We start from the raw sequence: 226,662 nt of genomic DNA on the forward strand, positions 1-226,662 counted from the left end.
GCACGCTCCAGCACCGCGCGGATCACCGTCGCGCCCAACTCCGGCGCCGCAATCTTCGCAAGCGAGCCGCCGAATTTGCCGACCGCGGTCCGCGCGGCCGATACGATCACTACGTCCGTCATTTCCCTTTCCTCCAGGCCCGCACGACACGGCGCATCGCTACCGGCCCTGTTAAAAAAACTGCGGTTCATCGGACAGCGTGCGCCGCTGTCCGGTTTTCGTCAATCGCGCTGCAACACGTAACGTCCCGGCGCCGGCTCGATCACCGGGAACTGCGCGGAACCGGGCTGGGCGGGCGGCGCCACTTTGCGGCCGCCGTACTGGTCGAGCCATTCGACCCAGGTCGTCCACCAGCTTCCCGGCTGCTCGGTCGCGCCGGCAAACCAGTCGTCCGGGGATTCGGGCAGGTCGCTGTCGTTGACCCAGTAGCTGCGCTTTTTCTTCGCCGGCGGATTGATCACGCCCGCGATGTGACCCGACGCGCCGAGCACGAACTTCAGCGGGCCCGTCAGGATCGACGTCGATACGTAGGCCGTCTGCCACGGCACGATGTGATCCTCACGCGAACCGTAGACGAAGGTCGGCACGTCGATCAGCGACAGGTCGACGGCCTCGCCGCATACGGTCAGCTCGCCCGGTTCGCGCAGCTTGTTCTCGAGATAGGTATTGCGCAGGTACCACGCGTACATCGGGCCCGGCAGGCTCGTCGAATCGCTGTTCCAGTACAGCAGGTCGAACGGCGCGGGCGTACGGCCCTTCAGGTAGTTGTCGACGACGTAGTTCCACACGAGGTCGTTCGGGCGCAGGAACGAGAACGTGTTCGCGAACTCGACGCCGCGCATCAGCCCCGGTTGCGTGCCGTTCTTGCCGCCGATGGTCTGCTCGCGCATCTGCACGTGCGCCTCGTCGACGAACACGTCGAGAATGCCCGTGTCGGTGAAGTCGAGCATCGCGGTGAGCAGCGTCATCGACGCGGCCGGATGTTCGCCGCGCGCGGCGAGCACGGCCAGCGCCGTTGCGAGCATCGTGCCGCCGACGCAGAAGCCGAGCGTGTTGATCTGCTCGCGGCCGCTGACCTGCTGCACGGCGTCGATCGCCGCGAGCAGCCCTTCGTTCATGTAGTCGTCCCACGTCTTGTGCGCGACCGATGCATCCGCATTGCGCCACGACACGAGGAACACCTGATGGCCATTCGACAGAGCATGCGCGACGAGCGAATTCTCGGGCTGCAGGTCGAGGATGTAGAACTTGTTGATGCACGGCGGGACGATCAGCAGCGGCCGCTCGAACACCTTGTCCGTCTTCGGCGTGTACTGGATCAGCTGGATCAGGTCGTTTTCGTAGACGACCGCGCCTTCCGTACACCCGAGGTTCTTGCCGACCACGAACTGCGATTCGTCGGTCTGCGAAATCTTGCCGCGCTGCAGGTCGCCGAGCAGGTTCATCATCCCCTGCCGCAGGCTTTCGCCCTGCGTCTCGAGAATCGATTTCTGCGCATCGGGATTGAGTGCGAGGAAGTTGCTGGGCGCGGCGGCCGCCGTCCATTGCTGGACCGTGAAACGGATACGCTCGCGCGTCTTCGGATCGGTCTGAAGCGCGTCGGCCAGTTCCTGCAGATAACGCGCGTTGAGCAGATACCAGGCAGCCGCGAACGCATGCGCGGGCGACGCCTTCCACGCATCGCCGCTGAAGCGGCGGTCCTTCAATTCGGGGGACTCGAGCTTCGCGGCGGCTGCCTGCTGCATCAGCGTCATGCAATCGCGCGCGTAGTCGGCCTGCAGCGTCTGGAGCCGTTCGGGCGGGATCGCGGCAACCGGCAGCTTCAGCCCCGCGAACGGCGACGCCATGCTGCCGAGATCGGGCATTGACGGCACCTGGAACGGAAACGACGTCGGGAACTGGAATGTCGCGAACGGATTCACGGTGGCCGACGCAGTCGCGGCGCGTGCCGGATCTGCAAAACCACGCCACGCGTGCAACCACGACTCGAACATCTGCTGCATCGGCTGGGCGGTCGGATCGAATCCGATGCTGCCCGCGGATGTGCCCGCCTGAGCGGACGTCGACGAATTTTTCGATGCTGTCATTACCTGCCTTACCGGTGATTCGTGAGCGTCAATCGTGAAATCCTGCTCGCGCGCGGCGTGCCGGCTGCGAGCCGGGCCGTCATGCTCTGGAGAGGCGTCTCCAGATTCTGCCGCAGTGCGGTATTTTTATCATTATCGTTTTCCCCATGTGAAGCGCCACGTCAAACCGCTGAACATTTCTGCGCGGAGATAATCCGTGTGCAACAGACGCGACAAGGGTTCCGGCGAAACATAAAACATATTGGTCGACTTGACTTCGGGATTTTTCATTCGACTGCGCATGCAACGCCGAATTGCCGCCGGAATATCGAGATAACCCGATTTCGCGGCGCAACAAAACCATGCGCGCATGCGCATGCCTTCAATCTGCCAGCCAGATCGCCGCCGCCATGCGGCCCGTTACACGGTCGCGCCGATACGAATAGAAACGCGCGTGTTCGGTGACCGTACAAGCTGTCCCGCCGCTTACGTGCGCCACGCCCGCGCGTGCGAGACGCAGTCGCGCGAGTGCATAGAGATCGGCGAGAAACTTGCCGGGCGCGCCGTCGATCGCGACGAACGCATGGCGGGTTTCATCATGCTCCGACTGCGGGGCCGTGTCGAGAAACGCGTCGCGCACGTCGGCACCGACCTCGAACGCCTGCGGGCCGATCGCCGGCCCGAGGTACGCATGAAGCGCGTCCGTCGCGCCGCCCGCGAGCGCCGCGACGCGCGTCGCGGTCTGCTCGACGATGCCGGCCGCGAGCCCGCGCCAGCCCGCATGCGCGGCCCCCACCGCCCGGCCCTGCGCGTCGCACAACAGCACGGGCAGGCAGTCGGCCACCATCACGACGCAGACGGCGCCCGCCCGGTCCGTGACGCTCGCGTCGGCCTGCACCGGCGCCGCGGCAGCCGGCGCCGCCGCGATCACCTCGTCGGCACGCACGATCTGCGCGCCGTGAACCTGCTCGAGCCATGCCGCGCTCGTCTGGCCCGCCAGTGCGAGCAAGCGTGCGCGATTCCCGGCGACATGGGCCGGATCGTCACCGGTATGCAGGCCGAGGTTCATCCCGCCCGGCAACGCGGCACCATCCTGCCAGCGCCCGTACGGGCCTTCGCTCACACCACCGTCGCGCGTCGTGATCAGCGCGCGCACGCGCGGCGACACCTGCCAGTCGGGCTGCACGCAGTCCTGCCACGTCAACGGCGCCAGGTTCGTCATCGGCACTCACTCCTCCTCATCGTCCAGGTACGGCTCATCGTCGTGATATTCGCCGCCGAAATCGTCATCGTCGTAGACACCGTCATCGTCGTCGAATTCCTCTTCACCCTGCCCGAAGCCGAGCGCCGCGACGAGCGCGTTCATGTCGTCGGGCAACGGGCAGCGCCATTGCACCATCTTGCCCGTCACCGGATGCACGAGGCCGAGCCGCCAGGCATGCAGTGCCTGCCGCGCGAATCCGTCCGGCAGCGGCGTGACCGAGCGCTTGCCGCGCGCGCGCCCGTAGACGGGATCGCCGAGCAGCGGATGGCCGGCGTGCGAGCAGTGCACGCGGATCTGGTGCGTGCGACCGGTTTCGAGGTCGCACTGGATCGCCGAAACCGGCTGACGTTGCCACACGCATGTGTCAACCGTACGGAAATGGGTGCGCGCGGGCTTGCCCGACGCGCCCGTCACGACGGCCATGCGCGTACGCTCGCGCGGATCGCGGCCGATTGGCGCGTCGATCGTGCCTTCCTCGGGCATCGTGCCCCACACGAGCGCGAAATAGCGGCGCTTCACCGTACGGGCCTGCAGCTGGCGCACGAGGTCCGTCTGCGCGGCCAGCGTGCGCGCCACCACCATCAGGCCGGACGTTTCCTTGTCGAGCCGGTGGACGATCCCCGCACGCGGCAGGCCGGCCGCCGCGTCGCCGTAGCGATGCAGCAGCCCGTTGAGGATCGTGCCGCTCCAGTTGCCGGCAGCCGGGTGTACGACGAGGCCGGCCGGCTTGTTGATGACGACGAGCGCGTCGTCCTCGTAGATGACGTCGAGCGGCACGGGCTCCGGCGTGAACGCGAGCTGCTCGGGAAGCAGATCGGGCACGAGCTCGATCGTCGCGCCGAGCGGCACCGGCTGGCGGATCTTCGCGGGCGCGCCGTTGACGAGCACGCGCTGCGCCTCGATCCAGCTCTGCAGGCGGCTGCGCGAGAATTCGGGGAACAGTTGGGCGAGCGCCTTGTCGAGGCGTTCACCCGCGAGCGACGACGGCACTTCGACGACGCGCGGCGCGTCATCGACGGCCGCGGACGGCACAACGGGCGGTTGCAATGCGTCGCCAATCAGATCGTCATCGAGGGAATCCCCCGAGGCAGCGTCGGCGGGCCGATCGCTTGGGCTATAATCTTCGCGATTTGGTGTGCCCGGCTGGGCATTCTGCGAACTTGAACGGGTCATTTAGACTGGGTCACCGAGACTTGAAGCTAGGACATGCGAGCATGATGAATTCGACCAAACGCACGGCCAGAACCGCCGCCGCCCGGGCTGCGGCGGTAGCGGCCGCGGCCCTCATCGCCGGCTGCCACGGCTTGCCGCAGAAGCAGGACGAGACGGCTACCTGGTCGAATAACAAATTATACTCAGAGGCCCAGGACGCACTGTCCGGCGGCGACTGGGGCAAGTGCGCGAAATATTTCGAATCGCTGCAAGGTCGCGATCCGTTCGGTCATTTCGCGCAACAGGCGCAGATCAACGTTGCATACTGCAACTGGAAGGACAACGAAGCGGCAGCCGCTGACCAGGCCGTCGACCGATTCATCCAGCTTCACCCCGATCATCCGGATATCCCGTACGCGTACTACCTGAAGGGGATGATCCACTTCAACGACGATCTCGGCCTGTTCGGCCGCTTCTCCGGCCAGGACATGAGCGAGCGCGATCCGCAGGCACTGCGCGAATCGTACGATGCGTTCAAGGTCGTCGTCGACCGCTTCCCGAAGAGCAAGTACGCGCCCGACGCCGCGGCACGGATGCGCTACATCGTCAACGCGCTCGCGTCGCACGAAGTGCACGCGGCCGACTACTACTACCGGCGCGGCGCCTACGTCGCGGCAATCAACCGCGCGCAGCTCGCGATCAAGGATTACAAGGGCGCGCCCGCGATCGAGGACGCGCTGCACATCATGATCCTGTCGTACGGCAAGCTGGACCAACCGCAACTCGCCGAGGACACGAAGCGCGTGCTCGCGGGTACGTTCCCCGACAGCCCGTACGTCACGGGCCACTCGCGCCCCGGCGCGAAGAAGTCGTGGTGGCAGTTCTGACGAACGCGCGACGCAACGCCCGTTGCACACACAAAAAACCCGGCCATCGAGCCGGGTTTTTTATTGGCGCCGCATTCATGCGGCGCAGGTAAGCCCGCGCGGCAATCGCCGCGCGCGCCGTCACGTGCGCTTGTCCGAGCGTTGCTCGTCGAAGAAATCCTGGACGACCGCGATCTCGCGGGTCCGCTTGAACGGCGGCAGGCTCTGCCAGATCCGGCGCCCGTAGGGCTTGTCGACGAGCCGCGTGTCGCAGATCATCAGCACGCCGCGATCCGTCTCCGCGCGAATCAGTCGGCCCGCGCCCTGCTTCAGCGTAATCACGGCCTGCGGCAACTGGTGCACGGCGAACGGGCTCAGCCCCTTCTTCGTCAGCGCGTCGAGCCGCGCGGCCAGCACCGGATCGTCCGGCGGTGCGAACGGCAGCTTGTCGATCACGACGAGCGACAACGCGTCGCCGCGCACGTCGACGCCTTCCCAGAAGCTCTGGCTGCCGACCAGGATCGCGTTGCCGTACGCGCGGAAGCGGTCGAGCAACTCGGTGCGGCTCGCATCGCCCTGCACGAGCAGCGGTGTGTTCCAGCCGCGCGACTCGATCACGTCGCGCAGCTTCGATGCGATCCGGTCGACCGCGCGCAGCGTCGTGCACAGCATGAACACGCCGCCGCCGGACGCCTCGATCGCCGGCAGCGCGGCATCGAATACGGCATCGGTAAACGCCGGCGAAGACGGTTGCGGCAGGTTGCGCGGCACGTACAGCAGCCCCTGCGTCTGGTAGTCGAACGGGCTCGCGAGCGTCATCGAGCGACGCGAGCTCAGGCCCATCTGCGCCGCGTAGTGCGTGAAATCGCCGCGCACCGACAACGTGGCCGACGTGAACACCCACGCACGCGGCACGCCCGCGCGCTGCTTTGCGAAGATCGGCGCGACCGACAGGGGCGTTTCGTGCAGCTGGACGGTATGCGCGAACACTTCGACCCAGCGCACCTTCTCGTTCGGATCGCCGTCGGATGCCGCCTTGTCGCCGGCCGCCGCCGCATCGGCCTTCGCGGCTTCCTCGGCCGCACCGGGGGCGACCCAGCCGGCCAGCAGGTCCTGCAGCTCGCGTGCGCGCCGCAGGCACGCACCGAGCGATTCCGCCCGCTCGGCCTGGCTGGCGAGCGCCGACGCGAGCGCGTCGAGCGCGGCGTCGAGCGCGTCGAGCGCACCGAACATCGGGTGATCGTCGCCAAGCTGGGCGAGCGACATGCGTACGATCTGGTCGTTCGCGAATGCAAGGCGCAAGTCGCGCGCCGCGCGTTCGAGATCGCCGCCGAGCTTCACCCACTCGACCGCGTCGCGAGCGTGGCTCAGGCCTTCGGCCACCGTGTCGCGTGCGAGCTCGAGAATCTGCGTCGTCGACAGCGTCTCGCCGAAGAACAGCGTCGCCGTCTCGGGCAACTGGTGCGCTTCGTCGAAGATGACCGTGTTCGCGTTCGGCAGCAACTCGGCCATCCCGGTGTCGCGCAGCATGATGTCCGCGAAGAACAGGTGGTGGTTGACGACGACGACGTCGGCCTGCTGCGCCTCGCGCCGCGCCTGCATCACAAAGCATTCCTTGTAGTGCGGGCACTCCTGGCCGAGGCAGTTGTCGCGCGTCGACGTGACCATCGACCACACGGGCGCCGTTTCCGGCACGCTCGCGAGTTCGGCCTTGTCGCCGCTCTTCGTGATCTTCGCGAAGCGGACGATTTCCTGCAGATAGGCCGTGTCCTGCCGCGACGGCAGGCGGCCGTTATCGGCCGTGCGTTGCAGGTAGTAGTGGCACAGGTAGTTTGCGCGCCCCTTGAGCATCGCGACCGTCACCGGCACCGCGAGTGCGTTGCGCACGGTCGGGATATCGCGCTGGAACAACTGGTCCTGCAGGTGCTTCGTGCCGGTCGACACGATCACCTTGCCGCCCCACAGCATCGCGGGCACGAGATACGCATAGGTCTTGCCGGTACCCGTACCGGCTTCGACGATCAGCGTGTTGTCGCCCGAGTCGCTGTCGGGCTCGGCCGCCGCCGCGGCGTCCGCGCCCGGCTCTGCCGTCTTGTCGCCGTCGCCGAGGCGGCGCGCCGACCGCTTGCGGGTTTCGAAGATCTCGGGCTCGGGCATCCGGCGCGCGGACGCTTCCATCGCGGACGCAACCGCACGCGCCATCTCGATCTGCGACGTACGCGGCCGATAGCCGTCGAGCGCGCGTGCCAGCAACCCGCCTTCGCCGAAGATCGTGTCGAGTTCGTCGACGCGCTTGCGACTCAGTTCGAAAGTGCCTTCGGGCGCACGAACGCGCCCGGCGGACGATGTGTCACGCCGGGCATCGGGGGTGGCTTCAAGCGGAGAATTCAAGGCAAGCGTTCCTGTGTGTCCAGCGCCCGTGCGGCGCCGGCGCTTGCCAGGCCGCGCTCAGGCGCGCTTATCCGGTTCCAGCTGCGATTGCAGCAAAATGATCTTGTCTTTGGCCGCCAGCTTTTCCTTCTTCAGCCGGTGCAGCGTGATGTCGTCGATGTCGGAGTGTCCTTCCTTCAGCTCGATCTCCCGAGCGAGCTGCTGGTGCTGCTCCTGCAATGCAGCCAAACGGTTGTGCAATTCCTGCTGCTGTTCCGTGTGACGGTTTTGCATATTTGCCTCCTCATCGAAGCAGCGCACCGGCTGGCGTGCCGGCGCGCTTGAGACTGATTCCGGATCAATCCAACACGTTACTGCCCCTGCTGTTGCTGCTGCTTGGCCTTCTCGGCCGCTTCCTGCTGACGCCGCTCGACGTCGGCCTTGTGCTGCACGGCTTCCTTCTGCTTCTGCTCGTAGCGCGCGGCGTTGTCCGCCCGCTCCTGCGCCTTCTGCGCAGCCTGCTGGTGCGCCTGGTCGAGCTTGTGCTGGAAGTCGGCCTGTTTCTGGTCGTACGCCTGCTTGCTCGCCGCGCGCTGCGGCCCTTCCGCGCCGCGCTGCGCCTGCTTCAGCGCATTTTGCTCCTGCTTGTCGCGGAACGCAGCCGCGTTCGCCGCGTCGGTCGCCGCGCGCTGCGGTGCTTCCGCCGCGTTCTGTGCCTGCTTCAGCGCCTGTTGCTGGTCGCGCTGCTGCGCGCGCACCGCGCGCTGCTCGTCGTTGAGCGCGAGTTGCTCCTGGCGGATGCCCGCCCGCTCGTCGCGCATCTGGTCGCGTGCCTTGCCGAGGCAGTGATTGACGAAGAATTTGCTGTAGCAATCGTGCTCGGCCACCGCATAACGATAATCGTTTTCCGCGGTGCGTTGATTGAGCACTTTTTGACGGGCGTCGAAATCCGGTACGGCGGAGGCTGCGGCAGGCGCGGCCGCGACGGCGTCCGGCGCGGTTGCGCCCGAGGCCTGCGCGAACACGCAGGAAGGCCCGGCAGACAAAGCCGCGGCGAGCGCTGCGCCGAGCGCGACGAGAGAAATGCGGGAAGTTGGCAACGTCGTAGGAAAGCTGCGGGACATGTGTCAAATTCTATCACCCCCGGCTGGAGCCTCCGCCATTTATGGCAAAATGCCCCGCTTCACTCACCCGCGGCCTCAGGCCCGTCGGGCCCGCCACGCAGCCCGCCGCTCCGGGCCTGTCGGCCCGCGCCGCGATTTCAGCAGGCAGATCATCCACGACATGACGGAAACCGTAGCACTCAAGATCGTACAGCGCATCGCCACCGAACTGTCCGTCCAGCCGCGCCAGGTCGCGGCGGCCGTGCAACTTCTCGACGAAGGCTCGACCGTTCCGTTCATTGCCCGGTACCGCAAGGAAGTGACCGGCAACCTGGACGACACGCAGTTGCGCCAGCTCGAGGAACGCCTCCTGTATCTGCGCGAGCTCGAGGATCGCCGCGCGACGATCCTGTCGAGCATCGACGAACAGGGCAAGCTGACCGACGAACTGCGTGCCGCGATCGACGCGGCCGACAGCAAGCAGGTGCTCGAAGACCTTTATCTGCCGTACAAGCCGAAGCGTCGCACGCGCGCACAGATCGCCCGCGAAGCCGGCCTCGAGCCGCTCGCGCAGGCGCTGCTCGCGAATCCGCTGCTCGACCCGCAAGCTGAGGCGGCCGCGTATGTCGACGCCGACAAGGGCGTCGCCGACGTGAAGGCCGCGCTCGACGGCGCGCGCGACATCCTGTCCGAACAGTTCGGCGAAACGGCCGAACTGCTCGGCAAGCTGCGCGACTACCTGCACAACCAGGGCGTCGTGTCGTCGGCCGTCGTCGAGGGCAAGGAAAACGAGGAAGGCGAGAAATTCCGCGACTATTACGACTACGCGGAAACGATCAAGACCGTGCCGTCGCACCGCGCGCTCGCGCTGTTCCGCGCGCGCAACGCGGGCGTGCTGACGGTCAAGCTCGGCCTCGGCGAAGAGCTCGACGCACAGGTGCCGCATCCCGGCGAGGCGATGATCGCGCGCCATTTCGGCATCGCGAACCAGAATCGCCCGGCCGACAAATGGCTGTCGGACGTGTGCCGCTGGTGCTGGCGCGTGAAGGTGCAGCCGCATATCGAGAACGAACTGCTCACGCAATTGCGCGAAACGGCTGAAGCCGAAGCGATCCGCGTGTTCGCGCGCAACCTGAACGACCTGCTGCTCGCGGCACCGGCCGGCCCGAAGGCCGTGATCGGTCTCGACCCCGGCCTGCGTACGGGCGTGAAGGTCGCGGTCGTCGACCGCACCGGCAAGGTGCTCGCGACCGACACGATCTACCCGCACGAGCCGCGCCGCGACTGGGACGGCTCGATCGCGAAGCTCGCGCGCATCGCCGCGCAGACGCAGGCCGAACTGATCAGCATCGGCAACGGCACCGCGTCGCGCGAAACCGACAAGCTCGCGAGCGAACTGATCGCGAAACACCCGGAGCTGCGCCTGCAGAAGATCGTCGTGTCGGAAGCCGGTGCGTCGGTCTACTCGGCGTCCGAACTCGCGGCGAAGGAATTCCCCGAAATGGACGTGTCGCTGCGCGGCGCCGTGTCGATCGCGCGCCGCCTGCAGGACCCGCTCGCCGAACTCGTGAAGATCGAGCCGAAGGCGATCGGCGTCGGCCAGTACCAGCACGACGTGAACCAGCGCGAACTCGCCCGCTCGCTCGACGCGGTCGTCGAGGATTGCGTGAACGCGGTCGGTGTCGACGCGAACACGGCATCGGCCCCGCTGCTCGCGCGCGTGTCTGGCCTGAACGCGACGCTGGCGCGCAACATCGTGGATTATCGCGATGCAAACGGCCCGTTCCCGTCGCGCGAACACCTGCGCAAGGTGCCGCGCCTCGGCGACAAGACGTTCGAACAGGCCGCCGGCTTCCTGCGCATCAACGGCGGCGAGAATCCGCTCGACCGCTCGTCGGTGCACCCGGAAGCCTATCCGGTCGTCGAACGGATGCTCGCGAAGATCAACAAGCGCATCGACGACGTGCTCGGCAACCGTGACGCGCTGTCGGGCCTGTCCCCGACGGAATTTGTCGACGAACGTTTCGGCCTGCCGACCGTACGCGACATCCTGTCGGAACTGGAGAAGCCCGGCCGCGATCCGCGTCCGGAATTCAAGACCGCGACGTTCCGCGAAGGCGTCGAGAAAGTGTCGGATCTCGTGCCGGGCATGACGCTCGAAGGGGTCGTGACGAACGTTGCCGCATTTGGCGCGTTCGTGGATATCGGCGTCCACCAGGACGGCCTCGTCCACGTGTCGGCGATGTCGACGAAGTTCATCAAGGACCCGCACGAAGTCGTGAAGGCCGGTCAGGTCGTCAAGGTCAAGGTGATCGACGTCGACGTGAAGCGCCAGCGCATTGCGCTGACGATGCGCCTCGACGACGACGCGGCAGCGCCCGGCATGTCGTCGCGCGGCGGCAGCCAGGATCGCGGCAATGCCGGACGCGGCGCCGCACGCCCGCCGCGCTCGCGCGAGCCGGAACCGGCCGGCGCGATGGCCGCGGCATTCGCGAAGCTGAAGCGCTGAGCACGCGAAAACCGTCGACGCACGAAAAGCCCGCCGAAAGGCGGGCTTTTTCATTGCGGCGGCGGACACGCGGTCGGCTACCGGATCCGATTGGCTAGTGCGGAATACGCGGCGCCGTGCGGCTGCGTTCGCGGTTGCGGCCGGCGATGCGAACGATCGCGGCCGGTTCGAGCGGTCGACAAGCGCGGCGCGCGGCCAGACGGCCCGCGCGCCGCACCCGGTCAGATCTCGATCTTCGTGCCGAGCTCGACGACGCGGTTGGCCGGAATCGAGAAGAAGTCGGTCGGCTTCGCGGCATTCTGGTGCATCCACGCGAACACGCGCTCGCGCCAGATCGACATCCCCGGCAGATGCGTCGGCACGACCGTTTCACGTGCGAGGAAGAACGACGTGTCCATCAGCTCGAACATCATGTCGTGCGTACGGCCGAATTCCTCGAGCACGGCCTTCACGTCCGGTGTCTCGTTGAAGCCGTACTCGGCCGTGACGATGTACAGCCCGCCGCCCGCATCACGCGCGCTCAGGCGCTTGTCGTCGCGCACGTAAGGAATGTCGCGCGTGACGAACGTCAGGAAAATGGTCCGCTCGTGCAGCACCTTGTTGTGCTTCAGGTTGTGCAGCAGGCTGACGGGCACGAGCTTGTCGTTGCCGGTCAGGTAGATCGCGGTACCCGACACGCGATGCGGCGGATGCGCGAGCAGCCCCTGCAGGAACGGCTCGAGCGGAATGCCGTCGGCCGCGGTGCGCTCCTTGACGATGTGGCGCCCCTTGTACCAGGTCATCAGCAGGAAGAACAGCAGCGCGCCGATGCCGAGCGGCAGCCAGCCGCCCTGCGCGACCTTCAGCAGGTTCGCGCCGAAGAAACCGAGATCGACCACGAGGAACACGGCGATGATCGCACCGACCAGCAGGCGGTTCCAGTTCCACACCTTCACCATCACGACGGCCGCGAGCACGGTCGTGATCACCATCGTCGCCGTCACCGCGATGCCGTACGCAGCCGCGAGGTTGTCGGAGCTCTTGAAGCCGACCACGATGCAGAGGATCACGAACAGCAGCAGCCAGTTCACGACCGGCACGTAGATCTGGCCGATCGCGAGTTCGGACGTATGCAGCACCTTCATGCGCGGCACGTAACCGAGCTGGATCGCCTGCGACGTCAGCGAATACGCCCCCGAGATCACGGCCTGCGACGCGATCACGGTCGCGACGGTCGACAGCACGACGAGCGGCAGCAGCCCCCATTCGGGCGCCAGCAGGAAGAACGGGTTTTCGATTGCCTTCGGGTTCTGGATCAGCAGCGCGCCCTGGCCGAAGTAGTTCAGCACGAGCGACGGCATCACGAGCCCGTATGCGGCGAGGCGGATCGGCTTGGCGCCGAAGTGGCCCATGTCCGCGTAGAGCGCTTCCGCGCCGGTCAGTACCAGCACGACCGAACCGAGCACGACGTAGGCCTGCAGCAGGTGATCGGCCATGAACGACGCCGCGTAGTACGGGTTGATTGCGGCGATGATGCCCGGCACGCGCACGATGTGGTACACGCCGAGCGCCGCGATCACGATGAACCACAGCACCATGATCGGGCCGAACAGCTTGCCGACCAGTGCGGTGCCGTGACGCTGGATCCAGAACAGCGCGATCAGGATCACGATCGTGATCGGCAGCACGAGGTGGGACAGGTGCGGCGTCGCGATTTCGAGGCCTTCGACCGCCGACATGACCGAGATCGCCGGCGTGATCACCGCGTCCCCGTAGAACATGCACGCGCCGAATATCCCCAGCGCCATCAGCGCACCCGCGACGCGGGTCTTCGAGTCGAGCGGCCGCAGCGACAGCGCCATCAGCGCGAGCACGCCGCCTTCGCCGTTGTTGTCAGCCCGCATCACGAACAGCAGGTACTTGATGCCGACCACCAGGATGATTGCCCAGAACAGCAGCGAGATCACGCCGAGAATCGAACTTTCGGTGAGCGGAATGCCGTGTGCGGGGCTGAACGCCTCCTTGAGCGAATACAGCGGGCTGGTGCCGATGTCGCCGAACACGACGCCGATGGCTGCTATCGCTAGCGCCCGCATCGAGTGTTGTTGCGTCGAATGCGGCGCGTGTGCTGCGTCGGTCGCGTGGATCGTGTCGTTCATATGAAGCGTAATAATCGGGTCCGGGTCGGACAAAACGAGCGCTATTCTACTCGCGCCCCCGTGAAACGCCGCCCTGCTCTGTTGCCGTGGAGCCACGTGATCCACGCCGCGCATGCAATCCGGCGCGAGCTGTGGCAGGGCTGCCATCATAGCCGGGGCTGCGCCGTCTGCCTACCGGATATGCAGAGCCCGCGGCGCGGCGCACCCGGCGCCCCAATGAAAAACGGCGCCGCAAGCGGCGCCGTACAAGGCTTTCCTTCAATCGGCCGGCCGCTTACGCGCCCGAACCGTCGCGCTGCGCGCGACCGCGTTTGATCCACGCCTCGAGGTTGTGCGGACGAACCGTGTCCCATTCCTCGAACGGCTGATGAATCCACGGATTCGTCGGCAGGAACTGCGTGTGATAGTCGGGCTTGACCTTCGAGCAACCCTTGTACCAGAGCACGGCCGAACGCACGGCCGTCACGGCCGGATAACGTTCCTTCAGGTGCTCCTGCACGCGCGCGAGCGTGACGCCCGAATCGACGAGATCGTCGACCAGCAGCACGTTGCCCGCGAGGTTGCCGCGCGTCATCGTGATGTACTGCGCGATGTCGAGGTCGCCCTGCTCGGTGCCGGCCGCCTCGCGGTACGAACTCGTCGCGAGGATCGCGAGCGGCACGTCATAAATGCGCGACAGTTGATCGCCGACGCGCAGGCCGCCGCGCGCGAGGCACAGGATCTGGTCGAACTTCCAGCCCGATGCATGCACCTGGAGCGCGAGGAGCTCGATCAGACGGTGATACTCGTCCCAGCCCACCCACAGATTCTTGTCGTCGTTGCGCGGATCGGTCATCAAGTCTGCCGCCGTCATCGAAATTTGCTGCGTCATCTGGGGTTACACCTTGAACGGATGGCGGAGCAGGATCGTTTCGTCGCGGTCCGGGCCCGTCGACACCATGTCGACCGGCACGCCGGCCACTTCCTGGACACGGGTCAGGTAGGCCTGCGCGTTCGCCGGCAGTGCGTCCCACGTCTTGATGCCCACCGTGCTTTCCTTCCAGCCGGCGAACGTCTCGTACACGGGTTCGCAACGGGCCACGTCGGCTGCGCCGCGCGGCAGGATGTCGGCATCCTTGCCGTCGATCTTGTAGCCGACGCACAGCTTGACCTCGTCGAGGCCGTCGAGCACGTCGAGCTTCGTCATGCACAGGCCCGACACGCCGTTGATCTGGATCGAGCGGCGCAGCGCGGCTGCATCGAGCCAGCCCGTGCGGCGCGGACGGCCGGTGACCGAACCGAATTCCTTGCCGACGTTCGCGAGCGTGACGCCGACCTGGTCCTGGCGCTGCGGGTTGTCCGCATCGTACAGTTCGCTCGGGAACGGACCCGAGCCGACGCGCGTGCAATACGCCTTCGTGATGCCGAGGATGTAGTTGAGCTTCTGCGGACCCACGCCCGCGCCAGCCGACGCCGCACCCGCGACGCAGTTGCTCGACGTGACGAACGGATAGGTGCCGTGGTCGATGTCGAGCAGCGTGCCTTGCGCGCCTTCGAACAGCAGGTTCTGGCCTGCGTTGTTCGCGTCGTACAGGCGGCGCGACACATCGGCCACCATCGGCTTCAGGCGATCGGCATAACCGAGCATCGTGTCGAGCGTGGCCTGGAAGTCGACGGCCGCGCCACCCAGGTACTGGGTCAGCACGAAGTTGTGGAAATCGAGGTTTTCGCGCAGGCGGTCGGCGAAAGTCTTCGCGTCGAACAGGTCCTGCACGCGCAGTGCGCGGCGGCCGACCTTGTCTTCGTACGCGGGGCCGATGCCGCGGCCCGTCGTGCCGATCTTGCCCGCGCCCTTGCGCGCTTCGCGCGCCTGGTCGATCGCGATGTGGTACGGCAGGATCAGCGTCGTGGCTTCGGAAATGAACAGACGGTCGCGCACGTTCACGCCGGCTTCTTCGAGCTCGCCGATTTCCTTGAACAGTGCCTCGGGGGACAGGACGACGCCGTTGCCGATGTAGCAGGCGACGCCTTCACGCATGATGCCCGACGGAATGAGGCGCAAGATCGTTTTCTTGCCGCCGATGATGAGGGTGTGGCCGGCGTTGTGGCCGCCCTGGAAACGCACGACGCCCTGAGCGTGGTCCGTCAGCCAGTCGACGATCTTGCCCTTGCCTTCATCACCCCATTGAGTTCCCACGACGACGACATTGCGCCCGGGAGTCACGTTCACTGCGCTGGCAGACATGTTGATTCGTTAGCTGGTTAAAAACGTATTCTACCTATGTTCGCGGGCGATTCCGAATTTTTCCGTTTCGCTTCAACGATATGCACGCCGAAGCACGGCCCGCGAACGCCTGTTTAACGGGGTTCGACCACCCATGCGCCATCGCGCTCGACGAGCGAACGATCGCATGCGAACTCGTCGAGCACGTGGTCGTGGCCCGGCAGCGCCTGGATCACGACCTCGCCCGCATCACGCAGCGCCGCGACGGCCGCGCGCAGCGCGTCGTCCTGCACCCACGGCGCGAGAATCGCGGTGCCGCGCGCCTCGATCGGCGAAATCCGTGCAAGCTCGCGCAGGTCGAGCGAGAAACCCGTTGCCGGTCGCGCACGGCCATACGCCTGGCCGACGTGGTCGTAACGGCCGCCGCGCGCGATCGCGTTCGGCACGCCGTCGATGTAGGCGCTGAACATCGCGCCGCTGTGATACGCGTAACCGCGCAGGTCGGCCAGGTCGATTGCCACTTCCACGCCCTTTGCCTGTGCGGCGAGCTGCGCCAGATCGTCGAGCGCCTGCGTAATTTCCGGCAGCACCGGCAACCGCGCACGCGCCTCGGCCAGTACGCTCGCGTCGCCGTAAAGGTGCGGCAGTGCGCGCAGCGCGGCGCGCGTATCGGCGCCGAGATCGTCGGTCAGTTCGTTCAGGAGCGGCACGTCCTTGCCCGACAGCGCGTCGTACAGCGACTCACCGCGCTCGGCGGCCTGCGCGTCGCGCGCGAGCAGCGCCGCGAGCACGCCTGCATGGCCGAGGTCGAGACGGATGCGCGACAGGCCCGCGAGGTGCAGCGCGTCGAGCATCAGCTGCTGGATCTCGAGATCGGCTTCCAGTCCGGCATGCCCGTAGATTTCGGCGCCAATCTGGATCTGCTCGCGCGTCGCGTGCAGGCCGCGCGGGCGCGTATGCATCACGTGGCCCGCATAGCAGAGACGCGTCACGCCCTGGCGGTTCAACAGGTGCGCGTCGATCCGCGCGACCTGCGGCGTGATGTCGGCACGCAGGCCGAGCGTGCGACCCGACAGCTGGTCGACCAGCTTGAAGGTGCGCAGGCGCAGATCGGCGCCGCCGCTCGTCAGCAGCGACTCGAGATACTCGAGCAGCGGCGGCATCACCATTTCGTAGCCGTACGAACGGAAGCGGTCGAGCAGCCTGCGACGCAGCTCCTCGATCTTGCGCGCTTCCGACGGCAGTACGTCGGCGATATTCTCGGGAAGTAACCAGGTCGACATCGGTACGGTCCTACGACGGGAAACAGCGCGCGACACGCGCGCCGCGAGATGAATCGGAAATTCGGAATCGGGCGGGACGAACGGCGGATGCGCCGTCCGGATCAGGTGGCGAGCAGCAGCAGCACGAGCCCGAGCGCCATCACGATCAGCCCGCCGATCCGGATATGATGCGGCGGCCGCTCAGCTATTCTACGAAACGTGTCGCGCCAGGCGACGGGAAACACGAAAGGGAACGCCCCCTCGATAATCAGCATCAGCGCTACTGCGAGCAACAACGAGCCAGCCAGGTCCATGCGAGCGACGGCGCCGCTCGACGCGGCGCCCCAAGGTCAATGTTTGCGGGGAGCAGGCGCCGCCGGTGCGGCACCGCCCGTCGGGCTGCGCATGAAGCGGAAGAACTCGCTGTCGGGATCGACGACGATGATGTCGTTGCGCTTGAACGTATTCCGGTAGGCCTGCAGGCTCGCGTAGAACTGATAGAACTGCGGATCGCGGCCGAACGCATCGGCGGCAATCGACGCGGCCTTCGCGTCACCCTCGCCCTTGATCGTCTGCGCGGACTTGTACGCGTTCGCGAGCACAGCCTGCTGTTCGCGTTCGGCATCGGCCTTGATCTGCTCGACGTCGGCCGCGCCTTCCGCACGCACCTGCGCCGCCTGATCGCGCAGCGCGCCGATCATCCGCTGATAGACCGCGTCCGTCTGCGCAGCCGGCAGGTCCACGCGCGTCAACTGAACGTCGACCACGTCGACGCCGAAACCGGATGCCTTCTCCTTCGCCGCGTCGCGGGCCGCATCGGCGATCGCGCGCTGGCCGCCGAGCGCGTCGTCGAGCGCGTGCTTGCCGAACGCGTCACCGAGTGCGCTCTTCAACACGCCAGCCAGGCGGTCGGTGGCCGCCGCCGGATCGCCGCCCGTCGCGGTGAAATACTTCATCGGATCGCTGATCCGGTATTTCACCGCATACGCGACGAGCAGGTCGTGCTTGTCTTCCGTGGCCAGTTGCAGCGGGTCGGACGACTCGAGCGATTGCAAGCGCGTATCGATCAGCGTGGCCGTCTGCAGCGGCGGCGGCAGTTTGAAATGGATGCCGGGGCCCGCGAGTTCGGGCTGCGCGCCGTCGCGGCCCGACAGCACGGCCGCATGGCGCGGATCGACGGTGAGGACCGTCGAGGACGCCGCAAAGGCAACGATCACGATTGCGACGACGAGCGCAATGATTCGGTTCATGTTCTGCGCTCCCGTTACTTCAGATCGTCTTCGCGCGACCGGCTGCGAAACGCTTCGCGCGATCGCAGCACGTCACTGCCCGACGCCGCGGCGGCCGGTGCCGCGCTGGCGGATGCGGCGGCTGCCGGCGCGACGGCCGCCGGTGCCGACGCCGCATCGGGCGCGGATGCGCCGGTGGATGCCGCGGCGTTTTGCCGCCCCTGCTCGACGAGCTTGTCGAGCGGCAGATACACGACGCTGTTGCCGCCCTTGTTGCCGACGAACACCTTCGTCGCGTTCGAATAGATTTCCTGCATCGTCTCGAGGTACATCCGCTCGCGAATCACTGCAGGCGCCTTCGAGTATTGCGCGTAGACCTGCTTGAAGCGGTCGGCATCGCCGTCGGCTTCCGTGACCACGCGATCGGCATACGCCTTCGCTTCGTCGACGAGCTTCGCGGCATCGCCCTGCGCCTTCGGCAGCAGGTCGTTTGCGTACGCCTGCGCGGCGCGCTTCGCGGCCTCGCGCTCGTCGCGCGCCTTCGCGACTTCGGCGTAGGCGGCCTGCGTCTGTTCGGGCGCCGCGACGCTTTGCATCGTGACGGCCGTCACCTCGAGCCCCGACTGGTAGCGGTCGAGATCACGCTGGATCGCGGCGGAAAGCTGCTCGCGCAGCGCGTCGCGGTCCTGGCTCAGCACGTCGGCCGCGCTGCGCGTGCCGACGATCGCGCGCACCGCGGCCTGTGCGGCCTGCGATACGCTGCGCTCCGGATCGACGCTGCGGAACAGGTAATCGGTCGCGGAACGGATCCGATACTGGACGATGAAGCGCACGTCGACAATGTCGGCATCGCGCGTCAGCATCGCCGCTTCCTTCACGTTCGCGAGGCGCACGACGTTGTTGCGGCCGATCTCGATCGAGCGCACCTGCGACGTATCGACGATCTCGTGCGACGCGAACGGATACGGCGCGCGCCAGTGCACGCCCTGCCCGACCGTGCCCGACAGCTTGCCGAGCTGCAGCACGACGCCGGTCTGGCCTTCCTGCACGACGAACAGCCCGCTGCCTGCATAGACCGCGACCAGTACGCCAATCACGATGCCGACGCCGACCCGCGCGGCCCGCCCGTTGTCGGGACGGAAGCCGTTGCCGCCCTTGCCGCCGAAAAGGCCGCTCAGGCGCCGGTTGAAGTTGCGCCACATCTCGTCGAGATCGGGCGGACCATCACCGTCGCCGCTTTGCGGGCGCTTCGATTCGTTCGCACGGGGGCGGGATCCGTCTTTGCCATTGCCTTCGCCGCGTCCCCAGCGGGGATCGTTGATCGACAGCAAGGCGCGCATCCGCCGCCAGGTACTCCGCTCGTTGTATTCGTTCACCAGAGTTTGTTCACCAGATTAGACGCCGGCGTACCGGCCGGGACCGGTTAGCGCCCGTGTTCGGAAATCGTGTGGTCTTCGTGTGGTTCAGCGGACGCGCCGTCGAGCGGCATCGCGCCGGACAGGTGTTCCGCGGAGGCGATCTCGGCGATGGCGGCACGCAACGCGTCAAGACCCTGACCGGTGCGCGCGCTCAAAAAGACGCGCGAAATATTACCATACTCGTCCCGCTCAACCGCGTCGCCGCGGGCCGCCAGCTCAGGCACGGCGTCGATCTTGTTGAAGACCAGCACCTGCCGGATCGTGTCCGCGCCGATCTCGTGCAACACGCCGTTGACCTGCTCGATCTGTTCGAGCCGCACTGCACTCGACGCATCGACCACGTGCAGCAGCAGATCCGCGTGGATCGTTTCCTCGAGGGTCGCGCGGAATGCAGCGACGAGCTGGTGAGGCAGTTCGCGGATGAACCCGACCGTATCGGACACGACGATCTGGCCGACCTCGTCGCCAAGGTACACGCGCCGTGACGTCGTATCGAGCGTCGCGAACAGCTGGTCGGCCGCATATGCCTGCGCCTTCGTCAACGCATTGAACAGCGTCGACTTGCCCGCGTTCGTATAACCGACGAGCGACACCGACATCGTGCCGCTGCGCGCGCGCTGCCGGCGTTGCGTGCTGTGTTGCCGGCGCAGCCGGTCGAGCCGCGACTTCAGCATCTTGATCCGCTCGCCGATCAGCCGGCGGTCGGTTTCGAGCTGGGTTTCGCCAGGACCGCGCAGGCCAATACCGCCCTTTTGCCGCTCGAGGTGGGTCCATGCGCGAATGAGTCGCGTCGACAGGTATTGAAGCTGCGCGAGTTCGACCTGCAGCTTGCCTTCGTGGCTGCGGGCACGCTGCGCGAAGATGTCGAGGATGAGGCTCGTGCGATCGATCACACGCCTGTTAAGTGCCCGCTCCAGATTGCGTTGCTGGGCCGGCGCCAGTGCGTGGTTGAAGATGACGAGTTCGGCGTTGTGCGCGTCGCAGGCAAGCCGCAGTTCTTCGGCTTTGCCGCTGCCGATGAACATCGCGGCATCGGGACTGGAGCGACGACCCGTGAGGGTGACGGCGGGATGGGCCCCCGCGCTGGAGGCGAGAAGACTGAGTTCTTCGAGACTGGCTTCGAAATCGGTCTTGCCGAAATCGATGCCGACGAGCGCTGCGTTGATCAAATTATCAGGTGTCAAGATAAGGCGGCTGGCATCGGTCGCTCGCGGCGACCGGATGCCGGCCGCTGCGATAGGTTAGGACGTAGCTTCCGCGTCCGGGTGGAAATTCACCGGGCGCGCCGGCACGACCGTCGAGATGGCGTGCTTGTAAACCATCTGGGTCACTGTATTACGGAGCAACACGACGTACTGGTCGAACGATTCAATGTTCCCTTGGAGCTTGATGCCATTGACGAGGTAGATCGAAACGGGAACGTGCTCTTTGCGCAGTGCGTTCAAAAACGGGTCTTGTAACAATTGCCCTTTGTTGCTCATGGCGTACTCCATCTTTTTTTGCAGGTTGATCTGGATTGGCGGCGAAGAAAAAGAGATCCGGCGCCAATCGCTACACTATAGCCGATTTTGCCTGCCCCGCCCGGGGCGTAGGCCTTGCGGCCTATCCCTTGCGGGGCGTGCTTCAGCCCTTGTCCGCGTACGGGTTGTTCGACGAACGGAACTCTATGCGCAATGGAGTCCCGATCAGTGAGAAAGTTTCGCGGAACCGGTTTTCCAGGTAGCGCTTGTACGTTTCCGTCACCGCGTCGAGCGCGTTTCCGTGGATGACGATGATCGGCGGATTCTGGCCGCCCTGGTGCGCGTAGCGCAGCTTCGGACGCACCGGGCCGCGACGGCGCGGCTGCTGGAACTCGACAGCCTCGATCAGCGCGCGCGTGAGCTTCGGCGTCGGCAGCTTCGCCATCGCCGCCGCGTACGCGTCATCGACCGAGCGCATCAGCGTGCCGATGCCCGTCTTCTTCGTCGCCGAAATGAAGTGCGATTTCGCGAAGTCGAGGAATTTCAGCTTGCGGGTCAAATCCGCTTTCGCACGATCGCGCGCGTGGTCGTCGAGCCCGTCCCACTTGTTGACGCCGATCACGAGCGCGCGGCCCTGCTCGACGACGAAGCCGGCAATGTGCGCGTCCTGGTCGGAGATGTCCTGCTGCGCATCCAGCAGAAGAATGACGACGTTCGCATCCGAGATCGACTGCAGCGTCTTCACGACCGAGAACTTCTCGATCGCTTCGAACACCTTGCCGCGGCGCCGCAGGCCGGCCGTGTCGATCAACGTATATTTCTTGCCGTTACGCTCGAAGTCGACATAGATCGAATCGCGCGTCGTGCCCGGCATGTCGAACGCGATCACGCGGTCCTCGCCGATCAGCGCGTTCACGAGCGTCGACTTGCCGACGTTCGGACGGCCGACGATCGCGATCTTGATGCCGCGCGACGGGTCGTTCTCGTCCTCTTCCGCCGGACGGTCCGCGTACGCGACCTCCAGCGCCTCGTTGATCATGTCGGTCACGCCGTCGCCGTGCGCGGCCGAGATCGCGCGCGGGTCGCCGAGCCCGAGTTCGTAGAACTCGGACGCAACCGACGTGTACTTCATCCCCTCGGCCTTGTTGACGACCAGGAAGATCGGCCGGCCGGTCTTGCGCAGGTAGTCGGCGATCGACTTGTCTTGCGGCGCGAGTCCGTTGCGGCCGTCGACAATGAACACGACGACGTCGGCTTCCTCGACGGCCTGGCGCGTCTGGCGCGCCATCTCGTGCAGGATGCCGTCCTTCGCGACGGGCTCGAAGCCGCCCGTATCGACGACCAGGTACGGCCGCTCGCCCGTCCGCCCCTCGCCGTAATGGCGATCGCGTGTCAGGCCCGGCAAGTCGGCGACCAGCGCATCGCGCGAACGCGTGAGCCGGTTGAACAGCGTGGATTTCCCCACATTGGGGCGCCCAACGAGGGCAATGACCGGTTTCATCTGTGTTTTCTACGGTGAAGCGCAGCAGCGGGAGGCCCGCTGCTGCGGGCGGCTGCGCTGAATGAAAATATCACGAATTCGCGCAGCGCCGGATGCGCGCGCCGGGCGCACGTTGCGCGCCGTCGTCTTTCGTCTCGAACTGCCTTTCAAATACCGAGCGGCCGGGAACACCGGCCGCCTTCAAATCGCCCGGCCCGGGCGCGCGGGACAAGCCCGCCGCGCCACGGCCGCGCAGGTTTCCTGCTCGTCAGCGCGGACGGAACCCGTACAGGCCGCCGTCCTTCGTCTGCACGACGAGCGTATTGCCCGCGAGGACCGGTGCCGCCGTGATCGCGCTGCCGTCGGTCTTCATCCGGGCGATGAAGCTGCCGTCTTCGCGCGACAGGAAATGCACGAAGCCCTGGTAATCGCCCATCACGACCGCATGCCCGAGCAGGTACGGCACGCCGACGTCACGGCTCTTCAGCTTGTCGTTGCGCCAGAGCTGGTTGCCGGAGGCCGCGTCGTACGCCGTCACGACCGACCAGTCGTCGCCGCCGGCGACAACCGAATCGTCCTGCGCAAGACCGCTGCGGCTCGAGAACGCCTTTTCCCACAGCGGGCGGCCCGAGTTCGCATCGAAGCAGCCGAGCTGACCCTGGAACGTCACCGCGCAGGCTTCCGCGCCCACGAGTGTCGGCGGGCCGCTGACGTCGTTGATGCGCTCGACCTCGGTCACCCCTTTCGGGAACGACACGGGCGTTTGCCAGAACGGGTCGCCCGACTGCAGGTTGATCGCGACGAGGCCACCGCCGGGGAAGCCCGCCAGCACCGCCGCGTCGCCCGCGAACGTCATGCCGGCCGACACGCGCAGGTTCAGCGGTACCGCGCGGTTGCGGTAGTTCCACTTCTGCTCGCCCGTCTGCGCGTTGAACGCGATCACCTGGCCATCGATCGTGCGGACAACCACGAGGCCGTTGCCGACGAGCGGCGGCGAGAAGATCTCGCCCTGCACGCTGGTCTTCCACAGTTGCTTGCCGTCCGGGCCCAGCACGAACACGCCGCCCTTCAGCGCGCCGACCGCGGTCAGGTTGCCGTCGCTGCCGACACCGGCCGACAGGTCGGAGTCGACCTTCGAGCGCCAGATCGTCTGGCCCGTCTTCGCGTCGATCTTCTCGACCGAACCGTTTTCGCCCGCCGCATAGACGGCGTCGCCCACGGCCACCGGCGAGAACAGGTAGCGCCCGCCCTTGCCGACGCTCGCCTTCCAGACCTGTTGCACGTCCATGACGGGCTTGAACTCGGTGAGCGGCGTCGGCACGCGGCGCGCGTCCTTCGACGACGAGCAGGCCGCCAATGCGAGGACAGCCGCCGCGCAGGCGACGGGCACAGCGTAACGTTTCAGCAAATTCATCGGTTAGCGAAGCAGAGTTAAGAGGTTGAGGGGACCGGGGTTCAGCCGCCGAGTGCGTCCAGCTTGAACTGTACGAGCTGGCGTGCAGACTGGTCGTCCTTCGACAGGCCGTCGAGCGCGAGCTTGTAAGCGGCGCGCGCATCGTCGGTCTTGCCTTGCGCGGCAAGCAGATCGCCGCGGCGATCGGCCACGAGGCCCTTGAATGCATCGACCGGCGTACCCGACAGCAGCGTGAGGCCCGCGTCGTACGCCTTCTCGTCGAGCAGCAGCGATGCGAGACGGAGCTTCGCGATCTGCTTGTACTCGTCGTCCTTGGCGTGATCGACGGCCCATTGCAGCTGCGCCTTCGCGCCTGCCGCGTCGCCTGCCGCGTACAGCACCTTCGCGGCGGAGAGCGCCGTCATCTGTGCATACGGCGTGCTGCTGAACTTGTCTTCCATGTCGGCAGCCGCGCGAGCCATCGTCGCCTTGTCGTTCGCGGCGGCGGCCTTCTGGACCTGCTCGTACAGCCCGGACGCCTCGGCAGCCTGACGCCGCTGCCAGTAGTTCCAGCCGTTGAAACCGGCCGCGACGACGAGCGCTGCGAGCACGATCCACGTGGTGAGGTTGCCCCAGCGGGCCCACCACGCCTTCAGACTTTCAATCGATTCTTGTTCGTCGTGATAACTCATCGGCGAGCGTTTCCTTCCTGTTCAGGCTTTTCTTGTCGAGCGGATGCCAGCGCGATCAGTCGTCGCCGTCTTCGGCGGATGCAACCATCGCATTGATTAGGAATTCGGTCAAGCTTTCGACCGGTACGGTCTGCTGAACGTTCTTTTCCCCTTCTTCGCCCGCACCGCGCAGCGCTTTCACGCCCACCGTGCCGTTCGCGACCTCTTCTTCGCCGAAGATCACCGCGAACGCGGCGCCGCTTGCGTCGGCCCGCTTCATCTGCGACTTGAAGCTTGCCGTCGCGCCGTCGGCGCTGCAGTGGAAGATCACGTCGAGGCCCGTGTCGCGCAGGCGCTCGGCAGCGATGAACGCTTGTTCGCGCGCGGTCTCGCCCTGGTGCACGACATACACGTCGACACCTTCCTGCTCGGGCGCAAGATCCTCTTCCTTCAGCAATTCGAGGATACGCTCGATGCCCATCGCCCAGCCACACGCGGCGGTCGGCTTGCCGCCGAGCTGCTCGATCAGCGGATCGTAGCGGCCGCCGGCCGCGACCGTGCCCTGCGCGCCGAGCTTGTCGGTCACCCACTCGAACACGGTCAGGTTGTAATAGTCGAGGCCACGCACGAGGCGCGGGTTGATCTTGAACGGAATGTTGTTCGCGAGCAGCAGGCGCTGCAGCCCGTCGAAGTGCGCACGCGATTCGTCGCCGAGGAAGTCGATCAGCTTCGGCGCGTTCTGCGCGATCTCCTGCAGCGCGGGATTCTTCGTGTCGAGCACGCGCAGCGGGTTCGTATACAGGCGGCGCTTCGCATCCTCGTCGAGCACGTCGGCAAACTGCTCGAGGTACTTGATCAGTTCGACGCGGTGCGCGGCGCGCTCTTCAGCGAGGCCGAGCGAGTTGATCTCGAGCTTGATGCCGGTCAGGCCGAGGTCGTCCCACAGGCGCTGGCACATCATGATGATCTCGGCATCCGCATCGGGACCCGCGAAACCGAGCGCCTCGACACCGACCTGGTGGAACTGGCGATAGCGGCCGCGCTGCGGGCGCTCGTGGCGGAACATCGGGCCGATGTACCACAGGCGCTTCGGGCCGTCGTACAGCATGTTGTGCTCGATCGACGCACGCACGACGGCCGCGGTGTTTTCCGGGCGCATCGTCAGGTTCTCGCCGTTCAGCGCGTCGGTGAAGCTGTACATCTCCTTCTCGACGATGTCCGTGACTTCGCCGATGCCGCGCGTGAAGAGCTGCGTATGTTCGACGATCGGCGTGCGGATGTTCTGATAGCCGTAGGCGCGCAGCAGCGATTTCACCGTGGCTTCGAAGAACTCCCAAAGACCGGCATCCTGCGGGAGGATGTCGTTCATGCCCTTGACGCCGGCGAGCTTCTCGATCTTGCGTTTCTGTTCAGTCATCGTGTGTGTGGACGAATTAATTCAGGGCCTCGGTGCGGCCGTAATTGCGTGCGACGTAGTCGCTGACGATCTGCTGGAATTCCTCGGCGATCCGCTCGCCGCGCAGCGTCTTGACCTTCTCGCCGTCGATGAAGACGGGCGCGGCCGGGTTCTCGCCCGAACCCGGCAGGCTGATGCCGATGTTCGCGTGCTTCGATTCGCCCGGGCCGTTGACGATGCAGCCCATCACCGCGACGTTCATCTTCTCGACGCCCGGATACTCCTTGCGCCACGCGGGCATCTGCTCGCGCAGGTAGGTCTGGATTTGCATCGCGAGTTCCTGGAACAGCGTGCTCGTCGTACGGCCGCAGCCCGGGCACGCGATCACCATCGGCGCGAACGAGCGCAGGCCCATCGTCTGCAGGATTTCCTGGCCGACGATCACCTCGCCCGTGCGCGACGCGCCCGGTTCCGGCGTCAGCGAGATGCGGATCGTGTCGCCGATCCCTTCCTGCAGCAGCACGCCGAGCGCGGCCGTCGATGCGACGATGCCCTTCGAGCCCATGCCGGCCTCGGTCAACCCGAGGTGCAGCGCGAAGCCGCAGCGGCGGCCGAGTTCGCGGTAGACGGCGATCAGGTCCTGCACGCCGCTGACCTTGCACGACAGGATGATGCGGTCGCGGCCGAGGCCCAGCTCGACCGCACGCTCGGCCGAGCCGATCGCCGACTGGATCAGCGCCTCGTACATCACGCTCTGCGCGTCCCACGGCTGCGACCGCGCGCCGTTCTCGTCCATCATGCGCGCGAGCAGATCCTGGTCGAGGCTGCCCCAGTTCACGCCGATGCGCACGGGCTTGTCGTACTTGGCCGCGGCTTCGATCATCTGCGCGAACTGCGTATCGCGCTTCGCGCCCTGGCCGACGTTGCCGGGATTGATCCGGTACTTCGACAGCGACTCCGCGCAGCCCGGGAAATCGCGCAGCAGCAGATGGCCGTTGTAGTGGAAATCGCCGACGAGCGGCACGGTCACGCCCATCCGGTCGAGCTGCTCGCGGACCGCCGGCACGGCGGCCGCGGCCTCCGGCGTGTTGACCGTGATGCGCACCAGTTCGGAGCCCGCATTCGCGAGTTCCTTGATCTGGATCGCCGTGCCGATCGCGTCGGCCGTATCGGTATTCGTCATCGACTGCACGCGCACCGGCGCGGTGCCGCCAATCGTCACGAGCTGCCCGCCCCAGCGGACATCCACCGCATGCGATACGCGGCGCGGCTGATGCCCGCCGAACACCGGCTCGGTTGAACAAATCTGACTGTTGCGTGGGGATTGAGCTTCGGATTGCATCGATAGATCCATTTACGCGGAATGCGCCGCAACGCAGCGCATGAATTGAAAAAGCGCCGTGCCCTCACGGCCTGCCGATATCGACGACAGGCCTTCGCCACGGCGCTTGACGTCAGGGCAACGTGAACCGCGCCACATTACCCCGCGCTGCCGAATATTTTGCCGGATCGACAGGTTTTCCGTCGAACGCGACCGCGTCGAGGCCTGCCTTGTTGCCGATCGTGACCTTGAACGGCCCGTCGCCGGCGACCTGCTTCGTCTCGCCGGCCCGCACCAGCGCCGAGAACAGCTCCTTGCCGTTCTTGTCGCGCACGCTGAACCAGCAATCCTGCTTGACCTTCAGTTCGACCATCGACTGGCCTGCCGCAACCACGACGCTCGCCGGCTCGGCCGGCGCGGCGGCGCTCGCCGCCGTCGTCGTTGCCACGACGGGCTGCGATGCAGGCGCCGTCACGGCCGGTGCCGCGGGCGCCGGGACAGCGGATGCAATCGCCTGCACGGCGGTTGCGGACGCCGAAGCCGGGGTCGGAACGTCATTGGCGACCACCGCCGACGCGCCGCTCGCGGCCGCATCGTCAACGGACGACGAAGACGCAGCCGGCGCGCTCGCGGCCGACGCATGCTCCGTGTCACCGCCCTTGAAGCGCGCGAGCAGGCTCGACGAATCGCCGCCAGTGTGCCACATCAGTACGGCAACCACCGCGACGACGACGATCGCCGTTCCCCACAGCCACGGGTGGTGACGCGACGAGCCGCCCAGCGGAATCGACACGCGGCCGCGCGGCAGATCCGTCCCGGACGACGCAGGCATCGACAGGTCGACTTCCGGCACCCCGCGCTCACGGCGCAACGCCTGCGCGAACGGTTCCGGATCGACGCCGAGCATCTTCGCGTAGCTGCGCACGACACCGAGCGCGAACGTCACGCCCGGCAAATGGCTGATGTCGCCAGCCTCGAGCGCCCGGAGCTTCTGCGGTGCGACCTTGAGTCGCGCCGACACGTCGTCGACCGTCCAGCCCTTCGTCTCCCGAAGCTGCGCCAGCCGGCTGCCGACCGCCGCCAGCGATTCCAGTCCCGCCGGTGCCGGCTTCGCGGCATTCGTCTCTGCGCCGTTAGACGGCTGCGGCTCACTCATCCTTGTCCTCGCGTCGATTCTTCTTCACTGGCGGCCGCCGCCGGCTTCCACCGGCCGGCACCCGCAACTGTCCATACCATGCGCGGCGCCGTGGCGCCGCGACCGATCGCTGTTCGCGTGTTGTACTGCCAAAAGGTTCGGGCATCCCCGGACAGGCACCCCCGACTAGGCGTCCCCGTCAAATTGCCCGAACTTCGATGATTTTTGCTGCTGCGCCCGTTCGTTCCGCGAGGCGCGTGCGGTCCTTCACCGCGCCGGCCAGCTGGCCGCACGCGGCATCGATATCGTCGCCGCGCGTCTTGCGCACGGTCGTGACGACACCCGCGTCGATGAGGATCTGTGCAAAGCGCTTGATCTGCTCCGACTTCGAGCGGAGGAGGCCCGATTCCGGAAACGGATTGAACGGAATCAGATTGAACTTGCACGGCACGTCACGCGTGACGGCCAGCAATTCGCGTGCATGCGCTTCGGTGTCGTTGACGCCGTCCAGCATGCAGTATTCGAAAGTAATGAAGTCACGCGGCGCGACTTTCAGATAGCGCTGGCACGCAGCCATCAGCTCGCGGAGCGGGTACTTCTTGTTGAGCGGCACCAGCTCGTCGCGCAGCGCATCGTTCGGCGCGTGCAGCGAAACGGCCAGCGCGACCGGCAACTCGGCGCCGAGGCGGTCCATCATCGGCACCACGCCGGACGTCGACAGCGTGACGCGGCGGCGCGACAGGCCGTACGCGTTGTCGTCGAGCATCAACCGCATCGCGGGCACGACCGCGCTGTAATTCAGGAGCGGCTCGCCCATGCCCATCATCACCACGTTGGTGACGACCCGTTCGGCCTTGCCGTTCGGGCCGGGCGCGCGGCCCAGCGACGCTCGCAATGCAAATTCGGCCATCCGTAGCTGGCCGATGATTTCGGCTGTCGACAGGTTGCGGGAGAAACCCTGCTTGCCCGTCGAGCAGAAGCGGCAGTTGACCGCGCACCCGGCCTGCGACGACACGCACAGCGTGCCGCGCGTCTCTTCCGGGATGAACACGGTTTCGACCGCATTGCCGTTTCCGACGTCGATCAGCCACTTGCGCGTGCCGTCGGTGGAAACGTGATCGCTGGCGATATCCGGCATCACGATCGACGCGCGGCCCTTGAGCTTTTCTCTCAAGGACTTCGCGAGATCGGTCATGCCGTCGAAATCGCCGGCGTTGTACTGATGGATCCAGCGCTGCAACTGCTTGGCGCGGAACGGCTTCTCGCCCAGGCTGCCGCAGTACGCGACAAGACCCTCGGCATCGAAGTCGAGAAGATTGACGGAAGTTTCGCTCGTCATGATGTGCTGCCTTGCCGCGTGCGCTGAATCCTGCCTACTTGCTGTCAGCCAGGGCTTAACGCGAGTAAACGTTCATTTCCGGGAAGAAGAACGCGACTTCGACGGCAGCCGTTTCAGCTGCGTCCGAGCCGTGCACGGCGTTCGCGTCGATGCTGTCTGCGAAGTCGGCGCGGATCGTGCCCTGTTCCGCCTTCTTCGGATCCGTTGCGCCCATCAGGTCGCGGTTCTTCAGGATCGCGCCTTCACCTTCCAGAACCTGGATCATCACCGGGCCCGAGATCATGAAATCGACGAGGTCCTTGAAGAACGGACGCGCTGCGTGAACCGCGTAGAACTTCTCTGCGTCAGCACGCGACAGGTGTGCCATGCGCGATGCGACGATCTTCAGGCCGGCGCCTTCGAAACGGCTGTAGATCTGGCCGATCACGTTCTTTGCCACAGCGTCCGGCTTGATGATCGACAGGGTGCGCTCGATTGCCATAAAAACTCCAAAAAATTAAGAAGTTACAGGTTCAAATGAATCCGCTATTGTAGCACGATCCCGTGTATCATTGCGATTGAACCCTTACACATGTGAAAGGTTCCGAATCCATATGTTTTGCGCCGTGCAGCCATTGAAACCTCCCGGCGCGGAACGTATCTTAGCCATAGCTGCTCCGGTTTGCTGCGCCGCACACCGCGCGCGCCGAACCGGCCCCGGACGCCCATGCGTTCAATGTTAGGAGAAACCATGAACGACTATCCGTACAATTTCGGCCGTGGCGGTTCCGTCAGCACCGCCGAGGTTCGCAACCGCGTGCTGCGGAACACGTACTGGCTGCTCGCGCTGTCGATGGTGCCGACCGTGCTGGGCGCCTGGGTCGGCGTCGCGACGGGCTTCTCGCTGTTCGCGGCCACGAGTCCGATGATGAGCCTGCTCGCGTTCTTCGCGATCGCGTTCGGCTTCATGTTCGCGATCGAGCGGACGAAAAACAGCGCGGCCGGCGTGTTCGTGCTGCTCGGCTTCACGTTTTTCATGGGCCTGATGCTGTCGCGACTGCTGAGCTTCATCCTCGGCTTCTCGAACGGCCCGTCGCTGATCATGCTCGCGTTCGGCGGCACCGGCATCATCTTCGCCACGATGGCGACGATCGCCACGGTCAGCAAGCGTGATTTCTCGGGGCTCGGCAAGTGGCTGTTCATGGGCGTGATCGTGATTCTGCTCGCATCGGTCGCGAACATCTTCCTGCAACTGCCGGCGCTGATGCTCACCGTGTCGGTGCTCGCGATCGCGATCTTCTCCGCGTACATGCTGTTCGACGTCCAGCGTGTCGTGAACGGCGGCGAGACGAACTACATCTCGGCGACGCTCGCGATCTACCTCGACCTGTACAACGTGTTCACGAACCTGCTCGCGCTGCTCGGCATCTTCGGCGGCAACCGCAACTGACGTTCGCCACGCACCATGAAAAAACCGGCCTGATGGCCGGTTTTTTTACGTCTGCCGCCCGGCTCAGTCGCGCTCGAACAGCGCGATCGATTCGACGTGCGACGTATTCGGGAACATGTTCACGACACCGGCACCCTTCAGCCGGTAGCCGGCCTCGTGCACGAGCAGGCCCGCGTCGCGCGCAAGCGTCGACGGGTTGCACGACACATAGACGATGCGCTTCGGCAGCGGGCCTTCACCGCTCTGCGCGATCTCGGCCAGCGCCTTCGACACCGCGAGCGCACCTTCGCGCGGCGGGTCGATCAGGTACTTGTCGAATGCGCCGAGCGCGCGGAGGTCGTCGCCCGTCACTTCGAACAGGTTCCGGCACGCGAACGTCGTATGGCCGTCGACGCCGTTCTCACGCGCGTTCGCCAACGCACGCGTCGTCAGCGTGTCGCTGCCCTCGATGCCCATCACTTCGCGCGACAGGCGCGCGAGCGGCAGCGTGAAGTTGCCGATCCCGCAGAACAGGTCGAGCACGCGGTCGTCGCGCGACGGCGCGAGCAGGCGCAGCGCGCGGCCCACCAGCACGCGGTTGATCTGATGGTTGACCTGCGTGAAGTCGGTCGGCTTGAACGGCATGCGGATGCCGAATTCCGGCAGCGTGTAGTCGAGCGACACGTCGAGCGGATAGAACGGCGTCACCGTGTCTGGGCCTTTCGGCTGCAGCCAGAACTGCACCTTGTGCTCGTCCGCGAACGCGCGCAGCAATGCTTCGTCGTCCGTGTTGATCGGCTCCAGCACGCGCAGCACGAGCGCCGTGACCTCCGAGCCGACCGCCAGCTCGATCTGCGGCATCCGATCGCGGATCGACAGCCCCTCGACGAGCCGGCGCAGCGGCACGAGCATCGCCGACACGTGCGGCGGCAGCACTTCGCAGCTCGTCATGTCGGCCACGTAGCTGCTCTTCTTCTCGTGGAACCCGACCAGCACGCCGCCCTTCTTCACCACGTTGCGCACGGTCAGGCGCGCACGGTAGCGATAGCCCCACGACGGGCCGTGGATCGGCGCGAACATCGTTTCCGCGCGCAGCTTCGCCAGGTGCCACAGGTTGTCCTCGAGCACACGCTGCTTGACCGCCACCTGCGCGCGCATGTCGAGATGCTGCATCGAGCAGCCGCCGCAGGTACCGAAGAACTTGCATTTCGGCTGGGTGCGCATCACGCTCGGGCGCAGAATATCGACAACCGTCGCCTGCTCGTAGCTCGGCTTGCGGCGGTAGCTCGAATAGGTCACGCGCTCGCCCGGCAGCGCCCCCTCGACGAAGATGACCTTGCCCGGCTCGCCGTCCTCGGTGATCGTGCGGCCGACACCGCGCGCTTCCATGTCGAGCGATTCGATCTCGAGAACCGGGGCGATCCCGGGCGCGACGGGCGCATTTTTCGATTTGCGCGCAGAAGTGGGGACGGCTTCGGACACCAGCTTTTCCTGACAAACGTTGAAGAAGGCGAGATTGTAGACGACGAAAGCCCGCATCGGCCGCTTTGCATGGGGCAAGCGTCGACACTTAAGCATAGACGGCCCTGCATCGCGCCGGAACGGCCGGGCGGGCGGCTCAGGCAGGCCCGCGGCCGGCGGGCCGCAGCGCCAATCGGGAGCGGTGCGCGGCCCGGCATCCGCGCGGCAGGAGATTCGACCATGCGACTGATCGACTGGAACATCCAATGGGGCCGGGACGCGGACGGCGTCGTCGACCTTTCGCACACCGTCGCGGCGATCCGCCGGCTCGGCGATTTCGACGTGCTGTGCCTGCAGGAAGTCACACGCGGCTTCGGCGCACTGCCCGGCCGGCCCGGCCCCGACCAGTTCGCCGAACTCGCGGCGCTGCTGCCCGGCTACACGATCGTCGAAGCCATCGGCGCCGACCTGCCGGCCATCGAACCCGGCGCACCGCGTCGCCAGTTCGGCAATGCGATCGCGACCCGGCTGCCGATCGGGCGCGTGCTGCGCCAGTTGCTGCCGTGGCCGGCCGATGCCGACGCGCCGTCGATGCCGCGCGTCGCGCTCGACGTCGAGTTGCAGGCGCCGTTCGGCCCGTTGCGCGTGGTCACCACGCATCTCGAATACTATTCGGCGCGCCAGCGGCTGGCGCAGGTCGACGCATTGCGCGACCGGCATCGCGAAGCCTGCGCGCATGCGGAACAACCGGCGCCCGCCGAAACCGCCGAGGGGCCGTTCAGTGCGACCGACCAGCCGCGCGACGCAATCGTCTGCGGCGATTTCAACAGCGCGTTCGGCAGCGACGCATATCGGCGCTTCCTGGAACCGATCGCCGACGCCCCGTACTTCGTCGACGCATGGGCCGCGCAGCATCCCGGCAGCACGCCGCCGCCGACGGCGGGCGTCTACGATACGGTGCAATGGTCGGAGGGGCCGCTGGCGTGCGACTTCGTGTTCGTGACCGACACGCTGCTGCCGCGCATCACGCGGTGCGAGATCGACGGCGCTACGCGCGCATCGGACCACCAGCCGGTGCTGCTCGAACTCGCTTGATCGCGCGGGCCGGCGGCGGCGCCGCCCGCACTACGCGTCGAAACCGGCCAGGTATTCGGCCCAGTGCGACGCCGGTTCCAGCGCGAGCGCGTTCTTCACGAGCAGGATCTCGTCCGCATACTCGCTCGGCGTCAGGCCGCCGCGCATCAACTGGAACCGGCAGTACAGCAGGTACGTATTGACGACGTCGGTCTCGCAATAATTGCGGATCTCCTCGATTCGCCCTTCCCGGAACGCCGGCCACACCTGGCTGCCGTCCATCCCGAGCTTGCCCGGAAAGCCGCACATCTTCGCGAGCGCGTCGAGCGGCGCGTTCGCGCGCGCCTGATACATCGCGAGCACGTCCATCAGGTCGGTGTGCCGCGAGTGATAGCGCGAGATGTAGTTGTTCCACTTGAATTCACGGTCGTCCTCGCCGAGATCCCAGTAGCGGGTCGCGGGAATGCCGTGCACGAGCGCGCGGTAATGGAGCACCGGCAGATCGAAGCCGCCGCCGTTCCACGACACGAGCTGCGGCGTGTATTTCTCGATCACGCGATAGAACGACTGGATCAGCGTCGCTTCGTCGTCCTGCGACGTGCCGAGCGAGCGTACGCGAAAACCATTGTTGTCGCGGAACACGCATGAAATCGCCGCGATGCGCTGCAGGTGGTGCGGCAGGAAATCGCCGCCGGTCTTCTCGCGTCGTGCGGCGAACGCATGTTCGGCCACCGCGGCATCGTCGAGCGTCGCGGGCAGGTCTTCCAGACGGCGAATGCCGTCGACATCGGGGATCGTCTCGATGTCAAAAACAAGAATCGGAGTCATCAGTTACAGAACGGCGTCCTTGCGCACGCCGTTGGAGGCAAAGAACCGCTTGAGGCGCACCAGCGCTTCCTGCTGGATCTGCCGCACGCGCTCGCGCGTGAGCCCCATCTCGTCGGCCAGCTCCTCGAGCGTCGCCGGTTCGATGTGGTTCAGGCCGAAGCGGCGCTCGATCACGTGCCGATGCTTGTCGGACAGCCGTGACAGCCAGGCACGCGTCAGCGTCTCGAGTTCGCGGTGCTGCACCTCGGCGTCGGGCGACTGGCTCTGGTCGTCGGGCAGCAGATCGAGCAGGCTGCTCGCGGGATCGAGATCGAGCGGCGCATCGAGCGACGCCGTGTGCTCGTTCAGCGCGAGGATGTCGGTGACTTCCTCGGCGGTCTTGCCGGTGAGGTAGGCGATGTCGTCGATGCTGGCTTCGCGGCGCTCGGCCGCCTCGCCCGTCGACATCGAATTCTTTTCGAGGTGGCGCTTCGCGCGCAGCACCTGGTTCAGTTCGCGGATCACGTGCACGGGCAGGCGCACCGTGCGGGCCTGGTTCATGATCGCCCGCTCGATGCTCTGCCGGATCCACCAGGTCGCATAGGTCGAGAAGCGGAAACCGCGCGTCGGGTCGAATTTCTCGATCGCGTGCATCAGGCCGAGATTGCCCTCCTCGATCAGGTCGAGCAGCGGCACGCCGCGATTCAGATACCCCTTGGCGATACTGACGACGAGACGCAGGTTGCGTTCGATCATCACCTGCCGCGCCTCGAATTCGCCGGCCTTCGCGAGACGGGAATAGCGCTGCTCCTCCTCGACGGTCAGCAGCGGCTTCACGCTGATGCGGTTCAGGTAATGCTGGATCGTGTCGGCCGTGAGTTCGGCCTGCAGCAGCGTGCGGAAATCGTCGACCTCGGGCGATACTTCCGAGCGGCCTTCGCGCTCGTCGTCGCCACCGTCCGCCTCGACGTCGCGTGCCTCGAGGTCACGCTCGTTTTCCGCGACGTCGTCTTCGTCGTCCGTCGAAGCGCCAGCTCGCCCCACCGATGCTTGCGTGGCACGACTGATCTTCTCAGACTCGGCTTGCGGCTCGTGGCGCTTCGATTTCGGCATGGTCGTCTCGGTTATTGAGGCGGCAAATACTTCAGCGGATCGACAGGCTTACCCTGCCGGCGAACCTCGAAATGCAGCATCACGCGGTCGGCATCGCTATTACCCATCTCGGCGATCTTCTGCCCCTTCGTTACCGCGTCCCCCTCTTTTACCATCAAAGCGCGATTGTGTGCATACGCCGTGAGGTAAGTTGCATCGTGTTTGATGATAATGAGGTTGCCGTAGCCGCGCAGGCCGTTGCCCGAGTAGACGACGCGGCCGTCGGCCGCCGCCTTCACGGCTTCGCCGGCCGTGCCGCCGATGTTGACACCCTTGTTCTTCGCGTCGTCGAACCCGTTCAGCACGGGGCCGCGCGCGGGCCACGCGAACGTCACGGGGCCGCTCGGGGCTGCCGCCGTGTCGCTCGATCCGGTGGCCGCGGCCGGCGGCGTCGCGAGCGTGGACGACGTGCCGGCAGCCGGCGTCGCGGGGCCGCTGCTCAGCGGCGCGGTTGCGACGCCTGCGCCGGTGATCGGCGCGGCAACCGGTGCGCCCGCAGCCGGTACGCCCGCAACCGCGGCGCCGCCCGGCGGCGCGACGCGCAGCAGCTGGTCGACTTCGATCTGGTTCGGGTTCGCCAGGTTGTTCCACGTGGCGATGTCGCGATAGTTCTGCCCGTTCTCGAGCGCAATCCGGTACAGCGTGTCGCCCGGCTTCACACGGTAGAAGCCAGGAGGCGGCGGGCCGAGCGGCACCGCGGGCTGCGCGGTGGCGGACGTGCCGAGCGACCCGGAGCGGTCGACGACGGGCGCGTTGTCGAGCCGCGTCGCACACGCGGCCAGTAGGGTGGAGAACGCTGCCACACAGATCGCGCGCTGGGCGAGCGTGAGCGGTTCCCTGGATCGGTTGTTTTGCATCGCGCGCAACATACTCATCGGTTTCAAATCACTCCGGATTTTAAAGGGACAAAGAAAACGCGATCAAGCCGTGACTCTCGCCATTGCGCGTGCGCGACGCGCTCGACGAGGGTGAGCACCTGGTGCTGCCCACTCTGCGCGCCGACCGGCGCGACGAGCCGCCCGCCGATCGCGAGCTGCTCGAGCAGCGCCTGCGGCACGTCGAGCCCCGCCGCCGCGATCACGATCGCGTCGAACGGGGCCGCGGACGGCAGGCCGACACGCCCGTCGCCGTAGTGCAGACGGATGTTCGGCACGCGCAGCGGCCGCAGGTTCAGCTTCGCGCGCTCGTACAGCGGCTTGATGCGTTCAATCGAATACACGTCGCGTGCCACGTGGCTCAGCACGGCGGCCTGATAGCCGCAGCCCGTGCCGATCTCGAGGACGCGCTCGAGTGTGCGGCCGGCCATCGCGAGCTCGATCATGCGCGCGACGACCGACGGCTTTGAAATTGTCTGCTGGTGGCCGATCGGCAACGCGGAATCCTCGTAGGCCTGCGTCGCGAGCCCCGGATCCACGAACAGGTGGCGCGGCACCGCGGCCATCGCCTCCAGCACGCGCGCGTCGGTCACGCCATTCGCGCGCAGCCGTTCGACCATCCGCTCGCGCACACGTTCCGACGTGAGCGCGAACGCGCCGGCCGGCGCGACGCTCAGCGCCGCCGGCTTCGGCAGCGCGGGCTTGAGTGCGGTCGGCTTCGGCGCGGTCGCTGGCTTCGCGGCGGCGGGACCGGGCAGCGTCGTTCGCACGGCGGCCGGCTTCACCGCAACCGGTTTCAGCACGGTCGCGGGCTTGTCGGCGGCCTTCGGCTTCGCGGCTGCCGCATGGCGATCGCCGGCCCGACCTTCCGACTTGCGTGGCGCTCGTTTGAGATCCTCGAGCGCGAGCGGGAACCGCTTCGCGCGCTCGCCGCTCATGAAGCCCGCCCTCCGGCGCGCGCCCATTCGCGCGTCGCGGGCAACATCTGCGTATGCGTGAGGTCGAGCTGCAGCGGCGTGATCGACACGAAACCGTTTGCGACGGCGTGGAAATCGGTGCCTTCGCTCGCGTCCAGCGCCTCGCCCGCCGCACCGATCCAGTAGACCGGCTCGCCGCGCGGGTCGGTCTGGCGAATCACCGGCTGCGACGGATGACGCTTGCCGAGGCGCGTGACCTTCCAGCCTTTCAGTTCGTCGTACGGCAGGTTCGGAATATTGACGTTCAGCAGCGGCTGACCCGGCAGCGGATGCGCGAGCGTGTGCTCGACGATTTCCGCGGCGACGCGCGCGGCGTCCGCCAGATGGGCCCAGCCCTTGTCGGCCAGCGAGAATGCGATGGCCGGAACGCCGAACATGATGCCTTCGGTGGCCGCTGCAACTGTCCCCGAATAGAGCGTGTCTTCGCCCATGTTCTGGCCGTTGTTGATCCCCGACACAACGAGATCCGGCTTGGCGTCGGTCATCCCCGTCAACGCGACGTGCACCGAATCGGTCGGCGTGCCGTTCACGTAGAAGAAACCCGTACCCGTCGCGCGCTGCACCGACAGCGGCCGCGACAACGTCAGGGAATTCGACGCGCCGCTGCAGTTCTGCTCGGGCGCGATCACCGTGAGTTCGGCCAGCGGCCGCAGCGCTTCGCTGAGCGCGGCGAGACCGGGGGCAAGATAGCCGTCGTCGTTGCTGAGTAGGATTCGCATCCGGCGATTGTAACCGAGGAAAGATGGCGCGAGAGCGACAGTCCGGCGGCCGCGGATGGACGGCGCACGCATCCGCGCACGGTGCGCCGCCGCATTGCGCGGCGGCGTTCTGCGCTCAGATCGCGCCCGCGTCGCGCAGTGCGGCAATCGCCTGCGCGTCGTAGCCGAGGCCGCGCAGCACCTCGTCCGTATGTTCGCCGAGCTCGGGCCCGAGCCAGCGCGTTTCGCCCGGCGTGTCCGACAGCTTCGGCGTGATGTTCGGCAGCGGAATATCGGTGCCGTCGGCCAGCTTGAAGCGCTGGATCATCTGCCGCGCGACGAACTGCGGATCGGTGAACATGTCGGCGGCACTGTAGATGCGCCCGGCCGGCACGTCGGCCGCGTTGAGCACCACGAGCGCGTCGTCGATCGTGCGCGGCGCGAGCCACGCGGCGATCGCGTCGTCGATCTCCTGCGTGCGCGGCACGCGTCCGTCGTTCCGTGCGAGCGCGGGATCGTCGGCGAGGTCGTCGCGCTCGATCGCCTTCATCAAGCGCTTGAAGATCGGGTCGCTGTTGCCGCCGATCACGATGCTGCCGTCGCGGCACGCATAGGTATTCGACGGCACGATGCCCGGCAGCGACGCACCGGTGCGCTCGCGCACCATCCCGTACACGCCGTATTCGGGCACCACGCTTTCCATCATGTTGAATACGGCTTCATACAGCGCAACGTCGACCACCTGCCCCGCGCCGCCATTGACCTTGCGGTGATGGAGCGCCATCAGCGCGCCGATCACGCCGTGCAGCGCGGCGATCGAATCGCCGATCGAGATGCCGATGCGCGGCGGCGGCAGATCGGGATATCCGGTGATGTGGCGCAGCCCGCCCATCGATTCGGCGATCGCGCCGAAGCCGGGCCGGTCGCGATACGGGCCCGTCTGCCCGTAGCCGGACAGGCGCACCATCACGAGGCCCGGGTTGTCGGCCGACAGCACGTCGTAGCCGAGCCCGAGCTTTTCGAGCAGGCCCGGACGGAAATTCTCGATCACGATGTCGGCCTCGCCCGCGAGCTGTCGCGCGATCGCCTTGCCGGCTTCGGATTTCAGGTTGAGCGTGACCGATTTCTTGTTGCGCGCCTGGACGGACCACCACAGCGACGTGCCGCCCTGCTCCGGATGGAGCTTGCGCCACTTGCGCAGCGGGTCGCCGCCGTTCGGATCCTCGATCTTGATCACTTCCGCGCCGAATTCGGCGAACAGCCGCGACGCGAACGGCCCCGCGATCAGCGTTCCGAATTCGAGCACTTTGACGCCCGCGAGCGGGCCCTGGCTGGTGCTCATGTGTCTCCCTGGCATGAGGAACGGCGCCGCCCGCGGGCGGCGCCCGGCTTACATCGTGCGGCGGTCGAGCATCGCGCGGGCGATGGTGCCCGCGTCGACGTATTCGAGCTCGCCGCCCACCGGCACACCGCGCGCGAGGCGGGTGACCGCGAGCCCGCGCGCCTTCAGCGTCTGGCCGAGGTAGTGCGCGGTGGCTTCGCCCTCGTTCGTGAAGTTGGTCGCGAGCACGACTTCCTTGACGATGCCGTCGGACGCGCGCCGCACGAGGCGGTCGAAATGGATTTCCTTCGGGCCGATCCCGTCGAGCGGGCTCAGCCGCCCCATCAGCACGAAATACAGCCCGCGGTAAGTCATCGTCTGCTCGAGCATGATCTGATCGGCAGGCGTCTCGACGACGCACAGCAGCGTCGGATCACGCTCCTCGTCGCTGCAGACCTCGCAGATCTGCGCTTCGGTGAAGGTGTTGCACTTCTCGCAGTGCTGCAGGTGCTCGGTCGCGAACAGCAGCGACCGGCCGAGCCGCTCCGCGCCCTCCCGATCGTGCTGCATCAGGTGAACCGCCATGCGCTGCGCGGATTTCGGCCCGACGCCGGGCAGCACGCGCAACGCTTCGACGAGAGCGGACAGGGCGGACGGCTGTTTCATACGGCGGCAAAAAGTGGCACGGACGCTGCGCTCAGAACGGCAGCTTGAAGCCCGGGGGCAACGGCAGACCCGACGTCATGCCGCTCATCTTTTCCTGCGACGTCGCTTCGGCCTTGCGCACGGCGTCGTTGAACGCAGCCGCGACGAGATCCTCGAGCATGTCCTTGTCGTCCGCGAGCAGGCTCGGATCGATCGACACGCGACGCACTTCGTTGCGGCACGTCATCGTTACCTTGACGAGGCCGGCACCCGACTGGCCTTCGACTTCGATCAGCGCAAGCTGCTCCTGCATCTTCTTCATGTTTTCCTGCATTTGCTGCGCTTGCTTCATCAGTCCGGCGAGGTTGCCTTTCAACATGGGAATACTCCTTCTTGATCGTGTGAAAACCGGCACGCGGCGCGTGCCGGCCAATGTGTGGGCGTGATTGTGCCTGTCGGGGCGCGGTCAGTTCAATGCAGCGTCGGCGGCGGGCCGTCCGACGCCGAATCGGCGAGCGGACGCACCGAACCCTCGACGACGCGCGCACCGAAGTCGCGCACGAGCTGCTGGACGAACGGATCGCCGTGAATCTCCTGCTCGGCCTCGCGCTGGCGTGCCGCGCGCGCGGCCGCGTCGAGTGCCGCCGCGGTGCGCCGTGCGGGCCCGACCTCGACGGCCACCTCGACCGGCTTGCCGAGCGCGTCGGCCAGCGCGGCCTTCAGCTTCGCTACCTGTGCGGCGTCCGCATACTGCGGCACCGGCACGGAAAGTTTCAGCGTCGTCGCATCGACGGCAGTCAGTTCGCTGTTGAACGCGAGCTGGTACGCGACGCCCTTGAGCGGCAGCCGTGCGGCCAGCGCCGGCCAGTCGCCGTCGAAGCCGACCGGATCGAGTGCGATCGCGGGCGGCAACGGCCGCGTGTCGACCGGTGCGGACGGACGGGCTTCCACCGGATTCGGCGTCACGCGCACATCGTCGGGACCGCTGTCGAACACCGGTACGAAGCCATCGTCGGGCGGGCCGCCGAACATCTCGTCGGCGCTGAGCGGCACGTAGTCGTCCGGCGGGATGTCTTCCCACGGCGGCGAGGCCTGGCGCGAATCCGCTGCCTGCGGCGCACGGGCGGCAGCGCGCGGCGTCGGCACCTGGACGGCAGGTCGCGGCGCGGCCGGTTTCTCGGCGGCCGGCTGGGCAGCCGGTTTGGGTGCAGCGCCTGCGCGCCCGCGGTCGGACGACACGCGCATCCCTGCATTGCGCAACACGTCGAGCGCGGCGGCAGCACCGCCTGCGCGCGCGGACGGACGCGCGGCCGGTTCGGGCGGCGCAGCGCGCGGCGCCGGTGCGGCAGGCGTTGCCGGTTCGTCGTTTCGCTGTGCAACGGCAACGGCAGCAGCGGCAGGCGGCTCGGATTCCTTGCGGGCGGGCGGCGGTGTATCGCCGGCCGGCGCCGCAAACGGCGCCGTATTCGCTTCCGGCTGCGGCGTTTCGATAACCTGCGCTTCAACCGTGGCCGGCGCGGACGCCTGGACGGCAGCCGGCTTCACGGCCGGCTGGCCTGCTGTATCGCCGGACAGCGCCGGCGCCGGTGCCGGTGCTGAACGCGCAGCCGGCGCAGCGGGTGCAGCCGGTGCGGCAGCCTGCGCACGTACTGCTTCAGCGGGTGCGGCCGATACCGGCTTCGCCGCAGCGGCCGATGCGGCAGCGCGCGGGCCCGGCACGGCACGCGGCACGGACGGCTGGCCGCCCGGTGCACTGCCGGCGGCAACGGCCGGCTCGAATGCGAGCATCCGCAACAGCGTCATCGTGAAACCGGCGTACTCGTCCGGCGCAAGGCCGAGTTCCGCGCGTCCAACCGTCGCGATCTGATAGAACAGCTGAACCTGTTCGGGGCTCAGCGTCTCCGCGAAGCGGCGCAAGTCGGTCGCTTCCGGCCATTCGTCGAGCACCGAGCCCGGCGCGAACTGCGCCCAGGCGATCCGGTGCAGCAGGCTCGCGAGATCCTGCAGCGCGGTCGAGAACGACAGGCTGCGCAGCGACATCTCGTCGGCAATCGCGAGGATTTCCGGGCCGCTGCCGGCCGCCAGCGCGTCGAGCAGGCGCACCATGTAAGTCTGGTCGAGCGCGCCGAGCATGCCCGACACGGCCGACTCGGTCACCTCGTTCGCCGAATAGGCGATCGCCTGGTCGGTGAGGGACAGCGCATCGCGCATGCTGCCTTGCGCGGCGCGTGCGAGCAGTCGCAGCGCCTGCTGCTCGAAACTGATCTGCTCTTCGCCGAGGATCCGCTCGAGATGCGACACGATGTGCCCGGCCGGCATCTGCTTCAGGTTGAACTGCAGGCAGCGCGACAGCACGGTGACGGGAATTTTCTGCGGATCGGTCGTCGCGAGGATGAACTTGACGTGCGGCGGCGGCTCTTCGAGCGTCTTCAGCATCGCGTTGAACGCGTGATTCGTCAGCATGTGCACTTCGTCGATCATGTAGACCTTGAAGCGCGCATCGACGGGCGCGTACACCGCGCGCTCGAGCAGCGCGGCCATCTCGTCGACGCCGCGGTTGCTCGCGGCGTCCATTTCGACGTAATCGACGAAACGGCCCTCGTCGATCTCGCGACAGGCACGACACACGCCGCACGGCTGCGACGTGACGCCGGTTTCACAATTGAGTGCCTTCGCGAAGATCCGCGACAGCGTCGTCTTGCCGACACCGCGGGTTCCGGTAAACAGATAGGCGTGATGGAGACGCCCGCCGTCGAGCGCGTGCGTGAGCGCCCTGACAACGTGCTCCTGGCCGACGAGCGAAGCGAAATCCTTCGGACGCCACTTGCGTGCGAGAACTTGATAGGTCATCGGGAAATTGTATCAGTAACGTTGCGTCGCGCCGACACGCGAAACAGTGCGGAAGTCGGGCAAAGTGCAGGTAAAACGGAGTGTGGCGCAGAAATGAAAATCGCCCGGCGAACGGGGCGAGAAGGAAGGTGACGAGCCCGACCCTCGGCACTGGCGGAAAACGATTGTGGCTGCTTCGTTCCCGACCTGACCAGGTTCACCGCCCCACCATGCGAGGAGGCCCGTCACGGCATATTCTATCACCGCTTCCGGATGAATGCGACCGTTTGTTCGCATCAATGCGAAAGGCCAGGCAAAACCGGCGCGCGTCCGGCCATGCGAATCGCATGCGTGCCCGCCCCCCCCCTTGTAATTCGCGAGCCGGCCTCCACCTGCAGGGCACAACGGTCGAACGTCGCGTCGTACCCCTACTCACGTAGCGGCTACTATCGCCGCCCGCAGCAGATAGCAATTTAGGCTAATATGACGCCCGAACGACCCGCGAGCCGCGGCATGCAGCGCTTACGCCCCTCCCGTCCGGAGAGCGGAGCTACCTGCCACGGCGGCCGGCAGCCTACGGAGGCCGGTACGCCGCAACGCGCAAGCAGGCAGTCCCCGAACCGTAAGAGGTATTGACCCAATGAGCGAACAGATCAAACACATCAGCGACGCATCGTTCGAACAGGACGTCGTCAAGTCCGACAAGCCCGTGCTCGTCGATTTCTGGGCCGAATGGTGCGGCCCGTGCAAAATGATCGCCCCGATCCTCGATGAAGTCGCGAAGGACTACGGCGACAAGCTGCAGATCGCGAAGATCAACGTCGACGACAACCAGGCGACGCCCGCGAAGTTCGGCGTGCGCGGCATCCCGACGCTGATCCTGTTCAAGAACGGCGCGGCCGCCGCGCAGAAGGTCGGCGCGCTGTCGAAGTCGCAGCTCACCGCATTCCTGGACAGCCACCTGTAATACCGGCAGTTCCGCGGACGTGTTGTCAGCCGGCAACACGTCCGTCGTCAAGCCGCCGATCGGCCGCTCAAGCGCGAATCGGCCTATGCTAGAATTAAAAAACGTCTACAAGACGCATTTAAGTCTCTGAGCGCTTCCGCTCGCCCTCCTCCCTTTATTTCTTTCGTCGCTTCTCCTCCCTGGCGGGTTCTCCGTATGCATTTATCCGAGCTCAAGTCTCTGCACGTCTCCGAACTGATCGAAATGGCCAATGGCCTCGAGATCGAAAACGCGAACCGCCTGCGCAAGCAGGAGTTGATGTTCGCCATTCTCAAAAAGCGCGCCAAGACGGGAGAGACGATCTTCGGCGACGGTACGCTCGAAGTGCTGCCGGACGGCTTCGGCTTCCTCCGCTCGCCGGAAATGTCGTACCTCGCGAGCACCGACGACATCTATATCAGCCCGTCGCAGATCCGCCGCTTCAACCTGCACACCGGCGACACCATCGAAGGTGAAGTCCGCACGCCGAAGGACGGCGAGCGCTACTTCGCGCTGGTGAAGGTCGACAAAGTCAACGGGCAGCCGCCCGAGGCCTCGAAACACAAGATCATGTTCGAGAACCTCACGCCGCTGCACCCGAACAAGCCGCTGTCGCTTGAACGCGAAATGCGCGGCGAAGAGAACGTCACGGGCCGCATCATCGACATGATCGCGCCGATCGGCAAGGGCCAGCGCGGCCTGCTCGTCGCGTCGCCGAAGTCGGGCAAGACCGTGATGCTCCAGCACATCGCACACGCGATCAAGCAGAACCACCCGGACGTGATCCTGTTCGTGCTGCTGATCGACGAGCGTCCTGAAGAAGTGACCGAAATGCAGCGCTCGGTCGCCGGCGAAGTGATCGCATCGACGTTCGACGAACCGGCCACGCGCCACGTCCAGGTCGCCGAAATGGTGATCGAGAAGGCCAAGCGCCTCGTCGAAATGAAGCACGACGTCGTGATCCTGCTCGACTCGATCACGCGTCTCGCACGCGCTTACAACACCGTGATCCCGGCATCGGGCAAGGTGCTGACGGGTGGTGTCGACGCGAATGCACTGCAGCGTCCGAAGCGCTTCTTCGGCGCGGCGCGCAACATCGAGGAAGGCGGTTCGCTGACGATCATCGGCACCGCACTGATCGAAACCGGCAGCCGCATGGACGACGTGATCTACGAAGAGTTCAAGGGCACCGGCAACATGGAAGTGCACCTCGAGCGCCGTCTCGCGGAAAAGCGCGTGTATCCGTCGATCAACCTGAACAAGTCGGGCACGCGTCGCGAGGAAATGCTGATCAAGCCCGAGATCCTTCAGAAGATCTGGGTGCTGCGCAAGTTCATCCACGACATGGATGAAGTCGAGGCAATGGAATTCCTGCTCGACAAGATCCGCCAGACGAAGAGCAACTCCGAGTTCTTCGACCTGATGCGCCGCGGCGGCTGATCGCCCTCGCTCCGCAACGAACGGCCGCCTGCGCATCTTGCCGGCGGCCGTTTTTCGATCCCAACCTGAACGTGAACGTACAGGTTGATCTATAATCTCACCATCACCCCGACCGAATCCCCCGCCTCCCGATGCCGAACGACGCCTCCACCCCGCTGCTGACCGTGAGCGACGCCGCGTCGCGGCTCGGCGTCACGCCGCGCACGCTGAAGTATTACGAAGAGCGCGGGCTCGTCACGCCGTCGCGCAGCGAAGGCCGCTATCGCCTCTACGACGAAGCCGACCTCGAGCGCTTCGCGCGCATCCTGCGGCTGCGCGCACTCGGCTTCTCGTTGCACGGCATCACCGAAATGCTGAAGCGACCGCTCGAGGAAACCGGCGACGGACGCCGCCGCTATTCGGACGCGTCGCTGCGCGACATCCGCACCGGCCTCGCGGAGCAGATCGGCACGCTCGACCGGCGGATCGCGGCCGTCCAGCGCGAACTGAAGGAAGCCGTCGCGCTGCGCAAGGAGCTTCAGCACGACATCGACTACGTCGAGCGGCGTCTTGCCGGCGAAAACCCCGATGCGCTGATCGCACAGCGGCAGGCCGAAGCCGGAACGCGGCGCGCGCGCAAGGATCGCGAATGAGTGCGGTGCCCGGTCGTTCGCCGCTGTGGAGCCGCGCGAACCTGCGCGCGGACCTGTTCCCATGGGCGCTCGCGCTCGTCACCGGCATCGACTACTTCGATAACGCGGTCTTCTCGTTCTTCGCGAGCTACATCGCGGGCGGCATCAACGCGTCGCCCGACGAACTCGTGTGGTCGTCGAGCGCGTATGCAGTCACGGCCGTGCTCGGCATCCTGCAGCAGCAATGGTGGGTCGACCGGCTCGGACATCGTCGTTACGTCGCCGGCTGCATGCTGATGTTCTCGTGCGGCGCGATCGCGGCCGCGCTCGCCGATACGTCGCTCGAACTCGCGTTCGCGCGTGGTTTCCAGGGGTATTTCATCGGCCCGATGATGGGCGCATGCCGGATCCTGATCCAGGTCAGTTTCAAGCCGCAGGAACGACCGCCCGCGACGCGCGCGTTCCTGATCATGATCCTGCTCGGCAGCGCGCTCGCGCCGATCGTCGGCGGGCTGCTCGTCGCGCATTCGACGTGGCGCGCGCTGTTCGCGTGCACCGCGCCGGCGGGCATCGCGTTCGCGATCCTCGCGCTGCTCACGCTGCCCGATTCGGGCAGAACCCCCGACGACGAACGCGGCTCCGGACACTTCTGGCCGTATGTCGTGTTCGCGCTCGCGCAAGGTGCGCTGCAGATCGTGCTGCAGCAGGTGCATTACCAGCTCTACAGCGGCTCGCCGATGCTGATCCTGCTGACGATCGCGGGGCTCGGCGCGCTCGCATGGTTCGCGTATCACCAATGGAATCACCCGACACCGCTCGTGCGGCTGCACGCGTTCCGCGAGCGGACGTTTCAGGTCGGGCTGCTGCTCTACATGTTCTATTACTACGAGACGACGGGTTTCAGTTATCTGACATCGCGGTTTCTCGAAGGCGGGCTCGGTTATCCGGTCGAGAACGCCGGGCGGCTGGTGGGCACGATGTCGCTGATTTCGGCCACGGCGCTGTTCGCGTACCTGCGCTACGCGAAATTCGTCACGCACAAGAAGTGGTTCGTCGTGCCGGGGTTCGCGATCGCGGTCACGGCCGCGCTGTGGATGACGCGGATGACGCCGCAGATCGGCGAAGCCGCGCTGATCGTCCCGCTGCTGCTGCGCGGCCTGCTGCTGCTCTTCATCGTGCTGCCGGTGGCCAATCTGACGTTCCGGATCTTCGCGATCGACGAATACACGCACGGCTACCGACTGAAGAACATCGTGCGGCAACTGACGATCTCGTTCGCGACGTCGTCGGTGATCATCGTCGAGCAGCATCGCGTGGCTGTGCACCAGACGCGGCTGGTCGAGCGCGCGAACGTATTCGACCCGCTGTTCCAGCAGACCGTCGACACGCTGACGCGCAGCTATGCGGCGGCCGGCCACGCGCTGAACGAAGCGCACGGCCTCGCGATTGCCGCCATCGCCCGCATGGTCGCGCAACAGGCGTCGTTCCTGGCGTCGCTCGACGGCTTTTACTTTCTGGCGGGCGTGGCGCTCGTCGGCGGTCTCTTCGCAGCATGGCAAAAAGAGATCGATTGAGTTAAAAGACAGAGTTTGGATTTCCGCAAGCCGCCTCCATGCTCTCGAAACTGACCCGCTGGTTCGACGACCGCCGCCGCGACCGCGCGCTGCGCAGCCACCCGATCTCGGACGCACTGTGGCACGACACCGTCGAGCGCCTGCCGTTCCTCGCCACGCTGTCGCCCGACGCGCTCGGCCGGCTGCGCGAGCTGACGAGCCTGTTCGTCGCGAAGAAATCGTTTTCGACCGCGCACGGTCTCGAATTGACCGACGCGATGATCGTCGCGATCGCGGCGCAGGCCTGCCTGCCGGTGCTGAATCTCGACCTGTCGCTGTACGACGGCTGGGTCGGCGTCGTCGTGTATCCGGGCGAATTCCTGATCCGCAAGACCGTGCAGGACGAAGACGGGGTGGTCCACGAAGTCGAACAGGATGCGAGCGGCGAGGCCTGGGAAGGCGGCCCCGTGATCCTGTCGTGGGAAGACGCGCAGATGACGGACGGCCAGGACGCGTACAACGTCGTGATCCACGAGTTCGCGCACAAGATCGACATGGTCAACGGCGCGGCCGACGGCTATCCGCCCCTTTTTCGCCGCTGGCACGCACCGCATCTCGACGCGCAGGCGTGGGCCGACGTGTTCGAGCATGCGTACGACCAGTTCTGCGCGCGCGTCGACGCGGTGCCGGACCGCGCGTGGGCGCGCTTCGAGCGGGACTCGCTGATCGATCCGTATGCGGCCGACCACCCGTCGGAATTCTTCGCGGTGTGCAGCGAGGCGCTGTTCGTGCGACCGCGCGCGTTCGAGTCCGAATTTCCGGAGCTGTACCGGTTGCTCGCCCGCTACTATCGGCAGGATCCCGCCGGCACCGGCGCGCTCGACGCACCGTGAAAATTATTCGTCAACCATCTGATTTTCTGGCATAATCGCCGTTTTTCGACCTTAGGCAAGTGGCTCGCGCCGGGCTTGGCGTCGGCTGGTACGCGTAATTCACGCGATCCGGCACGGCAAGCGGCGGGTTGGCTACCGCTCTCACCAAGGAAAGACCATGAAAGAAGGCATCCACCCGAATTACCGCGAAGTCGTCTTCCAAGACATGTCGAACGGCTTCAAGTTCATCACGCGCTCGACGATCCAGACGCGCGAAAACATCGAACTCGACGGCAAGACCTACCCGCTCGCCAAGATCGAAGTGTCGTCGGAATCGCACTCGTTCTACACGGGTCAGCAAAAGATCATGGACACGGCAGGCCGTGTCGAGAAGTTCAAGAACAAGTTCGGCGTTCGCGCCAGCGGCAAGGCGAAGTAAGCTTCGCACCGCATCCGGTGGTTGCAACGCACCGGTATCGCACAAAAGGGCAGCCCAGGCTGCCCTTTTTTGTCTCTGCTCGCCCGGAAATCGCCGGCCGGCGCCCGGGGCATCGACCTGACGCGCAACAGCCGGCGCGTCTACAATGCCGGATGCTCGAAACCGGCTCGGCCGCGCGCGATCGCGCCGGCCGCCTGCCCATAACAAATCGCTCATCTGCATGAAGCCTGTCGTCCGTCTCACCGCCTCCGCCACGCGTGCGCTGCCGCGCTGGCTGCTGCTCACCCTCTGCTTCGTCTACGCAGCGTTCGGCCTGTTCGGCCGCGACCCGTGGAAGAACGAGGACGCGGCGGGCTTCGGCGTGATGTGGACGATGGCCAAGGGCGGCTGGCACGACTGGCTGCTGCCTAACCTCGTCGGCAAGTTCATCACGACAGACGGCCCGCTCGGCTACTGGCTCGGCGCGCTGTCGATCCGCGGCCTCGGCCCGTGGGTCGATGCGAGCAACGCGTCACGCGTCGATACGGGCGTGCTGTTCTGCGTCGCGTGCGCGTTCGTCTGGTACGCGGCCTACCTGCTCGGCCGGCGCGCCGAGGTCCAGCCGTTCAAGTACGCCTTCGGCGGCGAGCCCGAGCCGCGCGACTACGGCCGCACGCTGGCCGACGGCGCGCTGCTGGTCCTCGTCGCCTGCTTCGGCCTCGCGGAACGCGGGCACGAAACGACGCCGCAGGTCGCGCAGTTCGCGTGGATCGCGATGCTCGTCTACGGGATCGTGCGCGGCATCGACAAACCGATGCAGGGCGCGCTGTGGTGGGGCCTCGCGATCGGCCTCGTCGCGCTGTCCGGCAATCCCGTGCTGGTCGTCGCGCTGCTCGCCGGCACGGCCGCGCTGTGGCTCGTCACGCCCGAGATGCGCAACCTGCGCCTGCCGCTGGTCGGCGTGCCGCTCGCGGCCGCGATCTTCGCGCTGTGGCCGCTTGCCGCGTTTGTCGCGGCGCCCGACGACGCCGCATGGTTCTTCAACCAGTGGATCCACGGCAGCCTGATGCGCTTTTCAGGCCCGCCGACCGCCGTGCTCGCTTACGCCGCGAAAAACCTTCCGCTGTTCACGTGGCCCGCGTGGCCGCTCGCGATCTGGGCGTGGTGGAGCTGGGCCGGCATGCGCCGCCGCGCGCACATCGCGATTCCACTGTCGGTCGCCGTGCCGCTCGTCGCGCTCGTGATCCTGCAAAGCCAGCAGTCGAACCGCATGTACATGCTGCTGCTGCCGCCGCTCGCGGTACTCGCGACGTTTGCGCTGCCGACCCTCAAGCGCGGCGCGATCAACGCGTTCGACTGGTTCGCGGTGCTGAGCTTTACGATCCTCGGCACCTTCGTATGGCTCGTGTGGCTCGCGTCGCTCACGGGCTTCCCGCATCCGCTCGCGCGCAACCTCGCGCGTCTCGTGCCAGGCTACGAGCCGCACTTCAAGATCCTGTCGTTCATCTGCGCGGTGATCGTCACGGTGTGCTGGTGCGTGCTCGTGCGCTGGCGCATCTCGCGGCAGCCGAAGGTGCTGTGGCGCAGCGTCGTGCTGTCGGGCGCGGGCACCACGCTGATGTGGGTGCTGCTGATGACGCTGTGGCTGCCGATCGTCAACTACGGCCGGACCTATCGCGACGTCGCGCAGCAGATCGCGGTGCACCTGCCGTCCGACTACGAGTGCATTTCGCCGGTGCGGCTCGGCGATGCGCAGATCGCGACCTTCGCGTATTTCGGCAACATGCATTTCGATTTCTCCGGCGACTGCGACGTGATCCTGCGCCAGGACCGCGCGGACTTCGGCGAGCCGAGCGCGATGTCGCAATACGTGTGGCGTCTCGTGTGGGAAGGCCGCCGCGTCGCCGACCGTGACGAACGCTTCCGCCTGTACGAGCGCATCGAACGGCCGAAGACGCCCGTCAAGCGGCGTCCGCCGCGCCGCCAGGCGGCCGATTGACGATGCTCGGCGACATCCGCCGGATCGTCGGTCTCGCGTGGCCGGTGCTGGTGGGCCAGCTCGCGATCATCGCGTTCGGCGTGATCGACACCGCGATGGTCGGCCGCTACTCGGCCACCGATCTGGCCGCGCTCGGGCTCGGTTCGTCGATCTACGTGTCGATCTATATCGGCCTGACGGGCATCCTGTCCGCGCTGCAGCCGATCACCGGGCAACTGTATGGCGCGCGGCGCTATGCCGAGATCGGCGAGGAAGTGCGCCAGGCGTTGTGGCTCGCGCTGCTGCTCGCGGTGCCCGGCTTCCTGCTGCTGCATTTTCCCGAGCCGCTGCTGCACCTCGCGCACACGCCCGCCGCGCTGCACGACCGCACCGTCGACTACCTGCGCATCCTGTCGTACGGGCTGCCAGCCAGCCTCGTATTCCGCATCTACAACGCGCTGACCAATGCGGCCGGCAAACCGCGCCTCGCGATGATCCTGCAGATCGGCGCGCTGCTGCTCAAGTTTCCGCTCAACGTGTGGTTCATCTTCGGCGGGTTCGGCGTGCCGGCGCTCGGCGGCCCGGGCTGCGGGCTCGCCAGTACGCTGATCAACTGGGCGCTCGCGCTGATCGGCTACACGCTGCTCGCGAAACTCGACGTGTTCGCGCCGCTCGCGATCTTCTCGCGCTTCTGCTGGCCCGTCTGGGAACGCCAGAAGGCGATCCTGAAACTCGGCGTGCCGATGGGCCTGTCGTACCTGATCGAGGTCACGTCGTACACGTGCATGGCGCTGTTCATCGCGCAGTTCGGCACGACGACGCTTGCCGGCCACCAGATCGCCGGCAACATCGGCGCGGTGCTGTACATGACGCCGCTGTCGATCGGCGTGGCGGCCTCGACGCTGGTCGCGCGCGCGCTCGGCGCCGGACGTCCCGAAGAAGCACGCTTGCTCGGCCGGCACAGCGTGATGTTCGCGTGCGGCGTCGCCGCCACCTACGGCGTGCTCGTGTTCACGCTGCGCCCGCTGATCGTCAGCGGCTACACGCCTAACCCGGCCGTCGCCGCGGCCGCGATGCCGCTCGTCGCGATCGTCGCGTGCTACCACTGCTTCGATGCGCTGCAGGTCACGTCGGCCTTCGTGCTGCGCGCGTACAAGGTGGCGATCGTGCCGACCGTGATCTATGCGGTCGCGCTGTGGGGCGTCGGGCTCAGCGGCGGCTACGTGCTCGGCTTCGACGTGGGCGGCATCGCCCCCGCGTGGCTGACGGGCGCACGCGGCTTCTGGTTCGCGAACACGATCAGCCTGATGCTCGCGGGCGCCGGGCTCGTGTTCTACCTGCGCCGCGTGAGTCGCGCGCACGTCGCGGCCGAGGCCTGACGCGTCGCCCGGCAGCTGCGCAGTGTGCCGCGCCATGCGTGTGACGCCGCGCGCCTGACGCGGCACGACCTGCCGGCCGACATCGCCGCGCAGCTCGGCGAATGCCCGATCGTCAGCGGATCGGGGGCAGAACGTTTCGATACGGCTCTCGACATGCCTGGAACAAAACCACGCCCCGCGACACCGTAAAGAATGGTCAAAATCGCCGCCCGGCGCGGCTTTCGGTCTTTACAGCAACGCAAGCCTTCAGCAAGATTCGGTCAGCCTGTCTTAAAAAGGGCACGCATTTGTCCTATGCTTAACGGCGACACTTCGCCGGGTCTCGCCCCGCCGTCCGTTGCAACAGCCATTCATCCGTCAGAACCAGGGAGCCTTTGCCATGCTGAAAAAGCTGCTGATGCTGTTCGTCGCGCTATCGCTGTCGCTCGCCGCCGGCCTTGCCGCGGCCGTCGAAGTCAACACGGCCGACCAGGCCGCGCTCGAATCCGTGAAGGGTCTCGGGCCGGTGAAGTCGAAGGCGATCATCGACGAACGCACCAAGAACGGCCCGTTCAAGGACGCCGACGATCTGGCGAACCGCGTGAAGGGCCTCGGCACGAAATCGGTCGGGCATCTCGAGGAAAATGGCCTGACGATCGGCGGCTCAGCGACGCCGCCGAAGGGCGTGAAACTGTCGAAGCCGGCCGCGACGGCACCGGCCACCACGCCGGCGACGACGTCGGCAGGCACTGCATCGACGTCCACGACCACGACGGCCGCTACGACGACGGCACCGGCCCCGGCTGCCAGCGCGCCGGACGCGGCAACGAAGCCGGCGAAGAGCAAGCGTATGTCGAAGAAGGAAAAGGCGGCGGCTGCCGCGTCGGCGTCCGCGGAAGCGGGTGCGAGCGCACCGGCCGCAGCATCGTCCGCGAAGGCGGCGAAGGGTTCGAAGAAGAAGAGCAAGAAGGACAAGGCAGCCTCCGCCGCCGCGGCGTCGGGCGCCTGATGTGCGCCGCGCGCGCGACGGCGTGCGCGCGGTATTCGTTCAACGGGCGCCGTCGTCACGGCGCCCTTCTCAGTGAAGGTGAAGAACCATGGGTCTCCTCGACATCGTTGGCGGTCTGATCGGCGGCCAGGCAGGCGGCAACTCGCAAAGCGCGCTGATCACCACCGCGCTCGAATTCATCAACAACCAGCCGGGCGGCCTGAACGGCCTGATCGAGAAGTTCAAGGCAGGCGGCGCCGGCGACATCATCGGCTCGTGGGTCGGCAACGGCCAGAACCAGCCGATCTCGCCCGACGCGCTGCAGAACGTGCTCGGCTCCGACGCGATCGGCGCGCTGGCGAGCAAGTTCGGCGTCGATCCGTCGATGGCATCGACCGTCCTCGCGCAGGTGCTGCCGCACGTCGTGAACCACGCGACGCCGGACGGCGCGGTGCCGGCCGACGGCCAGGCGCAGGTCGACCCGTCGAACGTGCTCGGCTCGCTGTCGCAGCTCGCCGGCATGTTCGGCGGCAACAAGCAGGGCTAAAGGGCCAGGCGCGCCGCGCAGCGGCCGCTTCAGCCACCCCATAAGCAAACACCCCGCCGAGGCGGGGTGTTTGTTTTTGCGCGCCCGGCGCGAACCGGGCGGGCGGCCGATGGCAGGCGATCAGTGAACGACGCGGTCGAACACGAACTTGCCGTCGTTGATGTCGACGGGAATCACGTCCTTCGGACCGAAGCGGCCCGCGAGGATGAGCTTCGCGACCGGGTTCTCGATCTCCTGCTGGATCGCGCGCTTCAGCGGCCGCGCGCCAAACAGCGGATCGTAGCCGACCTTCGCGATCTGCTCGAGCGCCGCTTCCGACACGTCGAGCGCCATGTCGAGCTTCGCGAGCCGCTCGTGCAGGCGCGCCAGCTGGATCTTCGCGATCGACTCGATGTTGCTGCGGTCGAGCGCATGGAACACGACGACGTCGTCGATCCGGTTCAGGAACTCGGGGCGGAAATGCTGCTTCACCTCGAGCCACACGGCGTCCTTGATCTCGTCCTGCGGCGCACCCGTCATCGCCTGGATCACCTGCGAGCCGAGGTTCGACGTCATCACGATCACCGTGTTCTTGAAGTCGACCGTGCGCCCCTGCCCGTCCGTCATGCGGCCGTCGTCGAGCACCTGCAGCAGCACGTTGAACACGTCCGGATGCGCCTTCTCGATCTCGTCGAGCAGGATCACGCTGTACGGCTTGCGGCGCACGGCTTCCGTCAGGTAGCCGCCTTCCTCGTAGCCGACATAGCCCGGCGGCGCGCCGATCAGCCGCGCGACGCTGTGCTTCTCCATGAATTCGCTCATGTCGATGCGGATCAGGTGCTCTTCCGAATCGAACAGGAACGACGCCAGCGCCTTGCACAGCTCGGTCTTGCCGACACCCGTCGGGCCGAGGAACAGGAACGAGCCGTACGGACGGTTCGGATCGGCAAGACCCGCGCGCGAACGGCGGATCGCGTCGGCCACCGCGCCGATCGCCTCGTGCTGGCCGACCACACGCTCGTGCAGCTTTTCCTCGATGTGCAGCAGCTTCTCGCGTTCGCCCTGCATCATCCGCGACACGGGAATCCCCGTCGAACGCGACACGACTTCCGCGATTTCCTCGGCGCCGACCTGCGTGCGCAGCAGGCGCGGACGCGTCGGGTTGTGCTGCTCCTTCTCTTCGGCCTGCGTAACCTGCTTCAGTTGCGCCTCGAGCTGCGGCAGCTTGCCGTACTGCAGTTCGGCGACCTTCTCCAGCTTGCCGTCACGCTGCAGCCGCGCGATGTCCGCACGCACCTTCTCGATCTCTTCCTTCAACTGCGCGCTGCCTTGCACCGCGGCCTTCTCGACGGTCCAGATCTCCTCGAGGTCCGCGTATTCGCGGCCGAGGCGGTCGATCTCTTCCTCGATCAGCTGCAGGCGCTTCTGCGACGCTTCGTCCGGCTCCTTCTTCACGGCTTCGCGCTCGATCTTCAGCTGGATCAGCCGGCGGTCGAGCTTGTCCATCTCTTCGGGCTTCGAATCGATTTCCATCTTGATCTTCGAAGCGGCTTCGTCGATCAGGTCGATCGCCTTGTCGGGCAGGAAACGGTCGGTGATGTAGCGGTGCGACAGCTCGGCCGCGGCGACGATCGCCGGGTCGGTGATGTCGACGCCGTGGTGCAGTTCGTACTTCTCCTGCAGCCCGCGCAGGATCGCGATCGTCGCCTCGACGCTCGGCTCGTCGACCAGCACCTTCTGGAAGCGGCGCTCGAGCGCGGCATCCTTCTCGATGTACTTGCGGTATTCGTCGAGCGTGGTCGCGCCGATGCAGTGCAGCTCGCCGCGCGACAGCGCCGGCTTCAGCATGTTGCCCGCATCCATCGCGCCTTCGGCCTTGCCCGCGCCGACCATCGTGTGGATTTCGTCGATGAAGACGATCGTCTGGCCTTCGTCCTTCGCGATGTCGTTGAGCACGGCCTTCAGGCGCTCCTCGAATTCGCCACGGTACTTCGCGCCCGCGAGCAGCGCGGCCATGTCGAGCGACAGCACGCGCTTGCCCTTCAGCGTCTCGGGCACTTCGCCGTTGACGATCCGTTGCGCGAGCCCTTCAACGATCGCGGTCTTGCCGACGCCCGGCTCGCCGATCAACACCGGGTTGTTCTTCGTGCGGCGCTGCAGGATCTGGATCGAGCGGCGGATTTCGTCGTCGCGGCCGATCACCGGATCGAGCTTGCCCGCACGGGCACGCTCGGTCAGGTCGACCGTGTATTTCTTGAGCGCCTCGCGCTGGCTTTCCGCGTCCTGGCTGTGCACCTGCGAGCCGCCGCGCACCGCGGCGATCGCGGCTTCGAGCGACTTGCGCGTGAGACCGTGCTGACGCGCGAGTTTGCCGGCTTCGCCCTTGTCGTCGGAGACCGCGAGCAGGAACATCTCGCTCGCGATGAACGTGTCGTTGAGCTTCTGTGCTTCCTTGTCGGCCTGGTTCAGCAGCCCGGCCAGCTCGCGGCCGATCTGGATGTCGCCGCCCGTGCCCGTCACTTGCGGCAGGCGCGAGATGGCTTCGTTCAGTGCGCCTTGCAGCGCCTGGATGTGAACACCCGCGCGCGACATCAGCGAGCGGGCGGAACCGTCCTGCTGGGCGACCAGCGCCGCCAGCACGTGAACGGGTTCGATGTATTGATTGTCGCGGCCTGCCGCGAGGCTTTGCGCGTCCGAGAGTGCTTCCTGGAACTTGGTGGTGAGCTTGTCGATTCTCATTTAGTCGAGACCTCCAATTTTCGATTAACACCAAGATGAGGATGGTTATGCGGCTTTCAAGCGAAATTCGGGTTGATTCAGCGCAAAAATTGCTGGATATCCGTGAAGCGGCCCGGGAGCAGGCCGCGACCGGATCGCGGGACGCGGTGCCCGCGCGTCAGCCGGCCGTCGACGGCGGCTCGACGGCTGCAGCCGCTTCGTCCGGTGCCGGCTCGGCACGCACGAGCGCGAACGGACGGATGCCGAGCAACGCCACGAGCGGCGACGCATCTTCGACCAGCTCGCCGAGCGTGTGACAGTCGAGTTCGGCGAAGAACGCATCGCGTGCGGCCGCCAGCACGCCCTTCAGGCGGCACTGCGGCTCGATCACGCAACCGCGCGACTCGCCGTCGTCGGTCGAAAAGCAGCCGACCAGTGCGAAGTCACTCTCGGTCGCGCGCACGACCTGGCCGACCGTCAGCTGCAGCGATTCGGGGAAGAGGCGCAGCCCGCCGTTGCGGCCGCGGACCGTGTCGACCCATCCCGACTCGCCGAGCTGCTGCACGACTTTCATCAGATGGTTCTTCGAGATGCCGTAGGCATCCGAAATCTCCTGGATCGTCGCGAGCCCCTCGCCGCGCACGGCAAGGTACAGCATCACGCGCAGCGAATAGTCGGTGTAGTCGGTGAGTCTCATGGGCGAATACGGAAAAGATCGATCATGCCCCGGTCACGTGAACCGGGCCGATCGGGATGCGCGGGGGCCGACCGACGGCCCTGTTTCGCAACCCGGGTTGCCGGGATGGCGCGCGCACATATAAGATGCGTGACATCTGCACGTTTTTCAGGGGGTGTTGGACGCTATTTTGCGTCAAAATCCGGCCGGCGTCCTGTCCGTTGCCCACGCCGCCGCGTTGACGTTGCCCAGCTCTCCCGGCCCTTTTAGCCATGACCGTCATCCCCGCCTTGCCCGATACCGCCCCGGCCCGCCCTCGCGATGCCGAGCCGACCGAAGACAACATCCGCGCGCTCGTCTACGCGTTCTACGACCGCGTGCGCGCCGATCCGCTACTCGGGCCCGTGTTCGACGCGAAGCTGGCCGGCCGCTGGGACGACCATCTGCCGAAGATGGTCACGTTCTGGTCGAGCCTCGTGCTCGGCACCAAGGGCTATCGCGGCAACGTGCAGCAGGCGCACCAGCCGCTCGACGGGATCGAACCGGCCCATTTCAGCCGCTGGCTGTCGCTGTTCCTGAAAACCGTCGAGATGCGCTACGCACCGCCCGCGGCGATCCGCTTCATGGAACCCGCGCTGCGGATCGCGCAGAGCCTGCAGTTGAGCCGGTTCGGCTGGGATTATCGGATTCCGCCCGAGCAGCAGGCCCTGCTCGACGCGATCGCGCCGCGCCGCCGCGACACGGGCGACGACCCGCATGCGTTGCCGTCGCGCACCCGCGGCGAGCCGTTTCCGACGAAGATCATCGGGCGCAGCGCCGATCCGGACGCGTAACGCGCATTGCGCACCGATTGCGCATCTGCGACACATGGCCGCAGCGCGCGGACGCCGCGTTCAGCGCGGCGTGTTGCCCGATTCGACGCCCCAGCGCGCGAGCGCGGCATCGTCGGTCGTACGGGCATCGACCCAGCGCTCGCCGTCCGGCGTCGTTTCCTTCTTCCAGAACGGCGCCTCGGTCTTCAGGTAGTCCATCACGAACTCGCACGACGCGAACGCATCGCCGCGGTGCGCGGCGACCGTCGCGACCATCACGATCTGGTCGAGCGGGAGGAGCTTGCCGACGCGATGCACGATCGCGACGTCGATACCGGGCCAGCGCCGGCCGGCCTCGGCCGCGATCCTCTCGAGCGCCTTCTCGGTCATGCCCGGATAGTGTTCGAGCTCCATCGCGGCAACCGAATCGCCTTCGTTCAGGTCGCGCACCGTGCCGACGAAGCACGCGACCGCGCCGATCTTCGGGTTGCGCGCGCGCAATGCCGTCACTTCGGCGTTCAGATCGAAGTCGTCGGCCTGGATTCGTATCGTTGCCATCGCGTGCTCGTCAACCGCCCGTCACCGGCGGAAAGAACGCGACTTCGCAGCCCTCGGTGAGCCGCGTGTCGGGATCGGTCATCTCGTGGTTGCAGGCCATGCGCAACGCGCGCCCTTCGGCGAGCGTCTCGGCCCATGCACCGCCGCGCACGCGCAGCCACGCGCGCACGTCGCCGACGGTTGTCACGCCGTCCGGCACGTCGGCCTGCTCGTCGGCCACGCCCAGTGCCTCTCGTACGCTTGCAAAAAATTTCAGTTGAATCTTCATGAGTCGGGAAGCCGTCGCGTTACGACAGCAGTTCGGAAAACGGAATGAAACGCACGGTCTCGCCTGCGCTGATCGCGTGCTGCGGCGGATTGTCGATCAGGCCGTCGCCCCAGACCGTCGACGTCAGCACCGCCGAACTCTGGTTCGGGAACAGGTCGAGGCCGCCGGCCGCATTGACGCGCGCGCGCAGAAATTCGTTGCGCCGGTCGCCCTTGCCTTGCGAAAAGTCGGCACGCAGCGACAGCGCGCGCGGCGCGACGTCGCGCACGCCGGACAGGCGCAAGAGGAACGGCCGCACGAACAGCAGGAACGTGACGAAGCTCGATACGGGGTTGCCCGGCAGCCCGATGAAATGGGCGGCGGGGCGATCGTCGCCGCAGCGCACCGCGCCGAATGCGAGCGGCTTGCCGGGTTTCATCGCGATCTGCCACAGCGCGAGCCGCCCTTCGGCCTCGACGGCCGGCTTCACGTGATCCTCGTCGCCGACCGAGACGCCGCCGCTCGTCAGGATCACGTCGTGATCGCGCGCGGCCTCGCGCAGCGTGTCGCGCGTCGTGGCGAGCGAATCGGGCACGATCCCGTAGTCGGTCACGTGGCAGCCGAGCCGCTCCAGCAGCCCGCGCAGCGTGAAGCGGTTCGAGTTGTAGATTGCGCCCGGCTTCAGCGGCTCGCCCGGCATCGTCAGTTCGTCGCCGGTGAAGAACACCGCGACGCGAAGCCGCCGTGCCACCGACAGCTGCGCGCAGCCGACCGACGCGGCAAGACCGAGCGCCTGCGGCGTGAGCCGCGTGCCGGCCGGCAGGATCACCGAGCCCTGCCGGATGTCCGCGCCCTGCGCGGTGATCCATTCACCGGCCTTCGGCGTGTGCAGGATCTCGACCGCATCGCCTTCGGCCGATGCCTGCTCCTGCATCACGACCGCGTCGGCGCCGGGCGGCACCGTCGCGCCGGTGAAGATCCGCGCGGCCGTGCCGGCCACGAGCGGCACGGCCGGATGGCCGGCCGGAATACGCTGCGACACCGGCAGGCGCCGCGCGCCGTGCAACAGGTCGGCGACGCGCACCGCATAACCGTCCATCGCGCTCGTATGCATCGGCGGCACGTCGAGCGGCGAACTCACGTCGGCTGCCAGCACGCGGCCAAGCGCGTCGAGCGTGGCGACGGTTTCGGTACCGGGCAGCGGCTTCGCGGCTTCGAGCAGCGCGGCGAGCGCCTCGGCGGTCGACAGCATCGGCGCGCGCGGCGCCGCGGGATTCGGGTTCGACATCGATGGAAGCGGGGATCGTTGGATTCAATATGTCATTGTAGCGACGCCGTCGCGCGGGCGCGCGATATGGCGGACATGCGGAAACTGTGATCGGCGCGAACGCGGGGTACTGGCACTTGTTTCGCGCGAGGTGCGGCGGGTATCGAACACATGCGCCACCAAATGAAACGGCCGGAACCCCGATCCGTTCGACGAATCGGCATTCCGGCCGTCCCGCACTGCCGGGCCCGCGGCCCGGCCATGCGTCACTCGCCCGTATGCGCGGCGATGAAGTCCTTCACCTGCTGCGCGTCGGCCTTCACGACCTCGAAGCGCTGCGGCAGCGCCTCGAGCCCGTCGAATGCAGCCGGACGCTCCGGTTCGCGATCGAGCGCTTCGCGGATCGTCTCGCCGAACTTGATCGGCTGGGCCGTCTCGAGCACGACCATCGGCACGCCCGCGTCGAGATGCTCGCGCGCGACCTTCACGCCGTCGGCCGTATGCGTATCGATCGTGGTGTTGTAGCGCGAGAACACGTCGCGGATCGTCGCGATGCGGTCCGTGTGGCTGCTGCGGCCCGACACGAAGCCGAACTCGGCGACGCGCGCGAAATCGCCGCTCGCCACGAGATCGAAGCCGCCCTTCTCCTCGACGTCGCGGAACAGTTGCATCACGCGCGCCGGATCGCGGCCGAGCAGGTCGAACACGAAGCGCTCGAAGTTCGATGCCTTCGAGATGTCCATGCTCGGGCTGCTCGTGTGATACGTGTTCTCGGCGCTGCGCACGCGATACGCGCCCGTGCGGAAGAACTCGTCGAGCACATCGTTCTCGTTGGTCGCGACCACGAGCTTCGCGATCGGCAGCCCCATCATCCGCGCGATGTGGCCCGCGCAGACGTTGCCGAAGTTGCCCGACGGCACCGTGAACGACACGCGCTCGTCGTTGGACTGCGTCGCCGCGAAGTAGCCCTTGAAGTAGTACACGACCTGCGCAACAACGCGCGCCCAGTTGATCGAGTTGACCGTGCCGATCTTCTGCTGCGCCTTGAACGCGTGATCGTTCGATACGGCCTTCACGATGTCCTGGCAGTCGTCGAACACGCCTTCGACCGCAAGGTTGAAGATGTTCGGATCCTGCAGGCTGAACATCTGCGCCGTCTGGAACGCGCTCATCTTCTTGTGCGGCGACAGCATGAACACGCGCACGCCGACCTTGCCGCGCATCGCGTATTCGGCCGCGCTGCCGGTGTCGCCCGACGTCGCGCCGAGGATGTTCAGCGCCTTGCCCTGCTTCGCGAGCGTGTACTCGAACAGGTTGCCGAGCAGCTGCATCGCCATGTCCTTGAACGCGAGCGTCGGGCCGTTCGACAGTTCGAGCAGCGACAGCGCCGCACCGTTCTCGGTGCCGAGCGTCTTCAGCGGCGTGATGTCGGACGCGTTCTCGCCGTGGCGCGTGTTGCTGTACACGTCGGCCGTGTACGTGCGGCGCGTGAGCGCGCGCAGGTCGTCGGCCGGAATGTCGTCGCTGAATTTCGACAGGATCTCGAACGCGAGATCCGCATACGGCAGCGTGCGCCAGCGCGCGAGCTCGTCGGCGGACACCTTCGGGTACTCGGCCGGCAGGTAGAGCCCGCCGTCCTTCGCCAGACCGCCGAGCAGGATGTCGGAGAACGTGTGGCGCTCGCCGATGCCGGCGCCGCGCGTGGAGATGTAGTTCATGTCGTCCTCAGTTCAGCGCTTCCATGCGCAGCTTCGTCACCTTCGAGACGACCGTCGCGAGGCTTTCGATCTGCGCGATCGCCGCGTTGACGTTCTTCTCGATCGTCTCGTGCGTGATCAGGATGATGTCGGTCTCGCCGTTGGCGCCGTCGACCTGCTCCGATTCCTTCTGCAGCAGCGCGTCGATCGAGATGCCCGATTCGGCGAGGATGCGCGTGATGGCGGCCAGCACGCCGGTCTGGTCGGCCACCCGCAGGCGCAGGTAGTAGCCGCTCGTGATTTCCTCGATCGGCAGAATCGGCGTGTTCGACAGGCTGTCGGGCTGAAACGCGAGATGCGGCACGCGATGCTCGGGGTCGGCCGTGTGCAGGCGCGTGACGTCGACGAGATCCGCGACCACCGCCGACGCGGTCGGCTCCGCGCCCGCGCCCTTGCCGTAGTACAGCGTCGTGCCGACCGCGTCGCCGTGCACGACGACCGCGTTCATCGCGCCTTCGACGTTCGCGAGCAGGCGCTTCTCGGGGATCAGCGTCGGATGCACGCGCAGTTCGATGCCGTTTTCGGCGCGACGCGCGATGCCGAGCAGCTTGATCCGGTAGCCGAGCTCTTCCGCGTAACGGATGTCGGTCGCGTCGAGCTTGCTGATGCCCTCGACATACGCGCGGTCGAACTGCACCGGCACGCCGAACGCGATCGCGCTCATGATCGTCGCCTTGTGCGCGGCGTCGACGCCTTCGATGTCGAAGGTCGGATCGGCTTCCGCGTAACCGAGCTCCTGCGCGGCCTTCAGCGCCGTCGCGAAATCGAGCCCGCGGTCGCGCATTTCCGACAGGATGTAGTTGGTCGTGCCGTTGATGATGCCCGCGATGTACTGGATGCGGTTCGCGGTCAGGCCTTCACGCAGCGCCTTGATGATCGGGATGCCGCCGGCGACGGCCGCCTCGAACGCAACCATCACGCCCTGCTCGCGCGCGGCCTCGAAGATCTCGGTGCCGTGCACCGCGAGCAGCGCCTTGTTCGCCGTCACGACGTGCTTGCCGTTCGCGATCGCACGCAGCACGAGCTCGCGCGCGATGCCCGTGCCGCCGATCATCTCGGCAATGATCGAGATCGACGGATCGTCGACGACCGAATTGAAATCGTCGGTGATCTCAACGGCGCCGGCGGCGCCGAGCGCAGCCTGCGCCTTGGCCGGGTTGCGCACGGCAATGCGCGTCACCTCGATGCCGCGCCCCGCGCGTCGCTTGATTTCTTCCTGGTTGCGGCGCAGCACCGTGAAGGTGCCGCTGCCCACCGTGCCGAAGCCCAACAGGCCAACTTTGATCGGTTCCATGCTGCGTGTGATCGATGAGTAAGAATGAGTGAGTGCCATGTGGTCCTGCCCGCTCAGGCCGAATGGCGCTTGCGGTAGCCGTCGAGGAAGCGTGCGATCCGGTTGATCGAATCGGTCAGGTCGTCGAGGTTCGGCAGGAAGACCACACGGAAGTGGTCCGGCGTCGCCCAGTTGAAACCCGTGCCCTGCACGAGCAGCACGCGCTCCTCGAGCAACAGGTCGAGAATGAACTGCTGGTCGTTCTGGATCGGGTAGAGCTTCGGGTCGAGGCGCGGAAACATGTACAGCGCGGCCTGCGGCTTCACGCAGGTCACGCCCGGAATCGACGTGAGCATGTCGTAGGCGAGTTCGCGCTGCTTGTACAGGCGCCCGCTCGGCACGATCAGTTCGTTGATGCTCTGGTAACCGCCGAGCGCCGTCTGGATCGCGAACTGCCCGGGCACGTTCGCACACAGGCGCATCGACGACAGGATGCCGAGCCCCTCGAGGTAATCCTTCGCGTGCCGGCGGTTGTCGCCGCCCAGGCCCGACACGGCCATCCAGCCCGCGCGGTAGCCGCACGAGCGATAGCTCTTCGACAGGCTGTTGAACGTGACGGTGATCACGTCCTCCGACAGCGCGCCCATCGCCGTGTGCTCGAGACCGTCGTAGACGATCTTGTCGTAGACCTCGTCGGCGAACACGATCAGCCCGTGCTGGCGCGCGATCTCGAGCAGCTCGAGCAGCAATTCGTCGGAATAAAGCGCGCCCGTCGGATTGTTCGGGTTGATCACGACGAGCGCCTTGGTATTCGGCGTGATCTTGCGGCGGATGTCGTCGAGATCGGGCATCCACGCGTTCTGCTCGTCGCAGACGTAGTGCACGGGCGTGCCGCCCGACAGGCTCACCGCCGCCGTCCACAGCGGGTAGTCGGGCGCGGGCAGCAGCACCTCGTCGCCGTCGTTCAGCAGCGCCTGGGTCGCCATCACGATCAGCTCGGACGCGCCGTTGCCGATGTAGATGTCGTCGAGACCGACGCCCACGACGCCCTTTTGCTGCGTGTAGTGCATCACGGCCTTGCGGGCCGAGAACACGCCCTTCGAATCCGAATAGCCCGACGACGTCGGCAGGTTGCGGATCATGTCCTGGATGATCTCGTCCGGCGCGTCGAAACCGAACGGCGCGAGGTTGCCGATGTTCAGCTTGATGATGCGGTGGCCTTCGTCCTCGAGGCGCTTCGCGTGCTCGAGCACCGGGCCACGGATGTCGTAGCAGACGTTGAGCAGCTTGTTCGACTTCTGAATCGGTTTCACGACGACACGGTTCCTGGGTTGGCCTTGCGGCCGGGGGGGCGGGATCAAAACTGGAAAGCGGCCGGTCTGTGCGCGCTGTCTAGACTGGAAAAAGCGGGCGGTCGGACGCGGCTTGTGGCGACGCACGACGCAAGTGGCGCCCGGGGGCGACCAAAAAGTTATAATTTAGCGGATTTTGGCCGACTTTCGCAATGCACCATAACCGCACCGGGCCCCGCCGTCGGGCGTCCCGCCAGTACTGGAGCGCGAAACCGGCCGCCCGGGCCCGTGTGGCCCAGCGACACATTCCCCTACGGAACCGCGGAATACCGATTTGAAACTGCACCAGGACACGAGCGGCGCGCTCAACACCGTCACCGGCTACGGCCCCGATTATGTCGACGTCAATCTCGAACGCCACGAAACGAGCGTCATCGTGCTGCCCGGCGCGCCGGTCCAGGCGTGGCCCGTGTCGTCGTTCGACGCACTCGCCCCCGAGCATTTCGCGATGCTGCTCGACCCGCCCCCCGAACTCGTGATCTTCGGCAGCGGCGCGCGGTTGCGCTTCCCGCACCCGCGGCTCGTCGCGGCGCTCACGGCCAAGCGGATCGGCGTCGAAACCATGGATTTCCAGGCGGCCTGCCGCACCTACAACATCCTGATGGCCGAGGGCCGCAAAGTCGCCGCCGCGCTCTTAATTGAACGTTAATCCCCGATGCGGTAAAACTCGGGCCGGCGCAGCGGGTCGATCCCCCGGATCGGCCCGGCAGGCCGCCCGCCCCCGGCGCAACCCGCCGGCGGCCCGTCACAACAACCAACAGGCTGAAAATCCATGAACGATACGCCGTCGAGGCTACCGCTCAATCGCATCACGCTCGTCCTCCTGCTCGTCGCGCTCGCGATCGTCTGGTTCGCGCCGCTCGGGCTGCGCCACCTGATCCCGAGCGACGAAGGCCGCTACGCGGAGATGGCGCGCGAGATGTTCGTCACCGGCGACTGGATCACGCCGCGCTACAACGGCTACAAGTACTTCGAGAAGCCGCCGCTGCAGACCTGGCTGAACGCGCTGACGTTCGCCTGGTTCGGCATCGGCGAATGGCAGGCGCGCCTCTATACGGCCGTCGCGTCCTTCGCCGGCGTGCTGCTCGTCGGCTACACCGGCGCGCGCCTGTTCAACCCGCTGTCGGGCTTCCTCGCGGCCGTCGTGCTCGCGTGCTCGCCGTACTGGAACCTGATGGGCCACTTCAACGCGCTCGACATGGGGCTCGCGTTCTGGATGGCGCTGTCGCTCTGCTCGCTGCTGCTCGCGCAGCGGCCCGGGCTGCGGCCGACCGCGGTGCGCGGCTGGATGTGGGCGTGCTGGGCCGCGATGGCGTTCGCGGTGCTGTCGAAGGGCCTGGTCGGCGTGATCCTGCCCGGCGCCGTGCTCGTGCTCTATACGCTGGTGGCACGCGACTGGGCGCTGTGGAAGCGCCTGTACCTGATCAGCGGCCTCGTGATCTTCTTCGCGATCGTCACGCCGTGGTTCGTGCTCGTCCAGCAGCGCAACCCCGAATTCTTCAACTTCTTCTTCATCGTCCAGCAGTTCCGCCGGTACCTGACCCCGGAACAGAACCGTCCGGGCCCGCTCTACTACTTCGTGCCCGTGCTGCTGGTCGGCTTCCTGCCGTGGCTGTCGGTCGCGTGGCAGAGCATCCGCCATGCGCTGCGGATGCCGCGTCAGCCGAACGGTTTCTCGCCGATGCTCGTGCTGCTGATCTGGAGCGCATTCATCTTCCTGTTCTTCAGCGCGTCGCATTCGAAGCTGATCTCGTACGTGCTGCCGGTCGCGCCGGCGCTCGCGCTGATCATCGGCGCGTACCTGCCGCTGATGACGGCCGACCGGTTCCGCCGCCACCTGCTCGGCTATCTCGTGTTCTTCGTCGTCGCAGCGTTCGGGCTCATCTTCCTCGCGTACCAGGGCGACGCACGCACGCCGAACGCGCTGTACCGCGCGTTCCAGATGTGGCTGTACGCGGGCCTCGCGGTCTCGGCCGCACTGACGCTCGCAGCCGCATGGCTGAACCGCCGCGCGGGCGTCGCGGCCGCGATCACCGCATTCGGCGCCGCGTGGCTCGCATTCGGCACGATCGGCGGCACCGGGCACGACGAGTTCGGCCGCTACAGCTCGGGCGCGCTGCTCGCGCCCGCCGTGCGCGCCGAACTGGCGAAGCTGCCGCCCGACACGCCGTTCTACTCGATCGAGATGCTCGATCACACGTTCCCGTTCTATATGGGCCACACGACGATCATGGTCCAGCGTCAGGACGAGCTCGCGTTCGGGATCTCGGTCGAGCCGAACAAGTGGATTCCGACCGTCGACGAATGGATCACGCGCTGGAAGCAGGAAACCCATGCGCTCGCGATCATGCCGCCCGGCCAGTACGACACGCTGGTCAAGCAAGGCGTGCCGATGCGCGTCATTGCGCGCGACAGCCGCCGCGTGATCGTCGAGAAACCGCAATCGTAAGGACGCCCACCGCATGAATCCCGTTTCACTCGTCTGCATCATCACCGGCGTGATGCTCAACGCCTGTGCGCAACTTCTGCTGAAAGCCGGCGTCAACGCCGTTGGACACTTCGAATTCAGCCGTGCGAACATCATCCCGGTCGGCCTGAAGATCGCGACCCAGTTGCCGATCATCGGCGGCCTCGGCTGCTACGTGCTGAGCGTCGTCGTCTGGATCGTCGGGCTGTCGCGGGTCGACGTGTCGATCGCGTACCCGATGCTGTCGCTCGGCTACGTCGTCAACGCATTCGCGGCCTGGTACCTGTTCGGCGAAGTGCTGTCGGTCCAGCGGCTCATCGGCATCGGCATCATCCTGATCGGGGTGCTCGTGCTCGCACGCAGCTGAGCGCCCGCGGCACCCGGCGGCGTTAAGCGTCCGCCTACAAAAAATCACGGTGCGAATCCGTCAACCGGTGTTTAATGCCGGTTTCGGACGGGATCGCCCGACCCTTTTATTACACGCCATTACAGGCCAAAGCGTTCATGAGCCAGACTTCCGCTCCGTTTCTGCCGTTCACCCGCCCCGAGATCGATGAGGAAACCATCCAGGGCGTCGTCGAAGTGCTGCGCTCGGGCTGGATCACCACCGGCCCGCAGAGCCAGAAATTCGAAGCGGCCCTGTCCGAGTACTGCGGCGGCCGTCCGGTCCGCGCGTTCAATTCGGGCACCTGCACGCTCGAGATCGGCCTGCGCATCGCGGGCGTCGGCGCCGGCCACGAGGTGATCACGACGCCGGCGTCGTGGGTCTCGACCAGCAACGTGATCCTCGAGACCGGCGCGACGCCCGTGTTCGTCGACATCGATCCGGTCACGCGCAACATCGACCTCGACAAGCTCGAGCAGGCGATCACGCCGCGCACGAAGGCGATCATCCCCGTCTATCTGGCCGGCCTGCCGGTCGACATGGACCGCCTGTACGCGATCGCGCGCGCACACAACCTGCGCGTGATCGAGGATGCCGCGCAGGCGCTCGGCTCGACGTGGAACGGCAAGCGCATCGGCGCGATCGGCGACATCGTGTCGTTCAGCTTCCACGCGAACAAGAACCTGACGACGATCGAAGGCGGCGCGCTCGTGCTGAACAACGAGGACGAGGCGACGGTCGCACAGAAGTACCGGCTGCAGGGCATCACGCGCACGGGCTTCGACGGCATGGACTGCGACGTGCTCGGCGGCAAGTACAACCTGACCGACGTCGCCGCGCGCGTCGGCCTCGGCCAGCTGCCGCACCTCGCGCGGTTCACCGCGCAGCGCCATGCGCTCGCCCGCGCGTATTTCGCCGCGTTCGACGGCGGTGCGGCCGCGAAGCTCGGCCTCGGCCTGCCGCTCGCCGAATTCGAGAACGGCAACTGGCACATGTTCCTCGTCACGCTGCCGCTCGAGCGGCTGACGATCACCCGCGCCGAGTTCATGGCGCAGATGAAGGAACGCGGCATCGGCACGGGCATTCACTACCCGGCGATCCATCTTTTCACGCTGTACCGCGGGCTCGGCTTCAAGGAGGGCATGTTCCCCCACGCCGAACGGTACGGCGCATCGACCGTCACGCTGCCGCTCTTCACGCAGATGACGGAAGACGACGTGCGTCGCGTGGTCGACGCCATCAACCAGATTTGCGAACAATACGGAAAATAAGCGTACATGAGTCACCTTGAAGCACGCGCCGGGCATCCGGGCGCCGGGCACCTGGACGCCGGCCGGCCCGAAGTATCGATCATCATCCCCGTGTACAACGAGGAAGATGGCCTCGCCGCGCTGTTCGCGCGGCTGTATCCGGCACTCGACGCACTCGACACGTCATACGAAGTGATCCTGATCAACGACGGCAGCCGCGACCGCTCGGCCGCGATGCTCGCCGATCAGTTCCACGTGCGCCCCGACACGACGCGTGTCGTGCTGCTCAACGGCAACTACGGCCAGCACATGGCGATCCTCGCCGGCTTTGCGCAGTCGCACGGCGACATCGTCATCACGCTCGACGCCGACCTGCAGAACCCGCCCGAGGAAATCGGCAAGCTGATCGCGAAGATGCGCGAGGGCTACGACTACGTCGGCTCGATCCGCAAGCAGCGCCAGGACAGCCTGTGGCGACGCAAGGCGTCGCAGATGATGAACCGGCTGCGCGAGCGCATCACGCGCATCAAGATGACCGACCAGGGCTGCATGCTGCGCGCGTACAGCCGCCGCATCATCGACACGATCAACGTGTGCGGCGAAGTCAACACCTTCATCCCCGCGCTCGCCTATACGTTCGCGCAGAACCCGACCGAAATCGAGGTCGCGCACGAGGAACGCTTCGCGGGCGAGTCGAAGTACTCGCTGTACAGCCTGATCCGGCTGAACTTCGACCTCGTGACGGGCTTCTCGGTCGTGCCGCTGCAGTGGCTGTCGTTCATCGGCGTGATCCTGTCGATCGGCTCCGCCGCGCTGTTCGTGCTGCTGCTCGTACGACGCTTCATCGTCGGCGCGGAAGTGCAAGGCGTGTTCACGCTGTTCGCGATCACGTTCTTCCTGCTCGGCGTGATCATCTTCGCGCTCGGCCTGCTCGGCGAATACGTCGGCCGCATCTACCAGCAGGTGCGCGCGCGGCCGCGCTACCTGATCCAGGCCGTGCTCGAGCAGCACGACGGCGTGCCGGCGGTGCCGGCCGGCGCAAACCGCGCGGGAGCCGCGCAATGAAGCCGCGCGCGGTCGTCTTCGCGTATCACAACGTCGGCGTGCGGTGCCTGCAGGTGCTGCTCGCGCGCGGCGTCGACGTCGCGCTCGTCGTCACGCACGAGGACAATCCGAACGAGAACATCTGGTTCGGCAGCGTCGCGTCCGTCGCGGCCGAGCACGGCATTCCGGTCGTCACGCCGGCCGATCCCGCGGATCCGGCGCTGCGCCGCGCGGTGTCCGACGCGCAGCCGGATTTCATCTTCTCGTTCTACTACCGCCACATGCTGCCGGTGGACCTGCTCGCGATCGCGCCGCGCGGCGCGTACAACATGCACGGTTCGCTGCTGCCGAAATACCGGGGTCGGGTACCGACCAACTGGGCCGTGCTGAACGGCGAGACCGAAACCGGCGCGACGCTGCACGAGATGGCCGCAAAGCCCGACGCGGGCGCGATCATCGGCCAGACCGCGGTGCCGATCCTGCCGGACGACACGGCCACGCAGGTGTTCGACAAGGTCACGGTGGCCGCCGAGCAGACGCTCTGGCGCGTGCTGCCCGCGCTGCTCGCGGGCGAGGCGCCGCACCTGCCGAACGATCTCGCGACCGGCAGCTACTTCGGCGGGCGCAAGCCCGAGGACGGCCGCGTCGACTGGTCGAAGCCGGCCGCGCAGGTCTACAACCTCGTGCGCGCGGTCGCGCCGCCGTATCCCGGCGCATTCACGGACGTCGGCGGCACGCGTTTCGTGATCGCGCGCGCGCGCCTCGCGGCACCCGGCAGCGCGGCGGCGGCCGCCGCGGCAGATTTGCCGCCTGGCCTGCACGTAAGCGATAATGCGCTATTCGGCGTCTGCGGCGACAGCCGCGCCCTATCCATTCTCGAGCTGTGGCAGCAGCGCGACGGCAGCGAAACCGTCGTGACGCCCGCGGAATTCGCGCAGTTCATTCATTCTTCCCGTCATTCATGAAAGCAAAAAAAGTCCTGATCCTGGGTGTGAACGGCTTCATCGGCCATCACCTGTCGAAGCGCATTCTTGAAACCACCGATTGGGAAGTGTTCGGCATGGACATGCAGACCGATCGGCTTGGCGATCTCGTCAACCACGAGCGGATGCATTTCTTCGAAGGCGACATCACGATCAACAAGGAGTGGGTCGAGTATCACGTGAAGAAGTGCGACGTGATCCTGCCGCTCGTCGCGATCGCGACGCCGGCCACCTACGTCCAGCAGCCGCTGCGCGTGTTCGAGCTCGACTTCGAGGCGAACCTGCCGATCGTGCGTTCGGCCGTCAAGTACGGCAAGCACCTCGTGTTCCCGTCGACCTCCGAGGTCTACGGCATGTGCTCGGACGAGCAGTTCGACCCGGACGCATCGGCGCTCACCTACGGCCCGATCAACAAGCCGCGCTGGATCTACGCGTGCTCGAAGCAGCTGATGGACCGCGTGATCTGGGGCTACGGGATGGAAGGCCTGAACTTCACGCTGTTCCGTCCGTTCAACTGGATCGGCCCGGGCCTCGACTCGATCTACACGCCGAAGGAAGGCAGCTCGCGCGTCGTCACGCAGTTCCTCGGCCACATCGTGCGCGGCGAGAACATCAGCCTCGTCGACGGCGGTTCGCAGAAGCGCGCGTTCACCGACATCGGCGACGGCATCAGCGCGCTGATGAAGATCATCGACAACGCGAACGGCGTCGCATCGGGCAAGATCTACAACATCGGCAATCCGAAGAACAACTTCTCGGTTCGCGAGCTCGCGCACAAGATGCTCGAACTGGCGGCGGAATACCCCGAGTACGCCGATTCGGCCAAGCAGGTGAAGCTCGTCGAAACGACGTCGGGCGCCTACTACGGCAACGGCTACCAGGACGTGCAGAACCGCGTGCCGAAGATCGACAACACGATGCAGGAGCTCAACTGGGCGCCGCAAGCGACGTTCGACGACGCGCTGCGCAACATCTTCGAAGCGTATCGCGGCCACGTCGCCGACGCGCGCGCGCTCGTCGAACAGCAAGGCTGATCGGGACGTTCGCTTGGCTCGCATCGTTCTCAAGATCGACGTCGACACGCTGCGCGGCACGCGCGAAGGCGTGCCGAACCTCGCGCGCATCTTCGACCGCTTCAGTGCGCGCGCGACCTTCCTCTTCAGCCTCGGGCCCGATCACACGGGCTGGGCGCTGCGGCGCGTGTTCCGCCCCGGCTTCCTGAAGAAGGTGTCGCGCACGTCGGTGGTCGAACACTACGGCGTGAAGCAGCTGATGTACGGCGTGCTGCTGCCGGCCCCCGACATCGGCCGCCGTGCGATCGCCGACATGCGCGCGATTCACGAGGCCGGCTTCGAATGCGGCATCCACACGTGGGATCACGTGTACTGGCAGGACAACGTCCGCGCGCGCGATCGCGACTGGACCGCGCGTGAAATGCAGAAGAGTCACGCGCGTTTCATCGAGATCTTCGGCGCGCCGCCCGTCACGCACGGCGCGGCAGGCTGGCAGATGAACGATTCCGCATTCGAGCAGATCGACGCATGGGGGATGCGCTATGCATCCGACGGTCGCGGCCATTCGCCGTACCTGCCCGTCGTCGGCGGCCGCACGCTGTCGCACGTGCAGATGCCGACGACGCTGCCCACGCTCGACGAAGTGCTCGGCATCGACGGCATCGACACGCACAACGTCGCCGCGCATATCCTCAAGTTCACCGAAACCAATCCGCACGACCAGGTGTTCACGCTGCATGCGGAACTGGAAGGCCAGAAGCTCGCGCCCGTGTTCGAGCAACTGCTCGCCGGCTGGCGCGCGCAAGGCCACACGTTTGCGACGATGGGCGACTACCACGCGACGCTGGACCGCGACTCGCTGCCATCGTACCCTGTCACGTGGGGCGAAATCCCCGGCCGCTCCGGCGAACTGATCGTCCAGCCCGACTGAGTTCGCGCGTGAGCCGGCGTCGCCCGCTCCGCCCTTGCGGCGCACTGCCGCGACGCCCCGCCGAACCGCGCCGCCGCCGCGGCGCCTTTGCATAACAACAGGAGAAACACGTGTCTGTCGAAGTTGACCGTCAAGTTCCCGATTTCACCGCGCCGGCCACGGGCGGCGACATTTCGCTGTCCGACCTGAAGGGCAAGAAGCTCGTGCTGTACTTCTATCCGAAGGACAACACGCCGGGCTGCACGACCGAAGGGCTGCAGTTCCGCGATCTCTATTCGAAGTTCAAGAAAGCCGGTGCGGAAGTCATCGGCGTGTCGCGCGACAGCCTGCGCTCGCATGACAATTTCAAGGCAAAACTCGAACTGCCGTTCCCGCTGATTTCCGATGCCGACGAAGCGCTGTGCGCGCTGTTCGATGTCATCAAGATGAAGAAAATGTATGGCAAGGAAGTACGCGGAATCGAGCGCTCGACGTTCCTGATCGACGCCGACGGCGTGCTCCGTCAGGCATGGCGCGGCATCAAGGTACCGGGGCATGTGGACGACGTGCTAAGTGCTGTACAAGCGCTTTGAGGCGCGTTATATTGGCCCGCAATGAATGCCAGTTCGCCCCATATTTCTCGTAGCTGCGCCGGTGCTCGTAGCGATGCTTGCCAGCACCTGACGCGCATTACGACGGTATCAGCCGAGCCGCATGCCCCTGTCGACGGGGCAGCGGCTTTTTTTATGGATTGCGCGCCGGCCCTCCTCGGTCCGGCCCTCACCCCGTCAAGGAGCTGATCGACACTTAGGCGAACCGGCTAGACGAACTTCCTGTGCGCCACCGCGCGCAAACTGCATGCGTCTACGTCACGCAGGATGCGATCAGCGGCGCACGCCATGCGACACGATTCCTCCCGAGGGACACCATGCCTTTGCCTACTCCCCCCAGCAAGCTCGGCAGCCTTCTGCCGCCCGACGAATACAAGGTGAAAGCGCGGCCTGCGAAAGCCGCGAAGAAATCCGCCGAAGGGGACGCATCCACAGCCGGTGACTATGGCCCGGCCAGCGTGGCCCAACCGATGATCGAAGCCGCGAACACGGCCGCGCCGCTGCGCGCCGTCGCGTCTTCGGCGCAGGATGCCGCGAGCGCACCCGCCCGCGGCCGCAAGACCAGACAGACGGCCGCCCTGCTGCAGCCGATGCCGGCGCCCGCCGAACCCGCGGCACCGGTCGTCGCGCGCAACGACAAGCCGGCCGCCGATAAACCGGCCGCGGCACCCGCGCGCGATACCGGCGCGACGACGAAGTCGCGCAGCCGCAAGCCGGCCGAAGCCGAGCAGCAGAAACTGTTCGTGCTCGACACCAACGTGCTGATGCACGACCCGAGCAGCCTCTTCCGCTTCGAGGAACACGACGTCTATCTGCCGATGATGACGCTCGAGGAACTCGACAACCACAAGAAGGGGATGTCCGAGGTCGCACGCAATGCGCGCCAGGTCAGCCGCACGCTCGACGCGCTCGTCGCCGACGGCGGCCCGATCTCGGCCGGCATTCCGCTGTCGCGCCTCGGCAGCCGCGAGGCGCTCGGCCGCCTGTACTTCCAGACCAAGCTCACCGACATCGCTCCCGTCGAAGGGCTGCCCGAAGGCAAGGCCGACAACCAGATCCTCGGCGTCGTGCGCGCGTTGCAGCGCGACCGGCCCGACCGCCAGGTCGTGCTGGTGTCGAAAGACATCAACATGCGGATCAAGGCGCATGCGCTCGGCCTGCCCGCGGAAGACTACTTCAACGACCAGGTGCTCGAGGATTCCGATCTCCTCTACACCGGCGTGCGCGAACTGCCGCAGGACTTCTGGACCAAGCACGCGAAGGGCATGGAGAGCTGGCAGGACACGAAGACGGGCACCACGTACTACCGCGTGACCGGCCCGCTCGTCGCGTCGATGCTCGTCAACGAGTTCGTCTATCTCGAGCCGCAGAACGGCGAACCGACGTTCCATGCGATCGTCCGCGAACTGAACGGCAAGACGGCGCTGCTGCAGACGCTGCGCGACTACAGCCACCACAAGAACAACGTGTGGGGCATCACCGCGCGCAACCGCGAGCAGAACTTCGCGCTGAACCTGCTGATGAACCCGGAGATCGATTTCGTCACGCTGCTCGGCCAGGCCGGTACCGGCAAGACGCTCGTCGCACTCGCGGCCGGCCTCGCGCAGGTGCTCGACGACAAGCGCTACAACGAGATCATCGTGACGCGCGCGACCGTGCCCGTCGGCGAGGACATCGGTTTCCTGCCCGGTACCGAGGAAGAGAAGATGCAGCCGTGGATGGGTGCATTCGACGACAACCTCGAAGTGCTGCAGAAGACCGACGACGCGGCCGGCGAATGGGGACGTGCCGCGACGCAGGAGTTGATCCGTTCGCGCCTGAAGGTGAAGAGCATGAACTTCATGCGCGGTCGCACGTTCGTCGACAAGTACCTGATCATCGACGAGGCGCAGAACCTGACGCCGAAGCAGATGAAGACGCTCGTCACGCGTGCGGGCCCCGGCACGAAGATCGTGTGCCTCGGCAACATCGCGCAGATCGACACGCCTTACCTGACCGAAGGCAGCTCGGGCCTGACCTACGTCGTCGACCGCTTCAAGGGCTGGGGCCACAGCGGCCACGTGACGCTCGCGCGCGGCGAACGCTCGCGGCTCGCCGACTACGCGTCGGACATCCTGTAACGCGGCAGGCCGGCCCCATCGGCCGGCTTTCGACGCATCGCGGCGCTCCGTTTCCGGAGCGCCGTTTTTATTTGGGGTCGAAAATGGAAGTAACACATCGTCACGCAACAACCTCACTTACGCGCGAAACTTCAAGTAAATTCTCAGGAATGGTTGCTTAAGCCCCGCCGGAGCGTCTACCATCGGGTCTGTCTGTTGTCATACGATTCGCGAGCGCGCCGCGCTCGCCCGCCTTGCCATGCTTCGAATCTGGGTTCCCGTCACCGTCGTTTCGCTGCTTGCGGCCTGCTCGAGCGTGCCGCCGCAGTCGGCATCGCGCGACCCGGGAATGAAGATCACGACGCCGCGCGCATTCCCGGCGCCCGCCAATTTCCCGAAATTCGTCGATCACAGCGTCGGCCAGGAAGAAATCTCGATCCAGGCGATGAGCCTCGTCGGCGTTCCGTATCGCTGGGGCGGCAACACCCCGACGAGCGGCTTCGACTGCAGCGGGCTCGTGCGCTACGTGATCGGCCGCGCGGCTGACGTGAACCTGCCGCGCACGACCGCGGACATGAGCGGCCGCGGCGTGTCGATCGAGCCCGACCAGGTCGCGCCGGGCGACCTGATCTTCTTCAACACGACCGGGCGGCCGCATTCGCACGTCGGTATCTATGTCGGCAAGCTGCGCTTCGTCAACGCACCGTCGACGGGCGGCACCGTGCGGCTCGACTACCTGACGAACCCGTACTGGGCCAAGCGCTTCGACGGCATTCGCCGCGTCGCGCCGCCGCGCACGGCGCCCGCGCCGTTCGATGCGCCGACCTACGACGCACGGCGCGACGAGCCGCGCAACCAGCCGGCAGTCGTGCCCGCCCCTGTCGTCGTGACTGCCGCCGCACCGCGCCCGCCGGCCTATGCGTCGTCGCAAGCCGGAGCGACCCAGTCCCCCGCTCGGGTCACGCCGGCCACGCAGGCCGTGTCGACCGCCGCGGTTGCGGTTGCACCGGCGGCCGCGCCCGCCGATCCGTACGAACCGCCGCCGCCGCGCGTGCAGGCAGCTCAGCAGCAGGCGACGTCCGCGAATGACGGCGCAACAGCGATGGCGGCGAATGCGACGCCGGCCAGCCCGGCGGAGGTCGGCACACAGATTCCGACCACGGCACTGACGGCCGCCCAGGCGGCCGCTTTCGACGCGGAACCGGCACCGGCCCCCGCCGCGACGGCTGCGCGCAGCACCGAGCCCGCCGCCGTGCAGGTGCTGCGTGCATCGACACAAGCCGCGCCCGTCGCCCCGCGCACCGGCACGACCGACGATCCGATCGCCCGGTTCGCGAACGGAAGTTACTGACCCGTTTCGTCCCTGCCTGCGGCCACCCGGCACCGCACCCGCCGTTCGTCGCTCACTCCCGCAGCCACAAAAGAAAATGCGCCGCAGCCTTTCGGCGTGCGGCGCATTTCATGTCGATCCTGCGGTGTCGGCGATCAGAAGATCCGGTGTCCGAGCCACCATCCGCCGGCCGCGATCAGCGCGGACGCGGGAATCGTCAGCACCCATGCCCACACGATGTTGCCGGCAACGCCCCAGCGCACGGCCGACAGCTTGCGCGTCGCGCCGACGCCGACGATCGCGCCGGTGATCGTATGCGTGGTCGAAACGGGAATGCCGAGGAACGACGCGATGAACAGCGTGATCGCGCCACCGCTTTCCGCGCAGAAACCGCCGACCGGCTTGAGCTTCGTGATCTTCTGGCCCATCGTGCGCACGATGCGCCAGCCGCCGAACAGCGTGCCGAGGCCCATCGACAGGTAACACGCGCCGATGACCCACGCGGGCGGCGCATCGGACGTCGCCGACGCATAACCCGACGCGATCAGCAGCATCCAGATGATGCCGATCGTCTTCTGCGCGTCGTTGCCGCCGTGGCCGAGGCTGTACAGGCCGGCCGACAGCAGCTGCAGCCGCCGGAACCGCCGGTCGACCTTGCTGGGCGCGGTACGGAAATACAGCCACGACACGCCGAGCATGAACAGCGAACCGAGGACGAAGCCGAGCAGCGGCGAAATGAAGATGAACGCGACGGTCTTCATCAGCCCGTCCATGTTCAGCGAGCTCCAGCCCGACTTCGCGAGTGCCGCGCCGACCAGGCCACCGATCAGCGCGTGCGACGAGCTCGACGGAATCCCGTAGTACCAGGTGATCACGTTCCAGCCGATCGCACCGACCAGCGCGCCGAACACGACGTAGTGGTCGACGATCTCGGGATCGATCGTGCCTTTACCGACGGTCTGCGCAACTTTCAGGTGGAAGATGAAATACGCGATGACGTTGAACGCGGCCGCGAACACCACGGCCTGCTGGGGTTTCAGCACCCCGGTGGACACGACGGTGGCGATCGAGTTCGCCGCGTCGTGGAAGCCGTTCATGAAGTCGAATACGAGCGCGACGAGCACCAGCGTCGCGACCATCCATAGGGCGAGTTGTATCGAATGCATCGTGGTCCGCTCAGGCGTTTTCCAGCACGATGCCTTCGATGATGTTCGCAACGTCCTCGCACTTGTCGGTGATCTCTTCGAGCAGCTCGTAGATCGCCTTCAGCTTGATGAGCGTCTTCACGTCGTCTTCCTCGCGGAACAGCTTCGACATCGCCGCGCGCAGCACGCGATCGGCCTCCGACTCCCAGCGATCGATCTCCTCGCACTGCTTGAGGATCTGCCCCGACTGCTTCATGTCGGACAGCATGCCGACCGCCTGCTGCACGTGCTGGGCCGACTGGGTGACGATGTGCGCGAGCTGGCTCGCCTCCGACGTGACGGCACGCACGTCGTACAGCGAGACGGCCGTCGCGACGTCTTCCATCAGGTCGAGGATGTCGTCCATCGTCGTGATCAGCTTGTGGATCTCGTCGCGATCGAGCGGCGTGATGAAAGTCTTGTGCAGCAAATCGATCGCTTCGTGCGTGAGCTTGTCAGCGGCCTTCTCGGCGGTCTGCACGTTTTGCTTGTGAATCTCGGCGTCGGCGAGATTGTCGATCAGCAGTTCGAGCTCGCGGCCACCGGAAACGATGTGCTTCGCGTGCGCGTTGAAGAGTTCAAAGAACTTGCCCTCGGTGGGCATGAATCGACCGAACATGGGATTCCTGAGAGATTGTCAAACTACTGTCACGAAAACGGGCGACATTGTACCGTTTCCGGTCGCGACTCGGCGCGCACATATGCGCGCGCCGGGATTGAATACAACGTTTGGCGAAATAAGGGTTTACTTCCGACGTTACTCGCCGTGGAAGTTCTGTGCCCCGGCAAAATTGTCGAACTTCGTGTATTGCCCGAGGAACGTGAGTCGAACGGGTCCGATCGGACCGTTACGCTGCTTGCCGATGATGATCTCGGCCGTCCCTTTGTCCGGGCTGTCGGGATTGTAAACTTCATCGCGATAGATGAACAGGATCACGTCCGCATCCTGTTCGATTGCGCCGGATTCACGCAGGTCCGACATCACCGGACGCTTGTTCGGGCGCTGCTCGAGGCCACGGTTCAACTGCGACAGCGCGATCACCGGCACGTCGAGTTCCTTCGCGAGACTCTTCAGCGAACGTGAAATTTCCGAGATTTCGGTCGCGCGGTTCTCTCCCTGCGACGAGCCCGACATCAGCTGCAGGTAATCGACGATGATGAGGCCGAGCTTGCCGCATTGCCGCGCGAGACGCCGCGCGCGCGAGCGCAATTCCATCGGGTTCAGGCCGCCCGTCTCGTCGATGAAGAGTTGCGCCTCGCTCATCTTCTGCACCGCATGGGTCAGCTTCGGCCAGTCCTCGTCGGTCAGGCGACCCGTCCGCATCCGGTGCTGGTCGAGCCGGCCGATCGAGCCGAGCATACGCATCACGAGCTGGGTGCCCGGCATTTCCATCGAGAACACCGCGACGGGCAGCCCGTACTCGACCGCCACATATTCGCCGATGTTCATCGACAGCGCGGTCTTGCCCATCGATGGCCGCCCCGCGACGATGATCAGCTCGCCGCCGTGCATCCCGGAGGTCATCCGGTCGAGGTCGACGAAGCCCGTCGGCGTGCCCGTGACGTCGCTCGGGTTCGCGGTGTGGTACAGCGTGTCGATGCGCTCGACGACCTGCGTGAGCAGCGGGCCGACCTCGAGGAAGCCCTGGTTGCCGCGCGCGCCCTCTTCGGCGATCGAGAACACCTTCGACTCGGCTTCGTCGAGCAGCTGACGCACTTCCTTACCCTGCGGATTGAACGCGTCCGCCGAGATTTCGTCGGCGACCGACACGAGCCGGCGCAGAACCGCCCGGTCGCGCACGATTTCCGCATAACGGCGAATGTTCGCCGCGCTCGGCGTGTTCTGCGCGAGCGCGTTCAGGTACGCGAGCCCGCCGACGTCGTCGGCCTTGCCGGACGTGACCATCGCTTCGTACACGGTCACCACGTCGGCCGGGCGCGTCGACGCGATCAGCCGGCCGATGTGCTCGTAGATGATCCGGTGGTCGTAGCGATAGAAATCGCCCTGCGACAGGAAGTCGGCAATCCGGTCCCATGCCGCGTTGTCGAGCAACAGGCCGCCGAGCACCGACTGTTCGGCTTCGACCGAATGCGGCGGGACTTTCAGCGATTCGATTTGGGGATCTTGCGGCGCGTTCATGGGTTGGGATTATCGCGAATTACACAGGACGGCGCCATACCGGCCACCAGCGAACGGGCAATAAAAAAGGCAGGCCCCGGTTGCCCGGGCGCCTGCCCTTGTCCGGACAGCGGAAGCCGCCCGGGAAGCTTGCGTACGCTTACGCGTGGTCGCCGATCACGTTGACCGTGACGTCAACGATGACGTCCGTGTGCAGTGCGATCTGGACGTTGTGCTCGCCGATCATCTTCAGCGGGCCTTCCGGCATACGAACTTGCAGCTTCTCGACTTCGAAACCTGCCTTCTTCAGCAGTTCCGCGACGTCGCCGTTCGTGACCGAGCCGAACAGACGGCCGTCAACGCCCGACTTCTGCGTGATTTCGAACGATTGGCCGTTCAGCTTTTCGCCGACTGCCTGCGATGCCGCCAGCTTTTCAGCGGCGATCTTCTCGAGTTCCGCGCGGCGGACTTCGAATTCAGCGATCGCTTCCTTCGTTGCACGACGAGCCTTGCGGTTCGGGATCAGGAAGTTGCGAGCGTAACCGTCCTTGACCTTGACGATGTCGCCGAGGTTGCCCAGGTTGGCGACTTTTTCCAACAGAATGATTTGCATTCGAATTCTCCTTATTGCGTCGCCTGATTACGCCTTGTGCTGATCGGTGTACGGCATCAGCGCGAGGAAACGCGCGCGCTTGATTGCCGTGTCCAGCTGACGCTGATAGTGCGCCTTCGTACCCGTCAGACGAGCCGGCGTGATCTTGCCGTTTTCGCCGATGAAGTCCTTCAGCGTTTCAGTGTCCTTGTAGTCGATCTGCTCGACGCCGGCAGCCGTGAAACGGCAGAACTTCTTGCGCTTGAAGAGCGGGTTTTGTTGCTGACGACGCTTGTCGAATTTCTTACCAGTCGGGCGGGGCATGATTTCAGTCCTTTCCAATGTCCTGCAATGCTGTGATGTGAAACACCAAGGTTCTCGCGTTGCGACTTTTCTTTGCCAGGAAGCCCGTGAACAGCGTTTCGACGCCCATTTCACGGCTTTCCAGCTTGCCGCTCGCCTCACCGGCCGCCACCGCCTCGATCGTCATTTCGACCTGACGGGGAATGCCTGCTTCGACGACTTCCGTGCGGTGGTGCAACGTGGCGCTTGCGATCGGAACACCTGCCGGCGTATATCGCACCGGTGCGCGTTCGACGACGCTCGCCGTCAATTGCAACCTGTTCACGTGAGTAGCGCGCTCCTTGATGGCTTAATGAATGACGAACTTAAGCCTGCGCTTCGGTCGGCTGAGCTGCAGCCGCCTTCTTGGCTTCTTCGCGCTGAACTTCCTTCATCATCGGCGACGGGCCGGTTTCGGCCTTCTTCATCTTGACGATGAGGTGGCGCAGCACGGCGTCGTTGAACTTGAACGCGTGTTCGAGTTCGTCGAGCGTCGTCTGGTCGCACTCGATGTTCATGCAGACGTAGTGAGCCTTCGCGAGTTTCTCGATCATGTAGGCCAGTTGGCGACGGCCCCAGTCTTCGACACGGTGGATCTGACCGCCGTGCGACGTGATCGTGGTCTTGTAACGCTCGATCATCGCGGGCACTTGCTCGCTCTGATCGGGGTGCACGATGAATACGATTTCGTAATGACGCATTACACACTCCTTGTGGATTAAAGCCACCCGGGCGTCTGAACCGGTGTGGCAAGTGAGAAGCCGAAGATTCTAACCCGGATACGGGGCTCGTGCAAGGCCAATCGACGGCTCGCGGCTGGATTCAGCCGTGTTTTCAAAGACTTGAAGGGCCGGGCCTGCGTTATCGGCTGCGTTGCAGCCTTTTGAGATCGGGGCCGGATCCCGAGCGGGCCCGTGCCCCGTCGTGCCGTCACTCGGTGCGCGTGCCGGCGAGCCGCGCGTCGAGCGCCGTCCTGAACGCCGCGAGCGCCGACGGCTCCGCATCGGTCACGGCCCACCACGTCATCCCGGCCGCGTCCCAGCGGTCGAGCGCATAACCCTGCGACACGGTCGTGTACGGCGCGTTTGCCTGCCCTTCGCCGGCCGGCCGCACGTAGACGTCGATCACGTGCTGCCGGTAGCGGTACACGAGCACCGCGACGCGGCGACGCCCGACATAGTCGAGCCGGCCGCCGACCAGCGCGAAGCCGCTCGCCGCGAGATCCTCGACCGGCGGCGCATAGTCGAGCCGGCCGTTGAACCACGGCTTGACCGTATGCCGGTCGGTCGAGATCACGTCGATGTCGCGCGCCGACAGGTCGGCCCGCACGTGGCTCGAGACGAGTTCGTCGACCGTGCGGTCGGTGTCGGCGTGGCGCGCGGACAGCGCCATCCCGGCCGCCGCGGCGAGCGCCACCAGCAGCGCGACGCCCCAGCCGAGCCCGGGCAGCGCGGCGACGCGCGGCCCCGTGCCGGCAGGCGCCGGGCGTAGCGGCACGCCGCTGCCGGTCGGCCAGAAGAACCAGCGGCGGCCGCGCGGCGGCGCTTTCGGTTGCGCTTGCGGCGCGGGCCGCGGTTCCGCCCGCGAAGGTTCGCCGGCCCGCCCGACGTCCGCCACCGGCAACGCCGCGAGGATGCTCGCCCGCAGCGCATCCGGCGCGCGGTGATAGTCGGCCTGCCGCACCGCCTGCACCAGCGTGACGATCCGCGCACGTTCGCGGCGGCACGCGTCGCACCCTTCGACATGCTGCTGGACCCGCAACGCATCGGGCGCCGACAGCTCGCGGTCGACGTCCGCGTCCAGCAACGCTCGCGCTTCGTTACAGTCCATCGATAGCCTCCGATGCATTTCCACCCGCCGGCGTACGGCCCGGCTTGCCGCCGGCCGCCGGCGCCGGCGCGCCGCCCAGCAGCGCGGCCAACCTGCGGCGGCCACGCGCGAGCCGCGACATCACCGTGCCGACCGGCACGTCCGCGATCGCCGCGATCTCGCGGTAGCTCAAATCCTCCATCTCGCGCAGCACGAGCACCTCGCGGTATTCGGGCGGCAGCTTCGCGAGCGCCGCATTCACGAGCCGCACATTCTCGCCGCGCAGCAGCTGCGCGAGCGGATCCTCGGTCGCGGGCTGCCAGTCGTCGAGCGCCTCGGTGTCGTCGAGCGTGTCGGGCAGCGCGACCTCGTGCGCATGCATGCGGCGGCGCCATTCGGTGTACCAGGTGTGGCGCACGATCGTCAGCAGCCACGGCCGCGCGTTGTCGCCGCGACACGAATCGACGAAGCGCAGCGCGCGCATGCACGCGTCCTGGACGACATCGTCCGCATCGCTGGCGCTGCCGCTCAGCCAGCGCGCGAGGTTGTACGCGGCGTCGAGATGCGGCAGCACGAGCGTGCGAAACCGCTCGCCGCGCGCTACCGCGTCGTCCGCCACCTGCTCATCGACCGCCTGTCCGGCTTGCCCCACATGGCCTCCCTGGTCCCGGCGGCCGACGCCGCGCCCGTTCCGCGCACGATGCCCGGACAGACCGGCAACGTGCACGCTCGATGACCTTACCGTCGTTGCGTCGAGTTTATTCCCGCGCCGCGCGCACGAAGCGTAAAAAAAATCGCCGGACGGCCTTGCGGCCCGGCCGCCCGCCCCTGCTACGGCGTGGTGCTCCAGTAGCCCGGAAGCGCGTATGCGGCGCGCAGGTAATCGATGAAATAGCGCACGCGCGCCGGCACGTAGCGCTGCTGCGGGTAGACCGCCAGGATGTCGTAGTCGGGCAGCGCATACTCGTCGAGCACGGTCTCAAGCTCGCCCGTTTCGAGCTGCGCGGCGATTTCCCAGGTCGAGCGCCAGCCGAGCCCGAGGCCCTCGGCCACCCAGCGGTGCAGCAGCTCGCCGTCGTTGCAGTCGAGATTGCCGGCCACGCGCATCGTCGCGATCTTGCCGTGGCGCTGGAAATACCAGCCGCGGTTCTGCCCGCCCTGCAGGTTGAAGGCCAGGCAGTTGTGCTTGAGCAGGTCGTCGAGCGACTTCGGCCGGCCGTGCCGGCGGAAATAGTCGGGCGTACCGCACACGACGCGCCGGTTCGACGCGAGCTTCACCGCGACGAAGTTCGGATCGACGGCGCCGCCGATCCGGATCGACAGGTCGTAGCCTTCGCGCACGAGATCGACGACCCGGTCGGTCAGGTTGAACGACAGCTGCATCTCGGGCTTGTCGACGAGAAAGCCGGGCGCGTGCGGCGCGACGTGCTTGCGCCCGAACGCGGCCGGCGCGGACACGATCAGGTGCCCGCTGACCGCGCGCCGCCCGGCGGCCAGTTCGTTCTCGGCCTGGTCCCATTCGGACAGCAGCCCGCGGCAGCGCTCGAGGAACGCGGCGCCCTCCTCGCTGACCACCAGCCGCCGCGTCGAGCGGTACATCAGCTTCACGCCGAGGCGCTTCTCGAGCGCGTCGATGCGCCGCCCGAGCACCACCGGCGACACGCCCTCCTCGAGCGCCGCGGCCGCGAGGCTGCCGGCATCCGCGACCCGCACGAACGTCTCGATCTGCTTGAAGCGATCCATCTCCCGTCTCCGTCTCGGTTCCGACACCGGCGGGAAACCCCGTCCGGCCGTCATTCCATACTTTTAGTTTCGAAATAAGCGACTCCGGCTGATCTTATCAAACCTTTCCTGCATCCCTAAAGTGTTCCCAACAGACCCATTTGCAAGATCCACCCCATTCAAGGAGACATTCATGGCCAAGATGAGAGCCGTCGACGCAGCTGTGCTCGTGCTCGAGAAAGAAGGCATCCAGACCGCGTTCGGCGTGCCGGGTGCAGCCATCAACCCGTTCTACTCCGCCATGCGCAAGTCGGGTGGCATCAGCCACGTGCTGGCGCGCCACGTCGAAGGCGCATCGCACATGGCCGAAGGCTTCACGCGTGCCGCACCGGGCAACATCGGCGTGTGTATCGGCACGTCGGGCCCCGCCGGCACCGACATGATCACGGGCCTCTACTCCGCATCGGCCGACTCGATTCCGATCCTCGCGATCACGGGCCAGGCACCGCGCGCCCGCCTGTACAAGGAAGACTTCCAGGCCGTCGACATCGAGTCGATCGCGAAGCCCGTCACCAAGTGGGCCGTCACCGTGCGCGAGCCGGCGCTCGTGCCGCGCGTGTTCCAGCAGGCTTTCCACCTGATGCGCTCGGGCCGTCCGGGCCCGGTGCTGGTCGACCTGCCGATCGACGTGCAGCTCGCCGAAATCGAATTCGATATCGACACGTATGAACCGCTGCCGATCTACAAGCCCGCGGCATCCCGCGCGCAGATCGAGAAGGCGCTCACGATGCTCAACGACGCGGACAAGCCGCTGATCGTGTCGGGCGGCGGCGTGCTCAACGCAGCGGCCGAAGACCTGCTGGTCCAGTTCGCCGAAACGATCGGCGTGCCGGTGATCCCGACGCTGATGTCGTGGGGCGCGATTCCGGACGACCATCCGCTGATGGCCGGCATGGTCGGCCTGCAGACGTCGCACCGCTACGGCAACGCGACGATGCTCGCGTCCGACTTCGTGCTCGGCATCGGCAACCGCTGGGCGAACCGCCACACGGGCAGCGTCGAGGTCTATACGAAGGGCCGCAAGTTCGTGCACGTCGACATCGAGCCGACGCAGATCGGCCGCGTGTTCGGCCCGGATCTCGGCATCGTGTCCGACGCGAAGGCGGCACTCGAGCTGTTCGTCGCGGTCGCGCAAGAATGGAAGGCCGCCGGCAAGCTGAAGGACCGCAGCGCATGGGTGGCCGACTGCCAGGAACGCAAGCGCACGCTGCAGCGCAAGACGCACTTCGACAACGTGCCGGTCAAGCCGCAGCGCGTGTACGAAGAGATGAACAAGGTGTTCGGTCGCGATACCTGCTACGTCAGCACGATCGGCCTGTCGCAGATCGCCGCCGCGCAGTTCCTGCACGTGTTCAAGGCACGTAACTGGATCAACTGCGGCCAGGCCGGCCCGCTCGGCTGGACGATCCCCGCCGCGCTCGGCGTGCGTGCCGCCGATCCGAGCCGCCCGATCGTCGCGCTGTCCGGCGACTACGACTTCCAGTTCATGATCGAGGAACTCGCAGCGGGCGCGCAATTCAAGCTGCCGTACGTGCACGTCGTCGTGAACAACTCGTACCTCGGGCTGATCCGCCAGGCACAGCGTGCGTTCGACATGGACTACTGCGTGCAGCTCGCGTTCGACAACGTGAACGCACCGGAGCTGAACGGTTATGGCGTCGATCACGTGGCCGTTGCGGAAGGCCTCGGCTGCAAGGCGCTGCGCGTGTTCAAGCCGGAAGAGATCGAGCCGGCGCTGCGCCAGGCGCAGACGCTCGCGGAAGAGTTCAGCGTGCCGGTGGTCGTCGAAGTGATCCTCGAGCGCGTGACGAACATCTCGATGGGCACCGAAATCGACGCGATCAACGAGTTCGAGGATCTCGCCGAAAAGGCCGAGCACGCCCCGACCGCCATCTCGATGCTCGACTGATCCGCAACACATTCCTGACTGACCGACCGAAGAGGCTTAGCTCATGCCGAAGTTTGCTGCAAACCTGACCATGCTGTTCAACGAAGTGCCGTTCCTCGACCGCTTCAAGGCGGCCGCGGACGCGGGCTTCGACGCCGTCGAGTTCCTGTTCCCGTATCCGTACACGAAAGAGGAACTCGCCGAGCAACTCGAGACGCACCGCCTGCGCCTCGTGCTGCACAACCTGCCCGCCGGCAACTGGGATCAGGGCGAGCGCGGCATCGCGTGCCTGCCCGATCGCGTCGGCGAGTTCCAGGAAGGTGTGGGCCGTGCGATCGAGTACGCAAAGGCACTGAAGGTACCGCAGCTGAACTGCCTGGTCGGCATCCCGTCGGCCAGCACGGCGCGCGACAAGACGTTCGTCACGATCGTCGACAACCTGCGCTTTGCCGCCGATGCGCTGAAGCGCGAAGGCATCCGCCTGCTCGTCGAGCCGTGCAACGGCTTCGACATCCCGGGCTTCGCGCTGAACCGCTCGTCCGAAGGGCTCGACGTGATCCGCGCGGTCGGCTCGGACAACCTGTTCCTGCAGTACGACATCTATCACATGCAGCGCATGGAAGGCGAACTGGCCGCGACGATCGAACGTAACCTCGCATCGATCGGCCACGTCCAGCTCGCGGACAACCCGGGCCGTAACGAGCCGGGCACGGGCGAGATCAACTACGCGTTCCTGTTCGCGCTGCTCGACCGGCTCGGTTATGCCGGCTACGTCGGCTGCGAATACAAGCCCCGCACCACCACGACGGAAGGCCTCGGCTGGCTGCAAAGCGTCGCCGGCTGCGCACCGGGCTCGGCGCGCCGCGCCGCCTGAGATCCGCCCTTCCCGTTTTCGCCCCTATAGGAGACATTCAACATGGCAACCATCGGTTTCATCGGCCTCGGCATCATGGGCGCGCACATGGCGCGCAACCTGCTCAAGGGCGACCACCAGCTCGTCGTGAACGGTGCGTTCCCGATTCCGGACGACCTGCGCACCAGCGCGAAGGTCGTCGCGAACTCGACCGAAGTCGCGCAGAACGCGGACGTCATCGTCGTGATGGTGCCGGACACGCCCGACGTGCGTAACGTGCTGTTCGCCGACGACGGCGTCGCCAAGGGCCTCACGGCCGGCAAGCTCGTGATCGACATGAGCTCGATCTCGCCGCTCGACACGCAGGAATTCGCGAAGCAGATCAACGCGCTCGGCTGCGACTACCTCGACGCGCCGGTGTCCGGCGGCGAAGTCGGTGCCCGCGAAGCATCGCTGACGATCATGGTCGGCGGCCCGGAGCAGGCATTCGAGCGCGCGAAGCCGCTGTTCGAGAAGATGGGCAAGAACATCACGCTCGTCGGCGACAACGGCGCGGGCCAGACCTGCAAGGTCGCGAACCAGATCATCGTCGCGCTGAACATCGAAGCCGTCGGCGAAGCGCTGCTGTTCGCCGCACGCTCGGGCGCGGACCCGGAGCGCGTTCGCCAGGCGCTGATGGGCGGCTTCGCCGCATCGCGCATCCTCGAAGTGCACGGCGCGCGGATGACCAAGCGCACGTTCGATCCGGGCTTCCGCATCGAGCTGCACCAGAAGGACCTGAACCTCGCGCTCGACGGCGCACGCAAGCTCGGCCTCGCGCTGCCGCACACCGCGAGCGCGCAGCAGCTGTTCAGCGTGTGCGCGTCGCACGGCGGCAAGGCATGGGATCACTCGGCACTCGTGCGCGCGCTCGAGATCATGTCGAACTTCGAAATCGGCCAGACGCCGGCCGCGTAACGCGGATGCAACGACGCGCGTTTCCGCTGCAATGGCGGAAACGCGCGACAGACACGCGCGATTCGGTCACGACCGGTCGCATCGATGCGCGACGTGCTCGCGCATCACGGTGGGGCGCCCCGCCACGCATCGCCAACGGCATGCGGGACGGGGCGAAAAACGCCGCTCTGGGCTGAGAGCGGCGTGGTGGGGTCCGCAGCGGCACCCGGCGGCGCCGGGGAAGCCTTGGTCGGTCAGACGTCGTCGTCGGGTGTCCGCCTGTCGGATTTCGCGTATTACATTTCTTTACGTTCGAGCGTGCGATTTTTCATGCAATCGTCGCGTTGAACGCCTACACTTTCGGCACGCCTTTCGAGAAAACCGCCGCGCTTGCGCTCACCCCGGTGAACGCGCCCAGCGCGGTGTTTTTTTCGCCACTTCACGGCGCGTTTTCTTTTCAACCACCTAAGGAGTGCAACGATGGGTCTTCTTTCGTTTATCAAAGAGGCGGGTGAAAAACTGCTGGGTCATGCCGACGCGCAAGCGGCGGAAGATCCGAATGCCGCAAACCAGACCGCGGCCGATGCCATCAAGAACTACATCAGCACGCAAGGTCTCGACACGTCGAACCTGACCGTCGCATTCGACGGCGCATCGCGCACCGTCACGCTGTCGGGCAGCGTCATCGACCTCGACACGAAGGCCAAGGTCAAGGTCGCGGCCGGCAACGTGCAGGGCGTCGCGGGCGTCAACGACGACGACCTCCAGCCGGACGATCCGGAAGTGCAGTACCACGACGTGAAGCCGGGCGACACGCTGTCGGCGATCGCCAAGGAAGTGTATGGCGACGCGAACAAGTACCCGGCGATCTTCGAAGCGAACAAGCCGATGCTGTCGAGCCCGGACCGGATCTACCCGGGCCAGAAGCTCGTGATTCCGCCGCAGTCCTGAGCATTCTTGCCGGATTGACGCAAAAAAGGCAGGCCGATGGCCTGCCTTTTTTCATGGGTGACGCGCGCGCCCGATCGGCGCGTATCGGTCACCGCGTCACTGCATCACTGCGTATCGAACAGGCGCTGCAGTTCGTCGCGCGCCCGGATACCGTTTGCCAGCGCGAGCATCAGCAGCACACGCGCCTTGAACGGATTCAGCGAACCCGCACTCACGAAGCCGAGCGCATCGTCGTTCGCGGCACCGTTGCGCATCACGTGCCCCGAACCGACGCGCGACGCACGAACCACGGCAACGCCCGCGTTCGCCGCATCGGCCAGCGCCGCCTGCAGCGTCGCGTGGATCGAGCCGTTGCCCGTGCCCGCGACGACGAGACCGCGCACGCCGGCCGCAACCAGCGCGTCGACGGCCGTGCGCGTCACGCCTGCATAACTCACGACGACTTCGACGGACGGCCAGGTTGCCGCAATCGCCAGTTGCGTGTCGCGCGACCGCGTGACGCGACGCGCGAATTCGACGCGGCCGTCCTGCACCCAGCCGAGTGCGCCAAGCTCCGGCGACTGGAATGCGTCGACCGCATAGGTGCTCGTCTTCACGACGTCGCGTGCGCCATGGATCCGGTTGTTGAACGCGACCAGCACGCCCTGCCCGCGCGCCAACGGATGCGCGGCCACCGTCACCGCGTTCAGCAGGTTCAGCGGGCCGTCGGACGACAGCGCGGTCGCCGGGCGCATCGCGGCCGTCAGCACGACCGGCTTGTCGCCCCGGACGACCAGATGCAGCGCGTACGCGGTTTCCTCGAGCGTGTCGGTGCCGTGCGTGATCACGATGCCGTCGATCGCCGGATCGGCCATCAACGCGTCGATCCGCGTGGCGAGCGTGTTCCACAGCGGCAGCGCGAGATCCTTGCTGTCGATGCTGGCGATCTGCTCGGCGTCGATGCGCGCGACCGACGCGAGCGCGGGCACCGCGTCGACCAGGAAATTGACGCCGAGCGCGCCGGCCTGGTAGCCGGCCGTGCTGGCCGCGTCGGGTGCGGCGCCGGCGATCGTGCCGCCGGTGGCGAGCACGGCGATACGCGGCAGCGCCGCCGTGGACGGAGAGGATGCGGGATTCGGAGTATTCATGGCCGGGATTGTAATGGCTCGCGGCCGGGATCCGGCGGGTTCCGGCACGGCGGACGATACCGGCCGCCGCGCGTCATGGTTTGTCCCGATCGCCGTTTCGGGCGCGTCGTCAACGGCCGTGGCGCACGCAACGTTATAGAAAGTGCCGTTTTGGTGTTTTCACATTGATTTGCCATAATCGGAGCACGCGGCGCGATGCGACCCTATCCACATCGTGTCGTGCTGCGTGACGGCGTCGATAAAACGCAATTCACCCCATGGGAGTGTCGAAATGAAAATCCAATCGCTCGTAGCCGCAGTGCTTCTCGGCGGCATGCTGGCGTCCCCCGCGTTCGCGGCGAACAGCCAGCAGGACAAGATGAAGGCCTGTAACACCCAGGCAACCGGCAAGACGGGCGACGAACGCAAGGCGTTCATGAAGGACTGCCTGTCGGCGAAGCCCGCGAAGGCGATGTCGCAGCAGGACAAGATGAAGGCGTGCAACACGCAGGCCACCGGCAAGAAGGGCGACGACCGCAAGGCGTTCATGAAGAGCTGCCTGAGCAATCAGCCGGCCGCCTGAGCCCCGGCGCTCCCGTATCGAATGCCGCGCACCGCTTCGGCGGGCGCGGCATTTTTGTTTTGGTTGCACGCGCATCGACGCACGCGTTCCGCCCCGCTTTCCCGTCCCGCCCTACCGGCGCCGCCACATGGTGCGGCAATTCGCCGCGTTTTCTTCTATGATGGCTGCAACGCGGCCCACCCAAGTACAAGAAGCGCCATCGGGCCGCCCTCGAGACGAACGCGCATGCGCGTCAAACGGAGGCATGGATGGCATGGAGACAACACCGCTGGTTCCGCCGCTGGCTGATCGTGATCGTGTTCTGGGCCGTGCCCGTCGCGATCGTGGCCGTCCGCGAGATCCGCGAGGAAATGGCCTACAACAAGGCGGACCTGCAGCTCGCGCTGACCACGTGGCAGCTCACCGATGCGCAGCAGGCCGCCGGCGCCGCCGCGAAGTGCCACGGGGATGCTGACGAGGCGCGCGCGGCCGGCTGCCCGGCCGATGTGCTCGCCGCCAATGCGCCGCGCCAGCAGGCGGCCCGCGACGAATACGTGGTGCGCCGCAATACGCTTGCGGGCTACCTGTGGCATGCGTTCGTCGGCTACTGGGTCGTGCCGGCCGCGTTCCTGTTCGCCTGCGGCGTCGTGATCGCGTTGATCCGCCGCGCGCTGCGCCGCCCGCCGATCAAGCCGCCCGTCCCACCGGTCCCGCACTGATGCGCCTCGCGGGCGCCGCCATCCGATTCGTCGTCGCGCTCCCCTCGCGCCGTCCGGTGCCCGGCGCGCGGGCGCGCGTCCGTCCGTTGGCGCGCCGCGACATACCCAAGCGATTTGTCGCCTTTTCTTGCGGCGACGAAAAGGGGTTGTAATCCACTGTGATATAACTGCCGACGTGATCCGCTCCTTGAGCGAGACTCACTCCGAACGTCATCCGATGGAGAAGAACGATGCAAAAACGGAATCTCGTGCTGAAAGCCGCCGCGGCGCTCATCGTCGGTAGCCTCGCGCTCACCGGTTGCACCACCACCCCGGACAAACCGGACAACGCCGCGACCAACGCGTCGAAGCGTCAGGCAATCGACTCGAGCGTCGACGCCACGCTGTCGCGCCTGTATTCGACGGTCAAGGGTTCGCGTGAGCTCGTCGCGAAGTCGCGCGGCGTGCTGGTCTTCCCGGACGTGATCCAGGCAGGCTTCATCGTCGGCGGCCAGTCGGGCAACGGCTCGTTGCGCGTCGGCGGCAGCACGGTCGGCTACTACAACACGTCGTCGCTGTCGGTCGGCCTGCAGGCCGGCGCTCAGTCGAAGGCGATCGTGTTCCTGTTCATGACGCAGGAATCGCTCGACGAATTCCGCGGCTCGGACGGCTGGGCCGCCGGCGCCGGCGCATCGGTCGCGCTCGTGAAGATGGGCGCGAACGGCGCGATCGACACGACCACGGCCACCGCACCGGTCCAGGTCGTCGTGCTGACGAACGCCGGCTTGATGGGCGACGTGTCGATCAACGGCACGAAGGTCACGAAGCTCAAGATCTGACGCTGACGCACCGCCCGTGCGCACCGCGCGCGGGCCATGCGCAAACGGCGATGTCCACGCGGGCATCGCCGTTTTTTTATCCGCCCGCGTCCGTCGTCAGGTCGTCGAATCGATCACCTTGAAGCGCGAGCGCTTCTGCGCGCGGATCACCGACTGGTAGACGTCGACGTACTGCTGCGCCATCCGGCGCGACGTGAAGCGCGCCTCGAAGCGCTGCCGCACGCGCGCACGCGGCAGCAGGTGCAGTCGGTTCACCGCGGCCACCGCGCTGATTTCGTCCTCGACGATGAAACCCGACACGCCTTCGTCCACCACTTCGGGCACCGCGCCGCGATTGAAGGCGATCACCGGCGTGCCGCACGACATCGCCTCGATCATCACGAGGCCGAACGGCTCCGGCCAGTCGATCGGAAACAGCAGCGCATGCGCGCCCGACAGGAATTCGGCCTTCTGGTGATCGGCGATCTCGCCGATGTATTCGACGTGCGGCAACGCGAAGAGCGGCTTGATCTCGCGGTCGAAGTACTCCTGGTCGGCCGCATCGATCTTCGCGGCGATCCTGATCGGCAGCCCGCACTGGGCGGCGATGCGGATCGCCGTATCGACCCGCTTTTCCGGCGAGATGCGGCCGAGGAACGCGAGATAGCGCGGCTCGACGGGCTGCGGCATGTACAGCGTGTCGGGCAGCCCGTGGTAGACGGTCGTCAGCCATTTCGCCTGCGGCAGCGGCTGGCGCTGCGAGTTCGAAATCGAGATCACCGGCGCGGTGTTGAACGTGTCGAACACCGGCTGCTGCTCGGGCAGGTCGAGCCGGCCGTGCAGCGTCGTCACGTAAGGCGTTTCCTGCCGGTTGAAGACCGAGAACGAGTAGTAGTCCATGTGGAAATGGAGCACGTCGAAGTCCTTCGCGCGGCGTGCGACCGTCTCCATCAGCAGCATGTGCGGCGCGACCCGGTCACGGATCGACGAGTCGAGCCGCAGCGCGCGCGGCCAGACGGGCTCGAGCTTCGCCCGCGTCGTGGAATCACCGCTGGCGAACAGCGTCACATCATGGCCGAGATCGACGAGCGCCTCGGTGATGTAGGACACGACGCGCTCCGTGCCGCCGTACAGCTTCGGCGGTACGGATTCGGTCAGCGGGGCGATCTGCGCAATTCTCATGGTCCACGTCTCCAGTGTCCTGTCCGTTGCCGCACGGTCGGCGGGCGGATGCGCTTGCGCGCTCACCGCGTCTCCCTGCAGCGCTGGCCGGCACGGCGCCAGCCGGTTATCTCATTATTATTCGCGATCCCGATGCCCGGGACCGCCCGTCTTTCATTTTATGGGCGTTGTTACAGACAGGATACATTCCGCCCGTCGAGTCCGATCGCCGCGCGTCGGGTACCACCGGGCCGATTCGACCCTCGACGCGCCGCTCGCGGCGACCGCGCGCCGCCCCGCCCGTCAACGCGACGGCCACTTCCATGCCGGCAGGTCGCGCGTGTCGGCATCGACCAGCGCGGTCGCGCCAAGCTGCTTGTCGAGTACCAGCGATTCGCAGCCGGCCTCGCGCTCGAGCGTCGCGATGAGCCGCGCCGCATGCGACACGACGAGCACCTGCGAGCGCTGCGCGGCCTGCGCGATCAGGCGGCCGAGTGCCGGCAGCAGATCGGGATGCAGGCTCGTCTCCGGTTCGTTCAGCACCATCAGCGCCGGCGGTCGCGGCGTCAGCAGCGCAGCCGCGAGCAGCAGGTAGCGCAGCGTGCCGTCGGACAGCTCGGCCGCCGCGAGCGGCCGCAGCAGCCCCGGCTGGCGCATCAGCACGTCGAAACGGCCACGGCCGCCCGGATTGTCGATCTCGACGGACGCGCCGGGAAACGCGTCGTCGATCGCCGCATCGAGTGCCGCGCCGTCGCCGATTTCGCGGATCGTCTGCAGCGCGGCGGCCAGGTCGGCACCGTCGTCCGCCAGCACCGGCGTATGGGTGCCGATGTGCGACTGCCGTGCCGGCGCCTGCGCATCGGTCCGGAAATGGTCGTAGAAGCGCCACGAGCGGATCCGCTCGCGCACCGCGATCATCTCGGGCGCGCCGGTCGGATCGGCAAACTCGGTCATCATGCTGTCGAAGCTCGCGACCGGCTGCGGAATCGTCTGCCAGTCGCCCGACGCGGTGCGCGCGCGGATCTGCGCGCCCTGCCGGTCGACCAGCAGCGTCGACGGGCGCAGCAGCGCGCCGCCCCAGATGCATTCGCGCTTGACCACCGGATCGAGCGCGAACTGCGAGTGGCTCGGCAGCGGCAGGCCGAGATCGATCGAATAGCCGAAATCGTCGCACGCGAATCCGAGTTTCAGGCTCACTGGCCCCTTGCGCACGGTGCCGGTCACCGGCACATCGCCGGCCAGCATCGCCCGCGAGAAGCGCTCGGGGCCGGCCCACAGCGTCGACGGCAACCCGCCCTCGCGGGCGAGCGACGGGATCACGCGGCCCAGCGCGGTGTCGGCGAGCAACCGCAGCGCGCGGTACACGCTCGACTTGCCGCTGCCGTTCGGCCCGGTGACGACGTTGAGCGCCGCGAGCGGCACGATCAGCTCGCGCAGCGAGCGGTAATTGGCGATGGCGAGCGTTTTCAGCGCGGTCATGACAAGGGAAGGCGGGCAGGCATGCGGGCCGCGTTCAGCGGCCTTCGCCGGCCTGCGGATCGGCTGCGGTGTTGGCCGCCGTGCTGGCGGCAGGCGGCCGCGCGTGCGGCCGTTCGGGATTCGGCGCGTCGGGCGCGGAATCATGCGGATACAGCTCCATCCGGCTGCGCGGCAGGCATTGCGGATAGCGGTCCTGCAGGTACGCGATCAGCCCTTCGCGCACGCGGCAGCGCAGATCCCAGCACGACGACGAATCGGCCGCGCTGACGAGCGCGCGCAACTGCATCGCGCGCTCCGTCGCGTCGGTCACCTGCAGCACCTGCACGCGACCGTCCCACTCGGGCGCCGCATGGACGAGCCGCGCGAGTTCCTCGCGCAGCGGCGCGAGCGGCGTGCGGTAGTCGACCGACAGGAAGACCGTGCCGATGATCTCCGAACTGTTGCGCGTCCAGTTCGTAAATGGATTCTCGATGATCCATTGCAGCGGCACGACGAGGCGCCGCTGGTCCCACAACCGCACCGACACGAACGAACCGGTGATTTCCTCGATGCGGCCCCACTCGCCCTGGATCACGACCACGTCGTCGAGCCGGATCGGCTGCGTGAGCGCGATCTGCAGCCCGGCGATCAGGTTGCCGAGCACCGGCCGCGCGGCGATACCGGCGACCAGGCCCGCGACGCCGGCCGACGCCAGCAGGCTCGCGCCCACCTGGCGCACATTCGGGAACGTCATCAGCGCGGCGCCGGTGCCGATGATCACGATCAGCACCATCACGGTCCGCACGAGCACCCTGGCCTGCGTATGGATGCGCCGCGCCTGGAGGTTGTCGGCCGTATCGATCGGATGCGCCTGGATGATCGCGTCGCCGACGCCGGCCGCGAGCCGCACCAGCAGCCACGTGAGCGACACGATGGAGCCGACCGCCGCCGCGGTGCGCATGCCGCGCACGAACGACATGCCGTCGTCCGCCTGGACCCACAGGAATTCGAGCGCCAGCAGCGCGAGCACGACGAGCGACGGCTTGTCGATGTAGCGCAGCATCACGCTCATCAGCGGATACGGCTGCGCGACGCGCTTGACGATGCGTGCGCCGAGACGATGCACGATCGTGACGACCAGTACGACGATGACCGACACGCCCAGCGTGCCGAGCCACGAATGCAGCGGCGCATCGGCGATGCGCTGCAGTTCCTCGATTGAAATCATCGGCGCCCGGGATGTCTAGGTTATGAGGCGCACACGCCTCGTCCTGGATGCGTCGGCGACGCCCGGGCAACGCGCGCGCCCGGACACGGCGTCAAATCAGTTGCCGCTCCTGCAGGGAAACGCCTTGCCGAGACCGAGCGACACCGCGGTACTCGCGTTGTAGTCGGCCAGCTTCGGATTTTCCGCGATGTACTTGCGCACCGCGTCGGTCATCTGCTGCGCCCGGATGTCGGGCGGCAGGCAGAAATACTGGCCGACACGCGGCCCCGTGGTGCCGCCGATCGCGTCGATGGTGTTGTAGACGCCGTCGGCGGCGCCTTCGATGTAGGCCGCGCACGACGCCCGCGACTTGACGTCCGTCTTCGCGCACAGCCGGTCGAGATCCGCGCCCGTGAAAGCCGCCGCCGACAACGGCACGGCAAACGCCACGGCACAAAACATTGCGCGCAACATGGTGTTCCTTATGTCAATGCGGCCCGAGGCCGCCTGCTGCCTTGGCCGGCGCGGCGCCGGGGCGCGCTGTTCCGGCCGGAAACCGGCCGGGCGCGCACCGGTTGCCGCACCGAAAACCGTCATTTTGCACTCTTTTGCGCATCGGCCGGCGCCGACCCGCCGACGCGTACCGTCCGCTTGCTCAGGATCTCGATCGCGTCCGGCGCCTTGTAGTGCTTCGCGAACTCGAGCGCGGTGATGCCGAGCTGGTTCTTCACCTGCGGATCGGCACCCTGGTCGAGCAGCAGGTTGACCGTCGTCGCATGGTTGCCGCGCGCGGCCATCATCAAGGGCGTCGTGCCGTTCGGCGATGCGGTATCGATATAGGCATCGTGATCGAGCAGCAGCTTGACGACCGCGTCCTGGCCGTTGGTCGCCGCGTAGTGCAGCGGCGCCCAGCCCTTCTTGCTGACTTCCGCGCCCTTGTCGATCAGCAGCTTGGCGAGGCCGACATCACCGTTCAGCGACGCGAGCATCAGCGCGTTCTCGCCGGCCTTGTCTTCCTTCTCGAGGTCGACGTTCGGCGTCGTGGCGATCGCCGCCGCGACCTTGTCGGACTTCTCGCGCGCGGCGATCACCAGCAGCGGATCGCCGTTCGGCGCGAGCGTGTTCGGATCGAGGCCGTTCTTCAGTTGCTTGCCGATGTCGGCGATGTCGTCGAACTTGACCGCCTTGACGATCGCGTCGAGCGACTCGGCGTGCGCGCCGGCCGCGGCGAACAGGCTGCTCGCGACGAGTGCGGCGGCAACGAGTGCGCGTTTGGGCAGATGGTTGGTCGGCTTCGTCATTGTTGTGGGCTCCTTCCCTGGGTTGTCGGCTGCGCGCGCGTCGTTAGCGGGCGATCTTGAACAGCCGGAAAAAGTTCTGCGTCGTCGCATCGGCAAGCACCTCGACGGCGATCCCGCGCTCGGATGCGATAAAGCGTCCGACATGGCTGACGTACGCAGGTTCATTCGGCTTGCCGCGATACGGCACCGGCGCGAGGTACGGCGAGTCGGTCTCGATCAGCAGCCGGTCGAGCGGCACGCGCCGCGCGACGTCCTGCACGTCGGTCGCGTTCTTGAACGTGACGATGCCCGACAGCGAGATATGGAAGTTCTGTGCGAGCGCCTGCTCGGCGACCGGCCACGGCTCGGTGAAGCAGTGCATCACGCCGCCCGGCACGTCCGCGCGCTCCTCGGCCATGATCCGCAGCGTGTCCTCCGACGACGACCGCGTGTGGACGATCAGCGGCTTCATCGTCGCGGTCGCGGCGCGGATGTGCGTGCGAAAGCGTTCGCGCTGCCATTCCATGTCGGCGATCGAGCGGCCTTCGAGACGGTAGTAGTCGAGGCCCGTTTCGCCGATCGCGACGACCTTCGGGTGCGCGGCCAGCTCGACGAGCTCCGCGAGCGTCGGCTCCCGCGCGTCCTCGTGATCGGGATGCACGCCGACCGACGCGTAGACGTTGTCGTGCGCGTCCGCGATCGCGAGGACCTCCGGCAGCGTCTCGAAATCGACGGACACGCACAGCGCGTGCGTGACGTCGTGCTCGCGCATGTTCTCGAGAACGGCCGGCAGGCGGTCGGCCAGGCCCTTGAAATTGATGTGGCAATGAGAATCGACGAACATCGTGTTTCCTGAATACGTAAGGCCAGCGCTCATGCGCTCGCCGGCATGCGGCAACGGGCGGCGTTCGCGGGCCGGCCGGCCACGGTCGCGTCGCTGCGTGAGCCGTTCATCGTTTCGCAACCCACGCAAAACAATGCCGGATCACGCGAATATTTCCCGATATCCGAGAAACAATTCCTCGAATACGAGCCGCGCGTTGAGCGGATGGTTCTCGACCGTCCGCTGGCGCGTCACGGCTTTCATGAAGCGCGCGAACGCGTTCGCGTCGACCGACTCCGCGCAGCGCGCGAGCGCCGCCGCGTGCATCGGGAAGTAGCGCGGCGCGCCCGCCATCCGCTGCGCAAGCAGATCGTACAACCAGCGCTGCAGCCAGCCGAGCACCAGCGGCACCGGCAGCTTCTGCAGCGTCTCGCCGCACGCGAACGGGTCGCATGCCGCGCCGGCCGCGAGCTGCCCGAGCGTGTAGTCGCGCAGCGGGCGGTTCTCGTCGCTCGCGAGCGCCAGCGCGGCGAGCGGTGCGCCACCGGCTTCGGCGAGCAGCGCGCTCGCATGGTCGACGCCCTGCGCGGCGAGCCACGCCGCGGCCGCGTCGGGCGCCGGCACGGACATCGGCCACTGCCGGCAGCGGCTGATGATGGTCGGCAACAGGCGGTCGATGCGTGCCGACACGAGCAGGAACACGACGCCGGACGGCGGTTCCTCCAGCGTTTTCAACAGCGCATTCGACGCGGCGACGTTGAGCGCCTCGGCCGGATACAGCACGACGACGCGCGCGCCGCCGCGGTGCGAACCGACCCCGCAGAAGTCGAGCAGCGCGCGCACCTGCTCGATCTTGATTTCCTTGCTCGGCGCGCGCGTTTTCTTGCCGCCTTCGTCCGCGTCGGCCGGCTTCGCGTCGTCCGCGGCGCCCGGCGCCTCGCCGGCCAGCGCCTCGGGAAGCACGATCCGGTAATCCGGATGGTTGCCCTGCGAGAACCAGTTGCAGGCCGCGCAGGCGCCGCACGGCTCGCCGTTCGGCTTCGGCGATTCGCACAGGAAGCCCTGCGCGAGATGCTGCGCGAACTGCAGCTTGCCGATCCCGGCCTGGCCGTGCAGCAGCAGCGCATGCGGCCATTGCGCGCGCAGTTGCTGCAGGCGGTTCCAGTCGTCGGTCTGCCACGGATAGATCATGTGGTGCGTTCCTTGCGTGTTACAGCGCGGCGAGCACGCGTTCGAGCTGCTGGCGGATCTCGGGAATCGACTGCGTCGCGTCGACGATCGCGAAACGGTGCGGCGCCTCTTCCGCACGCCGCAGGTATTCGCCGCGCGTGCGCGCGAAGAATGCGTCGGACTCGCTTTCGAACTTGTCGGGCATGCGCGCGGCGCCGCGGCGCTCGCTCGCAACGTGCGGCGCGACGTCGAACAGCACCGTGAGGTCGGGCTGGAAGCCCCCCTGCACCCAGCGCTCGAGCGCCTCGAGCTTGTCGCGCGGCAGCCCGCGGCCACCGCCCTGGTACGCGAACGTCGCGTCGGTGAACCGATCGGACACGACCCAGTCGCCGCGCGCGAGCGCGGGCTCGATCACGAGCGCCAGATGCTCGCGGCGCGCGGCGAACATCAGCAGCGCTTCCGTCTCGAGATCCATCGGCTGGTTCAGCAGGATCTCGCGCAGTTTCTCGCCGAGCTGCGTGCCGCCCGGCTCGCGAGTGACGACGACCTGCCGGCCGGCCGCGGCCAGCTTGCCCTGGAGGCGCTCGCAGAACCACTGCAGGTGGGTGGTCTTCCCCGCCCCGTCGATCCCTTCGAACGTGATGAATTTACCGCTCGCCATTATTGACCTCGTATGTACTTGTCCACGGCCTTGTTGTGGTCGCCGAGCGTGTCCGAGAACACGCTCGTGCCGTCGCCCTTCGCGACGAAATAGAGCGCGCTCGTCTGCGCCGGATTGATCGCCGCCTGCAGCGCGGCAACGCCCGGCAACGCGATCGGCGTCGGCGGCAGCCCGCGTCGGGTGTAGGTATTGTAAGGAGTGTCGGCCTGCAGGTCGCGCTTGCGCAGGCGGCCGTCATACGCATCGCCGAGCCCGTAGATCACCGACGGATCGGTCTGCAGCGGCATGCCGATGCGCAACCGGTTCGCGAACACGGCCGCGACGAATGCGCGGTCGGCCGCGTGGCCCGTTTCCTTCTCGATGATCGACGCGATCGTCAGCGCTTCGTAAGGCGACTTGTACGGCAACCCCGGCACGCGTGCGACCCAGGCTTCGTCGAGACGCGTCTGCATCAGGTGGTACGCGCGCCGGTAGATGTTCAGGTCGCTCGTGCCCTTGTCGAACAGGTAGGTATCCGGGAAGAACAGCCCCTCGCCGCTGCCGCGCTGCACGGCGTTGTCCGACGCGCCGATCGCGCGCAACAGCTCGGCGTCGCTCATGCCGGCCGTCGAATGCGCGAGATCGGGGTTCGCGTCGAGTTCCGCGCGCATCCGCTTGAAAGTCCAGCCTTCGATGACCGTCGCGACGTATTCGTTCACGTCGCCACGCGCGATCTTCTGCAGCACGTCGTAAGGCGTGATGCCGGTCTTGAATTCGTAGTTGCCGGACTTAAGCCGGCTCGACAACCCGAGCACGCGCGTCATCGCGACGAAACCGAGCGGCTCGACCGGCACGCCGCCGCGCCGCAGTTGCAGCGCGACGCTCTTCACGCTGCTGCGCGGCTTGATCGTGACGTCGAGCGATGCCGAACCCAGCAACAGCGGCCGGGTTGCCCAGTAATACCCGCCGCCCGCGCCGGCAGCGGCCACAACGACGGCCAGCGCCACGATCGTCGCGGCGCATTTCTTCAGTAGGGACATGGAAACGTGACTCAGGTAAGACCCATATAATACTTGCTCGCCTTCGTCAAAGTCAGGGTTGACTGTTCCCTCATTCCATGAGCACACCGTTCGCTTCACCGGCTGCCCAGGCCGCACCCGCCTCGCTCCCCGTTTTCCCCCGCCCGTCCGCCGCCGATTTCGACGCGCCGGGCGCCTGCATGCCGCTGCCGCAGTTCGGCGTGATCGACGTCGCCGGCGACGACGCCGCGACGTTCCTGCACAGCCAGCTGACCAACGACATCGAGCATCTCGATGCCGCGACCGCACGGCTGTCCGGCTATTGCTCGCCGAAGGGGCGCCTCCTCGGGTCGTTCCTCACGTGGCGTGCCGGCCACGGCGTGCGCCTGCTGGTGTCGAAGGACGTGCAGCCTGCCGTGCAAAAGCGCCTGTCGATGTTCGTGCTGCGCGCGAAGGCGAAGCTCACCGACGCGAGCGACGCGCTCGCCGTGGTCGGCTTCGCGGGCGACGTGCGCAACGCGCTCTCGGGCATCTTCGATGCGCTGCCGGACGGCGTGCACGTGAAGGTCGACGGCCCGGCCGGCGCGCTGATCCGCGTGCCCGATGCGGCCGGCCGCAAGCGCTATCTGTGGATCGGCCCGCGCGCGGAAGTCGATGCGCGCGTCGCCGCGCTCGCCGGCACGCTGCCGATCGTGTCGCCGGCCGTGTGGGACTGGCTCGACGTTCGCGCGGGCGAGCCGCGCATCACGCAGCCGGCCGTCGAGCAGTTTGTGCCGCAGATGGTCAACTTCGACGTGATCGGCGCCGTTAACTTTCGCAAGGGGTGCTACCCGGGCCAGGAAATCGTCGCGCGCAGCCAGTACCGCGGCACGATCAAGCGCCGCACCGCGCTCGCGCACGTCGCCGGCGAGACCGATACCGTGCATGCCGGCGTCGAGCTGTTCCACAGCGACGATCCCGGCCAGCCGTGCGGGATGATCGTCAATGCGGCAGCCGCGCCCGCCGGCGGCGTTGACGCGCTCGTCGAGATCAAGCTCGCCGCGCTCGACAATGGCACCGTGCATCTCGGTTCGGCCGACGGCCCGGTGCTCGCGTTCGACGCGCTCCCGTACGCATGGCCGACGGAAGCATGACGCACTGACAACCCGTTCGCGCGCCGGCTCGCAAGTCGCCGGCGCCCGATGTTTCCTGCGAGAGATTCGCCTGATGTGTCTGATCGCTTTCGACTGGCAGCCTGATACCGCCGCCGGTCCCGTCTTTACCCTGGCCGCCAACCGCGACGAGTTCTTTCGCCGCACGAGCGCGCCGCTCTCGTGGTGGGAAGATGTACCGGGCGTGCTGGCCGGTCGCGATCTCGAAGCAGGCGGCACGTGGCTCGGCGTATCGCGCGACGGCCGCTTCGCCGCGCTGACGAACTACCGTGCGCCGTTCGACATCCGCGCCGGCGCGCCGACCCGCGGCAAGCTCGTGTCCGATTTCCTCGGCGGTCCGTCCGTCGCGCCGCTCGACTATCTCGGGCAGCTTGCCGAGCATGCGGCCGTGTACAACGGTTTCAACCTGCTCGTCGGCGACTGGAAGCGGCGCGAACTCGCGTGGTTCTGCAACCGCGCGCCCGAGGGCGAAAGCAGTGTCGCCGCGCCCGTCACGGTCACGCCCGGCGTGCATGCGCTGTCGAATGCGCGGCTCGATACGCCCTGGCCGAAAGTAGTGCGCAAGCGCGCGGAGCTCGGCACGCTGCTCACCGACAACCCGACCCCGTCGCTCGACGAACTGATCGATCTGATGCGCGACCCGCATGTCGCGGACGACGAAGCCCTGCCGCACACGGGCATTCCGATCGAGCGCGAGCGTGCGCTGTCGGCCGCATTCATCGAGACGCCCGAGTACGGCACGCGCGGCACGACCGCGCTGCGCGTCACGATGAAGGAAGGTGTGCGGCTGACGGTCGAGATCAAGGAGCGCTGCGACGACGACGGCTCGCACCGCACCGTCCGCCCGGGCACGTTCGAGCGCGCGTTCACGTTCGATATCGACGCGACGCGACCGCGCTGAACGCGCGTGCCGTGCTACGGCGCGCGGGCCATCTCGACGTGCGGCACGCCGGCTTCGACGAACGGTTCCCCGACCGCCGCGAAACCGTGTTGCACGTAGAACGACACCGCCGACGCCTGCGCATAGAGCCGTACAACGGTTTCGCCGCGGCGCCGCGCGGCATCGAGTAGCGCGTTCAGCACCGCTGACCCGACCCCCTGCCCACGCGCGTCGGCCAGCACGGCGACGCGGCCGATCGTGCCGGACGGCAGCAACCGCCCCGTCGCGACCGCACGGCGGATTCCCGTCACCGCATCGATCCGGTACGCAACCGCATGGAGCGACAGCGGATCGTCGTCGTCGAGCTCCCATTCCGGCGGAATCCGCTGCTCGCGCACGAACACCGCATCGCGGATCCGCGCGGCGTCGCCGCCCAGGACCGTCCAGTCGCCCGTTTCCACCACGCCGTCCGTCATCGCTGCCCTCCATGCGGCGCGCACGCCGTCAAACGCCAGTCGTCAAACGTCGTCGAATGCGGCCTTCAGCGCCGCGACCGCGTCCGCATGCGCGGCTCGCACTTCCGGCACGTAGCCGCCCATCTTGAAGAATTCGTGGATCATCCCCGGATAGCAAACCAGCGTAACCGCGTTGCCGGCCGCACGCAGCTTGTCCGCGTACGCGGCACCCTCGTCGCTCAGCGGATCGTACTCGGCCGTCGCGATCCAGGCCGGCGCGACACCCGCGAACGACGGCGCACCGCGCGTGCCGTCGAGCGGCGCGAAGCGCCAGTCGTCGCGGTCCCCGGAATCGCGCACGTATTGCGTGAAGAACCACTGGATCGTGTCCTGCGACAGCAGGTAGCCGTTCGCGAGCCGCGCGTGCGACTCGGTGTCCTGATGGCCCGTCACGCCCGGATAGATCAGCATTTGCAGCGCGAGGTGAATGCCAGCGTCGCGCGCGAGCACCGCGCAGACGGTCGCGAGCGTGCCGCCCGCGCTGTCGCCGCCGACCGCCAGCCGTGCTGCGTCGATGCCGAACGTGGCGGCCTCGCGATGCAGCCATCGCAATGCGTCGTCGGCGTCGTTCACCGCGGTCGGGAACCGATGCTCGGGCGCTAGCCGGTAGCCGACCGACAGCACCGCACATTGCGCATCGCGCGCGAACATCCGGCACAGCGCGTCGTGCGTGTCGATGCTGCCGACCGTGAAGCCGCCGCCGTGGTAGTAGACGAGCGCGGGCAGCGGCTCCGCGAGGCTCGGCGCGACCGGCAAGTACAGCCGCGCGCCGATCGTGCGACCGTCGCGCGTCGGCACGACGCATTCCTCGACCGAATGCATCGTCGCCGGTGCGACGTCGAGAATCGGCGCGCTCTTCTCGTACGCGGCGCGCGCCTGCTGCGGCGTCTGGTGATGATAGGACGGACGTTTCGCGCGCTCGATCATGTCGAGCACCTGGGCGATCTTCGGATTCAGCGGCATCGGTGAGGACGGCGCGTGCGCGGCGCCGTAAGCGGACAAGCGTCACATGATGCCACGCCCGCGGCGGACGGGCGGTACGCGCTGCTTGCCGAAATGACGGCGCTTCGGCGCTCCGTGTAACGCGTCCGGCGCGCGAACGCACGACGCCAAACAAAACGGCCCTGCCTCGGGCGAGGCAGGGCCGTGCGTCGGGGCGCTTACGCGTCGCTCGGGCCGGGCTGCGCGTCCGGCGCGGTGCGCGAGCGTTGCCGCTTGATGTCGCGGCCCACCGCGATCCGCCGCATGTACTTGAACGTACCGAGCGCCTTCGCGACGAAATTGCCGTCGCTGTCGCGTACTTCGCCTTCGCAGTAGGCCATCGTCGTCGAACGATGCATCACGCGCCCGTAGGCGCGCAGCTCGCCACGGCCCGGCTGCATGAAGTTCACCTTCATCTCGACCGTCACGACGCCGATGCCGTCGTCGGTCAGGCTGCGCGCGGCCATCGCGAGCGCGATGTCCGCAAGCGTCATCGTCACGCCGCCGTGCGCGATGCTCCACGTGTTCATGTGCCGCTCTTCGAGCGGCAGCACGATCTCGCTCGCACCGTCCTTCGCGGACACGAGTCGCACGCCGAGCAGGTCGACGAACGGGCTTTCGATCGACGGGACGTCCGCCGGGGATGCCGCGTCGCTCATCGTGCGCTGTCGACGATGTAGTCGACGCACTCGCGCGATTCGGCCACCGCGACGACGAATTTCTTCACTTCCTGGTGAACCGGGTGCACCTGGTACGCGTCGAGCGCGGCCTTGTCCGTGAAATCGGACACGAGCACGATGTCGGAGGTCGCGTCGAGGCCGGGTGTCGCCACGCCGACATCGATCTGCAGGATGCCCGGCACGAGATCGCGGCAGCCTTCGAGCTTTTCCTTCAGCTTCAGCGCGTTCTGCGCGCGCGTCGCGCCTTCTGCCAATTCCTTCAACTTCCACATCACAATATGTCTGATCACTTCGTTCGCTCCAGTTCGTCTTGGTGCCGCGATTTTCCTAGAATCCTTGCCGGCCGGGCATCCTGAGCCCTTCCACCGTTCGCTTGCGTTCGCCGGAAATCATGTCCCGCCGGGGGAAAAGCGGGTATCAATGCGGGCATCGTTTCAAGCCGCCAAAGACGATACCCGCCTTTTCACCGCGCTGCTTACTGACGTCAAGATCCGACAAGCGAAGGCAGGCGACTAGCCTACCAAACTTACCGACGGCAATGGGCTGTATCTGTTGGTGATTCCGGCCGGCGCCAAGCTCTGGCGATACAAGTACAGCATTGCTGGGAAGGAGAACCGCTTCGCGATCGGTGGATATCCCCACCATCAGCCTTCAAGGCGCACGCGCGGCACGCGACGATGCCCGTGAACTCGTCAAGAAGGGACTGCACCCGTCTCATGCGCGGCAGGACGTGCTGTCCGCGCGCAGCAACGAAGGCAAAGCAACTTTCCGCGCCGTCAGTGACGAGTGACTGCGAAGAAGCGGAAGACGTGATTAATCATCACGCACGATCATTGGGAATTGGGAGCATCTTCACCGAACTCACCTTTACGTCTCTGATGCCCCTCAAAACCCGAATTCCTATCGATACAAAGTCAATATTTCGCGATCCCGAAATCTCCCTCAAAACAAGCATTCATTCTTGCCACCCTCTTTCTTCCAACCTATGCTGAATATCAGATCCGCATTTCATTAGAATAAAAATATTAATCAAATCATTAACAGCAAATGATTATTCCAGGTTTTTCAAATTTTCTCGCCACCATTAACGGGAATGATCCAAAAACCTATCGCCCACTCGACGAAGCCTGACGAGAGGATGATTACTATCGTCAGACATCGTTAGTCGAGCTCGCACAAAATACATGTCGGATTGGGGTCAGGCTCGCCAGGTCGTGATTGAGCCAATACGCGGGATCCGCGAAATCACACGAAAGGAATCGAAAATGAAGAAGACCCTCGCATCACTCGCTATTTTGGGGGCTCTCGCATTGCCCTCTCTGGCCGACGCGGCAACTTGCCAAAACCCAACCGGCTCGTGGCTCAATGAGCTGAACTCAACGATGAATATCACGTCCGTCGCGCCAACTGGCGCCATTACTGGAACATATATCTCACCCTCGGGAACGACCGGGCAGACTTTTCCACTTTCCGGCTGGTTTTATGCAGCGCCGCCTGCAAACAACGGGCTTGATCAAGTCACGCTGGTCACATTTTCCGTGAATTGGAACAATGGTTCTGCCAACTACAACAGCATTACAACGTGGTCAGGACTTTGCCAGGTGACGAACGGCACACCGACGATCACGGCGCTTTACTACTACTCGAACGCCTTCGCCCAGTATCCGTGGAAGCATGTCAATACGGGGCAAGACGTTTTCACCCCGCTTGTCTCGCAGTAGTGGGGCTGCATCCCGCACTCCCACGCCAGACTCACGTATCAACGTCGGGAGTCGAAACGACTGAGCCCCACTGCCGAAGGATCGGCGTGGGGCACAGATTGTGTCCCACAAGCCAAAAGCCCCGAGGGCTTTCACACTCAGGGCTTCGATATTCATTTCGTAAGGGTGAACGCTCTCCCAACAGATTCCGACAGACAGTTATCGTTGTTGGTCGCGGCGCTCACGCGATTCAGTCCACCTGTCGGGCGAAGGTTGCGACACGAGTACCCGCCTTTTCACCGAGCCGCTTAACGAAGTCAGGATCCGGCAAGCGAAGGCAGGCGACAAGCCAGCCAAACTTGCCGACGCCAATGAGCTGTATCTCGGGGTTCGGCCGACGACGAGCCGAAACGTCAGTCGCGCCCTGCCGGCCAGTCCCTTCGCGGTACCAATCAGTCCACCCGTGACGATCCGCTCCGGAATTGTCTTTTCGTGGCCTTGCATCCGCCCCATAAAAAAGCCGCCCGAGCCAGTTCCGACTGGCATCCAGAATACTCAACAGAAGTCACATTCCGTTCAATTTATTGATCAATCAAAACCCAAAACAATCCCTCTCAAATAAAACGAAATCACGACATTCAATCGATAAAGCCCACTTTAACCAGCGGTTTACTTTCATACAATCAAGATCTACCATCGAAACTCCAATGCGATCCATATAGGATTTTTCAAAATCCGAATTTATTGATCACTTTGGTTCAAGCCATCCAATATGGCACATTATTTACATTGACCACACCGGAGGAAATAATGGCTCGTATCGTTTGGGGCACCATCGACAAAAACGGAAACATTCTCAACGGCAGCGGGGACTTCACCGTCGAGAACATCAGCTCCGGCAGATATTCGATCTCCTTCAGCCCCGGATTCTCGGCACTCCCCGGACTTGTCGGATCTCAAAACAACTACAACGACTCATCACAGGCCAGTTCTGACGGCGTAGCCTTCCCGTTCGTCAACAAGAATTCCTGCCAGGCCAATACCGGCAATAACTCAGGCAGCCTTCAAAACAGAAGCTTCGCATTCATCGCGATTGGCAACTAGCAATTCATCAATCATGCCGCACCGGCCCTTGCCGAGGATCCGCTACGAACCGGCTGGCGAATCCGTCGTAAAGATCGAGCAAGGGCCGGAGCACACGGGCGAAAACATTGAACGCGTCATCGATGATGCTCGGAACGGCTTCCTTGAGAAATTGCTAGCGGAAAGGCGGGCGAATCGTCTGCCCGGTACTACTCCGGCGTCGGACCAACAAGGTTGGTCTTCTTGCCCGGCTTCTTCCCGCGTCCGACCTTCACCTTCCCGTTGGTCCCTCCGTTCAACGTAACGAAGGTGAGCCACCTTCGCGACGCGAACGTGTGCTCTACCGACTCGATCGGAAACTCATCATCTAGCCCCATCTTGAACGCCTTCAGCGCGATCGTCTTTTCGGCCGACAGATCGGCTCGGCTGTGCATCGTGAGGCGGCTCGACGACTCAGGCCGCCGTCGACCATAGGTTCGGTTATCGGAATCACGCTTCGAAACCAGCACGGCGCTCGTCCCGGGTTGAATCGCAGGAACACGGCTTGCACGACAACCTCCTGCACGAACGCGACGATTCGTTTCCTGTCCGGCATCAATTGCCCGAATGAAACGTCATTGCCAATCATTTCATTGCTTGATAAGCGGATTTCATTACCCCTTCCCATTAAATCGCATATTTTACCGATTCGACGAGTAATAATTGCGCAACCATATCAATCGAATATCATAAAATCTCGAAAACGTTATTGACTTCGACTTTCCCATAAATTTAGAATCCCCTACGACGGCTTACGTTTCGTTTTCTCCCGCCGTACACGAACCGTCGTTCGTCCACGCGAAGGCCATCCGCATTGCCTTTCCCCGTGCCGCACCGCAGGGCGACGCCCCCTGTTATTTCAGTTTTCGGCATTTATCGGTCATTCGTTTATTTGCCGCTCAATTCGCTTGCCGCAGAAGCATCAATACCCGATTAACGCCCGGCATTCACCCGCATGCCCGCGACACCAGACGAAACGGACAGAAGATCCGTTCACTCGATCATTCCGATAAAAATCGCCAGTCATCAGGAGGGACATCAACATGCATCGCCTTGCGAAGTCGCTGTGTCTCGGGTTCGTCTGTGCCGCCCTGCTCGCGGCCTGCAACGACGACGACGTCCAATCGAGCGGCACGCCGTCGAACAACGCCGCGCTGTCGTTCCGCATGGACGCCGGCGGCCAGCTCAACGCGTTCTACCGGCAGGACAAGGTGGCCGCGCATCTGCTGGTGCGCTCGTCGACGAAACCGCGCCTGCTCGTGGTCTTCCCCGCCGGCAACAGCGGCACGGGGCTGTGGTTCGACGACACCGCGCAGCCGGTGAACTGGAGCCTCGACACGCCGCCGTCCGCGCTGTCGGCGCCCGACACGCACGGCCGCCCGCTGTACGGGATCGGCGCCGACGTGTCGGTGGACACCAGCACGCTGACGATCCGCCAGGGCGTGCTCAGCAACGTGCGCTTCCTGCGCGACTTCAACGGCGGCGCAACGATTCCGCAGCAGATCGTCACGGCGCCGACGATCCAGGGCAACGCCGCGCAATGGCAACGCGACCGGATCGACGGCGCGCCCGGTTATGCGCTGCGCATCACGCTGCGCGACGGCGGCAGCATCGCGCCGTCCGCGGGCGGCAAGCTCGTTCTGAACGCACCGGCGGGCTCGCACACGCTGCGGCTGCATGTCGATGCGCTGTCGGGCGAGACGCCGCTGTCGCCGATCACGCGCGCCGACCTGCTCGCGCCGTCCGTGAACCCCGATCCGGTGAGCCAGAACGTGCTCGAATTCCTGAGCTTCAACGACAAGCTGCTGGCCGGCTCGTGGCAGTACGACACGTACTTCGGCCGCGACACGCTGATCTCGGTCCGCATGCTGATGCCCGTGCTCGCACCCGCGGCGATCGAGGCCGGCTTGTCGTCGGTGCTGAGCCGCCTGTCGGTCGACGGCAAGGTCGCGCACGAGGAAGGGATCGGCGAATTCGCGCTGGTCGACAACCAGAAGAACGGGCGGCCGAACGATCCGACGCCGACCTACGACTACAAGATGATCGACAGCGATTACCTGCTCGCGCCGATCGCGGCCGCGTGGCTGATCGACGATACGCGCAGCCAGGCGCGCGCGGCCACCTATCTGGCGCAGCGCGGCAGCGACGGCCAGACTAACGGCGCCCGCCTGGTCGTCAACCTGCTGCACGTCGCGACGACCACGCAGCCGTTCGCGCAGCAGCCGTCAGTCGCGAACCTGATCCACCTGCGGCCCGGCGAGATCGTCGGCAACTGGCGCGACAGCACCGACGGGCTCGGCGGCGGCGTCTACCCGTACGACGTGAACGCGGTGCTCGTGCCGGCCGCGCTGCGCGCGGCGAACGCGTTCCTCACGCGCGGCCTGCTCGATCCGTACCTCGATGCCGGGCAGCGCGCGACGCTCGCCAACACGGCGAACCAGGCCGCCACGTGGGAAACGCAGGCGCCGCCGCTGTTCCAGGTCAGCGTGCCGGCCGCGCAGGCGGCCACCGACGTGTCGGCCTATGCGCCGTCCGCCGGCGTGCCGGCCGGCGCCGCGCCCGGGGCACCGCTGTCGTTCTACGCGCTGTCGCTCGATCAGCAGGGCAATCCGGTTCCGGTGATGAATTCCGACGGCGGCTTCGCGCTGCTGTTCGGCACACCGCCGGACGACGAGCTCCAGCGGATCGTCACCGACGTCACGCGACCGTTCCCGACCGGGCTCGTGACCGACGCGGGGTTGCTGATCGCGAACCCGGCGTATGCGAACCCGTCGCTGTGGCCGAAGTTCACGAGCTCCGCGTATCACGGCACGGTGATCTGGTCGTGGCAGCAGGCGATGTGGGTGGCCGGGCTCGATCGCCAGCTCGCACGCCAGGACCTGTCGGCCACGACCCGCGCGTTGCTCGCGCAGGCACGGCAGACGATCTGGCAGGTGATCTCGAACGGACGCGACATGCGCACGTCGGAGATGTGGACGTGGTCCTACGTGAACGGCCAGTACCAGACCGATGCGTTCGGCACGCGCAGCGCGGACGCCACCGAAGCCAACGCGGCGCAGCTGTGGAGTACGACGTATCTCGCGATCCGCGATCCGCAGCAGCGCGCGGGCAAGTACTGGTGGCAGGCGTCGCAGCGCATGCAGGATGTACAGCCGAAAAACGCGGCGGCGGCCGTCGCGTCGCGATAGCGCATCGCGTGCGGAAAACGCAAAAAAGCCCCGGGCCGCCTCGCCTCGGGGCTTCAGTGCGTACGAAACCGCTCAACGCATCCGCACGACCACCTTGCCGAACGCGCCGCGTTCGAGGTGGTCGAGCGCGGCCGGTAGCGCATCGAACCCGTACTCGCGCTCGATCACCGGCTTCAGCTTCAGCCAGTCCACCGCGCGCACGAGGTCCTCGAGCGCGCGCCGGTGTGCGACGCCGATCCCCTGCACGGTCGCACGCCCCGTCAGCAGCGGATACACGGACGTCGTCAGCGCATCACCACCCAGATTGCCGATCACCGACACGCGGCCGCCCTGTACCAGCGACGACAGCGAACGCCCGAAATTGTCCGCACCGGCGAGTTCCAGCACGTGATCGGCACCGCGCCCGCCAGTCAGCGCGCGCACTTCGGCGGCCCAGTCCAGCGTGCGCGTGCGGTTGATCCCGTCGTGTGCGCCGAGCCGCTTCGCGCGCTCGAGCTTCTCGTCGCTGCCCGACACGACGATCACGCGTGCCCCCTGCGCATGGGCGATCTGCACGGCGAACAATGCCACGCCGCCCGTGCCGATCACGACCACCGTATCGCCCGGCCGTGTCGTCGATGCGTCGGCCAGTGCATACCACGCGGTCAACCCTGCGCAGGTGAGCGTGCTGGCCTGCGCGGCGTCGAGCGTGTGCGGCGCGGCCACCAGCGAATCGGCGCCGAGCACCACGTACTCGGACAGCATCCCCGGCCCCGGCACGCCGAGCGGCACGCTGCCGCGCGGCTGGAGGCCGTCCTGCCAACCGGTGAAGAACGTGCTGATCACCGCGTCGCCCGGCGCGAAGTCCGTCACGTCGGCCCCTGTCGCGACAACCTCGCCGCGCATGTCCGAACCGGGCACCAGCGGGAACGGCACGGCCATCCCCATCCCGTCGCGCAACACCAGCAGGTCGCGATAGTTCAGCGCGACTGCATCCACGCGCACCAGCACGTCGCGCGGGCCCGGCGTCGGAATCGGTACGGCCGCGAGTTGCAGGTGTTGACGGCCGAAAGCCGGCGATTGCCAGCGATGCATGAGTGACGACATGGCGACTCCGAGAACGAAAACAGAGGAGTTGGCAGGATAATGATTCCTGCAACTGCCATGTGGCGCTAATTTATCGACCTATAGTAGACACGATGGAACCAATCTCGCACGACAGGCTGGCCGGTATCAGCGCGTTCGTCGCTGCCGTCGACGCCGGCAGCTTCGCGCAGGCGGCCGCCCGGCTCGGACAGACGCGCTCGGCGGTCGGCAAGGCGATCGGCCGGCTCGAAGCGCGGCTCGGGACGCGGCTGTTCGTGCGAACCACCCGCAGTCTCGCGTTGACCGACGACGGCCACGCGTTCTACGAGCAATGCGCGCAGGCGCTGGAGGCGCTCGATGCCGCGCAGCACATGCTCGAAGCCGGCCGCGGCGAGGCAACCGGGCGGATTCGCGTGAGCGCGCCCGTCGTGTTCGGCCGCCACCACGTGACACCGCTGCTGCTCGATCTGGCGGAGCAGCATCCGCAACTGCAGGTTGAAGGGCATTTCACCGATCGCGTGGTCGATTTTGCGGATGAAGGCGTCGATCTCGCCATTCGCAGCGGCGCGCTGCCCGACAGCGATACGCTGATCGCCCGCCCGCTCGGCGTGCAATCGATGGCGGTCTGTGCGTCGCCCGCGTACCTGAGCACGTGGGGCACGCCGCGCGATACGGACGAACTCGCCGCTCATCGCTGCATCGTCTACCTGCGCGGCGGCCGCGCGAATCCGTGGACGCTGGCAGGGCCGGACGGCCGCATCGTGCAGCCTGCGCTGCACTACCAGCTCGGTTTCGACGATATCGACAGCCTGATCGCGGCCGCCATGCGCGGCGCAGGGCTCGTTCACCTGCCCGAATGGCTCGTGCGCGATGCGTTGCGCAAGGGGGCGCTGGTGCGCGTGCTGGAACACGTGTCGTCGCCCGGCACGCCGATGCATGTGGTGTGGCCCGCGACGCGGTTCCTGCCGCACAAGCTGAGAGTGGCGATCGATGCGGTGCTTGCAGCGATTCCGCCGCTGCTCGCGTCGTAGGCAGCCGATTTCGACGGGCCGTGCGCGGCCCGCCCCGACCGCTCATGCGTCACCGCGTTACCGCGACACGACCCGGTTCCGCCCTTCCCGCTTCGCCTGGTACAGCCGCTCGTCGACCACGCGCAGCAACGAGTCGACCGTGCTGCCGTCGACCCCGTATTGCGCGACGCCGACGCTGACCGTCACCTGCACGCGTTTGAAATCGAGCCCGAACGGCGAGCTCGCGATCGACGAGCGCACGCGCTCGGCCGTCATGCGTGCGCCTTCGAGCGGCATCTCCGGCAGCAGCGCCATGAACTCCTCGCCGCCGACCCGCGCGAGCCCGCCCGCCGGCCGGATCGCCTCGAGGCACTGGCGTACGACGCCGCGCAACACCTCGTCGCCGATCTGGTGCCCGTACGCATCGTTGATGTTCTTGAAATTGTCGAGATCGAGCGCAAGCAGGCAAAACGGCGTGCCGTCGCGCTCGGCGCGTACCATCTCGCGTTCGACCTGCGCGATGAACTGCCGGCGGTTCGACGCGCCCGTCATCGGATCCGTCGCGGCCATGTACTCGAGCTTCTGGTTCGTGCGCCGCAGCTCCTGCAGCGCGCTCTCGGTGCGCGCCATCGATTCCGACAGCCGGCTCATCAGGTCTTCCTGGCTGTAGATCGCCGAGAACGAGCGGGTCGTCTGCAACGCCTGCACGACGCCGTAGCTGAGCAGGAAGAACCCGCCCGCGAAAATCGCGTGCGCGAGCCACCACATGTGATTCCACGGCTTGCCGAGAATGAATGCGAGCGACGACAGCGCGAACGCCATGATCGACACGCCGTAGATCACCATCAGCGGCGAGCGGATCCGCCGCGCGAGCAGCACGCCGACGTTCAGCAGCGAGAACACGAGCGCGCCGCCTTCCATCGACAGCCGCGTGCCCAACGCGCCCGCGACCGGCGAATACGCGATGTACGCGACGGCCACGTTGACGATCACGAAGAACACGATCCACGGCAGCCACGTCCGCACGCTGGTGCGCTTGTCGAAGCGATCGGGCGGACGCGAATACGACATCAGGCCCGTGAGCAGCAGGATCGACATCACGAGCCGCGACGCGGGCCCGTACAGGAGGAACAGCCAGATATTGTGATGCGCCATCCCGGTGAACGCACCGTGCAGCGCATAGATCATCGCGAAGCCGAGAAAGCCGAGTGTAAGCCAGCGCAGCAGCGGCTCGCCGGACGACCGGTAGCACACCCACGTCACATAGGTGACGAAAGCGCCCTCGAGGGTCGCGGCCGCGATCGCGATTTCATGGAAAATGTGGCTCTCGAACACGACGTGCGGGTCGCTGAAGAACCACAGATAGGCGATCAGATACGCAGGCAGCAACGCGAATCCGACCAGCAGGCATTTCGCGTAGAGCCTCGCGGCCGCGCTGACGACGCGCGGCGGTTCCCCCCCGGCTGCATAGGTCGTACTCATTCGGTCCCCGGTCGGTCTGCTGCGTTGGTTCGAACCTTCGCGGCACGGATCGCGCAACGCACGATCCGGCCCATCGTGCCGAAAGGCAAATGTCAGAGCAAGTATAGGTGGGGCAATTTGTTTGACAAGTAAGGGGAAACGGCATTGCCGGGCGCATGCCTTTTGCTTCCCGGTCGTTCCGAATGGCGGCCTTGCCGCGCCGATTCGCGTCGCGGCCGCCTGCTTCGCCGAACCGAAGCCGCGGCCGCCACCGGTCAAAAATCAGAGGATTTCGAACAGGCCGGCCGCACCCTGCCCGCCGCCGATGCACATCGTGACGACCACGTACTTCACGCCGCGCCGCTTGCCTTCGATCAGCGCATGGCCGGTCAAGCGCGCGCCCGACAAGCCGTACGGATGGCCGACCGCGATCGCGCCGCCGTTCACGTTCAGGCGATCCTCAGGAATCCCGAGCGTATCGCGGCAGTACAGCACCTGCACCGCGAACGCCTCGTTCAGTTCCCACAAGCCGATGTCGTCGACCTTCAGCCCCGCCTGCTTCAGCAGCTTGGGCACCGCGAACACGGGGCCGATGCCCATCTCGTCCGGCTCGCAGCCGGCCACCGCGAAGCCGCGGAACACGCCCAGCGGCTGCAGCCCTTCGCGCTGCGCGACCTCGGCGTTCATCACGACGCAGGCCGACGCGCCGTCCGAGAACTGGCTCGCGTTGCCGGCGGTGATCACGCCGCCCGGTACGGCCGAACGGATCTTCGACACGCCTTCGAGCGTCGTGTCGGGGCGGATGCCTTCGTCGGCCGAGACCGTCACTTCCTTCGTGAACAGGCGGCCCGTCGCCTTGTCGGCGATACCCGCGAGCACGGTGATCGGCACGATCTCGTCGCGAAAGAGACCGGCTTCCTGGGCGGCCGCGGCGCGCAACTGCGACTGCACGCCGTACTCGTCCTGCCGCTCCTTCGCGATCCCGTAGCGCTTCGCGACGTTCTCGGCCGTCTGCAGCATGTTCCAGTAGATCTCGGGCTTGTGCTCGACGAGCCAGCCTTCCTGGATCATGTGCCGGTTCATCTCGTTCTGCACGCACGAGATCGATTCGACGCCGCCCGCGACATACACGTCGCCTTCGCCCGCGATGATGCGCTGCGCGGCGAGCGCGATGGTCTGCAGCCCCGACGAGCAGAAACGGTTCACCGTCATCCCCGGCACGGTGACGGGCAGCCCCGCGCGCAGCGCGATCTGCCGCGCGATGTTGGCGCCGGTCGCACCTTCGGGGTTCGCGCAGCCCATGATCACGTCCTCGACGCGCGCGGGATCGAGCTTCGCGCGTTCGAGCGCGGCCGCGACCACGTGGCCGCCAAGCGTCGCGCCGTGCGTCATGTTGAATGCGCCGCGCCAGGATTTCGCCAGCGGCGTGCGTGCGGTCGATACGATTACGGCTTCGGTCATGCGAGTCTCCTTCGGTCCTGCTTCATGTCCTGAATCGGATGGGGAATGCGCTACGCCGCCGGGCGCGCGCCCGCGGACGTCGCATGCGCGACGCCCGCTGCCTGCATCTGCTGCCATGCGTGCGCGAGCGACCCGTTCAGGTCGATGGCGCGGCACGCATCGTTGATCACCGCGGCTTCGAAACCGGCCGCGCGCGCATCGAGCGCCGACCACGCGACGCAATAGTCGGTCGCGAGCCCGCAGCACCACACGCGCTTCGCGCCGAGTTCGCGCAGATAGCCCGCGAGCCCCGTGCGTGTCGTGCGGTCGGCCTCGACGAACGCGGAATAACTGTCGACCTGCGCGTCGCCGCCCTTGCGGATCACGAGCCGCGCCTGCGGGATGTCGAGGTCGCGATGCAGCGCCGCGCCGTCGGTGTCCTGCACGCAGTGCACGGGCCACAGCACCTGCTCGCCGTACGGCAGCGCGAGCGTGGAGAACGGTTCGCGGCCCGGATGGTTCGCCGCGAACGACACGTGGTCGCGCGGGTGCCAGTCCTGCGTCAGCACGACCTGGTCGAAGCGTCGCGCGAGCGCGTTGATCACCGGCACGACCGCGTCGCCGTCCGGCACCGCGAGCGCGCCGCCCGGCATGAAGTCGTATTGCACGTCGATCACGAGCAGCACGTCGTCGGTGCGTTTCATTGCGTTTCTCCTTGCAGCGCCGCCATGCGGCGTCGTCAGCCGTTGAACCCGCGGCCGGCCTTGGCAAGCTCGGCGATCGACGGCGCGAGCTGCCACGCGTCGCCGTTCGGCGCGGCCGCGTAGCGGCGAATCGCGCGCTCGACGTTGTACAGGCCGACCACGTCCGCGTACAGCATCGGGCCGCCGCGCCACAACGGGAAGCCATAACCGGTCAGATAGACCATGTCGATGTCGGACGCCTTCGATGCGATCTTCTCTTCGAGGATCTTCGCGCCTTCGTTGACGAGCGCGAACACCAGCCGCTCGACGATCTCGTCGTCGCCGATCTTGCGCCGCTCGACGCCGCGCTCCTTCGAATACGCGACGACCATCTCGTCGACGAGCGACGACGGTTTCGCCTTGCGCTCGCCCGGCACGTAGTCGTACCAGCCGGCGCCCGTCTTCTGGCCGAAGCGGCCCTGCTCGCACAGGCGGTCGGCGATCTTCGAGTACTGCAGATCGGGCTTCTCGACGTAACGACGCTTGCGGATCGCCCAGCCGATGTCGTTGCCGGCGAGGTCGCTCATCCGGAACGGCCCCATCGCGAAACCGAACTTCTCGATCGCGCGATCGACCTGCGCGGGCAGCGCGCCTTCCTCGAGCATGAAGAGTGCCTGGCGGATGTACTGCTCGATCATCCGGTTGCCGATGAAGCCGTCGCACACGCCCGACACGACCGCCGTCTTGCGGATCTTCTTCGCCACCGCCATCACGGTCGCGAGCACGTCCTTCGCGGTCTGCGCGCCGCGCACGACCTCGAGCAGCTTCATCACGTTCGCCGGGCTGAAGAAGTGCATGCCGACGACGTCCTGCGGACGCTTCGTGAACGCCGCGATCTTGTCGACGTCGAGCGTCGACGTGTTCGACGCGAGGATCGCGCCCGGCTTCGCGACTTCGTCGAGTTTGCGGAACACCTGTTCCTTCACGCCGAGTTCCTCGAACACGGCCTCGACGATCAGGTCCGCCTCCTTCAGGTCGTCGTAGGACAGCGTCGGCGTGATCAGCGCCATGCGCGCGTCGAGCTTCTCCTGCGTGAGCTTGCCCTTCTTCACCTGCGCGTCGTAGTTCTTGCGGATCGTTGCAACGCCACGCTCGAGCGCTTCCTGTTTCGTCTCGAGCAGCGTGACGGGCAAGCCCGCGTTGACGAAGTTCATCGCGATCCCGCCGCCCATCGTGCCCGCGCCGATCACGCCGACGCGGCGGATCTCGCGCAGCGGCGTATCGGCCGGCACGTCGGGAATCTTGCTCGCCGCGCGCTCGCCGAAGAACGCATGGCGCAGCGCGCGGCTTTCCGGCGTCATCATCAGCGCGACGAAACCCTCGCGCTCGGCGACGCTGCCCTTGTCGAAGCCGTTCAGCACGCCGGCCTCGATCGCGTCGATGCACTTGTGCGGCGCGGGGAAATTCGGCGCGGCGGCCTGCGCGGAATTGCGCGCGAACTGGATGTAGCCCGCGGCGTTCGCGTGGACGATCTTGCGATCGCGTACGCGCGGATGCGGCCCCTTCTGTGCGCCGACCTTGCGTGCGAACGCGACGGCCGCGTCGAGCAGGTCGCCGTCGGCCATGTCGTCGAACAGCCCGCTCTTCTCCAGCTGTTCCGACGGCACGGGCGCGCCCGACACGATCATGTTCAGTGCGGTTTCGAGCCCCACCGCGCGCGGCAGGCGCTGTGTGCCGCCCGCGCCCGGCAGCAGGCCGAGCTTCACTTCGGGCAGCGCGACCTGCGCGCCGGGCGCCGCGACGCGATAGTGCGCACCGAGCGCGAGCTCGAGGCCGCCGCCCATCACGACGCTGTGCAGCGCCGCGACGACGGGCTTCGCGCTCGCCTCCACCGCGCGGATCACGGTGTGCAGCGTCGGCTCCTGCAGCGCCTTCGGCGTGCTGAATTCGGTGATGTCGGCACCGCCCGAGAATGCGCGGCCGGCACCCGTCAGCACGATCGCCGTGACCGACGGATCCTGCGCGGCGCGCTCGAGCGCGTCCATGATGCCGAGCCGGGTCGACAGGCCGAGCCCGTTGACGGGCGGATTGTTGAGCGTAAGGACGGCCACGCCGTCGCGAGTCGAGTAATCCACTGCCATCTGCCTGCCTCCATGCATCGCGCGCCGGGGTGGCTGCGCTTCATTGTGCGCGGTCGAACAGCCGCATGTCCGGATCGAACGCAGGCAGCATACAACGAAAAAGCACGGTCGTTCAATTTGAATTTTTATCCCGATCCGGGGACGGATCGGGCGACCGGATCGCGGGCGTTACGGCTCGCCCACCGCCGTCGGCAACACGTAATTGCGGAACGTCTCGCGCAGCTTCAGCTTCTGCAGCTTGCCGGTCGCGGTGTGCGGCAGCGATTCGACGAACACGACGTCGTCGGGAATCCACCATTTGGCGACCTTGCCTTCATAGAACGCGAGCAGCGTGTCGCGGCTCAGGTTTGCGCCTTCGCGCGGCACCACGACGAGCAGCGGGCGCTCGGTCCATTTCGGGTGCGCGCACGCGATGCAGGCGGCTTCGGCCACCCCCGGGTGCGCGATCGCGACGTTTTCGATATCGATCGAGCTGATCCACTCGCCGCCCGACTTGATCACGTCCTTGCTGCGGTCGGTGATCTGCAGGAAGCCATCGGGGTCGATCGTCGCGACGTCGCCGGTCGGGAACCAGCCGTCCGACAGTGGCGACGCATCGCCGCGGAAGTAGTGGTCGATCACCCACGGCCCGCGCACCTGCAGTTCGCCGAACGCGACGCCGTCCCACGGCAGTTCATGACCGTCCTCGCCGACGATCCGCATGTCGACGCCGCAGATCACGCGCCCCTGCTTCTCGAGCAGCCGGCGCTGCGCGTCGAGCGGCCGCTGCGACTGCGCCCAGTTGAGCTTCGCGAGCGTGCCGAGCGGCGACAGCTCGGTCATGCCCCACGCATGGATCACGCGCACGCCGTATTCGTCCTCGAACGTGCGCAGCATCGCGGGCGGACACGCGGAGCCGCCGATCACCGTGCGGTTCAGCGTCGAGAAACGCACGCCGGCTTCGCGCATGTAGTTCAGCAGGCCGAGCCACACGGTCGGCACGCCCGCGGAAAACGTCACGCGCTCGGCCTCCATCAGCTCGTACAGCGATTTCCCGTCGAGATCCTTGCCGGGCAGCACGAGCTTGCCGCCCGTGAGCGGCACCGCGTACGGCAGCCCCCACGCGTTGACGTGGAACATCGGCACGACGGGCAGCACGGCGTCCATCGCGGACAGGTTCATCGCGTCGGGCAGCGCGGCGCCGTACGCGTGCAGCACGGTCGAGCGATTCGAATACAGCACGCCTTTCGGATTGCCGGTCGTGCCCGACGTGTAGCAAAGCCCCGACGCCTGCTGTTCGTCGAGATGCGGCCAGTCGTAACGGCCGTCCTCGGCTTCGACGAGCGATTCGTAGCAGAGGAACGGCGTCGCGCCGGACGGCAGGTGCGCCGCATCCGTCATCGCGATCCAGCCTTTCACGTGCGGGCACTGCGGCGCGATCGCGTCGACGAGCGGCGCGAAATTGATGTCGAAGAGGACGTAGCGGTCTTCCGCGTGATTGACGATGTACGCGATCTGCTCGGGAAAGAGGCGCGGGTTGATCATGTGGCACACCGCGCCCATTCCGCCGATCCCGTAATACGCTTCCAGATGCCGGTAGCCGTTCCATGCCAGCGTGCCGACGCGGTCACCGGTCTCGATGCCGAGCCGTGCGAGCGCCTGCGCAAGCTGCTTCGCGCGGCGTTCGCAATCGCGATATGTGTAGCGATGCAGGTCGCCTTCCACGCGCTTCGACACGATCTCCGTGTCGCCGGCGTGCCGCGCGGCATGCGTAATCAGCGAGGACACCAGCAACGGCACGTCCATCATCTGGCCCAGCAACGGCTTACCCATCGTCTTGTTCTCCCTGAAGGACGCGAATCGGTGAAGCACCTCGAACCGGCATGCGCCCGTCAGCGGCCCGGACAGGCGTGGCGCACGGTGCGCGGGCCGCCATGCGGGCGGCGCGGCGCCGCCTTACAATATCGGCTTACCCAGAGGCGCTCAACATGTCGTTTTCCCGAAGCGCAGCCGATACGGCTGACACCCTCCCCGACCTCGCCGCCACGCTCGGCGCGCCCGCCGACGGCGCGTTCGTGCAGCTCGGCGATGCGTTTCATACGCGGCTGCCGGCCGCGCCGCTTGCCGCGCCGTACGTCGTCGGTTTTTCCGGCGAAGTCGCGCAACTGCTCGACCTGCCGCCCTCGATCGCCGCGCAGCCCGCGTTCGCCGAGCTGTTCGCCGGCAACCCGACGCGCGACTGGCCCGCGGGCGCGATGCCGTACGCGTCGGTGTATTCCGGCCACCAGTTCGGCGTGTGGGCCGGCCAGCTCGGCGACGGCCGCGCGCTGACGATCGGCGAGCGCACCGGCACCGACGGCCGCCGCTACGAGCTGCAACTGAAAGGCAGCGGCCGCACGCCGTATTCGCGGATGGGCGACGGCCGCGCGGTGCTGCGCTCGTCGATCCGCGAGTTCCTGTGCTCGGAGGCGATGCATCACCTCGGCATCCCGACCACGCGCGCACTGACGGTGATCGGCTCCGACCAGCCGGTGGTCCGCGAGGAGATCGAGACGTCGGCTGTCGTCACGCGCGTGTCGGAGAGCTTCGTGCGCTTCGGCCACTTCGAGCACTTCTTCTCGAACGATCGCCCCGACCTGCTGCGCCAGCTCGCCGACCACGTGATCGACCGCTTCTATCCGGCATGCCGCGACGCGGACGATCCGTACCTCGCGCTGCTCGAAGCCGCGACGCTGCGCACCGCCGATCTCGTCGCGCAATGGCAGGCCGTCGGCTTCTGCCACGGCGTGATGAACACCGACAACATGTCGATCCTCGGCGTGACGATCGACTACGGTCCATTCGGCTTCGTCGATGCATTCGACGCGAACCACATCTGCAACCACTCGGACACGAGCGGCCGTTACGCATACCGGATGCAGCCGCGCATCGCGCACTGGAACTGCTACTGCCTCGCGCAAGCGCTGCTGCCGCTGATCGGGCTGCAGCACGGCATCGCGGACGACGACGCGCGCGCCGAGCGCGCGGTGGACGACGCACAGGCCGTGCTCGCGAAGTTTCCGGAACGGTTCGGCCCCGCGCTCGAACGCGCGATGCGCGCGAAGCTCGGCCTCGAGCTCGAACGCGAGAACGATGCCGAACTCGCCAACAAGCTGCTCGAGACGATGCATGCGAGCCACGCGGATTTCACGCTGACGTTCCGCCGGCTCGCGCAGCTGTCGAAGCACGATGCGAGCCGCGACGCGCCCGTACGCGACCTGTTCATCGACCGCGACGCGTTCGATGCGTGGGCGAACCTCTATCGCGCGCGGCTGTCCGAGGAAACGCGCGACGACGCGGCACGTGCGGCCGCGATGAACCGCGCAAACCCGAAATACGTGCTGCGCAACCATCTGGCCGAAGTCGCGATCCGACGCGCGAAGGAAAAGGATTTTTCCGAAGTCGAGCGGCTCGCCCAAGTGCTGCGCCGGCCGTTCGACGAACAACCGGAATACGAAGCCTACGCGGCGTTGCCGCCCGACTGGGCCGGGTCGCTCGAAGTGAGCTGCTCGTCCTGAAGCCCCAACCCGCGCGTATCGACCGACCGATCAGGAGAACCCCCATGTCCCACGATTCCGACGACAAGACCTTCCCGTACAAGAAGGACGACACCGAGTTGCGCCGCCGGCTCACGCCGATGCAGTACGAGGTCACGCAGCATGCGGCGACCGAGCGCGCATTCACCGGCGAATACACCGACACCGAGGACGCCGGCATCTACAAATGCGTCGTCTGCAGCACGCCGCTGTTCGAATCCGGGTCCAAATTCCACTCGGGCTGCGGCTGGCCCAGCTACTTCAAGCCGCTCAACGGCGAGGTGATCGACGAGAAGGTCGACTACTCGCACGGGATGGTCCGCGTCGAGGTCCGCTGCAACCATTGCGGCGCGCATCTCGGCCACGTCTTCGAGGACGGCCCGCGCGACCAGACCGGTTTGCGGTACTGCATCAATTCGGCTGCGTTAAACTTCGAGTCCCGACCCGAAAACGAATGAGCGGCGCCGGGCGGATCGACGGGGCGGCCTGCTCTCGGGCTGGCCGCCCCGATCCGCGACGGCGGTGCCTGGCGGGTCCCTACAACGGTGAAAGGCCGCGCAAGCGGCCTTTCACGCAGCTGCGAGCGCCATGAAATTTCTGTTCGATCTGTTTCCGATCATCCTGTTTTTCGCCGCCTTCAAGGTCTGGGGCATCTTTACCGCCACCGCCGTCGCGATCGTCGCGACGCTGGCCCAGGTCGCGTGGGTCGCCTTCCGGCACCGGAAGGTCGACACGATGCTGTGGGTCAGCCTCGGCGTGATCGTCGTCTTCGGCGGCGCCACCCTCGTCCTGCATGACGAGAAATTCATTCAATGGAAACCGACTGTGCTGTACTGGCTGTTTGCGATCGGGCTGCTCGCCGCGCGTTATGCGTTCGGCAACAACCTGATCGAGAAGATGATGGGCAAGCAGCTCACGCTGCCGCACCCCGTGTGGGACAAGCTGAACGTCGCCTGGGCGCTGTTCTTCGCGGTGCTCGGCGTCGCGAACCTGTACGTGGTGCACAACTTCACCGAATCGCAATGGGTGAACTTCAAGCTGTTCGGTACGACGGGCGCGATGGTCGTGTTCATCATCCTGCAGAGCTTGTGGCTCACGAAGTACCTGAAGGACGAATGACATGACGGACGCCTTTCTCCACGCGTCGCCTGACGAACGCATCGCGCTGATCGAAGCGCGCCTCACCGCGTCGCTCGCCCCCGTGTCGCTCACCGTGCGCGACGACAGCGCGCAGCACGCGGGCCACGCCGGCGCGGCCTCCGGTGGCCACTTCACGGTCACGATCGTGTCGGCCGCCTTCGCGGGCAAGCCGCGCGTCGCGCGGCACCGGCTGGTGTATGATGCGCTCGCTGATGCGATGCAGCGCGGCATTCACGCGCTCGCGATCGTGGCTTACACGCCCGAAGAATTCAACGAATCTTCTATCTAGTCTCATTAGGAATTCCCGATGATCCTGAAATCCCCTCGCCTGTGGGTCGCGGCGGCTGCATTCGCAGCGGCGCCGGCATTCGCCCAGAACATCGCCGTCGTGAACGGCACGCCGATTCCGAAGTCGCGCGCCGACGCGATGGTCGCGCAACTCGTCCAGCAAGGCCAGACCGATAGCCCGCAGCTGCAGCAGGCCGTGCGCCAGGAACTCGTGAACCGCGAAATCCTGATGCAGGAAGCGATCCGCGAAGGCATCCCGAATCGTCCGGACGTGAAGGCGCAGGTCGCCGTCGCCCAGCAGACCGTCGTACTGCGTTCGATGATCGAGAGCTTCCTGAAGAAGAACCAGCCGACCGACGCCGAAGTGAAGGCGCGTTACGACGACCTCGTCAAGGGCGCCGGCGGCAACCGCGAATACCACCTGCACCACATCCTCGTCGACAACGAGCAGCAGGCGAAGGACCTGATCGCGAAGATCAAGGCCGGCGCGAAGTTCGAGGATCTCGCGAAGCAATACTCGAAGGATCCGGGTTCGGGCAAGAACGGCGGCGATCTCGACTGGTCGGACCCGAAGGCATACGTGCCGGAATTCGCGGCGGCCGCGCAGAAGCTGCAGAAAGGCCAGATGACCGATGCGCCGGTGAAGACGCAGTTCGGCTGGCACATCATCCGCGTCGACGACATCCGCGACATCGCACCGCCGCCGTTCGACCAGGTGAAGGCGCAGATCGCGCAGCAGCTCGTGCAGCAGAAGCTGCAGGCGTTCGAGGAAGGCCTGCGCCAGCAGGCAAAGATTCAGTAACGCCGGCGCCAGTCGCCCGCGCATCGAAAGGCCGCTCTTCGGAGTGGCCTTTTTTCATGGTCGTTCGGGAAAAGCACAAGAAAAAGCCGCTCCGAAGAGCGGCCTTGGCGGGATCGGGCGCAGGCTGCGCGGCCGTGATCGCTACGCGTTACGCGGGATAAAACACGTTGTGATAACGAACGTCGCCCGCAGGCCGTGGCACCGATTCGTCGAACGACAGCGCGAGGAAATACTCGGGCGGCACGCCGGGAAACACGATGTCGCCGGACGGCGCGAACCCGAAGCGCGTGTAGTACGCGGGATCGCCGAGCACCACGCAGCCGCGCGCGCCGAGCCGGCGCAACGCGTCGAGCCCCGTGCGCACGAGCCCCGCGCCGATGCTCTGCCGCTGGCAGTCGGGCCGCACCGCGAGCGGCGCCAGCCCGTACCACTGCTGCGTGCCGGCCGGCTCGCCGCCGATCGCGACCGGCGAGTACGCGACGTGCCCGATGATGCGACCGTCGCGCTCCGCGACGAGCGACACGCTCAGCGCGCCGTCCGCGCGCAGCGCGTCGACGATCCGCCGTTCGAACTGGCCGCCCTGCGGCTCGCCCGCGAACGCCTCGACGATCACGCGGCCGATCGCGTCGGCCTCACTCTTGCGCTCGTCGCGCAGCGTGACGACTTCGACCGGTGCGTTCGGGTCGAACATCATCCGGATCAGCCGATCCAGCGGCGCGCGTTGCGGAACACGCGCAGCCACGGGCTCGCTTCACCCCAGCTTTCCGGGTGCCAGCTCATCGCGACCGTGCGATGCACGCGCTCCATGTGCGGCATCAGCACCGAGAAGCGCCCGTCGGCCGTCGTGACCGACGTGATGCCGGCCGGCGAGCCGTTCGGGTTGAACGGATAACGCTCGGTCGCCTCGCCACGGTGGTCGACGAACCGCATCGAAACCGCGACGCGATCGATGTCGCCCTGCTGCGAGAAGTCCGCATAACCTTCGCCGTGCGCGACCGCGACCGGAATCCGCGAGCCTTCCATCCCCGCGAAGAAGATCGACGGCGACTTCTCCACTTCGACGAACGAGAAGCGCGCCTCGAACTGCTCGGACTTGTTGCGCGTGAACTTCGGCCATGCTTCCGCGCCCGGGATCATCGACGCGAGGCTCGACATCATCTGGCAGCCGTTGCAGATACCGAGCGCGAACGTGTCGGGACGCGCGAAGAATGCCGAGAACATGTCGGCGAGGTTCGCGTTGAAGCGAACCGTCTTCGCCCAGCCTTCGCCCGCGCCCAGCACGTCGCCGTACGAGAAGCCGCCGCACGCGACCGCGCCCGCGAAATCGGCAAGCGTTGCACGGCCCGCGAGCAGATCGCTCATGTGCACGTCGTGCGCATCGAAGCCCGCGCGGTCGAACGCGTAGGCCGTTTCCAGATGCGAGTTCACGCCCTGCTCGCGCAGAATCGCAACGCGCGGGCGGGCGCCCGTCGCGATGAACGGCGCGGCGATGTCGTCGGCCGGATCGAAGCTCAGCACCGGCGAGATGCCCGGATCGGCCGCGTCGAGCAGCGCATCGTATTCGGCATCCGCGCAGGCGGGGTTGTCGCGCAGGCGCGCGATGCGCCAGCTCACTTCGCCCCACGCGCGATGGAGTTCGGTGCGCGGCGCGTCGAAGATCTTCTTCGCGTCGCGGTACACCTCGATCACGTCGCGGTCGTTGACCGCGCCGATCACGTGCGAGCACGCCGACAGGCCGAATTCGCGCAGCGCGCCGAGCACCGCGTCGCGGTCGGCCGTACGCACCTGCACGACGGCGCCGAGTTCCTCGGAGAACAGCGCGCGCAGCGTGCGATCGTCGCGACGGCCGCTCGTCTGCTTCGCCCAGTCCTTCGCGTCGCCGTAGTCGGATTCGTGGTTCGGGTCGAGCGTCAGCATGTCGACGTTCAGCGACACGCCCGCGTGGCCCGCGAACGCCATTTCGCACACCGTCGCCCACAGGCCGCCGTCCGAGCGATCGTGGTACGCGAGCAGCTTGTCCTGCGCATTGAGCGACTGGATCGCGTTGAAGAAGCACTTCAGGTCTTCCGCGTCGTCGACGTCCGGCGTCGTGTCGCCGACCTGCTGCGTGACCTGCGCGAAGATGCTGCCGCCCATCCGGTTCTTGCCGCGGCCGAGATCGATCGCGATCAGCACGCTGTCGCCTGCGTCGGCGACGCGGCGCAGTTGCGGCGTCAGGTGCCGGCGCACATCCTCGACAGGCGCGAATGCGGAGATGATCAGCGACACCGGCGAGACCACTTCCTTCGCGACGCCCTGCTCGTCCCACTTCGTCTTCATCGACAGCGAGTCCTTGCCGACCGGGATGCCGATCCCGAGCGCCGGGCACAGCTCCATGCCGATCGCCTTGACCGTGTCGTACAGCGCGGCGTCTTCACCGGCCGTGCCGCACGCGGCCATCCAGTTCGCCGACAGCTTCAGCTTGTCGAGCAACGCAATCGGCGCGCTCGCGATGTTCGTGATCGCCTCGCCGACCGCCATGCGGCCCGATGCCGGCGCGTCGATCACCGCGAGCGGCGTGCGCTCGGCCATCGTCATCGCCTCGCCCTTGAAGCCCGCATAGTCGAGCGCGGTAATCGCGCAGTCGGCCACCGGCACCTGCCACGGGCCGACCATCTGGTCGCGCACCGACGTGCCGCCGACCGAACGGTCGCCGATCGTGATCAGGAACGACTTGCTGCCGACCGTCGGGTGCTTCAGCACGTCGACCGCGACTTCCGACAGCGCGATGCCCGTCACGTCGACCGGCGCGCGCTCGGTCGCGACGCGCGCGACGTCGCGGTGCATGCGCGGCGGCTTGCCGAGCAGCACTTCCATCGGCATGTCCACCGGGTATTCGTCGGCACCCGTCGCTTCGTCATCGACGAGCTGCAACTGACGCTCGTCGGTCGCGACACCGACCACCGCGAACGGGCAGCGCTCGCGTGCACAGATCGCTTCGAAACGCGGCAGGTCGGCCGGCGCGATCGCGAGCACGTAGCGCTCCTGCGCCTCGTTCGACCAGATTTCGCGCGGCGACAGGCCCGATTCCTCGAGCGCGACCTTGCGCAGTTCGAAGCGGGCGCCCTTGCCCGCGCCGTCGACGATCTCGGGGAACGCGTTCGACAGACCACCCGCGCCGACGTCGTGGATGCTCAGGATCGGGTTTTCCGCGCCGAGTTGCCAGCAGCCGTTGATCACTTCCTGCGCGCGACGCTCGATTTCGGGGTTGCCGCGCTGCACCGAGTCGAAGTCGAGTTCGGCCGTATTCGCGCCGGTCGCCATCGAGCTCGCCGCGCCGCCGCCCATCCCGATCCGCATGCCGGGGCCGCCGATCTGGATCAGCAGCGAGCCGGCCGGCACGTCGTGCTTGTGCGTGTGCTGGTCGGCGATGTTGCCGAGGCCGCCCGCGATCATGATCGGCTTGTGATAACCGCGCACCTGGCCGTCGACGTTCTGCTCGTACACGCGGAAGTAGCCGCCGAGGTTCGGGCGGCCGAATTCGTTGTTGAACGCGGCGCCGCCGAGCGGGCCGTCGATCATGATCTGCAGCGGCGACGCGATGCGGTCCGGACGGCCGTACGGGCCGTGCGCGTCGTTCGGGTTGCGCTCGCCGACCGGCTGCGCCGCGTCGCGCGCGTTTTCCCACGACTGGCGTGCGTCGGGCAGGTCGAGGTTCGACACTGTGAAGCCCGTGAGACCGGCCTTCGGACGCGCGCCGCGGCCCGTCGCGCCTTCGTCGCGGATCTCGCCGCCCGCGCCGGTCGCCGCGCCCGGGAACGGCGAGATCGCCGTCGGGTGGTTGTGCGTCTCGACCTTCATCAGTGTGTGCGTGAGCTCGGTGTGGCGGCCATAACGCTCGCCCGGCTCGCCGGCCGCGCCCGCGTTGCGCGGGAACCAGCGCTCGGCCTCGGCGCCGACCATGATCGACGAGTTGTCCGAATACGCGACGATCGTGCCTTGCGGGTTCAGCTTTTCGGTGTTGCGGATCATCGCGAACAGCGACATGTCCTGCGCTTCGCCGTCAATCGTCCACTGCGCGTTGAAGATCTTGTGGCGGCAGTGCTCGCTGTTCGCCTGCGCGAACATCATCAATTCGACGTCGGTCGGATTGCGTTCGAGCTTGCGGAACGCGTCGACCAGGTAGTCGATCTCGTCGTCGGCGAGCGCGAGGCCCAGCTCGACGTTCGCGCGCTCGAGCGCGCTGCGGCCGACGCCCAGCACGTCGACGCTCGCGAGCGGCTTGGCCGGCAGTTCGTCGAACAGGTGCTTCGCATCGTCGCGGGCCGCGACCACGCTTTCGGTCATCCGGTCATGCAGCGCGGCCACGACGGCCGTGCGCGCGTCGTCGGACAGCGCCTTCTTGCCGCCGAGCAGGCCTGACTTCAGCGTGACCGTGAATTCGACGCCGCGCTCGATGCGGCGCACGTGCGTAAGGCCGCAGTGCTGCGCGATGTCGGTCGCCTTGCTCGCCCACGGCGAAACCGTGCCGAAGCGCGGCAGCACGACGAAGGTCTCGGCCGTCCCCTTCTCGGCCGCCGGCTCGAACGGCGCGCCGTAGTGCATCAGCGCATCGATGCGCGCGCTGTCGTCGGCCGACAGCGGCTCGGCCGCATTGACGAAGTGCAGGAACTGCCCGCGCACCGCGACGATGTTGGCGTCGATTTGCCTGAGCGTGTCGAGCAGACGGGTTTGACGGAAATCGGAGAGGGCCGAAGCGCCGGGAAAACACGAGAAGTGAGCCATGGGCTGGACTGACGTCGATGAGTCGCGCGAGGTGGCGACGTGGGGCGAAAGAAGGCCGTAATTATACCCGGAAGTCGGTCGCCCAAGACCGGCCGATCGGTAGCCCGCATGCACCGCAACGGTGCCCCGGTGTGCGCCGCGCACGGCCCGCCCGCCGGGCCGGCCCGCGCGGACGCGACAGCCGGCGGCCACGGAGCGGCCGCACGGAACGCGCTCGCCCGACGCCGGCTCCCGCGATTTTGGCGCTATCATTCCGGGTTCACCGGGCCGGAGCCCTCAGCGAATTCTCACCGGGCGGCGTGCGCGCCGCCCGTCATCGAAGCAATCCATGGATGTCATCGTCATCGGCGGCGGAATCAGCGGCGTCGCCACCGCCTACCAGTTGCGCGCGGCCGGCCACCGCGTGTGCGTGATCGAACGCCACGCGACCGTCGCGCAGGGCGCGACCTATGGCGACGGCGGCGCCCTGCTGCCGAGCCCGCTCGACGTCTGGTTCGGCCCGACCTTCATGCGCCAGCGCCAGCCGCGCGATAGCGGCATCGTCTACAAGCCGGGCTTCAACGGCGGCGTGCGCCGCTTCGTCAAGCAGCTCGGCACGCTGCGCGAGCCCGACGCGTTCGCCGCGCAGTACGCGCGGCTGCGCCCGCTGATCGACGCGTCGCGCGACATGCTCGCCGACACCGAGGCGCGCCTCGAACTCGAATTCGAGCAGAAGCCCGGCATCCTGCATGTCGTGCGCGATCCGCGCGACTGGGAAGCGATGCAGCCCGCGCTCGACCTGCTGCGCACGCTCGACCAGCCGTATCGCACGCTGAGCGCCGACGAATGCGCGGCGCTCGAGCCGTCGGTGCCGGCCGAGCCCGGTTTCGCCGGCGGCGTGCTGCTCGAGACCGAACGCACCGGGAACTGCCCGCTGTTCGCGAAACTGGTCAAGCAGACGCTCGACGAGCACGGCGTGCAGTTCCGCTTCGGCGCGGACGTCGCCGCGATCCGTGTCGACACCGGCCGCGCCGCGGTCGAGCTCGTACCGACCGGCGACCGGCACGCGTCGAACGCGCGCGAGGTCGACGTGATTTCCGCCGATGCGATCGTGGTCGCCGCCGGCGCCGGCAGCCTGCCGTTGCTCGACCGGCTCGGCTGGCGCCTGCCGCTGCACCCGGTGCGCGTCCATACGCTCACCGCACCGGTCGCGTACGAAGAACACGCGCCGCACCTGAGCGTCGTCGACTCGATCAAGCGGATCTCGATCACGCGCACCCACCAGCGGCTGCGCGTCGGCGGCGCCGGCGTGCTGCAGAGCCTGCCCGACACCGCGAAGCCGCTTGCCGAGCCGCTGTCCGAGGCGGCGCTCGCGCTGCTCGGCCAGGCCGTCCACGACTGGGTGCCCGGTGCCGCCAGGATCTCGGCCGCGCTGTCGTGGCAAGGCACGCAACTGTTGTCGCCGGACGGCTTGCCGGTCGTGGGTCCGACCCCGCATCCGCGCGTGTTCGTCAATTTCGGGCACGGCCCGGCCGGCTGGGGGCTCGCGTGCGGGTCTGCTAAAGTGGTGACCGACTATCTGGCCGGCGACGTGCAGCACTGGCCCGCCGACACGCTCGCCGCGCTGCGCGCCGGGCGCTTCACGACCTGACCGCCGCGGGCCCATCCCGGGCAGCCTCCTTGCCAGCCGCCACGACCCCGCGATGACCGTTACCCGCCCGTTTCCCGATTCCGATCCGATCGCGCTGCTGCGCGTCGCCGACCTGCGCGCGGCCGAAGCCGACGCGAGCGCGGCGCTGCCGCCGCACACGCTGATGGGCCGCGCGGGCGCCGCCGCCGCGCGCTGGCTGTCCGAGCGCGTCGCCGGCGATGACCGCCCCGTGTGGTTCGCGGTCGGCCCCGGCAACAACGGCGGCGATGCACTGGTGGCCGCCGCGCACCTCCAGCAGCTCGGCGTCGCGACGCAGGCATGGATGCCGGTGCCGGTCAGGCCGGACGACGCGCAATGGGCGCTCGGCCTCGCGCGCACGGCCGGCGTGCCGCTGTCGGCCACGCCACCCGCGTCGCTGGACGGTTATGCGTGGGTCGTCGACGGGCTGTTCGGCATCGGCCTCGGCCGCGCGCTCGACGGTGCGTTCGCCGAGCAGGCCGCGCGCATCGCCGCGCATGCGCGCAGCGGCGGCCGCGTGCTCGCGCTCGACGTGCCGAGCGGGCTCGACAACGATACGGGCCGAATCGTCGGCGCGGGCGCAGCCGTCGCGGCCACCCACACGCTCACCTTCATCGGCGCGAAACCGGGCCTCTATACGGGCGACGGCCGCGACCTCGCCGGCGAGATCGAGGTCGCGTCGCTCGACGTCGCACCGCCCGCCGCGCCGGCCATCGTGTTGAATGCACCCGCGCGGTTCGCCGCGGCCCTGCCCGCGCGCGCGTTTGCGTCCCACAAGGGCACGTTCGGCAGCCTCGCGGTGCTCGGCGGCGACACGGGCATGTGCGGTGCACCGATCCTGGCCGCGCGCGCCGCGCTGTTCGCGGGCGCCGGCAAGGTGCACGTCGGTTTTCTCGGCACCGGCGCGCCGCCGTACGACCCGCCGTTCCCCGAACTGATGCTGCATCCGGCCGACGGCCTCGATCTCGGCGCGATGACCGCGATCGCGGCCGGCTGCGGTCTCGGCACGCGCGAGGCCGCGGCGACGCTCGTGCGCGACGCGCTCTTGCACGACGCCGCGACGCTGCTCGATGCCGACGCACTGAACCTCGTCGCGACGCACGCGGACCTCGCGGCCGCCGTCGCCACGCGCGGCGCGCGCGGCAATGCGTGCGTGCTGACGCCGCATCCGCTCGAGGCCGCGCGGCTGCTCGGCAGCGACACGGCGACCGTGCAGCACGACCGCGTCGCGGCCGCGCAGGCCCTCGCCGCGCGCTACGCAGCGATCGTCGTGCTGAAAGGCTCGGGCACGGTGATTGCGGCGCCCGACGGCCGCGTGACGATCAATCCGACCGGCAACGCGGCGCTCGCCACGGGCGGCACCGGCGACGTGCTCGGCGGCCTGATCGGCGCATGGCTCGCGCAGCGCGTCGCGCCATACGAAGCAGCGCTCGCGGGCGTCTACCTGCATGGTCTCGCGGCCGACACGCTGACCGCGCACGGCACCGGCCCGGCCGGGCTCACCGCGGGCGAGCTCGCGCCGATGGTGCGCACGCTAGTCAATCGCCTTTTTTATGCGTCGCCGCGCGCCGACACGTAACGCCGCTATACTGACTGCCCCGCCGCACGGCGGGCCTTCTCGTCCGCCGGCTTTCCGATCCCGATGAGCCGGCGCGGCATTCCTCCCGATTCACGCTTCACTCGAACCGCCATGACGCTGAATTCGCTCCCCGCCTGGACTGCCCTTCAATCCCACTTCGAACAGATCCGCCACGCCCGGCTGCGCGACTGGTTCGCGCCCGAAAACGATCGCGCGCCGACCCGCGCCGAACGCTTCACGATCCCGGGCGGCGGTCTCGCGGCCGATCTCTCGAAGAACCGCATCAATGACGAAACGCTGCGCCTGCTGGTGCAGCTCGCGCGCGACGCCGGCGTCGAAGCACGCCGCGACGCGATGTTCGCGGGCGAAATCGTCAACCCGACCGAAGGCCGTGCCGCGTTGCATACCGCGCTGCGCGCGACCGATCCGCAAGCGCCGTTCCACGCGCAGGTGAGCGCCGAGCGCGCGAAGATGGCGACCTTCGCACGTGCCGTGCGCAGCGGCGCCTGGACGGGCTACACGGGCAAGCGCATCCGCCACGTGATCAACATCGGCATCGGCGGTTCCGATCTCGGGCCGAAGATGGTCGTGCATGCCCTGCACCACGTCGCGACGCCCGACATCTCGACCCACTTCGTGTCGAACGTCGACGGCGCCGATCTCGCGCGCGTGCTCGAACAGGTCGATCCGGAGGAAACGCTCGCGATCATCGTGTCGAAGACCTTCACGACGCTCGAGACGATGACGAACGCACGCTCGCTGCGCGACTGGTTCGTCGCGCGCGGCTGCCCCGAGGACGCGCTCGCGAAGCACTTCGTCGGCGTGTCGGCGAACCCGGCCGAAGTCGTGAAGTTCGGCATCGCCGCGGAAAACGTATTCGAAATGTGGGATTGGGTCGGCGGTCGTTATTCGCTGTGGTCGGCGGTCGGGCTGTCGATCATGATCGCGATCGGCCCCGAACAGTTCGACGAGCTGCTGGCCGGCGCGAACGACATGGATCGCCATTTCCGCGAAGCGCCGCTCGAGCGCAACCTGCCGGTGCTGCTCGGCCTGATCGGCATCTGGTACCGGAATTTCTTCGGCTCGCAGAGCTATCTCGTCGCGCCGTATTCGGAAGCGCTGCACTACCTGCCGTCGTACCTGCAGCAGCTCGAAATGGAGAGCAACGGCAAATCCGCGCGCCTGGACGGCACCTTCGTCGATTACCCGACCTCGGCCGTCACGTGGGGCGAGCCGGGCACCAACGGCCAGCATGCGTTCTTCCAGATGCTGCACCAGGGGCCGACGATCGTGCCGATCGACTTCATCGCGGTGCTGACGCCCGAGCATGCGCTCGCAAGCCATCATCCGAAGCTGCTCGCGAACTGCTTCGCGCAGAGCGAGGCACTGATGCTCGGCCGCACGCTCGACGAAGCGCGCAAGGTCGCCGGGCCCGGCAACGAGGCGCTCGCGCCACACCTGACGTTCCCGGGCAACCGCCCGACCACGACACTGCTCGTCGATGCGCTGACGCCGCGCGCGCTTGGCGCGCTGATCGCGCTTTACGAGCACAAGGTGCTCGTGCAGGCGACGGTGTGGGACATCAATCCGTTCGACCAGTGGGGCGTCGAGCTCGGCAAGATTCTCGGCAAGGTCGTCGAAGCCGACCTGTCGGCCGAGTCGCTCGATCCCGCGAAGCACGACTCGTCGACCACGGCGCTGATCGCGCGCGCCCGCGCGGCGCTCAAGCGCTGACGCTACCGCGTCATGCCCATGCCGGCCGTGCAGCCCGACCTGCGCGGCCGGCAGAAAAATTCAGGCGCCGCGCTATGCTGCGTGCGGCGCAACGATGTGCCCGGCGTCGAGCGTCACGGTCGTCGCGCAGCGGCGCGCGAGTTCGGCATCATGCGTGACGAGCACGAGCGTCGCGCCGTGCGTGCGGTTCAGTTCGAACATCAGGTCGATGACCGCATGCCCCGTCGCCGCGTCGAGGCTGCCGGTCGGCTCGTCGGCAAACAGGATCGCCGGGCGCGTGACGAAGGCACGCGCGAGCGCAACGCGCTGCTGCTCGCCGCCCGACAACAGCTTCGGATAATGCGCGGTGCGTTCGCCGAGACCGACCTGCACGAGCAGCGCCCGTGCGCGGTCGGCCGCGTCGCGCGCGCTGATGCCGCCCTGCAGTTCGAGCGGCAGCATCACGTTCTCGAGCGCCGTCAGGTGCGGCATCAGCTGGAACGACTGGAACACGAACCCGACCGCGCCGTTGCGCAGCGCGGCGCGCTCGTCCTCGTCGAGCTGGTCGAGCGCGCGGCCGAGCAGGCGAACCGTGCCGCTCGTCGCGCTGTCCAACCCCGCAAGCAGGCCGAGCAACGTCGATTTGCCCGACCCCGACGCGCCGACAATCGCAAGGCTGCTGCCCGGCCGCACGGCGAGCGTGATGCCGTCGAGAATCGTCAGCTCGCCCGTTGCGTCGGCGACCCGTTTGCACACGTCATGGACTTCGATGATCGGATCGGTAATCTTGAACATGGACACGACATTTCGCTGGAAAAGGCGCGCGGCGGTCGCCGCGCTGCTGGGTACCCTGCTGGCCGCCACCGCGCCTGCACGCGCGGTGACGGCGCCGGCGCCGACATCGGGCCAGCCTGTGATCGTCGTGCTCGGCGACAGCCTGTCGGCCGAATACGGGCTGCCGCGCGACACGGGCTGGGTTGCATTGCTTCGGCAACGGCTCACGACCGAGCGAATCGATTATAGCGTCGCGAACGCCAGCGTCAGCGGCGATACCACGAGCGGCGGCCGAGCGCGGCTGCCCGCGGTGCTGCAGCGGCTCAAGCCGTCGATCGTCGTCGTCGAGCTCGGCTCGAACGACGCGCTGCGCGGTGTGCCGCTCGCGACGACCGAGCAGAACCTGCGCGACATCATCGCCGGCGCGCGGCACGCGCAGGCGAAGGTCGTGCTGGTCGGCATGTACGTGCCGCCCAACTACGGGCCCGACTACACGCAGAAATTCCACGCGGTCTATACGCGGCTGTCGAAGGATCTCGGCGTGCCGCTCGTGCCGTTCCTGCTGGCCGGCATCGAGAACAAGCCCGAGATGTTCCAGTCCGACCAGATGCATCCCGCGCAGCAGGCGCAGGGCATCCTGCTCGACAACGTATGGCCGGCGCTGAAGCCGCTGCTCGGCAAGCCGCGCGGCTGACCACTCAGCCTTTCCGGAAAACAAAAAGCCCCGCTCGAAGCGGGGCTTTTTATTGTTGCGTGCGAAACGGTGCTCAGTTGTCGCCGTCCTGCGACTGGCTGGTCGTCGTACCGTACAGCTTCACCTTCGAGCGATCGCGCAGCGCGGTGAGATACGCCTCGCCTTCGCTCTGCGCGTCGACCTGTGCCATCTGCTGCTGTGCGGCCGCCAGTTGCTGCGGATCGACCGCCGAACCCGGGATCACCGCGTTCACGCGGTAGATCGCGTAACCGTCCGCGCCGAGATCGACACCGACGTAGGCCGGCAGCGTCTTCGCATCGACCTTGTAGACGGCGCTCAGCGCAGCCGGCGTCAGGCCCTGCGACTGCGTGCGCGACACCTTCTGCGCGGGCGTGAAGCCGTCGGCCGACTTCGACTTCTGCAGTTCGGCGAGCTTTGCCGCGCCGTCCTTCTTCGCGAGTTCCGCGGCCTGCTCGGCGACGACCTTCTGGCGCACGGCGTCCTTGATCGTGTCGAGCGCCGGCACGGCCGCCGGCTTGTACGCGGTCACGCGTGCCGAGATCAGCGTGTTGTTGCCGATGTCGATCGCTTGCGTGTTGTTCTGGTTCTTCACCGCATCGTTCGCGAATACGGCGGCCAGGAACTTCGGATTGTTCAGCGGGCTCGTCGGCGGCAGTTGCGGATTCGGCGTCGGCGTGACGGTGGCCGTCTGGATCGTCAGCTTGTACTTGTCCGCGGCCGGCTGCAGCGTCTTCGCCTTTTCATAGACGGTCGACGTGAAGCCTTCCGCGTTGTCCGAGAACGCCTTCGATGCGTACTGCTGCTTCAGTTCGGCCGAAATCTGATCCTTCACGTCCGCGAACGGCTTGACGGCCGCCGGCTTCACTTCGGTCGCCTTCAGGATGTGGAAACCGAGATCCGACTGCACGACACCGCTCACGTCACCTTGCTTCAGCGCGAATGCGGCATCGTCGAACGCCTTGCCGCCCGCCGTCGAACCGCGCGTGATGAAGCCGAGGTCGCCGCCCTTCGCTGCCGACGGCGCGTCCTGCGAGTTCTTCTGCGCGATTTGCGCGAACTGATCCGGATGCGCCTTCACGTCCGCGAGCACTTGCTCGGCCTTCGTCTTCGCGGCGGCCTTGTCGGCCGGGCTTGCGCTGCTCGCCGCGGCGAAGAAGATGTGGCTGACGCGAACCTGCGCTTCGGTACGGAAGTGCGTCGGATTGTCGTCGTAGAATTTCTTGACGTCCGCATCGGTCGGCTGCGCGCTCGCGGCCGCTGCGGCCGGCGAATAGACGAGGTACTGGATCGTCGCCGTCTCCGGCGTCGCGAAGCTCTGCTTGTGCGCGTCATAGTACGCGGCGAGCTGCGCGTCGGTCGGCTGGACCTTCGATGCGAAGTCGCTCGTCTTCAGCACGAGCGCCTGCACTTCGCGCTGCTGCGCGGCCAGTTCGGACAGGCGCTGCGCGAGGCTCTTCGGCGTGAACGCGCTCGACACGATGCTGGCCGGAATCTGCTGCAGCGAGAGGCTGTAGCGCACGCGCTCCTGGTACTGCTCGGGCGTCATCCCCTGGAACGACAGCAGTTGCGCATAACGCTCGACATCGATCGAACCGTCGGGCTTCTTCAGCGACGCGATCATCGGGTCGCTCATCAGCGCTTCGCGCACGGCATTGTCGGAGGCGGTCAGGTGCAGACGCTGCGTCTCGTCGGCCAGCACGCGTTGCTGGATCAGGCCGTCGAGCACCTGCTTGCGATGGTCGGGCGTATCGAACATCTTGATGTCGAACTGCCCGCCGAGCGCCTGACGCGCCTGGTCGATCTGCTGGCGGAACGCGCCGTCGAATTCGACCCGCGTGATCTTGTGCCCGTTGACTGCCGCGACGTTCGCACTATCGTCGAAGAAGCCGCGGAAACCTTGGATCCCGACGAAACCCAGCCCCGGCAACACGATCAGGAGCAGGAGCGCCATCATCAGGCGCTGGTGATTACGGAAGAAATCGAGCATGCGTGACGGGAAAATTGGACAAAACGTCCGATATTACAACATACGGGGTGGGACGGGAGAAAAGCAGACGTGGTACGCGTGGGCGCAACCGGAAACGCAAATGAAAAAGCCCGCACAAGGCGGGCTTCTTCATTTTTTTGGCGGAGCGGACGGGACTCGCCTACATCCCGCAGGCCGCGGTTGCGCTTGCAAGCGCAACCCTTCGAGTCCCGCCGGAAGCCGCGCAGGCGGCTTCCTCCACTCCGCAGTCACGCGCCCGCCAGCGGGCGCAACGAGAGACGCAAATGAAAAAGCCCGCACAAGGCGGGCTTCTTCATTTTTTTGGCGGAGCGGACGGGACTCGAACCCGCGACCCCCGGCGTGACAGGCCGGTATTCTAACCGACTGAACTACCGCTCCTTGGTCTGGCTGAATCAGGAAACTGGTGGGTGCTGAGGGGTTCGAACCCCCGACCTACGCCTTGTAAGGGCGCCGCTCTACCAGCTGAGCTAAGCACCCGTTCCCGATTCGTTCTGGCTGCGATCTGCGTTTCCGCATCAACAACCAGCGAGCCCGCAAGTTTAATTCATCCCCGATCATTTTGCCAAGCCTGGATGCGAATTTTTTTCTGCCGCGCCCGCGCTCGATTTCGACACGCATAAAAAAAACCCGCGGACACGCCGCGGGTTTCGTGAACGACCGTCAGGAACGACGGCGTTCAGGGTCTCAGTGCTTGACGACTTCCGTCGAGCCGGCATCCTTCGCCGCCTCGCCGACCGGCGCCGCTGCCTTCGCTTCTTCTTCCGGCGGCAGCGGAGTCGGCGAACGCTCGAGCGCGAGCTCCAGCACCTTGTCGATCCAGCGGACCGGCACGATCTCGATCGCGTTCTTCACGTTGTCCGGAATGTCCGCGAGATCCTTCACGTTCTCTTCCGGGATCAGCACGAGCTTGATGCCACCGCGATGCGCGGCAAGCAGCTTTTCCTTCAGCCCGCCGATCGGCAGCACTTCGCCACGCAACGTGATTTCGCCCGTCATCGCGACGTCGGCACGCACGGGGATACCCGTCAGCACCGACACCAGCGCGGTCGTCATCGCACCGCCGGCGGACGGACCGTCCTTCGGCGTCGCGCCTTCCGGCACGTGGATGTGGATGTCCTGCTTCTCGAACGCTTCGTCCTTGATGCCCAGACGGCGCGAACGCGAGCGCACGACCGAACGTGCAGCCTCGACCGACTCCTTCATCACGTCGCCGAGCGAACCCGTGCGGATCACGTTGCCCTTGCCCGGCATCACCGCGGCTTCGATCGTCAGCAGGTCGCCGCCGACTTCCGTCCACGCGAGGCCCGTCACCTGACCGACCTGGTTTTCCTTCGCCGCGAGGCCGAAGTCGTACTTGCGCACGCCGAGGAACGTATCGAGGTTCTCGCCATCGACCTTGATCGCGCCCGATGCCTTCTTCAGCAGCAGCATCTTCACGACCTTGCGGCAGATCTTCGACACTTCCCGCTCGAGCGAACGCACACCGGCTTCACGCGTGTAGTAGCGGATGATGTCGCGGATCGCCTGTTCGGTCACGTCGATCTCGCCTTCCTTCAGCCCGTTGTTCTTCTTCTGCTTCGGCAGCAGGTAACGCTGGGCAATGCTGACCTTCTCGTCTTCCGTGTAGCCCGACAGACGGATCACTTCCATCCGGTCGAGCAGCGGCGGCGGGATGTTCAGCGAGTTCGACGTCGCGACGAACATCACGTCCGACAGGTCGAAGTCGACCTCGATGTAGTGGTCGGCGAACGTGTGGTTCTGTTCCGGATCCAGCACTTCAAGCAGTGCCGACGACGGATCGCCGCGGAAATCCATGCCCATCTTGTCGACTTCGTCGAGCAGGAAGAGCGGATTGCGCACGCCGACCTTCGCGAGGCTTTGCAGGATCTTGCCCGGCATCGAACCGATATACGTGCGGCGGTGGCCGCGGATCTCGGCTTCGTCACGCACGCCGCCAAGCGCCATCCGGACGAACTTGCGGTTCGTCGCACGGGCGATCGACTGGCCGAGCGAGGTCTTGCCGACACCCGGGGGCCCGACGAGGCACAGGATCGGTGCCTTGACCTTGTCGACGCGCTGTTGCACCGCGAGGTACTCGAGGATGCGTTCCTTGACCTTCTCGAGGCCGAAGTGATCCTCGTCGAGCACCTGCTCGGCGTTCGACAGATCGTTGTTGACCTTGCTCTTCTTGCGCCACGGCAGGCCGATCAGCGTGTCGATGTAGTTGCGCACGACGGTGGCTTCCGCCGACATCGGCGACATCAGCTTCAGCTTCTTCAGCTCGGCGTCGGCCTTCTTCTTCGCTTCCTTCGGCATGCGCGCGGCGTTGATGCGCTTCTCGAGTTCCTCGAGATCGGCACCTTCTTCGCCCTCGCCCAGTTCCTTCTGGATCGCCTTGACCTGTTCGTTCAGGTAGTACTCGCGCTGGCTCTTTTCCATCTGGCGCTTCACGCGCCCGCGGATGCGCTTTTCGACCTGCAGGATGTCGATCTCGGCTTCGAGCTGCGCGAGCAGATGCTCGAGGCGCTCGATGACCGGGAACATCTCGAGGATGTGCTGCTTCTGGTCGAGCTTCAGCGGCAGGCGCTCGGCGATCATGTCCGCGAGACGGCCTGCTTCATCGATACCCGACAGCGACGTGAGAATCTCCGGCGGGATCTTCTTGTTCAGCTTCACGTACTGGTCGAACTGCGACACGATCGCGCGGCGCAGCGCTTCAGTTTCAGCGCTGTCGGCATGATCGGGCTCGAGCGGCATCACGTCGCAGGAGAACTGCGTCTCCTGTTCTTCGATCGACAACGCCTTCGCGCGCTGCAGGCCCTCGACGAGCACCTTCACGGTGCCGTCCGGCAGCTTCAGCATCTGCAGAATGTTGGCGATACAACCGACCTCGTACATGTCTTTTTCGGTCGGTTCATCCTTGGCCGCGGTTTTCTGGGCGACGAGCATGATGTGCTTGCCGCCTTCCATCGCTGCTTCGAGGGCCTTGATCGATTTCGGCCGGCCCACGAAGAGCGGAATCACCATGTGCGGGAAAACGACGACGTCCCGCAGCGGCAGCAGCGGGAGCGTGATGCGTTCCGGCGGGAGAAGTTGGGTGCCTGACATTTCATTTCCCCATGAGTGGAATCAATTGTTCGGTAATTGAGGCCGCCACAACGAATTGCAAGCCTTCAAGTGCGGGAAATATTCGGTAAGAAAGTAACCACCGCGTGTCGAGTCAGAGTTACCCACAAGATAAACGAAAAAAAGCCGCCCACGGTCTCATGAACGGCCTTTTTCGCAGAACATCGTCGGCAAGCCGGTCAGTTCGAACCCGCCACCTTCGGCGTGTCCTCGTAGATCAGCAAAGGCTTGCCGTCGCCCTCGATGACGTTCTCGTCGATGATGACCTTGCTGACCCCTTTCATCGTCGGCAGTTCGTACATCACGTCGAGCAGCGCCTGTTCGATGATCGAACGCAAACCGCGCGCGCCGGTCTTGCGGCGGATCGCCTTGCGGGCAACCGCCTGCAGCGCGCCCGGCCGGATTTCCAGCTCGACGCGCTCCATCGCGAACAGCTTGTGATACTGCTTCACGAGCGCGTTCTTCGGCTCGACCAGGATCTTCATCAGCGCGGCTTCATCGAGCTTGCCGAGCGTCGCGACCACCGGCAGACGGCCGATCAATTCGGGGATCAGACCGAATTTGATCAGGTCTTCCGGTTCCGTTTCGCGCAGCACTTCGCCCGCGTCGCGTTCCTGCTTGCTCTTGACCGTCGCGCCGAAGCCGATGCCGGTTTTCTCGGTACGATCGGTGATCACCTTTTCGAGACCGTCGAACGCGCCGCCGCAGATGAACAGGATGTTGGTCGTGTCGACCTGGATGAAATCCTGGTTCGGGTGCTTGCGGCCGCCCTGCGGCGGCACCGACGCCATCGTGCCCTCGACGAGCTTCAGCAGTGCCTGCTGGACACCCTCGCCCGACACGTCGCGCGTGATCGACGGGTTGTCCGACTTGCGGCTGATCTTGTCGATTTCGTCGATGTAGACGATCCCGCGCTGGGCCTTGTCGACCTCATAGTTGCAGTTCTGCAACAGCTTCTGGATGATGTTCTCGACGTCCTCGCCGACGTAGCCGGCTTCGGTCAGCGTCGTCGCATCGGCGATCACGAACGGCACGTTGAGCAACCGCGCGAGCGTCTGCGCGAGCAGCGTCTTGCCGGAGCCCGTCGGGCCGATCAGCAGGATGTTGCTCTTCGACAGCTCGACGTCGTCCTTCTTGTCGAGATGCTTCAGGCGCTTGTAGTGGTTGTACACGGCCACCGCGAGGATTTTCTTCGCGCGCTCCTGGCCGATCACGTACTGATCGAGGATGTCGCGAATTTCCTGCGGGCTCGGCAGATCCGACCGGGACAGGCTGGCCTCGACGCCGGCGGCAGCCGCCTCGTCGCGAATGATCTCGTTGCAGAGGTCGATACATTCATCGCAGATGAACACCGACGGGCCCGCGATGAGTTTTTTCACCTCATGCTGGCTTTTCCCGCAAAACGAGCAATACAACAGCTTCTCGCTGTTCGAACCTTTTTTGTCCGCCATGAATGTAGAGCCTCCGGACAGGTAAATGACATGATACGCCGAATGCTCCGAACGCCGCGCCTAGGGCGCGACCGGAGCGGGCCGAATGCGCTTGCCGCAGATGCTCGGGGCGTGCGGGATATCGCCGGGGCGCCGCGCGAATCGGGGCGGCACCCCACTTAAATTTACGGGCGCTTCAGGAGCACCTGATCGATCAGCCCGTACGCCTTCGCGTCTTCGCTCGACATGAAGTTATCACGGTCGGTGTCGCGCGCGATGCGCTCGACGTCCTGGCCCGTGTGCTGCGCGAGCAACTGGTTCAGCCGCTCCTTCAGGTAGAGGATTTCGCGCGCCTGGATCTCGATGTCGGATGCCTGGCCACGTGCGCCGCCGAGCGGCTGGTGAATCATCACGCGCGAGTTCGGCAGCGCGAAGCGCTTGCCCTTCGCACCCGACGCGAGCAGGAACGCGCCCATGCTGGCCGCGAGCCCCATGCACAGCGTCGACACGTCCGGCTTGATGAACTGCATCGTGTCGTAGATCGCCATGCCGGCCGACACCGACCCGCCCGGGCTGTTGATGTAGAGGCTGATGTCCTTGTCGGGATTCTCGCTCTCGAGGAACAGCAATTGCGCGACCACGAGGTTGGCGGTCTGGTCGTTCACTTCACCGACCATGAACACCAGGCGCTCCTTCAGGAGACGCGAATAGATATCGTACGAACGCTCGCCGCGGCCGCTCGTTTCGACGACGATCGGCACCAGCCCCAGTGCTTGAGCCTCGAAACCCTGCGGCGCGTTCGAAGCAAGCATGTCCAGCAATTCAGCGCGAGTGATCATTCAATGAACCTTGTTCGAATGGAAAATTGAACGGAAGGAAGCCGCCCGCTCAATCGCCATATTAATGGCAACCGTGCGCTTGACGTAAAAACGGCGTGCGGGCCGTCGCTCCGACAGCCGGCACGCCGCTAGAGCGACACTTACGCTTGCGCCGATGCGCTCGCGAGTGCCTCGAAGCTCACTTCCTTGTCCGTCACCTTCGCCTTGCCCAGCACGAAATCGACGACGTTGCTTTCAACGACGAACGCTTCCATCTCGGCGAGGCGCTGCTGGTTGGAATAATACCAGCGGACCACTTCCTTCGGGTCTTCGTAGCTCTTGGCGAACTCGTCGACTTCCGCGCGGATCTGTTCCGGCTTCGCTTCGAGGTTGTTCGACTTCACGAGCTCGGCCAGCACGAGGCCCAGCTTCACGCGACGCTCGGCCTGCTCGGCGAACATCTCGGCCGGGATCGGTGCGTCCTTCGCGTTCGGCACGCCGCGCTGCGCCAGATCCTGGCGAGCCATTTCGACGAGGCGTTGCTGGTCCTGCTCGATCAGCGCCTTCGGCACGTCGAGTTCGGAAATCTTCAGCAGCGCGTCCATCACCTGGTTCTTGACGATGGATTGCGTGCGGCGCTTCGCTTCGCGTTCGAGGTTTTCCTTGATCTCGCCGCGCATCTTCGTGAGGTCGCCGTCTTCGATGCCGAGCGACTTCGCGAATTCGCCGTCGATTTCCGGCAGGTGCGGCCACTCGATCTTCTTCATCGTGACCGTGAATTGCGCGGTCTTGCCCGCCACGTCAGCACCGTGGTAGTCGTCCGGGAACTTCAGGTCGAACGTGCGCGCTTCGCCGGCCTTCAGGCCCAGCGCCGCGGTTTCGAATTCCGGCAGCATGCGGCCTTCGCCGAGCACGAACGGGAAATCTTCAGCGGTGCCGCCCTGGAATGCGACGTCGTCGATCTTGCCGACGAAGTCGACCGTCACGCGGTCGCCGTTCTTGGCTGCGGTGTCCGCACCGCCGTCACCATGGTCGCCGGCTTCGCCGCGTGCGTGGAAGTGCACGCGCTGCTTGCGCAGGATGTCCAGCGTACGGTCGATTTCGGCGTCGCCGATCGACGTCGTCGAGCGCTCGACTTCAGCCGTCGCCAGATCGCCGATCTTCACTTCCGGGTAGACCTCGAACGTCGCGTCGAACGCGTACGCATCTTCAGCCTGTTCCTGCTTCGGCTCGAAGCTCGGCTGGCCGGCGACGCGCAGGTTTTCCGCGCGGCTGATCGTGAAGAATTCCTGGCCGATCTTGTCGCTCAGCACTTCCGCCTCGACCTGACCCGCGTACTGTTGCGCGACCATCTTCAGCGGCACCTTGCCCGGGCGGAAACCCGGCATGCGCACGGTCTTCGCGAGTTTCTGGATACGGGTGTCGATTTCCTTCTGCACGGTGTCTTTCGGCAGGGAAATCGTCACGCGGCGTTCAAGCTTGCCGAGGTTCTCAACAACGTTAGCCATGGCTTCAATCGTCCTAAAATTATTCGAGCGAATCGGGTTTTCCTTGCCGTGCCTGCCTGCGGCATTGCATACGCCGCGCCGGAGCGCCACGCCATCCCTGCACGTGCCGAATGGCTAGCGCAAGCGGCTCGGAGCACGGCTTTGGCCGGAAGAATCGACTATTCTAGCAAACAATTTTCCTCACACCGCCAGATCGGCGCGACGCGCATGCGTCCCCGCCGTGTCGGCAACCCGTTGCACGGCAATGCGCGCGGATCGCCGCTATGCCGAACGCCGTATCCACCACGGGCCCGCCATCCTGTAAGCTCCGATTGAGGGTGAGGCGCCGTCGCGCCCCCATTATTCTTCACACCAATCACGCCTTCCGGAGACACCATGCCGCAACACCCGTCCGCGCCTGTCGTCGTCATCGCGCCCGATTCGTTCAAAGGCTCGCTTTCCGCCGAGCAGGTCGCGGATGCGATCGCCACCGGCATCCGCCGCGCCCGCCCCGATGCGGTCGTGCGCTGCTGCCCGATGGCCGACGGCGGCGAAGGCACGCTCGACGCGATGCTGGCAGGCGGCGGCACGCGGCGCGCGCTGCGGGTGGCCGGCGCGTCGCTCGCGGCACGCGACGCGGCGGTCGGCGTGATCGACGCGCGCACCGCGATCGTCGAGACGGCCGAGATCGTCGGCATTACCGACCCGGTCGGCATGAGCGTGCCGGTGGATGCGCGCAGCACGCGCGGGATGGGCGAGGCGATCCGCACGCTGCTCGACGACGGCGTGCGCCGCTTCTTCGTCGCGCTCGGCGGCAGCAGCACCAACGACGCGGGCGCCGGGCTGCTCGCGGGCCTCGGCCTGCAGTGCTTCGACGCCGGCGGCCAGCCGGTCGAACCCGTGCCGTCGCGGCTCGCCGACATCGCGCGCATCGACGCGTCGGGGCTCGACCCGCGCCTGAAGGAAACGGAATTCATCGGCATGTCCGACGTCGACAACCCGCTGACGGGCGCGCACGGCGCAACCGCCGTGTTCGGCCCGCAAAAGGGCGTGACGCCCGAGCAGGTTGCGACGCTCGACACCGCACTCGGCCGCTTCGCCGACCTGCTCGAGGCCGCGCTCGACCGGCGCGGCCGCGATCTGCCGGGCGCCGGCGCCGCGGGCGGCCTCGGTTTCGCGCTGCACATGCTCGGCGCGCAATTCGAAGCCGGCGCCGAAGTGGTCGCGCGGCAGGTCGGGCTCGACGCGGCGCTTGCCGGCGCCGACTGGCTGATCACCGGCGAAGGCCGCTCCGACGTGCAGACGCTGCACGGCAAGGCGCCGTTCATCGCGTGCCGGCATGCGCAGGCCGCCGGCGTGCCGGCGTCGCTGTTGTCGGGCGCGGTCGACCCGGCCGCGCTGCCGCGCCTGTCCGAACATTTTTCCGGCTGCTTCTCGCCGGCTCCCGGGCCGATCACGCTCGACGTCGCGATCCGCGACGCGGCGAACCTGCTCGCGAACGAAGCGGAGCAATTGACGCGCCTGAAATACGGCGCACACTGACCGTTGACCCGAGCGCGCGATACAGGAACAATCGGGCCCGCCCTTTTTCTTCAGGATTCGACATGAAAGGCCGTCAAGCCGGGCTCGATCAGTTTCTGACCTATCGCCTCCACGCGCTCACGAAGCGATCCGACCGCGGGATCGGCGAGGTGTATCGGCACAAGCTCGACATCTCGCTGCCCGAGGCGCGCGTGATCGCCGCCGTCGGCGCCTTCGGTCCGTTTTCGATCATGGATCTCGCGCGCCACACCAATCTCGACAAGAGCCAGGCGAGCCGCGCGGCCGAAGCGCTGTTGCGCCAGGGGCTGCTCGAGCGCAGCGCGAGCGACGAGGATGGCCGGATCGTGCTGATCGCGCTGACCGCCGACGGCCGCGCGCTGCATCGCAAGATCATGCCGATCGTGCGCAAGTGGAACGACGGCTTGCTCGCATGCCTGTCCGACAGCGAACGCCAGACGTTCGAACGGCTGCTCGACAAGGTCGTCGCGCACGCGACCGAGCGGGACGACTGAGCCGCATCGCGGGTTCGGCGGCGGCACGCGGCCGAACCTTGCCGGCGGCATTGATCAGATGAATTCGACGGGCCACCCGGGTCGCATCACCAGCGGCGCGGGCGGCCCGCTTTGCATCATGCGGCGGCGTCGAAAGGTTCGCGGTTCGCCGCCGGGCCGAGGCCGCGCATGCAGCGGCCTCGCACCCACTACAGGCCGCTGTTTTCCGCGCGCTGGCGCACCAGCCCGAGCACCGCGTCGCAATACGGCGTCGGCACGTCGAGCTTGCGCCCGAGTTCCGGAAACACGCCGAGGATCGGCCCGATCTCGAGCGAACGCCCCGCTTCGAAATCCTGCAGCATCGACGTCTTGAACGCACCCAGCTTGCGCGTGACCGCGATCCGCTCGGGCCCGCTCATCCCCGTCGACAGACCGAGCTTCGTGCCGATCGCGGTGGCCTCTTCCATCATCCGCAGCGCGAGATCCTGCGTGAACGGATCGTCGAGCAACTGCTCGGCCGTCGACCCCGTCAGCGCGCTCAACGGATTCATGTTCATGTTGCCCCACAGCTTCGTCCAGATCTCGGTCCGGATCGCGGGCGTCGACTCGACGTCGAAACCACCCGCCGCAAGCGCCGCGGCAAACCGCGCGGTGGCCGCGTCGAGTCGTGCATCGGGGGCACCGACGATCAGCCGGTTGCCGCGACCGCGGCGCACGACGCCCGGCGCGTCGGTGCTCGACGACAGGTGCACGACGCAGCCGATCGCCTGCGCGGGCGGCAACGCCGCCGACACGGCGCCGGCCGGATCGACCGCGTCGAGCGGCACGCCGTCGATCGGCCCTTCGAGCCCGTGCGTAAACCACCATGGCAGCCCGTTCATCGCGGCGACGATCACGGTGTGCGGCCCGACCAGCGGCGCAATGCGCGCGGCCAGCGCCGGCAGCGCCTGCGCCTTCAGCGCGATCACCACGTAGTCCTGCACGCCGAGCGCGGCCGCATCGTCGCTCGCACGCACCGGCACCGACGAAACAACGCCCGCCTCGTCGATCACGCGCACGCCGTGCGTGTTCAGCGCATCGAGCGTTGCGCCGCGCGCGTACGCGCTCACGGTCATGCCGGCCCGCGACAGCGCGGCCGCGAGCAATCCGCCGATCGCGCCCACACCAACCACTGCTGCGCGCACCGACCCTGAATTCGTGTCGTTCATGATGGAATTCCGTCTCCTGGGAGCTGACGAGGATAACGCTCAATGGTTGCGGGCACAACCATTCGCATGACGGCGTGCGGCACGCCCGCGCTCACCCGCTTCAGCGTGGCTCGCCGCCGGCAGCCACCGGCTCGTCGTCGGCCGCGCCGCCCGTCGCGCCGAGCACGCCCGCGATCTGGCTCTTGTCGTGCATGCCGAGCTTGCGGTACGCGCAGCGCAGATAGTGACGCACGGTCGTCGGCGAAATCGCCATCTGCTGCGCGACTTCCTTGTGCGAACGCCCGGCGCCGTAATAACGGATCGCCGCGAGTTCGCGCGGGCTCAACCGGTCGAGCAGCGAGCGTGGCCGCGCCTCGATCTGGAACAGCCCCGCGACGGGCACGCACTGGATGCGCAATGCCTCGCCGACGAACGGCTGGCCCGTCTGGCGCCGCAGGTGTGCGACGAGGGGCTCCGGCACGCGCGCGCCGACCCATGCCGGCCATTCGGTGCGCAGCACGTCGTCGAAACCGTGATCGGCATGATGCAGCACGCCGAAGTTGTCGCACAGCGCGCGCGCCGCCGGCGCAACCGTATCGCCGCGTTCGCGCGTGAGCTGCGCGGCGCGATTGATCGTGAGCGCGGCCGCCAGATGCGGAATCACTTCCTCGAAACGGCGCGCATCGTCGTCGCTGAACGGGCGATTCAGGCCCTGGCGGTAGATCGACATGAACGTCGTCAGGCCGAAGCGGCGATCGAGCGTGCACACGCACATCAGTTGCGCGAGCCCGTACTTCACGCACCAGTCGCGAAACCGCGCATCGAGCCCCGGCTCGACGACCGACAGCCGCACCGCGCGACCGTGCGCGCCGTGCAACGTGCGGTGCGCAAGCGGGTCGCAATCGCGCACGCGTTTCCAGTCGCTGAAGAACGCGTGCGGCAGGCGGAACAGGAAGCTGTTGTGCATCACCGGGCCGGTCGGCGCATGCGTCGCGACGCCGGTCCATGCGGCATCGAACGGAACGAGCGCCTGCAGCAGCGAAAAGAAGCGGTATTCGAATTCGCCGATGCCGGACTGCGCGGCTACCGCGTACAGGTCGAGCAGCATCAGCCCGAGTTCGCGCTGCGACGCGTCGCCCCGCGTGACGCCGTCGAAATCGGCACGGCGGGACGGCCGCGGCGGCCACGCGAATTCGTCGAGCACGATGGCGGCCGGCACGTCGCGCAGCGCATCGAGATCCTGCCCGATATCCGTCGTGATCCTCACCTTCCGCTCCCCTGCCCGATCGGGCTGCTGATGTGCGCAACGACACCGGCCGATTATAGCGAGCGGCTTTTTTGGCGGGCCACGGTGCCGGAACGGGCATCAACCCCATCCATTTGAACGGTGCGCAACACGTTGCTGCTGCGCAGCACGCCACGTCGCGGCATCGCGCTGCGTCCATGCCGCGCACCGCGGGTTTTCCGCACCGTTCATCTGTACGACTGTTCGACAGTTTTCCCGCTGCGGACACTGCGTCGCGACAACACCAACGACAAACCGATGCAGGACGGTATGGAGAACCCGACGTGACGAAACCCCGCTTCATCCACACGGCCGCGGCCGCCGCGACGCTCGCCGCGTGCAGCGCCGCCGCGCACGCGCAGTCGACCCTCACGCTGTACGGCGCGCTCGACGCCGGCGTGCAATACCTGACGCACGCCGACGGGCGTCACTCGGCCGTGCAGTTGCAGAACTACGGCATCCTGCCTTCGCAGATCGGGCTGAAGGGCAACGAGGATCTCGGCGGCGGCTGGCGCGCGCTGTTCAAGCTCGAACAGGGCCTCAACCTCAACGACGGCACCGCGACCGTGCCCGGCTACGCGTTCTTCCGCGGCGCGTACGTGGGCATCGCGGGGCCCGTCGGCACCGTCACCCTCGGCCGGCAATTCAGCGTGCTGTTCGACAAGACGTTGTTCTACGACCCGCTCTGGTATGCGTCGTACAGCGGCCAGGGCGTGATCGTACCGATGACCGCGAACTTCATCGACCACTCGGTCAAGTATCAGTCGCCGACGTTCGCCGGCTTCGATGTCGAGGCGCTTGCCGCGACGTCCGGCGTCGCCGGCAATACGCGCGCCGGACGCGTGCTCGAACTCGGCGGCCAGTACACGAGCAACGGCCTGTCGGTCAGCGCGGTGCTGCATCAGGCGCACGGCGACGTGTCGGGGGCCGACGACACGTCGGCGCGACGGCGCGAACTCGGCACGCTCGCCGCGCGTTACGCATTCGCCACCTTGCCGCTCACCGTCTATGCCGGCGTCGAACGCCTGACGGGCGACCTCGATGCGGCACGCACGATCGTCTGGGGCGGTGCGCGTTACCTGACATCGAACGGGATCGGCCTGAACGCAGGCGTGTACCACACCGACTCGCGCACGCCGGCGATCGGCCATCCGACGCTCTTCATCGCGAGCACCACGTATGCGCTGTCGAAACGCACCGTCGCATACGTGAACCTCGGTTACGCGCGCAACAGCGGCCAGAGCTCACAGACCGTCTACGAATACGACCCGACGCCGCTCGCGGGTGCGTCCCAGTTCGGCGCGATGGTCGGCATGTACCACCTGTTCTGATTCCCCACACGAGAACCCGCCATGAAAACCCTGTCCCCGGATGCCGCACTTTCGCCCGACGGCCGCGCGTCGACCTTCGCGCGCTCGACGCTCGTCGCGCTCGTCGTGTTCGCGGCCATCACGCCGCTGCTGCTGCTCGTGGCGCCGGCCGTCGCCGGCCAACTCGCGACGCAGCTCGGGCTGTCCGCGTCGCAGATCGGCACCTACTTCTTCGTCGAACTCGGTGCGTTCAGCCTCGCGACCATGCCGTCGTACCTGTGGCTCGGCCGTGTCGACGCGCGCCGCGTCGCCGCGTTCGCGATCGCGCTGTTCGGCGCGGGCAACCTGCTGACCGCGCTGTGGATGCCGGACTTCGTCGTGCTGCTCGCGCTGCGCGCCGTCACGGCGCTCGGCGGCGGCTCGCTGATGGTGCTCTGCATGACGAGCGCGGCAACCAGCGAGAACAGCGACCGCGTGTACGGCCTGTGGGTCGTCGGCCAGTTGATCGCGGGTGCGATCGGCCTGTTCTTGCTGCCGCATGTGTTCGCCGCGTTCGGGCTGCGCGCGCTGTATGTCGCACTCGCCGCGCTCGCACTGCTCGCGGCGCCGCTGTCGCGCGGCTTTCCGTCGTCGCTCGGCACGCGAACGGCGACCGCGCAAACCGCGCGCGGCGACACGACGCATACGCCGCGGCATTTCATTGCGCTCGCGATCGGTGCCGTGCTGACGTTCTATCTCGCGATCGGCAGCGTGTGGACCTTCGCGAGCCGCGCTGCAACGGAAGCCGGACTCGACCCGCAGTCGACCGGCAACGTGCTCGCGATCGCGAGCGTGATGGGGATCGCCGGCGCGGCGCTCGCGTCGTGCGCAGGTGGCCGGCTCGCGCGACGCGCGATGCTGGCCGCCGGTTACGCGCTGCTCGCGGCGTCTCTCATTGCGCTCGCCGCGATGCGGCACGCGGGCGGCTACAGCGCGGCGATCTTCGCGTTCAAGTTCGCGTGGACGTTCGTGCTGCCGTTCATCCTCGCGACCGTCGCACAGATCGACACGTCGGGCCGCCTCGTCGCGACGCTCAATTTCGTGATCGGCGCCGGCCTCGCGGCCGGCCCGCTGCTCGCCGGGCTGATGCTCGACGCCGGCGGCACGATGCGCGCGCTGTTCTCGGCCGCGACGGCCGTCGCCATTGTCTCGTTCGCCGCGCTGCGCCATCTCGATCGCCGCGCACGCGCTTCCGTTTCCTCCCAACCGTGACAGGTCACAAACGTCCATGAACCGCACTGCCTTCTTTACCGACGAACGCACTTTCTGGCATACCGGCGGCACGCACGCGCTGTTCTTCCCGGTCGGCGGCTGGGTCCAGCCGCCATCGAGCGCGGGTTACGCGGAATCGCCCGACTCGAAGCGTCGCTTCCTGTCGCTCGTGCAGGCGTCGGGCCTGGCCGCACAGCTCGACCTGCGCGGCGCCGCGCCGGCGTCGACCGCCGACCTGCTGCGCATTCATCCCGCGCGATATCTCGACGCGTTCCGCGCACTCAGCGACACGAACGGCGGCGACCTCGGCGATCTCGCGCCGTTCGGCAAAGGCAGCTACGAGATCGCCGCGCTGTCGGCCGGCCTCGCGATCGCGGCCGTCGACACCGTCGTCGCCGAGCACGCGGCGAATGCGTTCTCGCTGTCGCGGCCGCCCGGCCATCACTGCCTGCGCGACCGGCCGATGGGCTTCTGCCTGCTGGCGAACATCCCGATCGCGATCGAGGCCGCCCGCGCGAAACACGGCATCGAGCGCGTCGCGGTGATCGACTGGGACGTGCATCACGGCAACGGCACGCAGTCGATCTACTACGACGATCCGGACACGCTGACGATCTCGCTGCACCAGGACCGCTGCTTCCCGCCCGGCTACAGCGGCGCGGACGATCGCGGCGAAGGCGCGGGCGTCGGCGCGAACCTGAACGTGCCGCTGCTCGCGGGCAGCGGCGACGACGCGTATCGCTACGCGTTCGAGCGGATCGTGCTGCCGGCGCTGGAGCGTTTCCGGCCCGAGCTGATCGTCGTTGCGAGCGGCCTCGACGCGAGCGCGGTCGATCCGCTTGCGCGCATGCAACTACATTCCGACAGCTACCGGTTCATGACGCGCGCGGTGAAGGATGCTGCGCAGCGCCATTGCGGCGGACGGCTCGTGATCGTTCATGAAGGCGGGTATTCGGAAGCGTACGTGCCGTTCTGCGGGCTCGCGATCGTCGAGGAACTGGCCGGCATCCGCACCGACGTCGCCGATCCGATGCTCGATCTCGCGATCGCACAGCAGCCGGGCGAGCGGTTCGTCGCGTTCCAGCGCGAGCTGCTCGATGAGCTGGCCGCGGCGTTCGGGTTGTAACGCGCGGGAACCCGCGTGACGGGGCCGGCACGCGCCGGCCCTTGCGCGATCCGTGCGGATGGGGTTTCCTGTGCACTTACCCCTGTTCCGGCCCGAAGCCGCACTCTTCCGATGAAATCGTCCCCGCGCGATAACAACGACAATGCCAAGACGCGCCGCCAGCCTTCGAAGCTGGTCCTGAACATTGCCGCCGTGACGGTCGGCCTCATCACGTTCGCGATCGGCGCGGCGTGGGTGATCTATAGCTGGGTCGTCGATCGCGAAGCGCAGTATTTCGCGATCCCGCTGGTGTTCTCGGTGCCGGTGATCGTGGCGGTCGCGATCCGGAGCTTCTGGGAGTAGGCGCGTCTGAAATGACAAAGCGCCGCGGTCGGGCGACGCGCGGCGCTTGTTGTCGAGCTTGTTTCAGACGAAGCGGCGATCCCTGCGGTTCGCTTGCGAACCGGTCACAGGCCGGGGCGCGGGCACGGATTGGGGGCTGCGCCCTGATATCCGCCAGCAACAGCGCCCAGCGCGGCGCCGGCCAGCGACGTGCCGAGCGCTTTCAGCACGGATTCCGTCGACGGCGGCTCGCCGCTCGAGATCGGCCGCCCCGAGTAGGCGGAGCACGCCGGCGACGCTGCAACCGTCTGCATGGGCTTGGCGCTCCATGCGACGTTTTCGGCGGGTGTAGCGGCAAATGCCGGTGCGGCCAGCATCAGCGCGAAAATGGAAATCGGCAAGCGTGCGGTGTTCTTCATCGGTGGCCCTCGGCGTAATGTGCTTCTTATTTGAAAAGTGATCACGATATTACGCGCGGCCGACGTTCCGTGAGCGCTCGTTAGTGCCCGCATTCCAGAGAAAGCGCCGGCATCAAAAGAAAAAGCGCTGCGGTCAGCCGACCGGCAGCGCTTTTTCCGGAACACGCATCCTGGCGGATGCGTGTTCAACTTCTGGTGCGTGAGGCCGGACTCGAACCGGCACACCCTTGCGGGCGTCAGGACCTAAACCTGGTGCGTCTACCAATTTCGCCACTCACGCGTATTTTTCTGTCGCCTGACCGCGCGGCACGCAAGATGCGTTGTCCACGCGCCCGGGACGTCACGCCGGCCCGAAAACCGGCAGGCCCGATCAGGCGAGCGCGAGATTCTACCCGATCCGTGCGGCCTTGTCTCGCCCCGCCGGCACCCGTCGTGCGGCGGTGCTAGAATGCCGCGCTCGACGTTTCGGCACCGTGCCGTCGCGCGTCCCCCGAACCCGCCCCCCCCACACGATTCCGCCCGTGAACTTCGACGACTACTGTCAGCAAAAGGCCGCCCCCGCAGGCTCCAGCGTCTACTACGCGTTGCGTCAGGCGCCGCTCGCCGCGCAGCCGCGCCTGACGGCGCTGTTCGCACTGCGTCGCGAACTCGAGGAAACCGTCAAGGAAACCAGCGACCCGACCGTCGGACACACGAAGCTCGCGTGGTGGCACAAGGAACTCGCGGCGCTGGCCGCCGGAGAACCGTCGCACCCCGTCACGAAGGCGCTCGCGCAGCATCATCCGGCGATCGCCGCCGAGGCCGACGCGCTGCGCACGCTCGTCAACGGTTACGGGATGGACCTCGAACAGGCGCGCTACCTCGATTTCGCGAACCTGCAGCGCTACATCGCACAGGCCGGTGGCACCTTCGCGTCACTGGTCGCGCGCGCAGGCGCCGCGAACCCGGCCGACCCGCAACCGTGGGCCGCGAACGCCGGCCACGCGCTGATGCTCGCGCAATTCGTGCAGGAACTCGGCAACGACGCGCGCAACGGCCGCATCTACCTGCCGATCGACGAACTGCAGCGCTACAACGTGACCGCGGCCGATCTGCTGAACCGCCGCTACAGCCCGGCCTTCACCGAATTGCTGCAATTCCAGACGGCCCGCGCGCGCGAGGCGCTTGCCGCCGCTGAAGCGGCGATCCCCGCATCCGAACGCCGCGCGCAGCGCACGCTGCGCGCGCAGATCGCACTGGCCGGCGCGCTGCTCGACGAAATCGAACGCGGCGGCTACCAGGTGCTGCACCAGCGCATCGCGCTGACGCCGATCCGCAAGCTGTGGATCGCGTGGCGCGCCGCGCGCCGGCGCTGAACCCGGCGCATCACGCCTTCAACAACGGCAGCGTGTCGAAGCGCTGCTGCAGCACGCGCGTCGCGTCGAGCCCCCACCACGGACCCAGCACGGTCGCGTAGAGCTGGCGGAAATCGACCGCGACCGGCAGGTTGCCGTTGCCGTCGAGTCGCCCGAGCGCCGGCGGCGCGCCATACAGCCCGCCGGCCACCCGGCCCCCCATCACGAAATGCGGCGCGGCCGTGCCGTGATCGGTGCCGTTGCTCTGGTTCTCGCGCACGCGCCGCCCGAATTCCGCATACGTCATCACGAGCGTCTGGTTCCAGCGCCCGAGCTCGATCAGCGCGCCGCGCATCGCGCTCATCCCTTCCGCGAACTGCTTGAGCAGCGCGGCCTGCTGCCCCGGCTGGTTCTGGTGCGTGTCGAAGCCGTTGAGCGTCAGGCGCAGCACCGCGACACCATCCTGCGCGCCTGGCCCGGACGCTTCGCACGCGGCCAGCACCTGCATCGCGGTCTTGACCGACGTGCCGAACGCGCCGGCCGGAAATGCCGTCTTGAATTCACGCATCCCGCCGCGCGGACGCAACCGGTCGGCCGCCTTCACGATGTCGTTCTCGACGTCGATGATGTGCGCGAGCGCCGGGTTCTGCTCGCGCAGCGACGACGGCTCGGCGAGCCGGGCCGCACGGATGAACTGCGCGGGATTGACGAGCGCGATCGCGCGCGCGCCGTTCGCGAGCGGCCCCATCTCGGCGCTGCCGAGCACGACGCCGTCCGCCGCGAAACCGGGCGGCACGGGCGCCTGCGCGAACGTGCGCGTGAGCCAGCCTTCATGCAGGTACTGGTCCGAGCGCGACGCGGTATCCCAGATCTCGATCGAGCGGAAATGCGACAGGTTCGGCTGCGGATAACCGACGCCCTGCACGACCGCGACCTGTCCGTCGCGCCACAGCGGCATCAGCGGCGCGAGCGACGGGTGCAGCCCCGTGTGCGCGTCGAGCTGCAGCACCTGCTCGCGCTTGATGCCGATGCTGCGCCGGAACTGGTAATACAGCGGGTCCGCATACGGCACCACCGTGTTGAGGCCGTCGTTGCCGCCCTTCAGCTCGACGAGGATCAGCACGTTCGCATACCCGGCCGCCGGTTGCCGTCCCGTCGATGCAGCCGCCAGCGCGGGCGACTGCCACATCGACACACCGGCCGCGGCCGCCGCGGCCGTCAGCGTCAGAAAATCACGTCGGTTCATCGCGCATCCTTTGGTTCGCCGCCCGGCACGTTTGCCGCACCGGCTCCCCGATTCGTCGTCGTTTGCATCATTTCAGTTGATAGGCCGGATCCATCAGCAGCGCTTCGAGATACGCGCTGCCGGTCGAATCCGTGTCGATCGCCGCGACCGGCGAAAGTTGCAGCACCGCGTGCTGCAACTGCAGCTCGGTCGACAATCCCGCGATCGCCTGCGGCCGCGCGCGATATTGCGCAAGCCAGCGCTCGAGATCGAAGCGCAGGCCGGCGCGCGCGGGCTTGGCCGGCCCGCGCATGCCGGCGGCGGATGCGGTGTCGGCCACCGGCATCGCGTGCGCACGGGCATTCGGCGGCGGCGCCATTGCGGGAGCGGGCGGCCGCATGCCGGCCGTCTCCGTCGCGCGGAACAGTTGCTCGACGAACTGCTTGCGCGCGAGCAGCGTGGTGCTGTTGATCCATAACGCGCCACCGGGCCAGCCCTTCACGTTCGGCGGATAGAACAGGTTCTGCCCGAGCGTGCGCACGGTGTTCGCGAGCATCTGCGGATCGCCGTAGGCGACGTCGAACAGCCGCACCGACCCGACGACGAACTCGGCCGGCGACTTGACGAGCACGCCGCGGTTGCGCGGATCCCAGAACGCGTCGGTCGACCACAGCGCGGCGAGCGCCGCGCGAATGTCGTAGCCGCTCGCACGAAACCGGTCGGCCACCGCATCGAGCGCGCTTGCGTCGGGCGTATCGGACACGAACTCGCGCCACAGCTTGCCGACGATGAAGCGCGCGGTGCCCGGCCGCTTCAGCAGGATGTCGAGAAAGGCGTCGCCGTCGAACGGCCCCGTTTCCCCGAGAATCGTCTTGATGCCCGCGTCGTGCAGATCCGGCCGCACCTGAAAGCGCAGCGTATCGGGATCGACCGTCCAGCCCGTCATCGCGCGCGCGGCTTCGGTCACGTCGTATTGCGTGTAGTGTCCTTCACCGAGCGTGAACAGCTCCATCACCTCACGCGCGAAGTTCTCGTTCGGGCGCCCCTTCCGATTGCTCGCGCCGTCGAGATACTGCAGCATCGCCGGATCCTTCGCGACCGCGTGCAGCAGCGTGCCGAAGTTGCCGAGCGCGTCGCTGCGAAACAGCGCGTTCTGCGCGGCCATCGTCTGCGGGTAAGGCACCTTGTCCTGCCCCGACGTGAAGTGCCCGTGCCAGAACAGCGTCATGCGCTCGGTCAGCGGCGACGGCGTGACGACCATCTCGTTGACCCAGGCCGCGCGCAACGCATCGTAGCGGCGATTGCGCTCGTTCTGTTCGTCGCGCCGCATGTCGGGCGTCAGCGCCTGGCGCTGCGCGCGCGTCGGCGGCAACGTGCCGATCCAGTCCGGCCAGGTCGTGACGGGTTCGCGGCGAACATTGCCGAGCGTGTCGGCAACGACCTGCGCGCGCGTCATGCCGACGACGCGCGCGACATCGGCGGGCGCGGGAGAAAAACCGGTGCGGCTCAGGAAAAACAACGCATCGTCGGCGTCGAGCGGCGACTGCATAGCGGGCGACGGCACCGGTACGGCAGCGTTCGCTTTCATCGTCATGGACTCCCGGAACGCACCGGCGGTGCGGATGCCGATACAACGGCATTCGACAGGCGAAAGTTGACGGAAAAATTGCTACGAATTTTTTCCGCGCGGGATTTTCCGCGCAATACGAAAGACGGCGCGTGTCAGCGCTTGTACAACTCGCGAACGGCGTCTTCGATGTGCTGGCGCAAGAGGTGACGTTCTTCGGGCGTCATATGCCCGTCACGGCGGCGCTGTTCGAGATCGGGAGGCACGGCGGAACGGACCGTCATCTCGGCGGGACGATCGGGCTGCGGCGCCTTGCCGCGCGGCGGCTTGCGCGACGGGGCGCCCTGCTCGGGACGTTGCGCATACGCGAAGTTCGACGCATACGGACCGGCGAGCGCGATCGTCAGCATCAGTGCAATCCGGACAGATCGCATGACCGTCCTCGCTTCTTTGGTCGATTTGTTCCCTTCGTCACGCGGCAACCGGCTACCTCTGGTACTTGAAAAACCCTGCGGAAATCGGGTGTGCAAAGATGAAAGATGGAGTGCTGGGGAGTATCTACCGAATTTCAGCTTCGAGTAAAGGAATCTCTATAGCCTGCCTTTACTCTGCGCGACACTACGGGTAAATTTTGTAACTGACTGTAACGCACGAAAATACGTGGCCGTGCGTCAATTCCCATTCGCGATAAGATGCCGATCATGGAAACGAAAAACCCCTCCAAGATTCTCGTCGTCGACGACGACCCGCGCCTGCGCGATCTGCTGCGCCGCTATCTCGGCGAGCAGGGTTTCAACGTATATGTCGCGGAAAACGCGACCGCGATGAACAAGCTCTGGGTACGCGAGCGTTTCGACCTGCTCGTGCTCGACCTGATGCTCCCCGGCGAAGACGGCCTGTCGATCTGCCGCCGCCTGCGCGGCAGCAACGACCGCACGCCGATCATCATGCTCACCGCGAAGGGCGAGGATGTCGATCGCATCGTCGGCCTCGAGATGGGCGCCGACGATTACCTGCCGAAGCCGTTCAACCCGCGCGAGCTCGTCGCGCGCATTCATGCGGTGCTGCGCCGCCAGGCGCCGGCCGAACTGCCGGGCGCGCCGTCGGAAACCACCGAGGTGTTCGAGTTCGGCGAGTTCTCGCTGAACCTCGCAACGCGCACGCTGACGAAGTCCGGCCAGGAAATTCCGCTGACGACCGGCGAATTCTCGGTGCTGAAGGTGTTCGCACGCCATCCGCGCCAGCCGCTGTCGCGCGAGAAGCTGATGGAGCTCGCGCGCGGCCGTGAATACGAAGTGTTCGACCGCAGCCTCGACGTGCAGATTTCGCGCCTGCGCAAGCTGATCGAACCGGATCCGGGCAGCCCGCGTTTCATCCAGACCGTCTGGGGCCTCGGCTACGTGTTCATCCCGGACGGCGCCGCCTGATCTTTTTCTTTTCCGGTTTCGCCCCCCACGGCCCGTCCCATGCGTATTGACCGGCGCCTCCTGCAGCTCGCGTTCGGCGGGCTGTTCTGGCGCACCTTCCTGCTGATCGCGCTGCTGATCTCGGTCAGTCTCGCCGCGTGGTTCCAGAGCTTTCGCGTCATCGAGCGCGAGCCGCGTGCGCAGCGCGTCGCGCTGCAGCTCGTCGCGATCGTGAAGCTCACGCGCACCGCCCTGCTCTATTCCGATCCCGATCTGCGGCGCGCGCTGCTGCAGGATCTCGAGAGCAACGAGGGCGTGCGCGTTTACCCGCGCGAGAAAACCGACAAGTTCAAGCTGCAGCCCGACGAATCGCTGAACCGCCTGATCGAACACGACATCCGCAGCCGCCTCGGCGACGACACTGTGATCGCGCAGTCGGTCAACGACATTCCCGGCGTGTGGATCAGCTTCAAGATCGACGACGACGATTACTGGGTCGCGCTCGACCGCGACCAGCTCGACAACGTCACGGGCCTGCAGTGGGCCGGCTGGGGGCTGTTCGCGCTCGCGCTGTCATTATTCGGCTCCGCGTTCATCACGAGCCTCGTGAACCGGCCGTTCGCGCGGCTGGCGCTCGCCGCGCGCCAGATCGGTTCGGGCCAGACGCCCGAGCGGCTGCCCGAGCGCGGGATGGGCGTCGCGGCCGACACCAACCGCAGCTTCAACCAGATGGTGCGCGACCTCGAACAGCTCGAGGCCGACCGCGCGCTGATGCTCGCGGGCATCTCGCACGACCTGCGCACGCCGCTCGCGCGGCTGCGCCTCGAAACCGAGATGAGCCCGTCCGACCAGGCGACCAAGGACGCGATGGTCGACGACATCGAGCAGATGGACCGCATCATCGCGGCCTTCATCGACTACGCGCGCCCGTCGCAGCGCAGGCCCGAGCCCGTCGACCTGTCGTCGATCGCTCAGGAAGTCGCCGCGCGCGTGTCGGGCGAGGACGGCGTCGAGATCCGTACGCGGCTCGCGCCGAGCGCGATCATCGAAGCCGACGAGACCGACATGCGCCGCGTGATCGGCAACCTCGTCGAGAACGCACGCAAGTACGGCCAGAGCAAGCAGGACGGCATCTCGCGCATCACGCTCGAGACGCGCGTGTCGCACGCGCGCGTCGAGCTGTCGGTGAGCGACGAAGGCCCCGGCATCCCCGAGGATCAGCTGCCGCTCGTGATGCGACCGTTCTACCGCGTCGACACCGCGCGCACCAAGGCGGACGGCACGGGCCTCGGGATGGCGATCGTGCTGCGGCTCGTCGGCCGCTATCGCGGCGCGCTGCGCCTGCGCAACCGCAACCCCGAAGCGGGCCTCGAAGTCACGGTCGAATTCCCCGGCGCCGGCAAGGCGCGTGCGACCGCGTGACGCGCTCGCCCACACCGCCCACACCGCCCGCACTTCACACTATCGATCCAGTTGAAAAAAACTATGAAGATCGTTAGTCAAAATCTATTGAAGTGTTTTATTAATAGTGTTAGAGTTATCCCCATGCTGTCACATCAGCGTTGCAGCACCGAGGTAGCTTGACTCAGTCTTCTTCCCAACTCATACAGGAGTATCCGCATGAAAACCGTGGGCGATAAACTCGAAGCTTTCACCGTCGTAGCCGCGAAGCCGGGCTTCAATCATCACGAGGAAAACGGCCAGTCGGCGTTCGAGACCGTCACCGAAGCGTCGTTCCCGGGCAAGTGGAAGATCATCTACTTCTATCCGAAGGATTTCACGTTCGTGTGCCCGACGGAAATCGTCGAGTTCGCGAAGCTCACGAAGCAGTTCGAAGAGCGCGACGCCGTCCTGCTCGGCGGCAGCTCGGACAACGAATTCGTCAAGCTCGCATGGCGCCGTGAGCACAAGGACCTGGACAAGCTGAACCACTACGCGTTCGGCGACGTCAAGGGCGAGCTGATCGACCAGCTCGGCGTGCGCGACAAGGAAGCCGGCGTGGCCCTGCGTGCAACGTTCATCATCGATCCGGACAACACGATCCAGCACGTTTCGGTGAACAACCTGAACGTCGGCCGTAGCCCGGCAGAAGTCCTGCGTATTCTGGACGGCCTGCAAACGGACGAACTGTGCCCGTGCAACCGTGCAGTCGGCGGCGCAACGCTGTAAGCGCATCGATGCACGAAGCCCGCGGCGCACGTCCTGCCTGCGGGCTTTTTTAACGGCCAACCCATAGGAGATATCAATGGAATTCATCGATTCGATTAAGGCACGTATTCCCGACTACGCGAAGGACATTCGCCTGAACCTCGACGGCACGATCTCGCGCTCGTCGCTCGAAGGCACGGACGCGGTCGGCGTCGCGCTGGCAGCGGCGATCGCGGCGAAGAGCAGCGTGCTCGTGAAGACGATCCGCGAGGCCGGCGTGCTGTCGCCCGAAGAGACGAACGCCGTGCTGACGGCGGCCGCGCTGATGGGGATGAACAACACCTGGTATCCGTATGTCGAGATGGCCGACGACGCCGACCTGAAGACGCAGCGCGCCGAGCTGCGGATGGGCGCGTATGCGACGCACGGCGGCGTCGACAAGCGCAAGTTCGAGATGTACGCGCTCGCCGCGTCGATCGTCGGCAAGTGCCACTTCTGCGTGAAGTCGCACTATGCGCTGCTGAAGAACGAGCAAGGGATGACCGTCACGCAACTGCGCGACGTCGGCCGCATCGCGTCGGTGATCAACGCCGCCGCGCAGGTGATCGCCGCCGAAGGCGAGTGAATCGCCGCATGAGCGGTTGCGCCGCGCGACCGCCGCTGCAAACGAAAATGCCACGCTAAAGCGTGGCATTTTTCATTTCCGCACCACGGCGCGCGGAGCGAACCGCGCACCGCGACGGCCGGGCGTCAGCCGCCCTGCTTCACGAGCAACGCGGCGGCCTGCGCCTCGATCCCGTCGCCGCGGCCGAGATAGCCGAGCTTCTCGTTGGTCTTCGCCTTCACGTTCACGCGATCGAGCGGCAGCCCGAGATCGGCCGCGATGTTCGCGCGCATGCCGTCGATGTGCGGCGCGAGCTTCGGCGCCTGCGCGATCACGGTGCTGTCGACGTTCTGGATCGTGAAGCCGGCCGCCTTGACCCGTGCGGCGCACTCGCGCAGCAGCACGCGACTGTCCGCGCCCTTGAACGCCGCGTCCGTGTCGGAGAAATGACGGCCGATGTCGCCGAGTGCGGCCGCGCCGAACAGCGCGTCGGTAATCGCGTGCAGCAGCACGTCCGCGTCCGAGTGGCCGAGCAGGCCGCGCTCGTACGGAATCGTCACGCCGCCGATGATGAGGGAGCGCCCCGGGACGAGCTGGTGCACGTCGTAGCCTTGTCCGATTCTGAAATCCATGCGTGTTCCGATTGAGATGGGGTAAAAGTCAGGAAGCGTTCGCGGGGCGCGCGAGGATCGCTTCCGCGAGCGCGAAGTCTTCCGGGTACGTGACCTTGAAATTGCGCAGGCTGCCCTGCACGACGCGCGGCGTATGGCCGGCCCATTCGATCGCGCTCGCTTCGTCGGTCAGGTCGTGCCCTTCGCGCTGCGCGCGCAGGATCGCCTCGCGCAGCATGCCGATGCGGAACATCTGCGGCGTCTGCGCCTGCCACAGCGCGTCGCGCGACTCGGTGCGCGCGATCGCGTCGCCGCCGGCCGGCACGCGCTTGAGCGTATCGGCCACCGGTAGCGCGACGATGCCGCCGACCGGATCGTCCTTCAGCGTCGCGACGAGCGTGCGGATCAGCTCCGGCGTGATGCCCGGGCGCGCGGCGTCGTGCACGAGCACCCAGTCGTGATCGGTCGCGCCGAATTCGCCCAGCTCGAGCAGCCCGTTCAGCACCGACGCCTGCCGCGAGCCGCCGCCGCAGCGGCGCACCGCGAAGCGCAGGCCCGCGAAGCGGCGCGCGTCGAAATGGGAGTCGTCGGGCGCGAGGACGACGAGCGTCTGCGCGAATTCGCTGCACGCGTCGAACGCGGCGAGCGTGTAATGCAGGAGCGCGCGGCCGGCCACCGTGCGGTATTGCTTCGGCACGGCCGAACCGGAACGGCTGCCCGTGCCGGCACAGGGAATCAGGGCGAAAAGTCGGGGAGTCACGAAAGGAAAACGCCGGAAAGATGAAATCGAGAAGCGGATTTTATAATAGGTCTTTCGTCTCGACCGGCGCACCGCGCTGCGCCCGTGCACGCCACCCCTGCCGTCCCTATGCCAGATAACGCTTCCACCCCGTCCGCCTCGCCCGTAGCGCGCGTCAAACCCGGCCAGCGCTTTGCCTTCGACGGCGCGCATGGCTCCGCCGACGCGCTCGCCATCGCCCGTTATCTCGCCGACAACCGCCCGGACGTGCCGCTCCTCGCCGTAATCTGCGCGAACGCGGTCGACGCCCAGCGGCTTTCGCAGGAAATCCCCTATTTCTCGCCCGACGCACGCGTGCGCCTGCTGCCTGACTGGGAAACGCTGCCGTACGACACGTTCTCGCCGCACCAGGACCTCGTGTCGGAGCGTCTCGCGACGCTGCACGACCTCGGCGAGGGCCGCTGCGACATCCTGCTGGTGCCCGCCACCACCGCGCTGTACCGGATGCCGCCCGCGTCGTTCATGGCCGCGTACACGTTCGCGTTCGCGCAGGGCGAGCGGCTCGACGAGGCGAAGCTGAAGGCGCAGCTCACGCTGGCCGGCTACGAGCACGTGAGCCAGGTCGTGCGGCCCGGCGAATACTGCGTACGCGGCTCGCTGATCGACCTGTATCCGATGGGTTCGCCGCTGCCGTACCGGATCGACCTGTTCGACGACCAGGTCGACTCGATCCGCGCGTTCGATCCCGACACGCAGCGCAGCCTCTACCCGGTGCGCGACGTGCGGCTGCTGCCCGGCCGCGAGTTTCCGTTCGACGAAGCCGCGCGCACGGCCTTCCGCAGCCGCTGGCGCGAGACCTTCGAAGGCGACCCGAGCCGCGCGCCGATCTACAAGGACATCGGCAACGGCGTGCCGTCGGCCGGCATCGAGTATTACCTGCCGCTCTTCTTCGACGAGACGGCCACGCTGTTCCACTACCTGCCGCAGGACGCGCACCTCGTGTTCGCCGGCGATCTCGAAGCGTCGATCCGCCGCTTCACGGCCGACACGAAGCAGCGCCACGCGTTCCTGTCGCACGATCGCGAGCGGCCGATCCTCGAGCCGCAGCGCCTGTTCCTGTCCGACGAGGATTTCTTCACGTTCGCGAAGCCGTTCGCGCGCGTCGTGCTGCCCGCGCAACCGGCCGGTGGTTGGGCGACGGGGCTGCCCGAGCTCACCGTCGACCGCCATGCGGACGATCCGCTCGCGTCGCTGCGCACGTTCGTCGAATCGTCGGGCAAGCGCGTACTGCTGACCGTCGAGTCGGCCGGCCGCCGCGAAACGATCCTGCAGCTGCTCGCCGAGCATCACCTGCGCCCCGTATCGAACGATCACTTCGCGGGCTGGCTCGCGAGCGACGAACGTTTCGCGCTCGGCGTCGCGCCGCTGTCGAGCGGTTTCTCGGTGCCGGGCGAAGGCTACGCGATCGTCACCGAAACCGAGCTGTACGGCGCGCTCGGCCGCCGCGCGGGCCGCCGCCGGCAGGAACAGGCCAGCAACGTCGACGCGATGGTGCGCGACCTGTCGGAGCTGAAGGTCGGCGACCCGGTCGTCCACGCGCAGCACGGCATCGGCCGCTACATGGGCCTCGTGTCGATGGATCTCGGCGAAGGCGACACCGAATTCCTGCATCTCGAATACTCGGGCGAGAGCAAGCTCTACGTGCCCGTCGCACAATTGCACGTGATCTCGCGCTACAGCGGCGCCGATCCCGACAGCGCACCGCTGCACGCGCTCGGTTCCGGCCAGTGGGAGCGCGCGAAGCGCAAGGCCGCGCAGCAGATCCGCGATACGGCCGCCGAGCTGCTGAACCTGTACGCGCGCCGCGCGGCCCGCGAAGGCCATGCGTTCGCGCTCGACCCGCGCGACTACGTGAAATTCGCGGAAAGCTTCGGCTTCGAGGAAACGCCCGACCAGGCCGCGGCGATCGCCGCCGTGATCGGCGACATGACGAGCGGCAAGCCGATGGATCGCCTCGTGTGCGGCGACGTCGGCTTCGGCAAGACCGAGGTCGCGCTGCGCGCCGCGTTCATCGCGGTGATGGGCGGCAAGCAGGTCGCGCTGCTGTCGCCCACGACGCTGCTCGCCGAGCAGCACACGCAGACCTTCGTCGACCGCTTCGCGGACTGGCCCGTGCGGATCGTCGAGCTGTCGCGCTTCAAGACCACGAAGGAAGTGAACACGGCGATCGCGCAGATCAACGAAGGCACCGTCGACATCGTGATCGGCACGCACAAGCTGCTGTCGTCGGACGTGCAGTTCAAGCGCCTCGGCCTCGTGATCATCGACGAGGAACACCGTTTCGGCGTGCGCCAGAAGGAAGCGCTGAAGGCGCTGCGCGCGGAAGTCGACGTGCTGACGCTCACCGCGACGCCGATTCCGCGCACGCTCGGGATGGCGCTCGAAGGGCTGCGCGATTTCTCGGTGATCGCGACCGCGCCGCAGAAGCGGCTCGCGATCAAGACCTTCGTGCGCCGCGAGGAGGAAAGCGTGATCCGCGAGGCGATGCTGCGCGAGCTCAAGCGCGGCGGCCAGGTGTATTTCCTGCACAACGAGGTCGAGACGATCGAGAACCGCAAGGCGATGCTCGAGGCGCTCGTGCCCGAAGCGCGCATCGTGATCGCGCACGGCCAGATGCACGAGCGCGAGCTCGAACGCGTGATGCGCGATTTCGTCGCGCAGCGCGCGAACGTGCTGCTGTGCACGACCATCATCGAGACCGGCATCGACGTGCCGAGCGCGAACACGATCATCATGCAACGCTCGGACAAGTTCGGCCTCGCGCAGCTCCACCAGCTGCGCGGCCGCGTTGGCCGCTCGCATCACCAGGCCTACGCGTACCTGCTGGTCCACGATCCGCAGGCGCTGACCAAGCAGGCGCAGCGCCGGCTCGAGGCGATTCAGCAGATGGAGGAACTCGGTTCGGGCTTCTATCTCGCGATGCACGACCTCGAGATCCGCGGCACCGGCGAAGTGCTCGGCGACAAGCAGTCGGGCGAGATCCACGAGATCGGCTTCCAGCTCTATACGGACATGCTGAACGACGCGGTGAAGGCGCTGAAGAACGGTAAGGAGCCCGACCTCACCGCGCCGCTCGCCGCGACGACGGAAATCAACCTGCATGCGCCCGCGATCCTGCCGGCCGACTACTGCGCGGACGTGCAGGAACGGCTGTCGCTGTACAAGCGCCTCGCGAACTGCGAGCACGGCGACTCGATCGACGGCATCCAGGAGGAACTGATCGACCGTTTCGGCAAGCTGCCGCCGCAGGCGCACGCGCTGGTCGAGACGCACCGGCTGCGCATCGCCGCGAAGCCGCTCGGCATCGTGAAGATCGACGCGAGCGAAGTCGCGATCGGGCTGCAGTTCGAGCCGAACCCGCCGATCGATCCGATGCGGATCATCGAGATGGTGCAGAAGCACCGGCACATCAAGCTCGCGGGCCAGGACAAGCTGCGCATCGAGACGCGCTCGCCCGATCTCGCGATCCGCGTGTCGACGATCAAGGAAACGCTGCGCGCGCTCGGCCCGAAGCAGGGTGCGGCGGCCGCGGCACGCTGACGGCCGCGGCGATGCTGCACCGCACCGCGCCCGGCGCGGGCGGCCCGGCGCGTTTTTGAGTATGATTTTCCCATTCATCAGACGGAGTTTTGCCATGTCCACTCTCGACGCGACCGCGCCGTCCGCCGCACCCCAAGGCGACGCATCGCTCGTTTGCCTGCCCTGGGTCAAGCAACTGGTATCGATGGACACGACGAGCCGCGTGCCGAATCTCGGTCTGATCGAAACGGTGCGCGACGCGCTCGCCGCGAAGGGCATCGCGTCAACGATCACGCACGATCCGCGCGAGGGCTGGGCCAACCTGTTCGCAACCGTGCCCGCGCACGACGGCTCGACGAACGGCGGCATCGTGCTGTCAGGCCACACCGACGTCGTGCCGGTCGACGGCCAGCAATGGGACAGCAACCCGTTCGCGCCGGAGATCCGCGACGGCCGCCTGTACGGCCGCGGCACCTGCGACATGAAGGGCTTCATCGGCACGGCGCTGGCACTGTTGCCCGAGATGCAGGCGACCAAACTCGCGCAGCCGATCCATTTCGCGCTGTCCTACGACGAGGAAATCGGCTGTGCGGGCGCACCGCTGATGATCGCCGACCTCGTCAAGCGCGGCGTGCAACCGTCCGGCTGCATCGTCGGCGAGCCGACCAGCATGCGGCCGATCATCGCGCACAAGGGCATCAACGCGTACCGCTGCTGCGTGCGCGGCCACGCGGCGCACTCGTCGCTGACGCCGAAGGGGCTGAACGCGATCGAGTACGCGGCGCGCCTCATCTGCCACATCCGCGACCTCGCCGAGCGCTTCCGCGCCGAAGGCCCGTTCGACGAGCTGTACGACGTGCCGTTCACGACCGCGCAGACGAGCACGATCCAGGGCGGCAACGCGATCAACACGGTGCCGGCCGAATGCCGGTTCGACTTCGAGTTCCGCAACCTGCCGACGCTCGATCCCGAGCAGATCTTCACGCGCATCGAAGCGTATGCGCACGAAACGCTGCTGCCGCAGATGCGCCGCGAGCATCCGAATGCCGCGATCGAGTTCTCGAAGATCGCCGCGGCGCCCGGCCTCGACGCGACCGAACAGGCCGCGATCACGCAGCTGGTGCGCGCGCTGACGGCCGACCAGGACAAGCGCAAGGTCGCGTACGGCACCGAGGCCGGCCTGTTCGCACGCGCGGGCATCCCGAGCGTCGTCTGCGGGCCCGGCAACATCGAGCAGGCGCACAAGCCGAACGAGTATGTCGAGCTCGCGCAGCTCGCCGGCTGCGAGCAGTTCCTGCGCAAGTTCATCCGCAGCATGTCGGTCGACGCGCACTGACTGCCTCCCGCCACGCCGGCCCGCGTGTGCGGGCTGGCCCACTCCGCCACCCGCCACGCCATGTCGACTGAACAACAGCGCAATGCCCATACGACGATCGACGGCGAGCCGATTCCGACGCTCGACGAAATCGCCGCGCAGCATTTTGCGTTGTCGCCCTGGGTCGCGCGCACGCCCGTGTTCGAACGCGCCGACCTGCCGTCCCTCGAGGGTACGCACGTCAACTTCAAGTTCGAACTGCTGCAGGTGAGCGGCAGCTTCAAGGCACGCGGCGCATTCACGCACCTGCTCGCGCTCGACGAGGCGCGCAAGGACGCCGGCGTCACCTGCGTGTCGGCCGGCAATCACGCGGCGGCCGTCGCGTATGCGGCGATGCGGCTCGGCAGCAGCGCGAAGGTCGTGATGTTCCATACCGCGAACTCGACGCGCATCGCGCAGTGCAAGCAGTACCGCGCGGAAGTCGTGCTCGCGGGCAGCGCGTCGCAGGCGTTCGATCTCGTGCGACGGATCGAGGCCGAGGAAGGCCGCTTCTTCATTCATCCGTTCAACGGCTATCACACGATACTCGGCACCGCGACGCTCGGTTACGAATGGGCGACGCAGACCCCCGACCTCGACGCGGTGATCGTGCCGATCGGCGGCGGCGGGCTCGCGGCCGGCATGGCGACCGCGCTGCGGCTCGCGAATCCGCGCGTGCACGTGTACGGCGTCGAGCCGGAAGGCGCCGACGCGATGAGCCGCAGCTTCGCGGCGAATCACACGATCAAGATGAGCGCGATGCAGACCATTGCCGATTCGCTGATGGCGCCGCATACCGAGGAATACAGCTACCAGCTGTGCCGACGCCACATCGACCGCATCGTCACCGTGTCCGACGACGCGCTGCGCGACGCGATGCTGTTCCTGTTCTCGCACCTGAAACTGTCGGTCGAACCGGCCTGCGCGGCCGCGCTCGCCGCGCTGCTCGGCCCGCTGCGCGAGACGCTGCAGGGCAAGCGCGTCGGCGTGCTGCTGTCGGGCACGAATACCGACCCGGGCACGCTCGGCATGCATCTCGCGCACGCGAAACTGCGGCACTGACCCCGCGCGGGCACACGTGGACCAACCTAGGGTTATCCCCAGATTATGTTGACAGCCCTGTTGATAACCCGCCGGACAAACACGCAAGTGGTTGAGCGCGCAGCGTTTTGCGCGCGCGAAGGTCGATCGACGCGAAATGGGCAGATTGGGCAGATGCGGCCGCTGCAAGCACGGGCTGCGACGTGGCGGCACCGCGTGCTGCCGCTGGTCGGCGCCGTGGCGATCGCGCTGCTCGCCGGCTGCGCGGCACCGCCCTCGCCCGTCGTCGGCGCGCAGCCGGCCTGCACGCAGTCGGGCGAGAACCGCATGCTGCAGGCCGACCTGCTGTTCGGGCGCGACATCGCGGGGCGCGGCCCCGTGACCGATGCGGAACGCACGGCGTTCCTCGCCGATACGGTCACGCCGCGTTTCCCCGACGGCCTCACCTACTGGGACACGCACGGCCAGTGGCGCGACCGCGCAAGCGGCGGGATCACGCGCGAAGACAGCTTCGTGATCCGTATCATCGCCGACGATACGCCCGACACACGCGCGCGGCTCGCCGCGATCCGGCAAGCGTATGTGGCGCGATTCCGGCAGGAGTCGGTCGGCATGACGGTCGTGCCGGCCTGCGCGTCGTTCTGATTCTTCTGGTTTCCCCAAGCCACGATCGGTAAAGATCGGTCGGCCATCGTCTACAGACGGACCGTGACGGTTCGCAACATTCAAGGATGGAGCGGCATTGGCTGCGACGTGTGCGTCGACCTGGTTCGGTTTTCGTCGTGCCGTAGCACACGCCAGCAATCGTCAAAAACCAATCAAGAGACCGCACGGATGGCGCGCTGATCTGCCCGTCACATCCAGATCCCGCAGGCGGTCATCCGGACCGACCGGACTCGGATTCGCGTCGTTGGCACCGCAGAAAATCGCCACTGTCGCTTCCGGAGCGGGTACGCAGCGTTGATCACGATGAGAATGCGATTCATTATCACCAAAGCCGTTTGCCATTCGAGGCAAGCGGCATCTCCGTCAATTTAGTCAAGGAGTCCTGAATCATGTTCACATTGAGCGAGCAGCAAACAGCGCAAGTTTCGGGGGCGGGACTTGCCGGAACCGTTGCCGGCGGCGTAGCTGGAACCGTGGCGGGACAGTATCTGGGGGCAGAAATCGGTGCAGGATTTGGAGCCGCGGCAGGATCCGTCGTTCCGGGAGTCGGTACGCTGGGCGGAGCAATAGTCGGTGGCGCGATCGGCATGTTGTACGGTCCAATTGTCGGTGGGCTTACCGGTGCCTACGTACTCGATCGCATTCAGGAACATGGCTGGTCGTATTTCTTCCCTCGCGGCGTCTCGTTCGAGCAGCTCTGGGAGGCGACCAGCAGTCTGTAGTTGAAGGACGCATACCAATCGCTAAAAAATTCCAGCGCGGTTCCGCTGCAATCATTCAACTCCTTTCTGTCTGAATGCCATGTTGATCCCGGTCAGGCGCTTCCTCGAAACGGCCATTGTTCGATTGTTCGCTGCACAACTTGCGATCATCGCTGCATTTGCGCTGCTCGCTCAAGATCGAACTGCCGAATACCTCGTGCTTTGTGCGAGCTGTTTTGCCGGCACGTTCATTGTCGGGCGCCTGACCCGTTTCCGTGGACGGCACGGTTACGACAGCCTGCCCTACTATCCGCGCTGGCTTTCGTTGCAGAGCGTAATCGTCAATCTCGGTCTATCACTTGTTGCCCTGGCCACCGGTCCGGATGGCCGGATATGTGCCGTCACACTTCCTGCCACGCTCGGCCTCGTTTGCAGCGACTACCTGTACTTGCGACATCACGACAATTTGAAGCGCTAGTCGCGCCGACCGACGTGAGCGTTTGCGATACGGGCCAGCGCCCCGATGCACGGAGAACGCGTATCGATGCGCCTGTTGCGGTCTGGCTGCTGACGAATTTGGCCATGAGCAAAAAAAACGGGCGCCCGAAGGCGCCCGTCGCATGCCGGAACAGCGGCGTACCGCTTACTTGTTCTCGAACATGTCCATGATCTGCTGCTTCTCCTGCGCCGTGACGGGCGGCGGCGCGAGCCCTGCCGCGCCGGCCGAGCCGAGCGCGTCGTTCGCGCTGATCGCGTTCTCGGCCGGGTTGATGTCGACGTTCGCGACAAAGCCGTTGCCCGGCGTGCGATCGGCGTAGTACAGCTCGCCGTCGAGCGAGGTCAGGCCGTCCGGCATCGGCATCTGCTGCTCGGGCACGCCGTTCAGCGCGGTGCGCATGTAGTTCACCCAGATCGGCAACGCGAGCTGCGCGCCGAATTCGCGGCTGCCGAGGCTCTTCGGCTGGTCGAAGCCCATCCACGCGACCGCGACGAGCGACTGCTGGTAGCCGGCGAACCAGCCGTCCTTCGCGTCGTTCGTCGTACCCGTCTTGCCTTGCAGGTCGCTGCGGCCCAGTGCATTGGTACCCGCGCCCGTGCCGGCCGTCGCGACCGAATGCAGCAGGCTGTTCATCACGTACGCGTTGCGGCCTTCGATCGTGCGCGGCGCCGTGCTGCCCGCGATCACCGGCTGCGACTTCTGCAGTGCCTGGCCGCGCGCGTCGTCGACTTCGGCGATCAGGTACGGGTCGACCTTGTAGCCGCCGTTCGCGAACACCGCATAACCGGTCGCGAGCTGCAGCGGCGTCACGAGGCCCGCGCCGAGCGCCATCGGCAGGTAAGGCGGCGTCTTCGCGGGATCGAAGCCGAAGCGCTGCGTCACGTACTGCTGCGCATACTGCGTACCGATCGACGCGAGGATCCGGATCGACACGAGGTTCTTCGAACGCTGCAGGCCCGTGCGCATCGTCATCGGACCATCAGGCTGGTCGTCGTCCTTCGGCTCCCACGCGGTGCCGCCCGGCACGCTCGGCGGGAAGTACAGCGGCGCGTCGTTGATCATCGTCGCCGGCCCCATGCCCTTGTCGAGCGAGGCCGAGTAGATGAACGGCTTGAACGACGAGCCCGGCTGCCGCCATGCCTGCGTCACGTGGTTGAACTTGCTCTTGTTGAAGTCGAAGCCGCCGACGAGCGAGCGGATCGCGCCGTCCTGCGGCGCGATCGCGACGAGCGCGCCTTCGACCTGCGGCAACTGCACGACCTGCCAGCCCGTCTTGCCGTCCTTCAGCACGCGCACGATCGAGCCCGGCTTGATGCGCAGCGCGTTGTTCGCGCGGGCTCCAAGCGCGGCCGACACGAAGCGCAGCCCGGCCGGGCCGATCGTCGTCGTCGCGCCGCCGACGAACTGCACCTCGACCGCGTTCGGCGAGGCCGACAGCACGACCGCCGACTGCAGGTCGCCGTTGTCCGGGTGATCGGCGAGCGCGTCGTCGATCGCCTCGTCGCGGTCGTCGCCGGCCGCGGGAAGGTTGATCGACGCTTCCGGGCCGCGATAACCGTGGCGGCGCTCGTAGTCGAGAATGCCGCGACGCACGGCCTGGTATGCGGCCTCCTGGTCGGCCGAGTTGATCGTCGTCGTGACGGTCAGCCCGCGCGTATAGGTTTCGTCCTTGTACTGCTGGTACATCATCTGCCGCACCATCTCGGCGACGTATTCACCGTGCACCGCGTACTGGTTGCCCGGTGTGCGCACGTGGATCTCTTCCTTCACGGCTTCGTCGTACTGCGGCTGCGTGATGTAGCCGACCTCGAGCATGCGCTTCAGGATGTATTCCTGGCGCACCTTCGCGCGCTTCGGATTGACGACCGGGTTATACGCGGACGGCGCCTTCGGCAGCCCCGCGAGCATCGCCGCTTCCGCGAGCGTGATGTCCTTCAGGTCCTTGCCGAAATACACGCGCGCGGCGGCCGCGAAACCGTACGAACGCTGGCCGAGATAGATCTGGTTCATGTACAGCTCGAGAATCTGGTCCTTCGTCAGGGCCTTCTCGATCTTGTACGCGAGCAGCATTTCGTAGATCTTGCGCGTGTAGGTCTTCTCGCTCGACAGGAAGAAGTTACGCGCGACCTGCATCGTGATCGTGCTCGCGCCCTGGCGCGCGCCGCCGTGCATCAGGTCGGCGACACCCGCCCGCAGGATGCCGACGAAGTCGACGCCGCCGTGCTCGTAGAAGCGGTAGTCCTCGATCGCGAGCACGGCCTTCTTCATCACGTCCGGAATGTCCTGGAAGCGCACGAGGCTGCGGCGCTCCTCGCCGAACTCGCCGATCAGCACGTGATCGGCCGTGAACACGCGCAGCGGCACCTTCGGCTGGTAGTTGGTCAGCGCATCGAGCGACGGCAGCTGCGGCGCCATCACGACCAGCGCGTAACCGACGATCAGCGCGCCGACGATCGCCAGCGTCACGAACAGGCCGGCGAACCACAGCGCGACGCGCGAGCCGAACGAGCGACGGCCCCCGCCGCCGCCGCTGCGCTGTGCGCGGCGGTCGTCGTTGCGAGGGTCGCGTTCGTCGTCATCGGGGTAATAGGCTCCGGACGGCGAACGGCGCAGCGTGTAGTGGGGTTCGTTCCTGTCGGAAGAAGAAGGCGGTCGTTTGATAATTGGCATGTCGGAATGGCGGGCGTACGTGGCGCCCTCGGACGCATGCGGAAATGCAAGCGAATGAATCAGAGTGGGTGCATCGAGATGCGGCTGTCACGTCGACAGACCCCGCCGCGCGGCGATCCGTTCCCGCGACGTGACAGCGCATTTTAATGAAATCGACCGGGCCCCTTCGCGATTTTTTGTAAAAATTCCCGCAATGCCGTGATTTCCGGAACGTATTGTCATCCTCCTCGGCCTATCATGGACACGCAATGCGGGGTCCGCGGCCGATTTTCTTTCAATCGCGAAAGGTTCGACATCCTGATGCCCATGCCGCTTGAACTCGCGCGTTTAAGCCGTATTTAAGTGAACCGGTGGTGTAATATCCGCCGGCTCACGCGGGTCGCAAACGGCTCGCGACGGGCATTGCCGCGGTGACGCGGCGCCTTTTAATCACGGAGGATTTCATGTCGCTTTTCGACTCTGTTTCGCGCACGATCAAAGGCCTGCTGAACGATGCGGCCGATTCGGTACAGGATCCGTCGCGCGACGCACGGCAGATCGTGCGGGAGCTCGACGACAGCATCGGCCGTGCCGAGAATTCGCTGATCGAGATCGAGGCACAGGTCGCGACCCAGCGCAGCAAGCGCGACGCGGCCGACGACAAGGTGAAGAAGTACGAGGACGGCGCGAAACGCGCGCTGCAGGGCGGCGACGAAGCACTCGCACGCGAGGCACTCGCCGCGCAGTCGAACGCGGAAGCGGAGCGCGACGCGCTCGCGGCCGAGCTGACGACGCTCGAACCGTCGGTCGACAAGCTGAAGGGGCAGATCGCCGACATGCGCCAGCGCCGCAACGACCTGAACGCGCGCTCGAACATCCTGCAGGCCAAGCAGGAAATCGCACAGGCGAAGGATGTCGCGGCAAGCGCCTTGGGCGGCATCGGCGGCAAGAACCTGTCCGAGGATTTCCAGAAGCTCGAGGACAAGGTCGCACTGCAGAACGCACGCTCGGACGCGCGCCTCAATTCGGCCGACACGTCGAGCGGCAAGGCGCTCGACGACAAGCTCGCTGCGCTGAACAAGGGCCCGTCGGTCGAGGATCGCCTCGCCGCGCTGAAGAAGCAGCTCGACACGCCCGCGCAGTAACGGCCACCGCGCCGCGGCCCGCCCCGGGCGCGCGGCGCGAACCGATCGTCAGGAGACGGGCGTCCGCGCCCGGTTCGACCATGAAGAAATCTCTCGCCGCACTCGGCCTCTCGCTGATGTTGCTGTCGTCCGCCGCGTTCGCGGTACCGTCGCTGCAGCAGATCGAGCAGTCGATGGCACAGCACAACTGGCAACAAGCCGACACGCAGCTGTCGCAAGTCATCGACGCCCATCCGAACAACGCGCACGCGCGCTATCTGTATGCGCAGGTGCTGGACCGCGAAGGCCGCGCGTCCGATGCGCTCACGCAACTGCAGCGCGCGAAGTCGCTCGACCCGCAACTGCGCTTCACCGACGCGTCGCACTTCGCGCAGACCGAGTCGCGCATCCGTGCCGATGCCGCGCGCGTGAGCGGCAACGCGCCATCGGCCACGCAGGCCGGCACGCTGCAACCGTCGCTCGCACCCGCCGCGCCCGCCGAAAAACACGGCCCGTCGACCGGCATGTGGATCGGCCTCGGGCTGATCGTCGCGGTGATCGCGCTGGTGCTGCGCTGGACGTTGCGCCGCGCGCGCACGGCCGACGACGGCCGCGCCGACGACGAACGCCGCACGCAGCTCAAGCGTGCGACCGACGTGCTGAACGACATCCGTCCGCTGAAACTCGATGCGAAGCTGTCGACGGCGCCCGGCGCCGCAGCGCTCACGGGCGAACTCGACGCGCTCGAGGCCGATGCACGCACGCTCGTCGAGGCGCTGTCGAACGGCAAGAATCCGGTGCCGCCGTATCGCGTCGATGAACTCGAACAGCGCCATGCAAGCGTGAAGGCGCGTGTCGAAGGCCGCCCCGACCCGGCCGCGCAACCTGCGGCGCCGGTAAACGGCAGCGGCTCCGTGTACGCGCAGGAAGCCGATCGCATGACGGGCGCGCAGGGCCAGCCGTATCCGCCGCAGCCTTACCCGCAACAGCAGCCGCCCGTCGTCATCCAGCAAGGCGGCGGCGGTTTCGGCGGCGGGATGGGCGGGCTGCTGACCGGCGTGCTGCTCGGCGAGGCGATGTCGGGCGGCCGCGAACGCGTGGTCGAGCGCGACGTGATCGTCGACGGCGAGCGCCGCCGGCAGGATGCCGATCCGGGCTTCGACCTCGGCCGCGGCGACGCGTCGAACTGGAGCGACGGCGGCAGCGGCAACGTCGATCTCGGCAGCAACGACGACGGCTGGACCGACGACAACACCTGACCCTGCGCAGCGCGTCGACGCACGACGCGACGCGCTGCAACGCACGCCCCGCTCCCCTGCATGGCCGGCCGCGCCGACGCGCGGATTTGTCAATCATTTCAAGATGGACTACCGGCAATGGGGAGCGTTCGCTATCATGCGGCCATCGGCGTGCCACCGACCCTCATTCGACGCAATGCATCCCTGCGCGTCGCGGCACGCCTCCCTTCGCCCCAACAAGGAGAAAGCCGCTCATGAGCATCATCAAGGAATTCAAGGAGTTCGCCGTCAAGGGCAACGTGATGGATCTCGCCGTCGGCGTGATCATCGGCGGCGCGTTCTCGAAGATCGTCGACTCGATCGTGAAAGATCTCATCATGCCGGTCATCGGCGTGCTGACCGGCGGCCTGGATTTCTCGAACAAGTTCGTTCTGCTCGGCACCATCCCCCCGACGTTCAAGGGTAATCCCGATTCGTTCAAGGACCTGCAGGCCGCCGGTGTCGCCGCGTTCGGTTACGGCTCGTTCATCACGGTCGCGATCAATTTCGTCATCCTCGCGTTCATCATTTTCCTGATGGTGAAATTCATCAACAAGCTGCGCAAGCCGGACGAAGCCGCGCCGGCCGCGACGCCGGAAGACACCGTGCTGCTGCGCGAGATCCGCGATTCGCTCAAGCAGCGCTGAGCGCCAAGCGCCCCGCCCGCCAGGCCCGCCTCGTGCGGGCCTTTTTATTGCGCGCGCCGTGCACCGCCGCATGCGGCCTATCTCACTTTTTTGTGACGCGCGAATGCACGCGCGGGGAAAGCAGGTCTATGATGGAGACTAAACGACAGTACGGGCGCCAAGACGCTGGCTGTGTCGATCATGGCGAGCAGGTCGACGGGAGACATTGATCGTCGTACTGCACGAATGCAGCATTTTCGTGTGCTATAAAGGATCGACATGCGGCGTACATAGCCGGGAGTGGGTCGCATGAAAGTGCCGCATTTCTTGCAATTGTTTTTGAGGCGAGTGTTTATGTCCTTCCCGAAAAAACGTCGGCGTGCCCAACAGGATGGCCAGGAGTCATTCCTCGCGGTTTTGCGCCACTCGAAACCGTTTGCCCAGCTCGACACCAAGATTGCCCGCGCCCGTGCGCAGGACGAACCCGTCCTGTACGCGCATGTGCTGCCCGGTCTCGACGTGCTCCTGTGCAGCGTGCGCGGCGCACAGCCGCCCTATCCGGCCATTGCCGAACTGCGCAAGCGCTGCATCGAATCGATCGCCAACGCGCTCGAGCAGCCGCTGGACGGCCTCGAAAACGGCGGATACTGGTACGAAGCGAACGGTTTCGGTTTCCTGGTATTCGCGAGCCGGGCGCGCGCGCGCATCCTGCCCGAGTTTGGTGCAGGCACGAAAGCGAGCCTGCGCGGCGGGCTCGGTCGCCAGAACGCCGGCGACACGACGCCACGCTCCCTCGGCTGATCCGCCAGCCATTCGATGGGCCGCCTCCGGGTGGCCCATCTGCCGTTTACTCACCTCGCTTGCGCGTCACCCCGCCTGCTGACGCCCGTTGCCGGGCCGCACGATGTCGATGAACGCGGCGAAATCGGCACCGGCGAGCCCCTGCGCGGCGCCGAGCCGCAGCACCTGCTGCACGGTGGCCGATACCGGCATCACCGCGCCCGTGTCGCGCGCGGCGTCGGCGATCGCATCGACATCTTTCTGGAACGTGCTGAGCGCGCCGATCGGCGCGTGGCCGCCCGACGTCATGCGCGGCACGAACGTCTGCAGCAGCACCGAATCGGCCCAGCCGCCGGCCAGCGCCTCGGCCAGGCGCGCGGCGTCGATGCCGTTCGCCTGCGCAAGACCGACGGCCTCGGCGATCGCGGTCACCGTCGCGGTGACGATCGCCTGGTTGCACAGCTTCGCCGTCTGGCCCGCGCCCGCGTCGCCCAGGTGCGTGATGCGCGACGCATACGTGCCGATCAGCGGCCGCACCGCGTCGAGATCGGCCGCGCGGCCGCCGGCCATCACCGCGAGCGTGCCGGCCTGTGCGCCCGGCACGCCGCCCGATACGGGCGCATCGACCCAGCCCGTGCCGAGCGCGGCCGCGCGCGCCGCGTAGTCGCGGGTTGCGGCGGGCGGAATGCTCGAGTGATCGACGATGCGTTGCAGGCGCCGCGCAGCGGCGTCGCCGGAGAGCAGCCCGTGCTCGCCGAACACGACGTCGCCGACCGCGCGGCCGTCGAGCACGCATACGAATACCGTGTCGACGCGTTCCGCCAGTTCGCGCGGCGTGCCGACCACCTGCGCGCCGTCCTTCACGAGCGCCTCGGCCTTGTCGCGCGAGCGATTCCACACGCTGACCCGATGCCCGGCCGCCAGCAAATGCCGAATCATCGGCGCGCCCATCAATCCCGGTCCGCAAAATCCGACTTCCACGATATTCCTCGTCTCCGATATGGGTTGCACTTGCCGCCCATCATACCTATCACTCAAGAAGCCGGGCACGCGCGGCGCAGCTTCGGGACCGCGACCTGCACCGACGATATATGTCGATATCCCAGGGAGCGCATCATGAGCGACCACGTGTACAAGATGATCGAGCTGACCGGTTCGTCGCGGCAATCGAGCGACGATGCCATCCGCAATGCGATCTCGAAAGCCGGCAAGACGCTGCACAACCTGCACTGGTTCCAGGTGACCGAAACGCGCGGCCACATCGAAGGCGACCAGGTCGTTCATTGGCAGGTCACGCTGAAGGTCGGCATGCGCATCGACGACTGACCCGCACGCTGCATCACGCGCCGCGATCCGGATCCGCGCAACGCGCATCCGGACGGCACCGCGCGCTCCGCACCCTGCATTCCACCCCGTTCAGGCCCCTTGTCGCGGCCTGAACGGCGGGTACCTGCGGGTATCCATCTCTTGACGCTGGCCCAGCTTCATATTAAAAACGATATATCCCCCCTGCCCCTCGATCAGCCCAGACATATAAAACGGAGATATCATGAGTCAGCAACGCGAGGCGATCGACACGTACCTCTTGCGCGTCTTGCACACCTTGTTGATGGAGCGCAGCGTCACGCGCGCGGCCGTCAAACTGAACCAGTCGCAACCGGCGATCAGTGCCGCACTGCGGCGCCTGCGCGACATCACCGGCGACCCGCTGCTCGTACGCGGCAAGTCCGGCATGGTGCCGACCGAATACGGGCTGCGCCTGCTCGAGCCCGTGCAGAACGCACTGCGTGAAATCGAGCGCATCAAGTTCCAGCAGCACAACTTCGACCCGGCCACGTCGATCCGCTGCTACCGGATCGGCTGCCCCGACTACCTGAACGTGCTGTTCGTGCCGACCGTCGTGGAACGCTTCCGCCAGGCCGCGCCGAACGCGACGCTCGAGTTCCACTCGCTCGGCCCCGCATTCGACTACGAGCTCGCACTGGAGGACGGCAAGCTCGACATCGTCGTCGGCAACTGGCCCGAACCGCCCGAGCAGCTGCACCTGTCGAACCTGTTCGTCGACGAAATCGTCTGCCTGATGAGCAACACGCACCCGTTCGCGAAGCGCGGCGGGCTCACGCTCGACCAGTACCTGAACGCGCCGCATCTCGCACCGACGCCGTACTCGGTCGGCCAGCGCGGCGCGATCGACGTGCATCTCGCGCGTGAACGGCTCAAGCGCCACGTGGTCGTCACGCTGCCGTACTTCAACCTTGCGCCGTACGTGCTCGTGAAGTCGGACCTGATCTTCACGACGACGCGCCTGTTCGCCGATCACTACGCGAAGTTCCTGCCGCTGTCGGTCGTGCCGGCGCCGCTCGACTTCCCGCCGATGCAGTACTACCAGCTGTGGCACGAGCGCTGCCACTACTCCGACGAAGTGCGCTGGCTGCGCAGCCTCGTCGCCGAAGCCACCCGTACGCTGATCGAGGCATAACGACACACGCCGCCCGCGCCATCGCGGCGCGGCGACGGCGGGCACGCCCGGCAAGGCGGCCGCCGCACGGCGTCAGCGTTCGTTCAGCGCGATGCCTCGACGAGCGCGTGCGCGAGCGCGTTATGGCGCTCGATGACGGGCGGCAGATCGAGCGTCGCCAGTCGCCCTTCCCGCACCACCACCTTCCCGTTCACCACCGTGTACGCCGTCTGCGACGGCGCGCAGAACACGAGCGCCGCGACCGGATCGTGCAGCGCGCCCGCGAACAGCGGCTGGCGCAGGTCGAACGCGGCGAAGTCCGCGGCCATGCCGGGCTTCAGCGCGCCGATATCGTCACGGTTCAGCACCTTCGCGCCGCCGAGCGTCGCGATCTCGAGCGCTTCGCGCGCCGTCATCGCATCGGGCCCGAAACCGACCCGCTGCAGCAGCAGCGCCTGCCGTACTTCCGCGACCATCTGCGCGCCGTCGTTCGACGCGGAGCCGTCGACGCCGAGGCCGACCGGCACGCCCGCGAGACGCATCTTCTTCACCGGCGCGATGCCCGACGCGAGCCGCATGTTCGAGCACGGGCAATGCGCGACGCCGGTGCCGGTGCGCGCGAACAGGCCGATACCCGCATCGTCGAGCTGCACGCAGTGCGCATGCCACACGTCGTGGCCGACCCAGCCGAGATCTTCCGCATATTCGGCGGGCGTCATCCCGAACTTCTCGCGGCTGTACGCGATGTCGTTGACGTTCTCCGCGAGGTGCGTGTGCAGCGACACGCCGTACTCGCGCGCGAGCACGGCCGCGTCGCGCATCAACTCGCGGCTCACCGAGAACGGCGAACACGGCGCCACCACCACGCGCAGCATCGCGTAGCGGCCTTCGTCGTGATAGGTCTCGATCAGGCGCTGCGCGTCGCGCAGGATGTCCGGCTCGCGCTCGACGACCGAATCGGGCGGCAGCCCGCCGTCGCGCTGGCCGACGCTCATCGCGCCGCGGCTCGCGTGAAAACGCATGCCGATCCGCTGCGCGGCGCCGATGCTGTCGTCGAGCCGGCTGCCGTTCGGGTAGATGTACAGGTGGTCGCTCGACGTCGTGCAACCCGATTGCAGCAGCTCGGCCATCGCGGTGAGCGTCGACACCTCGATCATCTCGGGCGTCAGGTGCGCCCAGATCCGGTACAGGTTCGTGAGCCAGCCGAACAGCTCGGCGTTCTGCGCGGCCGGCACCGCGCGCGTGAGGCTCTGGTACATGTGGTGATGCGTGTTCACGAGCCCCGGGATCACGAGGTGGCCGCGCAGGTCGAGCACTTCGTCGGCCGTGTCGGGCAGCTCGGCGGTCGGGCCGACCGCGACGATCCGGTTGTCTTCGATGTAGAGCCCTGCGTCACGCAGCTCGCGGCGCGTGTCGTCCATGGTCACGAGCACGTCGGCGTGCTTGACCAGCAGGGTTTTCGGGCGGGATGGGGATGCGTTCGGCGCGCGTGCGCCAGCGTGCTGCTCGAGGTTCATGCGTTCTCCGCGTCGGTCTGCCCCCAGGGTTGAATCCTGGGGACGGTCACACAGCCGTTCGAACGCTGAATCGCGGCACGTCCCGGTGCCTGCGTCCGTTCGAACGCCCTGGCCCGGTTACCCGGCGTGCTCGCCGTCTTCGGGGTACGCGCCGGCCACAGGCCGACGCGCACGGCGGGAGGATCGCCCAAGCGCGCGCCACGCACAATGCGCGATCCCGAATACCGCGTTTCACGGTTCCGATATGGTACGCCGCGCGCAGGCCCACGAGGCACCCGAAACGTACGCCCAGAGCCCTATCCGGCGTGCCGTCGACAGCCGCTCATGCGCGGCGCATTATCTTTGATATCGCGCCCGTATTTGCGCGGGGAACCTTTTTACAATGCCTGCACGGCGCTCGCTTCAACTTCGCCGACGGGTATGTAGCCACGTGACGTGGAGCCTCGATCCGCCGCACAGTCAATGGATCGAGTCGCCGCCGAACCTCGCATTCACACAAGGACAATTGCGAATGGGAAAGCTCACTACCCACGTACTCGATACGGCGCACGGTCGTCCCGGCGCCGCAATCAAGGTCGACCTCTACGCGCTGGACGGCGAATCGCGCCGCGCGATCAAGACCGTGCTGACCAATAGCGACGGCCGCTGCGACGAACCCCTGCTCGAAGGCGCCGCGCTCGCCGCCGGCGAATACGAACTCGTGTTCCATGCCGGCGACTACTTCGCGTCGCTCGGCGTGAAGGTGCCCGAACCCCGTTTCGTCGACCGCGTCGTGCTGCGCTTCGGCATCGCCGACACCGGCTCGCACTACCACGTGCCGCTGCTCGTGTCGCCGTGGTCGTACAGCACCTATCGCGGCAGCTGACATACGTATCAGCGCCCACATCAAAGACAAACGATCTGAGTCTGGAGGAGTTTCATGGAAGGCTTCATCACCGACTGGCTGAACCTCGCGCTGCGATGGCTGCACGTCATCGTCGCCATTGCGTGGATCGGCGAGTCGTTCTATTTCGTCGCGCTCGACAACAGCCTGAAACCGCCGACCGACCCGAACCAGCGCAAGCGCGGTGTGTTCGGCGAGCTGTGGCACGTCCACGGCGGCGGTTTCTACAACATGCAGAAGTACACGGTTGCCCCGCCGGAAATGCCGGATGACCTGCACTGGTCGAAGTGGCCGTCGTACACGACCTGGCTGTCGGGCTTCTCGCTGTTCTTCGTGCTGTACCTGCTCGCACCGAACACCTACCTGATCGACAAGAGCGTGCTCGACATGGGCCCGGTGGTCGCCGTGGCATCCGCGCTCGGCTTCCTCGCAGCCGGCTGGATCGTCTACGACTCGCTGTGCCGCATCCTCGGCACCAACGACCGCGTGCTCGGCATTTGCGTCGGCCTCTACGTCGTCGTCGCGGCCTACCTCGCCTGCCACATCTTCTCGGGCCGTGCCGCCTACCTGATCGTCGGCGCGATGCTCGCGACGATCATGTCGGCGAACGTGTTCTTCGTGATCATCCCCGGCCAGCGCAAGATGGTCGACAAGATGCTCAAGGGCGAAGAACCGAACCCGATCTACGGCAAGCGCGGCAAGCAACGCTCGGTGCACAACACGTACTTCACGCTGCCGGTCGTGTTCGCGATGCTGTCGAACCACTATGCGATGACGTACACGAACAAGTTCAACTGGGTCGTGCTCGTGCTGATCATGCTGGCCGGCGCGCTGATCCGCCAGTTCTTCGTGATGCGTCACCGCGGCAAGCAGCTGTGGTACCTGCCGATCGGCGGCGTCGCACTGCTGTCGGGCGCGCTGGTGTGGACGATGCCGAAGCCGGTCGCACCGGAAGCGCAAGCCGCGAACGCGCCGAAGATCGTGATCAACGACATCATGCCGATCCTGCAGCAGCGCTGCGTCGAGTGCCACTCGGCGAAGCCGACGCTGATGGGCAGCGCCCCCGCGGGCGTGATGTTCGACACGCCGGACGAAGTGTCGAAGAACGCGCAGCGTATCTACGAACAGGCCGTGCGCCTGAAGGCGATGCCGATCGGCAACGTCACGCACATGACCGACGACGAGCGCACCAAGCTCGCCGCCTGGTTCGAGGGTGGCGCGGTCAAGTAAGCCGCCGTGCGCCGGTTGCCGGCGCAATCCTTTCCGTTCGCGGGCCCGGTAACGGGCCCGTTTTTTTTGCCTGTTCGGAAACCCTCGCCCGCTAACCGTGCATCGCGTCGCGCTGAAGCGCAACGAGCGCATCGAGCGCGCGCGGGCCGTCGTCGAACGGCACGAAGATGTGATCGTGGTACGCGGCCGCCATCACGTTGCAGCTGATGCCGGCCGCGCCGAGCGCCCGCGCGAACGCCGCCGTGAGGCCGACGGCCGCGAGGTCGGAATGCACGGTCAGCGTGATCCACGCGGCACGGAACAGCACGGGCCAGCCGCGACGCGCGGCCGCTTCCTCATCGACGACGACCGTCAGTCCTTCCGTTTCGCGGAAGGTCGCGATCGTTTCGGATAACGATACATCTGCGTCAGGCGGCAGCGATACGAAGGCATACGCACCGGGATGCAGTTCGGGTTGCATCGTGCGCAGCAGGATCGCGAGGTCGTTTTCAGGTTGGCTCATCGGAGGGGCGCGCCCGGAACCGGGCGTCGTGCGGTGGCGATGCAGGCAAGATAGCACGCGCGCCGATCGCGTCACACGTGCACTGTCGCGACTTCGTCCGCGAGCCAGCCGCGGAACGCGACGATGCGTGGATCGTCCTGCGCGCGCTCCGGATACACGACGTGATACGCGACATCGGGCGACAGCGCGACGCTCACGTCGAACAGCCGCACGATGCGCCCGTCCGCGAGTTCGCGCGCGATCATGTGCGGCTCCGCGAGGCCAATCGCCGCGCCGTCCGTCACGGCCTGCACCACATGGCTCGAATCCGGAAACGCGACGCACCGGCTGTCGTCGAAACCGTCGACGCCGGCCGCCGCCATCCATGCCGACCAGCGCGGCCAGATCACGCCATCGACTTCGCAGTCCACGTGGCAAAGGGTCTGGCGCAGCAGGTCGCGCGGCCCGCGAAACGGCGGCCCGGCCGACAGCAGCGCCGGGCTGCAGACCGCGACGACCGACGTGCCGAACAGGCGCTGCGCGCACGCGTCGCGATAGCGCCCGGTGCCGAAGCGGATCGCGACATCCACGTCGTCGTCGTCGAAATCGCGCAACCGGTCGGTGATGTCGAACGTCAGTTCGAGCGCCGGATGCGCGGCCCTGAAACGCGGCAGGCGCGGCAGCAGCCAGTGCGTCGCAAAGCGCGCGCCGACCGACACGCGAAGTTCCGTCTGCTCCCGCTCGATACGACGCGCCCGGGCGGTCGCACGCTGCAGGCCCGCCAGCGCATCGGCGGCCGCACCGGCCAGCACGACGCCCGCCGGCGTCAGCCGGATGCTGCGACTCGTGCGGACGAACAGCGCCATGCCGAGCTGCGCCTCGATTTCCTTGATCTGGTGACTGACCGCCGCCGGCGTCAGCCCGACCTCGTCGGCCGCCCGCGAGAAATTCAGGTGCCGCGCCGCCGCATCGAACGTCCTCAGCGCGCGCGTACCGGGCCACATGCGTTCCATCGATCTTCAAAGAGAATTTGATGACCGTTCCAAAACTACTCGTTTTTCATGACGCCATCAATCGGCAAACAATAGGCTTTCTTGAAGATGCCGTGGGCCGCACCGTGCCCGCGGCCGAACCCGGAGATTTGCCGATGACCGCTGCCCCGTTCCCGTCCGTCGCCCAGCTCAACGGCGTGACCGCGCCGCCAGACGCGCTCGCCGCGCTGGCGTTCGCGGGCCATGCGCATTTCACCGCGATGCAGGTGCGCGACGGCCGCGTGCGCGGCCTCGACCTGCACCTCGCGCGGCTGCGCGACGCATCGCATGCACTGTTCGGCCATGCGCTGCCCGACGACCGGATGCGCGCGTTCCTGCGCGCCGCGCTCGAGCGCGCGCCGTCGGCGCTGTCGCTGACGGCGACCGTGCATGCGACGACCGGGGAATTCGTCGCGGCACGCGACGACGAAGCGCTCGACGTGCTGGTCCGCACCGCCGCGCCGTCGTCGGGGCCGGCCGGCCCGCTCGATCTCGCGCTGTTCGAATACGAGCGCGTGCTGCCCGACATCAAGCATGTCGGCGAAGTCGCGAAGACGCACTTCCTGCGCCGCGCGGTCGCGCAGGGTTTCGACGACGCGGCGTTCACCGATCGCCACGGGCGCATCAGCGAAGGCTCGATCTGGAATCTGGCGTTCTGGGACGGCGATGCGGTCGTGTGGCCGGTGGCGGGCATGCTCGGCGGCGTCACGATGCGCATCGTGCGCCGGCACCTGGCGAGCCTCGGCGTGGCGCAGCACGAGCGCGAGGTGACGCCGGCCGACCTGCCGTCGATGGCCGGCGCCGTCGTGATGAATTCGTGGACGCCCGGTGTCGCCGTGCGTCGGTTCGGCACGGCGACGCTGCCCGATTCGCCGTCGCTCGCCGCGTTGCTGCATCGCGCGTATGAACGGGAGCCGTTGGTCGCGCCGTGAAGCGCACCGACGCCACGCAGCGCGGGTGCGCTGGTTGTCACCTCACGCTTCGACGGACTCCGGCAGCCGTGCGATCGCCTTGATCTCGAACTGGAACCCATACAGCCAGGTCACGCCGACGGCGGTCAGCGTCGGATGCGGCGCATCGCCCCAGTATTCGGGGACGATCGCCCAGACCCGCTCAAACGTCGCTTCGGGATCGACGAGGAAAACCGTCACGTCGACGACGTCGTCGAACGTACAGCCGGCCGCGCGCAGCACCGCATTCAGGTTGTCGAACGCGCGGCGGACCTGCGCGTCCAGTTCCGGCTCGGGCGAGCCGTCCTCGCGGCTGCCGACCTGCCCGGACACGAACAGGAATCCGTTCGAGCGCAGCGCCGGCGAATAGCGGTTGCGGTCATACAGCGCCTGGCGACCGGGCGGAAAAACTACGCTACGCTTTGCCATCCAACACCTCCATCAGTCAGTGGGGCGAAGCCGCCCCTGCATCAACGATGAAGGCACTTTAAGGACCGTTGCCCGGCGGATAAACGGGCAACCCTGTCCAACACTGTTTGCGCGACCCAAACAATTTCCGACCGACGCGGAGCCCTGACCCGATGGATCGATTCGACGCAATGCAGGCGTTCGCCCGCGTGGTGGAAGCCGGCAGCTTCACGAAGGCGGCCGAGACGCTGCACATGAGCCGCACCACCGTCACGCAACTGGTGCAGCAACTGGAAGCGCGGCTGCGCGTGAAGCTGTTCAACCGCACGACGCGCAAGGTCGTCGTCACGGCCGACGGCGCCGCGTACTACGACCGCGTGGTGCGGCTGCTTGCCGACATGGACGACGCCGAAACGAGCCTGTCCGTTGCGTCCGCATCGCCCAGGGGGCGGCTGCGCGTGGACGTGCCGAGCCCGTTCGCGCGCCTGATCCTGATTCCCGCGCTGCCCGCGTTCCACGCGCGCCATCCGGACATCCAGCTCGACATGGGCGTGAGCGACCGCGTGGTGGACGTGATCGGTGAAAACGTCGATTGCGTCGTGCGCGGCGGCGAGCCGACCGACCGGTCGCTGGTCGCGCGCCACGTCGGCGACCTGCGGCTCGGCGTGTATGCGTCGCCGGCCTATCTCGCGCGCGCCGGCACGCCTTCGCATCCGGACGAACTGGAAGACACCCGGCACCGGATCGTCGGCTTCCTGTGGGCGCGCACCGGCAAGGCACTGCCGTTCGCGATGGAATGCGACGGCGAGCACGTCAACGTGCGCGGGCGCTACGTGCTGGCGGTCGACGACGGCAACGCATATCTCGAGGCCGGCCTCGCCGGACTGGGCATCCTGTGGCTGCCCGACTACATGGCCGCCGCGTATCGCGCCTGCGGCGAACTGGTGCCGCTGTTCGAACGATGGCGGCTCGAACCGATGCCGATGTACGTCGCGTTTCCGCCGAACCGGCACGTCAGTGCGAAGCTGCGCGTGTTCGTCGACTGGATCGCCGACCTGATGGCGCAGCATGCGCCGGTCGCGAACCGGCGTCGCGACGGCGAGGGTTCGCGCGACACGCGCAAAGCCGTGGCGACCTGAACCGCGCGACCAGCGCCGGCGCATAAAAAAACCCGCGCAACGTGCGCGGGTTTCGACAGGCTGGCGGCGAAACGCCGGCGACTCAGGCAGTCAGCGCGGTGAGCGCCTCATCGGTGAGCCACAGCGATTCCTGCAGATCCTGCTCGTTGAGGTTCAGGCCGTCGCCGCCGCGATCGACGACGATAAAGTCGCTGACGCCGCCGAGTGCGATCAGCGGGTGATGCCACACGCCCTTCGCATAGTTGACGCCCTGCCACCCGCTCGTCACGAACGCGCGGATCTTCGCCGGATCGAGATCGCCCGCGGGCGCCACGACGACGAGATACGGCTGGTCGTTCAGCGGCACGAAGGCCTGGCTGCCGAGCGGGTGCCGTTCGAGCATCTTCACTTCGAACGGCAGCGTGCGCGGCTGGCCACGAAACAGGTTGACGAGCGTACGGCCGTCTTCATCCGTCACATCGACCTTCGCGAGATCGTGAAAACGGATCGTCGTGCCGAGGTTGATCGGGATCTGCTTCGCCCCTTCCGTTTCGATCACATCGCCGAACGGCGCGAACGCCTCCTTGGTCAGCGCTTCGATAACAAGCGTCTTCATTTGTCGAGCGTCCCCCACAGACGCAGGCGCGACACGCCGCCGTCCGGAATGATGTTCAGTCGCACGTGCGTGACGGGGCCAAGCGACGCGATGCCTTGTTCGAAGTAATGCTGCTTGTCCATCTGCAGCTTCTGCTCGCCGAGCAGCACCGGCCAGAACATCGACTGCGTGATCAGCGAGCTGTCGGTGCCGCCCGACACGTAGGCGGCCTGGATCGAACAGCGGTCCGGGAAGTTGCCCTTGAAGAAAGCGGTATCGACTTCGATCTTGCGGATCACGCCCGGCTGCGCGAGCGCGATGATCGCCCAGTCGTTGCCCGGTTCGCGGCGGCGGCGGGTTTCCCAGCCGTCGCCCATGTTCACGCCGCGGCCCGGCAGCAGCAGGTTCGACGCGACGCCGAAGTGCTGGTTGTTCGCGGCCACGACATAACCGCCGTTTTCCATCGCCGCGAGATCGAACTGCTCGGTCGCGCTCGCGCCGGCCCAGTCGAGTTGCGGCTGGCCGTACACGCGCAGGCGGGCGATGCCGCCGTCCGGGTAGATGTTCACGCGCAGGTGCGTGAACGCCCGGGCGTCGCTCGCTTCGACGTAGTGATGGCTGTTGCCCTGCAACGTCGTCGACGGCACGATCTCGACCCACTCGGTCGCATGCGTCGGCGCGCCGTCGGCCACGAAAGCGGCCTCGATCGACGCGGCCGGCGGGAAGTTGCCGGTGAAGTGGCTCGTATCGATGTCGAAGCCCTTGATCACGCCCGGGCGCGCGAGCTTGACGATGCACCAGTCGTAGCCCGTCGTGCGCTTGCGGCGCGTTTCCCAGCCGTCCATCCACTTGCCGTGGTCGTCGTACTTGCCGGGAATGAAGACGGCCGGCTCGGGGTTCAGCATCCGGTCCTTCGGCGCGAAGAAATCGTCGCTGGCCTCGAGCGCCTGCGCACCGAGACGCGGGTCGGCGAGGTTCACATAGCGCCGCGTGAAATCGGGTGCGTTGGGATCGAGAAGCGGAACAGCCATGATGTTTCCTTGTTTCAGTGATGCGATCAGGCCGCTGCGACGCAGCAGGCCGTATTGCGGTGTCAGGCGTCGATCAGGTCGTCGAGACGGAAGCGCGCGATCCGGTAGATCTGGTCGAGGCTCGTGCGCAGTTCCTCGGTGCGCGAATGATTCACGCGCGCCTCGAAATTCGCGATGATGCCGTGCCGGTCATAACCGCGCACCGCGAGGATGAACGGGAAGCCGAACTTCTCGCGATACGTGCGGTTCAGCGTCAGCAGCTTGTCGAACTCTTCCTGCGTGCACTGGCCGAGGCCCGCGCCGCTCTGCTCGCGCGTCGACTCGGCCGTCAGCTCGCCGCGCACGGCGGCCTTGCCGGCCAGCTCCGGGTGAGCGTTGATCAGTGCGAGCTGGCGGACTTCGCCGGAGCCTTCGACCGCGCCCGACATCGTCGTGTGCAGCGCGTCGATGCTCGCGAACGGCCGCTCGCCCGCGGCGACCTCGGCCACCCACGGCGAATGTTCGAAGATGCCCGACAGCGCCGCGACAAATGCGCTCGGCGCCATCGTATTGAGTTGATTCAACGTGTAGCGCATCGCCTTCATGCTTTCCCTTCGTTTTGATGATTGGGCTGATACGGATGATGTTCGCGCCAGTGACGCGCGATATCGACACGGCGCGTCACCCATACGCGATCGTGTTTCTCGATGTGATCGAGGAAACGCTGCAGCCCGCGGAACCGGCCCGGCCGGCCGAGCAGTCGGCAGTGCATGCCGATCGACAGCATCTTCGGCGCCTCGTCGCCCTCTTCGTACAGCACGTCGAACGCATCGCGCAGGTAGTCGAAGAAGTGATCGCCCGTGTTGAAGCCCTGCGGCGTCGCGAAGCGCATGTCGTTCGTGTCGAGCGTGTACGGCAGGATCAGTTGCGGCGACGTGCCGCCGCCCGACACTTCGACGTCCATCCAGAACGGCAGGTCGTCGCCGTAATTGTCCGAGTCGTACAGGAAGCCGCCGTATTCCGCGACCAGGCGGTGCGTATTGGGGCTGTCGCGGCCGGTATACCAGCCGAGCGGACGCACGCCCGTCACACGCTCGATCGCTTCCATCCCGAGCCGCATGTGCTCGGCTTCGAGCTCCGGCGACATGCTCTGATAGTGGATCCAGCGCCAGCCGTGACACGCGATCTCATGGCCGAGCTCGACGAATGCGCGCGCGAGTTCCGGGTGACGCTCGATCGCCATGCCGACGCCGAACACCGTCAGCGGCATCCCGCGCTTCTCGAATTCGCGCAGGATGCGCCACACGCCGGCCCGCGAACCGTATTCGTAGATCGACTCCATGCTCATGTGGCGGTCCGGATACGCGGCCGCGCCGACGATTTCGGACAGGAACTGCTCGGAGCCCGGATCGCCGTGCAACACGCAGTTCTCGCCGCCTTCTTCGTAGTTCAGCACGAATTGCACGGCGACGCGGGCGCGCCCCGGCCAATTCGCCTGCACGGGATGGCGGCCATAGCCGATCAGGTCGCGAGGATAGTTGGAATCGAGTGACATGGTTCGAAGGGCAGCGAAAGCTTGCTCAAATAATGGGTTCGCATCGACTGCGCGGATGCCGGAGGCCGGCCGCGCAAGCCGATGCGATGACGGCCCAGTGTAGCGAAAAGGTCCATACGCGCCCATACAGCGACGCAGATAGTGCGTGTCAGACGGTGTGTATGTGCGGTTGCGGCAAATTCGGGGCCGCTTCCGCCACATCCCCGTCCGGCGGGCTGAAGCGGGCGAACGCGCCGTCGTAGCGCTTCGGCAGCGGCCGCGCGTAGTCGCCGCGCTTCGCGGTCGCGAGGCGCAGCGACACGAGCGCCTCGGCCCATTTGACGGCTGCCGTGACGCCCTCGACCACCGGCGCGCCGATCTGCTGCTCGATCTCGTGCGCGAACTCGGCCATCCCGGCGCAGCCGAGCACGATCGCGTCGGCGCCGTCCTCGTCGAGCGCGCGCCGGCATTCGTCCACGATGATCCGGCGCGCGGCCGAGCCCGGCCGGTCGAGTTCGAGCACCGCGACGTCGGTCGCGCGCACGTTGCGGCAGAACCGCTTCATCCCGTAGCGCTCCGCCAGGTGCCACGCCATCCCGCAGGTGCGCGCGAGCGTCGTGACGACCGAGAAGCCCGGCGCGAGCACGCTCGCCGCATGCATCGCGGCCTCGGCGATGCCGATCACCGGCCCGCGCGCGAGCTCGCGCGCCGCATACAGGCCTGGATCGCCGAAGCACGCGATCACGTAGGCGTCGCAGCCGTCGCGCTCGCCCTGCGCGATCTCGGCGAGCAGCCCCGGCGTCGCGAGCGCCTCGTCGTAATACCCTTCGATCGACGGCGGCCCCATCGGCGGGCTCACGGCCACGATCTCCGTGCCCGCGGCCGCGACGTCGCGCGCGCAACGGCCCATCGCGTCGGTCATCCGCTGCGTCGTGTTCGGATTAATCAGTCGAATCTTCATCGCACGCTCCTCAGGCCTTCGCGCTCACGAGCAACCGGTAGAACACGAAACCGAGCCCCGCGCCGATGAACCACGAGAAGTTCGCGACGCCCTGCCAGCCCGGCACCATCACGCAGACGATCGCGATCACCGCGGCCGGCAGCAGCGCGGCCAGCGCGCGGCGGTTCACGCCGCCCGTGTACCAGTACGTGCCGCTTTCCGACATCGTGTACAGGTCGTCGCGCACGAGCCGGCCGCGCTTGACGAGGTAGAAGTCGGCGATCAGCACACCGTACAGCGGGCCGATGAACGCGCCAAGCACGTCGAGCGTGTAGTGGATCACGGCCGGATTGTTGAACAGGTTCCACGGCGTGATGAAGATCGACGCGACGGCCGCGAGCATCCCGCCCGCGCGCCAGCTGATCAGGCGCGGCGCGACGTTCGAGAAGTCGAATGCGGGCGACACGAAGTTCGCGACGATGTTGATGCCGATCGTCGCGATCGTGAACGTCAGCGCACCGAGGATCACCGCGGTCGGATGGTCGATGCGGCCGACCGTCTCGACGGGATCGGTAATGAGTTCGCCGAACACGGGCAAGGTCGCGGCCGTCGTGATCACCGTGACGAGCGAGAACGCGAGGAAGTTGACCGGCAGCCCCCAGAAATTGCCGCGTTTCACTTCGCTGAACGAGCGGCAGTAGCGCGAGAAATCGCCGAAGTTCAGCATCGGCCCGGAGAAGTACGACACGACCAGCGACACAGCCGTGATCATCACCGGGATCACTTCCGCGCCGTGATACTTGACGCCGCCGAGGTTGATGCCGATGTTGCGCCAGCCCGCGCGCCACACCATGTAGCCGGCGAGGATGAACATCACGACGTAGACGGCCGGGCCCGCGAAGTCGATGAACTTCTTGATCGTCTCCATCCCGTTCCAGAACACCAGTGCCTGAAGCACCCACAGCACCATGAACCCGGCCCAGCCGACCGCCGACAGCCCGAGGAAACCGTAGTGATGGACGTCCGCGTACGGCAGCCATTGCGGGAAGAACTTCAGCACGACGATCACGAGCGCGCTCGACGCGAGATAGGTCTGGATGCCGTACCACGCGATCGCGATCAGCCCGCGGATCACGGCCGGCACGTTCGCGCCGAGCACGCCGAACGTCGCGCGGCACGCGACCGGATACGGCACGCCGATCTGCTGGCTCGGCCGCGCGATCAGGTTGCACAGCAGGTTCACGAAGCCGATCCCGACGATCAGCGCGATCAGCACCTGCCAGCTCGTCAGCCCGAGCGCGAACAGGCTGCCCGCGAACACGTAGCCGCCGACGCTGTGCACGTCCGACATCCAAAATGCGAAGATGTTGTACGAGCCCCATGTCTGATGTTTTAGGGGTGCCAAATCTTCGTTGTACAGACGTTCGCTGTAACCATTCGGCAGCGCCGGTTCGCCGCCCTCGCCGCCTTCTTCCGCCGGGTAAGCGCTGTCGTGCGCCACACTGAACTGAGCCATGACTTCTCCTTGACGCGGCCGGATGGCCGCTCCACCGTCATCGATATCGCTCCGGATCGACGCCCGGAGTCGGACCAGCGGCCCGCGGCAAATACCGCGGGCCAGCATTGCTCTCGTTCTGTGGCGCGCAGCCGGGTTCGCGTCGCCGCTCAGGCGCCGCCGAACACTTCGCGCAAATCGACCTGCCCTTGCGCCGGCCGGTCCAGCATCTTCAGTTCGACATGCTGCAGGTGGTGCGCCATCAGCGTCACCGCCCGCTTCGCGTCCCCCGCCTCCAGCGCGGCGAGGATCCCGTCGTGGTCGTCGCACGAGCACGGACTGCGCCCGTGCGATTCGTACAGCGCCGACATCAGCGTCGAGCGTGCGACGAGCCCCTCGAGGCACTCGCTGAGCGTCGCATTGCCCATCAGCGTGGCGAGCGCCGTATGGAATTCGCCCGACAGCCGGATCCATGCCGCGAAATCGTGCCGCTCGAACGCCTTGCGTTCCTTGTCGAGCAGCGCGGCGACACCCTTCAGCCGCTTCGCGCCGGGCCCGGTCGCGAGCCGCTCGACCACCGCGAGCTCGATGATCCGGCGCATCTCGAACACCTCGTGCACATCCTGCAACGTCGGGCTCGCGACGAACGCGCCGCGGTTCGGCTCGAGGTCGACCAGCTTGTCGGTCGCGAGCTGCGCGAGCGCCTGGCGGATCGTCCCGCGCTTCACGTCGAACACGTCGCAGAGCTGCGCTTCCGTCAGCTTCGCGCCGGGCGCGAGCCGATGCTCGAGGATCGCCGTGCGGATCCGCTCGGCGATCGCTTCGGGACCGGCTGCGCCGGACGGGTGGGAATCGGGCTCGTTCATGATCTGCATCGCGTGATGGTCCTCATCCTAGGACGGACATAAAAATTGTCAACAATTCTTTTCCGGGATTTCGCACAATCGACGTGCATCGACATGACCCCATTCGGTGCAGCATGCGCACAATCCATGCATATCAAGCCTGGTAGGCACGGCAGAGGCCCTTCTCGTCGTATACCCGCCCGGCTATTTTGTTGACAAAAATGGTGCGTAACGCGGAGACGATTCGGTTGGCGGCGGTGAAATTTCCGGACCGTTAGTTGCACACTTACATAAAGAAAAAGGCGGGAAACCCGCCTTTCGATCGATCGCGTCGGCATCAGCCGAGATGCGGATAGTCCGACAGCGTGAGCCGGAAACCGTGCGCATTCGCGACCAGCTGCGCCTGCGCGCCGAACGGCAGCGTCAGCAAGTCGGGCACGTGGCCGAACTGCAGCCCCGTGACGACCGGAATCCCGACCACCGAGCGCACCTGTTCGATCATCGCCTGCATGTCGTAGCCGTTGTCGTACTCGAACGTCCGCGCGCCCGTGAACTGGCCGAGCACGAGCGCCTGCTGGCGCGCGAGCAGCCCGGACAGGTGCAGTTGATAGATCATCCGCTCGATCCGGAACGGCTGTTCGTTGACGTCCTCGACGAACAGGATGCCGCCCTCGATGTCGGGCATGTACGGCGTGCCGATGAGCGACGTGAGGATCGCGAGGTTGCCGCCCCACAGCGTGCCCGCAACGTTCACGGTCTGCACCTGCGGCGCTTCGGTGATGATCGTCGTGCTCGGCTGCGTCAGCGTCTGCCAGAAGTGCTGCATCGTGAAGTCGCTCGGCGTTTCCGCGCCGAAGTCGGCGGACAGCATCGGGCCGCCGAACGTCTTGATGCGCGCCTTCGCGTACAGCGCGAGCTGGATCGCCGTGAAATCGCTGTGGCCGACGAGCGCGACCGACTGGTCGCGCAGCCGGCGTTCGAGCCCGCGATAGTCGAGCCCGTGCAGGATGCGCGCGGCGCCGTAGCCGCCGCGCACCGCGAGCGCGATGTCCGGCAGCGGGCGCTCGGGATCGGCGAGGCGGTTCAGGTCGCCCGCCCGCTCGCCGTCGGTGCCGCCGAACCGCTGGAAGCGCCGCTGCGTCGCCTCGATGTTCTCGATGCGCTGCTGCGCGGTGCTGAGGCGTTCGAGCGCGCGATTGATCGCGTCGGGGTCGTGCGGATAACCGGACGGCGCCAGCAGGCGGATGGTGTAGGACGCGGCGGGCTGGAGGGACATGGGCGAAAGGTGTCGGATCGTCAAACCTGCTTAGAGGGTCCGAACGGTCTCCGGTTCACCGAACCGTGCGCGCCCGGGGCGACAAACGCGGCCGACGCGCCTATGACGCGCCGGATTCGGCGTCGCGGGCCTGCCGCGCGTCGCGCAGCGCACGACGGCGCTCGGCGAAGAACGATTTCAGCGCGGCGCCGCACTCGTCGGCGAGCACGCCGCCGGTCACTTCGGTATGGTGGTTGAGCTGCGGATTCGCGAACGCGTCGATCACGCTGCCGCATGCACCCGTCTTCGGATCGGCGGCGCCGTAGACGACCCGCGCGATGCGCGCATGCATGATCGCACCCGCGCACATCAGGCACGGCTCGAGCGTCACGTACAGTTCGCAGCCGGGCATCCGGTAGTTCTGCAGATGCTGCGCGGCCATGCGCAGCGCAGCCATTTCCGCATGCGCCGACGGGTCGTGCCCGCCGATCGGATGGTTGAAGCCGCGTGCGATCACTTCGTCGCCGCGCACGAGCACCGCGCCGACCGGTACTTCACCGGCCGCGCGCGCCTCTTCGGCGGCGGCTTGCGCGAGACGCATGAAATGCAGGTCGCGCGCCGACACGGGCGCGGCTTCGGGATATTGAACGGGTTCGGCTGCCGATCGGGCTGCGTCGTCCAGCGCGTCGGACGTCACATCGGCCCCGCTTCGGCGGGCGCTTCGTCGAGCCCGCGCTCGCACAGGCGTTCCGCGATGCGCCGGCAGTAATCGCGCGGCATCACCATCGGGCCGCCGCGCAGCGATTCGAGCGCCATGTCGAGCGCCAGGATCTTCGCCTGCAGCCGGCAGCGCGCGGCACGGTCGCTGACCGCCTGCACTTCGTCATGCAGGTTGCGCAGCGCGCGCAATTGCTCGACCGCCGGCGGCACGAAGCCCGCGTTCTTCAGGATACGGTTGGCCACCCGCACCTCCTCGGGTACGAGCAGGTCGTCATCCAGCGTCTGCGGCGCGCCGGTACCCGGCAAATCGTCGAACTCGCCCCGCGCGGCGGCGGCGGCGATACGTTGTTCGACCAGGGCGTCAAGCAATCTCATCAGTCAATCGGAACAATGCGGCAGGCCGAATTCTAGCAGGGTGACGCGGGTATGACAGGCCCTTCGAATATATGCTCGATATTGCGTTTTTTAGGGGCCGAATCGCAACGCATGCACGCCGATCGCCGTCACTTGCCGCTCTGCTGCGCCGCAGCAGGCTGAGCGCCATTTGGACAGCGGCCAGCTCAAGCAGTGTCGGGCCCTGTTTTTATCCATGACGACGCCGGCGGGGCCTCGCTTTTCCCGCCAAACGGCAGCCGCCCCGCCTCCGTTGCCGGGTCACGCGGCCACCGTTTCCGACCGCGCTTTCTCAAACGGGCGGAACATCATCGCGATCAGGAACGCGCCGAGACCGATCGCGAACGAACCGATGTACAACCAGTCATAGCTGCCGAACGTATCGACGATCAGGCCCCCGGCGACAGGGCCGGCGGCCATCCCGAGGCTGCCGGCCATCGCGCAGCCGCCGATCACGGTGCCCATCATCCGCAGCGGGAAATTCTCGCGCGCGAGCACCGAATACAGCGGCATCACGCCCGCATAGATGAAACCGAACAACGTCGCGACCGCGTAGAACCCGTCGAGCGTGCGCACGAAGTAGTAGCCGAGCGCGCCCAGCGCCTGCGCGAGCAGCCCCGTCACCAGCATGCGCTTCGCGCCGACGCGGTCGCCGAGGATTCCGAACACGATCCGGCCACCCATACCGGCCAGCCCTTCGACGCTGTAGATCGACACCGCGACGATCAGCGGGATCCCGCATGTCACCGCGTAGCTGACCGTATGGAAGATCGGGCCCGAGTGCGTCGCGCAGCAGAAGAAGTTGGTCAGCAGCAGCACCATGAACTGCGGCGAGCGCAGCGCGTCCGCAACCGACATCGCGGCGGGCGCGCCGGCAGGCGCGGGTGCCGCGTGTGCACCGTCGAGCGCGGGCGCCCGGCGCACCAGCAGCGACACCGGAATCATCACGACGGCCGCCAGCGCGGCAATGAGCAGCATCGACGTGCGCCAGTCGTGCACCGATACGAGCCATGCGGCCAGCGGCGACATCGTCATCGGCGCCATCCCCATGCCGGCCGACACGAGCGACACCGCGAGGCTGCGGTGCGTGTCGAACCAGCCCGTCACGCACGCCATCATCGGCGCGAAGATCGCGGCCGTCGCACTGCCGACGGCCAGGCCGAAGGTCAGCTGGAACACGAGCAGCGACGGCGCGCGGCTCGCCAGCGCCAGGCTCGCCGACAGCAGGACGGCGCCCGTCGTGACGACCGCGCGCGTGCCGATGCGGTCCGACAGGCTGCCCCAGCCCATGCTCGCGAACGCCATCGCAAGAAAGCCGAGCGTCATCGCGGCGGAGATGCCGGTCATCGACCAGCCCGTGTCACGCGCAATCGCGCGCAGGAACACGGGCAGCGAAAACATCGCGCCGATCGCGATGCAGCCCATCAGGCCGCCCGCGGCGACGATCACCCAGCGGTATCGGGAATCCGGCATTTGGCGTCTCCTGGCTCGTTTCGGCAATCCTCGGGAATCGGGCTCCTGCTGCACCGCGCGGCGGTCTGTCCGGCTGCCTCATCGACGCCGTCGCGAGCCCGATCGACATGGATACGACGATCGATACATCGGGAATTCGACATGCGCGACGCACGCGCCGGCGAATTTTTTTGATTGTCGGCCAATCCGCGCGGCTGGCAAGGGGCGGATCGAATGCCGGATCGCCCGTTCGCCCCGCTTTTCCGGAATCGGAAAGTAGAAATCAGAAATGCTTGGTTGGGACGCCCGATCGCGCTGACTACACTCGAGCAATCTTGTCATAACAAGTTGACTGATGACCCCACCCAACGTCGTGCCGCTGTCAGCGGCCCCGCTTTACGTGCAGATCAAGGACACGCTGCGCGCGCGCATTCTCGACGGCACCCATGCGCCGCACAGCCGGATGCCTTCCGAGCACGAGCTCTGCGCGATGTTCGACGTCAGCCGCATCACGGTGCGCCAGGCGCTCGGCGACCTGCAGAAGGAAGGCCTGCTGTTCAAGCTGCACGGCAAGGGCACGTTCGTGTCGAAGCCGAAGGCGTTCCAGAACGTGACGTCGCTGCAGGGCTTCGCCGAGGCGATGTCGACGATGGGCTACGAGATCGTCAACCAGTTGCGCAGCTTCCGCACCGTCAAGGCCGACCGCCATCTCGCGACGAAGCTGAACCTGCCGGAAGGCGCGCCGCTCGTCGAGATCCATCGCGTGCGGTTGCTGAACCGCGAGCCCGTATCGCTCGAACAGACCTGGGTGCCCGAAGCACTCGGCAAGCGCCTCGCGGGCGCCGATCTCGCGACCCGCGACATCTTCCTGGTCCTGGAAAACGACTGCGGCATACCGCTCGGTCATGCCGACGTGTCGATCGACGCGATCCTCGCCGACGACGAGATCGTCGACGCGTTGCACGTCGAGGAAAGCAGCCCCGTGCTGCGTATCGAGCGCCTCACGCACGACGCATCGGGCGCGCCGATCGACTACGAATACCTCTACTTCCGCGGCGACGCCTTCCAGTACCGGCTGCGCATCGACCGGCAGAAGGCGCGCAAACCTGCAAGGAAACTGCGATGAATACCCATGTGCTCGAATACGACGTCGTCGTGGTCGGCGGCGGCACCGCCGGCCCGATGGCGGCAATCAAGGCGAAGGAGCGCGACCCGTCCCTGCGCGTGCTGCTGCTCGAAAAAGCCAACGTGAAGCGCAGCGGTGCGATCTCGATGGGCATGGACGGGCTGAACAACGCGGTGATCCCCGGACATGCGACGCCCGAGCAGTACACCCGCGAGATCACGATCGCCAACGACGGCATCGTCGACCAGGAGGCCGTTCATGCGTATGCGCGGCACAGCTTCGCGACGATCGAGCAGCTCGACCGCTGGGGCGTGAAGTTCGAGAAGGACGGCACCGGCGACTACGCGGTGAAGAAGGTCCATCACATGGGCTCGTACGTGCTGCCGATGCCGGAAGGACACGACATCAAGAAGGTGTTGTACCGGCAACTGAAGCGCGCGCGCATTGCGATCACGAACCGGATCGTCGCGACCCGCGTGCTGACCGACGCACAAGGCCGCGCGAGCGGCGTGCTCGGCTTCGACTGCCGCACCGCGGATTTCTACGTGGTGCGCGCGAAGGCCGTGATTCTCTGCTGCGGCGCGGCCGGCCGCCTCGGCCTGCCGGCGTCCGGCTACCTGATGGGCACCTACGAGAACCCGACCAACGCGGGCGACGGCTACGCGATGGCCTACCACGCGGGCGCCGCGCTCGCGAACCTCGAGTGCTTCCAGATCAATCCGCTGATCAAGGACTACAACGGCCCCGCATGCGCGTACGTGACCGGCCCGCTCGGCGGGTTCACCGCGAACGGCAAGGGCGAGCGCTTCATCGAATGCGACTACTGGAGCGGCCAGATGATGTGGGAGTTCTACCAGGAACTGCAAAGCGGCAACGGCCCCGTGTTCCTGAAGCTCGATCACCTCGCCGAAGAAACGATCCGCACCATCGAGCAGATCCTGCATACGAACGAGCGTCCGAGCCGCGGCCGCTTCCATGCGGGGCGTGGCACCGACTACCGGCAGCAGATGGTCGAGATGCACATCTCCGAGATTGGCTTCTGCAGCGGCCACAGCGCGTCGGGCGTCTACGTGAATGCCCGCGCGGAAACGACCGTGCCGGGGCTGTATGCGGCCGGCGACATGGCGGCCGTCCCGCACAACTACATGCTCGGCGCCTTCACGTACGGCTGGTTCGCCGGCCAGAACGCGGCCGACGATGTCGCGGGCCGCGATCATGCTCCGGTGGACGACCAACAGGTCGACGCCGAGCGTGCCCGCGTACTCGCCCCGCTTTTGCGCGAGCGTGGCCTCGCACCGGCGCAGGTCGAATACAAGCTGCGCCGCATGGTGAACGACTATCTGCAACCACCGAAGGTGACGCGCAAGATGGAAATCGGGCTGCAACGTTTTGACGAGATTACTGAGGATATCGAAGAGATCAAGGCGAACCATCCGCATGAACTGATGCGCGCGGCCGAAGTGCGCGCGATCCGCGACTGCGCGGAAATGGCCGCGCGTGCGTCGCTGTTCCGTACCGAGAGCCGCTGGGGGCTGTACCACCACCGCGTCGACTTCCCGCACCGCAACGACGCCGACTGGTTCTGCCACACGTGGCTGCGCAAGAGCGCCGATGGCGCGATGCGCAGCGAGAAGCGGCCGGTCGAGCCTTACATCGTGCCGCTCGCCGACGACGAGCGCAGCGCCTACGCGCATCTGCGCATCCGCGAACCGGCCGCCCCCGCGGCCGCCCTCTGAGGAACCCTACCGTGCCCCATACCCCGCACGACATCTTCCTGCGCAGCAGCGCGCCCGTCACGATCGACGAGGAATTGTGCATCGCCGACAAGGGCTGCACCGTCTGCGTTGACGTGTGCCCGCTCGACCTGCTCGCGATCGACGTGACCAAGGGCAAGGCGTACATGCAGTTCGACGAATGCTGGTACTGCATGCCGTGCGAACGCGATTGCCCGACCGGCGCCGTCAAGGTCGACATCCCTTACCTGCTGCGCTGACCAGGCACGCGGGCCGCGCATCGACGACGCGACGGCTCGCGCATCGCCATGCCACGCCGCCCGTGCACCGCGTTCCGTGAGCAGCCGCCCATTCATCGAACCGACCTTTTGCCCATGACCGCTTTCTCTTCAGTCTCCCCACTGCCCGGCACGCACGATCCTGATCTTGCCGTGCTCGTCGCCCGCCTCGCCGCGCCCGACGCATCCGTGCGCCGCATTGCGCTGTTCGAACTCGCCGATCTCGAGGACCCCGGGCTCGTACCTGTGTTCGTCGCCGCGTTGCGCGACGATCCGTCGGCCGACGTGCGCGGCGAAGCGGCCCGCGTGCTCGGTGCGTGGGAACGGCCCGAGGTCGTCGACGCGCTGTGCGGCGCGCTGCTCGACCCGGACGACGGCGTGCGCGCCGCCGCGGCGCAGAGCCTGTCCGAACTCAAGGACGCCGCATCGGGCCCCGTGCTGTGCCGCTGGGCCGACCGGCCCGAGCCGTTCGTGCGCGGCGCCGTGCTGCGCGGATTGCGCGAGTTGCGCGTGCCCGACGCGTTCGCGCCCGCGCTGCACGCGCTCGATGCCGAACCCGCTGACGTGCGCGCCGAAGCCGTCGCGGTGCTCGGCTGGCTCAAGACGCCGCGTGCGCTGCCGCCGCTCGCCCGCATCGCGACAACCGATGCCGATGCGGACGTGCGGCGCGCCGCGGTCGGTGCGATCGGGTTCGCGACGCCCGACGATGCAGCCGTCGTCGACGCACTGCTCGCCGCGCTGCGCGACCGCGAATGGCAGGTGCGCGAAGAAGCGGCCGCGACGCTCGGCAAGCTGCGCATCGCGGACGCACGCGAGGCGCTCGTCACCGCGCTCGGCGACGATTACTGGCAGGTGCGCTTGCGCGCCGCGCGGGCACTCGGGCAGTTGCGCGATGCCGCCGCGGCACCGGCGATCGTCGTGCTGCTCTCGCATGCGATCAGCAATCTGCGCAAGGAAGCCGCGCTTGCGCTCGGCGAATTGAGCGACCGTGCGGCGCTGCCCGCGCTGACCGACGCGCTCGAGGACCGCGATCCCGAGGTGCGCAAGGCCGTGCGGATCGCGATCCGGCAAATCGACGACGCTTCGCGATGATCTCGCCGACCGAAATCGCACTCGATCATCCGGCTCGCGCGCTGACACTCCGCTGGCCGGACGGCGACACGCAGCGCATCGGCTATGCGCAGTTGCGCAGCGATTGCCCGTGCGCGGAATGCCGACGGATTCGGCTCGACGGTGGCCGTGTCGATGCGCAGCTCGACCTTACGCTGGATGGCGTGGAAGCGGCCGGCTACGGCATCCGGCTCGTGTTCGGCGACGGTCATGCACGCGGCATCTATCCGTGGCCGTATCTGGCGGATATGACGTAGCGCGAGACGGCGCGACGCAACAACCGCAGCCGCGCGGGCAAGATGGCAGACGTGCAGAAACGCTGCGATACTGACGCCCACGATCGTCTCGAACCATCGCGGGAGCAAGCACATGCAAACGGCAGTCGGATTCATCGGCCTCGGCGTGATGGGCACGCCGATGGCGCTCAATCTTGCGCGGGCCGGCACGCCGCTCGTCGTGTGGAGCCGTTCGCACGGCAGCGACGATGCGCTGCGCGCCGCCGGCGCGCGCGTCGCGGAACGTCCCGACGACGTGTTCGCGGCCTGCCGCACCGTGATCATGATGCTCGCGAACGACGCCGCGATCGACACCGTCCTCGGACGCGGCACGCCCGATTTCGGTCATCGTGTCGCCGGGCACGTGATCGTGAACATGGGCACCACTTCACCCGAGTACTCGCGCGCGCTGGCCGACGAGATCGTCGCCGCGTCGGGTCGCTACGTCGAGGCACCCGTGTCGGGCTCGCGCAAGCCGGCCGAAGCGGGCCAGCTCGTCGTGATGCTGGCCGGCGCGCCGGACGACGTCGACGCGATCCGCGCGCTCGTGAAACCGCTGTGCCGCGACAGCTTCGTGTGCGGCGACGTGCCGTCGGCGCTGACGATGAAGCTCGCCGTCAACCTGTTCCTGATCACGATGGCCACCGGCCTGACCGAAGCCACGCATTTCGCGCAACGGCACGGTATCGACCTCGCGCGTTTCGCCGACGTGCTGAACGCCGGCCCGATGGCGAGCGACGTGTCGCGTGTGAAGCTCGGCAAGCTAGTCGAACAGGATTTCTCGGTGCAGGCCGCGATCACCGACGTGCTGAAGAATGCGCGCCTCGTCGCCGAATCCGCGCGCAGCATCGGCATCGCGTCGCCGCTGCTCGACATCTGCCACGCGCTCTACCGCGAGGCCGAGCAGGCCGGACATGGATCGGACGACATGGTCGCCGTGATCCGTGCGATCGAGCAGCGTACCGAGGATGCACGATGAACCTTCGCCGGCCCTCGCGTGCTTGCGAACCCTCTTCCATGTAGCGCCGTCATGTCAGATTCGTCTCGTCTCCCGACCGGTGCCGCGCCGCCCGTGCGCGCCGTTCCCGCCGTGATCGGCGTCGTTCTTCGGGACCGCGACGTGCTGCTGGTGCGCCGCGCGAATCCGCCCGACGCAGGCTGCTGGGGCTTTCCCGGCGGCAAGATCGAATCGGGAGAAACCGTCGCGGACGCCGCCGTGCGCGAGATCGCCGAGGAGACCGCGATCGACGTCGACGCGCTGGACGTGTTCACGGCACTGGACGCGTTCGATCATGACGCCGCCGGCGGCCTGCGCCAGCATTACGTGCTGGTCGCCGTGCTGTGCAGATGGTTGCGCGGCACGCCCGTTGCAGGCGACGATGCGCTCGAGGCGCGCTGGTTCGATCTCACCGAACTCGATCGGGACGATCTGCCGATGAGCGCGGGAGTGCAGGACGTCGCGCGACGGGCGATCGAGCGGGCCGAAACCCTTCGCGGCGGGCAGCAGCGGCAACCCACTTGAAGCGTCGCCGTCTGTCGCAGGTCGACCTCCGAATCCCCGAATCACCCCACGTCAAACCATGATCAGAATTCGCAAGTCCACCAAGGCCGACGGCACACACGTGCTGGATATCTGGCGCAGCGCGGTCGACGCGACGCATCACTTCCTGAGCGCCGGCGACCGTCGCGCGATCGAATCCGAAGTCGTGATGTTTCTACCCGGCGCGCCGCTCGATCTGGCCGTCGACGAAACCGATCGGCCGATCGGCTTCATGCTGCTCGACGGCAGTCACATGGAAGCGCTGTTCATCGACCCCGCTCACCATGGCAAGGGGGTCGGGCGCCTGCTGGTGGAAGAAGCACTCAAGCGCCATCCCGGCCTGTCGACCGACGTCAACGAGCAGAACGAACCGGCGGCGGGATTCTATGAAAGGCTCGGTTTCGAGCGCTGCGGGCGATCGGCGCTCGACGGACAGGGGCGGCCCTATCCGCTGATCCACCTGCGTTATCGCGGTGGCGCTCGCGACTGACGAGACTTGGGGAAAGCGCGTCACCACATGACCTGAAGCGCTTCTCGTGAACCACGCACCGAACGGTCTACGCACTCGCTCGCACCCCGTTCCTCGATACCCGCGCAATTCATGCATCACCCGGTATCGCGCGCCTCGCACCGTTACGCGCGCCGACGCGGAAGCATGCTCTCGACGGCCGTGAACGCGCGCTGCATGAAGCGGTTGAACCGCTTGGCATCGCGCCGCAGCCCCGCCTGCTGGCCGCCGATCAGGCACAGGTGTGCGACCTGTCCCACGATCTCGGCGTCACCCGGCATGCGGACCCACCGACGCGACGTTTCGACCGCGAATGCCAGACGCGTGGCATCGACGCGCTGCTGGAATTCCGCCACGATCGGGTCGTGCAGCGCCCACGCGCGGATCGCCACTTCGCGTCCCGGCCGCTTCTCCGCGGCGATGCGCAGGTAGCGCGTCAGCGTGTCGCCCACGCTACGGCCGTCCGCCGCGTAGGCGAGCATGCGCGCCGTATAGTCGTCCTCCCACGCGGTCAGCAGCGTCCGGACGAAGTCTTCGCGATTGAGGAAGTGGTGATAGAACGATCCGCGGGTGACGTTCAGCCGTCGCGCGAGGCTCTCGGCCGAGATGCCCGCATACCCTTCTCCGTCGAGGGCATCGAAGCCCGCTGCAATCCAGTCGTTTCGAGTCAGTTTGCTCATCGGCATCGCCATACAGGCTGTGTATGGTGCGGCATGGACAGATAGGCTGCGAACTCTATCACGGCCGCCGCCGCTTCCGGCATGGCGCCGCTTACTCATGGAGTTCGCGTTGAAAGACATCGCTCTCGTCGCATTCGACCAGTTCACCGATATCGACCTGTTCCTGATGTGGGACATTCTCGGTCGCAACACCACGGACTGGCGCGTTCGGATTCTCGGTGCGCAGCCGGTGCTGCATTCCGCGCATGGCCTGCCCATTCCCGTTCATGGCCCGCTGTCGGACGCCAATCGCGCCGACGCGGTCCTGTTCTCGAGCGGCAAACAAGGGATACCGGCCGCGCTGGCGAGCCCGGATTTCCTGCCGTCGTTCGATCTCGATCCGGCACGCCAGCGCATCGGGTCGATTTGCGCCGGGGCCTTCATTCTCGAACAGCTCGGGTTGTTACCGGACGGCCGGGCAACCACCCATCCCGACGCGCGAGACGGTCTACTGGCACGCGGACTGCAGGCGCTGGACCAGCCGCTCGTGTGTCTCGGCAACGTCGCGACCGCAGGCGGATGTCTTGCAGCGGTCTATCTGACGGGATGGTTGGTGGAATCGATGTTCGACGCGGACAAGCGACGCGAGACCTTGCGGCCTGTGCTGCCTGCCGGACAACGGGAGATTTACGAGAATCTGATCGAATTCAGCATCAGGCAGGGTACGGGGCAACACCGGCCCGAAGATGCTAACCTCTCGGCCAAACCAAACAACACCGCATGAAGTAACAGGATTCAACCATGCAAACCGTCGCGGTACTGGACTTCGAAACAACCGGGCTTTCGCCGAATCTGGGCGACCGTGCTACCGAAATCGCCGTCATCCTTCTACGCGACGGCCAGGTCGTCGACCGTTTCCAGAGCCTGATGAACGCAGGCAGACGCATCCCGTCCGACGTCGTCGCGCTGACCGGCATCACGAACGACATGATTGCAACGGCTCCCCCGGCGTCGAAAGTCATGAAAGAAGCCGCGGCGTTCGTCGGCAAGCATGCCGTCGTGGCGCACAACGCCGGTTTCGACAAACGGTTCTGGCAGGCGGAGCTCGGGCTGCTCGACATGCCGGCCGAGCATTCCTTTGCCTGCACGATGCTGGTGGCGAGACGCATCTACCCGCACGCGCAGAGTCACCGCCTGTCGACCTTGGCCGATATGCTGCAGTTGCCCAAAACGGGCCGTGCGCACCGGGCGATGGTCGATGCCGAGATGGCCGGCCATCTGTGGTGCCGGCTGCAGCACGACATTGCCCGGACGTACGGACTCGATCGTATCGATCACGCGCTCATGACGCGGGTCCAGACGACGACCAAGGCGAACGTGCCGACGTACTTGCGTTCGCTCGGTCGAACGCACGCATGAGATCGGGCCGTCGAAATCGACGACGGGTAGCGTTGCGCACGCTCTCGTGATTCGCGTTCGCAGCGCGTGAACCGACGACACTTAACCGTCAGTCGGGAACGATCTCCGTCCCCCTTACCGGTTGGCCACGCATATATCTCACCAGCCGATCCGGAACGGTCCCGTTCATCACCCAGGTCCTGACGTTCCAGCGGCGTATCATCCGCACGGCTTCGGCATCGACCGATGTCGGATGCGTCAGATCGGAAGCGCGCACGCGTTCGAGAAATATCGCATCCGGGACGACGGCGGGGTCGGCGCTGTATATGCCGTCGGTATCGGTCGCGATGATCAGATCGGCGCCCAGCCAACCCGCGACAAACGCCGCAATCGTGTCCGACGTCATCCGGTCGATGTGGATATCGTCGTTGATCGGCAAGTTCAGAAGCACGTCGGACGGCGCGAAAACCTGCGGAACAGTTCGTCGTTTCATCAGTTCCCGCAGTGAGCGGGACACCGTGAATCCGCCTATCTCCGCCACCAGGCAGGCATGCTGATCCATCGCGAGAATCGCCATCGAATAGGCCGTTTCATCGCTCAGCGTCAGTGTCTTCCGGTACGCGCGCAATACATCGACGAGCTGCCCTCCACCGGCGATCACGAGGATGTGGTGATCGCCGGCGACCTCACGAAGCGACGAACACAGCGGCTCGACGTGCGCCGGAATGAGACTGCCCCCGATCTTGACCAGTGTCGCCATATTGGCCCTTTGTCAGATGTACCAGAATCCCGGGCGATCGGGCTGCGATACGTCGACGAGATCGAATCGCCCGTTGCCCGGCACCACGTGCAGAAAAAACGTGCAGAGATGGCTGCACTTCTGGCTCGCCAGCATCGTCCGCAGCGCATCCTCGACGAGCGACGCGCCCTGTCCGGACACGTGCGTCATGCTGCCGGCAACGAGATCGAAGTACGCGTCGCCCGACATGAGCCGCTGGTGGGACAGCGCGCTGCAACGGATCGTCATGTCCGACTCCTTCGCGATGCCATCCAGTCGGTCAACGATCACCGGCATGCGCCCATCACTGAGCGTCATCCCGATGATCTGGGCGGCGCCGCCATCACGCAGCGCATGCGGCAACCCTTCCAGGATGCGTCCGATGATGCGAAACCCGTCCGGGCCGGCGTATCCGACCCGCGGGGCCGGCAGTGCGTCCGGATACGGCAGCAGCGGAGGATTCGCGACGATCGTGTCGAACCGCCGCCCCACGACGGGCTGATAAAGGTCGCCGTGAAACACGTCGACGCGATCGGCAACGCGATTCAGGCGCGCGTTGATCCACGCCAGCCGGGCCGCCGTCGCATCGATCTCGACTGCCGCGACGCTTCTCGCGAACCGCGCGCAATGCACCGCGTGCAAGCCCGGACCCGTGCATAAATCCAGGCAATCCCCGCCGCTGCGCGGCAGCATGCGCGCGAGCAACGCGATGGAATCCTCACCGAAGTAAAACGCGGGATTGGGGCCGGGCCGCTCGCAAACCAACCAGTTGCCCCAGACGGGCAAGATCACGAGCCCCGGCGTCGCGATCCGGTTCCCGGCGAGCGCGACAATCAGTCCGATGTCCGTCAACGCCGGAAGCAACGCCCGAAGGGAAGCAGGAATTGCATCCGCTTCCACCGGTTCGTTCATCAGGAATAAATCGACCACCGGCCGAAGCGAAACGGGAATGGATTCCCGGCCGGCCTGCCAGGCATTCGGCCGTGGTACGAGCGGATCGAAGTTGGCGACAAATTCTCCATATCCCGATCTCGCCAACCCATCCGCCAGCAATCCCAGATCGAAGCATTCGTCGTCCCTCGCGCAGCATTCCGAATCGACGCCCTGAAAATCATGTTCCATCGCGCGTGCCTTTGGTTGCGTTTCGTGCACCCCACTCGTGCGGATGTTCAATCGAACATGCCGGCGATTGCCGATCGATTCCCATAATAGTTATGTCGACTCGATCCGTCACTTGAAAATCAGCAATTAAAAGTGCGATTAAAAATCGATCCGTACACCGACGCGCGATCCAGACAATCTCCGGATTATGTATAAGCTACTTAAACCATTCTGAGCGGCTTCCAATCACCCCGACTGTCACCGATGGTGCGTCTTTCGCACCGCTATCGATCGGCTTACGACAAAGCGACTTTCCGTCAAAAAAGCTCACCCGCCATTTTAAAAACCGTGAACAGTCTCCTTGTTCATTCCGCAAAAAACACAATTCCACAGGCATCAATCCGGCACCGAAGCCGCCAATCAAATCTTCTTGACAAAGACCCCCCATGAATTAGCTTAGTTAAACGCGCCGAGGCCAACTTATTCCAAGCGCGTGACGTCAATTACTCGAAAAGGGGAAAAACATGTCGCAATACGATAAAGACGATGTACTCGATGCTGCCAAGAGAATCGAGGAAAATCGGCTCGGCATCGTGCTTTCCGGTCACATCAAGAACGGAAAGCTGGTGCTCGATCAGGAAACGCTCGACGCAATCGCAGCGAAATTCCCTAACGCCGATCGCGCGTTCGTTGCACTCAACGCGCCGTTCGATCCTTGCTCCCAATCTCTCTAAGGTGAACGTGCGATGATGCTCGCTGGCTCCACGCCCGTGCCGTCACCAGACGGGCCGCCTATCGACGCATTGCTGGATGCCGATGAGACCAGCGAACGGATCTACATCGCCGCGAGGGTCGCTTTGTCCCAGTCGGGTCTCGACGATCGGTGCCCGACTTATTTGTCGGCTTTGGAAGCCGCGCTGGAAGACGATCCTCCCTACGGCACGCGCGCCTATGCGGCGGCTTACCGTGGCGCGTCGCAAAACAAGCAATGGCTGGCGACATCGCTGATCACGAATGCCGAGCGCGAAGGCGACGGCGCGACTCGCTTGTGGTCGATGGCGGCGTGTGCCGAGGATGTGGAGGAACAGCAGCTCCTCAAACGTCATGCGGTCGACGAATCAGGTCATGCGCTGTTCTATCTGAAGCTGCTGGACCTGACCTTTCCCGGCGCCGTCAGTCCGGCGTTTCGCAACGAACTGCGACAGCTCTCGCCGGGCTACTCGATGGCGCAATCGCTGTTCGTGGTCGAAGGGTCGCCATACGGAAGGCCGCCCACCGTCGACGATTTCATCCAGATGAATATCGCCGAGATCAGAACGACGATCCATCACCTGTTGCAGCGCGATGCGCTCAGCGCCCATTGCCCGCCCACAACGCTGCCGCAGGTCGTGAAGCTGCTCGATACGCTGCTGCGCGACGAGTTGAGTCACGTCGCGTATACCGGCATGTTGATCGAACAACGCGCCACGCATATTGCCGTCGGCAAGATACGCGATCTGTTCCGGAAGCGATTCCACGACTTCAACGAAATCACCATGCACGAACTGGACAAGCAAGTATTCGACTGACCCGGGCAGATCGTTTCGGATCGGCACGCCGTTCCGCCCAGAACAAGACACTCGCGCAACGGGAAAAGAAATGAATGTGGAAGAATTTCTGCATTTGGGGGAGACCGACTTACCGTCCGTCCGCACGAGTATTGCCGACATGGTCGGACTCGAGGACGACGACATCCTTCTCGCGGTCGGTTCGCTGGCCGAAGGCATGGGAAGCCGCAAGTCCGATCTCGACGTGCTCCTGATCACCGCCCGCCCGGCGTCCGCGCTGCCGACGCAGGACGAGGTCATCTGGGCGCTGGGCAAATGCGTGGTGGACGTCCGGATCTTTCCGGATACCGCGATCGAGAGCCTGATCCGTCGTCTCGACGATTGGTCCCGCCAGCCCTGGGATGTTTCCGATACGGCGAAGTTTACGTTCGACGAGCGTCTGCTGCTTCATCGGCTACGTCATGGGCAACTTCTGCGCAGCCCGTCGCCGACGCGCTCCGACGCCGCATTTCGGCCGTCCGAGGCCGCGCTCGCCAGGCTCAAACTGCAAGTCGCACGCCACGCAGGAAGAACGATCCAGATCGACATGGTGGGTTATGAAGAAACCGGCGACTATCGCACGCTGGTGTTCGCCGCGCAGAAATTGCTCGGCCACGCGGTCGATGCGCTGCTGGCCGGCTACGGCCGGACCAATCCGCTGTCCAAGTGGCGCAACCGCACGCTGGGTCAGTTGCCATCCGGGTGGGAACACGAGTTCCTCGGCCGACCCACGGGCCTGAGCGCCGCCGACCTGCTCTGGCATTTGCAGCGCACGCCCGAATATCCGGACAGGGCCTCATCGCTGGCCTACGCGCGACGCATTGCCGCGTTCGCCCGCGCCGCATTTCTCTGGGCCGAATGCCGGGTGAGCGGGAAACGATTCGACGTGCCGCAAGCTCGTGACCCGATCGACGCCGAGCCGCCGACGACCGCGCGCCCCCTTCCGCCCCTCGAGTTCGACGTCGATTTCTCGTTTCCGGACGGCGCGATGAAATTCGCACGACTGAATGAATTCGGCACGGTCGTGACCTTGTCCGCACTGGAAGCCGCGCTTGTCTTCCTGTTCGACGGCGTCACGACCGCCGAAGAAGCGCAAGCGCACGTGTGCGGGACGAAGAGCAGCGAAACGGCAGGGATGATCGATCGCGTGCTGCACGCGCTCGGCGACGCGGGCCTGACTGCTGCGACCTGATCCGCACGGTAACGGGATGGCTGCCCGTTGCCCTCATCTGGCAACGCGAACCAAGGATCGACCATGAACCGTTCGTCGCGCGGGAAATTCCCGAGTCCGTTCGAAGTCGCGGTGCCACCGGGATGCGAAGGCTGGCAACGGCTCTATCCGTACTATCACGTCTTCAGTGAAGAACGCAGGACCTCCGAGGAAAGCCGGTTCTGGTTTGCGGACCGGATACATCATGCCGAGCCGCTGTACCCGTTCGACGCGATCATCTGCGAAGCCATCTGGGTCGCGTTATCGCAGTACAACACGCGTGTCTTCGTGATGCCGTCCGCGCTCGGCATCGACCAGCGCATCGTGAACGGATACCTGTATCTGAGTCCGACCGCGGTCACCGACCCGGCGTTGATCGCGCAGCGCACCGAGCATTTCACACGGCGCGCCGGATATTACTTCGAGCACTGGGACGAACTCTACGAGCAGTGGCTGCGCAAGACCCGCGCCCATATCGAAGCGCTCGCAGCGATCGAGATCCGCGCTCTGCCCGAGCTCGAAGCGGAGGCCGTCGTCACCGAAGGTCAAGGCGTGGCCTCGGGCTACCATCTGCTCGAAGCCTACAACCGCACCATCGAAAACCTGCTCAAGGTCTGGCAATACCATTTCGAGATGCTGAATCTCGGCTACGCCGCCTACCTGACCTTTCTGGAATTCTGCAAGCAGGCCTTTCCGGGCATTTCCGACCAGAGCGTCGCACAAATGGTGTCCGGGATCGACGTCCTGCTCTTCCGTCCGGACGACGAATTGAGGAAGCTCGCGCACCTTGCCATCGCGCTCGACATCGCGCCCGTCGTCAAGCAAGCCGCGCCGCCGTCGGAGATACTCGCCGACCTGCAGGAAACGGAGAACGGCAGGCGATGGTGCAGCGCGCTGGAACAAGCGAAGCAGCCCTGGTTCAATTTTTCCACCGGCACGGGTTTCTATCATCACGATCGCAGCTGGATCGACGACCTTTCCTTTCCGTTCGTCGCGCTGCGCAGCTATGTCGAGAAGCTCGAACAAGGCGAGATCATCGAACGCCCCCTCGACGCCATTCGCAGCGAACGCGACCGCATCACGACCGAATATGCGCAGCTCGTGAAAAACGATGAGGACGCGAAGGTGTTCGCGGACCTGCTGAACCTGGCCCGAACGGTGTATCCGTACGTCGAGAACCACAACTTCTTCGTCGAACATTGGCACCACACCGTCTTCTGGCAAAAGATGCGCGAGTTCGGGAAGATCCTCGTTCAGCACGGCTTCATCACATCGACGGACGACATCTTCTTCCTGAACCGATACGAAATCCAGGCGGCGCTTTACGACTTGATCACCGCATGGTCGGTCGGTGCCGACGCAAGAGGGCCGCGCATCTGGCCCGACGAGATCGCGCAGCGCCGCGAGATCTACCAGCGCTTTCGCCAGTCGTCCCCGCCGCCCGCGCTGGGAACGCCGCCCGAATCGATCACGGACCCGCTCATGATCATGCTCTGGGGCATCACGCAGGAGACCGTCATCAACTGGCTCGGAATCGAGTCCGCCGACGGCGAGCAACGGGAGCTGAAGGGCTGCGCGGCGTCGCCCGGCATCGTGGAGGGGCCCGTACGCGTCATCAATCGAACCGAACAGCTCAACGAAGTCCAGCCCGGCGAGATTCTCGTGTGCCCGGTCACCTCGCCCAGCTGGGCCCCCGTCTTCAGCCGGATCAAGGCCACCGTGTCCGACGTCGGCGGCGTGATGTGCCATGCCGCCATCGTGTCGCGCGAGTATGGTTTGCCGGCGGTGGTCGGCACCGGATTCGGGACCCGGCTGATCAAGACGGGACAGCGCATTCGCGTCAACGGCGATGCGGGAACGGTGCAGATCCTGTCATGACATCGCCGTCGAACGACGCGGGGGCATGGATCCGCCCGCTCTCCGAATGCAGCCTCGCGCTGCTCGCCCATGTGGGCGGGAAAAATGCGAGGCTGGGCGAACTGACGCGCGCCGCCTTTCCGGTTCCGGCGGGTTTCGCCGTCGCGACCGACGTGTACGCGGCGTTTCTCGATCAACCCGCGAGGCAAGCGCTCGACAGGTTGCTGGCCCGCCTCGTCGTCGACGATCTCGCATCGTTGACGAATACGAGCCGCGCGATACGACAGCTGATCGAATCCATCGAGATTCCGCGAGCGTTCGAAGTCGCGATTTCCGACGCTTATGCAACGCTATCCAGCGACTTCGGAGTCGCCAATCTTCCTGTCGCCGTACGCTCGAGCGCCACTGCCGAATGCCTCGCGCACAGCAGCTTTGCCGGACAGCAGGAGACCTACCTGTGGGTACGCGGCGCCGACAACGTGCTGGGCAGGATCCGGAAATGCTGGTCCAGCCTCTTCACGCCTCAGGCCATCGCCTACCGGCAAAAGGTGCGTTTTCCGCACGAAAACGCGTTGATCGGTGTCGGCATCCAGAAAATGGTCGACGCCCGATCGGCCGGCGTCCTTTTCACGCTGAATCCCGCCAACGGCGATCGCTCGAAGATCGTGATCGAAGCCAACTGGGGCCTGGGAGAAAGTGTCGTCACGGGAGAGGCCACGCCCGATCGCTACGTGGTCGACAAGGTCACGCTGGAAGTCATCGAACGGCATTTGGCGTCGAAGCAAGTCGAATACACGATCGATCATGAAAAGGATCGGGTCTGTCGCGTGCCGGTTCATGCCGACAAACGACACACGGCCTGTCTCGACACGGACGAGATCGTCGCGCTGGCGCGCATCGCGAAGCGGATCGAACAGCACTTCGGCGTTCCGCAGGACATCGAATGGGCAAGCGACCGCCATCGGTCTCGTCCCGATGACCTGGTCATTCTGCAAAGCAGGCCGGAAACCGTCTGGAACAAGCGACCGTCGCCGCAGATCATGGAAGTACAGCCGAATGCAATCGGTTATGTGTTGCGCGGAATCGCGCGCAAGGTTCAGCCGCCGCCGATGTCGAAACCGTAGGGCCATTCTTCGCAGCGAGGGATCGAATGCTTGAAACCGGCCAGTTCTTTTGCCTCCTGGGCGTAGACGCCAGCGGCAAGACGACACTTCTGAATGCCATTGCCGATCGTTACCCCGACATCACGATCGCGCACTGGAAGCAGTTTTCGTCGGTCACGATGTTTCCCGATCTGCTGCCGGATCTGGATCCGCCGGAGACGTTGCGACGCCTGGGCCCCCATTCGCGCGCGGCGCAGTTTTGCTACCTCGCCGCACTCGAGTACGACATGATCATCGGTCCCGCATTGGCCATGCATCGACCGGTCATCGTGGATTCGTACTGGTACAAGTTCGCGGCCAAAATGAAGGTCCTGGATATGGCTGCGCCATTCCTTTATTCGGTATGCCAATCGCTTCCGAAACCCGAGACGGTGCTGTTCCTCGATACGCCGATCGAAATCGCGCATCAACGGAAACAGGAGATGAACTTCTTCGAATGCAATGGCCGACCGGCCGATTTCGTTCCGTTTCAGCATTTGGTCAGGTCCACCATGCTGCACCTTGCCGAGGATGTCCCGCAACTGCGCATCGACGGGCGCGCGCCCCTCGAAGCGTTGGTCCAGCAGGTCGTCGAGATCGTGCACCCGGAATGCATCCGCACGCCGGTGCCGGCAAGGTGATCGGGCACCGGGCTCGGAACACGGGCATCGGACTGTCGAACCGGACGCACATCACACATGCCAGCCGTCATTGTCATCGGTGCAGGTATCGGCGGACTCTCGCTTGCCCTCGAGCTTCATGCTCGCGGGTACGCGTGCCAGGTATTCGAGGCGACATCCGCCGTGCACGCCGCGGGCGTCGGTCTCAACATCCTGCCCTACGCATCGCGCGTGCTTCACCGGCTTGGGCTCGCATCCGAACTGGGCAAGGCGGCCATGCTGCCTTGCTCGTCTGTGTACGCGAGTTCGGTCGGCCAGATTCTGTTGAGCGAACCGCTGGGCATCGCAAGCGGCGCCGAATTCCCGCAGTATTCGATCCACCGTGAGGCGTTGCTGCGCATTCTCCTGAATGCGGTTCGCCGGCGACTGGGGGCCGACGCCGTCCGGTTTGGACACCGGCTGGTTCGATTCGAACAGGACACGCGTGAGGTACGCACGTATTTTGACTGCCGCGACACCGCGGCGCGCGGCGACATGCTGGTCGGTTGCGACGGCATACGTTCCGCCGTCTGCCGGCAGCTCCATCCTGTTGCCGCGCCGCTCCGGCATTCGGGCATCGTCATGTGGCGCGGCATCACGAGGCGCTTCCCCCTCCTCGACCAGCAAACGATGCTGCGTTGCGGCCGGATCGAGACCGGCAAGCTGGTCGCCTATCCCGTCCGTGACCCTGACACGCCGGACGAGATCGTCGCGAACTGGGTGCTCGAGTTGCGCGACGCGACCGCGATCGCGATCGCGGAACGACACGCCGTCATCGAGCCCGCCTCGGTGCCGGACGTATTCTTCTCATGGAAATTCGATTGGCTCGACGTGCGATCGCTCATCCTGAATGCGACGCGGGTCCTGAGGATGCCGATGACGGACCGCGATCCGCTGCCGCGGTGGAGCGACCATCGCGTCACGCTGCTGGGCGATGCCGCTCATCCGATGTATCCCGTCGGATCGAATGGTGCGGGACAAGCGATCCTCGATGCCGCTGCGCTCGCGGCGTGCATCGACGGCGCCGGCATCGTCGACGGCCTGCGCGCATACGATGCATTGCGCAGTCCGAAGACCGCGGCGATCGTCACGTGCGACCGCGCGGGCGGGCCCGATATCGTGCTCGACGCAATCCACACGGCGACGCACGACGCTTTTACGCCTGTCGAAGAAACGCCGGCGCTCAGTCAACGGCTGCATACCCTTTTGACCACTTATCGCGCGAACGAAACGTGAAGTGAATACGCTGCGGCACGCCCGCGGTCCGACAACGGCGCCAGGCGCCCGACGGCATCACCGCTGCATATCGTCCATGCCGATCGACAGCCTTATCCTGAGCCGGGCCGATGCCGGCGGAAGCGTCTAAGCGCGCCGTCAACGGGCTGTCCATGCGAAGCCGTCAGTCAGTGAGAGGCGACGTAGTCGTCGATCTTTGCAGCGGGAGATAGTGCGAACGATGCCCGCATATCCCGAGCCTCGTCGGCAGGTGAGCGTCCGAAAAAGCGCTTGAACTCGCGGCTGAATTGCGACGGACTTTCGTACCCGACGCGCGCTGACGCAGAGGCGGCCGTCAATCCGTCGCGAATCATCAGCAAGCGCGCCTGATGCAGACGCGTCGACTTGATGTATTGAATCGGAGAGGTCAGCGTGACGGCTCTGAAGTTGACGTGAAACGCGGGAATGCTCATCCCCGCCTCTTCCGCGAGCGTACTGACGTCCAGAGACTGCGCATAGTCGGCGTGAATTCGCCGCAGTGCTTTCGCCACCCTGCCGAAGCGGCCCTGATGTGCGAGCGCGGCCCTCATCGCCGCGCCTCGTTCCCCGATCAACACCCGATAGCAGATTTCCCTGACGATTGCAGGCCCCAGCACTTCGGCGTCCAAGGGCGAGCTCAACGCTTGCAGCAGGCGCACGGTCGCTTCGGCCAGATCCCCCTCGAGCGGCGTCGATACGATCCCCAGCGGTGTGCCTTGCTGATGGCGTCCGGAACGATCGATCATCAGAATCAGGTCGGTCAATTCGATCAGGTCGAGACGCAACGTCACGGCCAGCATCGGTTCGGCCTCGCTCGCTTCGGTTTCGGTCGAGAACGGCAGCGGCACGGACAGGATCAAATAATGCTGGGCGTCGTAGACGTACACCTCTTCGCCGAGAAAACCCAGCTTGCGCCCCTGACACACGATCACGATGCTGGGCTCGTACAGCACCGGCGTACGACCCAACGGCCGATTGGAGCGCATGAACCGCACACCCTCCAGCGCGGACTGGGTGTACCCCTCGTTCGGCGCCAAACGCTGAAGCAGATTCACCATTCTTGCGGAAGCAGTATTGCGGGCAGCCGTCACGAGCACGCCTCCTTCACTGGGTCTGGTGGAGGAATTCTACTGGATGCGTTCGACCGGCAGCATCCACATCGATAGGAATAGGCAAGACCATGATTGTCGCGTGTATTCGCGCGCAGGGGCTACGCCCATAAGATGGGTCATCGGCTGGACGGTTCAGCCGAAGCGTCCGGGAGACCCCGCCGCGATTGCCCTGCCGCATCGTGCGCAGACTTCGCAGCCTCTCCCTCGAACGAACCTGCACGGATTATCGAAACGGAGAACGCAACATGACGACACCATCCAACCCAACCAAAGTCATCCTCATCACCGGGGCGAGCAGCGGTATCGGCGAAGCGACGGTCCGCCTGCTTGCCACCCAGGGGCACCAACTGGTGATCGGCGCGCGGCGCACGGAACGACTCGCGGCGCTGGCGGAAGAAATCCAGGCAAGCGGCGGCTCGGTTCGCCATCAGGCACTCGACGTCACTTCGGCCGCCAGCGTCGGCGCTTTCGCCCGGTTCGCACTGGACACCTTCGGCCGCATCGACGTGATCGTCAACAACGCCGGCGTGATGCCGTTGTCGCCGCTGAGCGCGATCAAGGTGGACGAATGGGATCGCATGATCGATGTGAACATCCGCGGCGTGCTGCACGGAATCGCCGCGGTCCTGCCGATCATGGAGCGCCAGGGGTTCGGCCAGATCATCAATATTTCCTCGATCGGCGGCCTGTCCGTCTCGCCGACAGCCGCCGTGTATTGCGCGACCAAGTTCGCCGTGCGCGCCATCTCGGACGGGCTGCGGCAGGAAACCGACAAGGTGCGTGTGACCGTGATCTGCCCCGGTGTCGTGGAGTCGGAGCTGGCCGACTCGATCTCCGACGACACCGCGCGGGCAGCCATGCGCGACTTCCGTCGCATCGCACTGACGTCGGATGCCATTGCGCGCTCGATCGCCTATGCAATCGAGCAGCCTGCCGATGTCGATGTCAGCGAAATCGTCGTGCGTCCGACATCGAGCCCTTTCTAACGATCCTCATCTCCAAGGAGAACCCATCATGACTTCACATGCATCCGCCGACCGGCCGTTCGCCGGCAAGGTCGCCATCGTTACCGGTGCGGCAAGCGGCATCGGGCTTGCCACCACCGAGCTGCTCCACGCGCAAGGCGCCAGCGTGATCGCCGTCGGGCGCGGCACCAACGTCGAAGCGTTGGCGCGTCCGGGGATCGTCCCGCTCATCGCGGACGTCGCGCATGAGGACAGCGCGGTGCGCGCCGTATCCACCGCGATGGAACGCTTCGGCAAGCTGGATATTCTGATCAACAACGCCGCGATCATCATCAACAAGCCAGTCGTCGAGATGACGCTCGACGACTGGAACGGCATTCAGGCAGTCAATTCCACCGGCGCGTTCCTGTTCTCGCGCGAGGCAATGCGCGCGATGATGCCGGCGAAGACCGGAGCAATCGTCAACGTGGGTTCATACGCGTGTTATCAGGCGTTTCCGCTCATCGCCGCCTATGCGGCGTCCAAAGGTGCGCTCGCCCAGTTGACGCGCGCCATGTCGCTCGAGGCGATCGATCATGGCATTCGTGTCAATGCGGTCGGGTCCGGCGACGCGGTAACGAATATCACCAGCCACATCCACGAAGACGGCCCGGCCTTCCTTGCCGAGCATGGCAAGAATGCACCCATCAAGCGGGCAGCCGACCCTCGGGAAATCGCCGAAGTGATCGCCTTTCTGGCGTCCGACAAGGCCAGCTATATCGTCGGCGCCGTGGTGATGGCGGATGGCGGCATGAGCGTGGCACTCAAGTAAGCGCATCGATCTCGTTTTTCTCAATCGTTACTTAAATTTAATTTTGCAATCCTTAATTACTAAAGGAACCATCATGAACACATCCAAGAAGATCTGGTTCGTCACCGGCGCATCGAAAGGTGTAGGCCAACGACTCGTGCGGCAACTCATCGCGCGTGGCGATCGCGTCGCCGCGACCTCGCGAACCGTGGCATCACTGACCGAAGCAATCGGCCCGGTCTCCGGGCAGTTTCTTCCACTTCAGGTCGATCTGACCGACGACCAAAGCGTGCGCGCGGCCATCGCGCAGACCATCAAGACCTTCGGCCGGATCGATGTGATCGTCAATAACGCCGGATACGCTCAGCAGGGAACCGTCGAAGCCCTCTCGGACGACGAGCTTCGGCAAAACTTCGACGTCAACCTGTTCGCGCCGCTGACAGTACTGAGACACGCGCTTCCCCATCTGCGAGAACAGCGTGGCGGGCATGTCGTCAACATCGCGTCGATCGTCGGTTACCAGGGCGGTTACGCTGGATGGGGCAGCTACGTGGCGAGCAAGTTCGCGCTCGCCGGCCTGACCGAGTCGCTCGCGGCCGAGGTGGCCGAGTTCGGTATCAAGGCGACCGTGGTGTACCCGGGGCCGGTGCGCACGGAGTTCTTGTCGAGCGGCGCGCTGGCGGTAGCCAAACGCCAGATTGATGAATACACCGAAGCCAGGGTGTCGCTGGATCTGCACCTGGGTACGCTTCATGGTCGTCAGGCCGGCGATCCGGACAAGCTGGCCGTGTTGATCATGCAGGCCGTGGAGGTTGCCGAACCGCCGTTGCACCTGTTCGCCGGCAAGATCGCCAACGAACTGGCGGCGCAAAAAGCCGCCGCGGTTCAACGCGACCTGGATACGTGGAAAGGCTCATCCGAAGCGACCGACTTCACCGAGTAAGTGCGATGCCAGGTGGCGCCCAGCGACGGCCGCACTTGGTCAACATGCGATTTCCGGCGATACATCGAACTCGCCGGCTCAAGTTGACGTGGGGAATCCAGCACTATGAATCAAGTCACCAATATCGCCTTCATTCGCGCTCAGGCGGGCAAATCGGAGCGACTCGGCAACGCGCTCAACACACTCATCGAACCGAGTCGTCGTGAGCCCGGTTGTATCAACTATGACGTGCATCGCTCCTCGACCGACCACGACGTCTGGTGCGTCTACGAAAACTGGCGTTCGGCCGCGGATCTGCAAGAACACTTTGCCCTTCCGCACATGCGAGCGTTCGTCGAGATGCTGCCGGATCTCGTCGACGGTGGACTCGACCTGCGCGCGTTCGAGATGATCTCCACGCAGTTGCCGCGCAAACTCCGCTGAGCACCATGTACGCGATTCACTTTTTTCGTACCCTTTACTGCTCGCGGAAGTCAGGCGCACAATCTGCGCTGATATTGCGGCCCGGCGTCTTTCCCCGTCTTTCCGATTGTTCGCGTCGCCTCGATATTCGACAACCGGCTCACCAGGGTCGCAACGTGCGCCCTCTCATTCGGAACACCGCCATGAGCGACAAATCGTCAGGCAAGGTCGAAGAACTGGTGGCCGGCGGCAGCCGTCACCATCAGATTTTTCCAAGGCTGAATGAAAGACAGTTCGCGCTGCTTGAGCGATACGGTGAACGACGCACACTGAAAGCGGGCGATGTGCTGTTCTCCGAAGGCGATCGGCACATTCCGATGTTCGCCATCCTCTCCGGGACGATCGAGGCGACGCGAGGCACTGGAGACAGTCTCCATGTGCTCGGCACTCACGGCCCCGGCAGCTTCACCGGCGAGGTCGGAACCCTCGCCGGCCGCGCTGCGGTGGCGACAGCGCGTGCCACCAGTGATTGCGAAGTCATCGTTATCGAAGAGGAATCACTACGCGCGCTCGTCATTTCGGAAGCGGAGTTGAGCGAAACGATCATGCGTGCGTATATCCTGCGGCGCGTCGCGTTCATTCAGGATCAGAATGCGGGTGTTCTGGTCATTGGCAGTTCCGCCTCTGCCGCCACCTTCGGTTTGCGGCATTTCCTGAGCCGCAACGGCCAGCCTTCGGCCTACTTCGATCTTGACGAGCACGAGGAAGCAAAGGTACTCCTTGCGCGTTATGGCGCAACGAACGCGGACATACCGGTACTCATCACGTCTCAAGGCAACACGCTAAGGCGCCCGACCAACCGGGCCGTGGCGGATGCGATCGGCCTGAGCCCCGACAGGTTGAATGGCGAACGGTTCGACGTGGTCGTGGTCGGCGCGGGGCCGGCAGGTCTTGCGGCCGCGGTCTACGCGGCCTCCGAGGGGTTGAGAGTCGCGGTTCTCGACGCCAAGGCTCCGGGTGGCCAGGCGGGTACCAGTTCGAAGATCGAAAATTACTTCGGATTCCCGACAGGCATTTCCGGACAAGCGCTTGCCGGCCGCGGCTTGTCTCAATGTCGCAAATTCGGTGCCGAGGTCGGTGTACCGATCGAAGCACTCGGCATCGAATGCCACGGGGCACCGCCCTTTCACCTTCGTCTTGATTGCGACGAGCACGTGTATGCCCGTGCTGTTGTCATCGCGACCGGCGCTCGCTATCGACAACCGTCGCTGGCCCGTCTCGAGGAGTTTGCGGGGCGTGGAGTCTATTACAGCGCCACGTTCATGGAAGCCGCGTTCTGTGCCAATGAAGAGTTGATTATCGTTGGCGGTGGAAATTCGGCCGGCCAGGCAGCGGTTTTCCTCGCCGGATTTGCGCGTCACGTCCACATCGTGATTCGCGGCGACGGGCTCAAAGCGAGCATGTCGAACTATTTGATCAGGCGGATCGACGCAGCTGCGAACATCACCGTTCATGTCCGAACGCAGATCGTCGAGTTGCAAGGCGAGACGCAACTTGAATCTGTCATATGGGACAGGCAGGGGCATATCGAAGCGAAGCCGTTCCGGCACGTCTTCCTGTTTCTTGGCGCACAACCCAATACGGGGTGGCTCGGCGATTGTGTTGCGCTGGACAGGAACGGCTTTGTGCTCACTGGCCCCGATGCCATCGACAGATGGCCGTCAGACCGCCCTCCTCATTTTCTGGAGACGAGCCGACCTGGCATCTTCGCAGTAGGCGACGTTCGCAGCGGCTCGGTCAAGCGGGTTGCGGCCGCTGTCGGAGAAGGCGCTGCCGCGATTCAGTCCCTTCATCAGTATCTGGCTCTGTACGATTGACGCCTGATTGCAAGCGTCAAGAAAAGATCGCCAACTGCGCGGAGTGCGAGTTGGCGATGGATGCCGAGCCCGGTTGCAACATCGGATTTCGTCGCGGCGGTGCCGGACGAACACGCTACCCTGTTTGCGCGGCCGGCGGATGGCGACGTGTTTCCGCCGCCGATCGATTTTCCCGACCTGACTGTTCTGCAGTCCTGAGGTCATTTGCTACGGCAGCGGACACGTGCCGCCCGTCAACATCAATGCGCGCCGTGATCCCGGTCTCGCAGCACGTCCTTTGCCGCGAGCGCCGCATTGATTGCCCTCGGGAATCCGGCATAAGCGGCAATCTGCGTGACCACCTCCACGAGTTCCTCACGCTTGCCGCCAACGTTGAGAAAGCCATGCATGTGAACCTTGAGTTGCGGTGTGGCGGAGCCCATCGCTGACAGCGCCGCCACCGTAATCAGTTCTCGCAGGACGAGATCGATACCGGTCCGCGAGTACACTTCGCCGAAGACGAATTCGATCACGAAGCGGCCGAGATCGGGGGCAATCTCGTTCAACGATTCGACCACCCGTTCACCAACCGCACCATCGACTGCCCTCAGCCCCGCCACGCCATCGTCGTAACGCGTCGTGCTCGGCGACACCGAGACCGGCGCAGCATCGACACCCTTCTCGCGGAACACGTCTCTCGCAGCCGACACGCCGTTGACCGCAGCCGGAAAGCCTGCATAGACGACAAGGTGAATCATCAGTTCCACGATTTCGCGCGGCGAACAGCCAACGTTCAACGCACCTGCGATATGGAAGCGAAGCTGCGGCTCGGCGCCCCCCATCGCTGCAAGCGCGGCAACCGTCACGAATTGTCGCTGCCGCAGATCGAGTGCAGGTCGTGAATAGATTTCTCCATACGCGAAGCTGATCGCCATACGCGCCAGGTCCGGCGCAACGTCCTTCAAAGCCTCGCTGATCGAGGGCTGTTCTTTTTGTTCGACGGCCATCAAGTATTGGTGACCCAGTGCCAGAGTCGATTGAGCGTCTTGCATGATTCCCTCGCAAAGTCGAGTCGCGTTGTTGCAGCTCGTTGTGCGAACGATAACGACATCGACGGCGGTGCGCTAATTCCTTTGGCGTGATACCTTTTCAGTATCACAAGGACCATGCGGAGCTTCCCCCAATGCAGTCAACCATCGAACTCTGGCAACTGCGATACTTCATCGCCGTGGCCGAGGAGCTGAGCTTTCGGCGTGCGGCGGAGCGTCTGTTCATTACACAGCCGCCGTTGACGAGACAGATTCAGGCGCTCGAGGAAATCATCGGTGCGAGACTGTTCGAACGCGATCGCGGCGGCGTAAGACTGACCTCCGAAGGCACCTATCTACTGACCGAAGCCCGCAATCTTCTCGCGGTAGCCGACGCGACCTTCGAGCGAATCGGACAGCACATCGCGCTGGGCAAGCACGAGCTCAGGCTGGGTATCACCACGGTGCTGGATCCCGCGTTGTTTGCGTGGATCGAACCGACGCTCAAGAGGCGCGACCCGGCACTCCGGTTGATTCAAAAGCGGCAATACTCGCAGGATTCGACGCGCGACCTCCGTGGCGGGTTACTCGACGCCGCGCTGATCGGCTTGCCGTCCGCAACGGAAGGCCTTCGCGTCGAACGGCTGTTCGACGACCCGCTCGTAGCCGCACTGCCGGAAGGCCATGCATTGCGCAAACGACGGCGCATTTCCCTGCTGGAACTGGCCGGCGACCCGCTGTTCTGGCCGCAACGACGGATCAATCCGAGCTATTACGATCACTTTGAGAAACTCTTCCGTACCCGCGGCTTCCATCCTCGGCGCATCGCGGAACCGACCGACCACCATGTGCTGCTCAGCCTGATCGCCGGGGGTCAAGGCGTTGCGCTGATTCCGTCATCGCTGAAATCCATTGCGCGTGACGGTGTGATTTATCGTGAGCTGCGGGAGCAGACAGACTTGCGGATCGAAGTGGCGATCGCATACATGCCCGACGCGCACGATGCATCGCTGCAGCAACTGATCGATGCGCTGCGATCGCACTATCGCATCGGCGTCGATGCAGATTCGAATGCGTGAGGTTCGCGCCGGAACGGCGCTGACAAGCGCGCCCCCTACGAGAGGCGTGGTGATTTGAATTCGAGATCGCGCCGTTAGCATTCTTCGAGCACCGATACCGTTGCTCGATACCGTCACATGCCGTGACGGTATCGAGTTGGATCGTCTGCGGACGAAGATGCCATACCGTCGCCACTACCGTCGGCGACGTGCCGCTGCCGGCGGACGGCAGCGGACCAAAAACAACGACCCTCTGCAGATCACTGCAGAGGATCGCAATTTACTCCCACTCGATCGTCGCCGGCGGCTTGCCCGAGATGTCGTACACGACCCGGTTGATCCCGCGCACCTCGTTGATGATCCGGTTCGATGCGCGGCCGAGCAGCGCGTACGGCAGGTGCGCCCAGTGTGCGGTCATGAAGTCGGTCGTCTGCACCGCGCGCAGCGACGTCACGTAGTCGTACGTGCGGCCATCGCCCATCACACCGACCGACTTCACCGGCAGGAACACCGCGAACGCCTGGCTCGTCAGGTCGTACCAGCTCTTGCCGACATCGGCGTCGCCGCACAGGCCGGCAGCCGCATCCTGCGCGGTCGCGGTCGTGTTGCGCAGCTCTTCGATGAAGATCGCGTCCGCGCGGCGCAGCAGGTCTGCAAACTCGCGCTTCACTTCGCCGAGGATCCGCACGCCGAGGCCCGGGCCCGGGAACGGATGGCGGTACACCATCTCCGGCGGCAGGCCGAGCGCCACGCCCAGTTCGCGCACTTCGTCCTTGAACAGGTCGCGCAGCGGCTCGAGCAGCTTCAGACCGAGCGTTTCCGGCAGGCCGCCGACGTTGTGGTGACTCTTGATCGTCGTCGCCTTCTTCGTCTTCGTGCCACCCGATTCGACCACGTCCGGATAGATCGTGCCCTGCGCGAGCCACTTCGCCTTCGACAGCTTCTTCGCCTCGGCCTGGAACACCTCGACGAACTCGCGGCCGATGATCTTGCGCTTCGCTTCCGGATCGGTCACCCCGGCCAGGTGGCCGAGGAACTGGTCGGCCGCGTCAACGTGCACGACCTTCGCATGCAGACGGCCCTCGAACATGTCGAGCACCATCTTGCCTTCGTTCAGGCGCAGCAGGCCGTGGTCGACGAACACGCAGGTCAGCTGGTCGCCGATCGCGCGATGGATCAGCGCGGCCGCGACGCTCGAATCGACGCCGCCGGACAGGCCGAGAATCACTTCCTCGTCGCCCACCTGCTCGCGAATCTTCGCGACGGCTTCCTCGATATGGTTGCTCATGATCCAGTCGGGCTTCGCGCCGGCGATCTGCAGCACGAAACGTTCGATGATCTGGCGACCCTTCACCGTGTGCGTGACTTCCGGGTGGAACTGCACCGCGTAGTAGCCGCGCGCTTCGTCGGCCATGCCGGCGATCGGGCAGCTCGGCGTCGACGCCATCAGCTGGAAGCCCGACGGCAGCTCGGCAACCTTGTCGCCGTGGCTCATCCAGACCTTCAGCATCCCGTGGCCTTCGGCCGTCGTGAAATCCTCGATGCCGTCGAGCAGGCGCGTATGGCCGTGCGCGCGCATTTCCGCATAGCCGAATTCGCGATGGTCGCTCCACTCGACCTTGCCGCCGAGCTGCACGGCCATCGTCTGCATGCCGTAGCAGATGCCGAGCACCGGCACGCCGAGATCCCATACGGCCTGCGGCGCGCGCAGTTGATGGTCTTCGTACGTGCTCGCGTGGCTGCCCGACAGGATCACCGCCTTCGGCGCGAACTCGCGCACGAAGTCGTCGGACACATCGTTCGGATGGATTTCGCAGTAGACGTGTGCTTCACGCACGCGTCGCGCAATCAGTTGGGTGACTTGCGAACCGAAGTCGAGAATCAGGATTTTGTCGTGCATGGCTGCGGACGGGATGAAGAGAAAAAGAAAAGCAGCGCATCGAGCGCTGCGTCAATAGCATGGACAGCGGCGTCGGGCGGCAGGCGGCACGCGCGACGCATGGCCGGTCAGTCCCGCATCGGCGGGCGTTCGTCGAGTGCGACGGTGCCCGAGCCTGACGATGGACTGGATGCGGCCGATGACGGTGCGGGCGCCGCGGGACGGCTGACGACGGGTTCGACACGCTGCGATGCGGGCGAGGACGCCGGCGCCACCGTCGGTTCAACCGGGCGCTGCTCCGGCGCGCGCGCCTCGAGCGCCTGCGCTTTCTCGCGACGGCGCACGGCCGATGCGAGCCGCACGCCGCCGAGGCCGAGCACGATCAGCGCGACACCGGCCACGGCCGACAGTACCCTGCCGGCCGCCGCGAGCGCGGGACCGCTGCCGGCGCCGATCGACCAGACGATCGTGAGC

213 protein-coding genes, 3 tRNA genes, 1 other RNA gene and 1 pseudogene (1 of these 218 only partly in view) are annotated in these 226,662 nt (G+C 66.2%); 100 read left to right on the top strand and 118 right to left on the bottom strand.

Features of this window, described 5'->3' with window-relative positions; translation table 11 throughout:
• The 4 genes from ACTRWB_RS20910 to ACTRWB_RS20925 all read right to left on the bottom strand — a co-directional run.
• The coding region (locus ACTRWB_RS20910; protein WP_446479784.1) for a thiolase family protein at positions 1-122 on the bottom strand (122 nt) is incomplete at its 3' end.
• Positions 123-221: 99 nt separating this feature from the next.
• A complete protein-coding gene (phaC, locus tag ACTRWB_RS20915; protein WP_446903118.1) occupies positions 222-2,087 on the bottom strand; it encodes a class I poly(R)-hydroxyalkanoic acid synthase in 1,866 nt (621 codons plus the stop codon).
• A 361-nt stretch (positions 2,088-2,448) separates the two neighbouring features.
• A complete protein-coding gene (pgeF, locus tag ACTRWB_RS20920) occupies positions 2,449-3,288 on the bottom strand; it encodes a peptidoglycan editing factor PgeF (protein WP_446903119.1) in 840 nt (279 codons plus the stop codon).
• Between the two features lie 6 nt (positions 3,289-3,294).
• Entirely contained in the window at positions 3,295-4,503 is a 1,209-nt protein-coding gene (locus tag ACTRWB_RS20925) for an RluA family pseudouridine synthase (protein WP_446903120.1), read from the bottom strand.
• Between the two features lie 41 nt (positions 4,504-4,544).
• Here ACTRWB_RS20925 and ACTRWB_RS20930 point away from each other — a divergent pair, with 41 nt between their 5' ends.
• Entirely contained in the window at positions 4,545-5,369 is an 825-nt protein-coding gene (locus tag ACTRWB_RS20930; RefSeq protein ID WP_129512264.1) for an outer membrane protein assembly factor BamD, read from the top strand.
• A 120-nt stretch (positions 5,370-5,489) separates the two neighbouring features.
• On the opposite strand, the gene ACTRWB_RS20935 is transcribed toward ACTRWB_RS20930, so the two are convergent.
• The 3 genes from ACTRWB_RS20935 to ACTRWB_RS20945 form a co-directional block, all read right to left on the bottom strand.
• The gene (locus ACTRWB_RS20935) at positions 5,490-7,739 is read right to left on the bottom strand and encodes an ATP-dependent DNA helicase (RefSeq protein ID WP_446903121.1); all 2,250 of its coding nucleotides are present in this window, start codon (positions 7,737-7,739) and stop codon (positions 5,490-5,492) included.
• 57 nt (positions 7,740-7,796) lie between these two features.
• The gene (locus ACTRWB_RS20940; RefSeq protein WP_006478692.1) at positions 7,797-8,012 is read right to left on the bottom strand and encodes a YdcH family protein; all 216 of its coding nucleotides are present in this window, start codon (positions 8,010-8,012) and stop codon (positions 7,797-7,799) included.
• 77 nt (positions 8,013-8,089) lie between these two features.
• Entirely contained in the window at positions 8,090-8,842 is a 753-nt protein-coding gene (locus ACTRWB_RS20945) for a hypothetical protein (protein WP_446903122.1), read from the bottom strand.
• 160 nt (positions 8,843-9,002) lie between these two features.
• Between ACTRWB_RS20945 and ACTRWB_RS20950 the strand changes: the two genes are divergently transcribed.
• Entirely contained in the window at positions 9,003-11,330 is a 2,328-nt protein-coding gene (locus tag ACTRWB_RS20950) for a Tex family protein (RefSeq protein ID WP_419683964.1), read from the top strand.
• A gap of 221 nt (positions 11,331-11,551) precedes the next feature.
• On the opposite strand, the gene ACTRWB_RS20955 is transcribed toward ACTRWB_RS20950, so the two are convergent.
• From ACTRWB_RS20955 to ndk, 17 genes are all read right to left on the bottom strand, one after another.
• Positions 11,552-13,468 carry a potassium transporter Kup gene (locus ACTRWB_RS20955; protein ID WP_412021713.1) on the bottom strand — a complete coding sequence of 639 codons (1,917 nt, stop codon included), beginning with the start codon at positions 13,466-13,468 and terminating at the stop codon, positions 11,552-11,554.
• A gap of 274 nt (positions 13,469-13,742) precedes the next feature.
• Entirely contained in the window at positions 13,743-14,339 is a 597-nt protein-coding gene (locus tag ACTRWB_RS20960; RefSeq protein ID WP_048246924.1) for a phosphoribosyltransferase, read from the bottom strand.
• Positions 14,340-14,345: 6 nt separating this feature from the next.
• Positions 14,346-15,692, bottom strand: a complete 1,347-nt coding sequence (locus tag ACTRWB_RS20965) for an adenylosuccinate synthase (RefSeq protein ID WP_129512269.1) — start codon at positions 15,690-15,692, stop codon at positions 14,346-14,348.
• 113 nt (positions 15,693-15,805) lie between these two features.
• Entirely contained in the window at positions 15,806-16,954 is a 1,149-nt protein-coding gene (locus tag ACTRWB_RS20970) for an ATP phosphoribosyltransferase regulatory subunit (protein ID WP_129512270.1), read from the bottom strand.
• A gap of 101 nt (positions 16,955-17,055) precedes the next feature.
• Positions 17,056-17,247, bottom strand: a complete 192-nt coding sequence (locus ACTRWB_RS20975) for a DUF2065 domain-containing protein (RefSeq protein WP_009687995.1) — start codon at positions 17,245-17,247, stop codon at positions 17,056-17,058.
• A gap of 36 nt (positions 17,248-17,283) precedes the next feature.
• A complete protein-coding gene (gene hflC / locus ACTRWB_RS20980) occupies positions 17,284-18,183 on the bottom strand; it encodes a protease modulator HflC (protein WP_446903123.1) in 900 nt (299 codons plus the stop codon).
• A gap of 14 nt (positions 18,184-18,197) precedes the next feature.
• Positions 18,198-19,538 (bottom strand): FtsH protease activity modulator HflK, encoded by a 1,341-nt coding sequence (gene hflK / locus ACTRWB_RS20985; protein WP_129512272.1) that lies wholly within the window; start codon positions 19,536-19,538, stop codon positions 18,198-18,200.
• Between the two features lie 47 nt (positions 19,539-19,585).
• Positions 19,586-20,749 (bottom strand): GTPase HflX, encoded by a 1,164-nt coding sequence (hflX, locus tag ACTRWB_RS20990; RefSeq protein ID WP_193099478.1) that lies wholly within the window; start codon positions 20,747-20,749, stop codon positions 19,586-19,588.
• Positions 20,750-20,821: 72 nt separating this feature from the next.
• Positions 20,822-21,061 carry an RNA chaperone Hfq gene (gene hfq / locus ACTRWB_RS20995; RefSeq protein WP_047901242.1) on the bottom strand — a complete coding sequence of 80 codons (240 nt, stop codon included), beginning with the start codon at positions 21,059-21,061 and terminating at the stop codon, positions 20,822-20,824.
• A gap of 142 nt (positions 21,062-21,203) precedes the next feature.
• Positions 21,204-22,541, bottom strand: a complete 1,338-nt coding sequence (gene der / locus ACTRWB_RS21000; protein WP_048246912.1) for a ribosome biogenesis GTPase Der — start codon at positions 22,539-22,541, stop codon at positions 21,204-21,206.
• Between the two features lie 247 nt (positions 22,542-22,788).
• Positions 22,789-23,934, bottom strand: a complete 1,146-nt coding sequence (bamB, locus tag ACTRWB_RS21005; RefSeq protein WP_048246911.1) for an outer membrane protein assembly factor BamB — start codon at positions 23,932-23,934, stop codon at positions 22,789-22,791.
• A gap of 41 nt (positions 23,935-23,975) precedes the next feature.
• Positions 23,976-24,605, bottom strand: a complete 630-nt coding sequence (locus ACTRWB_RS21010) for a tetratricopeptide repeat protein (RefSeq protein WP_193098504.1) — start codon at positions 24,603-24,605, stop codon at positions 23,976-23,978.
• Between the two features lie 55 nt (positions 24,606-24,660).
• On the bottom strand, positions 24,661-26,001 hold the full coding sequence (hisS, locus tag ACTRWB_RS21015) for a histidine--tRNA ligase (RefSeq protein WP_129512275.1): 1,341 nt from the start codon (positions 25,999-26,001) through the stop codon (positions 24,661-24,663).
• Between the two features lie 16 nt (positions 26,002-26,017).
• Positions 26,018-27,322, bottom strand: a complete 1,305-nt coding sequence (gene ispG, locus ACTRWB_RS21020; protein WP_343492264.1) for a flavodoxin-dependent (E)-4-hydroxy-3-methylbut-2-enyl-diphosphate synthase — start codon at positions 27,320-27,322, stop codon at positions 26,018-26,020.
• 112 nt (positions 27,323-27,434) lie between these two features.
• Positions 27,435-28,457, bottom strand: a complete 1,023-nt coding sequence (locus ACTRWB_RS21025) for a helix-turn-helix domain-containing protein (protein WP_446903124.1) — start codon at positions 28,455-28,457, stop codon at positions 27,435-27,437.
• 178 nt (positions 28,458-28,635) lie between these two features.
• Entirely contained in the window at positions 28,636-29,775 is a 1,140-nt protein-coding gene (gene rlmN, locus ACTRWB_RS21030) for a 23S rRNA (adenine(2503)-C(2))-methyltransferase RlmN (RefSeq protein ID WP_193098506.1), read from the bottom strand.
• Between the two features lie 55 nt (positions 29,776-29,830).
• Positions 29,831-30,256 carry a nucleoside-diphosphate kinase gene (gene ndk / locus ACTRWB_RS21035; RefSeq protein ID WP_047900843.1) on the bottom strand — a complete coding sequence of 142 codons (426 nt, stop codon included), beginning with the start codon at positions 30,254-30,256 and terminating at the stop codon, positions 29,831-29,833.
• Positions 30,257-30,505: 249 nt separating this feature from the next.
• On the opposite strand from ndk, the gene ACTRWB_RS21040 reads away from it, so the two are divergent.
• On the top strand, positions 30,506-31,204 hold the full coding sequence (locus ACTRWB_RS21040) for a Bax inhibitor-1/YccA family protein (protein WP_006484459.1): 699 nt from the start codon (positions 30,506-30,508) through the stop codon (positions 31,202-31,204).
• Between the two features lie 63 nt (positions 31,205-31,267).
• On the opposite strand, the gene rlmD is transcribed toward ACTRWB_RS21040, so the two are convergent.
• The gene (gene rlmD / locus ACTRWB_RS21045; protein WP_446903125.1) at positions 31,268-32,722 is read right to left on the bottom strand and encodes a 23S rRNA (uracil(1939)-C(5))-methyltransferase RlmD; all 1,455 of its coding nucleotides are present in this window, start codon (positions 32,720-32,722) and stop codon (positions 31,268-31,270) included.
• A 162-nt stretch (positions 32,723-32,884) separates the two neighbouring features.
• Between rlmD and ACTRWB_RS21050 the strand changes: the two genes are divergently transcribed.
• Entirely contained in the window at positions 32,885-33,739 is an 855-nt protein-coding gene (locus ACTRWB_RS21050; protein WP_446903126.1) for an endonuclease/exonuclease/phosphatase family protein, read from the top strand.
• A gap of 30 nt (positions 33,740-33,769) precedes the next feature.
• Here ACTRWB_RS21050 and ACTRWB_RS21055 read toward each other — a convergent pair whose 3' ends face one another.
• The 10 genes from ACTRWB_RS21055 to ffs all read right to left on the bottom strand — a co-directional run bounded on the left by ACTRWB_RS21055 (position 33,770) and on the right by ffs (position 43,269).
• Positions 33,770-34,546, bottom strand: a complete 777-nt coding sequence (locus ACTRWB_RS21055) for a 3'-5' exonuclease (RefSeq protein ID WP_446903127.1) — start codon at positions 34,544-34,546, stop codon at positions 33,770-33,772.
• Positions 34,547-34,549: 3 nt separating this feature from the next.
• Positions 34,550-35,638, bottom strand: coding sequence for an RNA polymerase sigma factor RpoS (gene rpoS / locus ACTRWB_RS21060; protein ID WP_129512281.1), 1,089 nt, complete (start codon positions 35,636-35,638; stop codon positions 34,550-34,552).
• Positions 35,639-35,649: 11 nt separating this feature from the next.
• Positions 35,650-36,552, bottom strand: a complete 903-nt coding sequence (locus ACTRWB_RS21065; RefSeq protein ID WP_446903128.1) for a peptidoglycan DD-metalloendopeptidase family protein — start codon at positions 36,550-36,552, stop codon at positions 35,650-35,652.
• Positions 36,553-36,557: 5 nt separating this feature from the next.
• Positions 36,558-37,490, bottom strand: a complete 933-nt coding sequence (locus ACTRWB_RS21070; protein ID WP_446903129.1) for a protein-L-isoaspartate(D-aspartate) O-methyltransferase — start codon at positions 37,488-37,490, stop codon at positions 36,558-36,560.
• Positions 37,487-38,248 carry a 5'/3'-nucleotidase SurE gene (gene surE, locus ACTRWB_RS21075; RefSeq protein ID WP_446903130.1) on the bottom strand — a complete coding sequence of 254 codons (762 nt, stop codon included), beginning with the start codon at positions 38,246-38,248 and terminating at the stop codon, positions 37,487-37,489. The genes ACTRWB_RS21070 and surE overlap by 4 nt, the downstream gene beginning before the upstream one ends.
• A gap of 115 nt (positions 38,249-38,363) precedes the next feature.
• A complete protein-coding gene (locus ACTRWB_RS21080) occupies positions 38,364-39,569 on the bottom strand; it encodes a CaiB/BaiF CoA transferase family protein (RefSeq protein ID WP_343492256.1) in 1,206 nt (401 codons plus the stop codon).
• A gap of 48 nt (positions 39,570-39,617) precedes the next feature.
• Complete coding sequence (recR, locus tag ACTRWB_RS21085) at positions 39,618-40,214, bottom strand: recombination mediator RecR (protein ID WP_034181272.1); 597 nt, start codon at positions 40,212-40,214, stop codon at positions 39,618-39,620.
• Between the two features lie 31 nt (positions 40,215-40,245).
• Positions 40,246-40,572: a YbaB/EbfC family nucleoid-associated protein gene (locus ACTRWB_RS21090; RefSeq protein WP_006482124.1), complete on the bottom strand. Its 327-nt coding sequence runs from the start codon at positions 40,570-40,572 to the stop codon at positions 40,246-40,248.
• Between the two features lie 92 nt (positions 40,573-40,664).
• Positions 40,665-43,043 carry a DNA polymerase III subunit gamma/tau gene (locus tag ACTRWB_RS21095; RefSeq protein ID WP_446903131.1) on the bottom strand — a complete coding sequence of 793 codons (2,379 nt, stop codon included), beginning with the start codon at positions 43,041-43,043 and terminating at the stop codon, positions 40,665-40,667.
• A gap of 127 nt (positions 43,044-43,170) precedes the next feature.
• Positions 43,171-43,269, bottom strand: an RNA gene (gene ffs, locus ACTRWB_RS21100) — signal recognition particle sRNA small type.
• Between the two features lie 393 nt (positions 43,270-43,662).
• On the opposite strand from ffs, the gene trxA reads away from it, so the two are divergent.
• The 10 genes from trxA to ACTRWB_RS21150 all read left to right on the top strand — a co-directional run bounded on the left by trxA (position 43,663) and on the right by ACTRWB_RS21150 (position 53,772).
• Positions 43,663-43,989 (top strand): thioredoxin TrxA, encoded by a 327-nt coding sequence (gene trxA, locus ACTRWB_RS21105; protein ID WP_006402348.1) that lies wholly within the window; start codon positions 43,663-43,665, stop codon positions 43,987-43,989.
• A 195-nt stretch (positions 43,990-44,184) separates the two neighbouring features.
• The gene (rho, locus tag ACTRWB_RS21110) at positions 44,185-45,447 is read left to right on the top strand and encodes a transcription termination factor Rho (RefSeq protein ID WP_006478662.1); all 1,263 of its coding nucleotides are present in this window, start codon (positions 44,185-44,187) and stop codon (positions 45,445-45,447) included.
• 131 nt (positions 45,448-45,578) lie between these two features.
• The gene (locus ACTRWB_RS21115) at positions 45,579-46,079 is read left to right on the top strand and encodes a MerR family transcriptional regulator (RefSeq protein WP_129512287.1); all 501 of its coding nucleotides are present in this window, start codon (positions 45,579-45,581) and stop codon (positions 46,077-46,079) included.
• Positions 46,076-47,632 (top strand): MFS transporter, encoded by a 1,557-nt coding sequence (locus ACTRWB_RS21120; protein WP_446903132.1) that lies wholly within the window; start codon positions 46,076-46,078, stop codon positions 47,630-47,632. Before ACTRWB_RS21115 ends, ACTRWB_RS21120 begins: the two co-directional genes overlap by 4 nt.
• 38 nt (positions 47,633-47,670) lie before the next feature.
• Positions 47,671-48,504 (top strand): M90 family metallopeptidase, encoded by an 834-nt coding sequence (locus tag ACTRWB_RS21125; RefSeq protein WP_446903133.1) that lies wholly within the window; start codon positions 47,671-47,673, stop codon positions 48,502-48,504.
• A 157-nt stretch (positions 48,505-48,661) separates the two neighbouring features.
• A complete protein-coding gene (locus ACTRWB_RS21130) occupies positions 48,662-48,922 on the top strand; it encodes a type B 50S ribosomal protein L31 (protein ID WP_006753671.1) in 261 nt (86 codons plus the stop codon).
• 145 nt (positions 48,923-49,067) lie between these two features.
• On the top strand, positions 49,068-50,900 hold the full coding sequence (locus ACTRWB_RS21135) for an ArnT family glycosyltransferase (RefSeq protein WP_155420241.1): 1,833 nt from the start codon (positions 49,068-49,070) through the stop codon (positions 50,898-50,900).
• A gap of 2 nt (positions 50,901-50,902) precedes the next feature.
• Positions 50,903-52,258, top strand: a complete 1,356-nt coding sequence (locus ACTRWB_RS21140; protein WP_129512291.1) for an MATE family efflux transporter — start codon at positions 50,903-50,905, stop codon at positions 52,256-52,258.
• A 379-nt stretch (positions 52,259-52,637) separates the two neighbouring features.
• A complete protein-coding gene (locus ACTRWB_RS21145) occupies positions 52,638-53,246 on the top strand; it encodes a ComEA family DNA-binding protein (RefSeq protein ID WP_446903134.1) in 609 nt (202 codons plus the stop codon).
• Positions 53,247-53,334: 88 nt separating this feature from the next.
• Positions 53,335-53,772 carry a YidB family protein gene (locus ACTRWB_RS21150; RefSeq protein WP_048246875.1) on the top strand — a complete coding sequence of 146 codons (438 nt, stop codon included), beginning with the start codon at positions 53,335-53,337 and terminating at the stop codon, positions 53,770-53,772.
• Positions 53,773-53,892: 120 nt separating this feature from the next.
• Here the strand turns inward: ACTRWB_RS21150 and clpB are convergent, their stop codons facing one another.
• Both clpB and ACTRWB_RS21160 read right to left on the bottom strand, forming a co-directional pair.
• Entirely contained in the window at positions 53,893-56,490 is a 2,598-nt protein-coding gene (gene clpB, locus ACTRWB_RS21155; RefSeq protein ID WP_446903135.1) for an ATP-dependent chaperone ClpB, read from the bottom strand.
• Between the two features lie 157 nt (positions 56,491-56,647).
• The gene (locus tag ACTRWB_RS21160) at positions 56,648-57,166 is read right to left on the bottom strand and encodes an Rrf2 family transcriptional regulator (protein WP_446903136.1); all 519 of its coding nucleotides are present in this window, start codon (positions 57,164-57,166) and stop codon (positions 56,648-56,650) included.
• A gap of 251 nt (positions 57,167-57,417) precedes the next feature.
• Here ACTRWB_RS21160 and ACTRWB_RS21165 point away from each other — a divergent pair, with 251 nt between their 5' ends.
• Positions 57,418-57,978 (top strand): group III truncated hemoglobin, encoded by a 561-nt coding sequence (locus ACTRWB_RS21165; RefSeq protein ID WP_446903137.1) that lies wholly within the window; start codon positions 57,418-57,420, stop codon positions 57,976-57,978.
• Positions 57,979-58,038: 60 nt separating this feature from the next.
• Here the strand turns inward: ACTRWB_RS21165 and moaE are convergent, their stop codons facing one another.
• From moaE to ACTRWB_RS21195, 6 genes are all read right to left on the bottom strand, one after another.
• Positions 58,039-58,515, bottom strand: coding sequence for a molybdopterin synthase catalytic subunit MoaE (gene moaE / locus ACTRWB_RS21170; RefSeq protein WP_446903138.1), 477 nt, complete (start codon positions 58,513-58,515; stop codon positions 58,039-58,041).
• 10 nt (positions 58,516-58,525) lie between these two features.
• Positions 58,526-58,783, bottom strand: a complete 258-nt coding sequence (gene moaD, locus ACTRWB_RS21175) for a molybdopterin converting factor subunit 1 (RefSeq protein WP_031403202.1) — start codon at positions 58,781-58,783, stop codon at positions 58,526-58,528.
• 19 nt (positions 58,784-58,802) lie between these two features.
• Positions 58,803-60,050 (bottom strand): molybdopterin molybdotransferase MoeA, encoded by a 1,248-nt coding sequence (locus ACTRWB_RS21180; RefSeq protein WP_446903139.1) that lies wholly within the window; start codon positions 60,048-60,050, stop codon positions 58,803-58,805.
• Between the two features lie 245 nt (positions 60,051-60,295).
• The gene (thrC, locus tag ACTRWB_RS21185) at positions 60,296-61,747 is read right to left on the bottom strand and encodes a threonine synthase (RefSeq protein WP_129512298.1); all 1,452 of its coding nucleotides are present in this window, start codon (positions 61,745-61,747) and stop codon (positions 60,296-60,298) included.
• 7 nt (positions 61,748-61,754) lie between these two features.
• Positions 61,755-63,080, bottom strand: a complete 1,326-nt coding sequence (locus tag ACTRWB_RS21190; RefSeq protein WP_129512299.1) for a homoserine dehydrogenase — start codon at positions 63,078-63,080, stop codon at positions 61,755-61,757.
• Between the two features lie 53 nt (positions 63,081-63,133).
• Entirely contained in the window at positions 63,134-64,372 is a 1,239-nt protein-coding gene (locus tag ACTRWB_RS21195; protein ID WP_048246860.1) for a pyridoxal phosphate-dependent aminotransferase, read from the bottom strand.
• A 313-nt stretch (positions 64,373-64,685) separates the two neighbouring features.
• Between ACTRWB_RS21195 and ACTRWB_RS21200 the strand changes: the two genes are divergently transcribed.
• The 9 genes from ACTRWB_RS21200 to ACTRWB_RS21240 all read left to right on the top strand — a co-directional run bounded on the left by ACTRWB_RS21200 (position 64,686) and on the right by ACTRWB_RS21240 (position 73,056).
• Entirely contained in the window at positions 64,686-65,060 is a 375-nt protein-coding gene (locus tag ACTRWB_RS21200; RefSeq protein WP_129512300.1) for an Mth938-like domain-containing protein, read from the top strand.
• Between the two features lie 123 nt (positions 65,061-65,183).
• Positions 65,184-66,860, top strand: a complete 1,677-nt coding sequence (locus tag ACTRWB_RS21205) for a phospholipid carrier-dependent glycosyltransferase (protein WP_446903140.1) — start codon at positions 65,184-65,186, stop codon at positions 66,858-66,860.
• Positions 66,861-66,873: 13 nt separating this feature from the next.
• Entirely contained in the window at positions 66,874-67,245 is a 372-nt protein-coding gene (locus ACTRWB_RS21210) for an EamA family transporter (protein WP_048246853.1), read from the top strand.
• A 137-nt stretch (positions 67,246-67,382) separates the two neighbouring features.
• On the top strand, positions 67,383-68,534 hold the full coding sequence (locus ACTRWB_RS21215) for a DegT/DnrJ/EryC1/StrS family aminotransferase (protein WP_446903141.1): 1,152 nt from the start codon (positions 67,383-67,385) through the stop codon (positions 68,532-68,534).
• 6 nt (positions 68,535-68,540) lie between these two features.
• Positions 68,541-69,578: a glycosyltransferase gene (locus ACTRWB_RS21220; RefSeq protein ID WP_048246850.1), complete on the top strand. Its 1,038-nt coding sequence runs from the start codon at positions 68,541-68,543 to the stop codon at positions 69,576-69,578.
• Complete coding sequence (locus ACTRWB_RS21225) at positions 69,575-70,522, top strand: formyltransferase (protein ID WP_129512303.1); 948 nt, start codon at positions 69,575-69,577, stop codon at positions 70,520-70,522. The genes ACTRWB_RS21220 and ACTRWB_RS21225 overlap by 4 nt, the downstream gene beginning before the upstream one ends.
• On the top strand, positions 70,519-71,574 hold the full coding sequence (locus tag ACTRWB_RS21230; protein ID WP_053077665.1) for a bifunctional UDP-4-keto-pentose/UDP-xylose synthase: 1,056 nt from the start codon (positions 70,519-70,521) through the stop codon (positions 71,572-71,574). The genes ACTRWB_RS21225 and ACTRWB_RS21230 overlap by 4 nt, the downstream gene beginning before the upstream one ends.
• A gap of 13 nt (positions 71,575-71,587) precedes the next feature.
• Positions 71,588-72,484 (top strand): polysaccharide deacetylase family protein, encoded by an 897-nt coding sequence (locus tag ACTRWB_RS21235; protein WP_048246846.1) that lies wholly within the window; start codon positions 71,588-71,590, stop codon positions 72,482-72,484.
• 110 nt (positions 72,485-72,594) lie between these two features.
• The gene (locus ACTRWB_RS21240) at positions 72,595-73,056 is read left to right on the top strand and encodes a peroxiredoxin (RefSeq protein ID WP_446903142.1); all 462 of its coding nucleotides are present in this window, start codon (positions 72,595-72,597) and stop codon (positions 73,054-73,056) included.
• Between the two features lie 195 nt (positions 73,057-73,251).
• On the opposite strand, the pseudogene ACTRWB_RS21245 reads toward ACTRWB_RS21240, so the two are convergent.
• Positions 73,252-73,496: pseudogene (locus ACTRWB_RS21245) on the bottom strand (hypothetical protein); the annotation flags it as partial.
• Between ACTRWB_RS21245 and ACTRWB_RS21250 the strand changes: the two are divergent.
• Together ACTRWB_RS21250 and ACTRWB_RS21255 are read left to right on the top strand one after the other, a co-directional pair.
• Positions 73,392-75,194: a PhoH family protein gene (locus ACTRWB_RS21250; RefSeq protein ID WP_446903143.1), complete on the top strand. Its 1,803-nt coding sequence runs from the start codon at positions 73,392-73,394 to the stop codon at positions 75,192-75,194. The pseudogene ACTRWB_RS21245 and the gene ACTRWB_RS21250 overlap by 105 nt on opposite strands.
• 238 nt (positions 75,195-75,432) lie before the next feature.
• Entirely contained in the window at positions 75,433-76,524 is a 1,092-nt protein-coding gene (locus tag ACTRWB_RS21255) for a C40 family peptidase (protein WP_446903144.1), read from the top strand.
• A gap of 134 nt (positions 76,525-76,658) precedes the next feature.
• On the opposite strand, the gene ACTRWB_RS21260 is transcribed toward ACTRWB_RS21255, so the two are convergent.
• The 10 genes from ACTRWB_RS21260 to ACTRWB_RS21305 all read right to left on the bottom strand — a co-directional run bounded on the left by ACTRWB_RS21260 (position 76,659) and on the right by ACTRWB_RS21305 (position 84,292).
• The gene (locus ACTRWB_RS21260) at positions 76,659-77,669 is read right to left on the bottom strand and encodes an inorganic phosphate transporter (RefSeq protein ID WP_129512307.1); all 1,011 of its coding nucleotides are present in this window, start codon (positions 77,667-77,669) and stop codon (positions 76,659-76,661) included.
• Positions 77,670-77,679: 10 nt separating this feature from the next.
• Positions 77,680-78,306 (bottom strand): DUF47 domain-containing protein, encoded by a 627-nt coding sequence (locus ACTRWB_RS21265; RefSeq protein ID WP_048246839.1) that lies wholly within the window; start codon positions 78,304-78,306, stop codon positions 77,680-77,682.
• 138 nt (positions 78,307-78,444) lie between these two features.
• The gene (locus ACTRWB_RS21270) at positions 78,445-79,827 is read right to left on the bottom strand and encodes a replicative DNA helicase (protein ID WP_048246838.1); all 1,383 of its coding nucleotides are present in this window, start codon (positions 79,825-79,827) and stop codon (positions 78,445-78,447) included.
• A 139-nt stretch (positions 79,828-79,966) separates the two neighbouring features.
• Positions 79,967-80,419 (bottom strand): 50S ribosomal protein L9, encoded by a 453-nt coding sequence (gene rplI / locus ACTRWB_RS21275; protein WP_129512309.1) that lies wholly within the window; start codon positions 80,417-80,419, stop codon positions 79,967-79,969.
• A gap of 27 nt (positions 80,420-80,446) precedes the next feature.
• Positions 80,447-80,722, bottom strand: coding sequence for a 30S ribosomal protein S18 (rpsR, locus tag ACTRWB_RS21280; protein WP_047900883.1), 276 nt, complete (start codon positions 80,720-80,722; stop codon positions 80,447-80,449).
• Positions 80,723-80,726: 4 nt separating this feature from the next.
• Entirely contained in the window at positions 80,727-81,026 is a 300-nt protein-coding gene (gene priB, locus ACTRWB_RS21285; protein WP_006486250.1) for a primosomal replication protein N, read from the bottom strand.
• A gap of 40 nt (positions 81,027-81,066) precedes the next feature.
• The gene (gene rpsF, locus ACTRWB_RS21290; RefSeq protein ID WP_006402295.1) at positions 81,067-81,441 is read right to left on the bottom strand and encodes a 30S ribosomal protein S6; all 375 of its coding nucleotides are present in this window, start codon (positions 81,439-81,441) and stop codon (positions 81,067-81,069) included.
• 229 nt (positions 81,442-81,670) lie between these two features.
• Entirely contained in the window at positions 81,671-82,570 is a 900-nt protein-coding gene (locus ACTRWB_RS21295) for a zf-HC2 domain-containing protein (protein WP_446903145.1), read from the bottom strand.
• Positions 82,560-83,201 (bottom strand): RNA polymerase sigma factor, encoded by a 642-nt coding sequence (locus ACTRWB_RS21300; protein WP_446903146.1) that lies wholly within the window; start codon positions 83,199-83,201, stop codon positions 82,560-82,562. The genes ACTRWB_RS21295 and ACTRWB_RS21300 overlap by 11 nt, the downstream gene beginning before the upstream one ends.
• A gap of 179 nt (positions 83,202-83,380) precedes the next feature.
• On the bottom strand, positions 83,381-84,292 hold the full coding sequence (locus ACTRWB_RS21305; RefSeq protein WP_446903147.1) for a LysR family transcriptional regulator: 912 nt from the start codon (positions 84,290-84,292) through the stop codon (positions 83,381-83,383).
• 172 nt (positions 84,293-84,464) lie between these two features.
• Between ACTRWB_RS21305 and gcl the strand changes: the two genes are divergently transcribed.
• From gcl to lysM, 4 genes are all read left to right on the top strand, one after another.
• Positions 84,465-86,240 (top strand): glyoxylate carboligase, encoded by a 1,776-nt coding sequence (gene gcl / locus ACTRWB_RS21310; RefSeq protein WP_129512311.1) that lies wholly within the window; start codon positions 84,465-84,467, stop codon positions 86,238-86,240.
• 43 nt (positions 86,241-86,283) lie between these two features.
• On the top strand, positions 86,284-87,093 hold the full coding sequence (gene hyi / locus ACTRWB_RS21315) for a hydroxypyruvate isomerase (protein WP_446903148.1): 810 nt from the start codon (positions 86,284-86,286) through the stop codon (positions 87,091-87,093).
• 42 nt (positions 87,094-87,135) lie between these two features.
• Positions 87,136-88,029 (top strand): 2-hydroxy-3-oxopropionate reductase, encoded by an 894-nt coding sequence (locus tag ACTRWB_RS21320; RefSeq protein ID WP_048246825.1) that lies wholly within the window; start codon positions 87,136-87,138, stop codon positions 88,027-88,029.
• 459 nt (positions 88,030-88,488) lie between these two features.
• Complete coding sequence (lysM, locus tag ACTRWB_RS21325; RefSeq protein ID WP_446903149.1) at positions 88,489-88,959, top strand: peptidoglycan-binding protein LysM; 471 nt, start codon at positions 88,489-88,491, stop codon at positions 88,957-88,959.
• A gap of 104 nt (positions 88,960-89,063) precedes the next feature.
• Here lysM and ACTRWB_RS21330 read toward each other — a convergent pair whose 3' ends face one another.
• On the bottom strand, positions 89,064-90,086 hold the full coding sequence (locus ACTRWB_RS21330) for an asparaginase (RefSeq protein ID WP_446903150.1): 1,023 nt from the start codon (positions 90,084-90,086) through the stop codon (positions 89,064-89,066).
• Positions 90,087-90,357: 271 nt separating this feature from the next.
• Between ACTRWB_RS21330 and ACTRWB_RS21335 the strand changes: the two genes are divergently transcribed.
• The 3 genes from ACTRWB_RS21335 (at position 90,358) to ACTRWB_RS21345 (ending at position 92,164) form a co-directional block, all read left to right on the top strand.
• The gene (locus ACTRWB_RS21335; RefSeq protein ID WP_048246821.1) at positions 90,358-90,648 is read left to right on the top strand and encodes a PsiF family protein; all 291 of its coding nucleotides are present in this window, start codon (positions 90,358-90,360) and stop codon (positions 90,646-90,648) included.
• Positions 90,649-90,896: 248 nt separating this feature from the next.
• Positions 90,897-91,346 carry a hypothetical protein gene (locus ACTRWB_RS21340; RefSeq protein WP_193098535.1) on the top strand — a complete coding sequence of 150 codons (450 nt, stop codon included), beginning with the start codon at positions 90,897-90,899 and terminating at the stop codon, positions 91,344-91,346.
• A gap of 230 nt (positions 91,347-91,576) precedes the next feature.
• Positions 91,577-92,164, top strand: coding sequence for a BPSL1445 family SYLF domain-containing lipoprotein (locus tag ACTRWB_RS21345; protein WP_048246817.1), 588 nt, complete (start codon positions 91,577-91,579; stop codon positions 92,162-92,164).
• Positions 92,165-92,260: 96 nt separating this feature from the next.
• Here ACTRWB_RS21345 and ACTRWB_RS21350 read toward each other — a convergent pair whose 3' ends face one another.
• The 9 genes from ACTRWB_RS21350 to mltG form a co-directional block, all read right to left on the bottom strand.
• The gene (locus ACTRWB_RS21350; protein WP_129512314.1) at positions 92,261-93,325 is read right to left on the bottom strand and encodes a glycosyltransferase family 4 protein; all 1,065 of its coding nucleotides are present in this window, start codon (positions 93,323-93,325) and stop codon (positions 92,261-92,263) included.
• A gap of 282 nt (positions 93,326-93,607) precedes the next feature.
• Entirely contained in the window at positions 93,608-94,783 is a 1,176-nt protein-coding gene (locus ACTRWB_RS21355) for an AAA family ATPase (protein WP_412021689.1), read from the bottom strand.
• Positions 94,784-94,817: 34 nt separating this feature from the next.
• A complete protein-coding gene (locus ACTRWB_RS21360) occupies positions 94,818-95,990 on the bottom strand; it encodes a mechanosensitive ion channel family protein (RefSeq protein WP_048246811.1) in 1,173 nt (390 codons plus the stop codon).
• A gap of 96 nt (positions 95,991-96,086) precedes the next feature.
• Positions 96,087-96,443: a Rap1a/Tai family immunity protein gene (locus ACTRWB_RS21365; RefSeq protein WP_048246810.1), complete on the bottom strand. Its 357-nt coding sequence runs from the start codon at positions 96,441-96,443 to the stop codon at positions 96,087-96,089.
• Positions 96,444-96,562: 119 nt separating this feature from the next.
• Entirely contained in the window at positions 96,563-97,270 is a 708-nt protein-coding gene (locus ACTRWB_RS21370) for an ankyrin repeat domain-containing protein (protein ID WP_412021688.1), read from the bottom strand.
• A 43-nt stretch (positions 97,271-97,313) separates the two neighbouring features.
• Positions 97,314-98,093, bottom strand: coding sequence for a TatD family hydrolase (locus tag ACTRWB_RS21375; protein ID WP_446903151.1), 780 nt, complete (start codon positions 98,091-98,093; stop codon positions 97,314-97,316).
• A 141-nt stretch (positions 98,094-98,234) separates the two neighbouring features.
• Positions 98,235-99,263, bottom strand: coding sequence for a DNA polymerase III subunit delta' (locus ACTRWB_RS21380; RefSeq protein WP_048246805.1), 1,029 nt, complete (start codon positions 99,261-99,263; stop codon positions 98,235-98,237).
• A gap of 19 nt (positions 99,264-99,282) precedes the next feature.
• Entirely contained in the window at positions 99,283-99,903 is a 621-nt protein-coding gene (gene tmk / locus ACTRWB_RS21385) for a dTMP kinase (RefSeq protein ID WP_129512319.1), read from the bottom strand.
• Positions 99,903-100,922 (bottom strand): endolytic transglycosylase MltG, encoded by a 1,020-nt coding sequence (mltG, locus tag ACTRWB_RS21390; protein WP_129512320.1) that lies wholly within the window; start codon positions 100,920-100,922, stop codon positions 99,903-99,905. Before mltG ends, tmk begins: the two co-directional genes overlap by 1 nt.
• A gap of 77 nt (positions 100,923-100,999) precedes the next feature.
• Between mltG and ygfZ the strand changes: the two genes are divergently transcribed.
• Together ygfZ and ACTRWB_RS21400 are read left to right on the top strand one after the other, a co-directional pair.
• Positions 101,000-102,034 (top strand): CAF17-like 4Fe-4S cluster assembly/insertion protein YgfZ, encoded by a 1,035-nt coding sequence (ygfZ, locus tag ACTRWB_RS21395; protein WP_193098539.1) that lies wholly within the window; start codon positions 101,000-101,002, stop codon positions 102,032-102,034.
• 73 nt (positions 102,035-102,107) lie between these two features.
• Positions 102,108-102,953 (top strand): NRDE family protein, encoded by an 846-nt coding sequence (locus ACTRWB_RS21400; RefSeq protein ID WP_129512322.1) that lies wholly within the window; start codon positions 102,108-102,110, stop codon positions 102,951-102,953.
• 14 nt (positions 102,954-102,967) lie between these two features.
• Here ACTRWB_RS21400 and ACTRWB_RS21405 read toward each other — a convergent pair whose 3' ends face one another.
• The 4 genes from ACTRWB_RS21405 to ACTRWB_RS21420 form a co-directional block, all read right to left on the bottom strand.
• Positions 102,968-103,408: a GNAT family N-acetyltransferase gene (locus ACTRWB_RS21405; protein WP_419684081.1), complete on the bottom strand. Its 441-nt coding sequence runs from the start codon at positions 103,406-103,408 to the stop codon at positions 102,968-102,970.
• 42 nt (positions 103,409-103,450) lie between these two features.
• The gene (locus ACTRWB_RS21410) at positions 103,451-104,410 is read right to left on the bottom strand and encodes an alpha/beta hydrolase (protein WP_446903152.1); all 960 of its coding nucleotides are present in this window, start codon (positions 104,408-104,410) and stop codon (positions 103,451-103,453) included.
• Positions 104,411-104,607: 197 nt separating this feature from the next.
• Positions 104,608-105,087 carry a PaaI family thioesterase gene (locus tag ACTRWB_RS21415; RefSeq protein WP_048246791.1) on the bottom strand — a complete coding sequence of 160 codons (480 nt, stop codon included), beginning with the start codon at positions 105,085-105,087 and terminating at the stop codon, positions 104,608-104,610.
• Entirely contained in the window at positions 105,084-105,398 is a 315-nt protein-coding gene (locus tag ACTRWB_RS21420) for a Dabb family protein (protein ID WP_446903153.1), read from the bottom strand. Before ACTRWB_RS21420 ends, ACTRWB_RS21415 begins: the two co-directional genes overlap by 4 nt.
• A gap of 265 nt (positions 105,399-105,663) precedes the next feature.
• Here ACTRWB_RS21420 and ACTRWB_RS21425 point away from each other — a divergent pair, with 265 nt between their 5' ends.
• The 4 genes from ACTRWB_RS21425 (at position 105,664) to ACTRWB_RS21440 (ending at position 107,912) form a co-directional block, all read left to right on the top strand.
• Complete coding sequence (locus ACTRWB_RS21425) at positions 105,664-105,795, top strand: hypothetical protein (protein ID WP_446903310.1); 132 nt, start codon at positions 105,664-105,666, stop codon at positions 105,793-105,795.
• Positions 105,737-105,898 carry a hypothetical protein gene (locus ACTRWB_RS21430; RefSeq protein ID WP_446903318.1) on the top strand — a complete coding sequence of 54 codons (162 nt, stop codon included), beginning with the start codon at positions 105,737-105,739 and terminating at the stop codon, positions 105,896-105,898. Before ACTRWB_RS21425 ends, ACTRWB_RS21430 begins: the two co-directional genes overlap by 59 nt.
• A 475-nt stretch (positions 105,899-106,373) precedes the next feature.
• The gene (locus ACTRWB_RS21435; RefSeq protein ID WP_446903154.1) at positions 106,374-106,829 is read left to right on the top strand and encodes an avidin/streptavidin family protein; all 456 of its coding nucleotides are present in this window, start codon (positions 106,374-106,376) and stop codon (positions 106,827-106,829) included.
• Between the two features lie 789 nt (positions 106,830-107,618).
• Positions 107,619-107,912, top strand: a complete 294-nt coding sequence (locus ACTRWB_RS21440) for a hypothetical protein (RefSeq protein WP_446903155.1) — start codon at positions 107,619-107,621, stop codon at positions 107,910-107,912.
• 188 nt (positions 107,913-108,100) lie between these two features.
• Here the strand turns inward: ACTRWB_RS21440 and ACTRWB_RS21445 are convergent, their stop codons facing one another.
• Positions 108,101-108,400, bottom strand: coding sequence for a hypothetical protein (locus ACTRWB_RS21445; protein ID WP_446903156.1), 300 nt, complete (start codon positions 108,398-108,400; stop codon positions 108,101-108,103).
• Between the two features lie 573 nt (positions 108,401-108,973).
• Between ACTRWB_RS21445 and ACTRWB_RS21450 the strand changes: the two genes are divergently transcribed.
• Positions 108,974-111,118 (top strand): hypothetical protein, encoded by a 2,145-nt coding sequence (locus tag ACTRWB_RS21450; RefSeq protein ID WP_446903157.1) that lies wholly within the window; start codon positions 108,974-108,976, stop codon positions 111,116-111,118.
• Between the two features lie 72 nt (positions 111,119-111,190).
• Here ACTRWB_RS21450 and ACTRWB_RS21455 read toward each other — a convergent pair whose 3' ends face one another.
• The gene (locus tag ACTRWB_RS21455; protein WP_446903158.1) at positions 111,191-112,204 is read right to left on the bottom strand and encodes a zinc-dependent alcohol dehydrogenase family protein; all 1,014 of its coding nucleotides are present in this window, start codon (positions 112,202-112,204) and stop codon (positions 111,191-111,193) included.
• Between the two features lie 92 nt (positions 112,205-112,296).
• Between ACTRWB_RS21455 and ACTRWB_RS21460 the strand changes: the two genes are divergently transcribed.
• Positions 112,297-113,214 carry a LysR substrate-binding domain-containing protein gene (locus ACTRWB_RS21460; RefSeq protein WP_446903159.1) on the top strand — a complete coding sequence of 306 codons (918 nt, stop codon included), beginning with the start codon at positions 112,297-112,299 and terminating at the stop codon, positions 113,212-113,214.
• A gap of 57 nt (positions 113,215-113,271) precedes the next feature.
• Here ACTRWB_RS21460 and ACTRWB_RS21465 read toward each other — a convergent pair whose 3' ends face one another.
• The 5 genes from ACTRWB_RS21465 to ACTRWB_RS21485 form a co-directional block, all read right to left on the bottom strand.
• Positions 113,272-114,675, bottom strand: a complete 1,404-nt coding sequence (locus ACTRWB_RS21465; RefSeq protein ID WP_193098549.1) for a sensor domain-containing diguanylate cyclase — start codon at positions 114,673-114,675, stop codon at positions 113,272-113,274.
• A 261-nt stretch (positions 114,676-114,936) separates the two neighbouring features.
• On the bottom strand, positions 114,937-116,115 hold the full coding sequence (locus tag ACTRWB_RS21470; protein WP_446903160.1) for an acetyl-CoA C-acyltransferase: 1,179 nt from the start codon (positions 116,113-116,115) through the stop codon (positions 114,937-114,939).
• A gap of 50 nt (positions 116,116-116,165) precedes the next feature.
• A complete protein-coding gene (gene pncA, locus ACTRWB_RS21475) occupies positions 116,166-116,798 on the bottom strand; it encodes a bifunctional nicotinamidase/pyrazinamidase (protein ID WP_129512335.1) in 633 nt (210 codons plus the stop codon).
• A gap of 35 nt (positions 116,799-116,833) precedes the next feature.
• Positions 116,834-118,918, bottom strand: a complete 2,085-nt coding sequence (locus ACTRWB_RS21480) for a 3-hydroxyacyl-CoA dehydrogenase NAD-binding domain-containing protein (protein ID WP_446903161.1) — start codon at positions 118,916-118,918, stop codon at positions 116,834-116,836.
• Between the two features lie 168 nt (positions 118,919-119,086).
• A complete protein-coding gene (locus ACTRWB_RS21485) occupies positions 119,087-120,730 on the bottom strand; it encodes a 3-(methylthio)propionyl-CoA ligase (RefSeq protein ID WP_446903162.1) in 1,644 nt (547 codons plus the stop codon).
• Between the two features lie 155 nt (positions 120,731-120,885).
• Here ACTRWB_RS21485 and ACTRWB_RS21490 point away from each other — a divergent pair, with 155 nt between their 5' ends.
• The 5 genes from ACTRWB_RS21490 (at position 120,886) to ACTRWB_RS21510 (ending at position 124,702) form a co-directional block, all read left to right on the top strand.
• The gene (locus ACTRWB_RS21490) at positions 120,886-122,454 is read left to right on the top strand and encodes a protein adenylyltransferase SelO (RefSeq protein ID WP_446903163.1); all 1,569 of its coding nucleotides are present in this window, start codon (positions 120,886-120,888) and stop codon (positions 122,452-122,454) included.
• A gap of 44 nt (positions 122,455-122,498) precedes the next feature.
• Positions 122,499-122,930: a peptide-methionine (R)-S-oxide reductase MsrB gene (gene msrB, locus ACTRWB_RS21495; protein WP_129512339.1), complete on the top strand. Its 432-nt coding sequence runs from the start codon at positions 122,499-122,501 to the stop codon at positions 122,928-122,930.
• A 130-nt stretch (positions 122,931-123,060) separates the two neighbouring features.
• Positions 123,061-123,591, top strand: a complete 531-nt coding sequence (locus tag ACTRWB_RS21500; RefSeq protein WP_011352350.1) for a septation protein A — start codon at positions 123,061-123,063, stop codon at positions 123,589-123,591.
• Position 123,592: 1 nt separating this feature from the next.
• The gene (locus ACTRWB_RS21505) at positions 123,593-123,901 is read left to right on the top strand and encodes a BolA family protein (RefSeq protein WP_048248478.1); all 309 of its coding nucleotides are present in this window, start codon (positions 123,593-123,595) and stop codon (positions 123,899-123,901) included.
• A gap of 18 nt (positions 123,902-123,919) precedes the next feature.
• Entirely contained in the window at positions 123,920-124,702 is a 783-nt protein-coding gene (locus ACTRWB_RS21510; protein ID WP_129512340.1) for a peptidylprolyl isomerase, read from the top strand.
• 148 nt (positions 124,703-124,850) lie between these two features.
• Here the strand turns inward: ACTRWB_RS21510 and ACTRWB_RS21515 are convergent, their stop codons facing one another.
• The gene (locus ACTRWB_RS21515) at positions 124,851-125,396 is read right to left on the bottom strand and encodes a GNAT family N-acetyltransferase (RefSeq protein WP_446903311.1); all 546 of its coding nucleotides are present in this window, start codon (positions 125,394-125,396) and stop codon (positions 124,851-124,853) included.
• Positions 125,397-125,401: 5 nt separating this feature from the next.
• The gene (gene purL / locus ACTRWB_RS21520) at positions 125,402-129,466 is read right to left on the bottom strand and encodes a phosphoribosylformylglycinamidine synthase (RefSeq protein ID WP_446903164.1); all 4,065 of its coding nucleotides are present in this window, start codon (positions 129,464-129,466) and stop codon (positions 125,402-125,404) included.
• A 328-nt stretch (positions 129,467-129,794) separates the two neighbouring features.
• Between purL and ACTRWB_RS21525 the strand changes: the two genes are divergently transcribed.
• The 3 genes from ACTRWB_RS21525 (at position 129,795) to pgi (ending at position 134,427) form a co-directional block, all read left to right on the top strand.
• The gene (locus ACTRWB_RS21525; RefSeq protein ID WP_446903165.1) at positions 129,795-131,096 is read left to right on the top strand and encodes an FAD-dependent oxidoreductase; all 1,302 of its coding nucleotides are present in this window, start codon (positions 129,795-129,797) and stop codon (positions 131,094-131,096) included.
• Between the two features lie 52 nt (positions 131,097-131,148).
• Positions 131,149-132,693, top strand: coding sequence for an NAD(P)H-hydrate dehydratase (locus ACTRWB_RS21530; RefSeq protein ID WP_446903166.1), 1,545 nt, complete (start codon positions 131,149-131,151; stop codon positions 132,691-132,693).
• 111 nt (positions 132,694-132,804) lie between these two features.
• Entirely contained in the window at positions 132,805-134,427 is a 1,623-nt protein-coding gene (gene pgi, locus ACTRWB_RS21535) for a glucose-6-phosphate isomerase (RefSeq protein ID WP_446903167.1), read from the top strand.
• 72 nt (positions 134,428-134,499) lie between these two features.
• Here pgi and ACTRWB_RS21540 read toward each other — a convergent pair whose 3' ends face one another.
• On the bottom strand, positions 134,500-135,201 hold the full coding sequence (locus ACTRWB_RS21540; protein ID WP_343492202.1) for an ABC transporter ATP-binding protein: 702 nt from the start codon (positions 135,199-135,201) through the stop codon (positions 134,500-134,502).
• Between ACTRWB_RS21540 and ACTRWB_RS21545 the strand changes: the two genes are divergently transcribed.
• Positions 135,200-135,874 (top strand): arylesterase, encoded by a 675-nt coding sequence (locus ACTRWB_RS21545; protein WP_343492201.1) that lies wholly within the window; start codon positions 135,200-135,202, stop codon positions 135,872-135,874. The two genes, ACTRWB_RS21540 and ACTRWB_RS21545, sit on opposite strands and share 2 nt — an antisense overlap.
• A gap of 73 nt (positions 135,875-135,947) precedes the next feature.
• Here the strand turns inward: ACTRWB_RS21545 and ACTRWB_RS21550 are convergent, their stop codons facing one another.
• From ACTRWB_RS21550 to tig, 7 genes are all read right to left on the bottom strand, one after another.
• Positions 135,948-137,882 carry a SurA N-terminal domain-containing protein gene (locus ACTRWB_RS21550; protein WP_446903168.1) on the bottom strand — a complete coding sequence of 645 codons (1,935 nt, stop codon included), beginning with the start codon at positions 137,880-137,882 and terminating at the stop codon, positions 135,948-135,950.
• A 322-nt stretch (positions 137,883-138,204) separates the two neighbouring features.
• Positions 138,205-138,281, bottom strand: a tRNA-Asp gene (locus ACTRWB_RS21555).
• A 23-nt stretch (positions 138,282-138,304) separates the two neighbouring features.
• A tRNA-Val gene (locus ACTRWB_RS21560) sits at positions 138,305-138,380 on the bottom strand.
• 207 nt (positions 138,381-138,587) lie between these two features.
• Positions 138,588-141,011 (bottom strand): endopeptidase La, encoded by a 2,424-nt coding sequence (gene lon / locus ACTRWB_RS21565; protein WP_048248492.1) that lies wholly within the window; start codon positions 141,009-141,011, stop codon positions 138,588-138,590.
• Between the two features lie 197 nt (positions 141,012-141,208).
• Positions 141,209-142,480: an ATP-dependent Clp protease ATP-binding subunit ClpX gene (gene clpX, locus ACTRWB_RS21570; RefSeq protein ID WP_048248493.1), complete on the bottom strand. Its 1,272-nt coding sequence runs from the start codon at positions 142,478-142,480 to the stop codon at positions 141,209-141,211.
• A gap of 164 nt (positions 142,481-142,644) precedes the next feature.
• Positions 142,645-143,298, bottom strand: coding sequence for an ATP-dependent Clp endopeptidase proteolytic subunit ClpP (clpP, locus tag ACTRWB_RS21575; RefSeq protein WP_010092137.1), 654 nt, complete (start codon positions 143,296-143,298; stop codon positions 142,645-142,647).
• Between the two features lie 140 nt (positions 143,299-143,438).
• A complete protein-coding gene (gene tig, locus ACTRWB_RS21580) occupies positions 143,439-144,785 on the bottom strand; it encodes a trigger factor (protein ID WP_129512348.1) in 1,347 nt (448 codons plus the stop codon).
• Between the two features lie 375 nt (positions 144,786-145,160).
• Here tig and ACTRWB_RS21585 point away from each other — a divergent pair, with 375 nt between their 5' ends.
• Both ACTRWB_RS21585 and ACTRWB_RS21590 read left to right on the top strand, forming a co-directional pair.
• The gene (locus ACTRWB_RS21585; RefSeq protein WP_446903169.1) at positions 145,161-146,306 is read left to right on the top strand and encodes a glycerate kinase; all 1,146 of its coding nucleotides are present in this window, start codon (positions 145,161-145,163) and stop codon (positions 146,304-146,306) included.
• 62 nt (positions 146,307-146,368) lie between these two features.
• Positions 146,369-146,818 carry a MarR family winged helix-turn-helix transcriptional regulator gene (locus ACTRWB_RS21590; protein WP_129512350.1) on the top strand — a complete coding sequence of 150 codons (450 nt, stop codon included), beginning with the start codon at positions 146,369-146,371 and terminating at the stop codon, positions 146,816-146,818.
• Between the two features lie 188 nt (positions 146,819-147,006).
• Here the strand turns inward: ACTRWB_RS21590 and ACTRWB_RS21595 are convergent, their stop codons facing one another.
• Both ACTRWB_RS21595 and ACTRWB_RS21600 read right to left on the bottom strand, forming a co-directional pair.
• The gene (locus tag ACTRWB_RS21595) at positions 147,007-148,005 is read right to left on the bottom strand and encodes a 2-dehydropantoate 2-reductase (RefSeq protein WP_446903170.1); all 999 of its coding nucleotides are present in this window, start codon (positions 148,003-148,005) and stop codon (positions 147,007-147,009) included.
• A 100-nt stretch (positions 148,006-148,105) separates the two neighbouring features.
• Positions 148,106-149,251 (bottom strand): response regulator transcription factor, encoded by a 1,146-nt coding sequence (locus ACTRWB_RS21600; RefSeq protein ID WP_446903171.1) that lies wholly within the window; start codon positions 149,249-149,251, stop codon positions 148,106-148,108.
• A 302-nt stretch (positions 149,252-149,553) separates the two neighbouring features.
• On the opposite strand from ACTRWB_RS21600, the gene ACTRWB_RS21605 reads away from it, so the two are divergent.
• The 4 genes from ACTRWB_RS21605 to ACTRWB_RS21620 all read left to right on the top strand — a co-directional run bounded on the left by ACTRWB_RS21605 (position 149,554) and on the right by ACTRWB_RS21620 (position 153,298).
• Positions 149,554-150,600 carry a porin gene (locus tag ACTRWB_RS21605; protein WP_446903172.1) on the top strand — a complete coding sequence of 349 codons (1,047 nt, stop codon included), beginning with the start codon at positions 149,554-149,556 and terminating at the stop codon, positions 150,598-150,600.
• A 21-nt stretch (positions 150,601-150,621) separates the two neighbouring features.
• Positions 150,622-151,830 (top strand): MFS transporter, encoded by a 1,209-nt coding sequence (locus ACTRWB_RS21610; RefSeq protein WP_446903173.1) that lies wholly within the window; start codon positions 150,622-150,624, stop codon positions 151,828-151,830.
• 16 nt (positions 151,831-151,846) lie between these two features.
• Positions 151,847-152,956 carry a class II histone deacetylase gene (locus tag ACTRWB_RS21615; RefSeq protein ID WP_446903174.1) on the top strand — a complete coding sequence of 370 codons (1,110 nt, stop codon included), beginning with the start codon at positions 151,847-151,849 and terminating at the stop codon, positions 152,954-152,956.
• A 111-nt stretch (positions 152,957-153,067) separates the two neighbouring features.
• Positions 153,068-153,298 carry a hypothetical protein gene (locus ACTRWB_RS21620; protein WP_048248508.1) on the top strand — a complete coding sequence of 77 codons (231 nt, stop codon included), beginning with the start codon at positions 153,068-153,070 and terminating at the stop codon, positions 153,296-153,298.
• 104 nt (positions 153,299-153,402) lie between these two features.
• Here the strand turns inward: ACTRWB_RS21620 and ACTRWB_RS21625 are convergent, their stop codons facing one another.
• Together ACTRWB_RS21625 and ACTRWB_RS21630 are read right to left on the bottom strand one after the other, a co-directional pair.
• Entirely contained in the window at positions 153,403-153,696 is a 294-nt protein-coding gene (locus tag ACTRWB_RS21625; protein WP_446903175.1) for a hypothetical protein, read from the bottom strand.
• Between the two features lie 193 nt (positions 153,697-153,889).
• Positions 153,890-153,976, bottom strand: a tRNA-Leu gene (locus tag ACTRWB_RS21630).
• 241 nt (positions 153,977-154,217) lie between these two features.
• On the opposite strand from ACTRWB_RS21630, the gene hpnD reads away from it, so the two are divergent.
• Positions 154,218-155,051, top strand: coding sequence for a presqualene diphosphate synthase HpnD (hpnD, locus tag ACTRWB_RS21635; RefSeq protein WP_446903176.1), 834 nt, complete (start codon positions 154,218-154,220; stop codon positions 155,049-155,051).
• Positions 155,052-155,061: 10 nt separating this feature from the next.
• Here the strand turns inward: hpnD and ACTRWB_RS21640 are convergent, their stop codons facing one another.
• From ACTRWB_RS21640 to ACTRWB_RS21650, 3 genes are all read right to left on the bottom strand, one after another.
• Positions 155,062-156,276, bottom strand: a complete 1,215-nt coding sequence (locus ACTRWB_RS21640) for a DUF1501 domain-containing protein (protein ID WP_446903177.1) — start codon at positions 156,274-156,276, stop codon at positions 155,062-155,064.
• A gap of 67 nt (positions 156,277-156,343) precedes the next feature.
• Entirely contained in the window at positions 156,344-157,843 is a 1,500-nt protein-coding gene (locus ACTRWB_RS21645) for a DUF1800 domain-containing protein (RefSeq protein ID WP_446903178.1), read from the bottom strand.
• Between the two features lie 134 nt (positions 157,844-157,977).
• Positions 157,978-158,256 (bottom strand): hypothetical protein, encoded by a 279-nt coding sequence (locus tag ACTRWB_RS21650; RefSeq protein WP_048248512.1) that lies wholly within the window; start codon positions 158,254-158,256, stop codon positions 157,978-157,980.
• A gap of 258 nt (positions 158,257-158,514) precedes the next feature.
• Between ACTRWB_RS21650 and ompR the strand changes: the two genes are divergently transcribed.
• From ompR to ACTRWB_RS21670, 4 genes are all read left to right on the top strand, one after another.
• Positions 158,515-159,249 (top strand): osmolarity response regulator transcription factor OmpR, encoded by a 735-nt coding sequence (ompR, locus tag ACTRWB_RS21655; RefSeq protein ID WP_006478565.1) that lies wholly within the window; start codon positions 158,515-158,517, stop codon positions 159,247-159,249.
• A 39-nt stretch (positions 159,250-159,288) separates the two neighbouring features.
• Positions 159,289-160,650, top strand: a complete 1,362-nt coding sequence (locus ACTRWB_RS21660; protein ID WP_129512361.1) for an ATP-binding protein — start codon at positions 159,289-159,291, stop codon at positions 160,648-160,650.
• Between the two features lie 198 nt (positions 160,651-160,848).
• Positions 160,849-161,397: a peroxiredoxin gene (locus tag ACTRWB_RS21665; RefSeq protein WP_193098573.1), complete on the top strand. Its 549-nt coding sequence runs from the start codon at positions 160,849-160,851 to the stop codon at positions 161,395-161,397.
• A 76-nt stretch (positions 161,398-161,473) separates the two neighbouring features.
• Complete coding sequence (locus ACTRWB_RS21670; RefSeq protein WP_048248515.1) at positions 161,474-162,001, top strand: carboxymuconolactone decarboxylase family protein; 528 nt, start codon at positions 161,474-161,476, stop codon at positions 161,999-162,001.
• Between the two features lie 125 nt (positions 162,002-162,126).
• On the opposite strand, the gene ispF is transcribed toward ACTRWB_RS21670, so the two are convergent.
• Positions 162,127-162,612, bottom strand: coding sequence for a 2-C-methyl-D-erythritol 2,4-cyclodiphosphate synthase (gene ispF, locus ACTRWB_RS21675; protein WP_446903179.1), 486 nt, complete (start codon positions 162,610-162,612; stop codon positions 162,127-162,129).
• A 28-nt stretch (positions 162,613-162,640) separates the two neighbouring features.
• Entirely contained in the window at positions 162,641-163,351 is a 711-nt protein-coding gene (gene ispD / locus ACTRWB_RS21680; protein WP_129512364.1) for a 2-C-methyl-D-erythritol 4-phosphate cytidylyltransferase, read from the bottom strand.
• Positions 163,352-163,459: 108 nt separating this feature from the next.
• Here ispD and mfd point away from each other — a divergent pair, with 108 nt between their 5' ends.
• The 6 genes from mfd to ACTRWB_RS21710 all read left to right on the top strand — a co-directional run bounded on the left by mfd (position 163,460) and on the right by ACTRWB_RS21710 (position 171,149).
• Complete coding sequence (gene mfd, locus ACTRWB_RS21685) at positions 163,460-166,930, top strand: transcription-repair coupling factor (protein ID WP_446903180.1); 3,471 nt, start codon at positions 163,460-163,462, stop codon at positions 166,928-166,930.
• A gap of 94 nt (positions 166,931-167,024) precedes the next feature.
• Positions 167,025-168,245: an acetylornithine deacetylase gene (argE, locus tag ACTRWB_RS21690; RefSeq protein ID WP_193098575.1), complete on the top strand. Its 1,221-nt coding sequence runs from the start codon at positions 167,025-167,027 to the stop codon at positions 168,243-168,245.
• Between the two features lie 60 nt (positions 168,246-168,305).
• Positions 168,306-169,325: a threonine/serine dehydratase gene (locus ACTRWB_RS21695; protein WP_129512367.1), complete on the top strand. Its 1,020-nt coding sequence runs from the start codon at positions 168,306-168,308 to the stop codon at positions 169,323-169,325.
• Positions 169,326-169,478: 153 nt separating this feature from the next.
• The gene (locus ACTRWB_RS21700) at positions 169,479-169,949 is read left to right on the top strand and encodes a DUF3574 domain-containing protein (RefSeq protein WP_446903181.1); all 471 of its coding nucleotides are present in this window, start codon (positions 169,479-169,481) and stop codon (positions 169,947-169,949) included.
• A 410-nt stretch (positions 169,950-170,359) separates the two neighbouring features.
• Positions 170,360-170,692, top strand: a complete 333-nt coding sequence (locus ACTRWB_RS21705; RefSeq protein ID WP_446903182.1) for a hypothetical protein — start codon at positions 170,360-170,362, stop codon at positions 170,690-170,692.
• 79 nt (positions 170,693-170,771) lie between these two features.
• Complete coding sequence (locus ACTRWB_RS21710; protein ID WP_446903183.1) at positions 170,772-171,149, top strand: hypothetical protein; 378 nt, start codon at positions 170,772-170,774, stop codon at positions 171,147-171,149.
• Positions 171,150-171,314: 165 nt separating this feature from the next.
• Here ACTRWB_RS21710 and ACTRWB_RS21715 read toward each other — a convergent pair whose 3' ends face one another.
• Positions 171,315-173,840 (bottom strand): penicillin-binding protein 1A, encoded by a 2,526-nt coding sequence (locus ACTRWB_RS21715; RefSeq protein ID WP_193098577.1) that lies wholly within the window; start codon positions 173,838-173,840, stop codon positions 171,315-171,317.
• A 443-nt stretch (positions 173,841-174,283) separates the two neighbouring features.
• Between ACTRWB_RS21715 and ACTRWB_RS21720 the strand changes: the two genes are divergently transcribed.
• From ACTRWB_RS21720 to ACTRWB_RS21735, 4 genes are all read left to right on the top strand, one after another.
• On the top strand, positions 174,284-174,964 hold the full coding sequence (locus ACTRWB_RS21720; protein WP_048248525.1) for a PspA/IM30 family protein: 681 nt from the start codon (positions 174,284-174,286) through the stop codon (positions 174,962-174,964).
• An 80-nt stretch (positions 174,965-175,044) separates the two neighbouring features.
• Positions 175,045-176,202, top strand: a complete 1,158-nt coding sequence (locus tag ACTRWB_RS21725; RefSeq protein ID WP_446903184.1) for a tetratricopeptide repeat protein — start codon at positions 175,045-175,047, stop codon at positions 176,200-176,202.
• 233 nt (positions 176,203-176,435) lie between these two features.
• Positions 176,436-176,867, top strand: coding sequence for a large conductance mechanosensitive channel protein MscL (gene mscL, locus ACTRWB_RS21730; RefSeq protein ID WP_048248527.1), 432 nt, complete (start codon positions 176,436-176,438; stop codon positions 176,865-176,867).
• 333 nt (positions 176,868-177,200) lie between these two features.
• The gene (locus ACTRWB_RS21735; protein ID WP_027784713.1) at positions 177,201-177,647 is read left to right on the top strand and encodes a hypothetical protein; all 447 of its coding nucleotides are present in this window, start codon (positions 177,201-177,203) and stop codon (positions 177,645-177,647) included.
• Positions 177,648-177,713: 66 nt separating this feature from the next.
• On the opposite strand, the gene ACTRWB_RS21740 is transcribed toward ACTRWB_RS21735, so the two are convergent.
• Positions 177,714-178,607: an NAD(P)-dependent oxidoreductase gene (locus ACTRWB_RS21740; RefSeq protein WP_446903185.1), complete on the bottom strand. Its 894-nt coding sequence runs from the start codon at positions 178,605-178,607 to the stop codon at positions 177,714-177,716.
• Positions 178,608-178,742: 135 nt separating this feature from the next.
• Here ACTRWB_RS21740 and ACTRWB_RS21745 point away from each other — a divergent pair, with 135 nt between their 5' ends.
• Both ACTRWB_RS21745 and ACTRWB_RS21750 read left to right on the top strand, forming a co-directional pair.
• Positions 178,743-178,952, top strand: coding sequence for a dodecin (locus tag ACTRWB_RS21745; protein ID WP_006493215.1), 210 nt, complete (start codon positions 178,743-178,745; stop codon positions 178,950-178,952).
• Positions 178,953-179,175: 223 nt separating this feature from the next.
• Positions 179,176-180,105 (top strand): LysR substrate-binding domain-containing protein, encoded by a 930-nt coding sequence (locus ACTRWB_RS21750; RefSeq protein ID WP_006762467.1) that lies wholly within the window; start codon positions 179,176-179,178, stop codon positions 180,103-180,105.
• Positions 180,106-180,188: 83 nt separating this feature from the next.
• Here ACTRWB_RS21750 and ACTRWB_RS21755 read toward each other — a convergent pair whose 3' ends face one another.
• Positions 180,189-181,601 (bottom strand): 8-oxoguanine deaminase, encoded by a 1,413-nt coding sequence (locus ACTRWB_RS21755; protein ID WP_048248531.1) that lies wholly within the window; start codon positions 181,599-181,601, stop codon positions 180,189-180,191.
• A gap of 511 nt (positions 181,602-182,112) precedes the next feature.
• Here ACTRWB_RS21755 and uraH point away from each other — a divergent pair.
• Both uraH and ACTRWB_RS21765 read left to right on the top strand, forming a co-directional pair.
• Positions 182,113-182,466: a hydroxyisourate hydrolase gene (uraH, locus tag ACTRWB_RS21760; RefSeq protein ID WP_011352401.1), complete on the top strand. Its 354-nt coding sequence runs from the start codon at positions 182,113-182,115 to the stop codon at positions 182,464-182,466.
• 54 nt (positions 182,467-182,520) lie between these two features.
• Positions 182,521-183,714: a urate hydroxylase PuuD gene (locus ACTRWB_RS21765; RefSeq protein WP_129512372.1), complete on the top strand. Its 1,194-nt coding sequence runs from the start codon at positions 182,521-182,523 to the stop codon at positions 183,712-183,714.
• Positions 183,715-183,805: 91 nt separating this feature from the next.
• Here the strand turns inward: ACTRWB_RS21765 and ACTRWB_RS21770 are convergent, their stop codons facing one another.
• Together ACTRWB_RS21770 and ACTRWB_RS21775 are read right to left on the bottom strand one after the other, a co-directional pair.
• The gene (locus tag ACTRWB_RS21770; RefSeq protein WP_419684186.1) at positions 183,806-184,216 is read right to left on the bottom strand and encodes an ACT domain-containing protein; all 411 of its coding nucleotides are present in this window, start codon (positions 184,214-184,216) and stop codon (positions 183,806-183,808) included.
• Positions 184,217-184,287: 71 nt separating this feature from the next.
• Complete coding sequence (locus ACTRWB_RS21775) at positions 184,288-185,208, bottom strand: LysR substrate-binding domain-containing protein (RefSeq protein WP_446903186.1); 921 nt, start codon at positions 185,206-185,208, stop codon at positions 184,288-184,290.
• A 134-nt stretch (positions 185,209-185,342) separates the two neighbouring features.
• On the opposite strand from ACTRWB_RS21775, the gene ACTRWB_RS21780 reads away from it, so the two are divergent.
• Positions 185,343-186,158: an aminotransferase class IV family protein gene (locus ACTRWB_RS21780; RefSeq protein ID WP_129512375.1), complete on the top strand. Its 816-nt coding sequence runs from the start codon at positions 185,343-185,345 to the stop codon at positions 186,156-186,158.
• A gap of 42 nt (positions 186,159-186,200) precedes the next feature.
• Here ACTRWB_RS21780 and ACTRWB_RS21785 read toward each other — a convergent pair whose 3' ends face one another.
• A complete protein-coding gene (locus tag ACTRWB_RS21785) occupies positions 186,201-186,605 on the bottom strand; it encodes a RidA family protein (RefSeq protein WP_446903187.1) in 405 nt (134 codons plus the stop codon).
• Positions 186,606-186,757: 152 nt separating this feature from the next.
• Here ACTRWB_RS21785 and ACTRWB_RS21790 point away from each other — a divergent pair, with 152 nt between their 5' ends.
• The gene (locus tag ACTRWB_RS21790; RefSeq protein WP_446903188.1) at positions 186,758-187,723 is read left to right on the top strand and encodes a LysR substrate-binding domain-containing protein; all 966 of its coding nucleotides are present in this window, start codon (positions 186,758-186,760) and stop codon (positions 187,721-187,723) included.
• 82 nt (positions 187,724-187,805) lie between these two features.
• On the opposite strand, the gene ACTRWB_RS21795 is transcribed toward ACTRWB_RS21790, so the two are convergent.
• The 11 genes from ACTRWB_RS21795 to ACTRWB_RS21845 all read right to left on the bottom strand — a co-directional run bounded on the left by ACTRWB_RS21795 (position 187,806) and on the right by ACTRWB_RS21845 (position 197,962).
• The gene (locus ACTRWB_RS21795) at positions 187,806-188,318 is read right to left on the bottom strand and encodes an ureidoglycolate lyase (protein ID WP_412021640.1); all 513 of its coding nucleotides are present in this window, start codon (positions 188,316-188,318) and stop codon (positions 187,806-187,808) included.
• The gene (gene alc / locus ACTRWB_RS21800; protein WP_193098590.1) at positions 188,315-189,328 is read right to left on the bottom strand and encodes an allantoicase; all 1,014 of its coding nucleotides are present in this window, start codon (positions 189,326-189,328) and stop codon (positions 188,315-188,317) included. Before alc ends, ACTRWB_RS21795 begins: the two co-directional genes overlap by 4 nt.
• A gap of 62 nt (positions 189,329-189,390) precedes the next feature.
• The gene (uraD, locus tag ACTRWB_RS21805) at positions 189,391-189,912 is read right to left on the bottom strand and encodes a 2-oxo-4-hydroxy-4-carboxy-5-ureidoimidazoline decarboxylase (protein ID WP_048248547.1); all 522 of its coding nucleotides are present in this window, start codon (positions 189,910-189,912) and stop codon (positions 189,391-189,393) included.
• Positions 189,909-190,862 (bottom strand): allantoinase PuuE, encoded by a 954-nt coding sequence (puuE, locus tag ACTRWB_RS21810; RefSeq protein ID WP_048248549.1) that lies wholly within the window; start codon positions 190,860-190,862, stop codon positions 189,909-189,911. Before puuE ends, uraD begins: the two co-directional genes overlap by 4 nt.
• A gap of 148 nt (positions 190,863-191,010) precedes the next feature.
• The gene (locus tag ACTRWB_RS21815; RefSeq protein WP_129512381.1) at positions 191,011-191,802 is read right to left on the bottom strand and encodes an aspartate/glutamate racemase family protein; all 792 of its coding nucleotides are present in this window, start codon (positions 191,800-191,802) and stop codon (positions 191,011-191,013) included.
• Positions 191,803-191,812: 10 nt separating this feature from the next.
• Positions 191,813-193,297 carry an NCS1 family nucleobase:cation symporter-1 gene (locus tag ACTRWB_RS21820; protein ID WP_446903189.1) on the bottom strand — a complete coding sequence of 495 codons (1,485 nt, stop codon included), beginning with the start codon at positions 193,295-193,297 and terminating at the stop codon, positions 191,813-191,815.
• 149 nt (positions 193,298-193,446) lie between these two features.
• On the bottom strand, positions 193,447-194,151 hold the full coding sequence (locus tag ACTRWB_RS21825) for a GntR family transcriptional regulator (RefSeq protein WP_048248554.1): 705 nt from the start codon (positions 194,149-194,151) through the stop codon (positions 193,447-193,449).
• A 307-nt stretch (positions 194,152-194,458) separates the two neighbouring features.
• A complete protein-coding gene (ldcA, locus tag ACTRWB_RS21830; protein ID WP_446903190.1) occupies positions 194,459-195,397 on the bottom strand; it encodes a muramoyltetrapeptide carboxypeptidase in 939 nt (312 codons plus the stop codon).
• Between the two features lie 100 nt (positions 195,398-195,497).
• Positions 195,498-196,073 carry a tRNA adenosine(34) deaminase TadA gene (gene tadA / locus ACTRWB_RS21835; protein WP_446903191.1) on the bottom strand — a complete coding sequence of 192 codons (576 nt, stop codon included), beginning with the start codon at positions 196,071-196,073 and terminating at the stop codon, positions 195,498-195,500.
• Complete coding sequence (locus tag ACTRWB_RS21840) at positions 196,070-196,471, bottom strand: DnaJ family domain-containing protein (RefSeq protein ID WP_129512386.1); 402 nt, start codon at positions 196,469-196,471, stop codon at positions 196,070-196,072. The genes tadA and ACTRWB_RS21840 overlap by 4 nt, the downstream gene beginning before the upstream one ends.
• Before the next feature lie 279 nt (positions 196,472-196,750).
• A complete protein-coding gene (locus tag ACTRWB_RS21845; protein ID WP_446903192.1) occupies positions 196,751-197,962 on the bottom strand; it encodes an MFS transporter in 1,212 nt (403 codons plus the stop codon).
• Between the two features lie 334 nt (positions 197,963-198,296).
• Here ACTRWB_RS21845 and ACTRWB_RS21850 point away from each other — a divergent pair, with 334 nt between their 5' ends.
• The 8 genes from ACTRWB_RS21850 to ACTRWB_RS21885 all read left to right on the top strand — a co-directional run bounded on the left by ACTRWB_RS21850 (position 198,297) and on the right by ACTRWB_RS21885 (position 204,493).
• Complete coding sequence (locus ACTRWB_RS21850; RefSeq protein ID WP_446903193.1) at positions 198,297-199,067, top strand: GntR family transcriptional regulator; 771 nt, start codon at positions 198,297-198,299, stop codon at positions 199,065-199,067.
• Positions 199,064-200,803 (top strand): fumarate reductase/succinate dehydrogenase flavoprotein subunit, encoded by a 1,740-nt coding sequence (locus ACTRWB_RS21855; RefSeq protein ID WP_412021635.1) that lies wholly within the window; start codon positions 199,064-199,066, stop codon positions 200,801-200,803. Before ACTRWB_RS21850 ends, ACTRWB_RS21855 begins: the two co-directional genes overlap by 4 nt.
• Before the next feature lie 11 nt (positions 200,804-200,814).
• The gene (locus ACTRWB_RS21860; protein ID WP_048248563.1) at positions 200,815-201,060 is read left to right on the top strand and encodes a 4Fe-4S dicluster domain-containing protein; all 246 of its coding nucleotides are present in this window, start codon (positions 200,815-200,817) and stop codon (positions 201,058-201,060) included.
• Positions 201,061-201,174: 114 nt separating this feature from the next.
• Positions 201,175-202,170 (top strand): HEAT repeat domain-containing protein, encoded by a 996-nt coding sequence (locus tag ACTRWB_RS21865; protein ID WP_446903194.1) that lies wholly within the window; start codon positions 201,175-201,177, stop codon positions 202,168-202,170.
• On the top strand, positions 202,167-202,445 hold the full coding sequence (locus ACTRWB_RS21870; protein WP_446903195.1) for a gamma-butyrobetaine hydroxylase-like domain-containing protein: 279 nt from the start codon (positions 202,167-202,169) through the stop codon (positions 202,443-202,445). The genes ACTRWB_RS21865 and ACTRWB_RS21870 overlap by 4 nt, the downstream gene beginning before the upstream one ends.
• A gap of 112 nt (positions 202,446-202,557) precedes the next feature.
• The gene (locus tag ACTRWB_RS21875; RefSeq protein ID WP_446903196.1) at positions 202,558-203,442 is read left to right on the top strand and encodes an NAD(P)-dependent oxidoreductase; all 885 of its coding nucleotides are present in this window, start codon (positions 202,558-202,560) and stop codon (positions 203,440-203,442) included.
• Positions 203,443-203,493: 51 nt separating this feature from the next.
• A complete protein-coding gene (locus tag ACTRWB_RS21880) occupies positions 203,494-203,985 on the top strand; it encodes an NUDIX hydrolase (RefSeq protein ID WP_446903197.1) in 492 nt (163 codons plus the stop codon).
• A gap of 58 nt (positions 203,986-204,043) precedes the next feature.
• Entirely contained in the window at positions 204,044-204,493 is a 450-nt protein-coding gene (locus tag ACTRWB_RS21885; protein ID WP_446903198.1) for an acetyltransferase, read from the top strand.
• Between the two features lie 143 nt (positions 204,494-204,636).
• Here ACTRWB_RS21885 and ACTRWB_RS21890 read toward each other — a convergent pair whose 3' ends face one another.
• On the bottom strand, positions 204,637-205,203 hold the full coding sequence (locus tag ACTRWB_RS21890) for a TetR/AcrR family transcriptional regulator (RefSeq protein ID WP_446903199.1): 567 nt from the start codon (positions 205,201-205,203) through the stop codon (positions 204,637-204,639).
• An 85-nt stretch (positions 205,204-205,288) separates the two neighbouring features.
• Between ACTRWB_RS21890 and ACTRWB_RS21895 the strand changes: the two genes are divergently transcribed.
• Both ACTRWB_RS21895 and ACTRWB_RS21900 read left to right on the top strand, forming a co-directional pair.
• Positions 205,289-205,954, top strand: coding sequence for a DJ-1/PfpI family protein (locus tag ACTRWB_RS21895; protein ID WP_446903200.1), 666 nt, complete (start codon positions 205,289-205,291; stop codon positions 205,952-205,954).
• A gap of 17 nt (positions 205,955-205,971) precedes the next feature.
• Complete coding sequence (locus ACTRWB_RS21900; RefSeq protein ID WP_446903201.1) at positions 205,972-206,589, top strand: 3'-5' exonuclease; 618 nt, start codon at positions 205,972-205,974, stop codon at positions 206,587-206,589.
• 88 nt (positions 206,590-206,677) lie between these two features.
• Here the strand turns inward: ACTRWB_RS21900 and ACTRWB_RS21905 are convergent, their stop codons facing one another.
• Together ACTRWB_RS21905 and ACTRWB_RS21910 are read right to left on the bottom strand one after the other, a co-directional pair.
• The gene (locus ACTRWB_RS21905; RefSeq protein WP_446903202.1) at positions 206,678-207,328 is read right to left on the bottom strand and encodes an amino acid kinase family protein; all 651 of its coding nucleotides are present in this window, start codon (positions 207,326-207,328) and stop codon (positions 206,678-206,680) included.
• 12 nt (positions 207,329-207,340) lie between these two features.
• Complete coding sequence (locus tag ACTRWB_RS21910; protein WP_446903203.1) at positions 207,341-208,468, bottom strand: methyltransferase; 1,128 nt, start codon at positions 208,466-208,468, stop codon at positions 207,341-207,343.
• Positions 208,469-208,971: 503 nt separating this feature from the next.
• On the opposite strand from ACTRWB_RS21910, the gene ACTRWB_RS21915 reads away from it, so the two are divergent.
• From ACTRWB_RS21915 to ACTRWB_RS21945, 7 genes are all read left to right on the top strand, one after another.
• Positions 208,972-209,181, top strand: a complete 210-nt coding sequence (locus ACTRWB_RS21915) for a hypothetical protein (protein ID WP_048248574.1) — start codon at positions 208,972-208,974, stop codon at positions 209,179-209,181.
• A gap of 12 nt (positions 209,182-209,193) precedes the next feature.
• Positions 209,194-210,015 (top strand): hypothetical protein, encoded by an 822-nt coding sequence (locus tag ACTRWB_RS21920; protein WP_446903204.1) that lies wholly within the window; start codon positions 209,194-209,196, stop codon positions 210,013-210,015.
• A 70-nt stretch (positions 210,016-210,085) separates the two neighbouring features.
• Complete coding sequence (locus tag ACTRWB_RS21925; protein WP_446903205.1) at positions 210,086-211,225, top strand: hypothetical protein; 1,140 nt, start codon at positions 210,086-210,088, stop codon at positions 211,223-211,225.
• A gap of 63 nt (positions 211,226-211,288) precedes the next feature.
• The gene (locus ACTRWB_RS21930) at positions 211,289-213,121 is read left to right on the top strand and encodes a PEP-utilizing enzyme (RefSeq protein WP_446903206.1); all 1,833 of its coding nucleotides are present in this window, start codon (positions 211,289-211,291) and stop codon (positions 213,119-213,121) included.
• Entirely contained in the window at positions 213,118-214,224 is a 1,107-nt protein-coding gene (locus ACTRWB_RS21935) for a PEP/pyruvate-binding domain-containing protein (RefSeq protein ID WP_446903312.1), read from the top strand. Before ACTRWB_RS21930 ends, ACTRWB_RS21935 begins: the two co-directional genes overlap by 4 nt.
• A 26-nt stretch (positions 214,225-214,250) precedes the next feature.
• Entirely contained in the window at positions 214,251-214,883 is a 633-nt protein-coding gene (locus ACTRWB_RS21940; protein WP_446903207.1) for a dTMP kinase, read from the top strand.
• A 57-nt stretch (positions 214,884-214,940) separates the two neighbouring features.
• Positions 214,941-216,137, top strand: coding sequence for an FAD-dependent monooxygenase (locus tag ACTRWB_RS21945; protein WP_446903208.1), 1,197 nt, complete (start codon positions 214,941-214,943; stop codon positions 216,135-216,137).
• A gap of 167 nt (positions 216,138-216,304) precedes the next feature.
• On the opposite strand, the gene ACTRWB_RS21950 is transcribed toward ACTRWB_RS21945, so the two are convergent.
• On the bottom strand, positions 216,305-217,213 hold the full coding sequence (locus tag ACTRWB_RS21950) for an AraC family transcriptional regulator N-terminal domain-containing protein (RefSeq protein ID WP_446903313.1): 909 nt from the start codon (positions 217,211-217,213) through the stop codon (positions 216,305-216,307).
• A 299-nt stretch (positions 217,214-217,512) separates the two neighbouring features.
• Between ACTRWB_RS21950 and ACTRWB_RS21955 the strand changes: the two genes are divergently transcribed.
• The 5 genes from ACTRWB_RS21955 to ACTRWB_RS21975 all read left to right on the top strand — a co-directional run bounded on the left by ACTRWB_RS21955 (position 217,513) and on the right by ACTRWB_RS21975 (position 222,244).
• Positions 217,513-218,253, top strand: a complete 741-nt coding sequence (locus tag ACTRWB_RS21955; protein WP_446903209.1) for an SDR family oxidoreductase — start codon at positions 217,513-217,515, stop codon at positions 218,251-218,253.
• 28 nt (positions 218,254-218,281) lie between these two features.
• Positions 218,282-219,043, top strand: coding sequence for an SDR family NAD(P)-dependent oxidoreductase (locus tag ACTRWB_RS21960; protein WP_446903210.1), 762 nt, complete (start codon positions 218,282-218,284; stop codon positions 219,041-219,043).
• A 73-nt stretch (positions 219,044-219,116) separates the two neighbouring features.
• Positions 219,117-219,965, top strand: coding sequence for an SDR family oxidoreductase (locus tag ACTRWB_RS21965; protein ID WP_446903211.1), 849 nt, complete (start codon positions 219,117-219,119; stop codon positions 219,963-219,965).
• Positions 219,966-220,070: 105 nt separating this feature from the next.
• Positions 220,071-220,388 carry a putative quinol monooxygenase gene (locus ACTRWB_RS21970; protein ID WP_446903212.1) on the top strand — a complete coding sequence of 106 codons (318 nt, stop codon included), beginning with the start codon at positions 220,071-220,073 and terminating at the stop codon, positions 220,386-220,388.
• Positions 220,389-220,570: 182 nt separating this feature from the next.
• A complete protein-coding gene (locus tag ACTRWB_RS21975; RefSeq protein WP_446903213.1) occupies positions 220,571-222,244 on the top strand; it encodes an FAD-dependent oxidoreductase in 1,674 nt (557 codons plus the stop codon).
• A 239-nt stretch (positions 222,245-222,483) separates the two neighbouring features.
• On the opposite strand, the gene ACTRWB_RS21980 is transcribed toward ACTRWB_RS21975, so the two are convergent.
• Entirely contained in the window at positions 222,484-223,275 is a 792-nt protein-coding gene (locus ACTRWB_RS21980) for a carboxymuconolactone decarboxylase family protein (RefSeq protein ID WP_446903214.1), read from the bottom strand.
• 131 nt (positions 223,276-223,406) lie between these two features.
• On the opposite strand from ACTRWB_RS21980, the gene ACTRWB_RS21985 reads away from it, so the two are divergent.
• Positions 223,407-224,330: a LysR family transcriptional regulator gene (locus ACTRWB_RS21985; protein WP_446903215.1), complete on the top strand. Its 924-nt coding sequence runs from the start codon at positions 223,407-223,409 to the stop codon at positions 224,328-224,330.
• A 259-nt stretch (positions 224,331-224,589) separates the two neighbouring features.
• Here the strand turns inward: ACTRWB_RS21985 and guaA are convergent, their stop codons facing one another.
• Positions 224,590-226,209 carry a glutamine-hydrolyzing GMP synthase gene (guaA, locus tag ACTRWB_RS21990; RefSeq protein ID WP_193098616.1) on the bottom strand — a complete coding sequence of 540 codons (1,620 nt, stop codon included), beginning with the start codon at positions 226,207-226,209 and terminating at the stop codon, positions 224,590-224,592.
• 107 nt (positions 226,210-226,316) lie between these two features.
• A protein-coding gene (locus tag ACTRWB_RS21995; protein WP_446903216.1) for a hypothetical protein crosses the window boundary here: on the bottom strand, positions 226,317-226,662 show its 3' portion. The gene runs 257 nt beyond the window's last position; 346 of the gene's 603 nt are visible here — the last part of the coding sequence; its start codon lies off the right edge, out of view; its stop codon occupies positions 226,317-226,319.

This window comes from Burkholderia sp. YIM B11467, assembly GCF_052952715.1.

Bases quoted from the DNA above. Each gene is read 5' to 3' on its own strand.
- phaC (WP_446903118.1), bottom strand. From the start codon at position 2,087: ATGACAGCATCGAAAAATTCGTCGACGTCCGCTCAGGCGGGCACATCC.
- pgeF (WP_446903119.1), bottom strand. From the start codon at position 3,288: ATGACGAACCTGGCGCCGTTGACGTGGCAGGACTGCGTGCAGCCCGAC.
- ACTRWB_RS20925 (WP_446903120.1), bottom strand. From the start codon at position 4,503: ATGACCCGTTCAAGTTCGCAGAATGCCCAGCCGGGCACACCAAATCGC.
- ACTRWB_RS20930 (WP_129512264.1), top strand. From the start codon at position 4,545: ATGATGAATTCGACCAAACGCACGGCCAGAACCGCCGCCGCCCGGGCT.
- ACTRWB_RS20940 (WP_006478692.1), bottom strand. From the start codon at position 8,012: ATGCAAAACCGTCACACGGAACAGCAGCAGGAATTGCACAACCGTTTG.
- ACTRWB_RS20945 (WP_446903122.1), bottom strand. From the start codon at position 8,842: ATGTCCCGCAGCTTTCCTACGACGTTGCCAACTTCCCGCATTTCTCTC.
- ACTRWB_RS20950 (WP_419683964.1), top strand. From the start codon at position 9,003: ATGACGGAAACCGTAGCACTCAAGATCGTACAGCGCATCGCCACCGAA.
- ACTRWB_RS20955 (WP_412021713.1), bottom strand. From the start codon at position 13,468: ATGAACGACACGATCCACGCGACCGACGCAGCACACGCGCCGCATTCG.
- ACTRWB_RS20960 (WP_048246924.1), bottom strand. From the start codon at position 14,339: ATGACGCAGCAAATTTCGATGACGGCGGCAGACTTGATGACCGATCCG.
- ACTRWB_RS20965 (WP_129512269.1), bottom strand. From the start codon at position 15,692: ATGTCTGCCAGCGCAGTGAACGTGACTCCCGGGCGCAATGTCGTCGTC.
- ACTRWB_RS20970 (WP_129512270.1), bottom strand. From the start codon at position 16,954: ATGTCGACCTGGTTACTTCCCGAGAATATCGCCGACGTACTGCCGTCG.
- ACTRWB_RS20975 (WP_009687995.1), bottom strand. From the start codon at position 17,247: ATGGACCTGGCTGGCTCGTTGTTGCTCGCAGTAGCGCTGATGCTGATT.
- hflC (WP_446903123.1), bottom strand. From the start codon at position 18,183: ATGAACCGAATCATTGCGCTCGTCGTCGCAATCGTGATCGTTGCCTTT.
- hfq (WP_047901242.1), bottom strand. From the start codon at position 21,061: ATGAGCAACAAAGGGCAATTGTTACAAGACCCGTTTTTGAACGCACTG.
- der (WP_048246912.1), bottom strand. From the start codon at position 22,541: ATGAAACCGGTCATTGCCCTCGTTGGGCGCCCCAATGTGGGGAAATCC.
- bamB (WP_048246911.1), bottom strand. From the start codon at position 23,934: ATGAATTTGCTGAAACGTTACGCTGTGCCCGTCGCCTGCGCGGCGGCT.
- ACTRWB_RS21010 (WP_193098504.1), bottom strand. From the start codon at position 24,605: ATGAGTTATCACGACGAACAAGAATCGATTGAAAGTCTGAAGGCGTGG.
- hisS (WP_129512275.1), bottom strand. From the start codon at position 26,001: ATGACTGAACAGAAACGCAAGATCGAGAAGCTCGCCGGCGTCAAGGGC.
- ispG (WP_343492264.1), bottom strand. From the start codon at position 27,322: ATGCAATCCGAAGCTCAATCCCCACGCAACAGTCAGATTTGTTCAACC.
- ACTRWB_RS21025 (WP_446903124.1), bottom strand. From the start codon at position 28,457: ATGAGTGAGCCGCAGCCGTCTAACGGCGCAGAGACGAATGCCGCGAAG.
- rlmN (WP_193098506.1), bottom strand. From the start codon at position 29,775: ATGACGAGCGAAACTTCCGTCAATCTTCTCGACTTCGATGCCGAGGGT.
- ndk (WP_047900843.1), bottom strand. From the start codon at position 30,256: ATGGCAATCGAGCGCACCCTGTCGATCATCAAGCCGGACGCTGTGGCA.
- ACTRWB_RS21040 (WP_006484459.1), top strand. From the start codon at position 30,506: ATGAACGACTATCCGTACAATTTCGGCCGTGGCGGTTCCGTCAGCACC.
- rlmD (WP_446903125.1), bottom strand. From the start codon at position 32,722: ATGCGGGCTTTCGTCGTCTACAATCTCGCCTTCTTCAACGTTTGTCAG.
- ACTRWB_RS21050 (WP_446903126.1), top strand. From the start codon at position 32,885: ATGCGACTGATCGACTGGAACATCCAATGGGGCCGGGACGCGGACGGC.
- ACTRWB_RS21055 (WP_446903127.1), bottom strand. From the start codon at position 34,546: ATGACTCCGATTCTTGTTTTTGACATCGAGACGATCCCCGATGTCGAC.
- rpoS (WP_129512281.1), bottom strand. From the start codon at position 35,638: ATGCCGAAATCGAAGCGCCACGAGCCGCAAGCCGAGTCTGAGAAGATC.
- ACTRWB_RS21065 (WP_446903128.1), bottom strand. From the start codon at position 36,552: ATGAGTATGTTGCGCGCGATGCAAAACAACCGATCCAGGGAACCGCTC.
- ACTRWB_RS21070 (WP_446903129.1), bottom strand. From the start codon at position 37,490: ATGAGCGGCGAGCGCGCGAAGCGGTTCCCGCTCGCGCTCGAGGATCTC.
- surE (WP_446903130.1), bottom strand. From the start codon at position 38,248: ATGCGAATCCTACTCAGCAACGACGACGGCTATCTTGCCCCCGGTCTC.
- ACTRWB_RS21080 (WP_343492256.1), bottom strand. From the start codon at position 39,569: ATGAGCACCAGCCAGGGCCCGCTCGCGGGCGTCAAAGTGCTCGAATTC.
- recR (WP_034181272.1), bottom strand. From the start codon at position 40,214: ATGAAACAGCCGTCCGCCCTGTCCGCTCTCGTCGAAGCGTTGCGCGTG.
- ACTRWB_RS21090 (WP_006482124.1), bottom strand. From the start codon at position 40,572: ATGTTGAAAGGCAACCTCGCCGGACTGATGAAGCAAGCGCAGCAAATG.
- ACTRWB_RS21095 (WP_446903131.1), bottom strand. From the start codon at position 43,043: ATGACCTATCAAGTTCTCGCACGCAAGTGGCGTCCGAAGGATTTCGCT.
- trxA (WP_006402348.1), top strand. From the start codon at position 43,663: ATGAGCGAACAGATCAAACACATCAGCGACGCATCGTTCGAACAGGAC.
- rho (WP_006478662.1), top strand. From the start codon at position 44,185: ATGCATTTATCCGAGCTCAAGTCTCTGCACGTCTCCGAACTGATCGAA.
- ACTRWB_RS21115 (WP_129512287.1), top strand. From the start codon at position 45,579: ATGCCGAACGACGCCTCCACCCCGCTGCTGACCGTGAGCGACGCCGCG.
- ACTRWB_RS21120 (WP_446903132.1), top strand. From the start codon at position 46,076: ATGAGTGCGGTGCCCGGTCGTTCGCCGCTGTGGAGCCGCGCGAACCTG.
- ACTRWB_RS21125 (WP_446903133.1), top strand. From the start codon at position 47,671: ATGCTCTCGAAACTGACCCGCTGGTTCGACGACCGCCGCCGCGACCGC.
- ACTRWB_RS21130 (WP_006753671.1), top strand. From the start codon at position 48,662: ATGAAAGAAGGCATCCACCCGAATTACCGCGAAGTCGTCTTCCAAGAC.
- ACTRWB_RS21135 (WP_155420241.1), top strand. From the start codon at position 49,068: ATGCCGGATGCTCGAAACCGGCTCGGCCGCGCGCGATCGCGCCGGCCG.
- ACTRWB_RS21140 (WP_129512291.1), top strand. From the start codon at position 50,903: ATGCTCGGCGACATCCGCCGGATCGTCGGTCTCGCGTGGCCGGTGCTG.
- ACTRWB_RS21145 (WP_446903134.1), top strand. From the start codon at position 52,638: ATGCTGAAAAAGCTGCTGATGCTGTTCGTCGCGCTATCGCTGTCGCTC.
- ACTRWB_RS21150 (WP_048246875.1), top strand. From the start codon at position 53,335: ATGGGTCTCCTCGACATCGTTGGCGGTCTGATCGGCGGCCAGGCAGGC.
- clpB (WP_446903135.1), bottom strand. From the start codon at position 56,490: ATGAGAATCGACAAGCTCACCACCAAGTTCCAGGAAGCACTCTCGGAC.
- ACTRWB_RS21160 (WP_446903136.1), bottom strand. From the start codon at position 57,166: ATGAGACTCACCGACTACACCGACTATTCGCTGCGCGTGATGCTGTAC.
- ACTRWB_RS21165 (WP_446903137.1), top strand. From the start codon at position 57,418: ATGACCGTCATCCCCGCCTTGCCCGATACCGCCCCGGCCCGCCCTCGC.
- moaE (WP_446903138.1), bottom strand. From the start codon at position 58,515: ATGGCAACGATACGAATCCAGGCCGACGACTTCGATCTGAACGCCGAA.
- moaD (WP_031403202.1), bottom strand. From the start codon at position 58,783: ATGAAGATTCAACTGAAATTTTTTGCAAGCGTACGAGAGGCACTGGGC.
- ACTRWB_RS21180 (WP_446903139.1), bottom strand. From the start codon at position 60,050: ATGTCGAACCCGAATCCCGCGGCGCCGCGCGCGCCGATGCTGTCGACC.
- thrC (WP_129512298.1), bottom strand. From the start codon at position 61,747: ATGAACTACATCTCCACGCGCGGCGCCGGCATCGGCGAGCGCCACACG.
- ACTRWB_RS21190 (WP_129512299.1), bottom strand. From the start codon at position 63,080: ATGGAACCGATCAAAGTTGGCCTGTTGGGCTTCGGCACGGTGGGCAGC.
- ACTRWB_RS21205 (WP_446903140.1), top strand. From the start codon at position 65,184: ATGAACGATACGCCGTCGAGGCTACCGCTCAATCGCATCACGCTCGTC.
- ACTRWB_RS21210 (WP_048246853.1), top strand. From the start codon at position 66,874: ATGAATCCCGTTTCACTCGTCTGCATCATCACCGGCGTGATGCTCAAC.
- ACTRWB_RS21215 (WP_446903141.1), top strand. From the start codon at position 67,383: ATGAGCCAGACTTCCGCTCCGTTTCTGCCGTTCACCCGCCCCGAGATC.
- ACTRWB_RS21220 (WP_048246850.1), top strand. From the start codon at position 68,541: ATGAGTCACCTTGAAGCACGCGCCGGGCATCCGGGCGCCGGGCACCTG.
- ACTRWB_RS21225 (WP_129512303.1), top strand. From the start codon at position 69,575: ATGAAGCCGCGCGCGGTCGTCTTCGCGTATCACAACGTCGGCGTGCGG.
- ACTRWB_RS21230 (WP_053077665.1), top strand. From the start codon at position 70,519: ATGAAAGCAAAAAAAGTCCTGATCCTGGGTGTGAACGGCTTCATCGGC.
- ACTRWB_RS21250 (WP_446903143.1), top strand. From the start codon at position 73,392: ATGCCTTTGCCTACTCCCCCCAGCAAGCTCGGCAGCCTTCTGCCGCCC.
- ACTRWB_RS21255 (WP_446903144.1), top strand. From the start codon at position 75,433: ATGCTTCGAATCTGGGTTCCCGTCACCGTCGTTTCGCTGCTTGCGGCC.
- ACTRWB_RS21260 (WP_129512307.1), bottom strand. From the start codon at position 77,669: ATGCATTCGATACAACTCGCCCTATGGATGGTCGCGACGCTGGTGCTC.
- ACTRWB_RS21265 (WP_048246839.1), bottom strand. From the start codon at position 78,306: ATGTTCGGTCGATTCATGCCCACCGAGGGCAAGTTCTTTGAACTCTTC.
- ACTRWB_RS21270 (WP_048246838.1), bottom strand. From the start codon at position 79,827: ATGAACGCGCCGCAAGATCCCCAAATCGAATCGCTGAAAGTCCCGCCG.
- rplI (WP_129512309.1), bottom strand. From the start codon at position 80,419: ATGCAAATCATTCTGTTGGAAAAAGTCGCCAACCTGGGCAACCTCGGC.
- rpsR (WP_047900883.1), bottom strand. From the start codon at position 80,722: ATGCCCCGCCCGACTGGTAAGAAATTCGACAAGCGTCGTCAGCAACAA.
- rpsF (WP_006402295.1), bottom strand. From the start codon at position 81,441: ATGCGTCATTACGAAATCGTATTCATCGTGCACCCCGATCAGAGCGAG.
- ACTRWB_RS21295 (WP_446903145.1), bottom strand. From the start codon at position 82,570: ATGGACTGTAACGAAGCGCGAGCGTTGCTGGACGCGGACGTCGACCGC.
- ACTRWB_RS21305 (WP_446903147.1), bottom strand. From the start codon at position 84,292: ATGGATCGCTTCAAGCAGATCGAGACGTTCGTGCGGGTCGCGGATGCC.
- gcl (WP_129512311.1), top strand. From the start codon at position 84,465: ATGGCCAAGATGAGAGCCGTCGACGCAGCTGTGCTCGTGCTCGAGAAA.
- hyi (WP_446903148.1), top strand. From the start codon at position 86,284: ATGCCGAAGTTTGCTGCAAACCTGACCATGCTGTTCAACGAAGTGCCG.
- ACTRWB_RS21320 (WP_048246825.1), top strand. From the start codon at position 87,136: ATGGCAACCATCGGTTTCATCGGCCTCGGCATCATGGGCGCGCACATG.
- lysM (WP_446903149.1), top strand. From the start codon at position 88,489: ATGGGTCTTCTTTCGTTTATCAAAGAGGCGGGTGAAAAACTGCTGGGT.
- ACTRWB_RS21330 (WP_446903150.1), bottom strand. From the start codon at position 90,086: ATGAATACTCCGAATCCCGCATCCTCTCCGTCCACGGCGGCGCTGCCG.
- ACTRWB_RS21335 (WP_048246821.1), top strand. From the start codon at position 90,358: ATGAAAATCCAATCGCTCGTAGCCGCAGTGCTTCTCGGCGGCATGCTG.
- ACTRWB_RS21340 (WP_193098535.1), top strand. From the start codon at position 90,897: ATGGCATGGAGACAACACCGCTGGTTCCGCCGCTGGCTGATCGTGATC.
- ACTRWB_RS21345 (WP_048246817.1), top strand. From the start codon at position 91,577: ATGCAAAAACGGAATCTCGTGCTGAAAGCCGCCGCGGCGCTCATCGTC.
- ACTRWB_RS21350 (WP_129512314.1), bottom strand. From the start codon at position 93,325: ATGAGAATTGCGCAGATCGCCCCGCTGACCGAATCCGTACCGCCGAAG.
- ACTRWB_RS21355 (WP_412021689.1), bottom strand. From the start codon at position 94,783: ATGACCGCGCTGAAAACGCTCGCCATCGCCAATTACCGCTCGCTGCGC.
- ACTRWB_RS21360 (WP_048246811.1), bottom strand. From the start codon at position 95,990: ATGATTTCAATCGAGGAACTGCAGCGCATCGCCGATGCGCCGCTGCAT.
- ACTRWB_RS21365 (WP_048246810.1), bottom strand. From the start codon at position 96,443: ATGTTGCGCGCAATGTTTTGTGCCGTGGCGTTTGCCGTGCCGTTGTCG.
- ACTRWB_RS21370 (WP_412021688.1), bottom strand. From the start codon at position 97,270: ATGACGAAGCCGACCAACCATCTGCCCAAACGCGCACTCGTTGCCGCC.
- ACTRWB_RS21375 (WP_446903151.1), bottom strand. From the start codon at position 98,093: ATGTTCGTCGATTCTCATTGCCACATCAATTTCAAGGGCCTGGCCGAC.
- ACTRWB_RS21380 (WP_048246805.1), bottom strand. From the start codon at position 99,263: ATGATCTATCCGTGGCAGACCGACGACTGGAACCGCCTGCAGCAACTG.
- tmk (WP_129512319.1), bottom strand. From the start codon at position 99,903: ATGGCGAGCGGTAAATTCATCACGTTCGAAGGGATCGACGGGGCGGGG.
- mltG (WP_129512320.1), bottom strand. From the start codon at position 100,922: ATGTCCCTACTGAAGAAATGCGCCGCGACGATCGTGGCGCTGGCCGTC.
- ygfZ (WP_193098539.1), top strand. From the start codon at position 101,000: ATGAGCACACCGTTCGCTTCACCGGCTGCCCAGGCCGCACCCGCCTCG.
- ACTRWB_RS21400 (WP_129512322.1), top strand. From the start codon at position 102,108: ATGTGTCTGATCGCTTTCGACTGGCAGCCTGATACCGCCGCCGGTCCC.
- ACTRWB_RS21405 (WP_419684081.1), bottom strand. From the start codon at position 103,408: ATGACGGACGGCGTGGTGGAAACGGGCGACTGGACGGTCCTGGGCGGC.
- ACTRWB_RS21410 (WP_446903152.1), bottom strand. From the start codon at position 104,410: ATGCCGCTGAATCCGAAGATCGCCCAGGTGCTCGACATGATCGAGCGC.
- ACTRWB_RS21415 (WP_048246791.1), bottom strand. From the start codon at position 105,087: ATGAGCGACGCGGCATCCCCGGCGGACGTCCCGTCGATCGAAAGCCCG.
- ACTRWB_RS21435 (WP_446903154.1), top strand. From the start codon at position 106,374: ATGAAGAAGACCCTCGCATCACTCGCTATTTTGGGGGCTCTCGCATTG.
- ACTRWB_RS21440 (WP_446903155.1), top strand. From the start codon at position 107,619: ATGGCTCGTATCGTTTGGGGCACCATCGACAAAAACGGAAACATTCTC.
- ACTRWB_RS21450 (WP_446903157.1), top strand. From the start codon at position 108,974: ATGCATCGCCTTGCGAAGTCGCTGTGTCTCGGGTTCGTCTGTGCCGCC.
- ACTRWB_RS21455 (WP_446903158.1), bottom strand. From the start codon at position 112,204: ATGTCGTCACTCATGCATCGCTGGCAATCGCCGGCTTTCGGCCGTCAA.
- ACTRWB_RS21460 (WP_446903159.1), top strand. From the start codon at position 112,297: ATGGAACCAATCTCGCACGACAGGCTGGCCGGTATCAGCGCGTTCGTC.
- ACTRWB_RS21465 (WP_193098549.1), bottom strand. From the start codon at position 114,675: ATGAGTACGACCTATGCAGCCGGGGGGGAACCGCCGCGCGTCGTCAGC.
- ACTRWB_RS21470 (WP_446903160.1), bottom strand. From the start codon at position 116,115: ATGACCGAAGCCGTAATCGTATCGACCGCACGCACGCCGCTGGCGAAA.
- pncA (WP_129512335.1), bottom strand. From the start codon at position 116,798: ATGAAACGCACCGACGACGTGCTGCTCGTGATCGACGTGCAATACGAC.
- ACTRWB_RS21480 (WP_446903161.1), bottom strand. From the start codon at position 118,918: ATGGCAGTGGATTACTCGACTCGCGACGGCGTGGCCGTCCTTACGCTC.
- ACTRWB_RS21485 (WP_446903162.1), bottom strand. From the start codon at position 120,730: ATGGGTAAGCCGTTGCTGGGCCAGATGATGGACGTGCCGTTGCTGGTG.
- ACTRWB_RS21490 (WP_446903163.1), top strand. From the start codon at position 120,886: ATGTCGTTTTCCCGAAGCGCAGCCGATACGGCTGACACCCTCCCCGAC.
- msrB (WP_129512339.1), top strand. From the start codon at position 122,499: ATGTCCCACGATTCCGACGACAAGACCTTCCCGTACAAGAAGGACGAC.
- ACTRWB_RS21500 (WP_011352350.1), top strand. From the start codon at position 123,061: ATGAAATTTCTGTTCGATCTGTTTCCGATCATCCTGTTTTTCGCCGCC.
- ACTRWB_RS21505 (WP_048248478.1), top strand. From the start codon at position 123,593: ATGACGGACGCCTTTCTCCACGCGTCGCCTGACGAACGCATCGCGCTG.
- ACTRWB_RS21510 (WP_129512340.1), top strand. From the start codon at position 123,920: ATGATCCTGAAATCCCCTCGCCTGTGGGTCGCGGCGGCTGCATTCGCA.
- ACTRWB_RS21515 (WP_446903311.1), bottom strand. From the start codon at position 125,396: ATGATGTTCGACCCGAACGCACCGGTCGAAGTCGTCACGCTGCGCGAC.
- purL (WP_446903164.1), bottom strand. From the start codon at position 129,466: ATGGCTCACTTCTCGTGTTTTCCCGGCGCTTCGGCCCTCTCCGATTTC.
- ACTRWB_RS21525 (WP_446903165.1), top strand. From the start codon at position 129,795: ATGGATGTCATCGTCATCGGCGGCGGAATCAGCGGCGTCGCCACCGCC.
- ACTRWB_RS21530 (WP_446903166.1), top strand. From the start codon at position 131,149: ATGACCGTTACCCGCCCGTTTCCCGATTCCGATCCGATCGCGCTGCTG.
- pgi (WP_446903167.1), top strand. From the start codon at position 132,805: ATGACGCTGAATTCGCTCCCCGCCTGGACTGCCCTTCAATCCCACTTC.
- ACTRWB_RS21545 (WP_343492201.1), top strand. From the start codon at position 135,200: ATGGACACGACATTTCGCTGGAAAAGGCGCGCGGCGGTCGCCGCGCTG.
- ACTRWB_RS21540 (WP_343492202.1), bottom strand. From the start codon at position 135,201: ATGTTCAAGATTACCGATCCGATCATCGAAGTCCATGACGTGTGCAAA.
- ACTRWB_RS21550 (WP_446903168.1), bottom strand. From the start codon at position 137,882: ATGCTCGATTTCTTCCGTAATCACCAGCGCCTGATGATGGCGCTCCTG.
- lon (WP_048248492.1), bottom strand. From the start codon at position 141,011: ATGTCAGGCACCCAACTTCTCCCGCCGGAACGCATCACGCTCCCGCTG.
- clpX (WP_048248493.1), bottom strand. From the start codon at position 142,480: ATGGCGGACAAAAAAGGTTCGAACAGCGAGAAGCTGTTGTATTGCTCG.
- clpP (WP_010092137.1), bottom strand. From the start codon at position 143,298: ATGATCACTCGCGCTGAATTGCTGGACATGCTTGCTTCGAACGCGCCG.
- tig (WP_129512348.1), bottom strand. From the start codon at position 144,785: ATGGCTAACGTTGTTGAGAACCTCGGCAAGCTTGAACGCCGCGTGACG.
- ACTRWB_RS21585 (WP_446903169.1), top strand. From the start codon at position 145,161: ATGCCGCAACACCCGTCCGCGCCTGTCGTCGTCATCGCGCCCGATTCG.
- ACTRWB_RS21590 (WP_129512350.1), top strand. From the start codon at position 146,369: ATGAAAGGCCGTCAAGCCGGGCTCGATCAGTTTCTGACCTATCGCCTC.
- ACTRWB_RS21595 (WP_446903170.1), bottom strand. From the start codon at position 148,005: ATGAACGACACGAATTCAGGGTCGGTGCGCGCAGCAGTGGTTGGTGTG.
- ACTRWB_RS21610 (WP_446903173.1), top strand. From the start codon at position 150,622: ATGAAAACCCTGTCCCCGGATGCCGCACTTTCGCCCGACGGCCGCGCG.
- ACTRWB_RS21615 (WP_446903174.1), top strand. From the start codon at position 151,847: ATGAACCGCACTGCCTTCTTTACCGACGAACGCACTTTCTGGCATACC.
- ACTRWB_RS21620 (WP_048248508.1), top strand. From the start codon at position 153,068: ATGAAATCGTCCCCGCGCGATAACAACGACAATGCCAAGACGCGCCGC.
- ACTRWB_RS21625 (WP_446903175.1), bottom strand. From the start codon at position 153,696: ATGAAGAACACCGCACGCTTGCCGATTTCCATTTTCGCGCTGATGCTG.
- ACTRWB_RS21640 (WP_446903177.1), bottom strand. From the start codon at position 156,276: ATGAACCGACGTGATTTTCTGACGCTGACGGCCGCGGCGGCCGCGGCC.
- ACTRWB_RS21645 (WP_446903178.1), bottom strand. From the start codon at position 157,843: ATGAAAGCGAACGCTGCCGTACCGGTGCCGTCGCCCGCTATGCAGTCG.
- ACTRWB_RS21650 (WP_048248512.1), bottom strand. From the start codon at position 158,256: ATGCGATCTGTCCGGATTGCACTGATGCTGACGATCGCGCTCGCCGGT.
- ompR (WP_006478565.1), top strand. From the start codon at position 158,515: ATGCCGATCATGGAAACGAAAAACCCCTCCAAGATTCTCGTCGTCGAC.
- ACTRWB_RS21660 (WP_129512361.1), top strand. From the start codon at position 159,289: ATGCGTATTGACCGGCGCCTCCTGCAGCTCGCGTTCGGCGGGCTGTTC.
- ACTRWB_RS21665 (WP_193098573.1), top strand. From the start codon at position 160,849: ATGAAAACCGTGGGCGATAAACTCGAAGCTTTCACCGTCGTAGCCGCG.
- ACTRWB_RS21670 (WP_048248515.1), top strand. From the start codon at position 161,474: ATGGAATTCATCGATTCGATTAAGGCACGTATTCCCGACTACGCGAAG.
- ispF (WP_446903179.1), bottom strand. From the start codon at position 162,612: ATGGATTTCAGAATCGGACAAGGCTACGACGTGCACCAGCTCGTCCCG.
- mfd (WP_446903180.1), top strand. From the start codon at position 163,460: ATGCCAGATAACGCTTCCACCCCGTCCGCCTCGCCCGTAGCGCGCGTC.
- argE (WP_193098575.1), top strand. From the start codon at position 167,025: ATGTCCACTCTCGACGCGACCGCGCCGTCCGCCGCACCCCAAGGCGAC.
- ACTRWB_RS21695 (WP_129512367.1), top strand. From the start codon at position 168,306: ATGTCGACTGAACAACAGCGCAATGCCCATACGACGATCGACGGCGAG.
- ACTRWB_RS21700 (WP_446903181.1), top strand. From the start codon at position 169,479: ATGCGGCCGCTGCAAGCACGGGCTGCGACGTGGCGGCACCGCGTGCTG.
- ACTRWB_RS21705 (WP_446903182.1), top strand. From the start codon at position 170,360: ATGTTCACATTGAGCGAGCAGCAAACAGCGCAAGTTTCGGGGGCGGGA.
- ACTRWB_RS21710 (WP_446903183.1), top strand. From the start codon at position 170,772: ATGTTGATCCCGGTCAGGCGCTTCCTCGAAACGGCCATTGTTCGATTG.
- ACTRWB_RS21715 (WP_193098577.1), bottom strand. From the start codon at position 173,840: ATGCCAATTATCAAACGACCGCCTTCTTCTTCCGACAGGAACGAACCC.
- ACTRWB_RS21720 (WP_048248525.1), top strand. From the start codon at position 174,284: ATGTCGCTTTTCGACTCTGTTTCGCGCACGATCAAAGGCCTGCTGAAC.
- ACTRWB_RS21725 (WP_446903184.1), top strand. From the start codon at position 175,045: ATGAAGAAATCTCTCGCCGCACTCGGCCTCTCGCTGATGTTGCTGTCG.
- mscL (WP_048248527.1), top strand. From the start codon at position 176,436: ATGAGCATCATCAAGGAATTCAAGGAGTTCGCCGTCAAGGGCAACGTG.
- ACTRWB_RS21735 (WP_027784713.1), top strand. From the start codon at position 177,201: ATGTCCTTCCCGAAAAAACGTCGGCGTGCCCAACAGGATGGCCAGGAG.
- ACTRWB_RS21745 (WP_006493215.1), top strand. From the start codon at position 178,743: ATGAGCGACCACGTGTACAAGATGATCGAGCTGACCGGTTCGTCGCGG.
- ACTRWB_RS21750 (WP_006762467.1), top strand. From the start codon at position 179,176: ATGAGTCAGCAACGCGAGGCGATCGACACGTACCTCTTGCGCGTCTTG.
- ACTRWB_RS21755 (WP_048248531.1), bottom strand. From the start codon at position 181,601: ATGAACCTCGAGCAGCACGCTGGCGCACGCGCGCCGAACGCATCCCCA.
- uraH (WP_011352401.1), top strand. From the start codon at position 182,113: ATGGGAAAGCTCACTACCCACGTACTCGATACGGCGCACGGTCGTCCC.
- ACTRWB_RS21765 (WP_129512372.1), top strand. From the start codon at position 182,521: ATGGAAGGCTTCATCACCGACTGGCTGAACCTCGCGCTGCGATGGCTG.
- ACTRWB_RS21770 (WP_419684186.1), bottom strand. From the start codon at position 184,216: ATGAGCCAACCTGAAAACGACCTCGCGATCCTGCTGCGCACGATGCAA.
- ACTRWB_RS21775 (WP_446903186.1), bottom strand. From the start codon at position 185,208: ATGGAACGCATGTGGCCCGGTACGCGCGCGCTGAGGACGTTCGATGCG.
- ACTRWB_RS21780 (WP_129512375.1), top strand. From the start codon at position 185,343: ATGACCGCTGCCCCGTTCCCGTCCGTCGCCCAGCTCAACGGCGTGACC.
- ACTRWB_RS21785 (WP_446903187.1), bottom strand. From the start codon at position 186,605: ATGGCAAAGCGTAGCGTAGTTTTTCCGCCCGGTCGCCAGGCGCTGTAT.
- ACTRWB_RS21790 (WP_446903188.1), top strand. From the start codon at position 186,758: ATGGATCGATTCGACGCAATGCAGGCGTTCGCCCGCGTGGTGGAAGCC.
- ACTRWB_RS21795 (WP_412021640.1), bottom strand. From the start codon at position 188,318: ATGAAGACGCTTGTTATCGAAGCGCTGACCAAGGAGGCGTTCGCGCCG.
- alc (WP_193098590.1), bottom strand. From the start codon at position 189,328: ATGGCTGTTCCGCTTCTCGATCCCAACGCACCCGATTTCACGCGGCGC.
- uraD (WP_048248547.1), bottom strand. From the start codon at position 189,912: ATGAAGGCGATGCGCTACACGTTGAATCAACTCAATACGATGGCGCCG.
- puuE (WP_048248549.1), bottom strand. From the start codon at position 190,862: ATGTCACTCGATTCCAACTATCCTCGCGACCTGATCGGCTATGGCCGC.
- ACTRWB_RS21815 (WP_129512381.1), bottom strand. From the start codon at position 191,802: ATGAAGATTCGACTGATTAATCCGAACACGACGCAGCGGATGACCGAC.
- ACTRWB_RS21820 (WP_446903189.1), bottom strand. From the start codon at position 193,297: ATGGCTCAGTTCAGTGTGGCGCACGACAGCGCTTACCCGGCGGAAGAA.
- ACTRWB_RS21825 (WP_048248554.1), bottom strand. From the start codon at position 194,151: ATGCAGATCATGAACGAGCCCGATTCCCACCCGTCCGGCGCAGCCGGT.
- ldcA (WP_446903190.1), bottom strand. From the start codon at position 195,397: ATGTCCCTCCAGCCCGCCGCGTCCTACACCATCCGCCTGCTGGCGCCG.
- ACTRWB_RS21840 (WP_129512386.1), bottom strand. From the start codon at position 196,471: ATGAGATTGCTTGACGCCCTGGTCGAACAACGTATCGCCGCCGCCGCC.
- ACTRWB_RS21845 (WP_446903192.1), bottom strand. From the start codon at position 197,962: ATGCCGGATTCCCGATACCGCTGGGTGATCGTCGCCGCGGGCGGCCTG.
- ACTRWB_RS21850 (WP_446903193.1), top strand. From the start codon at position 198,297: ATGACCCCACCCAACGTCGTGCCGCTGTCAGCGGCCCCGCTTTACGTG.
- ACTRWB_RS21855 (WP_412021635.1), top strand. From the start codon at position 199,064: ATGAATACCCATGTGCTCGAATACGACGTCGTCGTGGTCGGCGGCGGC.
- ACTRWB_RS21865 (WP_446903194.1), top strand. From the start codon at position 201,175: ATGACCGCTTTCTCTTCAGTCTCCCCACTGCCCGGCACGCACGATCCT.
- ACTRWB_RS21870 (WP_446903195.1), top strand. From the start codon at position 202,167: ATGATCTCGCCGACCGAAATCGCACTCGATCATCCGGCTCGCGCGCTG.
- ACTRWB_RS21875 (WP_446903196.1), top strand. From the start codon at position 202,558: ATGCAAACGGCAGTCGGATTCATCGGCCTCGGCGTGATGGGCACGCCG.
- ACTRWB_RS21880 (WP_446903197.1), top strand. From the start codon at position 203,494: ATGTCAGATTCGTCTCGTCTCCCGACCGGTGCCGCGCCGCCCGTGCGC.
- ACTRWB_RS21885 (WP_446903198.1), top strand. From the start codon at position 204,044: ATGATCAGAATTCGCAAGTCCACCAAGGCCGACGGCACACACGTGCTG.
- ACTRWB_RS21890 (WP_446903199.1), bottom strand. From the start codon at position 205,203: ATGGCGATGCCGATGAGCAAACTGACTCGAAACGACTGGATTGCAGCG.
- ACTRWB_RS21895 (WP_446903200.1), top strand. From the start codon at position 205,289: ATGGAGTTCGCGTTGAAAGACATCGCTCTCGTCGCATTCGACCAGTTC.
- ACTRWB_RS21900 (WP_446903201.1), top strand. From the start codon at position 205,972: ATGCAAACCGTCGCGGTACTGGACTTCGAAACAACCGGGCTTTCGCCG.
- ACTRWB_RS21905 (WP_446903202.1), bottom strand. From the start codon at position 207,328: ATGGCGACACTGGTCAAGATCGGGGGCAGTCTCATTCCGGCGCACGTC.
- ACTRWB_RS21910 (WP_446903203.1), bottom strand. From the start codon at position 208,468: ATGGAACATGATTTTCAGGGCGTCGATTCGGAATGCTGCGCGAGGGAC.
- ACTRWB_RS21915 (WP_048248574.1), top strand. From the start codon at position 208,972: ATGTCGCAATACGATAAAGACGATGTACTCGATGCTGCCAAGAGAATC.
- ACTRWB_RS21920 (WP_446903204.1), top strand. From the start codon at position 209,194: ATGATGCTCGCTGGCTCCACGCCCGTGCCGTCACCAGACGGGCCGCCT.
- ACTRWB_RS21925 (WP_446903205.1), top strand. From the start codon at position 210,086: ATGAATGTGGAAGAATTTCTGCATTTGGGGGAGACCGACTTACCGTCC.
- ACTRWB_RS21930 (WP_446903206.1), top strand. From the start codon at position 211,289: ATGAACCGTTCGTCGCGCGGGAAATTCCCGAGTCCGTTCGAAGTCGCG.
- ACTRWB_RS21935 (WP_446903312.1), top strand. From the start codon at position 213,118: ATGACATCGCCGTCGAACGACGCGGGGGCATGGATCCGCCCGCTCTCC.
- ACTRWB_RS21940 (WP_446903207.1), top strand. From the start codon at position 214,251: ATGCTTGAAACCGGCCAGTTCTTTTGCCTCCTGGGCGTAGACGCCAGC.
- ACTRWB_RS21945 (WP_446903208.1), top strand. From the start codon at position 214,941: ATGCCAGCCGTCATTGTCATCGGTGCAGGTATCGGCGGACTCTCGCTT.
- ACTRWB_RS21950 (WP_446903313.1), bottom strand. From the start codon at position 217,213: ATGGTGAATCTGCTTCAGCGTTTGGCGCCGAACGAGGGGTACACCCAG.
- ACTRWB_RS21955 (WP_446903209.1), top strand. From the start codon at position 217,513: ATGACGACACCATCCAACCCAACCAAAGTCATCCTCATCACCGGGGCG.
- ACTRWB_RS21960 (WP_446903210.1), top strand. From the start codon at position 218,282: ATGACTTCACATGCATCCGCCGACCGGCCGTTCGCCGGCAAGGTCGCC.
- ACTRWB_RS21965 (WP_446903211.1), top strand. From the start codon at position 219,117: ATGAACACATCCAAGAAGATCTGGTTCGTCACCGGCGCATCGAAAGGT.
- ACTRWB_RS21970 (WP_446903212.1), top strand. From the start codon at position 220,071: ATGAATCAAGTCACCAATATCGCCTTCATTCGCGCTCAGGCGGGCAAA.
- ACTRWB_RS21975 (WP_446903213.1), top strand. From the start codon at position 220,571: ATGAGCGACAAATCGTCAGGCAAGGTCGAAGAACTGGTGGCCGGCGGC.
- ACTRWB_RS21980 (WP_446903214.1), bottom strand. From the start codon at position 223,275: ATGCAAGACGCTCAATCGACTCTGGCACTGGGTCACCAATACTTGATG.
- ACTRWB_RS21985 (WP_446903215.1), top strand. From the start codon at position 223,407: ATGCAGTCAACCATCGAACTCTGGCAACTGCGATACTTCATCGCCGTG.
- guaA (WP_193098616.1), bottom strand. From the start codon at position 226,209: ATGCACGACAAAATCCTGATTCTCGACTTCGGTTCGCAAGTCACCCAA.